Raw genomic sequence first — 226,683 nt, 5'->3', positions numbered from 1 at the left:
CGGCGCACGACGCGGTTGACCGCGGTGGACTTCGGCGCGGGTCCGCTGAAGTCCAGGGTGATATCGGTGATCAGCCGGCCGTAGGACGCCGCCTGCGTGACGGTGCGGCCGTCGACGGTGCAGTTGTAGGCCTGGTGGGAATGCGCCGTGACGATGGAGGTGACCGCCGGGTCGATCCGCTTCGTGAGGTCGGGGACGGGCGCCGAAACGTGCTGGCACGAGTTCGGGTCGGCCTCGCCGGAGCCCTTCTGGGCGCCGCCGTCGTGCATCGTCGCCACGATGGCCTGGGCGCCCGCGGCCTTGATCTCGGGGACGTACTTGTTGATCGCCTCGGCCTCGTCGCCGAAGGTGTAGCCGCGCACGCCCTCCGGAGCGACGATGGTCGCCGTTTCCGGGGTGACGGTGCCGACCACGGCGATCTTCCGGCCGCCGGCCTCGAACATCTTCCACGGCACGGTGCCGGGCGGCAGCTGCCCCTGCTCGTTGGTCACGTTCGCCGCCAGATACTGGTACGCGGCACCGGTGAACGGTTCTCCGGGCTCGCAGCCCTGGGGCGCGCACCCGCCCTTCTGCAGCCGCTCCAGTTCGATGGTTCCGTGGTCGAACTCGTGGTTGCCGACCGAGGAGGCCTGCAGCCCGACGGAGTTGAGGAACTCGACCGTGGGCTCGTCGCGGAAGAGGGCAGAGACGAGCGGGCTCGCGCTCACCAGGTCGCCCGCGGCCACGGTGAGGTTGTTCGGGTACTGCTTCTTGAGCCGCTGCAGCGCGGTGGCGAAATACGCCGCGCCGCCCGCGTCCTTCCCGGCGATCCTCCCCGTCGATCCGGTGGGCGGCTGCAGGTTGCCGTGGAAGTCGTTGAACGCCAGCAGGTGCACCTGGTCCGGGTTCGAGGGCGGAAGGTCGTCGACGCCGGGCACGGTGAACGACGGGGCGGCCGACGGCGACCCGCCCGCGGACGACGAGGGGGCCGCCTCGTCGGAGCTCGTGCCGCAGCTCGCGAGGAGCGCGGCGGTCGTGGTCAGGGCCAGGGCGGTGCGCAGCGGGCGGGTTCGCATGTCCGCAGCCAAGCACAGCGAGGGGTCTTTCGGGTGACGTATGAATTAACAGGTTGGACGGCGCGCCGCATAGGGTGTGCGGCATGAGCCAGCCGTCTGCGGTGCTGTTCGACATGGACGGAACCCTCCTCGATTCCGAGAAGCTCTGGGACGTCGCCGTCGCCGAGTTCACACGTTCGCTGGGGATGGAGATCACCCCGGAGCAGCGCGCGACGACCCTCGGGAACGCGACCGCGCACGCGCTGCGGAAGTTGTTCGACTTCGCGGGTGTGCCCGAGGCCGACCGCGACTACGCCGGTGCGGAGGCGTGGGTCTCGAACCGCGTGATCGAGCTGTTCGACGGGGGCATCCCGTGGCAGCCCGGGGCCCGGGAGACGCTGGACCTGCTGGGCTCAGCCGGCGTGCCGCTGGTCCTGGTGACCAACACGGTCCGCGGGGTCACCGAGCACGCGCTGGGAACGCTCGGGCGGGACCGGTTCGTGGCCACGGTGTGCGGCGACGAGGTGGCGCACCCGAAGCCGGCGCCCGACCCCTACCTTCGCGGCGCCGAGCTCGCCGGCGTTCCGGCCTCCGCGTGCGTCGCCGTCGAGGACTCGCCCACCGGCGCGCGTTCGGCTCTGGCGGCCGGGTGCACCGTACTCACCGTCGGACCGGATCCGGTCGCGGACGGCGCGATCCACCGCGGCACCCTCGTGGGCGCGACGCTCGCCGACTTCTCCGGGGACCTCAGCCGACGCTGAACGCGTTCTCGCCCTGCCGGCACGAACCCTCCGGTTCGGTGCCCCGGTCCGTGCAGTGCCAACCGCCGGTCTCGACGCTCACTCCCCGGCCCTCCGCGTTCGCCGCCGCGGCGGCGTAGACCCGTCCCGCCCGCAGGGCATCCGCGCAGTTCACCCGGCCCGCCCGGACCACCACGTCCGCCTTGCCCTTGGGCACCGGGACGCTCCCGCACACCGTCCCGCCGCCCGCCGCCGGAACCGGCGTCGAAGCGTCGTTCGCGATCGGCGCGAAGCTCAGCGGGCTGGCCGTGGGTTCCTTCTCGGCGGGCGAGCAGCCCGTGAGTGCCAGCAGGAGCAGGACGCCGAGCGCCGGTGGACGCAGGTTCATGTGAGCGACGCTAACGGCCTGGCCGCGCGGGCGCTCGCCCACGGCCCCCGATCGTGGCGGGAATCACGGGACCACCCGTGCGCTCCTACTTCTCGGCCCCGTCGACGGGGGCGCTGGCCATGGTGGCCATCCGCACCCGTTCGGTGTCGGCGGGCGTCCAGCCCTCGGGCGGCAGCACCGCGGCGAACGCGTCCACGGCCGCGGTGCCGTAGTTGTGGCCGTGGCCGTCGGGGACGCCCGCGGCGTTCGCAAGGTCGGCGGCCACCTGCCAGAAGGTGACGAACGGGTACCAGGCCATGGCGGAGCTACGATCGCGCCCGGCCGGCTCTCGAAGCCAATCGGGTTGTCGCAGCATGAGTTCCGGTGACCACCAGACGACGGGATCCGACGGGTGCTGCACGTACACGATGTGCGGCGGCAGCCATTCGGGGCCGCCGCTGTCCGCGAGCGGCCGGCGCCCGTCGGTGAACCGGACGATGAGCCCGTCCGAATAGGTGGGCAGCACCTCGGGAGTGCCCAGGTCGCGCCGCTGCGAGACCGCCGAGTGGATGGGGTTGGCCGCCGGCGGCCCCAGCCAGACGACACCGTCGACCTTCTCCCGGATGTCGGGCAGCCCCGCGAACGCGCCCTCGCCGGCGCGGGTGCCGAGGCTCTCGCCCATGACCAGGACCTTCGGCCGGCGCTCGGGCGGACGGGTGTCGACGTCGGTGAGCACGGCGTCGATCAGCCGCTTCCCGGACTCGAGGGACGCCTCCCCATCGGTGACGAAGGAGATCCAGCTGGGCAGGTACGAGTACTGGGTGGCGACGATCGCGACGTCCCCGTCGTACATGAGCTCCAGGGCGCGGGCCGCCGTCGGGTTCACCCAGCCCGAGCCGGTGGTCGGCACGACCACCACGTACTTGCGGTCCAGGGCGCCGGTCCGGGCGAGCTCCCGGTGCAGCAGCTCGATCCGCTTCTCCGGGGTCGGCGCGTTCTCCAGGCCCACGTACACCCGGACCGGCTCGGTGACGGGCCGGGTGGTGAACCGCGCGAGGTCCTTCGCGCGGAGGCCGCCGGCGGCGAACTTGCGGCCCTCGTTCCCGAGCCCGGACCATTCGGCGGCGGAGCCGGGGGAGCCGGAACGCTCGGCGAGGACGGGCTGCGGGAACCCCGGCGACTGCTCGTCGTTCGTGGTGGACGCCAGGCTGTTCGCGCCGGCCGTGAACGCGCGGAAGCCGACGTCGTTGACGGCGATCACCACGAGGATCACCACCACTGCGAAGCCCAGCACCTTCGCCGCGGGCTGCGGGATCCTCAGATAGGTGTTGGCGCGGCGCGCCAGGTACAGCGCCAGGTCGCGCAGCACCCGGAACAGCGAGATCAGCAGGGCGGCCACGACGAACGCGGCGATCGGGGTCAGCGGGTACCAGAGGTTGGTGCCCGGCGGCAGCGACATCAGGGCGCGCACGTCGTCCTGCCAGCGCTTGGCGGACACCATCATCCACATCCCACCCACCAGGACGCCCACCACGATGAGGCCGCGCCACAGTGGGACGAACCGGGCCCGCCGCGGATCGTCGCGGATCGGGTGCGAACGCACCAGCAGGTCCACGATCACCCACTTGAGGAACACGCCGATGCCGTACCCGATGACGGCGTTGATGCCCGCCACGATGCCCTGGAAGAACCAGGACCGCGGCACCAGCGACACGGTGAAACTGCTCATCAGGAACAGGCCGCCCACGAACAGCCCGGCGAAGTCGAGGTGCAGCAGGCCCCACGCCCACGCGAGCAGCGGGTGCCGGTCGGCGAACTCGTCGAAGTTCTCCCGCAGCCTGCGGTCGGAGTCCTTGGCGGCCCGCACGAACCGGAGGCGGGCGCGGATCAGGGCGCGGGTGTACTGGTACTGCGCGGCGCCCTTGGCCGGGGGACCGGAGTCGGTTTCGGCGGGCGGGGTCGACGGTGCCGCCTCGTCCGTGATCCCGCGCTCCACACCCTCCACTCTAAGTCCAGGCGGGTACCGGGGAGGTCCCGGCCATCCACGGCCCGGGGCCGCGTGGGAGACTGGGACACCGTGAAGACCATGGAGACGCTGTTCGCGGAGTTGGCCGAGAAGGCCCAGACGCGGCCCGCCGGGAGCGGGACCGTCGAAGCGCTGGACCGCGGCATCCATTTCCTGGGGAAGAAGGTGCTCGAGGAGGCCGGCGAGGTGTGGATCGCCGCCGAGCATCAGAGCGACGAGGACCTCGCCGAAGAGGCCTCGCAGCTCCTGTACTGGCTGCAGGTGTTGCTGATCAAGCGCGGTCTGACGCTCGATGACGTCTACTCCTACCTGTAACCCGATCTACCTCGAAGGGACCTCTCGCATGCTGCGGGTCGCCGTACCGAACAAGGGCGCGCTGTCGGAGGCCGCCGCCGCCATCCTGAGCGAGGCCGGCTACCGCCGCCGCTCGGACTCCAAGGACCTCACGGTCCTCGACAACGCCAACGAGGTCGAGTTCTTCTTCCTCCGTCCCAAGGACATCGCGCTGTACGTCGGCTCCGGCGAGCTCGACATGGGCATCACCGGCCGCGACCTCGCGCTCGATTCGGGCGCCGAGTTCACCGAGCGCCTCGCCCTGGGCTTCGGCCGCTCCACCTTCCGCTACGCGGGCCCCGCGGGCACGGAGTGGTCGGTGGACGACCTGAGCGGCAAGCGGGTCGCCACGTCGTACCCGAACCTGGTGCGCCGGGATCTGTTCGAGCGCGGCATCGAGGCCGAGGTCATCCGCCTCGACGGCGCCGTCGAGATCTCGATCCAGCTGGGCGTGGCCGACCTCATCGCCGACGTGGTGGAGTCGGGCCGGTCGCTGCGGCAGAACAACCTGGTGCCGTTCGGCGACCCGGTGTGCGCGTCCGAGGGCGTGCTCATCGAGCGTTCCGGCGGTGCACCGGACCGCGCCAAGGACCAGCTCACCGCCCGGCTCAAGGGCGTCGTGTTCGGCCGGCAGTACGTGATGCTCGACTACGACTGCCCGCGCAGCCTGCTGGACGGGGCCATCGCCGTGACCCCGGGCCTGGAATCGCCCACCGTCGCTCCGATGGCCGACGAGAACTGGGTCGCGGTCCGCGCCATGGTGCTCCGCAAGGAGGCGAACGGTGTCATGGACGACCTGGCCGAGCTCGGCGCCAAGGCGATCCTCATGACCGACATCCGCAGCTGCCGGTTCTGAGCCGACCTCAGCGCTCGGCGACGAGCAGCGTCTGCGCGCCCACCGCGAACGCGCCGTCGCCGTCGTAGATGCGGGACTCGGTGGTGCCGATGCCCTCGCCGCCCACCAGCTGATCGCCGATCAGGCCGATCCACCCGCCCGTGGGCCGCGGCGCGCGGTGGAAATGCACCGTCATGTCCATGTTCATCCAGGTCACGGCGGTGGGATCGAGGTAGGCCGAGATCCCGTTCGCCGCGTCGATCACCGAGAACACCTGCACCAGCGGCGACGGCTCCTCGCCCGCCACCAGCGGCATCCTCGCCCGGATCCAGCACTGCCGCGGCCCGTCGCCGCCCTCGGGCCGGTCCACGAAGCGCCAATCGCACGCCGCCAGGAAGCCCTGGTCCTTGAGGTGGCTGAAGAAGCCCGGCATCGCACCCTGTTCCTCGCCGGCGGGCGGCAGGACGGGGGAGAGGTCGCGGGCGATCGCGGATGTGTCCGACGACGCCAGCACCCAGGCCTGCGCCCGCGCGACGACGCGGTACTCGCCCGGGGCGGTCTCGCAGGCCATCTCCGCGGACACCTGCGAGATGGTGCGGCCGGGCCGCGACACCCACGCCCGGACACGGCTGCGGGTGATCGGCACGACGCCGAGCAGGTCGACGGTCACGCGCGAGACGCGGGCACCGCCGGGAACGTGGGCCTCGATGGCGCGCACCATGATCGCGGCCGGCGGGGCGCCGTGCTGCATGGTGTCCGCCCACACGCTCGCGGTCGACGGGGTGGGGTCGAACACCTCGTAGTGGTGCCCGCCCGCCTCGACGGTCCCGGCGGGATGGAAGAACGCCTCATCTGCCATGTATCAGTCCTACCGACCGCCCGGATTCCCCGGATCGCCGGGGTGCCTGGAAACATGTACGGACATGGCGAACAGTGGGCCCTTCGTGGTGGGCGACCGAGTGCAGCTGACGGACGCGAAGGGCCGGAAGTTCACCGTCCACCTGGAGGCGGGGAAGGAGTTCCACACCCACAAGGGCGGCATCCGGCACGACGACCTCATCGGCGCGCCCGAGGGCAGCGTGGTGAAGGCCGTCAACGGCACCCCCTACCTGGCCCTGCGGCCGCTGCTCACCGACTACGTGCTGTCCATGCCGCGCGGCGCCCAGGTGATCTATCCGAAGGACGCCGCGCAGATCGTGGCCGAGGGCGACATCTTCCCGGGCTCGCGCGTGCTGGAGGCGGGCGCCGGCTCCGGCGCGCTGACCTGCTCGCTGCTCCGGGCGACGGGCCCCGGTGGCAGCGTCACGTCGTGGGAGGTCCGCGAGGACCACGCCGAGTACGCGGCGAAGAACGTCGAGGAGTTCTTCGGCGGCCGCCCCGACAACTGGGACCTGCGGATCGGCGACCTCAAGGACTACGACGGGGAGCCCGTCGACAGGGTGGTCCTCGACATGCTCGCGCCGTGGGAGGTGCTCGACGCGGTGGGCAGGGCGATCGTCCCGGGCGGCGTGCTCACGGTGTACGTGGCCACCGTCACACAGCTGTCCCGTGTGGTGGAGGCGATACGCGAGCAGGCCCTGTGGACCGAGCCCCGCTCGTGGGAGGCGCTGGTCCGCGGCTGGCACGTCGTCGGCCTCGCCGTGCGCCCCGAGCACCGCATGCAGGGACACACCGCGTTCCTGGTGTCCTGCCGCAGGCTGGCCGACGGCACGGTCGCGCCGCGCCCGCAGAGGCGGCCCAGCAAGGGGTAGCGTTGAAAGAAGCCGCTCGAAGGGAGCACTCGTGACCGAACCGGATTCGAACCGTACGGAATCCACGCCGCCGTCGGCCTCCGCGGCCGCGATGCGCGAGCGCATCGACGCGCTCACCACCCGCAACGCGAAGCTGCTCGAGACCCTGCGCGACGCCCGCAACCAGCTGCTCACCCTCCGCGAGGAGGTGGACCGCCTGGGACAGCCCCCGTCGGGCTACGGCGTGCTCCTGGCCACGTACGAGGACGACACCGTGGACGTCTTCACCTCCGGCCGGAAGATGCGGCTCACCTGCTCCCCGAACCTGGACGTCGCGGCGTTCGAAACCGGGCAGACGCTGCGGCTGAACGAGGCGCTCACCGTTGTGGAGGCGGGCGAGTACGAGACCGTCGGCGAGATCTGCTCGCTGCGAGAGATCCTCGACGACGGTGCGCGCGCCCTGGTCGTGGGCCACGCCGACGAGGAGCGGGTGGTGCGCCTGGCCGCCCCGCTCGCCGAACAGGCCAAGGACCAGGTCGGCGAGGACGAGTTCGGCGTCCCCAAGCGCAAGCTGCGCGTGGGTGACTCGCTGCTCGTGGACACCAAGGCCGGCTACGCCTACGAGCGCATCCCCAAGGCCGAGGTCGAGGACCTGGTGCTGGAGGAGGTGCCGGACGTCGACTACTCCGACATCGGCGGCCTGGGCCGGCAGATCGAGCTCATCCGCGACGCGGTGGAACTGCCGTTCCTGCACAAGGACCTGTTCAAGGACTACTCGCTGCGGCCGCCGAAGGGCGTGCTGCTGTACGGCCCTCCCGGTAACGGCAAGACGCTCATCGCGAAGGCGGTCGCGAACTCGCTGGCCAAGAAGATCGCCGAGGTCCGCGGCGACGACTCGCGGGAGGCGAAGTCGTACTTCCTCAACATCAAGGGCCCGGAGCTGCTCAACAAGTTCGTCGGTGAGACGGAGCGGCACATCCGGCTGATCTTCCAGCGGGCGCGCGAGAAGGCCTCCGAGGGCACCCCCGTGATCGTGTTCTTCGACGAGATGGACTCGATCTTCCGCACCCGCGGCTCGGGCGTCAGCTCGGACGTGGAGACCACCGTGGTGCCGCAGCTGCTGTCCGAGATCGACGGTGTCGAGGGCCTCGAGAACGTCATCGTGATCGGCGCCTCCAACCGCGAGGACATGATCGACCCGGCCATCCTCCGGCCCGGCCGCCTGGACGTGAAGATCAAGATCGAGCGTCCCGATGCCGAGGGTGCGATCGACATCTTCTCCAAGTACCTCACGTCCGAGCTGCCGCTCAACGCCGAGGACCTGGCCGAGTTCGGCGACGACCGTGAGGCCTGCGTCAAGGCGATGATCGAGCGCGTCGTCGAGCGCATGTACGCCGAGACCGACGACAACCGGTTCCTGGAGGTGACCTACGCCAACGGCGACAAGGAGGTCATGTACTTCAAGGACTTCAACTCGGGCGCGATGATCCAGAACGTCGTGGACCGGTCCAAGAAGCACGCCATCAAGGCGTTCCTCGAGACCGGGCAGCCGGGCCTGCGGATCTCGCACCTGCTGGAGTCGATCGTCGAGGAGTTCGCCGAGAACGAGGACCTCCCGAACACCACCAACCCGGACGACTGGGCGCGGATCTCGGGCAAGAAGGGCGAGCGGATCGTGTACATCCGCACCCTCGTGACCGGCAAGAACTCCAGCGCATCGCGGGCGATCGACACGGAGAACAACACCGGACAGTACTTGTAGCGCGCCGCGAACGGCGTTACAAGCACCGCATAAGCCCTGGGCAAGGGGTGTCTCCTTATAGTTGTGCGTGATGAACACGCAAACCGGGACCCTCACCGTGACGGTGGACGGGCAGACGCTGACGTTCGCGCCGGGTAAGACGGTCACGTTCGGCCGCACGCTCGAGTCGGACGTCACCATCAACCACCCGCTCGTGTCGCGGACCCACGCGGTCGCGTCCGCGGGGCCGACGGGCTGGATCCTCACGGACCGCAGCACGAACGGCGTGTTCGCCGGCGGGGTCCGGCGCCCGACGGTGGCGGTCGCCGGCACGCAGGCGCTGATGTTCGGCGACCCGCGGACCGGGGCCCCGGTGTCCCTGGCGTCGAGCGGGCCGACGCGGTTCCCGCAGCCGCCCGCTTCCCGCCCCGCGCCGCCGGCCGCCGCGCCGACCCGGCCGCAGCCGAATCCTCCTGCGCCGCAGCCCTCGGCCGGGCGCGCACCGTCGAACCCCGGCGCGCCGCGGCCCCTACCACCCCGGCAGCAGGCCCCGTCGGCGCCGATCCCGGCGCAGCCGCCCCGCCCGGTGCCCGGTCCGACCGGCGACGTCGCCCCGCACCTGCGGGCCATGGCCGGCAACACCGGCCTGTACCAGGTGCAGAAGATGCCGTCGCCGGCCTCGACGGGCGGGCAGGTCACCATCGGCCGCACCCCGGACAACGACCTCGCGATCGGCGACATGCTGGTGTCTCGGCGGCACGCCCGCCTGCTGACCGGGCCGCAGGGCCTCGTCATCGAGGACCTGCATTCCGCCAACGGCACCCAGGTCAACGGCCGCCGCATCGGCGGCCCCACGGCCCTGCGCGACGGCGACGTCGTGACCGTCGGCAACTCCGACCTCGTGGTCGAGAACGGGCGCCTGGAGCGCCCCAAGGTGCAGCAGTTCGCCGGCGCGGGCCTCGCGGTGCAGGGCATCACGCTCACCGTGGACGGCAACAAGACGCTCCTCAACGGCGTCGACTTCCGCGCCGCCCCGGGCACTCTCACGGCCGTCATCGGCCCCTCGGGCGCCGGCAAGTCGACGGTGTCCCGGGTCGTCTCCGGCGCCGTGACCCCGACCGCGGGACGCGTGGAGTTCGAGGGCCGCGACGTGCACCGCGACTTCGACGCGCTCCGCTCCCGCATCGGCATGGTCCCGCAGGACGACGTGCTGCACCGGCAGCTCACGCTGGAGCAGGCACTCGGTTTCGCCGCCGAGCTCCGGTTACCGCCGGACATGTCGAAGGCCGACCGGGACCAGGTGATCGACGGGGTGCTGGCCGAGCTGCAGCTCACCGAGCACAAGAAGACCCGCGTCGACAGGCTCTCGGGCGGTCAGCGCAAGCGGGCGTCGGTGGCGATGGAGCTGCTCACGGGCCCGTCGCTGCTGATCCTCGACGAGCCCACGTCGGGCCTGGATCCCGCGCTCGACCGGCAGGTGATGCAGACGCTGCGGCGCCTGGCCGACGCGGGCCGCGTCGTGATCGTGGTGACGCACTCGCTGACCCACATCGACATGTGCGATCAGGTGCTGTTGCTGGCGCCCGGTGGGAAGACCGCGTACTGCGGCGCCCCGAAGGGGGTCAAGGCGGCCATGGGTACGAGCGACTGGGCCGAGATCTTCGATTTCGCCGCCAAGCAGCCCGACGTGGCGTGGCAGCGGTACCGCTCGGCGCATCCGGCGGCGCCGCCGCCGGCACCGTCGGGCCCGCCGCCCGCGCCGACCAAGTCGCCGAAGACCTCCACCCGCAAGCAGCTGTCCGTGGTGGCGCGGCGGCAGCTGCGACTGATCCTGGCGGACCGCGGGTACCTGATCTTCCTGCTGCTCATGCCGATCGCGCTCGGCGCGATCACCCTGCTGGTGCCGGCGGAGCGCGGCCTCGCGGGCCTGGCGCCGGGTGAGTCCAGCGGCGGCCCGGCGATGATCCTGGTGCTGCTGGTGGTGGGCGCGTGCTTCATGGGTGCCGCCCTCACCTCGCGTGATCTGGTCGGGGAGCGGGCGATCTACCACCGGGAGCGGGCCGTGGGGCTGCGCCCCGCGGCGTACCTGTCGGCGAAGACGCTGGTGTACTTCGTGGCCGCGACGATCCAGTCGGCGATCATGATGGCGATCGTGCTGGTGGGCGTGACGCGCCCGGAGACGCAGGGCGCGGTGCTGAAGAACGCGTCGCTGGAGCTGGTGGTCGACGTGGCGTTCCTGGCGTGCGTGTCGACGCTGGTGGGGCTCATGATCTCGGCGATCGCGCGGTCCAGCGAGCAGGTGATGCCGATGCTCGTCGTGGTGATCATGGTGCAGCTCGTGATGAGCGGCGGGCTGTTCGACCTGCACGGCCGCGCCGGCCTGGAGCAGGTGTCGTGGCTGTTCCCGTCGCGGTGGGGCTTCGCCGCGAGCGCGTCGACGATCGACCTGCAGAAGATCACGTCGTTCACCGATCCCGCGACGGGGAAGCTGGTGCCGGCCTCGGCGGACCCGTTGTGGGACGCGACGCCGGCGCAGTGGGCCGTGTCGATCGGCGTTCTGGCGTTGTTGGGCCTGCTGCTCTGGGGCGGCACGCTGCTGCGCATCTCCCGGAAATCGGGCTGATCACGGGCGGTGCCGGGAGCGGCGCGAGAGGGCCGGATCTGCACGGTTAGGCTGGCCGCATGGAGCGCATCATCGGTACCGAGGTGGAATACGGGATCTCCGCGCCGAAGGACCCCGGAGCCAATCCGATTCTCACCTCGACGCAGGCGGTGCTCGCGTACGCTGCGGCCGCGGCGGTGCCGCGCGCCAAGCGCACCCGCTGGGACTACGACCTGGAGTCGCCCCTGCGCGACGCCCGCGGTTTCGACTTGGGCCGCGGCGGCCCGGCGCCGATCATCGACGCCGATGAGATCGGCGCCGCGAACATGATCCTCACCAACGGCGCGCGGCTGTACGTCGACCACGCGCATCCGGAGTACTCGGCGCCCGAGGTGACCGACCCCCTCGACGCGGTGATCTGGGACAAGGCGGGGGAGCGGGTCATGGACGCCGCGGCCCGCTACGCCTCGACGGTGCCGGGTGCGGCGGCGCTGCAGTTGTACAAGAACAACATCGACGGCAAGGGCGCCTCGTACGGCACGCACGAGAACTACCTGATGCGCCGCGACACCCCGTTCGCGTCGATCGTCTCCGGGCTGACCCCATTCTTCGCGACCCGGCAGGTGTACACCGGTAGCGGCCGCGTCGGCCTCGGTGCGCTGGGTGACGAGCCGGGCTTCCAGCTGTCCCAGCGGGCCGATTACATCGAGGTCGAGGTGGGCCTGGAGACCACGCTCAAGCGCGGGATCATCAACACCCGGGACGAGCCGCACGCCGACCCGGACAAGTACCGCCGGCTGCACGTGATCATCGGCGACGCGAACCTCGCCGAGACCTCCACCTACCTCAAGGTGGGGGCGTCGTCACTGGTCCTGGACCTGATCGAGGCGGGCGTGGACCTCTCCGACCTGCAGCTGTCCGCGCCCGTGACGGCGGTGCACCAGGTGTCGCGCGACCTGTCCCTGACGGGGCTGCTCGAGTTGGCGGACGGCAGGAGGATGACGGCGCTCGACATCCAGCGGGCGTACGCGGACCGGGTGGGCGCGTACCTGGAGGGCTCCGACGACGCGCGCGCCCACGACGTGCACGCCACCTGGGTGCGGGTGCTGGATGTGCTCGCCGACGATCCCATGCGGTTGGCGGACACTCTGGACTGGCCGGCCAAACTGCGCCTGTTGGAGGGCATCCGCCAGCGCGAGGGCCTCGGTTGGGGCGCGTCGAAGCTGGCCCTGGTCGACCTCCAGTATTCGGACGTCCGCCTCGACAAGGGGCTGTACAACCGGCTCGTGGCGCGCGGCTCGATGAAGCGGCTGGTGACCGAGCAGCAGGTGATGGACGCGGTGAGCACGCCGCCGGAGTCCACGCGCGCCTACTTCCGCGGCGAGTGCATGCGCCGGTTCGGCACCGAGATCGCCGCCGCCAGTTGGGACTCCGTGATCTTCGACGTGGGCGCGGATTCGCTGGTGCGGATCCCCACCCTGGAGCCACTGCGCGGCACGAAGGAGCACGTCGGGGCCCTGCTGGACAGCGCCGCCGACGCGCGGGAGCTCGTCGATTCGCTGAAGGGCTGAAACATGGACATCGCAGGAGAGCTGAACAAGCTGTACGCCAAGGCGTTCCCCGAGGTGCTCAAGGCGCACGGGGAACTGTACGTGCGGTCGGGCGGGCGCATCGGGCACAAGCTGCTGTTCGGCGTCCCGAGCCTCATCGTGCGCACCGTGGGCGCGAAGAGCGGCGAACCGCGGACGACGGTGCTCACGTACGCCCGGGACGGCGAGGACTACCTCGTGGTGGCGTCCAAGGGCGGCGCTCCCCGCAACCCGGCGTGGTTCCACAACATGGTCAAGGCTGGCACGGTCGACCTGCAGGTGGGCACGCAGAGGTTTCCCGCCACCGTCGAGGCGCTCCGGCCCGGTGACGCGGACTACGCCCGGCTGTGGGCGCTGGCGGACCGCAACAACGGCGGCCGCTACGCCGCCTACCAGGCGAAGACGTCCCGCGCGATCCCCGTCGTGCGGCTCCGCCCCGTGCGGTGAACGCTAGGCGCCCATGCCGAGGTTGCGCGCGTAGTCGACCCGGCGGAACACGTCCTGCACCGCCGCATAGGAGTACGTCGGCACCGAGGGTGGTGTACGACCGCCCGTCGGGCCCGAGCACGGTGACCTGTGCGAATCCCTGCGTCTGATCCTCCTTCACGAGGAGCAGCAGGAGGCCGAGCAGGCACGTGAAGACCGCGATGACGACGGCCGTGATGATCGCCCACGTGGGCGTCGTCCTCGTCGTGACGCTGTGATCGGTCACCGTCCACCGGGTCCCCACGATCGGGAAGGTGCCCACCGGGGTGATCACCTCGGTCCGGGTGCAGTGGATGTCCCCGATGCTGACGAGCACGGGTTCGGGGAGTCCGGGCGGCGTGTAAGGATCCACAGCCGCAGTGTAGGCCGGTAGGGTGAAATCATCGGGCCGTGCAGCTCGAGTGGTCGCTAAGGAGGCAGCGAGATGGCGCAGGAACAGGTCAAACGTGGTGGCGGCGGAGACGAGGACGACGCTGCGGGTGCACCGTCGGGTGCCGGCCAGGAGCGCATCGAGAAGCTGACCGACGAGACGGACGATCTGCTCGACGAGATCGACGACGTGCTGGAGGAGAACGCCGAGGACTTCGTGCGCGCGTACGTGCAGAAGGGCGGCCAGTGACGCCGCTCGGAGGCGCGCGTTCGTCGTTCGTCGAGCACCTGGCCGCGGTGGCCCCGGAGGCGCTGCCGGGAGCTCTGACCGGGGGCGACGGTGCGCGTGACCTCCCGCACGGCACGACCATCGTCGCCGTCGCCTTCGAGGGCGGCGTCCTGCTCGCGGGCGACCGCCGGGCCACGATGGGCAACCTGATCGCGCAGCGCGACATCACCAAGACGTTCGTGACCGATGACCTGACGGCCGTCGGCATCGCCGGGACGGCGGGGATCGCGAAGCAGATCGTCAAGCTGTTCACGGTGGAGCTGGAGCACTACGAGAAGATCGAGAGCATGCCGCTCACGTTCGAGGGCAAGGCGAACCGGCTCGGCGGGATGGTGCGCAGCAACTTCGGGGCGGCCCTGCAGGGCCTCGCGGCGGTGCCGCTGCTCGTCGGATTCGACGAGATCGAGGCGCGCGGGCGCATCGTCTCGTACGACGTGACGGGCGATTGGCACGACGAGACCGGCTTCCACTCCATCGGTTCCGGCTCGGCGTGGGCCAAATCGTCCATCAAGAAGCGCTTCCGGCCGGATCTGGATGTCGACGGTGCGCTGGACGTGGCCGCCGAGGCCCTCTTCGACGCGGCGGACGACGACACCGCGACGGGCGGCCCCGACGTGCTGCGCAAGCTGTATCCCACGGCGATCGCCATCACGGCCGACGGTGCCGTGGAGATCGGCGAGGAGGACGTGGCGGCCGCCACGGACAGGGTCATCGCGCACCGCACCGCGGGGGAGGAGCTGCCGTGACGTTCCCGTACTACGCCTCCGCCGAGCAGATCATGCGCGATCGCTCGGAGCTGGCGCGCAAGGGCATCGCCCGGGGCCGCAGCGTCGTGGTGCTGAAGTTCGCCGACGGTGTGCTGTTCGTCGCCGATAATCCGAGCTCGCTCAACAAGATCAGCGAGATCTACGACCGTATCGGCTTCGCCGCGGTCGGCAAGTACAACGAGTTCGAGTCGCTGCGCCGCGCCGGGATCCAGTTCGCCGACACCCGCGGCTACCAGTACTCGCGGCGCGACGTCACGGCGTGGTCCCTCACCAACGCGTACGCGTCCACCTTGGGCACGGTGTTCACGGAGCAGGCCAAGCCGTACGAGGTGGAGTTGACGGTGGCCGAGGTCGGCGCGCCGGGCGGGTCCGAATCGCGGCTGTACCGCGTGGGTTACGACGGGTCCGTGGGCGACGAGAAGCAGTTCGTGGTGATGGGCGGCCAGACCGAGTCGATCACGCCGGTGCTCACCGAAGGCTACGAGGACGACCTGGACCTGGCCGCGGCGCTGAAGCTCGCGGTCACCGCGCTCGGGGCGCCCGCCCCGTCGAACGGGTCGTCCAGCTCCGGCGAGCAGAAGGACTTCACCGCACCGGAACTCGAGGTCGCCGTACTCGACCGCAATCGGCCGCGTCGCGCGTTCAAGCGGCTCACCGACGAGCGGGTCACCGAGCTCTTGGGGTAGGTGCTCGGCGGTAGCGCTGGCACCACCTCGGATCCGGGTTCCCGCGCCCGTGACCGCGGGCCGTTCAACCGGTGTGCTGGAGGCATGACCGACACCTCCGCGCACCGGCGCGGCATCCTCTGGTTCTTGGCACTCACGTTCCTGCCCACCTGGGGGCTGTGGCTCGGCGCGTACACGGTGGGACACCCGCTCGACGATCCGGTGATACAGCTGCTGACCGGGGCGTTCGCGCCCGCGGCCGCGGCCGTCGTGGTGCGGATGTGGGTCACCCGACATGGGTTCCGCGATGCGGGCCTGCGCCCGCGGGTGCGGCAGCGGTGGCGGTGGTACCTGGCGGCGCTCGCGATCCCTCCGCTCCTCCTGGCGATCGCATTGCCCCTGGGCATCGCGACGGGCGTCGCGGTGGTGCCGGACGACGGTGTCCTGCCGCACCTGCAGGCCATCGCCGTGGGCCCGCTGGTGATGCTCGTGCTCGCGCCGCTGTACTTCGGCGAGGAGTTCGGCTGGACCTCGTACTTGCGGGGCGCCTTGGCGGACCTGCCGCTCCTCCGCGGCCGCCCCACGGCGGCGTCCGCCGCGACGGGCGCGATCTGGGGCGTCTGGCACTGGCCGCTGGCCTCGGTGGGGTACTTCGGTTTCCAGCCGCCGCTGCACGATGTGCTGCTGCTCATCCCGCTGTGGGTGGTGATGTCGATGCTGCTCGAGATCGTGTGGAGCACACTGTGGTACGGATCGGGCAGCATCTGGCCCACCTCGGTGGCGCACGCGGGTTTCAACCTCGCGTTCTCCGCGACGCTGGGGGAGTTCCTCCCCGCGGAGGCGCTGCTCGCCGGCTTCGTCCTGCCGAGTGCGGCGCTCGTGCCGCTCGCGGCGATCGCGTACCTGGTCGACCACCGGCGGCGCACCGATTCGTCCGAATCCTCCGTTCCCGCGGCGATGTTCGATACCGTCGGGAAGGCACGTTCGGCGAGGTAGCAACGGAGGAGAACGGTGACGGCGGACGCGATCGATCGCCCGCGCGAGCAGTGGGGAACGCGAGCGGGGTTCCTGTTCGCCGCCATCGGCTCCGCGGTCGGCCTCGGCAACATCTGGCGGTTCCCCAAGGAGGCGTACGACAACGGCGGCGGGGCGTTCATGGTCCCGTATCTCATCGCGTTGCTGTCCGCGGGGATCCCGCTGCTGATCTTCGAATACGCAGTGGGGCACCGGCATCGGGCCTCGGCGCCGCGGTCCATGCGTCGACTGGGCAAGCCTGCCACGTTCGTGGGCTGGTGGCAGGTGGGCATCTGCTTCTTCATCGCCACGTACTACGCGGTGATCCTCGCCTGGTCGGTGCGATACATCGGCTTCTCCACGTCGAAGGCCTGGGGCTCGGACCCGGCGACGTTCTTCCAGAAGGACTTCCTGCACACGGCCGATGCGCCGTCGCTGCTCGGCGCGTTCGTGCCGGGCGTGCTGTGGCCGCTCGTCGCCGTGTGGGTCGTGACCCTCGCGGTGCTCGCGCTCGGGGTGAAGCGGGGCATCGAGAAGGCGAACAAGGTGTTCATTCCCCTTCTGGTGCTGCTGTTCTCGATCCTCGTCGTGCGCGCGCTGTTCCTGCCCGGCGCCGGCGACGGGCTGAACGCGCTGTTCTCGCCCGACTGGTCCGCGATCACCGACGGGAAGGTGTGGCAGGCCGCCTACGGCCAGATCTTCTTCTCGCTGTCGGTGGGTTTCGGCATCATGGTCACCTACTCGTCGTACCTCAAGCGCAAGGCCGACCTCACCGGTTCCGCACTGGTGGCGGGGTTCGCCAACAGCGCCTTCGAGATCCTTGCCGGGATCGGGGTGTTCGCCACGCTCGGCTTCATGGCGATGCAGGCGCACGTCCCGATCGGCGAGGTCGTGGAGGGCGGCACCGGCCTCGCGTTCATCGCCTTCCCGCAGGTGATCTCCGAGCTCAGCGGAGGATCGGCGTTGTTCGGCGTGCTGTTCTTCGGGTCCCTGCTCATCGCCGGCCTGACGTCGCTGATCAGCATCGTCGAGGTCATCGTGGCGGCGATCCAGGACCGCACCGGGCTCGGCCGGATCCCCTCGGTGTTCGCGGTGGGCGGCGCCACCGCTGCGGTGTCGATCGCGTTCTACCCCACCGAGAACGGGCTGTACATCCTGGACACCGTGGATCATTTCATCAACTCGTACGGCATCGTGTTGGCCGCGCTGGTCGCGATCCTCGTGGCGGCGGTGGTGCTGCGCCGCCTGCCCGTTCTGCAGCGGCACGTGGACGCGATCTCGAGTTTCCGAGTCGGGAAGGCCTGGCAGGTGCTGCTCGGCGTCGTCGCCCCGGTCATGCTGATCTGGATGAGCATCGACAGCCTCATCACCGAATTCTCCGAGAACTACAGCGGGTACAGCACGGACTTCCTTCTGGCCGCAGGCTGGGGGGTCGCCGGACTGGCGCTGTTGTTCGGCATCGGCATGTCGCTGCTGCCGGACCGCGCGGCCGACGATTTCACACCCGACGACATCGCTCCCGACAAGGAGGTGAGCGCATGAGCGGCGGAGCCATCGCGATGATGGCGGTCTCCATCGTCGTGGTCTGGGGCGGGCTGGTGGCGGCGGTCGTCAACTTCCGCCGGCACCCCGAACTGGACGGCGACGACTGATCGTCAACTGATCACGTCGATCACGGCCTCGGCCTCGGTGCGCTCGGTCACCAGGCGCCACACGGTCTCGGCCAGGTCGTCGGGCTGCAGCGTGATGGCGGCGAGATCCTCCGGTTGCGTCGAGGCGGCCATCGCCGCGGCGATATCTCCTCCGGCGATCATCCCGCCCACGGTGAGCGTGCCCGCGTACACGCCCTCGTCGGCCAGCGCGGCGTGCAGGTTCAGGGCGTACGCCCGGTAGGCGGAGGCGACCAGGGTGAGCCCGCCGAGGTGGGGCATCGGGATCACGCTGCTCAACCCGCCGACCAGCAGCAGCGCGCCGTCGCGCGCACGCAGTTCGGGCAGCACCGCGGTGGCGAACTCGACGACGGGCGCGACGGTGCCGAGCGCCTCGGTGGCGCCGGCCGGGGTGAGCTCGGTGATCGGCGTGAGCGCGACGGGGGCGCCGGCGCCGTAGTAGGCCACGTCGATCCGCCCGAATCGTTCGCGGACCGCGGCGACGGCGTCCGCGACGGATCCGGGCCGGGCGGCGTCCACCTGGAAGGCGGCGGCCTCGATGCCGAGCGCGCGGAGCTCGTCGAGGTAGCCGGGATGGCGGTCGGCGGAGCGGGAGGCGATCGCGACGCGGTAGCCGCGGCGGCCGAAGGCGCGGGCGACGGACATTCCGAGCCCGGGGCCGGCTCCGAGGACGACGAGGACGGGGTGCGCATTACTTGAGGTCATACTCAACTTAGTACCAGAAGTTGAGGAGGTCCTCAATATCGCTATGCTGGTCGGCATGTCTCCCCGAGCGGACGCCGTGCGCAACAGGCAGAAGTTGGTGGACGCCGCCCGGGCGTCGTTCGACGAGCACGGCGTCGACGTGCCGCTGGAGCGGATCGCCAAGCGGGCCGGCGTGAGCATCGGCACGCTCTACAACCACTTCGCGGACCGCGGCGAGCTCGTGGACGCGGTGCTGCCGGACCGGCTCGCGCAGCTCGACGCCCTCGCAGCCGCCGCGGACGCCGAACCCGACGCCTGGACCGCGTTCGCCGGGTTCCTGGACGCCCTGATCGCCGCGCAGGCGCGCGACCGCACGGTCAACGAGGCCGTGGCCAGGGGAGCGGTCGGCGAGGTGGACCTCGTCGCGGAGTGCGGGCGCGCGGGCGGCGCGGTCCTGGCCGTTCTCGACCGCGCCCACACCGCCGGAGTAGTACGGCGGGACTTCGGTTTCGACGATCTCGCGACGCTCATGGTCGCGGTGGCGAACGTCATCGCACTACACCCCGGGGACGACACCGTCTGGCGTCGTCACCTCGGCTTCGTCCTCGCGGGGATCAGAACCGGGCCCGCCCGCGACACCTGACCGCGGCGCGCTGGGCGGAGAGGTAGTGTTCGACACGTGCAGCGGCGAATCATGGGGATCGAGACCGAGTTCGGTGTGACGTGTACGTTCCACGGGCACCGTCGCCTCAGCCCGGACGAGATCGCCCGGTACCTGTTCCGGCGCGTCGTCTCCTGGGGGCGCAGCTCCAACGTCTTCCTGCAGAACGGCTCGCGCCTGTACCTCGACGTGGGCAGCCACCCCGAGTACGCCACCGCCGAATGCGATTCGGTGCTGCAGCTCGTCACGCACGACAAGGCGGGCGAGCGCGTGCTCGAGGACCTGCTGCTCGACGCGGAGCAGCGGTTGCAGGACGAGGGCATCGGCGGCGACATCTACCTCTTCAAGAACAACACCGATTCGGCGGGCAACTCCTACGGCTGCCACGAGAACTACCTGGTGGGCCGCGTCGGCGAGTTCTCCCGCATCGCCGACGTGCTGCTGCCCTTCCTGGTGACCCGCCAGCTGATCTGCGGTGCGGGCAAAGTGCTGCTCACCCCGAAGACGGCCACGTACTGCCTGAGCCAGCGCGCCGAGCACATCTGGGAGGGCGTCTCCAGCGCCACCACCCGCAGCCGCCCGATCATCAACACCCGCGACGAGCCGCACGCGGACGCCGAGAAGTACCGCCGGCTGCACGTGATCGTCGGCGACTCCAACATGTCCGAGACCACCACCATGCTCAAGGTGGGCACCGCGACGCTGGTGCTGGAGATGATCGAGGCGGGCGTCCAGTTCCGCGACTTCTCCCTGGACAACCCGATCCGCGCCATCCGCGAGGTCAGCCACGACACCACGGGCCGGCACGAGGTGCGGCTGGCCGGCGGCAGGCACGCGGGCGCCCTGGACATCCAGCGCGAGTACTACGCCAAGGCCGTCGAATACCTCGCCACCCGTGAGCCCGACGAGCAGCTCACCAGGGTCGTGGACCTCTGGGGCCGCACCCTGGACGCCGTCGAGTCCCAGGACTTCTCGCACGTCGACACCGAGATCGACTGGGTGATCAAGCGCAAGTTGTTCCAGCGCTACCTGGACAAGTACTCGATGGACCTCTCCGATCCCAAGATCGCGCAGCTCGACCTCGCCTACCACGACATCAAGCGCGGGCGCGGCGTCTTCGACGTCCTGCAGCGGCGCGGGATGGCGGCGCGGATCACCACCGACGAGGCCGTCGACGCCGCGGTGAACACGCCGCCGCAGACGACCCGCGCGAAGCTCCGCGGTGATTTCATCACCGCCGCGCAGGCCGCGAACCGGGACTTCACGGTCGACTGGGTGCACCTCAAGCTCAACGACCAGGCGCAGCGCACCGTGCTCTGCAAGGACCCGTTCCGCAACGTCGACGAACGGGTCGAGCGACTCATCGCGTCGATGTGAGCATCGGCGCCCGATAGAACGTAAGATCGACACGTGGCGACTTCGCGTATCGAGCGTTTGACGAACCTCGTGATCTGCCTGCTGTCCACGCGGTTCCCGGTGGACCGGGACTACATCCGCGCCAATGTGGCGGGGTACGACCGCGACTCGGATGACGACGCCTTCGAGCGGATGTTCGAGCGGGACAAGGCGGACCTGCGGGATCTCGGCGTGCCCATCGAGGTGGCGCCCATCTCGCGGATCAACTCCACCCAGGGCTACCGGATCGCGTTCGACGAGTACGCGCTGGGCGACATCGACCTCGACCCGGAGGAGGCCACCGCCGTCGCCGTGGCGGCCGCGGTGTGGCAGTCGCCCGAGTTGTCCTCAGCAGCCCAGTCCGCGGTGCAGAAGCTCCGCGCGGGCGGCCTCGACGTGGAGGGCCCGGGCGCGGGCGCGAGTACCGCGATCGCGGCCGACCGGGGCGCGGAGGGCGCCCTGCTCGCGATGCTCGAGGGCATCGACCGCCGCAAGCAGGTCACCTTCGCGCACCGCGGCAACCCCACCCAGCCGTTCGTCGACCGCACGCTGCACCCGTGGGGCGTGGTCACGTTCCGCGGCAACGCGTACGCCGTGGGGCACGACGTGGACCGCGGTGCCGTGCGCACCTTCAAGCTGTCCCGGGTCCGCGGGGGCGCGGTCCTGGACCGGTCGGCCACCGTCCGGCCGCCCGACGGGTTCGACCTGCACGCCCACGTCGTGGCCACGGTCGCCGAACGGGATCCCGTGGGCGTCGCCCGGCTCTGGGTCGCGCGGGGGCGGGGAGACGGGCTGCGGCGGCTCGCGTCCACCACGTCCGACGGTGACTTCCGCGGCCGGCCCGGAACCGAGCTCACCGTCGAGGTGCGATCCGTCGACGCGCTGGCCCGAGAGGTCACCGGGCTCGGGCCCGACGCGGTGGTGTTCGAGCCGCCGCAGCTCCGGGACGCCGTGGTGGACCGACTGACAGCACTGGCGGGGGAGCGATGAGTACGCAGTCCAAGCAGCCGAGCAGGCAGATGCAGCGCCTCGCACGCTGGCTCAACGTGATTCCCTACTTCCGCACCCACCCGGATGCCGACCTCGACCGCGCCGCGGCCGACCTGGGCGTCACCGTCGCGCAGCTCCGCAAGGACCTCACCGGCCTCACGATGTGCGGGCTGCCGGGGATGTTCCCGGGCGATCTCATCGAGATCGACTACGACGAATCGGGCGTGGACATCGGGTTCAGCGCGCGGATCGACCGGCCGCTCAAACTGACCGGCCCGGAGGCCGCATCCCTCCTGCTCGCGCTCCGGGCGCTCGCGGATTCGCCGGGCGTGGCGGACCCCGCCGCGGTCCTCCGGGCGATCGCCAAGCTCGAGGCGGCCGTCGCGGGCACGGGGCGGGACACCATCGCCTCGATCGACGGTGCGCTCTCCGACGGGCCCGGCACGGAGATCGCGGGCGTCGTGCGGTCCGCACTCCGCGACGAGCGCGCCCTGCACCTGCGCTACTACTCGGCGACCCGCGACTCGCTCAGCGAGCGGGACGTGGACCCCATCGCCCTGGACACCTTCGACGGGCACACCTACCTACAGGCGTGGTGCCGGCGCAGCGAGGGGCTGCGCATGTTCCGGCTGGACCGGATCGACGATGCGCGCGTGCTCGACGAGCCCGCCCGGGTGCCTCAGGACGTCCGGCCCGCGTCGGGACTGTTCGACGGTGCCGCCGCGGACGACCTGACCACCGCCGTCCTCGAGGTGGGGCCCGGCGCGGCGTGGGCGCTGGAGTACCACCCGTTCACCGTTGTCGGGGAGGGCGCGCACGGCGCCGTCACCGCGACCATGCAGTACGCCACCGAGGCCTGGATGGTGCGCTTCGTGCTGAGCTTCGGTGGGGAACTCGCCGTACGGGAGCCGCGGGCTCTCGCCGACGCCGTCGCCCAGCGTGCCGCGGACGGGCTCGCGAACTATTCATGAACACGTCACTTGCACCTGCCGGTCGAGGCGGTGTGGGGCGCGCCGGGTCCGGTAGGCTCAGTACAGAAATCTAGAACGAAGTGAGGCCATCATGGGTATCACCCACAATCCCTGGGCGTGGGTCATCGTTGCGGTCGTCCTGCTCATCCTCTTCGGAGGCAAGAAGCTGCCCGACGCCGCTCGTGGCATTGGCCGTTCCATGCGCATCTTCAAGAGCGAGATGGACGAGATGAAGACCGAGGGGTCGCAGAAGGATTCGGCCAAGGCGCAGCAGGCCGAGGTGACCGAGAAGCCGATCGACGTGCAGACGGCCGAGCCCTCCGAGGCCGACCGCAAGTCGGCGTAGCCCTCCGCCTTTTTTGGTGAAGATCCCGTTCGATCCACGTCAGCGGCGTGCCGTCGTCAATCCCGACGGCACGATGTCGATCGTGGATCACCTGTACGAACTGCGGGCGCGGCTGATGTGGTCGCTGCTCGCCATCGTCGCGACGTCGATCGTCGGTTTCTACTGGTACAGCCATGGCCCGTTCGGCCTGCCGTCGACCGGTCATCTCCTCACCGGCCCGTACTGCGATCTCCCGGCGACGTCGCGCGCTGAGATCACGCGCGGCGGCGAGTGCCGATTGCTGGCCACGGGTGTGTTCGATCAGTTCAACCTCCGGCTCAAAGTCGCGGTCGCCACCGGCATCGTTCTGGCGTGCCCGGTGTGGCTCTACCAGATCTGGGCGTTCATCGTCCCAGCGCTGCACCGCAAGGAGAAGCGCTACACGATCACGTTCGTCGCCCTCGGCGGCACGCTGTTCGTCAGCGGCGCGGTCCTCGGCTACCTGATGATCACCAGCGCCTTCAGCTTCTTCCTCACCGTGGGCAACGAGACCCAAGTGACGGCACTGCAGGGCCCGCAGTACTTCGGCTTCGTGCTCACGGTCATGGCGATCTTCGGCGTCAGCTTCGAGCTGCCCCTGTTCATCGTCGCGCTGAACCTGGTGGGAGTACTTCCGTACACCAAGCTCAAGAAGTGGCGCCGCGGCATGTTGCTGTCGATGTTCATCTTCTCCGCGGTGATCACCCCGTCGGGCGACCCGTTCACGATGCTGGCGCTCGGCGGAGCACTCGCCGTGCTGCTCGAGATCTCCATCCAGTTCGCGCGCTTCCACGACCGGATGAAGTACAAGAACTGCCCGAGCGACGCCTGGGAGGGCGAGCTCGACGACGAGGCGGCATCACCCGCTCCGGCGTCCCCGCAGCCGATCGGCGCATCGGCCGGCCCTACGGGCAGCGCGCTGACGGCCTCCGACCCCATCGAGCGCCCCGAAAAGCTCATGAACACGTCGATCCCGCGTTCGGGGCTCGATGACATCCTCTGAGCTCGATCAGTTCGCGTCCCGGCTGAGCTTCTCGCTGGATCCCTTCCAGGTGCAGGGCTGTCAGGCCCTCGAGGAGGGACGCGGCGTGCTCGTCTGCGCGCCCACCGGCGCCGGGAAGACCGTGGTCGGCGAGTTCGCAGTGCACCTGGCCCTCGCTGCCGGTACCAAGTGCTTCTACACCACGCCGATCAAGGCGCTGTCGAATCAGAAGCACGCCGAGCTGGTCGCCCGGTACGGCGCCGACAAGGTGGGGCTGCTCACCGGCGACACCTCGATCAACTCCTCGGCGCCCGTGGTCGTGATGACCACCGAGGTACTGCGGAACATGCTGTACGCCGATTCGGCGGCGCTCGACTCCCTCAGCCACGTGGTCATGGACGAGGTGCACTATCTCGCGGATCGGTTCCGTGGCGCGGTCTGGGAGGAGGTGATCCTGCACCTCCCTCAGGACGTGCGCCTGGTCAGCCTGTCGGCGACGGTGTCCAACGCGGAGGAGTTCGGCGCCTGGATCGCGGAGGTCCGCGGCCACACCACCGTCATCGTCGACGAGCAGCGCCCGGTACCGCTGTGGCAGCACATGCTCGTGGGCCGCAAGCTTTTCGACCTCTTCGACACGAAGGCGCTCCGCGCGGCGCAGGAGTCCGGCGGCCAGAAGGCACTCGTCCTCGACGGCGAACTGGTGCGGTACGTCAAGCAACGGGAGTCCCTCGACCGCAGCCGCGACCCGGGCGTGGTCAGCCGCACCGGGCGCCGGGCCGGTCGCGGCCGCCCGCCGCAGACCCGCCGCCCGATCCCGCGCCCCGAGGTGATCGCCCTCCTCGACGCCGAGGGGCTGCTCCCGGCGATCACGTTCGTCTTCTCCCGGGCCGGCTGCGAGCAGGCGCTCACCCAGTGCCTGCGCTCGCCGGTCGTCCTCACCACGCAGGAACAGGCCGAGGAGATCGGCCTCGTCATCGACAAGCACGTGGCCGAGTTCTCCCCGGCCGACCTCGAACTGCTGGGCTACGAGGAGTGGCGCGCGGCGCTGACGCGCGGCTTCGCGGCGCACCACGCCGGCATGCTGCCCGCGTTCCGGCACGCCGTCGAGGAACTCTTCGTCAAGGGCCTGGTGCGCGCGGTTTTCGCCACCGAGACCCTCGCACTGGGCATCAACATGCCCGCGCGGACGGTCGTGTTGGAGCGCCTGGTGAAGTACAACGGCGAATCCCACGTCGAGCTCACTCCGGGCGAGTACACGCAGCTCACCGGTCGCGCCGGGCGCCGCGGCATCGACGTCGAGGGCCACGCCGTGGTGCTGTGGCAGACCGGAGTGCGGCCGCAGGAGGTGGCCGGCCTCGCCGGCGCCCGCACCTTCCCGCTGGTCAGCTCCTTCACCCCCGGCTACAACATGTCGATCAACCTGCTCGACCGGCTGGGCCGCAAAGGTGCCGAGCGGCTGCTGGAGGCGAGCTTCGCGCAGTTCCAGGCCGACCGGTCCGTGGTGGGGCTCGCGAAGCGGGTTCAGCGCAACGAGAAGGAACTCGAGCAGCTCCGGCAGCAGATCACCGACGCCGCGGGCGGCACCGACTACCTCGAATACGTGCGGCTGCGCGAGGACGTCCGGGCGCGCGAGCGTTCGCTGCGGCGCCAGCACCTCGCGGACAAGCGGGACGGCGCGGGCTCCGCACTCGCCGAGCTGCGCCGCGGCGATGTGATCGCGGTGACGGGTGGCCGCCGGCGGGGCCTGGCCCTCGTGGTCGAACCGTCGGGAGACCGCCGGGACCCGAAACCCCTGGTCATCAACGAGAGCGGGTGGGCCGGACGGGTCGGCGCCTCGGACTTCGTGGGCGATGTCTCCGTGCTCGGCACGCTGCGCGTCGCGAAGAACGCGGACTACCGTTCCGGCCGCGGGAAGCGCGACCTCGCGTCCACGCTCCGCAACAGCGGGATCACCGCGCCGCGACAGCAGGCGAAGGCCCGGCGCCCCGCGGCCGACGACGGCCGGCTCGCGGACCTGCGCGGACGGATGCGGGCGCATCCCGCCCACACGGGGCGCCGCGCCCCGGAGCTGGACCGGTTGTCCGAGCGGTACGCGCGGCTGGAGCGGGAGACCACGGCCGCGGCGGCGACGGTCCGCGCCACCACCTCGTCGCTGGTCGTCACGTTCGAGCGGATCGTCGACCTGCTGACCGACCGCGGCTACCTGACCGGCGACGGGGACGGCGAGCTCGCGCTCACCGAGGCCGGGCACCGGCTGGCGCGGGTCTACAGCGAGTCCGACCTGCTCGTCTGCGAGTGCGTCGAGGAAGGCGTGTTCGACGGCCTGGGGCCCGCGGACCTCGCGGCGGTGGTCTCGGCGATGGTCTTCGAATCCCGCGGCGACCGCGGCGGTGCGATCCTCACCGGCGAGAAGGTCCCCGGCGCGGTGCGGTCCGCGGTGCGCGACATAGCGGACCGGTGGACGGACATCGTCGCGGCGGAGGCCGAGCACCGGCTGGAGCCGAGCCGCGAACCGGACGTGGGTTTCGTGGCGCCGCTGCACCAGTGGGCGAGTGGCGGCACCTTGGCGGCGACCCTGATCGCGGCGGGCGAGCGCGGGCAGCCCCTGCCCGCGGGCGACTTCGTGCGGTGGTGCCGCCAGGTCATCGACCTGCTGGATCAGATCAAGCAGACGTCCTTCGAGACCCGGCCGGGACTCGCCGCGGTGGCGACGGCCGCGATCGCCTCGATTCGTCGCGGCGTCGTCGCTGAGTCCGGTTCATGATCAGGTATCTTGAGCGCACAGGCGTACGTCGGGGCCGTTCCGGGCTGCCGGCCGGGGAGGAGTGAACGGATGAGCAACCCGCAGGATCCCAACCAGCAATGGGCACAGCAGGGCTGGCAGCAGCCCGGCCAGCCGCAGCAGCCGGGTCAGCCGCAAGTTCCACAGCCCGGCCAGCCCCAGGTCCCGCAGCCGGGCCAGCCGGGGACCTCCGACCCGACGCAGATCTCGCCGCAGTACGGCCAGCCGCAGCAGCCCTACCAGGTGCCCGGCGCCCCCGCGGGCGACCAGACCCAGATCGCGCCCCAGTTCGGGGGCGGCCAGTGGCCGGGGCAGCCCGGCCAGCCGATGCCGGGTCAGCCGGGGCAGCCGGGTCAGCCCGGACCGGGCCAGTACGGCGTCCCTCAGCAGCCGCAGTTCGGCGCGCAGGAACAGTTCGGCCAGCAGTTCGGGGGACAGCCCGGCCAGCCGTTCCAGCCGCAGTACGCCGGAATGCCCGGCCCGCCGAAGAAGTCGAAGACCGGCCTCATCGTGGGCATCGCCGCGGCGGTCGTGATCGCGATCGTCCTCGTCGTCATCCTCGTCGGGTGGTTCACCGGCGCGTTCTTCAGCAAGAAGTTCGACAACGCCGCGGTCAACGACGGCGTGACCAAGGTGCTCAAGGAGAACTACAACGAGACGGACACCAAGGACGTCTCCTGCAACACCGACGGCGTGAAGGTCAAGGAGGGCACCACGTTCACCTGCAGCGCCTCCATCGGCGGTAAGGACAAGAAGGTCGAGGTCAAGGTCCTCGACGGTGACGGCAAGTACCAGGTCGGCGCCCCGTCCTGATGCCCTCCCGCCGGCTCAGCCCCGCAGGGCGGTGAGCAGGCGCTCCACCTGCGCCCCGATCCGCAGCTCCTCGGCCAGTTCGGCCAGGCGCTGCGGATCGCGTGCTCGCGTGGGCAGAACGTCAGGACCGGACAACGCCACCTCGGCGTCGCGGCGCACCCACACCACGTCCCAGGCCGCGTCGAGGTAGCCCGCCGACGCGGCGATCGACGTGGCCGCACGCGCCGGCAGCGGCGACGGGGAGAGGTCGGCGGCCTCGCGGATCGCGGCCAGGGAACCGTACTGCAGCAACAGTTTCGACGCCGTCTTCTCGCCGATTCCGGGCACCCCGGGCAGGCCGTCGGACGGGTCGCCGCGCAGCAGGGCCAGTTCCGCGTAGGCCCGGCCGGGCCGGTCCTCCGGGAGCCCGTACCTCTCGGCGACCTCCGCGGGCCCGAACATCTCGGCCTTGGCGATGCCGCGCCCGATGTACAGGCACCGCGCTCCGGGCGGGGTGTCGTCGGCGACCTGGAGCAGGTCACGATCGCCGGACACCACGATGACCGGGTCCTTCTCCTCGCGCGCCGCGAGAGTGCCGAGCACGTCGTCGGCCTCGAGCCCGACCGCGCCGCCGGTGGCGATGCCGACGGCCTCCAGCACCTCGAGGATCATGTCGACCTGGGGGGACAGCGTGTCGGGCACCTCCTCCTCGCCGTCGGCGCCCTCCTCGGCGACGCGATGCGTCTTGTACGTGGGCAGCAACTCCACCCGGAACTGGGGGCGCCAGTCCAGGTCCAGGCACGCGACGAGCCGGCCGGGGCGGTGCGTGGTGATGAGCTGCGAGGTCATGTCGAGGAAGCCGCGGAGCGCGTTGATCGAGCGGCCGTCGTTCGACTTCACCTTGTCCGGGATCGCGTAGAAGGCACGGAACCAGAGCCCGGCGGAATCGAGCAGCATCAGCGGTGCGTTCCCCGCGGCGTCGTTCGTCACGGAAGTCATGGTGACACAATCACCCCATGAGTGAATTCCCCGCCAGCGTGTACGCGAACCGTCTCACCCGGGCCCAGGAGCTCAGCACCGCAGCGGGGACCCCGCTGGTGATCACCCCGGGGCCGGATCTGGCCTACCTCACGGGGGTCGTCAGTGAGTCCTTCGAGCGGCTGACCGCCCTGGTGATCACCGGCACCGGATTCGGGCTGGTGGTACCGAAACTCGAGCTGGCGATCCTCAAGGATTCGGCGGTGCCGGGACTCGGCGAAGCGGGCCTCGAACTCGAGATCACCTCGTGGGTGGACGGCGAGGATCCCTACGCGCTGGTCCTGGGGCGCCTCGCGGGAGCGACATCGGTCGCGGTGGCCGACGCCGTCCCGGCGCTGCACCTGGTTCCGCTGCTGGACCGCGGCCTGTCGGTGGAACTCGCCACCGCGGTACTGCGCCGGCTGCGGATGGTGAAGGACGCCGCCGAGATCGCGGAACTGCGGGCCGCGGGCGCCGCCATCGACAGGGTGCACGCCCGGGTCCCCGAGATCCTCCGGGTGGGGCGCACCGAGCGCGAGGTCGCGGACGACATCGCCGCCGCGATCGTCGAGGAGGGGCACACGGTGCCCGAGTTCATCATCGTCGGCTCCGGCCCGCACGGAGCCGACCCGCACCACGAGGTGTCCGACCGGGTGATCGAGCAGGGCGACGTGGTGGTGGTCGACATCGGCGGCCCGCTCCCGTCGGGCTACAACTCCGATTCCACCCGCACGTACGCGATGGGGGAGCCGTCCGCGGAGATCGCCGAGCGGTACGCGGTGCTGGAGCGGGCGCAGCGGGCTTCGGTCGACGCGGTGCGCCCCGGAGTCACCGCGGAGGCGATCGACGCCGCGGGGCGCGACGTGCTGGTCGCCGCCGGCCTCGGGGAGTACTTCCTGCACCGCACCGGTCACGGCATCGGATTGTCGGTGCACGAGGAGCCGTACATCGTGGCGGGCAACGCCGTTCCGGTCGAATCGGGTATGGCGTTCTCGATCGAACCCGGGATCTACTTCAGCGGCGCGTGGGGCGCGAGGATCGAGGACATCGTCATCGTGACCGACGACGGCTGCGAGCCGGTGAACACCCGTCCGCACGGCCTGACGGTTCTGTAGGCGCAGGGCGGGTCTCGATGGGGGACGCCGCCTATCCGCGCATGGTGCTCGACCCCAGCACCCGCTCGATCGCGATCTCGATGACGACCCGCTTCGGGTTCTCGCGCGGCGTCCGGTACCGCACGGCGTACCTGCGCTCCGCGTCGCCGACCGCGTCCCGTTCGGTGAGCACCCGGGCGGGCCCCTCCAGGGTGAGCCACCGCGGACCGTCGACCTGGGTGAGCGCGGCGTACCCGCGCCGCTCGGCGTTGCGGGCCTTCTGGCTGTCGCCCGAGGTGATCACCCTGGCGATGCCGGTGTCCGGGTCGAAGGTGAACGCGATCGCCACGGCGTGCGGCGTCCCATCGGCGCGCAGCGTGCTGAGCGTCGCGAGGTGGCGTTCGGCGAGGAATTCGAGGGCCGGGGGCGTCAAGGTGGGCACGGTCCCACCGTAGTCTGGAGCGGTGAGTGCGGAAGTGATGCCCGACGGTGCCGTGCTGCTGCTCGGTGGCCGCAGCGAGGTCGGCATGGAGGTCGCTACGCGGATCGCGCCCGGCCGGGACGTGATCCTCGCGGCCCGCCGCTCCGAGGACTTGGACGAGCAGATCGCCGCCCTGCGCGCGGCGGGCGCGAGTGGCGTGTATCCGGTGGAGTTCGACGCGGACCGCACCGAGCGGCACGTCGGCTTCCTCGACGAGGTGGCGGACCGGCACGGGCGGATCGGCATCGCGGTGGTGGCCTTCGGCATCCTCGGCGATCAGTCGCGGGCCGAGGCGGATCCGACGCACGCCGTGCAGATCGCGCAAACCGACTACGTGGCGCAGGTGTCGATCCTGCTGGCGCTGGCGAACCTGCTGCGCGAACAGGATGCGCGCGGCGGTTCGCGCGGCGCGGTGATCGCGTTCTCGTCGGTGGCGGGCATCCGCGTGCGGAAGGCCAACTTCGTGTACGGCAGTACCAAGGCGGGCCTCGACGGCTTCGTCCAGGGCTTCACGGACTCCCTGCACGGCAGCGGGATCCGGGTACTGCTGGTGCGGCCGGGATTCATCATCGGCGCGCTGACCCGGGACCTGATGGCCTCGGGTGTGAAGCCGGCGCCCTTCTCGTCCACCGCACCGCAGGTCGCGGACGCCACGGTGCGCGCGCTGCGGCGGGGGAGGCGGGTGGTGTGGGTACCGCCGATCCTGCGCCCCCTGTACGCGGGGCTCCGCGCGGTGCCGCAGGCCGTGTGGCGGCGGATGCCGCGATGACGGTCACGGTGGTCGGGATCGGCGCGGACGGGTGGGCCGGGCTCACCGACGTTGCGCGGCGGTCACTCTCGGGGGCGCGCGTGATCCACGGCGCGCCGCGGCAGCTGGAATACCTTCCCTCGGACGTCGCCGCCGACGTCCTGCCCTGGCCGTCGCCGCTGCTCGACGGGCTGGACGCAGTGGCCGACGGCGACCACGTGCTCGCCAGCGGGGATCCGATGTTCTACGGTATCGGCGCCACCCTGGCGCGGCGGCGCCCCGACCTCGAACTCGCCGTGCTGCCCCATCTCTCGTCGTTGTCGCTGGCGTGCGCGCGACTCGCCTGGCCCGCGGAGGAGGTGGTCGTGGTGTCCGCGGTGGCCCGCGATCCCGCGCCCGTGGTCCGAGCGGTGCGTGACGGCAGGCGCGTGATCGTCCTCAGCGAATCCGCCGCCACCCCCGCGGCGCTCGACGACCTCCTCGCCGGTGCGGGCCTGTCGGCCACTCTCACCGTGCTGGAACAACTGGGCGGGCCGCGCGAGAAGGTGCGCCGCCACCGGCGGTCCCTGAAGGTCGACGACCTCAACGTGGTCGCGGTCGAACCCGCGCAGCCGCAGCCGCCGTTCACCTTCGAGCACGACGGCCAGATCACCAAGGACGACGTCCGGGCGGTGACGGTGGCGGCGCTCGCCCCGTCACGCGGCTGGATCTGGGACTTCGGTGCCGGTTCGGGCTCGGTCGGGATCTCCTGGGCACTCGCCGGCGGTGGCTCGGTGGTCGGCGTCGAACGGCGGGAGGACCGCGCCGAGCGGGTGCGGCGCAACGCCTCCCGGGCGGGCGTGCCGTTCGAGGTGGTGGTCGCGGACACCGCGGAGCTCAACACCGACCTGCCCGAACCGGACGCGATCTTCATCGGGGGCGGACTCAGTGAGACGCTGGCGACGGCCTGCGTGGGCGTGCTCAAGCCGGGCGGGCGTCTCGTGGCGAACGCGGTGACCGTCGAGAGTCAGTCACTGGCGACGGTGCTGCGCAACCGGTTCGGCGGGGCCCTACGCACTTACACGGTGGCCGATCTCCGCCCTCTCGGCGGCGGCACCGCGTGGGAGCCGCGTCGCCCGGTGGTGCAGTGGGTGTTCGTCAAGGAGGGCGAGTGACCGTCTACTTCATCGGCGCCGGCCCCGGCGCCCCGGATCTGCTGACGCTCCGCGGCGCGGACCTCCTCGCCCGCTGCGCGGTATGCCTGTACGCAGGGTCTCTGGTGCCGCCCGAGGTGCTCGACCGCTGCCCGCAGGGCGCGCGGCTGGTGGACACCGCCCGGATGCCGCTGCCCGACATCGTCGACGAGATGGTCGCGGCGCACACGGCGGGCCACGACGTGGCCCGCCTGCATTCCGGCGACATGTCGCTCTACTCCGCCTTCACCGAGCAGGCCCGCCGGCTCGACGAGGCGGGCGTTCCCTACGAGGTGGTCCCGGGCGTGCCCGCCTTCGCCGCGGCGTCCGCCTCCCTGCAGCGGGAACTGACCGTGCCCGGAGTCGGGCAGTCGCTGCTGATCACCCGCGTGTCCACGCTCTCGACGGACATGCCCGCCGGCGAGGATCTCCCGTCGCTCGCCGCGACCGGCGTGACGCTCGCGCTGCACCTCGCGGCGCACCGCGCGAAGGAGCTCACCGCCGACCTGCTCCCGCACTACGGTGCCGACTGCCCGGTCGCGGTGGTCGCCTACGCGAGCCGCGCCGACGAGGTGATCGTGCGGTGCCGGTTGGCGGAACTTCCGGAGCGGCTCGCCGGTGCGGGAATCACGAAGACCGCCGTGATCTTCGTCGGACGGGCCCTGGAGCCACGCGGATTCGAGGAGAGCTACCTCTACTCCGCCCGGCGCCTGCGCGCGCCGGGGGCGAGCCATTGATCCGCGTGCTCATCCTCGGCGGCACCGCCGAGGCGCGCGAGCTGGCGGCGCTCCTGGACGCCGACCACCGGTTCGCGGTGCTCAGCTCGCTCGCGGGCCGGGTGGCCAACCCCCGACTCCCGGTGGGGGAGACGCGGATCGGCGGATTCGGCGGCGTCGAGGGCCTCGCGGACTTCCTCCACGGCGTCGACGTGCTGGTGGACGCCACGCACCCGTTCGCCGCGACGATCTCACGGAACGCGGCGGCGGCCGCCGAGCGGGCGGGCGTTCCGCTGGTGGCCGTCGTGCGTCCGGGATGGGTGGCTTCGAGCGAGGATTCGTGGACGAGGGTTCCGTCCGTCGCCGCAGCCGCGGCGGCCCTGGCCGAGCGGTCGCCGGGGCGCGCGCTCCTCACCACCGGGCGTCAGGACGTGGCCGAGTTCGCGGGGCTGGACGACTGGTGGTTCCTCATCCGGGTCGTCGACGCCCCGTCGGGTCCGCTGCCGGCGAGGCGCGAGATCGTGCGCGACCGCGGGCCGTACACCGTCGATTCCGAACTCGATCTGATGCGCCGGCACGCGGTGGACGTTCTCGTCACCAAGGACAGCGGCAGTGAGTTGGTGGCGGCGAAGCTCGAGGCGGCGCGCGTGGCCGGCGTCGCCGTGCTGATGGTGGACCGTCCCCGGCGGCCCGCCGGAGTGGAGTCCGTCGCAACGGCGCGGGAGGCGTACGACGCCCTGGCGGCCTTGCATTGACAAGAATCCCTTGTGGAAAGGGCGGGATTTCGATCCCCACGGAGCAGCGGACCGCTCTACGCTGAAGCGATGCGCACCATCATCATCGTGTCCCTCGGCGTGATCCTCGCTCTGGTCTTCCTGGCGATCGGTCGGTCGCAGAAGGCCGTCGGCGTGAAGCGGGCGGCGATCGCCTTCTGCGTGCTGTGGCTGCTCGCCATGATCGCCAACATGGCCGTCGGTGTCTCCCACGGCTACTCGTTCGGCGAGGAGTTCCCGATCCTGCTGCTCAACGTCATCCCGGGTGCGGCCGTCGCGCTCGGCGGCGCCTACCTGCTGGACCGCGGGAACTCATGACCGCCGCCGTCCTCGCACTGCACTGGCAGGTCAACGTCATCGATCCGGGCGGGTTCTTCGGGCCGATGCTCGCCGCGCCCGTCGCCGCGTCGGGGGTGGTGGAACGTGCGACACGGTTCCACGCGGAGGCGCCCGTCCCCGTCGTGTTCACGCGGTTCACCGTGCCCGAGGGCGAGGGCGACCTGGTGCGGAACACCGCGTTCATGACGGCCGTCGCCGACGCCCAGGTGTCCTTCCGCCCGGACGCGGACGGGGCGCGGATCATCGCGCCGATGCGAGAACAGCCCACCGTGGTCCTCGACAACCAGCGACTGTCCGGCCTCGCGGGCCCGGCCGCGGACTGGATCGCGGCGAACGGCGTCACCACGGTGTACATCACCGGCGTCGCCACCAACCTCACCGTCGAACAGACGGCCCGGCACGCGACGGATCTCGGCCTCACTGCGCACGTGGTGAGCGACTGCGTCGCCGCGGCGGACGAGACGGTCCACGCGGCCTCGCTGCGCAATCTCGACCTCGCGACCGCCGGCTGCCTCGCCGCCGCCGACGCCCTCGCCAGCCTCCGGCTCTGACGCCCGGCCCCCAGGGGGAGGCGAGATCCCCAGGGCCGGTGCCGTCTCCCTCTGACCCGGCCGGTGGGGAGGGTACGTCCCGCTAGGGCGTGTCGCCGGCGTGCAGCGACGCGCGGAAGCGGCGCGCGAGCAGGACGGCGGTCGCGGCGAAGCCGGCGCAGAGCCCCGTCCACACGCCCCATCCACCCCAGCCGAACGCGTACGCGCACAACGCCATCACCGGGACGCCGATCGCCCAGTACCCGATCAGTGTGCAGCGCAGGCCGGATTTCGTGTCGCCGAGCCCGCGGAGCAGCCCGACGAGGATGTTCTGCGTGCCCTTGCTGTACTGCTGGGCGACGGCGAACAGGAGGAGCGTGCCCGCGGTGGCGACCACGGCACCGTCCTGCTGATCGCGGAGGAACGGCCACAGCACGACCTGGGGCGCGACGACGTACGCCAGACTCACCACCGCCATGAACGCCCACGACAGCGTGAGCGCGCGCCGGGCGATGTCCCCGGCGAGGTTCTCGTCGCCGCGGCCCACCGCGCGGCTCACCAGGATCGACGATCCCTGCGAGAGGCCGATGTTGCACTGGTACACGATGTACGCCAACTGATTCGCGACGTTGGAGGCGGCCAGCATCGCAGGCCCGAAGGTCCCCATCATGAGGGTCGCGATCGAGGTGATCGCGGCCTCGGAGCCGTACGTGAAGCAGATCGGCGTCCCGTGCCGCACGATGTGGCGGACCACGGCCGGGTCGGCGCGCCAGGGAGCGAGGGAGACCATCGACCGCAGCACGGGGTCCCGGCGGACTGTCGTGGCGAACGCGGCCAGGGTGAACAGCTGCACCATCGTGGTCGACAGGCCGACGCCGGCGATGCCCAGCCGGGGCAGTCCCGCCCAGCCGTAGATGAAGGCTCCGTTGCAGAGGGCGTTCACCGCGATCGACACGAGCGTGACCGCGAGGAGCGACCCCGGCCGCCGCAGCCCGACGGCGAACTGTCGCAGGACGTTGAGCCACACCATGGGGAAGAGGCCGCCCGCGAGGGCGAAGATCATCGCCTGCGCCGACGTCACGATCTCGGGGCGCTGCCCCAGCAGCGGGAGGGCGAAGCCGATGCCGCACAGGACCGTTGCGCCGGCCGCCGCCGTCGCGGTGGCCACGAGGAGCGCCGATCGCAGCAGCGAGCGGATCTCGTCGCGCGCGGCATCGTCCACCTCGTCCGTGCCGGTCCGCGCCTCGCCGGCGCCCGCCGCCGCGGCGACGAGGTTCCCGACGCCGGTCACCATGCCGACGCACATCGTGCGGACCTGGTTGTAGAGCAGGATGGCGAGACCGCCCGCGGCGACGGCGGTCACGCCGAGCAGCCCCAGCATGGCGAGGTCGACGCTGGTCAGCGCCACCTGCGCCAGTTGGATTCCCGCGATCGGCGCGGCGAGGGCGGTCACCTCGCGATATCCGCCGACGGGTGGTGTGGCGGCCCTCGTCACGCACCCACCTCCACGAGGCGCGCGGACCCGTCGCGGGCCGCTGCCCGGACGGACTCGTCATAGGCGGCGAACCAGCGGTGGACCCGACGGTGCGCGAGCTCGTCGAACACGCCGCGCTCGCGGAGCCAGTCGTCGTCGTACACGGAGTCGAGGTACTTCTCGCCGGCGTCGTTGCAGAGGACCACCACGGTGCTCTCCGCCGGGAAGGTGAACAACCGCCGCAGCGCCACGTGGATCGCACCGCCGGTCGTGCCGCCCACGAGCACGCCGGTGCGGCGCGCCACGACCCGGGCCCCGGCGAAGGCGTCGGCGTCGGACACCCGGTGCGCTGCGTCGATCACGGAGCGGTCGATGTTGCTTCCCACCGGGAAACCGGCGGGACTCCCGGCGCCGGTCTGGTGGTAGAGGCCCGGTGGGCCGCCGAAGATGATCGACCCCTCCGGCTCGACAGCGACGGCGCGGGTCGCGTGCCCCGCCGAGCGCATCGCGCGGATGGTGCCGCAGAGCGATCCCCCCGTGCCGACGGCGGCGATCAGGGCGTCCACGGTGCCCAATTGCCGCGCGAGCTCGAACGCGAGCCCGGTGTAGCCGTTGGCATTGCCCGCGTTGTTGTGCTGATCGGGGTGGAAGGCGCCGGTCTCCTCGGCGATCCGGGCGGCCACCGCGCGCCGCTGTACCGAGGCCACGCCGCCGCCCGGCGGCGTCTCGACGAACACGAGCTCGGCACCGAGGGCGGTGAGCATCCGCAGCTTCTCGCGGGCCGCGTGCCGGTCCACCACCGCGGTGAACCGGTACCCGCGCTCGAGAGCGACGAGGGCGAGCCCGCATCCGGTGTTGCCCGAGGTGGGCTCGACGATGCGGCCACCGGGCAGCAGCCTGCCCTCCCGCTCCGCCTCGTCGATCATCTGCCGGGCCATCCGCACCTTGCAGGAACCCGTGGGGTTGAGATGATCGAGCTTGAGCAGCAGGCGCGTTCCCGTTCCGGTACGCGCGAGTTCGAGCAGGGGCGTGTCGCCGATGAGCTCGGAGGCGCGCTGCACGATGGACATCAGATCTCCTGGGTCGGATGATCGGTGTCGAGGCGCCAGCGGCCGCCGCCCTCGATCACCACTTTCGGGGGCAGTGGCAGCTGATGGAATCCACTCTCGTTCTTGTCCATCTGGTAGCCGGCGGTGTTGGGGTAGATCAGGAGGTCGCCCCTGCGCGGCACCCCCGGGACGGGGACGGCGCGCCACGTCAACACGTCGTACTCCATGCAGCTGGACCCCGCGATCGCAGTCCGCACCCCGGCGGATTCGGCTTCCGGCGGCGAACCGGGCGCGCGGACGAGGACGGGGTCGGGCAGGTACTCGCTGCCCTTCCACTGCTCGGACAGGCTCATCGACAGGCCCGCGACGGTGGTCAGCAGATGGTCGCCGTCGCTGGGCTTGCAGCCCAGGACGGGGAAGGCGGAGAACCCGGCGCCGTCGACCAGTGCCCGACCCGGTTCCAGCAGGAGCGAGACGCCGGCCTCGCGCAGGCGATGCGCGAGAGTCGCTCCGCCGCAGTCGTGTTCCAGGATCGCCGCGACCATCGCCGCACCGGTCGGCGCCTGGTGGTACGGGTAGGTCTTCGCCGGATTGCGGCCGGCGTGGAACCATCCGTCGTGCCGGTCCTGCTCGAACCGCTCCCACGCGTCGCGGGAGACGTACGAGCAGGCGATCCCGCCGCCGATGCTGATCCGGTCCGCCCGGTGTCCGAGCGCCCGGGCGTCCGCGCACGCGTCGATCAGGGCGGCGGCGAGCTCCGCGCGGGGCGCGGGCGCGTACCCGTCGAGGTGGAAGGAGAACCCCAGGAGTTCGACGGGGAGCTCGCGGCAGCGTCGCATCGCGGCGGCGAGATCGTCCGGCGCGAAACCGAACCGGGACGACGGGGCCGACGGTGGCCGCACCCGCAGCAGAATCCGCGCGGTCTCGCCGTGCGTCCGCGCCACGGCGCCGAGGCGCTCGAGTTCATCGGCCGCGTCGATCGCCAGGAGGCATCCGTGCCGCAGCGACAACCACATCAGGCCGTCGGGTTTGGCGGCGCCGGTCACGCCGATGTCCTCGCCCCGGATCCCGTTGCCGAGTGCCTGGACCAGTTCGGGAACACTCGCCACGTCGACTCCGGCGGACGGCCGGGCGCACTCCGGCAACCATGCCGCGGCCTTGTTGGCCTTCTTGCCGTAGTAGACGGTTCCCCGCACGTCGGCGTCCGCCAGCGCGGAGATCATCCCGGTGAGGTTGTCCGCGAACGTGGCGGGGTGGATCACGTGGAAGGGGCCTCCGCCCACGGCGCGCGCGATGTCCCACAGCGCGGGGGCCGCGCGGAGCTCGGCCGCCCAGGGGCGCTCGATCGCGGGCAACGGCGGAGAGTGGGCCGGGGCGGATCGGGTCAGGACCACAGGGCCACCTCGGTTCCGCGGCCCGCCGCGATCGCCCTGGTCGCGAGCGCGTGTGCCACCGGGATGTCCGTGATCACCATGCCGCTGCTGAACGCGAAGACCCGGTCGTCGTCCGACCGGCGTCCGGGCGCGCGCCCGGCGAGGATCTCGGGCAGCTCGGCGTCCAGCCGGTACTCGCCGTCGGCCCCCGCCATCCGCCGCCCCGTGACCTCCACCTGCGCAGCGCTCGTCGCCACGGTGTAGTCGGCTTCGGCGAGGGTTCCCTCCTGAACGCCCTTGCTCGCCACGGAGATCAGCAGGCCGCCCGGGGGCAGCCAGCCGAGCCGGATCTTCGGGTGCGCGGCGCGGCCCGACGCGGCGACCACGACGTCGGCGTCGCGCGCGGCGGCCTCGACGTCGTCGACGAGTTCGACCTCCTGGTCGGGGAAGTGCGCGGCCACCGCGGCGACGCTGTCGCGGATGCCGTCCGGATGAGTACCGAACAAACGGATTCGCTTGAGCGACCCCACGGCGCTGAGCAGGTAGGGGAGAGTCCTGACGCCCTGTACGCCGGTGCCCACCATGAGCGCCGTGTCTGCACCGGGCCGCGCGCAGCTCCGCGCGATGAGCGCCGTGCTGGCGGGAGTCCTCGTGGCGCCCACCCGTTGACCGTCCAGCAGCGCGAAGGGCGCGCCGGTGGCGTCGTCGTACAGGCTGATGGTGGTGTAGTACTTGTCCGCCGACGTGCCGCCCTGCCGGTAACTGGTCTTGAACGCCGCCTGCTCGAGCGAGCCGTCGTAGCCGAGCATCGAGTACGCGACCGAATCACGCTGCCGGTCCGGGAGATCCATCATCAGCTTGGCCGGATTCCGCGAAGCGCCGGCGGAGTACGCGAGGTAGCCGTCCTCCACCAGCCCGATCGCCTCGGCCGGATCGAGTTCGAGGTCCCGGAGATCACTGCGGGTGAGTATGTGCATACGTCGATCTCGGTTCGTCATATTAGGGAAACCTAGCCTTAAGCAGTCAGGTGTGGCAACATCAGGACGCCGGTGACTTTCGACACCAAACAGGCAGCAGCACAACGCTTTAGGGAACGTTTACGGAACCTTGACACGCGGACGCCGCCCGACCATCCTGCCGACTGTTGATAATGATTGTCAATACACTATGTTGTTAGCATCGGCGCGTTCGAAAGGTTCATAGGCTAGCCTTTCCAACTTTCCTGGCCTCGAACCGAGAGGAATCACAACGTGAAGAGTGCGATCCCCGTGGGGAATCGATCGCGGACCGCCATCGCCGCGACGCTGCTGGCGTTCGTCGTCGCCGTCACCGGATGCGGTGCCGGATCCCAGGATTCGGACCATCCGAAGCCGGAGGAGAGGAAGATCACCGATGTGCTGGGACGCACGGTGACGGTGCGGGCGCCGGCGGAGAGGATCCTGCTCGGCGGCCAGCGGCTGCTGTACACGACGGCCCTCCTCAACCGGGACGACCCCACTCGCAACGTGGTCGGCTGGCCGGACGATCTCGAGCAGAACGATCCGGACACCTGGGACCTGTACCGGAAGAAGTTTCCGCAGGCGGAACGCATTACGAAAACCGGTGAGGTGTGGGACGGTTCGCTCTCGGCGGAGCAGGCCCTCTCGGTGCGGCCCGATGTCTTCGTCGTGAGCGCGGCCAGCTTCAAGGCGGCGCAGAGCGCGGGGATCGTGGACCGGCTCGAACGCGCCGGCATCCCCACCGTGGTGATCGACTACTTCGTGGAACCGGTCAAGCACACCACCGCGAGCGTGCGGATCCTCGGCGAGCTGCTGGGCCGGCAGGCCGAGGCGGAGAAGTTCGCCGGCTACTACGACGCGAAGATCGGCGAGGTGCGCGAACGGCTCGCCCGGGCGAACGCTCCCCGGACTCCGACGTTCGTCTGGCGCGCGCCGGGGTACTACGACTGCTGCTCGACGTTCGCGCGGTCCAACCTCGCGGCACTGGTGACCGAGGCCGGCGGAGCCAACCTGGGCGATCAGATGATCTCGACCCCGCAGGGCACCGTCTCGCCGGAGGCGGTGATCCGGAGCAACCCGGACGTCGTGCTCGCGACCGGCGCGGACTGGGCGCCCGGGAAGTCGCCCGTCAAGCCCGGTGGGTACATCTCCCTGGGTTACCGCGAGACCGCGACCGCGGCCTCCGACCAGCTGCGGGTGGTGCTCGCCCAACAGCCCGGGTTCGGGGAACTGCGCGCCGTGCGCGACCGCCGGGCGTTCGGGATCTGGCACCACTTCTACGACTCGCCCTACAACTACCTCGGCGTGCAATGGATCGGGAAGGCCCTGCATCCGAACCTGTTCGGCGACGTCGACCCCGCGTCGGGGCTCCAGGAGCTGCACGAGAAGTTCCTGCCGATCCCGTCGAGCGGGACGTTCTGGACGGGACTCGGGTGACCGCCACGGCCGCTCCGGCGCCGCACCGCGATCGGGCCGGCGCGGGGGAGCGCGCGTACCGTCGCCTCGCCCGGCGACGGTGCGCGGTGGTCGCCCTCCTCGCCGTCCTCGCGGCGGCCGCGTTCTGCGCCGACATCGTGGTCGGCGGAGCCCAGATGCCGCTGGCCGACCTGGCGCACACGCTCGTCGCGCCGTTCGACGCGCGCGCCGTGGACCGCGAGGTGGTGTGGCAGATCCGGCTCCCCATGTCCGTGACGGCGGTGCTGGTCGGGGCGGCCCTGTCCGTCGCGGGTGTCGAGATGCAGACCATCCTCGGCAACCCGCTCGCGGAGCCCTACACGCTGGGAATCTCGGCTGCGGCCGGCTTCGGCGCCGCCCTGGTCGCGGTGCTGGGGGTGAGTGTCCTCCCGTTCGGCGCGAACCTCGGGATGGCGGCGAGCGCATGGGTTTTCGCGATCGGAGCCTGCGCTGCCATCCTCGTGTTCAGTCGCGTCCGCGGCGCCGGCGCGGAGAGCATGATCCTGCTGGGCATCGCGATCGTGTTCCTGTTCAACGCGTTGCTCGCGCTGATGCAGTACATCGCCTCGGAGGTTCAGCTGCAGCAGGTGATCTTCTGGACCCTCGGCAGCCTGGGCCGCGCGACGTGGCCCCAGCTGGGGCTGCTCGCCGGCCTGGTGGCGGTGGTCGTACCGCTCTTCTACCGCTCGGCCTGGACGCTCACCGCGTTCCGGCTCGGCGACGACCGCGCCGCGGCCCTCGGTGTGAACGTGGACCGCGTGCGGACCGCGTCGCTGATCGGGGTGTCGGTCCTCGCGGCCACGGCCGTCTCCATCGCCGGCACCATCGGCTTCATCGGCCTCGTGGGGCCGCACATCGCGCGGGCCCTGGTAGGGGAGGATCAGCGATTCCTGTTGCCTGCCTCGCTGTTCTCCGGCGCCGCGCTCCTGGCCGGCGCCTCGGTGATCAGCAAGCTGCTGGTTCCGGGCGTGATCGTCCCCGTCGGGGTGATCACGTCCCTGGTGGGCGTACCCGTGTTCCTGCTCGTGATCATGACCCGGCGACAGAGGAGCTGGACATGACCGCGGCGGTGTCGGTGACCGGCGTCGCGGTCCGCTACGGATCGACGGAGGTGCTGCGCGGTGTCACGCTGCCCCCGCTCCCGGCGGGCGAGGTGACGGCACTGGTGGGCCCGAACGGCGCCGGGAAGTCGACGCTGCTGCGGAGCATCGCCGGATTGCAGCGGCACACGGGCACGGTGACCGGTGAACAGCCGCTGTACCTCCCGCAGGATCCGCCGCCGCCGAGCACCCTCACGGTGTTCGAGGCGGTCCTGCTCGCGCTGCGCCGGCGTTCGTCGCTCCGCGTGCCCCGGGCGGACGGCAGGCGGGTGGCCCGGGTCCTCGACGATCTGGCGATCGCCGATCTCTCCACGCGGTCGATGGCCCGGCTCTCGGGCGGTCAGCGCCAGCTCGTGAGCTTCGCGCAGGCAGTGGTTCGGCGACCCGGTGCGCTGCTGCTCGACGAGCCGACCAGCAGCTTGGACCTGCACAACCAGCTCACCCTGCTCGGGGCCATCCGGCGCTACGCCCACGAGCGCCCGGCGACCGTCGTGGTGTGCCTGCACGATCTGGGGCACGCGGCGCGGTTCGCGGACCGCGTCGTCGTGCTGCGGGACGGCGCGGTCCACTCCACCGGCACACCGCAGGAGGTGATCACCGAGGCCATGCTCCGCGAGGTCTACCGGGTGGTCGGTTCGGTGATCCACACCGACGACGGGACGCCATCGATCGCGGTCAGCGGTCCGCTCGGCGACCACGCGCCGCACCTGTAGCCCGGTCAGGCCCCTTCGCTGATCCGGATCTCCCGGACGGCGCCGTCGCCGAGGGCGGCGAGGGCCTCCTGGTAGGCGGGCGAATCGTGCGCGGCCACGGCGGCCTCGAGGCTGTCGAACTCGATGAGCGTCGTCCGCTCCTCGAGCCCCGCCTCGTACGTGACTGACGGGAGCCCGCGGGCCAGGAAGCGCCCGCCGGCCGCGGTGATCGCCGGCCCGCCGAGCGCGGCGTACGCCGCGACCTTCTCGGGGTCGCGGATCTCGGTGTAGAACGCCATCCAATAGGCCTTGGCCATCGTGTGTCTCCTCGGGGTGGGGGTGGGGTCAGTAGCGGCGGGGGGTGTGCACGATGCGTCCGCCGCCGCGCTCGGTCACCTCGGTGCGTGAGGAGCCGACGATGAGTAGGCAGCGCATGTCCACGGAGGCGGGGTCGAGATCACCGAGGGTGGTGACGGTGACCGACTCCTCGGGCGAGCCCACGGCGCGCCCCACGATCACCACGGTGTCCGGCTTCCGCGATTCGAGGAGCACCTCGCGCATCCGCACCACCTGCGCGCGCCTCGTCTTCGACGCCGGGTTGTACACGGCGAGAGCCAGATCGGCTTCGCCGACGGCCCGCAGTCGCGCCTCGATCACGTCCCACGGCTTGAGGTAGTCCGACAGCGAGAGCATCGCGTAGTCGTGTCCCAGCGGCGCGCCCACGCGGCTCGCCACGGCGTTCGCCGCCGTCATGCCGGGCAGCACCCGCACGCGCACGCCGTCGAACGCCGGCTCGGCGGCGACCTCCGCGACCGCGGACGCCATGGCGAAGACACCGGGGTCGCCCGAGCTGACCACCGCGACGCGCGCACCGTCCGCGGCCAGTGCCAGGGCGTGCCGTGCACGCCCGGCCTCGACGCGGTTGTCCGAGGCGTGGATCCGCTGCCCGGGGCGGGGATGCACGCGATCGGTGTACGTCAGGTACCCGACGATGTCCGTGGCCTCCGCGAGCTCATGGCGCACCTCGGGCGTGGTCCAGGCGGAGTCGCCCGGCCCGAGGCCCACGACCACCACCTCGCCGTGCGGGGCGGGGGAGGGCGCGTTGAGCCGGCCCGGCACGAGCACCGTCGCGAAGTACGGGACGTCCCCGGCGGAGACGTCGTCCAGGGGGAGTACGCGCTCGTCCGCGCGGCTGGCGCGTTCGACGTAGGTGGCCGCGTCCGACCTGTCCGCGTCGTGCAGGGCGGCGGACACGGCGGGGAAGGTCCTGCCCAGCTTCATGATCGCCGCGGCGTCGGTGTCGGCGAGCCGCCGCCGGAGCTCGGGCTCGGGCAGCGTGCCGGGCAGCACGGTGAGGATCTCGTCCGCCTCGACGAGGGGCACTCCGGTGGCGGCCGCGGCGGCGCTGACGGAGGTGACGCCGGGCACGATGACGCACTCGAACCGGCCGGCGAGCCGCTTGTGCATGTGCATGTACGAGCTGTAGAACATCGGGTCGCCCTCGGCGAGCAGCGCGACGGTGCGGCCGGCGGCCAGGTGTTCGGCAAGTTGCTCGGCGGCCTCGGCGTAGAAGTCGTCGAGCGCACCGCGGTAGCCGCCCGGGTGGTCGGTGGACTCCGTGGTGATCGGGTACATCAGGCGCACCTCGGTCCGGCCTTCGTGCAGGTACGGAGCCGCCGACGCCCGCGCGTTGGAGCGGCCGTGCCGCGCACTGTGATACGCGATCACATCGGCCTCGCCGATGATCCGCGCCGCCTTGACGGTGACCAGCTCCGGATCGCCCGGGCCCACGCCCACGCCGTACAGCACCCCCGTCACAGTTCCTCCTCCCGCGCCAGCGCGTTGAGCGCCGCCGCCGTGATAGCGCTGCCGCCCCGGCGGCCGAGCACGCTGATGTAGTCGATCGCCAGCCCCGGCGCGTCCGCGATCAGGGCCTCCTTGGACTCGGCGGCACCGATGAACCCGACCGGGATCCCCAGCACCACCGCCGGCCTGGGCGCCCCGTCTGCCAGTAGATTCAACAGGTGGAAGAGCGCCGTCGGCGCATTCCCGATGGCCACCACGGCCCCGTCGAGCCGGTCGCCCCACAGCTCGACCGCCGCGGCGCTCCGGGTGGTACCCGACTGTGCGGCGAGCGCGGGCACCCGCTGATCGCGGAGCAGGCACAGCACCTCGTTGTCCGCGGGGAGCCGGGCGCGGGTCACGCCGTGCGCCACCATGTTCGCGTCGGTGAGGACGGGTGCGCCGGCGCGCAGCGCCGCGCGCCCTGCCGCGACGGCGCCCTCGGAGATCCGGATGTCCCGAGCCAGGTCCGTCTGCCCGGCGGCGTGGATCATGCGCACCGCCACCGTCTCCGCGTCGCCCGCGAGACCGGACAGGTCCGATTCGGCGCGAATGGTGGCGAACGACCGCCGATAGATCTCGGCGCCGTCGGTGAGGTACTCGTGCACGCCGGGAGTCTATTCGTCGCCATCGGCGGAGGTGATCACCAGCCGGTGTTCACCGCGGGGTGCGCCGCATCCGCGCTCGCAGGCGACCACGTGGACGCGGTCCCCGTCATCGATCCCGTGGACCAGCTCCGCGGCGTGGGCCAGCGAGTCGCCCTCGGCGCGGGCGCAGCCGTGGTCGCCCACGCACGCGCTCACGCGCAGCCACGGGGAGTCCGCGTCGAACACGAGTCCCATCGGGGCCAGGACCCGGACCACCGTCTCGGCGGCGCCCTCGTCCAGGCCGTGGAGCAGCAGCGTGCGCCACGGCGTGACGGTCACGGGGCGTCCCACGGCCGCGACGAAGCGCGCGGTGCGGCCGTCGATCCGGCCCAGGCGCACACCGGCGCCCAGGGTCACCGTGCCGTCGGGCTCGTCGAACCAGCCGACGGGCGGGTCCGGCACGTCGGGCACGTCGCGGGGGCCCACCACGGTCCCGCCGAGCGCGGCGGCGACCCGGGGCGCACCGTCGGGCAGGTCCCGCAGGCGCCACTCGTCGCCCCGCAGGTCGAGGAACGCCTGCGCCGCATCGAGAACGCTCTCGACGGTGCCCGGCAGGTCTGTCGGGAACCCGTCGAGATACAGGACGCCCGAACGGGATTCGACGTCGGCGGCCACGGAGGGCTCGTCGATCGCGAACAGGAACCGGCCGGGGAGCTCGGCGAGCGCGGGCCGCGCGATCAGCGCCGCGTCGAGCGCGGTGGGCCCGGGCGCCTGCGGGCGGCCCAGGATGTTGCGCACCCGTTCGTGGCTGTCCGAGGGCAGCAGGCCGGCGTCGCGCAGCGCGTCCCGCGCGGCGTCCGGGTCGGCGACGCCGCGCACCTGGATGTTGCCCCGGGAGGTGAGCTCGAGATCGCCGTCGCCCGCCAGGCCGGCGAGTGTCTCCACCTGGGCGGGCGTCACCGCACCGCCGGGGATCCGGACCCGCACCAGCGCACCGTCGCCCGCGGGGTGCGGGCGCAGCACGCCGGGGCAGGCGTCGGGACGCTGAGCGATCAGTCCTCCTCGGTCGCGACCGGGGGCAGGGTGATCACGTGGCCGGCGTACGCGAGGCCCGATCCGAAGGCCATGAGCAGCGCCGTCTGGCCCGGCTGGGCCTTGCCCGTGCGGATGAGCTCCTCGACCGCCAGCGGGATGGACGCGGCGGAGGTGTTGCCCGTGGTCACGATGTCCTCGGCGACCACGCAGTCGTCGCGCAGCTCCAGCGCCTTGATCAGCACCTGGGTGATGCGGAGGTTCGCCTGGTGCGGCACGAACACGTCGATGTCCTTGGACGTCAGCCCGGCCACCTTGAGCGCCTCCTGGCAGGCGGGCAGCAGCGCCGTCGCGGCCCAGCGGAACACCTTGCGGCCCTCCATCCGCAGGTACGGACGCTCGGGGATCTCCGGGGTGCCCTCCGAGGCGTGCACCTCGTCGAAGTAGGTGCCGAAGTCCTTGTCCTGGTAGATGGCGGTGGTGAAGTCGCCGTCGGCGCCCCACGAGACCTGGGAGATCCCCACCTCGTCGGACGGGCCGAGCACCGCCGCACCGGCGCCGTCGGCGAAGATGAACGCGCAGGTCCGGTCATTCTCGGAGATCAGGTCGGAGAGGCGCTCGACCCCCACGACCACGACGTACTTCGCGGTACCGGCGCGGATGAGATCGGTGCCGATCGCCGCGGCGGTGGTGAATCCGGAGCACCCCGCGGTGATGTCGAACGCCGGGATGCCCACGCGGCCCAGCTCACGGGAGATCTGGGGGGCCATCGACGGGCCCAGCTCGAGGCGGGTGTTGCTGGCGAAGATCACGCAGTCGACGATCTCGGGGTCGATCTTCGCCGCCTTGATCGCCCGCTCCGCGGCCTTGGTCGACATCATGAGGATGGTCTCGTCGTCCTCCGCGAACCGGCGCGACTCGATGCCCGAACGGGTCTTGATCCACTCGTCACTGGAGTCGATCTTGTCGACGATCTCGGAGTTCGGCACCACGCGCCGCGGTCGATACGCGCCGATCCCAAGATAGGCGGCATGGGGCCGCTCAGCGGGGGCGGCGGGCGCGATCGGGGCGGGGGCGGTCATGCGTGGGTAACTCCGTTCGAAGGGGGAAGATCCGATGAACCATTCGGTTCATGGACTCCGTATTGGTAACATGAACCGAGCGGTTCAAACAAGCGCGACGCTGCGATAGCAATGTATTCGTCAACGAGCACCGGCCGTTCACCGGAACCTGAGGGAGGATTCGTCTCGATGCCCACCGCACCGAAGCCGCGGCCGCGTCCTCGGGCCCGCCTGGTCAACACCGCGCTGACACTCGTGGGGCAGCACGGCTTCGCCGATGCGGGCCTCGCCGAGCTCACCGCACAGTCGCAGGCCTCGAAGAATTCGCTGTACCAGTACTTCCCCGGCGGCAAGGCCGAACTGGTCGAGGCCTCCACCTCGCTCGCGGGCCGCCGCCTCCTTCGGTACATCGACGCCGCCACCAGCAAGGGCGAACCGCACGAGTGGATCGGGCGGTTCATCGAACTGTGGAAGCGCGTCCTGGTCCGGTCCGACTTCCGGGTCGGCTGCCCGCTCCTCGCGGCCGCGCTCGCCGACGGTGCCCCGCGCGTCCAGGAGGCCGCGACCGCCGCCTACCGCGAATGCGAGCGCCGGTTCACCGCCGCACTCGTCGAGTACGGGGTCGACGAGCACGGCGCCCGCGTGTTCGCCTCGGTGTTCATGAGCTCGATCGAGGGAGCCGTCGCCCGGGCCCGCGCCGCCCGCGACATCTCGCCGCTCACGGACGTCTACCACAGCATGATGGCTCTGCTGGACCTCACGATGGCGCACGCGGAGGTCGAGGCCGCCGAATGACGCACCGCGACTACCCCGTCTGGCTGGAGGACTCCTACGCGGTCGATTCGGAGGGCGTGCGCTCCTACGCGCGAGCCACGCGCTCGCCGCACGTCCCGTACGCGATGAGCCGGGTCGTGCCCGCGGACAGCCCGGTGCCGTCGCTGATCGTCGCGCAACCGGTGTTCAGGACCGCCGTCTCCATGATGTCCGAGGAGATCGAGGACTTCACCGTGAGCCGGCTGCTCCACGTCGCGCAGACGGTCCGCCAGGTGGCACCTCTGCGGATCGGCGACGTGTGCTCGATCGGCGCGCGGATCACCGACCGGCTGACCAAGGCCGGGATCGACCTGTTCGAGGTGGACTGCGTGGTCACCGTGGGCGACGACGTGCGGATCGAGACGTCGAGCACCGTGGCCTACGCGGCGGACGCCGAGATCCCCGTCGAGGTGGCCGCGGAGGGCGTGGTCATGCACGGTTCCGTGCTGTAGCTACTGTCGACGGCATGATCCTGCTGCTCTCCACGTCCGACACCGACCTGCTGAGCGCGAAGGCCAGTGGCGCCGACTACCGGTTGGCCAACCCCGCCCGGCTGAGCGTCGAACTGGACCTTCCGGGGCTTCTCGACGGTGCGGACATCGTGGTAGTGCGCATCCTCGGCGGGCGCCGGTACTGGGAGAGCGGACTCGACGCACTGGCCGCCAGCGGGAAACCGGTCGTCGTGGTGTCGGGGGAGCAGGCCCCCGATGCCGACCTCATGGAGGCGTCGACGGTGGCCGCCGGCGTCGCCACCGAGGCGCACCGCTACCTCGCGGAGGGCGGCCCCGAGAACCTGGCACAGCTGTACGACTTCCTCTCGGACACCGTGCTGCTCACCGGGAACGGTTTCGAACCTCCCGTGGCGGCACCCCAGTGGGGCGTCATCGACCGGCCGGCCTCCACGGGCCCGCGGGTGGGCGTCCTGTACTACCGCGCCCAGCACCTGGCCGGGAACACCGCCTACATCGACGCACTGGCGGAAGCGATTGAGCAACGGGGCGGGACGGCCGTACCGATCTTCTGCGCCTCGCTCCGCACCGCCGACGACGCGCTGTACGAGGAACTCGCCACGCTCGACACTCTTGTGGTGACCGTGCTCGCCGCGGGCGGCGTCAACGCGGCGGGGGCGGCCGCGGGCGGTGACGACGAGTCCTGGGACGTCGGTCGGCTCGCCGCCCTCGACATCCCGATCCTGCAGGCCCTGGCGCTGACCACGTCGCGGGAGCAGTGGATCGCCGGTGACGACGGGCTCAGCCCGCTCGACGTGGCGACGCAGGTCGCGATCCCCGAATTCGACGGCCGGATCATCACGGTGCCGTTCTCCTTCAAGGAGATCGGCGACGACGGCCTGCCCGCGTACGTCCCCGATCCCGAGCGCGCCGACCGCGTGGCCGGTCTCGCGCTGCGCCACGCCCGCCTTCGCACCGTCCCCAACGCGGAGAAGCGGATCGCGCTCATGCTGTCCGCGTACCCCACCAAGCACGCGCGGATCGGCAACGCCGTCGGGCTCGACACCCCGCGGTCCGCCCTCGAACTGATCCGCCGGCTGCGAGCCGAGGGCTACGACTTCGGGCCGTCGGCCGACATCCCGGGCCTGGACGCCGACGACTCCGACGCCTTCATCCACGCCGTGATCGCGCGCGGCGGGCAGGATCCCGACTGGCTGTCCGACGAGCGGCTCGACGCGGCCGAGGCCACCGTCGACCCCGAGACCTACCGGGCATGGTTCTCGACGCTCCCGGAGAACCTGCGGAACTCCGTGACCGAACACTGGGGCGAGGCACCCGGGTCCCTGTTCACCACGAAGGACGCCGGCATCGCCGTCGCCGCACTGCGATTCGGCAACCTCACCGTCATGGTCCAGCCGCCGCGCGGGTTCGGGGAGAACCCCGTGGCGATCTACCACGACCCCGACCTGCCGCCGAGCCACCACTACCTGGCCAGCTACCGGTGGGTCGCGGACCGGGAGAACGGCTTCGGCGCCGACGCGGTGGTGCACCTGGGCAAGCACGGCAACCTGGAGTGGCTGCCCGGCAAGACGCTGGGCATGTCCGCCGAATGCGGCACCGACGCCGCGCTGGGCGACCTGCCGCTGATCTACCCGTTCCTGGTGAACGACCCCGGCGAGGGGACACAGGCCAAGCGCCGCGCGCACGCCGTGCTCGTGGACCACCTGGTGCCGCCCATGGCCCGCGCGGAGAGCTACGGCGACATCGCTCGCCTCGAACAGCACCTCGACGAGTACGCCAACGTGCAGAGCCTGGACCCCGCCAAGCTGCCGATGATCCGCCAGCAGATCTGGACCCTGCTGCAGGCCGCCAAGCTCGACCACGACCTGGGGCTGCAGGACCAGCCCGACGAGGACGCCTTCGACGACATGCTGCTGCACGTCGACGGGTGGCTGTGCGAGATCAAGGACGTCCAGATCCGCGACGGTCTGCACATCCTCGGCGCGCCGCCGCAGGGCGACGCCGAGACCGATCTGGTGCTGGCGATGCTCCGCGCGAAGCAGATGTGGGCCGGCGCCGTGCACACCCCGGGCCTGCGTGAGGCGCTCGGACTCGACGAGAGCGCCGTCGGCGGTGCCGATTCCCGCGTGCGGACGGACGAGTTCGAATCCCGCGCCCGGGAACTGGTGCTGGCCGCAGCGGCACGCGACTGGGAGCCCGCCGCGGTCGCCGCCCTCTCCGAGGACCCCGCGGTGGCGAAGGTGCTCGACTTCGCCGCCACCGAGATCGTGCCGCGGCTGCGCCGGACGACCGACGAGCTGGCGCACGTCGTGCGGGCGCTGGACGGCGGCTTCGTCCCGGCCGGCCCGTCCGGTTCGCCCCTGCGCGGCCTCGTCAACGTGTTGCCCACGGGACGGAACTTCTACTCCGTGGACCCCAAGGCGGTCCCCTCGCGGCTGGCCTGGGCGACGGGGCAGGACCTCGCGGAATCGCTGCTGGAGCGGTACCTCGGCGAGCACGGCGAGTACCCGGCATCGGTGGGCCTGTCCGTCTGGGGCACCTCCGCGATGCGCACCGCGGGCGACGACATCGCCGAGGTGCTCGCGCTGCTGGGCGTGACGCCGGTGTGGGACGAGCAGTCCCGCCGCGTGTCCGGCCTCGAGGTCATCGGGCTCGAGGAGCTGGGCCGGCCCCGCATCGACGTGACGGTCCGCATCTCGGGGTTCTTCCGCGACGCGTTCCCGCACGTCGTCGCGATGCTCGACGACGCCGTGCGGCTCGTGGCCGAGCTCGACGAGCCGGACGAGAGGAATCACGTCGCGGCGCACACCCGCGCGGCCCTCGCCGAGCACGGCGACGCCCGCCGCGCCACCACCCGGGTGTTCGGGTCCAAGCCGGGCACCTACGGCGCGGGGCTGCTGCAGCTCATCGACTCCAAGAACTGGAGGACCGACGCCGACCTCGCCGAGGTGTACACGGCCTGGGGCGGGTTCGCCTACGGCCGAGGCCTCGACGGTGTGCCCGCCGCCGACGACATGCGCTCCGCGTACCGCCGGATCGCCGTCGCGGCCAAGAACATCGACACCCGCGAGCACGACATCGCCGACTCCGACGACTACTTCCAGTACCACGGCGGCATGGTCGCCACAGTGCGCCACCTCGCCGGCGCCGACCCCGAGGCGTACGTGGGGGATTCGACGCGGCCGGACACCGTGCGCACCCGCACGCTCAGCGAGGAGACGAACCGGGTGTTCCGCGCCCGCGTCGTGAACCCGCGGTGGATGGCGGCCATGCGCAGGCACGGCTACAAGGGCGCCTTCGAGATGGCCGCGACGGTGGACTACCTCTTCGGCTTCGACGCCACCGCGGGCGTGATGGCCGACTGGATGTACGACACGCTCACCGAGAACTACGTCCTCGACCCCGAGAACCGGAAGTTCATGCAGGAGTCCAACCCGTGGGCCCTGCACGGGATCGCCGAGCGGCTCCTCGAGGCCTCGCAGCGGGACCTGTGGAAGGAACCCGACCCGCGGCTCCTCGCCGAGCTGCAGCAGGTCTACCTCGAGACCGAGGGCGACCTCGAGGACCGCTGACGCCCGATCGAACCATCGCGGGGCGCGGGGAACCTTTCACCCGGTTCGTCCGTTGTCCCGGTATGAAGCTGTTCGCGTTCCTGACCTACTTCGTCGTGGAGATCGCGGCGTTCGCCGGACTCGTGGCGTGGCTCGGGTTCGGCTGGGCTCTCCTGACGATCATCGCCGCCACCGCCATCGGCGTGCTCATGCTGCGCCGCACCGCGGCGGGCGTGCTGCAGGACCTGGGCGAGGCGCTCGACGGGCAGCGGTCCGCGGGTCCCGCGCTCATGGACACGGCCATCCTCGCGGGCGCCGTGTTCCTGCTCGCCGTCCCCGGCGTCGTGAGCACGGCCCTCGGCCTGCTGCTGCTGGTCAAGCCGGTGCGCGCGCTGGTCCGACCCGCCGTCGCCTATGTGGGGGCGAAGCGCGTCGCGCGGTTCGTCGAGGAGTCCGGCCTCGTCACCGTCCTCGCCGGTCAGGGCCAGGGCTTCGGCGGCGGCTTCGGGACCGTCGTTGACGGCACCGTCGAGGGCACGGCCGGCGAGCCCGGCGGCTCCGGCCCGCGGCCCGGGTACCGCGAACTGCCGCCCGCATAGCACTGGCAGACTTGGGCGGGTGACCACCGAACTGCTCGTCGGCGGGCGGATCTACACGCCCACGTCCACCACCGCCACCGCCTTCGCCGTCGAGAACGGCGTCGTCTCCTGGATCGGGGAGGATCACGCGGCCCGCGCGCTGCACCCCGACGCGCCGGTGACGAACCTGGCGGGCGCGTTCGTCGCGCCCGCCTTCGTCGACACCCACGTCCACCTCACCGCCACCGGGCTCGCGCTCGCGGGCCCCGATCTCACCGGCTCCCGGGACGCCGTGATCGCCGCCCTCCGGGACGCCGCCGACGGTGTCGTCATCGCTCGCGGGTGGGACGACACGGCGTGGGCCGACACCCTGCTCCGCACCGACCTCGACGAGCACCGCATCGTCTACGCCGCCCGGATCGACGAGCACTCCGCGCAGGCGAGCACCGCGTTGCGCGCCCTGGTCCCCGGCCTGGAGCAGCTCGACGGGTTCGCACCCGACGGTCCGCTCACCGCCGAGGCGCACCACGCCGTGCGCGCCGCCGCGACCGCGGCTCTCGGCGACGACCAGATCGTCGCCGCGCAGACCGCAGCACTCCACGCCGCCGCGGCCGCGGGTATCGCCGCCGTGCACGAGTGCGCGGGCCCCGCGATCTCCGGACAGCGGGACTTCGACCTGCTGCGCGGGATCGAGCACCCCGTGCACGTCCGCCGCTACTGGGGTGAGCCCGCCGCCGACGCGGAGCACGCGCGCGGCATCCTCGCCCGGACCGGGGCCGACGGCCTCGCCGGCGACCTGTTCGTGGACGGCTCCCTGGGCAGCCGCACGGCGCTGCTGCACGCGCCCTACGCCGACGCCGACACCCACGGCGTGGGCTTCCTCGATCAGGAGACCGTCACCGCGCACGTCCTGGCGTGCACCGAGGCGGGGGTCCAGGCCGGGTTCCACGCGATCGGCGACGCCGCCGTGGCGCGCGTGGTCGCCGGCTTCGAGGCCGCCGTCGCCGCGTTCGGCGGACCCCGCGTCGCCTCCCGTAGCCACCGCATCGAGCACGCCGAGATGGTGACCGCGGAACAGGCGGCGCGACTGGGCGATTGGGGCGTGAACGCCTCCATGCAACCGCTGTTCGACGCCTATTGGGGCGGCCCCGACGGGATGTACGCGCGCCGCCTGGGAGCCGACCGCGCCGCGACCCTCAACGACTTCGCCCTGCTCGCCCGGAACGCGGTGCCGCTGTCCATCTCCTCCGATTCCCCGGTCGCACCGCTCGATCCGTGGGCGACGGTGCGCGCCGCCACTGCGCACCACACCCCGGGTAGCGCGATCTCGCCTCGAGCGGCGTTCGCCGCCGCCACCCGGGGCGCGTGGCGCGCCGGGGGAGTGCGCGACGGCGTGGCCGGGACGCTCGTGCCCGGCGCGCCCGCGACTTTCGCGGTGTGGGACGCCGACGAGCTGGTGGTCCGCGCACCGTCGGACGCCGTGCAGCGCTGGTCGACCGACCCGCGGGCCGGCGTCGCCCCGCTCCCGGACCTCTCGGCGGACGCCCGGCTGCCGCGCTGCCTGCGCACGGTGATCGATGGACGGACGGTGTTCGCGGCGTGAGGACGATGCTCGCCCGCGCGGTTGCGAGCCTGCTCGCCGGCGTCGCCCTCTACTTCGCGTTCCCGCCCGCGGGACTGTGGTGGCTCGCCCCGGTCGGCGTGGCCGCGCTCACCGTGGTGCTGACCGCGGGGGAGCGGGTCACGCTGCGCGGCGGGTTCCTCTACGGCCTGCTCGCCGGGCTCGGCGTTTTCGTACCACTGCTCAAGTGGATCGACTCGATGGTCGGCGCCCTGCCCTGGATCGGTCTCGCGATCGCGTGCTCGATCTTCTACGGCGCGTTCGGGATCGCCGCGTCCCGCGTGGCCCGCGTGCCGGGCGGGCCGGTATGGGTCGCCGCGGCGTTCGTCGTCGCCGAATGGGGCCGCTCCTCGTTCCCGTTCGGCGGATTCCCCTGGGGCCGCCTCGCGTTCAGCCAGGCCGACGGTCCGCTGCTGTCCCTCGCCCGGTACGCCGGCGCCCCCGGCCTCTCGTTCGCGGTGGCCCTCGCCGGCGCCGCGCTCGCCGCCGCCCTCCTCGCGGCCCTGCGCCGGGCGGACCGTCGGGCGTACCTCGTGCCGGCGGCGTCGCTGGTGCTCGTCGGCGTCGCCGCGGCGGCCGCCTGGCCGTTCGTGGGCGCACCGTCGGACGGACGCACCGTGACCGTCGCCGCGATCCAGGGCAACGTGCCCGAACAGCGCTGGGACGTGGCCGCGCAGCGCGAGGCCGTGCTGAGCAACCACCTCGCCGAGACGCACCGGCTGGCCGCGGAGGTCCGCGAGGGGAGGCAACCGCAACCCGATGTGGTCGTGTGGCCGGAGAACTCGTCGGACGTGTCCCCGGAGCGCGACCCCGGTGTGGCGGCGCGCCTGCAGGCCGCGTCCGCCGATGTTGGGGCCCCGATCCTGGTGGGCACCGTGCATTACGACGGCACCGGCCGCTACTACAACAGCATGATCCTGATGGACCCGAACGGCGCCGTGGAGCGGCACGACAAGGCCATCCTGCAGCCGTTCGGCGAGACCATGCCTATGCGCGAGTTCTTCCGGATGTTCTCCGACTACGTGGACATGGCGAACGACTTCACCCCCGGCACCGGGACCGGCGTCGTGCACCCGAACGGGGCGGGGCGCCAGGCGGCCCCGATGGGCGTGGCCACCTGCTACGAGGTGGCCTTCGACCGGGCCCTGCAGGCCTCGGTCGACAACGGCGCGCAGGTGCTCACCGTGCCCACCAACAACGCCACCTTCGGCCGCACCGGCATGACCTGGCAGCAGCTGGGCATGTCGCGGGTGCGGGCCGTCGAACTGGACCGCGACGTGGTGGTCTCCGCCACCACCGGGGTGAGCGCCCTGGTCCGGCCCGACGGGACCGTCGCCCGGAACACGTCCATCTGGACCGCGGACCACCTGGTGGAGCGGATCGGCCTGCGGAACACGACCACACCCGCCGCGCGCCTGGGGGACACGGTGAACTTCCTCCTGCTCGCGGCCACCCTGTGCGGCATCGCCATCGCGATGAGGCACGATGGTAGGACTGTCAGCCGATCCGATCAGACCGAGGAATCCTCATGACCGAGCAGCCGTCGTCTCCCTCCGAGAAGACGTTGGTGATCATCCCCACCTACAACGAGCTGGAGAACCTGCCGCTCATCGTGGATCGCCTGCACCGCGCCCAGCCCGGCGTGGACATCCTGGTCGTCGACGACAACAGCCCCGACGGGACGGGCGAGAAGGCCGACGAGATGGCCGCCGCCGACCCGCGCATCCACGTGTTGCACCGGGCCGAGAAGAACGGGCTGGGCGGCGCGTACATCGCCGGCTTCACGTGGGCGCTCGACCGGGATTACCGCGTGGTGGTCGAGATGGACGCCGACGGCTCGCACGCCCCGGAGCAGCTGTACCGGCACCTCGAGGCCATCGACGCCGGCGCCGACCTGGTGATCGGCTCGCGCTACGTGTTCGGCGGCAAGACCGTCAACTGGCCGTTGTCACGGCAGCTGATCTCGCGCGGCGGCAACGTGTACAGCCAGATCATGCTCGGCACGCGCATCCGCGACATCACGGGCGGCTACAAGGCCTTCCGGCGCGAGACGCTGCAGGGCCTGGGCCTGGACCAGGTGGAGTCGCTGGGCTACAGCTTCCAGATCGACCTGACGTGGCGCGCCGTGCAGGCGGGCTTCACCGTGGTCGAGGTGCCGATCACGTTCACCGAGCGGGTCATCGGCGACTCCAAGATGAGCGGCTCGATCTTCAAGGAGGCCGCGACGCTGGTTCCGAAGTGGGGCTACCAGGCGCGCAAGCGCAAGCTGGACCGGCTGCGCGGCAAGTAGTCGCGACGCGCCCCCGAGCGCGCGGAAGGGCCCCGCCGTTCTCTCGGCGGGGCCCTTCCGACTTCTCGCTTACTCGCTCGCTCTACTTGCCGCGACGCGCCTTGAGCAGGTCGAGCCGCTCCTTGAGCAGCTCCTCCAGCTCGGTCTCGGAACGCCGCTCGAGCAGCATGTCCCAGTGGGTGCGCGGCGGCTTGCCCTTCTTCTCCTCGGGCGCGACGCCGTCGATCAGCGTGCCCTCGAGGCCGTTCTTGCACAGCCAGGTGCCGGGGAGCTCGGCGTCGTCCGCGAACGGGACGTCGAACTCCTCACCGTTGTCGGTGCGGTACCTGGCGACACGACGGGGCGCGAGGTCGTGGTCGCGATCCGTCTCATAGCTCACCGCACCCAGGCGGCTGCCTCGTAGAACTCGATCTGCCATGCTTCTCCCAACGATCGCCGTACGCCGAACATTCCCAGTCTACCGATGAGGGAGGACCTCCGTGACCACCGCACGCCGCCGCAGGTCCGCCGCGTGCGCCTGGTGCGGCCGCGAGGTGGTCTCCGAGGGCCCCGGGCGGACCCGCAAGTACTGCCGCCGCTCCTGCCGCCAGCGCGCCTACGAGGCCCGGTCCGCGCTCGCCGGTTCCTCGCTGCCGGAGGATTCCGTGGTGCTCACCGCGGACGAGGCGGAGGCGATCGCGGAGCGTATGTTCGAGGTGCGGTGCGCGGCGGAGGACGTCCGGACCGCGATCGCCGAGGACGCCTCTCTCGATGAGCTGGCGGAACTGGCCGATCGGCTGGTGGAGACCGCCCGCGCGGCGGAACGCCTGCGCTGAGACGGCGCCCGGCGCCGGCTCGACCGCCCGACAGCTCGACGACGAGGAGAGATCTTCAGTGATGCACGCCCGGCTGCGGCTCTGTGCGGTGATCGCCGCGGCGCTGCTCGCGCTCACCGCCTGTGCCTCGGACGAGAAGACTCCGGTGATCACGAACGCGCCCCCGCCGCCCGCCCCTGCGGCGCTGCCCGGCGACTGGTCGGAGTCCTCGCTCGACGTTCCGACCGCCGGCGCGGCCACGTACGCCGCTCCGAACAACCCGAAGCGGCTGCGGGCGGCGCTGATCCTCGGTTCGCCGGACAAGGCGGGGGAGGTGGCCGCCCGCGAGCTCGCCGTGATGCTGGCGCACCAGGGCGTCGCCTCGCTCCGGTTCGACGGTCCGCCGCAGGCCCAGCTCGACTACCAGCAGTCGCTCGACCGCGCGGGCCGCGGTCTCTCCGCCCTCGCCGAGAAGTCCGGGCTCGGCGACGACCGCCTGTTGGCGGTGGGCCACGGCGCGGCCGCACCGCTGGCGATGGCCCTCGGCGCCGGGAAGTCCGGACGCGGGCAGATGCCGATCGCCCTCGTCGAGCCGGTGCTGGCCCGGCTTCCCGCGGGCACCCCGGATCCGCTGCAGACCGCGATCGCGCTGCCACGGCTCAAGCACAACCTGATCAGCTGCTCGGATGCCGATATCGCGGTCGACTGCACCGCGGTCCAGGATCTCGCGGACGTGATGACCGGGACCCACGTCAACTTCGTGCGGCTGCGCGGCGTCAATCACGCGTTGCAGGAGGACGAATCGCGCGACCCCGCGAAGTATGCCGCGACGGACCTGCCGTTCTCCGCGACGCTGAACCGATCGCTGGGCTCGTGGGTGTCGATGCAATGAGGGGCGGGGCGCCACTCGCCGCGGGTGCGGCCGTCGCCTGGTCCAACGCCGTGCTGCCTCGACTGAGCCGGCGGCTGGGGTGGGGACGCGACGCCCGGAACGCGGTCAACGCCGCGTTCTGCCTTGCTGACGCGGCCCTCGCGCGCGCCCGTTTCCCGACCGCCGCGGGCACCGTCGCCGGGGGAGCCCTCGCCGTGGCCGGGCTGGTCCGCACCGTCCCCGCCGAACGGGAACCTGCGTCGAGCCTCGCGAAATGGGTCCTGGTGGACATCCCGCTGGGCACCGCGCTGCCCGAGGAGGCGCTGTTCCGCGGCTCCCTCACCCCGTCGCTGGAGGCGGCCTACGGGCGGCCCAGGGGCACGGTCGCGGGCGCCGCGACGTTCGGCCTGTGGCACGTCGGCGCCGCTCGGGCGGCTCAGGACCCTGTCGTACCGACAATCCTCGTCACAGGTTTCGCGGGCGCCGCGCTCGACGCCCTCACCCGGCGAACGAGCAGGTCATGGCCCGCTTTCCTCGCTCATTGGACGCTTAACGGAGCAGGTGCCATCCTCAGCTCCGGTTCAGTGTTTTCTTCACATCGGCCCATCAACCCGTAGAATCATGCGCAAGGCTTCTTACCGCCCAGGAGGATCAACGATGACTGACCGCCACACCGGCGCCGCCCTGTCCCGCCGCGGGTTCGCCCGTCTCGGCGTGAGCACCGCAGCAGCGCTCGTCGCGGCCACGGCCACGGTGGGGATCGCCGCCGCGGCTCCCACGCCGGTCGCCGAGCCGACCGAGTCGGCCGCACCCCCGGTCGCCACCAAGACGGGCTGGGTCGCCCTCGCGGACGACAACACCAAGCAGATCACCATCTGGCACGACGGCGAGGTCGTGCGGACGATGCCCACGTCGTTCGGCACCAACAAGCACCCCACCCCGAACGGCGTGTACTACACGATGGAGAAGAAGCGGGAGATGTACATGGACTCGTCCACGTACGGCGTCCCGGTCGATTCCCCGGAGGGCTACCGCACGTACGTCGAGTACGCCACGCGCATGTCCTGGAGCGGCATCTTCGTCCACGCCGCCCCGTGGTCGGTCAATCAGCAGGGCGTCTCGAACGTCAGCCACGGCTGCCTCAACGTGAGCACCGAGAACGGCAAGTACATCTACGACAACTTCCCGATCGGCACCCCGATCGTGGTGCGCAACACCGTCGGCGGGGAGTACGTCCAGGGCTCCTGACGAGCACACGGCCAGACGCGGAGAACCCCGCCCGGATCTGATCCGGGCGGGGTTCTTCTCGGTCCGTACCGGCGGTCAGACCCCGGCGGTGCTCGGCGCGTCGACGGTGCCGAACTTCAGCTCCGGAGCGTCCACCCGCGAGCGCCGGTAGTCGAGGGAGTCCAGCACGAAGTTGTGCCGGATCATCCACGGCTGTTCGGTGGCCGCCTTGGGCATCGCATCGGGCGAGCGCTGGACGTAGCCGCTGCTCAGGTCCAGGGCGGGATGCTCGGTGAGCACCTTGCCACCCAGATCGGGGACGACATGGGTGTACTTCCTGGTGACCATGTGGTTCAGCAGTCGCGCGATGGCACGGGCGGAGATGTCCGCCCGGAGCGTCCACGAGTTGTTGGTGTATCCGATGATGAAGCTGAAGTTCGGCACGCCCTCGAGCATGTAGCCGTTGTACGCGAACCTGTCGTTCGGCTTGACCGGGGCACCGTCGACGTTGACGTCCACGCCACCGAAGGCCAGCAGCTGCAGGCCCGTCGCCGTGATGATGATGTCCGCCTCGAGCTCGCGCCCCGAGTTGAGCAGGATGCCGTTCTCGGTGAACCGGTCGATGGTGTCGGTGACGACCTCGGCCTTGCCCTGCTTGATGGTGGTGAACAGGTCGCCGTTCGGTACGACGCAGAGGCGCTGGTCCCAGGGCTCGTACTTGGGCTTGAAGTGGACGTCCACGTCGTAGCCCTCGGGCAGCATGCTCTTGTTGATGTTGCGCAGGAACTTCCGCGAGGCCTTCGGGAAGGTGCGCGCCAGGACGTACTGTCCGACGTTGATCACGGCGTTCACGTTGCGGGTGATGTTGTGCGCGACCGGCGCGGGCAGCACCTTGGCACCGAACATCGTGAGCGGGTCCGCGTTCGGCACCGGCAGCACGTAGGTGGGGGACCGCTGCAGCATGGTGATGTGGTCGACATCGTCGGCCATCGCGGGGATCAGCGTGATCGCGGTCGCGCCGGAGCCGATGACGACGACCTTCTTGTCCTGGTAGTCGAGATCCTCGGGCCAGTGCTGCGGGTGCACGACCTGCCCCCGGAAGTCCTCGACGCCGGGGAACGGCGGCTCGTAGCCCGCTTCGTAGTCGTAGTAGCCGGTGCAGGCGACCAGGAACCGGGCCTGGTAGACGACCTGCTCGCCCTGGTGGTCGGCCGTGATCGTCCACAGGTCGGCGGCCGAGTCGAAGTCCACGGTGCCGACCTTGGTGTTGAACCGGATGCGCTGATCGATGCCGAACTTGGCGGCGGCCTCCTCGATGTAGGCCTTGATCTCCGAGCCGTTGGCGAGCCGGTTGGTGCCCTTCCAGGGAAGGAAGGGGTAGCTCAGGCTGAAGATGTCCGAATCGGAGCGGATGCCCGGGTACTTGAACAGGTCCCACGTGCCGCCCATCTCCGCGCGCTGCTCCAGGATGGTGTAGCTGAGATGGGGCACCTCGTTGCTGACGCGGTACGCGGTGTCGATGCCGGCCAGGCCGGCGCCCACGATGAGCACGTCCTGGTAGATCGCCTCGGGGTTGGCCACGAAGCCTCCTCGTTTTCGTTTCGCGGTCCGGTCGGAGCTGCCTACTGAGACCGATTCAATAACGTTGTCGGCAATGGTACCTCCGAGCCTCCGCGGGGTCCAGATCCGTCACCCCACCTGCAGGGTCCCGTCCACGAGCTTCACGGCGACGGTCTTCAGCGGCGAGGTCGCGGGGCCGTTCGTCACCGCGCCCGTGGCCCCGTCGAACGTGCTGCCGTGCGCGGGGCACTCCAGCTTGAGTCCGTCGTTGGCGGACACGGTGGTGCCGCGGTGGGTGCACGCGGCGTCGAACGCCACGTACTTCCCCTCGACCGGTTGGGCCACCACGTAGGGCGTCGCCCCGGCGATGACGACCGCGCTGCCCACGGGCACCTGGGAGGCGGCCACCGACGCGGCGCCGGCCTGGCCGCCGCCGGACGTTCCGGGGTTCTCGGGCGACGATGCGCCGTCGGTGCTCGTCGAGGCCCCGTCGTCCGAGGACGACGAACCGCAGGCCGCGGCCAGAGGGAGGAGGGCGATACCGGGCAGGGCGGCGAGCACGGCACGTCGGGTAGGGCACAGGATTGGCTGAGTGGTCTGCGTCACAGTGCCCACTCTGCCAGCATTGTTGCGTGCTCACAGAGATCGCGGGAATTCCCGCTCATCCGCTGCTCGTCCACGGGGCGGTCGTCCTCCTCCCGCTGGCCGCGCTGGTGCTCGTGGCGGCGGCCTGGTGGCCGGCTGCGCGCGTCCGGCTGGGGGTGGCGACACCCGCCCTCGCACTGGTCGCCGTCGTGGCGTGCTACCTCGCGAGGGAATCAGGCGAGCAGCTCGAGAAGCGGCCGTCCATGGCGGGCATGAAGGAACAGATCGAGGCGCACTCGACGCAGGGCGACGCGACGTTCTACTGGTCGCTGGGCCTGCTGCTGCTCGCGGTGCTGGTGTGGGCGGGTTCGAGCGGCGCCGTCGCGAGCCGGGTTCCCGCCGCCTCGGCGCTCTCCTCGCGGGCGGGCGGGATCGTGCTCGGCGTGCTCGCGACGCTCGCGGCCGCGGCGTGCCTGTGGGGCGTGATCGCGGCGGGCCACTCCGGCGCCGAGATGGTGTGGTCGGGGATCTGACGCCCGCGGCCGCCTACTGCGCGGCGTTCTCGCGCGCGTGCGCCTTGGTGAGTTCGACGTAACCCGAGCCGTTCGCGGTGATGCCCGCCCGCTCGGCGTCGCTGAGCTCGCGCCGCACCTTGGCGGGGACGCCGGCGACCATCGAGCCGGGCGGGATCTCCATGCCCTGCGGCACGAGGGCGTTGGCGGCGATGAGGCTCCCGGCGCCGATCACGGCGCCGTTCAGCACGGTGGCGCCCATACCGACCAGCACGTCGTCGCCCACGGTGCAGCCGTGCAGGACGGCGTTGTGCCCGATGGAGACTCGCGCGCCGACGGTGAGCGGCACACCGGGATCCGCGTGCAGCACCACGCCGTCCTGGACGTTGCTGTCCTCCCCGACGGTGATCGTGGCCATGTCGCCGCGGATCACGGCGCTGTAGAAGACGCCGACGCCGGGCGCGAGCTCGACGTCGCCGATCACGGTGGCGCTGTCGGCGACCCAGGCGGTGTCGGCGATGCGGGGCGACGTCTGTCCGAAGCGTGAGATCACGTGGGGCTCCTCGATCCTCAGGTCAGGCGATTCCTGCCGTGCCGAGGAGCTTACCGACCATGTAGGTGACGGACATGGCGATCACGCCGCCCATCACGACCCGGGTGGTGGCCCGGCGCACGTCGGCGTCGCCGAGCCGGGCGGAGACGTAACCCGTGAGGGCGAGGCCCGCCAGCACGGCCAGGACGATCGCCAGGATCCGCTGCGTCGCGAGGAGCGAGGCGAGGATCGGGATCAGGGCGCCGACGCTGAACGCCACCGCGGACGAGAGCGCGGCGGCCCAGGGGTTGGTGAGGTTCGCCTGGTCGATGCCGAGCTCGGCGTCGAGGTGCGCCTGCAGCGGATCGGCGGCGGTGAGCTCCTCCGCCACCTTCCGCGCGGTCTCCGGCGTGAGTCCCTTGGACCGGTAGAGGGATTCGAGTTCCTCGAGCTCCTCGGAGGGCATCTCCCGCAGCTCGGCGCGTTCCTTGGCGATGAGGGCCTTCTCGGTGTCGCGCTGGGTGCTCACCGAGACGTACTCGCCGAGCGCCATCGAGACGGCGCCGGCGGTGAGGCCGGCGATCCCCGCGGTCAGGATCGTCGACGGTTCGCCGGTGGCCGCGGCTACGCCGATCACGATGCCCGCCGTGGAGATCAGGCCGTCGTTCGCGCCGAGGACGCCCGCGCGCAGCCAGTTGAGCCGGTCACCGACCGCGGCGTGATGCGGCTCGAAATCGTGCGTCCCGGCGCCTTCGCCGATGTCCTCTGCCATGCGCACGAGTCTAGGTAGGTTCGAGCCATGACGGCAGCACAGATCGGTCTCCCACGTCGGCTCGCGATCGGTGGAGGCGCCCTCGCCGACACCGGGCGCCTCCTACGCGATCTCGGGTATTCGCGCCCCGTGGTGGTGACGGACGCCTTCCTCACCGCGCAGGGCACGGCGGGTCGCCTGGTCGACTCGCTCACCGACGCGGGGTGCGAGGTGGCGGTGTTCGACGGGACCGTGCCGGACCCGACCACGGATTCGCTCACACCCGGCATCGCGGTGGTCGCGGAACACCGGGCGGACTGCGTGATCGGGCTCGGCGGCGGCAGCCCGCTGGACACCGCGAAAGCGCTCGCCGTGCTCGCCGCGGGCGGCGGCACGATGCGCGACTACAAGGCGCCCACGGTCACCGTCGGGCCCGCGTTGCCGGTGGTGGCCATCCCGACGACGGCCGGCAGCGGCAGCGAGGCGACGCAGTTCAGCATCATCACCGACAGCGCCTCGGACGAGAAGATGCTGTGTCCGGGGCCGGCCTTCCTGCCGGTCGCCGCGGTGGTGGACTACGAGCTCACGCTGTCGATGCCGGCGCGCCTGACCGCGGACACCGGCGTGGACGCCCTGACGCACGCCATCGAGGCCTACGTCAGCCGCAGGGCGAACCCGTTCTCGGACGGCTTCGCACTGACCGCGATCTCCACGATCTCCGCGAACATCCGCAGGGTGTACGCCGACGGGGAGGACCGGCCCGCGCGGGAGGCGATGATGCTGGCGGCCACGCAGGCCGGCGTCGCGTTCTCCAACAGCTCGGTCGCCCTGGTGCACGGGATGAGCCGGCCGATCGGCGCGCACTTCCATGTGGCGCACGGCCTCTCGAACGCGATGCTGCTCCCCGCGGTGATGCGTTTCTCCGTGGGCGCGGCGCCGGCCCGGTACGCCGACTGCGCCCGCGCCTACGGCCTCGAGGGCGGGTCGGACGAGGAGCTCGCCGCGGCGCTGGTGACGGCGATCGAGGAGCTCTGCGCCGATCTGGCGGTCCCGACGCCCCGCGCCTACGGCATCGACCGGGCCCGGTGGGACGGCCTGGCGGAGCTCATGGCGGAGCAGGCGCTGGCGTCGGGCTCGCCGGGCAACAATCCGCGCGTCCCCGACGCCGGCGAGATCGTGACCCTCTACGACGAGGTCTTCGGCTGAGCGGCCGCCTCCGCTTCCTGTCCGCTCCGCTCGTCGGCGGTCCCTGCCGCCGTGGCAGGGGCGTCGGCAGCCGGGGCGTCGGCGGCCGGGGTGGCCGGTTCCGCCTCCACACCGGCGGTCGCATCGGGTTCGACGGTGACGGCGGGTTCCGTCACGCTCTCGGCGACGGCGTCATCGGCCGGCGTCGGGTCGGCGTGTCGGAGTCCGGGATCCGCGGTCGCCGGCGGGGCCGCGGATGTGGGGCCGGGCGCCTCGACGGTGGCCGGCGCGGCCGCGCTCGCGAGGAGCGTGTCGCGGGGATCCCGCCGGGCATGCCGGCCACGTGCCTGCCGCCGGAGTCCGCGGCGGTGGATTCCGCGGAAGTGATCGCATTCGGGCCGGTCGCGACGCGACCGCCTGCGGCATCGTCGGACCCCGCGGGTGCGGTCGCGGCGGGCGCCGGGACCAGTGCGGAGAGGGGGGTCCGGGCGCCCGGTTCGGGAACGGGCACGACGGCGTTGAGCAGGCGGTCGAAGTCCCGCGGCACCGGGAGGCCCGCCGAGCGGAACAAGCGCGTCCACGGATTCTCGCCGGTGTCCACGACGACCCAGGTGGAGTCGCCCTCGACCCACGTTCGGGTGGTCGATCCGTCGGCGTAGGTGGCCTCGACGACCGTACGACCGTCGCGCACCACGGTGGCGGTGCGCACCGGTGTCTCGGGTCGCGATCCGGGCGTGAACGGCTCGCCGTCGACGGGGGAGAAGCGCCCGATGTACGCGGCGCTGTAGTCGTTCCCGTGGATCATCTGCCCGGGCAGCGCGTAGAACACCGTGGCGACGGGATTGCCCGCGCCGCAGATCATGTCGCCCTTGATGCAGATCCCCACGACGGTCGCGCCCGCGATCCCGTCGTTGGTGACCAGACCGGTGCGCGCGCCGGGCAGGACCGGCGGGAGGAAGTTCCAGACGCCCGTCCGCACGAAGCTCGGCCCGCCCTGTTCGATGACGGTCAGCCTCGCGGTTCCGTCCGCGGGCGCGGGGCGGATCCCGCCGTACCGCACCAGTGCGACGGCCGCCACGTCGGTCCCCTGCGACAGCGCGTAGACGACCACCTCGCCGTCGCCGGCGGCCTGTGCCGCGAGGAGCGCGGCGACGGTCGCGTCGGCCCCCTGGTCGATCGTCATGTCGTACGTGGTTCTCCGGTCTCCGCTGAGCGCGAAGCCGGGGAAGCCGATGCCCATCTGCGCAGGGTGGTGCACGATGATCGGCGGAGGTCCCGTGTAGTCGCCGCCGATCCGCCGCCACTGGTCGGCGCCGGTCGGATCGTTCGCCCCGGGGACCACCACGATGGTCTTCGCCAGGGCCTGCACCAGGAATCCGGTGGCGGCGGGAGCGGTGAGGGCAAGGGTGCCGGCGAGGCCGGCCCCGGTCGCGGCCGCTGCCCAGCGATGGGTCGTGGCACGCCTGTGTCTAGACGTCATGGCCACGAGTATGGCCAACGCCGGTTGCGCCGGTAGCGGATTCGCTGAACCGCACTGAGCGGTGGGCGCCGGTGCCGCGCACCCGTGCCCACCGCTCCGACGGGACCGCTATCCCAGGAGCTTCTGCATCCGTGCGATCTCGGCCTGCTGGCCGGACTTGATGTCCTGGGCGATCTTCTTGCTCTCGGGGTTCACGCCGTCCTTCAGCTCGGCGTCGGCCATCTGGATCGCGCCCTCGTGGTGCTCGATCATCATGGTGAGCCACTCGCGGTCGAACTCGGTGCCGCGCAGGGACTTCAATCGATCCATCTGCTCCTGCGTCATCATGCCCGCCATGGCGTGGCCGCCGTGACCGGTTGCGCTCGGGGCGGGCTTGCCCCACTGCGAGAGCAGGCGGGTGAAGGCGTCCATCTCGGGCTGCTGCGCGCCCTTGATCTCGGTGGCCAGCGCGACTACGTCGGGGCTCGCGCCCTTGCCGTCGACCAGGTTCGCCATGTCCACGGCCTGCGCGTGATGGGGGTACATCATCGTGGCGAAGTCCACATCGGCGTCGTTGAAGTCCCGGGCGGCGGCCGCGGACGACGGTGCGCCCGAGGTCGCGCCGTGCCCGGCGTGCTCGCCCGCGGCGCTGGCGGCGGCGCTGGTCGGCGCCGCGGAATCCGTCGACGAGCAGGCGGACAGCACGGCTGCGCCGGCCGCGAAGGCGGTGAGGGCGGTGGCGATGCGAATGCGGTTGGTGTTCATGTTTTTCCTCGTTCTCGAGTCTGTCTGCGGTTCGGGTGGGGGAGCGCGCCGCGGGAGGTCCCGCGCGCGGCCGCCCATCAGATCCGGAGCAGGCAGAGTTCGGCGAGGTCGGGGTTGGTCCAGGGCGGTGGCCCGCGGGCGGCGGTCGCCACGTCGCGGGGGGAGGGCGACGGGGCGCGGTGGTCGGCGGGGAGGACCGCCACGAGCGACGGCGCGCCGATCGAGCGGGGATGGACGACCGGCCCGGCGCAGTCGTGCGCCTCGTGGTCGTGCACCGCGTCCAGGGTCTGCTTGGCCTTCTCCGCCTGTGGTGCTGCGGAGTCCGGGTGGGCGTGCTGCGGCGCGGCCGCGGCCGGAGCGGCGGGGTGCGCGGCACCGTGCTGCATCCGGCCCATCGGCATGAAGCCGGTGTGCATCAGGGTGACGGCGAACGCGAGCACGGCGACGATCGCCGCCGCCGTCCCGCCTCGCCGTATCGCCCGCACGACCGGATCATACCCCAGAGGGGTATGTTTCAGCGTCGGCGCAGCCGGACCTCCGCGAGGAGTTCGCGGGCGGCGGAACGCGCGGCCTGCGCCTCACCCGCGATCACGGCCTCGACGACGGCCACGTGGGCGCCCTCGTACGAGGTGGCCGCGCCCACGGGGAACTCCTCGAGGTGCTCCTGCAGGACGGGCACGAGCGAATCGTAGAACTCCAGGTAGATCGTGTTGTGGCTCGCCGCGACGATGCCGCGGTGCAGCGCGAGGTCCACGGTGACCGCCTCGTGCTCGTAGCCGGGCGTGACCCGCTCGGGGGACCACTGCTCGTTGCGCAGGGCCAGCAGGCGCCGGAGCTCGGCGATGTCCTCCTCGTCGCGGCGCTCCGCGGCGAGTCCGGCGGCCGTGACCTCGAGCGCCTCGCGGAGTTCGAGGAGGTCGGTGTCGCGCGCCGCGGAGAAGTAATCGCCCAGCGTCGACGTGGCGCAGGCGGAGAGCACGTAGGTGCCGGAGCCCTGCCTGCGCTCGAGCATCCCGGCGTGCACGAGGGCCTGAACGGCCTCGCGCACGGTGTTGCGGGCGGTACCGGTGAGCTCGCGCAACTCGGTCTCGGTGGGGATCCGGCCGCCGACGGGCCATCGTCCGCTGACGATCTCGCCGCGGAGCTGTTCTGTGACCTGCGCTATCAAGGTCTGTCGCCGTACCGGTTGCATCACACTCATCCTATCCGGGCGTTAACGCCTTGCCGACATAGATCCATTCATCCTATGATTTCCCTCGACCGTGAGGAGGACGAATGACTACGACTGCTACCGAGCCGCCGGAGACCGTCGAGAGGACCACCCGCATGCGCTCCGTCATGCAGGGCAGGCTTCTGGTGCTGCTCGCGATCGTCCTGTTCGCCCTCACGCTGCGGATCGCCGTCACGTCGCTGACGCCGCTGCTCACGCAGATCAGCGAGGACGTGGGCTTCGGCGCCACCGTGATCGGCGTGTTCGGCATGCTGCCGACCCTGATGTTCGCGGCGGCGGGGATCGTGACCCCGGCCCTCACCAGCCGCATCGGCCTCGAACGGACCACTCTCGTCGCGGTGGCAGCCACCGCGGCCGGCATGGCGATCCGGGCCGTGATGGGCGGCACCGTCGGTCTGCTCGCCTTCTCCTGCCTGGCACTGCTCGGGATGGGTGTGGGCAACGTCGTGCTGCCGCCCCTGGTCAAACGCTACTTCTCGGAGCAGGTCGCGGTACTCAGCACCGCCTACCTGACCTGCGTGCAGCTCGGCACCATGGTGCCGGCGCTGACCGCGGTCCCGGTGGCCGACGCGTACGGCTGGCGGGTCTCGCTCGGCGTGTGGGCGATCATTCCGGTCGCCGCGTTCCTGCCCTGGCTGGGCATCGTGCTCGCCCGTCGCGGGCACGACGTGAAGGACGTGACCGCCGAGAGCACCGTCGAACCGTCCGGACGGGTGTGGCGCTCGCCGCTCGCCTGGGGCGCCGCCGCGATGTTCGGCATGACCTCGCTGTGCACGTACTCGATGTTCACCTGGGTGCCGACCATCCTGTCGGACGCCGGCGGGAGCGCGGCCCTCGGCGGCAACATGGTGGCACTGTTCTCCGGCGTGGGCTTCCTCGCGACGCTGGTGATCCCCAGCCTGTGCACGCGGATGGTCAACCCGTTCCCGCTGGTCATCGTGTTCCTGACCTGTTTCGTCGCGGGTTTCCTGGGCCTGCTCTTCGCGCCGATGACCCACACCTGGCTGTGGGTGGTCCTCACGGGACTCGGCCCCACGACGTTCCCGATGGCTCTGACGCTGGTGAACCTGCGCACCCGGACCGGGGCCGGTTCCGCCTCGCTGTCGGGCTTCATGCAGGGCGTCGGCTACCTCGCCGCGTGCGCCGGGCCGCTCGGGTTCGGGCTGCTGCACGAGGCGACGGGCGGGTGGGCCGCGCCGTTCGGGATGCTCTTCGCCTGCCTCGTGCTCCTGGGCTTCGGCGCCTTCCAGGCGTGCCGCCCGCGGATGCTCGAGGACACCTGGAACTGATCCGGCGGGGTTAGAACCGGCTGCTCCAGTAGTCCCAGAACTGGGTGGCGATCAGCGCGATCACCACGATGTACCAGAGCAGGACGAGGCCGGCGAGCAGCTGGTTCACCTGTTGCGTGGCGCGCTCACCGAGCGCGCCCGAGACGGCGGTCGCCAGCACGATGGGCATGATCGACCAGACGAGCATGCACCACAGGCACAGAGCGTGGATGTCGAAGAGGCTGGCGTGGATGAGGAACACGATGAGCGCCAGGCCCGCCAGCGACCCGATCGCCAGGCCGGTCCAGTACCAGCGGGGGAGCGGGACTCCGCCCGAGACGAGGACGCCGGTCACGATCACCACGGAGAACGCGGCGATGCCGAGGAGCGGGTTCGGGAAGCCGAACACGGCGCCCTGCTTCGACTCCATGATCGAGCCGCACGACAGGACCCCGTCGATGCTGCATCCGGGCCGGAACAGCGGATCCTGGAGCAGCTTGATCCGGTCGATCGTCAGCATCGCCGACGCCAGCAGCCCCAGGGCCCCGGTGATGATCAGCACGTAGCCGGACAGGCGGCCGCGGTTCACAGAGGTGGTCACGCGGGTCATGGTAGGGGAACCGCCTGGGAGTCCGCTGTCAGTGCGCGCTCACGCGCCGACGTAATCGGCGAGGTGTTCACCGGTCACCGTGGACCGCGCGGCAACGAGGTCCGACGGTGCGCCCTGGAAGACGATGCCGCCACCGTCGTGTCCGGCGCCCGGGCCGATGTCGATGATCCAGTCGCCGTGCGCCATGACGGCCTGGTGGTGCTCGATCACGATGACGGACTTGCCGGAGTCGACGAGGCGGTCGAGCAGGCCGAGCAGTTGTTCGACGTCCGCCAGGTGCAGACCCGTGGTCGGCTCGTCCAGCACGAGGATTCCGCCCTTGTCGCCCATGTGGGTCGCGAGCTTGAGCCGCTGGCGCTCTCCTCCGGACAGCGTGGTCAGGGGCTGGCCGATCTTGACGTAGCCGAGGCCCACGTCGTCGAGGTGGCCGAGGACCCTGTGGGCGGCCTGGATCTTCGCCTCCCCGTCGGCGAAGAACTCGCGGGCCTGCGCCACGGACATGGCCAGCACCTCGCTGATGTCCTTGCCGCCCAGGCGGTATTCGAGGACCGAGGCCTGGAACCGCCTGCCCTCGCACTCCTCGCAGGTGGTGGAGACCCCGGCCATGATTCCGAGGTCGGTGTAGATCACCCCGGCGCCGTTGCACGCGGGGCAGGCGCCCTCGGAGTTGGCGCTGAACAGGGCCGGTTTGACGCCGTTCACCTTCGCGAACACCTTGCGGATGTGGTCGAGCAGCCCCGTGTACGTGGCGGGATTGCTCCGCCGGCTGCCCTTGATCGGGGTCTGGTCGACGGTGACGACTCCCTCGCGCGGGCTCACGGAGCCGTGGATGAGGGAGCTCTTCCCGGAGCCGGCCACGCCCGTGATCACGGTGAGCACGCCGAGCGGCACGTCGACGTCCACGTCCCGCAGGTTGTGCTCGTTCGCGCCCCGCACCTCGAGGAATCCCGACGGTGCGCGCACTGCGTCCTTGAGGCGGGCCCGGTCGTCGAGATGGGTCCCGGTGAGGGTGTCGGCGCTGCGCAGCGCCTCGACGGTGCCCTCGAACACGACCTCACCGCCGGCGGTACCGGCACGGGGACCGAGGTCCACCACGTGGTCGGCGATCGCGATGGCCTCGGGCTTGTGCTCCACGACGAGGACGGTGTTGCCCTTGTCGCGCAGGCGCAGCAGCAGATCGTTCATCCGCGCGATGTCGTGCGGGTGCAGCCCGATCGTGGGCTCGTCGAACACGTAGGTGATGTCGGTCAGCGAGCTGTTCAGGTGACGGATCATCTTGGTGCGCTGCGCCTCGCCGCCCGACAGCGAGCCGGCGGGGCGGTCCAGGGAGAGGTAGCCCAGGCCGATCTCGACGAAGGAGTCGAGCGTCTGCTGCAGTCCCTCCAGCAGCGGCGCCACCGACGGATCGTCCACGGTGCGCACCCACGCGGCGAGCTCGTTGATCTGCATCGAGCAGCAGTCGGCGATGGAGGTGCCGCCGATCGTGGACGAGCGGGCGAGCCCGGACAGGCGGGTGCCGTCGCACTCGGGGCACACGGCGAAGGTGATGGCCCGCTCCACGAAGGCGCGGATGTGCGGCTGCATGGCCTCGACGTCCTTGGACAGGAACGACTTCTGGATCTTGGGGATGATGCCCTCGTATGTGAGGTTGATCCCCTCGACCTTGATCTTCGTGGGTTCCTTGTAGAGCAGGTCGTTGAGCTCGCGCTTGGTGTACTTCGCGATCGGCTTGGCCGTGTCGAAGAACCCGCTGCCGCGGTAGATGCGCCCCTGCCACCCGTCCATGCTGTAACCGGGGATGGTGAACGGGTTGTCGTCCAGCGATTTCGAGTCGTCGTAGAGCGCGGTCAGGTCCACGTCGGAGACGCTGCCGCGCCCCTCGCAGCGCGGGCACATGCCGCCGACGAGGTTGAAGGTGCGCTTCTCCTTGACCTGGCGGCCGCCCTTCTCGACGGTGACGGCCCCCGCGCCGCTGATGCTGGCCACGTTGAAGGAGTAGGCCTGCGGGGAGCCGATGTGCGGTGTGGCCAGGCGGCTGAACAGGATTCGCAGCATGGCGTTGGCGTCGGTCGCGGTGCCGACGGTCGACCGCGGGTCGGAGCCCATGCGCTCCTGGCCGACGATGATGGCCGTGGTGAGCCCGTCGAGCACGTCGACGTCCGGCCTGGCCAGGGTGGGCATGAAACCCTGGACGAACGCGCTGTAGGTCTCGTTGATCAGCCGCTGCGACTCCGCCGCGATCGTGCCGAAGACCAGGGAGCTCTTTCCCGAACCCGAGACCCCCGTGAAGACCGTGAGTCGCCGCTTGGGCAGCTCGATGCTGATGTCCTTGAGGTTGTTCTCCCGCGCACCGTGGACGCGGATCTTCTCGTGACTGTCAGCGACGTGGGGGACGGGCTGCGGCATGGACGCTCCTCCGGCGGGGATGGACGACAACCGATTCAGGTTACCCGCAGCGGCGTCGCACGGCACGTCGATCGCACGCGTTCGTGCGCGCGCGGGAACCACGCGAATGCGACCGGAGAGCCCCGGGGCGATGACGATCGGATGAATGTACACCCTGTGTCGATGTCATGAAACATGTTTTCGCACATCCTTTTCCGAGATTCCATCGCTACCTTGGACGGCGTGAACGAGAAGAAGAGATTCCTTGTCCCGCGGTCCGCCGCCGCACTAGCCGGCCGTACGATCGGCGCCGGGGCGTTCGCCGCCCTTGCCTTCGGCACCCTCGCCGCCGCGACCGCCGCGGCGGCCCCGTCCGACCACGTGGTCAGCCCCGCCGTGGTGAACCCCGGTGGCGCACCGAACGGCGCGAACGGGTGGGGTGTGCCACCCACCGGCGGCCTGTGGCCCGGCAACCTCAACGGCGGGGGAGGCTCCGACACCGGCCCGGGGGCGGCCACCCCGATCGATCCCGCCGACCACCCCCGCAGTGTGCCGGGCGCCGACAGTCCCCGGTCGAGCTCGCTGCAATAGCCGCGCACCCTGCCGCCACCACGCCTCCGACCGGGCGTGGGGCGGCTCACGCTGCGAAGCCCACGGGTTCCGATACCGTGAAGCGAGTGACCACGACAGTCGATGCCGCCCAGCTCGCCACGCGCATAGACAAGGCGATCGATGAGAACTCCCTCTCGGAGGTCGCATCGCTGTTGTCGCCCTTGAGTCCGCAGAAGGTCGCGGACGTGCTGGAACGCCTCGGGCGCAAGGATCGCGCGGTCGCGTTCCGGTTGCTGTCGAAGGACAACGCTCTCGCTGTCTTCGAATCGCTCGACGCGTCCCTGCAGGGCGAGCTCATCCACGACCTGCAGGACGAGCAGGTGACGGGGCTCTTCGCAGAGCTCGACCCCGACGACAGGGTGACGTTGCTCGATGAGCTGCCAGCGTCGGTGGCCGCGCGGCTCCTGCACGACCTGCCGGAGGACGAGCGCGCCGCCACGGCGACCCTGCTCGGGTATCCGCAGGGCTCGGTCGGCCGTGAGATGACGCCCGAGTTCGTCTCGGTCCACCCCGAGGAGAGCGCGGAGCAGGCGCTGGCGGAGGTACGGGCGCACATCGACGAGGTGGAGACCATCTACGGGATCCCCGTCGTCGGGCCGGGCAGAGTGCTGGAGGGAATCGTCGGGCTACGAGGCCTCATGCGTAGCGCTCCGGACGTCCCTGTGCGCGACATCATGAACATCGCGGAAGCCGCCAATGCGCGGCAGTCGGCGGAGTCCGCAGCGCGACGGTGCGCCGAGCACCGCCTGCTGGTGATGCCGATCGTCGACGGCGAGCGCCGGCTCGTGGGGATCCTCACGGTGGACGACGCGTTGCGGATCCTCGAGGAGGCGGAGAGCGAGGATGCGGCCCGCCAGGGCGGTGTGGAGCCGCTGAATCGGCCGTACCTGTCGACGCCGGTCATGACGCTGGTCCGTTCGCGCGTCGTGTGGCTGCTCGTACTCGCGATCGGGGCGACGCTGACCGTCAAGGTGCTCTCGGTGTTCGAGGACAGCCTCCAGGAAATGGTGGTGCTGTCGCTGTTCGTCCCTCTGATCATCGGTACCGGCGGCAACACCGGCAATCAGGCGGCGACGACGGTGACTCGCGCGCTGGCGCTCGGAGACATCACGACGCGCGACGCATTGCGGGTCCTGGGTCGTGAGGTCCGGGTGGGTGCGACGCTCGGATTCGTTCTCGGAAGCCTCGGCATGCTCATTGCCGGCGTGCTGTTCGGGATGGACGTGGGCCTGGTGATCGGCGCGACGCTGCTCGGCGTGTGCACGATGTCGGCGGCCGTCGGCGGCCTGATGCCGATCGTGGCGAAGTCGATCGGGGTCGATCCCGCCGTGTTCTCGAACCCCTTCATCAGCACCTTCGTCGACGCCACCGGCCTGATCCTGTACTTCCTGATCGCGAGGGCGATCCTGGGGATCTGACGGGCCGGCGGCGCGACGGAGGGGCATGGTCACTCGTTGTACTGCGACAGCTTCACTTCGTTCCACTTGTACTGCCCGACGGAGGGCTGCAGGGTGGCGCGGCCGAACGTCTCCAGGTCCTCGAATCCACTCCAGTTCTCGTCGCCGCTGGTGAGGCCGAAGGAGAAGACGTCGGTCCCCACCAGGTGCTGCGCACCGACGGCGAAACCCTCGAAGTTGGTGACCAGCATCGGCATCCGATGCATGTCCACCAGGAGGTCGTTATCCTCGGGGTTGAACGAGATCAGCTTCTCGCCGGCGGCGGAGAGACGCCATTTCATCTGGGACACGTAGGAATCGTCCTCGGTGATCTCCAACAGTTTGGCGAGGCGCTGGGAGCACTCCGCGCGGTAGGTCTCGATGAGCGCGACGGTCTGGCGGACCCGCCCCTCACGCTCGTTCTTCTGGGCACGCAGCTCATCATCGCGCTGCCGAACAATCTCTTGTGCTCGGCGTAGAACCGAGAGTTCTTCCTGACTCATGGTGTTAAGAATAGCAACAGCGGTGCATCTATGGTTTATTGTGTCCGAACTTAATTCATCGGCATTTCGCCACGAGTCCGGGCCGATGCAACGAGGGATATCGTCCCAGGCCGCATCGCCGAGAAGGATTGTCGAGCAACAGGCACGGAGGCCCGGAACGACCACGTCGGGGGCGTCTTCGATCCGTGCCGGCAAATCCAACAACACTATAGCGGATTTCGTATTGCGGTGGACACCATTCGGTATCGTCGCCTGGGACGCGACGATACCGCCGGGCTCGGCGGCCGAATCAACAACGGGCGTCAGGGGGTCCCTATCGAGACGATGCTTCGCCATCACACTCCAACACCGACATCCAGATCACTGATGAGAATCAGCAGCCTACACCGATCATCAGCAAAAGTGTTGAGTTGCAAATGCGTGGCAAGGTCAGAGGCACCACCGAGCTGATCGTCCGCCCGGATCCACTCACTCCAATACGTCACGTGTCGTTATAATCGGCGCCTGCCTGGTATCGGGAAGAGAAGCGGCACGGGCGATTCCGACCGCCGAGGACCCCGGCGACACCCATGACGGTCCCGACGATGCGCGGACGGCCGGACGTGGACAGCGGAGCATGCGGGGAACGGGCGCGGCGCGGACCGTCGAGCGCGGAACGCTGTCGAAGTCGGTACGTGCCGATTCGCCGACGACTGGAGAGCCTCCGGCCGCAACCCGCACAGAAGCCACCCATTGCGGAGCGCCACAGGATCGACACACCACCTGATCGCCCCTGGTGGACGCGATGCCGATAATCTACATTATGACATTACGACTCAGCGCGCCCTCGCCCGACGGCGAACTCATCTGCGAGGTCGGTGACACGAGCAGCGATGTCATCGCGAACGAGCCGCATCCGCTCAACGCCTTCGACGCCCCGCTCGGAGGGCTCATCGGTGTCCCAGTTGACCATCCGCACGCCGGGAGGCGGTACGACGATCGCCTCACGGCCGAGAGTGACCACCAGGTCCACTCTCGCGAGTAGATCCGGATCGATGGGCTTCGGGACCTCGCCGGTGATGTCGATGCCGAGTTCCGCCAGGCTCTCGGCGGAGAGGCGGTTGATCGCTGCGCCCGGCTCCGTGCCGGCCGAGTGCACCGCGACGGCGTCGCCGGCGGCCTTACGCATCAGCGCGGCAGCCATCTGTGATTTGCCGCCGTTCTTCACGCACACGAACAGCACGCTCGGCCGTCCCGACTCGCGCTCGAGGTTCGATGTGGTCCGGTCGTCGGACATCAGTGCACTCCCCTGCTTGTATCCGAGGCAGTGGTGGCGGAGGCCGGTACGAGGGGGAATCGCCCGCGGAGGGCGAGCGAGACGTAGACGAGCGCAACCAGGACCGGAACCTCGATCAGCGGGCCGACCACACCGGCGAGCGCCTGTCCGGACGTGGCGCCGTAGGTGGCGATCGCGACGGCGATCGCGAGCTCGAAGTTGTTGCCCGCGGCCGTGAACGCGAGCGTCGTGGTGCGCTCGTAGCCCAGGCCCATGACGACACCCAGGAGGTAGCCGCCGCCCCACATGATCGCGAAGTACGCGAGCAGCGGCAACGCGATCCGCGCGATGTCCCACGGGCGGGAAGTGATCTGCTCCCCCTGCAGGGCGAAGAGGACGACGATGGTGAACAGCAGCCCGTACAGCGCCCACGGCCCGATCCGGGGCAGCAACGTCGACTCGTACCAGTCGCGCCCCTTGGCCCGCTCTCCGATTCGCCGGGACAGGTATCCCGCGAGCAGTGGAATGCCGAGGAAGATCAGCACGGATTCGGCGATCTGCCACGGCGAGGCACTGATGGTCGTCTGATCCAGGCCGAGCCGGCCCGGGAGGACCGACAGGTAGAACCAGCCGAGGACGGCGAACATGACCACCTGGAACATCGAGTTCAGGGCGACGAGCACGGCGGCCGCCTCGCGGTCGCCGCAGGCGAGGTCGTTCCAGATGATCACCATCGCGATACACCGGGCCAGACCTACGATGATCAGCCCGGTGCGATACTCCGGCAGATCCGGCAGGAACAGCCAGGCGAGCGCGAACATCAACGCCGGACCCACGATCCAGTTCAGCAACAACGAGCCCAGCAGCAGCTTTCGGTCACCGACGACGGTGTCGAGGCGGTCGTAGCGGACCTTCGCCAGCACGGGGTACATCATGATCAGAAGCCCCGCGGCGATCGGCAATGAGATCCCGTCGACCTGGATCTTCTCAAGTGCGGTGTTCAGGCCGGGAATCGTCCTGCCGAGTAGCAGGCCCACGGCCATCGCCAACCCGATCCACACTGGGAGGAACCGATCGAGCGTCGACAGCTTCCCGCTCGCCTGCTGTTCCGTGGCCGGCGTGGTCACTGCGGGCCGCAGTCGCACGCGGCGGTCGTGGCGAGCTGCTCGCCGCCGAAGGTCTCGGCGTCGGCGAGGATGGTATAGACCTCCCACCGCTCCCCTCCCGGGCCGGTCACCCACACCTTGTCCTGCGTGGCGAAGCAGCAGGTGGTGCCGATCTCCTCCTCGGTGAACATGCCCGCGTCAGTGAGCCGAGCGATCTCGGCGTGCACGGTCTCGCTGGAGGCGACCTCCACGCCGAGGTGGTTGAGCGTTCCGCCGTGGCCCGGGTTCTCGATCAGAACTAGCTTCAGCGCGGGATCGGCCACCGCGAAGTTCGCGTAGCCGGGCTTGACCTTCGCCGGACCGGTACCGAACAGCTTGGTGTAGAAGGCGATCGACGCGTCGAGGTCGTCGACGTTGAGGGCGAGCTGCGCGCGGGACATGATGACGACCTCCGAGGCTGTGCGATGTATGTCGAATCACTTGCAAAGCCTGTTCTACGCCACCTCTTCGACATATGTCAACGGGGTGCGTAGGATCGCCGTCATGCCCAAGACGCTGCCCATGATCGACATGACCGACCCGGTCTGCTGCGCACCCGTCACCGCTACCCCCGCCGACGATGCTGCAGCACTCGACGTGGCACTGCGCCTCAAAGCCCTCGCGGATCCGGTCCGCGTCAAGCTCTTGTCGTTGCTGTTCACCTGCGGCGAGCCGTGCACCACGGGGTCGCTCGCCACAACCGTCGGGCTGGCGGAGTCCACAGTGAGCCACCACCTCGGCCAGCTCCGCACCGCGGGCTTCATCGCCTCCGAGCGCCGGGGAATGAACATGCACCACTCCCCCCGCCGCGAAGCACTCACCGCCCTCTGCAAGGTGCTCGATCCGAACTGCTGCTGACCGACTGCCCGTTCATCCCGGTTGCCCGGTCATCCCGTCCAGCAGTACGCCGACGACGGCGCGGAGATGCCTGCCCCCGTCGGCCACCGGCGCGCCCACCCCTCCGAACAACCGCGGTAGCACGAGCTCGTAACACGCGCCTATCAGAAGACTCGCGGCCGCACCCGTGTCGACCGTCGGCCCCAGTCGACCGAGATCCCGTTCACCGCGCAGGTGAGCGTCGACGTGCTGGTGCAGGTCTCCCCCCTTCTCGGACGCCGGGAACGCGTGGAACCGGGCGATCGCCGCCGGTTGCGCGAACAGCCCGGCGAAGGCCGGGAGGATCTGCTCGTGCAGATCCACGAGATAGCGCAGATAGGCGGCCAGGTTCTCCGCGAGGGTGAGGTCTCCAGCCGCCGGCGGACGCGCCAGTGAGCGTTCCACCGTGTCGATGTGCGCGAGCAGGCCGTGCGCGAGGAGATCGTCCTTGTCGTCGAAGTGGTTGTAGAGCGCACCGGCGGCCACTCCGGCCTCCTCGGCGATCTGCCGCACGGTGAGCCCGGCGGCGCGTTGCTCGGCGATGAGCCGCGCGGTGGCGGAGACCAGGTGATCCCGCATTCCGGAGCTTCCCGAAGCATGAAGCGCGGCAGGTGTTCTCGGCATGATTGAGTCCTCGGAGGTGAATCGTCAGGAACGGATCCGGGTGTTCTGAAACGTCCGGAACAGCCACTCGCCGCCCTGCCGCACAGCCGTCTTGGTCTGAATGGAGAGATCCTCCGGCCGGCATCGCGTCTGCCCCTCTCGGAGTACGCAATTGCCGCTGGTCACGATCACTGCGATGTCGGGTGAGACGAACTCGACGGTCCGCTCGACCGGCGGGGACTGACGGGTTCCCGCCATGAACGTGGCGAAGCCCTCCGACATCGTCTCCTCGATCGCCCCGCGACCGCGATAGTGGCCGCCCATCACGTCGACCAGATCCGCGTCCTCGGTGAAAGTCGCGGCGAACGCGGCGCCGTCGCGCCCCCAAGCCTCGGTTTGGCGTCGTTCGAGTTCGTCCAATTGCGCTCGATCCTCTGCCTGCATCGCGATCGCATCCTCTCGGACCGGCGTTCCGGTCCGGGACTCCCACTGCGTCAGACACCCCGGCGTTGTGAACGCACGTTCATGAATGGTCGTTCATAACGTACGCCGGGCAACGATCGCTCGTCAAGGTGAGCGCCCCCCTTCCGCCCGGGAGGATCACGGCGCAGGGGCGACCCCTTGTGGAATTCGATCCGGCATCCCAACCACTGCGCCACCGTTTCCACGTCGGTCCCCATGAAGCGCGGATCCGGGACCACCGCGTCCACGTCATCGGCGAAGCGGACCCCGCCGTGGACGTGCACCTCCACGTAGTCGTCGAGGTGGTCGAACTCGGCCTCGTCGGCCATCAGGCACAGGCGATCGAGCGCTGACACGTCGCCGACGTCCAGCGGATCCAGAACGGAATCTGGAAAGCAGAACGTCAACCTCTCCACGACATCGGGCCGGAGCCGAACATACGACGATCCGAAACGAACGGCGCCGCCGAACCGGTCCCCGCGACGGTTCCAGGCACCGTAGACCGGGCGCTCCGACGGCAGTGCAGCGTCGTACCTGCCCGAGAACAACCGACTCTCCCACCGCCACTGGTCGCCTCCTCACCGTGGAGCCGACCGCTCATCGCCGATCTCGAATGAGGTCGGCGATCGCCGTCTGCCCCTTCCTCTCCGCGTTCTCGAGAGCGGTGCGGCCGTTCGCGTCGCGGATGTCCGGGTCGGCCCCGGCGTCGAGGAGTGCCCGGACAGTGTCCTGGTACTTCGACGACCCGTCGCCGTACACGACCGCCTCCTGGAGAGCCGTCCAGCGCGGCGTGTTGACGTGGTCGACGTCGACGCCGGCCGCGATCAGGCGCCGGACAGTCTGGACGTGGCCGTGTTCCGAGGCGGGGATCAACGCGGTACCGCCGTACCTGTTCACACTCCGGAGGTCGGCGCCGTGCTGCAGCGTCAGCTCGAGGATCTCGTTCAGTCCCTCGGCGCCCGCATAGAGGTAGGCCGAATCCTGGAGGTCGTCTTTGGCATTGACGTCTGCACCCGCCTCGATCAGCACGCGTGCGGCGTCGATCGCGTTCCGTTTCGCCGCCGCCACCAGCGGCGTCCGTCCTGCTTCGTCGCGGGCCCCGAGGTCGGCGCCCCGCTGCAGAAGGTCTCGGACACCGTCCGCCTCGTTCGCGGCCGCCGCGGCGAGCAGCGCACCGCCGAGCGACGGATCGACTCGTTTCGACGCGACAGGCGATGAGGAACGGGGTGGCGAAATCGGTGTCGTCGCCTGGGCAGTCACGGTCGCGGAAGGCGCCGGCGGTGATTCCGCGGAGCACGCCGCGACTCCCCCGAGCACCCCGATCGTCACGACCACCGCGACCACGGGCCGAGTTACCTGATCCACTGTCCACCTCCGGCTGTAGGGCATCACACTCCACAGTGCCGATCCTCATCGATAGCGTCCAAGACCGATAATGCATTCCGGCAATAGTCATGGACTATGGTTCGGCCATGGAGCTCCGCCACATCCGCTACCTGCTCGCCGTCGCCGAGCACGGCAATTTCACGCGGGCGGCCGAATCCCTGCACATCTCGCAACCCACCCTGTCCCAACAGATCAAGCAGTTGGAGCGGCGACTCGAGGCGACTCTCCTCGATCGCTCCGGTCGGGCGGTCACTCTCACGGACGCGGGCGAGGCGTACGTCTACCACGCGCGCCTCGCACTGCGGGATCTCGAGGCGGGACGCCGGGCGGTGCACGACGTTCACGACCTCTCTCGCGGACACCTGAGAATCGCAATGACACCGACCTTCTCGGCCTATCTGGTGGGCCCGCTGGTTCATCGCTTTCGGGCCGCCCACCCGAACATCACCCTGTCGATACGGGAGGCCGCACAGGCACGGATCGAGAGCGATCTCGCGATGGACCGGCTCGACATCGGGATCGGCTTCGAGGGCGACCACACGGCGGGGATCGAGGCGCTCCCCCTGTTCATCGAGCCGCTCAGTGTGGTCACGGCCACCGGTCATCCGCTCGCCAGCTCCTCTCGACCGGTCCCGCTGCAACGCTTCGCCGCCGAACCGCTGTGCCTACTCAACACGGATTTCGCGACCCGGCTGCAGCTGGACCACTACTTCGCCCAGCAGGGCGTGACACCGTCGATCGCGGTGGAAGCGAGCTCCATCAGCGCGATCGTCGAACTGGTCAGGAACGGCGGCCTGGCCACCGTCCTCCCCGACGCGGTGAGCCGAGCGCACACCGACCTGCGACCGATCGCGACCGAACCGGCGATGCCGACCCGCCGGGTCGTCCTACTCCGGCGCTCCACCGACTACCGATCGCGCGCCGCCCGAGCCTTCACGGAGGTCGTGACCACGATGACCGCGCCCACAATAGGGAGCGCCGATCCTCGCGATTGAGAACGCGTCTTGGACACAATTGAAGCTTCAACGGCACTCTGGGGATCACCAGCGCCGCGGCTCCGCGGCCACAGAGGAAGGTCCCCATGAAGGTCTCGATGTTCACCAAGGCCGTCGTCGCATCCGCGGTGATCGGCATCTCGCTCACCGGCTGCTCGGCCGCTGAAGCGCCGACCGCATCCGCCGAGAGCAGCTCGCCGAGTGCCGCGCAGCGCTCCCCGTCGCAGATCCTGTCGTCACATGCGTGGGAGACCACCGCAGCCGTCGACCAGACCGGGAGGAGCGTCGCCCTGACCGACGCGTCCGCCGCCAATTACGTGGGCTACGCGTACTTCGACGCCGACGGCACCTTCACCATGTACACGCTGCAGGACGAGCCGAAGATGCGCGGCGACTGGACCGTCACCCCCGACGGGCGTTCGCGGCACATCGTCGCCAAGGGGCCGGACGGCTCGGTGATGTTCGAGCGCGACTCCGAGATCACGGAGCTGACCGATTCGACGTTCACCTACCGGACCTATCCTCGGCCCGACACCCGGGCGGTGTACGTCGACATCGTCCACACGCGGACGCAACACGCCGAACCGTCGAAGTAGAGCGTCGGCACGTCACCCCGCGGAGGTCCCGGTTCGCGCACGGAACAGGTCCCGCAGCAGCGCGACCTCAGCACCGTGATGAATCAGCTCCCCGCTGGACGTGCAGCACGATCGCCGCGGTGGACCAATCGGCGAACGTGTCGCCCGGTGGTCCTGCGGGGTCGGCCAGGCCCTCCATCCCGAGTTCTTCGACACCCCGGGTCCACGCGCGGTAGGCCGCATCGAGCCGCGTCAGCGCGACGTCCGGCGTGCCCGGGTACCGGTAGGTCGCGAAATCGACCGCCGGATACCCGAACCGCTGCAGCCCGCTCTCGAGAAGGAAGACCAGGTGCCCCAGTCGCCACGCGATGGTGGTGACCGGCGCGGGCTCCGGCGGAGGAATCGCGAAATCGGCCGCGAACCCGTCCGCAACGGGACGGACGGTCCACATCCCCGGCACCGGCTCCCAGAAGAACTCCTCGTCAGTCAGGCCGTCCAGACGGGGCCGCGCCTGCCGGGCCCAATGCACGTCCAGTTGGGCACGGATCTCGGCGTTCCAGTCGATGCTCACGAAGAGGATCCTGTCGCGGAGAACTCCTCTGCACAACCGGATTCCGTGCGCCTGGAAACTCACTCCCACACCGGCACAACGTGTTTGAGAATGCACACCCCTTGAACTCATGCACGCCTGCGCATACCGTGATGTCATGACGAGCACCGAACACGAGACGCACGAGCACCCCGACCACACGCACGGGCCGGATTGCGGCCACGAAGCGGTGCAGCACGGTGACCATGTGGACTACATCCACGACGGCCACCGCCATGCGCCCCACGGCGACCACTACGACGAGCACTGACCCGCGAAGCGCTGTTCGCCCCGGACCGGGCGCCCCGGCACCGGGACGGCGACCCCCGCGGCACCGGCAACGGCCGGCGCCGCGAGGCGCGGATGACTGCGCCGGCTACTCCAGCTCGGAGCTGAGCGCCTTCGCGTCCTCCTGAATCTTCTTCAGGGTGTCCTTGGCGTCGTCGCCCTCGAGCGAGTCCTTGGCGGCGGCCAGCTGGAGTTCCTGACGGAACTTGTTGAACTCCTTCTTCTTATCGGACGGCACTGCGGACTCGTTGTCCGTCAGCGTCGCGATGTCCTTGTTCAGCTCCTTCTTGAGGTCGCTCGGCGTCTTCGCCTCCTGGATGCTCTTGAGCACCTTCTGAATCTCGTCGAGCGAAGCCTTCGACTCCTTGTCCTCCGAGGGCTTCTGCGAATGCACGCCCGCGACGACGGCGGCACCGTGGGAGGGTGCGGCGGCGGTGGCGACGGCCACGCCGGGCACCGCAGCGATCCCGGCGACGACGATTCCGGCGACGAGCCGGCGGTTCAGGGTGAGCATGGGTTCTCCTTGCCTGTGTCGTGTGGGTATGCGCAGGTCTGCACGCGCCGCCCGACGCTAGGGTCGAGCGGCGCCGACGCCAAACCGACGACACACGCAGAGCGCTGTAAAGCAGGCGAATTCGCTACGGAGTTTCATCGATCGTACGGTGCGGGTTCACGTGACGTTCACGTGCCGAGCAGGCGTCCGCACCGCGCGCGACGCCTCCTCCGCCTCCGAAGCGCCGACGCGATCAGTGCTCGCGCAGAGCCCGCACGAGCTCGTCCTTCGTCATCGTCGAACGGCCCCTGATGCCGATCTCCCGCGCCCGCTTCACGAGGTCGTCCTTGGTCCACTCCTCGTAGGCGCGGTGCGCGCCGCCCTTGCGGCCCACCTCCGACCTCGACGAGGCCGCCGCTGCATTCGCGATGCGCGCGGACTTGGACTTGCTGTTGCCCTCGTCGCGCAGCTTCTCGTACATCTCGTCGTCCTTGACCGACGGGCCGGGATCTCTCTGAGGTGTCATGCTTTTCACGCTCCTCACATCGTCCTGGTACTCCTTTCCGGACGTTACCCCCGCCACTCGCGCCTGGCCACCCCTGTGGGGCGCACCGTCATGCCCGGGGCCACCGCATGTGCTCGGCGTCGATCACGTACGGATGGCGGTGCCGGTACACGCCTCCGCCGACGGCGACGGCACCCACGAGGTGCGCGGGGTCGGCGTCCTCGACGTGGTGGCCGTGTTCCAGTTCGACGGGGTCGCGGCTCGGCCACGCCCGGGCGGCGGCGAGGACCCCGACCAGGCAGACGGCCGCGAGTACCGACCACGCCGTGCCGAATCCCGCCGCGGTCCCGACGAAGCCGGCGATCGGGTAGGTCGCCAGCCAGCAGAGGTGCGAGAGCGAGAACTGCGCGGCGAACACGGCAGCGCGGTCCGCCGGTGCCGAGGACCGCCGCAGCACCCGCCCCACGGGCGTGAGGACCAGGCTCATGCCAGCGCCGATCGCGAACCACACTGCGACCGCCGCCGGCCACACCGCAGCGCCGGGAAGGGTCACCATCGCCACCGCAGCCGCGGACGCAACGACGAGCGACGTTCCGCCCGTGAGCATCACGGTCCGCTCCCGCACTCGATCCAGGATCCTCGGCAGAAGCAGAGCCACGATCATGGTGCCGATACCGGAAGCGGCGAGCAGCCAGGCGACGTCGGCCTGGGTCCCGTCCAGCCGATCACGCACCAGGTTGACGGTGCTGACCATGACGATCGCACCCGCACCCGCGACCGCCAGGTCCAGGCCGAGGACCCCACGCAGCCGCGGCGTGGCCAGGAAGACCTTCGTGCCCGCGAGGGCGCGCTCGAACACCCCCGTCCGCGTACTGGGAAGGACATCGGGGATCGCCGACGTCAGGATGAGTGCCGCAGAGGCGATGAAGCCCAGCACCGTGACCGCGAACAGCCAGTGGTAGCTCATCACCGCCAGGGCGACGGCCGCCAGGACGGGGCTCAGCAGCGATTCCATGGTCGACGCGAGCTGCGAGGCGGAAAGCGCCCTGGTGTACTGCGCCTCATCGGGCACGATGTCGGGGATCACGGCCTGGAAGGTCGGCGTGAAGGCGGCCGAGGCCGATTGCAGGAGCGCGATGAGGACGTACACCTGCCACACCTGGTCCACCCACGGCAGGGCGAGGACGACGGTCGCGCGCAGCACGTCCAGGGCGGTGAGCATCAGCCTTCGCGGCACGCGGTCCGCATACGCCGCGGCGAGCGGCGCGATGGTCACGTAGGTCACCATCTTGATCGTCAGGGCGGTACCCAGGACCGCCGCCGCGCCCGGTCCCGCGAGGTCGTACGCCAGCAGCCCGAGGGCGACGGTGGTCACCCCCGTCCCGAACAGCGCCACGACCTGCGCCGTGAACAGGTGTCGGTAGTCGCGGATCGCGAACAGCGTCCGCGCGGGGTCGGTTCTCGACGTGGCGCGCAGCCGGGACATCCTCTGCTCCTGACGTGCGATCGGATCGGAAGAGGCTATTATGTGCCTGTGTACGCACATGATGTCACATCGGAGTGGGAACGAACACCCCCCGACGATCAGATCGACGCCACCTGCCTGGCATTGAAGATGCTGTCCGTTCCCGCACGCATGAAGATCCTCTGGGCCCTCAGCGGTGCAGGGGAACTCGATGTCACGTCGCTCACGGCGCAGGTCGGTCAGGCCCGCCCCGCGGTGTCACAACACCTCGCGAAGCTCCAGTTGGCGGGGCTGGTCGCGCACCGCCGCGACGGCCGGCGCCTGCTGTACCGCGTACGCGGAGGCCACGTGCGCCGCCTCCTCATCGAGGCGCTCAACGCCGCGGAGCACCAGATCAAGGACCTCCCCGAACACGACTGACGGACTCTTCCCGGATCCGTACTCGAAACCGATTCTTGACATGAAGTATTGTTCAGGTTCTAGCGTCATGGGTGACCGACGAAACGAAGGGAATCCGAGAATCATGGTGACGCAGATCCGATCCGACCTCTGGCAGACCCCGAGCTTCTCCCCGTTCCCCGGGCTCACCACGCACAGCTACCTCTGGGCCCCGGCGAACGGCGAGAACGTCCTGTTCTACTCCCCCGGCGACACCGCCGACTTCGACGCACTCGCCGAGCTCGGCGGCGTCGCCCACCAGTACCTCAGCCATCAGGACGAGGCGGGGCCGATGCTGCGCCGCGTCGCGGAGCGGTTCGGGGCCCGGTTGCACGCCCCCGCTGCGGATCTCGGCGGGATCGAGGAGCACGCAACGCCGGACGTCCTGCTCGCCGAGCGCGGCAGCGACGCGCAGCGGGTCGAGGTGATCCCGACCCCCGGGCACACCCCGGGCAGCACGTCCTTCGTGGTCACGGGCGACGGCGAGGAGCGGTACCTGTTCACCGGGGACACGCTCTTCCGCGGCGCGAGTGGGAACTGGCACGCCGGATTCATCCCCGGCATGAGCGATGCGGACGACCTCCGTGCCGCCCTGGCGGTCCTCGCCGACACTGCGCCGGATCTGGTGGCGTCGAGCGCATTCGCCGGCGAGAGCGGCGTGCACGCAGTCACCCCCGGCGAGTGGCGCATCGCGATCGAGCAGGCGCTCGCCGGCCTGCCCGCGCCCTCCGGCGCCTCCTCGTCGGCTCCCTGACGCAGCACTACTCCTCCCCCGGAACGAGTAGTTCCACTCAGGCCGCGAGGCGCGCAACGGGGCACGCTCGTGGCATGACGACACACACCACCGGCACCAAGCCCACCACCGCGTTCTTCGTCCAGTCCGCGATCGCGTTCGCCGTCGCCTCCACCGCACTCCTCATCGGAGCCTTCTACCTGCCGATGGATCCGTGGCAGCGGGGCTTCCTCGTGATCGGCACGCTGTTCCTCATCACCAGTTCGTTCAACCTGGCCAAGGTGATCCGGGACCAGCAGGAGGCCAACAGTATCCGCGTGCGGGTCGACGAAGCACGGCTCGACAAACTGATGGCCGAGCACGATCCGCTCCGATCGGTCGGCTGAGCGGCCGGCGTAGCGCGAAAGGCGGGACCGGAGACGAACTCCGGTCCCGCCCTGTGGCGTCAGAACGACGGGGTCACTTCCCGGACAGCTTGTCCTTCACCTCGTCGACGCCGTCCTTGATCTTGTCCGCGACCTCGGCGACCTTCTCCTTGGCGGCGGCGAGGCCCTGATCGGCCTGCCCCTCGGCCTTGAGGTCGTCGTTGTTCGCGAAGGCGCCGGTGGCCTCCTTCGCGCGGCCCTTCAGATCCTGTGCCTTGTTCTGCGCGTCGTCCGCGATTCCCATGGTGTTCCTCCATTCTCGGGCGCTCAGTGGCGCCGCTTCCTTCGTCGGGCGGATCTCGCCCTGGTATTCGGGATCCTCGCCGGAGCTCAGATCACGCGAGACGTGGTTTCGGCGTCGCCGGGTTCGGCGAGCACCTGGACGACAACTTCGGGCCCCGCGGCCGCCTGCAGTTCCCTGCGGACGGCAGCGGCGACCCGGGACAACTCGTCGACATCGGCCGCGGGGTCCACGCGGGACTTGATCCGCACGACGACGCGACCTCCCTCGCGACGCACCGCCACGCGAGCCCTGTCGAACGCCGGATGGCGCTCCAGGTCGTCGGCCGCAGCGGCGGCCAGTCTGCCGATGTCGACCGTGCCGCCGGGACGCTGCACCGTCACCGAGGTGGCGGGGCGCAGGTGCCTCAGCAGCAGCCACACCGTGAGCAGCACGAGGATCACGCCCGCTCCGCCGACCGCTAGCGCCCACCAGTCCTGTTGCGGGGCATCGGCGATCGCTCTGGGGCGCAGACGGTGCGCGCCGGTCACCGCGGGGGCGACTCCCTCGCGGTAGCCGACCAGCCACAACCCTCCGCCGATGAACAACAGCCCGATCACTCCGACGATCACGCGGTCGAGCACGCGGGTGGAGCGCTTCATCGCATCTCCTTCCGGGTGCCGGTCCGGGCGCCGGCGGCGAAATCCGGCCGCAGCCACAGGTCGTCGGTCACGTGCACATGGCTCCGCTTGCGGGGTTTGATCGCCAGCACCACGAGGACCAGCCCGAGCACGATGGACGCGATCGCGAGCGGCCACGTCCACCACGCCCAGCCCAGGTCGTCCGCCGCACGCACGGGTCCGTCGAGCCAGCGCGCGCCGGACAGCCATCCCTGGGCGACGAGGGCGTCGTGCAGGGCGACCGCCCCGAGGCCGAGCAGGGCCAGGAGGACGGGGACGGAGAGGAGCACCGCGCCGTCGGTCCTGCGGGGCGCGAGCTTGCGCACCCTGCCACGCGGACCACCGTCCGGGGCCTCGCGGCCCGCGAGAGCGGTGACCTGCGCGGCCGAGCGTTCCGCATCCGCGCGCACGACGTGCACCGTGACCTTCTCGGGCGCCCGGCCGAGGCTGCGCCGCAGCTCTTCGGACACGGAATCGCTGACGGCCCCGATCAGCCTGTCGGTGTCGACGGGCCAGGTCGCGGCCACATCGACGTCGACGCCGCCGTCGTCCTCCAGGTCGCCCGCCCTCACTGCGGGCAGGGACCGCCCGGCGAGCCCGGCGAAGCCGCCGTGCCGGCGCACACCCGGTACGGACAGCGCGGCGTGCTCGATGAGGCGCCGTTCGACCCGGTCGTGGATCACCGTGCGCCCGCGGGTGCCGGTGTCGCTCATCACCGGCTCCGGACGCGCCGGCCGAGGGCGGACAGATCCACCAGACCGTCGTAATGCGCACCGATCGCGGCGCCGGCGCCGCCGAGGATCACGGCCAGCAGGAAGCCGGTGAGGCCGCCCGCGACTATCGCGATGGTCAACAGGAGGCCGAGCACCGCACCGACGACGGTGAAGCGTGCGTTCATGTCCACTCCTTGGATTCGTATGCGCCGGAATCCGGCTCGGGATACGCCACATCGGCGATCACCACGTTCATCGGGACGCCGGCAGCCTCGGTGGCGATGTCGCGGACCCGCTCGGCGGTCCGGGTGAGAGGGCGACCGCCGCGCGCCTCGGCGACGACGTGGACGACGCCACCGTCGTCACCGATCCGGATGCCGCGCACCGACCTGCCCGGCAGGTACGTGGCCGGCGATCCGGCGCCGCCGGCGTACAGCCCGGCGACCCCGTCGATCGCGGTGACCGCGTCGACGACGCGGTCCACCAGCGGGGCGCCGCTGGTCACTGCACCCTCGACTCGCCCGAATCCTCGCCGGCCGCGTCGTCGTCCTCGAAGTGGACGTCGTGGACCGTGACGTTGACCTCGGTGACCTCGAGCCCGGTCATGTCCTCGACCGCGCGGATCACGTTGTTGCGGATGCCCGCCGCGAGATCGTGGATGGCGACGCCGTAGTCGGCGACGATGCTGACGTCGACCGCGGCCTGCCGCTCGCCCACCTCGACGGTGACGCCCTGGGTGAGGTCCGGTGCGCCCGGCAGGGTCTCGCGGATCTTGCCGACGACGCGGGCGGCCTGGCCGCCGAGGTCGTACACGCCGTCCACCTCACGCGCGGCGATGCCGGCGATCTTCGAGACGACGACGTCCGAGATCGTCGTGCTGCCGCGCTCGGCCTTGGCCAGCGCACCCCCCTGGGTGGTGGCGGTGTTCGTCGCGGTGTCGGTAGCGGTGGTGGTCATCTGGTACCCCTCCTGATGAGATCGATGGACCGGATCGTTATCCGGCACAATGGTTGAGTCGGGCGTCCGACGAGAACCGCACGCAGATGTGATCCACTTCACTTTCCAGGAGTCCGATTGGAGCAGGAGCAACTCCTCGCCGCGTTGCCGGACGAGACACTGGCCCGGCGCGCGCAGCGCGGCGACGCCACCGCGTTCGACGAGCTGGTCCGCCGCCACGTCGGCGCCCTGTACCGCTTCGTCGTGCGCACATGCCCGCCCGGCACGGATTGCGAGGACATCGTCCAGGAGTCGCTGCTCGGCGCCTGGCGGGCACTGCCCGAGTTCGCGTTCCGCTCCTCCGTGCGCACCTGGTTCTACTCGATCGCGGCCAAGCGCACCGCCGATGCGCTGCGGCGTCGCCGCCCCACAGCGGACGACACCGCGTTCGAGGAACGGCCGGCCGCCGAACCCGGCCCGGAGAAGCGTGCCGCCGATCGCGACTTCCTGGACGCCTTGGGGCGCGCGCTGGGGCGCCTCCCGTTCCAGGCGCGGGCCACATGGTGGCTCAAGGAGGTCGACGGGATGTCGATCGCCGAGATCGCGGCGGTCCTGCACACCACGGAGGGATCGGTCCGCGGCCACCTCCAGCGCACGCGCGCCCGATTGGCGGAGGAACTCGATGACTACCGGCCATGACCACCTCGGGAGCCGCGCGGCCTGCGAGACGTTGCACAACCACAGAGACTCGGTTCACACTGGGGACGCGATGACCCCCACCACTGACAGCGCCGCACCGGCGTCGCCCACCGCCGACTGGATCGCCGACGCGACCCGCCGGCTCGCCAGTGCGCCTCCCGACGCGGACACCGGCGACGGCTGGGGCGACGAGGTCCTTGGCCGCCTGCGGGACTCGATCGCGGGACTCGTGGCCGGGAGCCCCCGGCGCGGACGGACCTTCGACACCGCCGCCGACGGGGTCACCATGAGCACACTCGCGCTCTCGCGCGCGCTGACCTTCGAGCTGTCGGAACGCGCCGCCGGCGAGTACGCCGCCATCGCCGACGTCGCCGCGGACGTGGACGGTTCGACGCTCACCGCGGTCCGCCTGCACGTGGTGGCGATCGGCGCCGAGGAACGCGCCCGGACGATGACCGAGGGTGGCGATCAGATCCGCGCGGCCGCGGGCGAGGTACTCGCCGAAGTGGTCCCCGACCCGTCCCGCGTGCGGGTCGATCTCAGTTGGGACGACCTGTTCCTGCCCGACGCCGAGTCCTGAACCCCGACATCACCGCTCCGTCGCGAGCTTGACCCCGAAACCGATGAGCGCGACGCCCGTGATCGCGTCGAGCCTCCGCCGGGTCCGCGGCGCCCGCATCCACGACGTCACCGTGCCGGCGGCCGCCACCAGGGCGCCGCAGTACACGGCGGTGAGCGCGATGTAGATGCCGCCGAGCAGCAGGGTCGTCCCCACCACCGGATAGCCCGCGGGGACGAACCCCGGCAGCAAGCTCACGAACAGGACACCGATCTTGGGATTGAGGAGGTCCGTGAGGAACCCCGCTGCGAACCCGCCGGACCGCCAGGACGGAGCACCCTCGACGGGGACCTCGCCCGGGGCGGGAGTCCGGAACAGCGACCGCAGTGAGCGCACCCCCATGTAGACCAGGTAGCAGGCGCCGGCGATCTTGAGCGCCTCGTAGCCGATCTCGCTGGCGCGCAACATCGCCGAGAGCCCCACCACCGCAGCCCCCACCCACAGGACGAGGCCCGCGATGACCCCGGCACTGGTGCGCAGGCCGGCGGTGCGGCCGCCCTGCACCACGCCCCGGACGACCACCAGGGTGTCGGGGCCGGGCAGCACCACCATGAGCGCGGCGGCGGCGGTGAACGAGAGCGCGGCGACGAGCATCAGGCGATGCTAATCGGTACGACCGCGAGGGCACACGTCCGGGCGGTCCGCGCGCATCGATCGCAGTGCATGGATCAGCGATCGGGTGAACATCCGCGCTGAGGGCGCCCACGGCACCGCCACGTCGAAGCCGTGGAATCCGCCGCTCACCTCGACGGACTCGACGGGAACACCACTCGCGCGCAGCGCATCGGCATAGCGGATGCACTCGTCGTGGAAGAGGTCGGCCGTGCCCACGCCGATCCAGGTGGGCGGCAGGCCCGGACCGACCGCATCGAGTACCGGCACGAAACCGGTGGAGCCCGCCAGGTAGGAATCCCAGCCGAACCGATTGGACCGCGCGTCCCACACCCGGAGCCCGTCCGGCTCGGCCGCGGCGTCACGAGTCCCGGGATCGAGCATCGGATACACGAGGACCTGCAGCGCAGGAGCTTCCACGCCGCGGCGCACCAGATCGTGCGACAACTGCGCGGAGAGGCCGCCGCCCGCGCTGACCCCGCCCACGGCGATCGCGTCCGCGTCGACGCCGGGCAGGGAGCGCAGCACCGCCGACGCCGCACGACAGTCCTCGAGCGCCGCGGGGTACGGATTCTCGGGCGCGAGCCGATAGTCGACGGAAGCCACGACGCAGCCCGCGCCACGCGCGAACCGTCGACAGAAGGAGTCGTCGTGCCGCGCGAAGCCGAGCACGTAGCCTCCCCCGTGCATCCACAACAATCCGGGCCGCGTTCCGCGACGTTCGCCGCGCGGCCGGATGATCCGCACCTCGGCGCCGCTCGGGAGCGGGCGGCGCTCGACACCCCTCGCGGGCAGCGAGCGCAGAGGCCCCACGAACGAGCGGAGCGGTCCCACCGTCCGCTCGTCCACGACGTGGCGCGGAAGAATCCCGCCCACCAATGGAATTCCACGATCGCCGAGGGACGTTCGGAACCCGGATCCTCGCGAGGACGTCATCGCGCCAGTATCAGCCGCGTACCGGCGGTGCGAGGACGAATCGCGGCTCTGCGACACAGGTGCGACGACCACCTCCTTGACATGCAAGCTGACACTTGCCTATCGTCGGGACATGGCAGATGTCTTCCGGGCGATCGACGACGAGACCCGTCGAGTCATCCTCGACGAGCTCGTCACCGGCGACGGGAAGACCCTGTTCGAGATCTGCTCCACCCTGGCGACCAAGCACGACGTCACGATGAGCCGGCAGGCGATCTCGCAGCATCTCACGGTGCTCGAGGACGCGGGGCTCATCGCGACCGAACGGCGCGGACGCTCCAAGTTCCACTACCTGACACCCGAGCCGTTGCGCGAGATCACCGACCGCTGGCTCCACCCCCGAGAGGACTGACCATGCGCATCGAACTCACCAGCGTCTTCGTCGACGATCAGCAGAAGGCGCTCACCTTCTACACGGACGTCCTCGGCTTCACCAAGCACCACGACATCCCGCTCGGCGAGGCGTCGTGGCTCACCGTGGTCTCCCCCGAGGCGCCCGGCGGACCGCAGCTGCTGCTGGAGCCGTCGGGACACCCCGCCGTCAAGCCCTACCGGGACGCGCTCGTCGAGGACGGCATCCCCCTCGTCCAGTTCGCGGTCGACGACGCGCAGGCGGAGTACGAGCGCCTCTCCGGTCACGGTGTGACCTTCACCCAGCAGCCCACAGACATCGGCACGGCCGTCATCGCGGTCTTCGACGACACGTGCGGCAACCTCGTGCAGATCGTCCAGGAGAAGGCCGCACCCGAGGCCTGAGCGCGTTACCGGACCCGTCGGGACGACCACCCGTCTCCGCGCGGGCTGTTAGGTTGGCGGAGTGCCGCTCACCTCGCTGCCCCGCGACCTCGCGGGCCGTGCGTCCGGCCTGATCCGGGGCCTGGTCACGCCCGATCCGGTCACGCCACTCGGGGCGCCCGACTGGTCCGGCCTCGACGCCCGGGATTACTCCGGCCCCGTGCCCGGGGCGGGCGAGACGATCGCGAGCGTGCCGCTGGCCGACGGGCTCGGCCTCGCCGAAGCGGCGGAGGCGCACCGCTTCCTGTACGCCACCACCAATCAGCGAGGGCCGGGCGCGGTCAGCACCGCGGCGCTCTTCCTGCCGCACACCCCGCCGCCCGCCGACGGGTGGCCCGTCGTCGCATGGGCGCACGGCACCGTCGGGCTCGGCGACGACGCGACGCCGTCCGCGCAGCCCCAATCCGAGCGGCAGCGGTTCTACCTGGGCCACTGGCTGCGCCACGGGTACGCCGTGGTGGCCAGCGACTACGCCGGACTCGGCACCCCCGGACTGATGAGCTACCTCAACGGCAGAGTCGAGGCGCACAACCTGATCGATTCGGTGCAGGCGGCCCGGCACCTCGGACATCCGCTGTCGCGCAGGTGGGCGCTCGTCGGCCAATCGCAGGGCGCGGGCGCCGCGATGAACGGTGCCCGGTACGCGTCCGAGTTCGGCGCCGGGTACGACCTCGACCTGCGCGGCGTCGTCGCCACGGGCACTCCGGCGAACATCGAGAGGGTGGCGCAGTTCCTGCGGCCCACGTTCCCTCCCTTCGCCCTCCCACCGCTCACGAACACCTACGCCGCGTACATCCTCGCGGGGCTCCGGGACGCCCGCCCGGACCTGCCGGTCGACGCCCTCCTCAGCGACGAGGGCCGGCGGATCGTGGACCTCGCCGAACGCCTCGACCTGTACGACACGCGCGAGGCGGTGCGCGGGGCGCGCATCAGCACGTGGGTGACGGCTCCGGTGCGGAGCATCCCCGGCGTCTACGCCGCGCTGCACGAGCACATGGCCACCCCGGTGGACGGCTACGATCGCCCGATCTTCCTGGCGCACGGTCTCACCGACATCGACGTGCCGGTGGCGTCGGGGATCTCCCTGGCCGCCGCATTGCGCGTGCACCGCCAACCGGTGACGCTCAAGCTGTATCCGACCGACCATTTCGGGACCGTGTACGCGGCCGCCGACGATGCCGCGCGCTTCCTCGCCGGCGTGATGTGAAGGAGACACCGACGATGAAGAGTTTCGAGAACAAGGTCGCCGTCGTGACCGGCGTGGCCTCCGGCATGGGCCGTGAGCTCGCACTGGAACTGGCCCGGCGGGGCGCCCGGCTCTCGCTCTGCGACTACGACCCCGCGGGACTGGAGGACACGGCCGAGGCGGCCCGCGCGCTGGGCGCGCAGGTGCACACCAAGGTGGTCAATGTCGGCGAGCGGGAGCAGCTCCTCGCCTACGCCGACGAGGTCGTCGAGCACTACGGCACGGTCAACCTGCTGTTCAACAACGCCGGCATCGCCCACCACGCCTCGGTCGAGAAGACCTCCTTCAAGGACTACGACCGCCTGATGGACGTGGACTTCTGGGGCGTGGTGAACAGCACCAAGGCCTTCCTGCCGCACCTCATCGCGTCCGGCGACGCCCACATCGCCAACACCAGCTCGATCTTCGGACTCTTCGGGGTCGGCGGCCAGAGCGCCTACAACGCCGCCAAGTTCGCGGTCCGCGGTTTCACCGAGGCGCTGCGCATCGAGATGCTCTCCACCCACCCGCACGTCGGCGTCAGCTGCGTGCACCCGGGCGGGATCAAGACGGCGATCTGCCGCAACGCCACCGTCGGCGACGGACAGGACCAGGCGGCGTTCGCGCGGTTCTTCGACGAACACCTCGCGCGCACAGAGGCCGACGCGGCGGCCCGGACGATCCTCAAGGGCGTCGAGAAGAACCACGGCCGCATCCTCATCGGCCCCGACGCGGTGGTGCTGGACCTCCTGGTCCGGGTGACCGGGTCCGGCTACCAGCGCTTGATGTCCTTCGTCGACGGCCAGTCCTCCCGTTTCATGTAGGACGCTCCCGGACTCAGCGCAGGATCTCGGCGGCCGCGCGGCGCACCTGAACCGCGAACGGGCACCGTCGACAGGAGTCGACGGTGCCCGGGGTGCGGGACGTGGGTCAGGCCTGGAGCGAATCCAGGTCCGCGTTGAAGGTCGCGCTCGGACGCATCACCTTCGCGGTCTTGTCGAAGTCCGGGTAGTAGTAGCCGCCGATGTCGGCCGGCACCCCCTGGACCGCGCTGAACTCGTCGACGATCGACGCCTCGTGCTCCGCGAGCGACTTCGCCAGCGGCGCGAAGGTGGCCGCCAGGTCCGGGTCCTCGGTCTGCTCGGCGAGCGCCTGCGCCCAGTACATCGCGAGGTAGAACTGGCTGCCCCGGTTGTCCAGCTCGCCCGTGCTGCGCGACGGCGCCTTGTTGGTCTCCAGCAGCTTGCCGGTCGCGACGTCGAGCGCCTTGCCGAGGAGTACGGCCTTCGTGTTGTCGTTCTTGAGGCCGATGTCCTCGATGCTCACCGCGAGCGCCAGGAACTCACCGAGCGAATCCCACCGGAGGTGGTTCTCCTCGATGAGCTGCTTCACGTGCTTCGGAGCGGAACCGCCGGCGCCCGTCTCGTACAGCCCGCCGCCCGCCATCAGCGGCACGATCGACAGCATCTTCGCCGACGTACCCAGCTCCAGGATCGGGAAGAGGTCGGTCAGGTAGTCGCGCAGGATGTTTCCGGTCGCGGCGATGGTGTCCAGACCCCGCATCGCACGCTCGAGCGTGTACCGCATGGCGCGCACCTGCGACATGATCTGGATGTCGAGGCCCTCGGTGTCGTGCTCCTTGAGGTGCTCCTTGACGGCGTGGATCAGCTCGTTCTCGTGCGGGCGATACGGATCCAGCCAGAACAGCACGGGCATGCCCGAGTTGCGCGCGCGGGTGACGGCCAGCTTGACCCAGTCCCGGATCGGGGCGTCCTTGACGGTGCACATGCGCCAGATGTCGCCCTCCTCGACCTGCTGCGAGAGCAGCACCTCGCCGGTGGCGTTGTCCACGATGTTCGCGGTACCGCCGGCGGGGACCTCGAAAGTCTTGTCGTGCGAGCCGTACTCCTCGGCCTTCTGCGCCATCAGGCCCACGTTGGGGACCGTGCCCATGGTGCGGGGATCGAACGCGCCGTTGGTCTTACAGAAGTTGATGATCTCCTGGTAGATGCGCGCGAACGTGGACTCCGGCATCACGGCCTTGGTGTCCTTGGTGCGGCCGTCGGCGCCGTACATCTTGCCGCCGGCGCGGATCATGGCCGGCATCGAGGCGTCGACGATCACGTCGGACGGCGAGTGGAAGTTCGAGATACCGCGCGCGGAATCGACCATCGCCAGCTCCGGGCGGTGCTCGTGGCAGGCGTGCAGATCCTTGATGATCTCCTCGTGCTTCGACGCCGGGAGGGTGGCGATCTTGTCGTACAGGTCGCCCAGGCCGTTGTTGACGTTGACGCCCAGCTCCTCGAACAGGTCGTGGTGCTTGGCGAACGCCTCCTTGTAGAACACGCGCACGGCGTGGCCGAACACGATGGGGTGCGACACCTTCATCATGGTGGCCTTCACGTGGAGCGAGAACATGACGCCGGTCTTGTAGGCGTCCTCCATCTGCTCCTCGTAGAACTCCAGGAGCGCCTTCTTGCTCATGAACATCGAGTCCATGACGTCGCCCGGGCCCAGCTTCACGCTCGGCTTGAGCACGTGGGTCGAGCCGTCGTCGGTGACCAGCTCCATGCGGACGTCGCGGTCCTTGTCGAGGGTCATCGACTTCTCACCGTGGTAGAAGTCGCCGTGCTTCATGTGCGCCACGTGGCTGCGCGAGGCCATCGACCACTCACCCATGCTGTGCGGGTGCTTGCGGGCGTACTCCTTCACCGCCTTCGGGGCACGGCGATCCGAGTTACCCTGGCGCAGAACAGGGTTGACAGCGCTGCCGAGGATGGTGGAGTAGCGCGTCGCGATCTCGCGCTCCTCGTCGGTCTTGGGCTCGGACGGCAGGTCCGGGATGTCGTAGCCCTTCTCCTGCAGCTCGGTGATCGCGGCCAGCAGCTGCGGAACCGAGGCGCTGATGTTCGGCAGCTTGATGATGTTCGCATTCGGGTCCAGGGTGAGCTCGCCGAGGCGGGCCAGGTTGTCCTCGACCCGCTGGTCCTCGGGCAGGCGGTCCGAGAAGACGGCCAGGATGCGCGCCGCGACCGAGATGTCACTGGTCTGCACGTCGATGCCGGCGGGGCCGGCGAAGGTCCGGATGATCGGCAGGAACGACGCGGTGGCGAGGAACGGTGCCTCGTCGGTCAGCGTGTAGATGATGGTCTGCGGCTGCGCACTCATAGGTATTTGCTTCTCTCCCGAATGTCGTGGTCGGTCGACTCGTACGAACGCTCTCGTATGTCCATGTAACGGTTCCACCATTATCCTCCCCCACGATCGCGCGCTGCGGCAGGACTCCCGGTAAACCGTGAGCCGGCCCCTCCGGCGCGCCGCGGCACGCGCCTCGCCGACGGCCCGTCGCCGCTACGCTCTCCCCATGAGCATCGGACTCGCCGCCCTCCTCGACGACATCGCGGCACTCGCGCGGTTGGCCGCGGCCTCCGTGGACGACGTCGCCGCGGCCGCCGGACGCGCCAGCGTGAAGGCCGCGGGCGTGGTCGTCGACGACACCGCCGTCACCCCGCGCTACGTCCAGGGGATCGAGCCCGAGCGGGAGTTGAGCATCGTCGCCCGCATCGCCAAGGGGTCGCTGCGCAACAAGCTGCTCTTCATCCTCCCCGCGATCCTGCTGCTCAGCTGGCTCGCGCCGTGGGCGCTCACGCCGATCCTCATGCTCGGTGGCACGTACCTCTGTTACGAGGGCGCGGAGAAGATCTGGGAGAAGGTCTCCGGGCACGAGGAGCACGCAGAGGAGAGCGCCGACGGCCCCGTCGACGAGGACACCGTCGTGGCCGGGGCGATCCGCACCGACTTCATCCTCTCCGCGGAGATCATGGTCATCGCCATGAACGAGGTGGCGAGCGAGGCCCTGTGGTCGCGGGCCCTCATCCTCGTCGTGGTCGCGATCGTCATCACCGCGCTCGTCTACGGCGTGGTCGCGGCCATCGTGAAGATGGACGACGCGGGCCTCGCGCTGGCGCGCCGCGACTCCCCCGCCAGCCGCCGGATCGGCACGGGTCTGGTCAAGGCCATGCCCAAGGTGCTGAGCGCGCTCGCCACGATCGGCATCGTCGCCATGTGCTGGGTCGGCGGGCACATCCTGCTGGTGGGCCTCGACGAGCTCGGATGGCACGCGCCGTACTCCCTGGTGCATCACGCCGAGGAGTGGGCACACGGCCTGATCCCCGCGATCGGCTCGGTGCTCGGTTGGCTGGCGAACACCCTGGGGTCGGCGATCTTCGGCCTACTCGTCGGCGCGGCCGTCCTCGTGATCGTGCACCTCGTGCAGAAGGTCGTGCGGCGCGGCCGCGGCGACGGGCACGCAGCCGCGCCACCGGCCGCGCCGGAGGGTCAGGCCGGAGCCGACGGACCCGGCTCGACCGGCACGTAGACCTTCGTCCGCAGCCGCTCGTCCGGAACGGTCCCCGGCTCGTCGAGGTACACGTTGAAGTGGTGCGTCGACGGGTCGTCCGGCGTGCGGGTGAGCGCCAGGCCGTGCTCCACGATGTACGCCCCGATCAACTCGTGCGCCCGCGGGATCGCCTCGGCGTACGGGCCGACGACGGTGGCCACCACGGCCCGTCGGGCATCGGTCCGCAAGACGCCCAGCGGATCCCGGGCGGACGTCCCGTCGGGAACCTCGACGAACACGGACTCGTCCACATCGGACTCGCGGAACTCGTCGTCGTGCTCGATGGTCCCGCCCATGCCTCCCGGCACGATTCCCTGCTCCTGCAGGGCCGGGAACAGCCGCTCCCACAGCCGCCCCTCCGCGGCGTACTCGGGAATGGTGTCCCGCAGGTGGACGACGGTGCGCGCGGGTACGGTCTCTTCGGTGACGATGTCTGTCATGACGGACTCCTTCTCGGAGAGCAGATGGTCGAGGAGACGGAGCCGGCCCAGCGCCTCGTCCGCGGCGGTGGCGAGCTCCGCGCGCTGCGCCCGCAGCGCCGCGTCGTACGCCGGGGTGCCGTGGACGGCGAGGACGGCTCCGATGGCGGACACGCCGAAACCCACGTCCCGGAGACGACGGATCGCGGCGGCGTCGGCGAGCTGTGCCGCCGCGTACCGCCGGTACCCGGTCGCCGCGTCCACGTCGGCGGGCACCAGGACACCGTGGGTGTCGTAGTGGCGCAGCATGCGGACGCTGATCCGGCTCAGCGAGGAGAACCTGCCGATCGACATGAGGTTCGAGGTGTCGGTCATGCCGCGAACCCTGCCCTCTGACACCGTGTGAGAGTCAAGCGCCGGCGCGGGCGGCGCCCTCGGCGAGGAGGTACTGAGCGCCGCAGTACGTGGCCATGACCGCCCCCTCGAGCCACGGGGGCGGGTCGGCGAGCACGAACTTGCGCAGCCCGAGGATCGAATCGCTGAGCAGGAAGAGGCCCGCGCCGGCGAGCGTGGCGCGGCGGGCGTCGGCGGGGATGTGTCCCCCGAGGAGCGTGGCCGACGCCGCGGTTCCGGTGAGCACACCGGAGTAGGCGGCGAGCACGGGCGCCAGTGCCGGCTCCCGGCGGTACGCGGCGACGAGCGTGCGGGGCGCGCCGAGCGCCCACACAGCGGCGACAGCCGCCGGCCGGGCCGGCGAGGCCCGCGGATCGCGCTGCCGGAGCAGGCCGGTGATGTACGCGCCGTGGCCGGTCGCGAACGCGGCGGCGCCGCCGGCGAAGTGCCGCGGCTCGTCGCCGAGGAGGACCACGTCGCCCGCCCAGCCCGCCGCCTGGCCGAGCAGTGTGGTGGTGCGCAGCGGCGAGGTCCGCGCCCGCGGGTCGGCGGCGAACGACGCGGCGAGCGTCGGCAACAGCAGCGGCTTGGTGAACCGGCGGGCGCGGTGCCGCGACGGATCCGCCGACGCGGAGAGCGCGGTGTCCACCACGGCGATACCCGCGAATGCGAACTTGAGGGCGGTGCTCACTCGGACCATCGCGCCAATCTATCCGTAGGCTCGACCCGTGAGCACCGCCACCGCCGCCGATCCCTGGGACCCGTCCGCCGGCCGCATCCGGGTCGGCCGCGACCTGGACGCGATCACCGACGTCGGAGCCGAGGATCACAGCGCGGTCGACCCGCGTTCGGTGGAACGGGTGTGGCTGGCCGCCCGATCCTGGTACGCCGCGGGAATGCAGCCGGCGATCCAGGTGTGCGTACGGCGCGGCGGCCGCGTCGTCCTCAACCGGGCCATCGGCCACGCCCGGGGCAACGGCCCCGACCTCGACTCCAACGAGGACACGGCGACGACCCCGGTACCGGTCACCGTCGACACCCCGTTCTGCACCTACTCCACCGCCAAGGGCGTGGCCGTCACCGTGCTGCATCGCCTGATCGAGCGCGGGGACCTCGCGCTCGACGCGCGGGTGTACGACTACATGCCGGAGTTCACGCCGGACGGGAAGGACCGGATCACGGTGCGGCACGTGCTGACCCACAGCGCGGGCATCCCCATCAACACCGGCCCGAAGCCGGACCTGCGGCGCTCCGAGGACAGCGAGTACACCCGGGCGATGCTCGCGGGCATCAAGCCCGTCTACTCCCCCGGCCGGCTGCACTTCTACCACGCCCTGACCTGGGGACCGCTCGTGCGCGAGCTGGTGCTGGCCGCCACCGGCCGCACCATCCGAGAGATCGCGGCGCAGGAGATCCTGGACCCGCTCGGCTTCCGCTGGACCAACTTCGGGGTCGCGCCGGAGGACGTGAAGGCCGTGGGGCTGAGTTATGCGACGGGGCGCCCCGCCTCGCCCGCGATCGAGGCGGCGTTCCGCAAGGTGGTCGGCGGCACCATGCAGCAGATCGTCCCGATGTCGAACTCGCCGCGCTTCCTCACCGGCATCGTCCCCTCGTCGAACCTCGTGTCGAACGCCGCCGAACTGTCCCGGTTCGCCGAGATCCTCCGCCGCGGTGGCGAACTCGACGGGGTGCGGGTGCTGCGGCCGGAGACGTTGGCCGCGGCCACGCGGCAGGCACGACGCCTGCGCCCCGATTTCGCGACCGGCGGAGCCCCGCTGCGCTGGGGCACGGGCTACATGCTGGGTTCGGAGCGATTCGGCCCGTTCGGCCGGCACGCGCCCACGGCGTTCGGCCACACCGGCCTCACCGAGATCGCCATGTGGGCCGATCCCGCGCGGGACCTGGCGGCGGCCGTGGTGTCCAGCGGCAAGCCCGGCGGCCACCCCGAGGCGCGCCGCTACCCCGCCCTCCTCGATGCGATCACGCGCGAGTTCGGCCCGCTGCGCTGAGCGCCCGACGCCCGTCCGATAGGCGATTCCTACGGGAACAATAGGGCCTCCGACCTCTCGTTTCGGCGATATCTTGAATAATTCCAGAAAACCTGGATTCTCGCGCCGAGCCGACGTATGGTTGACCGCAAGCGGCCGCTCGGCCCCGCCCGCCCCGGCGGGCCGATGGACCATCAGCCGCTCAGCCGAGAGCCGAACGCACATCCGTACCGAAAGGAACGCCGTGTCCGAGGAACAGACCCCCTTCCCCCAGACCGATACCGGCGGCGGCTGCCCCGTCGCCCACGGTTCGCTCCGCCCACCCGTGGCCGGCGGCGACAACCGCGACTGGTGGCCGGACGAGATCAACCTGAAGGTGCTGGCGCACAACCCCGTCGAGGGCAACCCGCTCGGCGGCGACTTCGACTACGCCGCAGAGGTCGCGACCCTGGACGTGGACGCGCTCCGCGCCGATCTGGTGCAGCTCATGCGCACCTCGCAGGACTGGTGGCCCGCGGACTTCGGGCACTACGGCCCGCTGTTCATCCGCATGTCGTGGCACTCCGCCGGCACCTACCGCACCGAGGACGGCCGCGGTGGCGGCGGAGCGGGCATGCAGCGGTTCGCCCCGCTCAACAGCTGGCCCGACAACGTCAGCCTCGACAAGGCGCGCCGCCTCCTGTGGCCGGTCAAGCAGAAGTACGGGCGCAAGCTCTCCTGGGCCGACCTGCTCGTCTTCGCCGGCAACGTGGCGCTCGAGGACATGGGCTTCACGACGGCCGGTTTCGCGTTCGGCCGCGCCGACGAGTGGGAGCCGCAGGACGTCTACTGGGGCCCCGAGCACACGTGGCTCGGCTCCGACGGCCGGTTCACCGGTAAGCGCGACCTCGAGCAGCCCCTGGGCGCCACCCACATGGGCCTGATCTACGTCAACCCCGAAGGTCCCGAGGGTGTTCCGGACTTCCTCGCCGCCGCGGACGACATCCGCGAGACGTTCGGCCGGATGGCGATGAACGATGTGGAGACCGCGGCGCTCATCGTCGGCGGCCACACGTTCGGCAAGACGCACGGCGCCGGCCCCGTCGAGAACGGCCCCGAGCCGGAGGCCTCCCCCCTCGAGCAGCAGGGCCTCGGCTGGAAGGGCGGCAACGGCACCGGTGTCGGCCCCGACGCCGTCACCAGCGGCCTCGAGGTGATCTGGACGCACACCCCCACCAAGTGGGACAACAGCTTCCTGGAAATCCTGTACGGCAACGAGTGGGAGCTCACCAAGAGCCCCGCGGGCGCCAACCAGTGGAAGCCGAAGGACGGCGGCTGGGGCAACTCGGTGCCGGAGGCCTTCGGCTCGGGCAAGACGCACCCGTCGATGCTCACCACCGACCTCTCGATGCGGTTCGATCCCATCTACGGCGAGATCACCAAGCGCTGGCTCGACCATCCGGAGGAGCTCGCGGACGAGTTCGCCAAGGCCTGGTTCAAGCTGCTCCACCGCGACATGGGCCCCACGTCGCGCTACGTCGGCCCGCTGGTGCCGGCGAAGGAGGAGCTGTGGCAGGACCCGGTCCCGGCCGCCGAGGGCGCGCCGATCACCGACGCCGACGCGGCCTCCATCAAGGAGCGCATCGCCGCGACCGATCTCAGCAATGAGCGCCTGATCAAGACGGCGTGGGCCGCGTTCTCCTCGTTCCGCGGCTCCGACAAGCGCGGCGGCGCCAACGGCGGCCGCCTCCGCCTGCAGCCGCAGGCCGGCTGGGAGGTCAACGAGCCGGACGAGCTGGCACAGGCCGTCTCCGCGCTTGAGGGCGTGGCCGACGCGTTCAACGCCGACTCGGCCACGAAGGTCTCCTTCGCGGACGTGGTGGTGCTGGCGGGCAACCTGGGTATCGAGCGCGCGGCCAAGGCCGCGGGAGTCGATGTGACCGTGCCGTTCACCCCGGGTCGCACGGACGCCACCCAGGAGCAGACCGACGTGGAGTCGTTCGCGGTGCTCGAGCCCAAGTGGGACGCGTTCCGCAACTTCGTCGCCAAGGGTGCCCCGCTTCCGGCGGAGTACCTGCTGGTGGACAAGGCGCAGCAGCTCGGGCTCACGGCCCCGGAGATGACGGTGCTCGTCGGCGGCCTGCGCGTGGTGGGCAACAACGCCGGCGATTCCGCCGAGGGCGTCTTCACCGACCGCCCGGGCGCGCTCACCAACGACTGGTTCGTGAACCTGCTCGACATGTCGACGAAGTGGGAGCCGTCCTCGGACGACAACAGCTCCTACGTGGGCACGGACCGCGCCACCGGTGCCAAGAAGTGGACCGCGAGCCGCGTCGACCTCGTGTTCGGCTCGAACTCGATCCTGCGGTCGCTGGCCGAGGTGTACGCCCAGGACGACGCCAAGGACAAGTTCGTCGCCGACTTCGTGGCCGCGTGGACCAAGGTCTCCAACGCCGACCGGTTCGACGTCAAGCGCTGACCCGCAGCGTTTTCGCGACGCCCCGCACGCCCCCGGCGTGCGGGGCGTCCGCGTATCGGTGCCGGGACGCGCGCGGCGACCGTCGGATGTCCCCACGGCCGGCCTGTATCCCCGTGCATCCCCACGGCGGGCGTGGTTCCCGCGCCCCTGAGCCGTTCCCGCGATCACCATGGTCGTCGCGGGAAGGAATCCGTGTCGCGGGAACGCGGGCGAGGTGTCGCGGGAACCATGCATCATCGCGGGAGCGGCGCGGTGTAGCGGGAGCGGCGAACCCGGCGCGCGGCGGCACCGTCGGGCCCGGACGCCCCGCGGACACGGAGAACCGGGCCTCTATCGGTTATTCATGATTAACCAGAATTGGAAAACCTGCCGGTGAGCGACGTACTCTCATTCGCATGCCGTACTTCGAGAGGCTCAGTGAGAACTCCTTCCGCCCCACCGAGCACGTCTCGGGAGGATGGAACACCGCCGAGCAGCACATCGCGCCACCCATGGGCCTGCTCGCGCACGCGGTGGAACGGGACCGGGACGCACGCCGCAGCGACGGGCTCCGACTCGCGCGGCTGTCCTACGACATCCTCGGAACCCTCCCGATGGAGCCGGTCGAGGTGGACGTCCGGGTCATGCGCCCGGGGCGCACGATCGAACTCGTCGAGGCGTCGCTGAGCCACGGCGGGCGCATCGCCCTCACGCTCCGCGCGTGGCTCCTCGACACGCGCGACACGACGGTCCTCGACGGGACCGCGTTCGACCGCATCCCGCCCGCCGACCAGATGCCCGAGTGGGACCCCAGCACGGTCTGGCCCGGCGGATACATCGCCTCCGCGCAGGCCCGCCGGGTGCAGACCGCGCCCGGCCGGGCGGCCTACTGGGTGCGATCCGACGTCGCCCTTCTCGCCGACGAGTTCGTCGGCCCGGTCGCCAGAGCCGCCCGAATATTTGATATCGCGAACGGAATGACTGTTCGGGCGGACCCGAAGGACGTCGCCTTCCCCAATCTCGACCTGACCGCGCACCTGTTCAGGGAGCCCGAGGGCGACTGGCTCGGGTTCGACACGCGGGTGTCAGCAGGGCCTGTCGGCGCAGGCCTGACCGATTCCGTCATTCACGACACAACGGGCGCGATTGGAAAGGTCAGCCAGATTCAAACGGTGCGTCCCCGCTGAAACATCGCCACGGATGTGATTTCATGCCAAGTGTTCAATTCACCCTGTCGAATGGAGCAGAAATGAACACTCGGATTACTCGGACGATCGGTGCAGTAGCCGCCGCGGCCGCAATTCTCGGCGGCCTGACCGCCTGCGATCAGGCGAAGGACGCCGCGGATTCCGCGACCTCCAAGGCCGGCGACGCAGCCGGACAGGCCACGTCCAAGGCGGGCGACGCCGCGGCCCAGGCCACCTCGAAGGCGGGAGAAGCCGCCGGTGGCGGCGCGAACGCCAGCTCGGGAGCGGCGGCACCGTCCGGTTCCGGTGCACCGGAAGGCGGCGCGGAGGCCAAGGAGCCCGTGCCGTCGACCAAGATCGCGACCGCGGGCGGCCAGGAGGTCACCCTCAACGATCAGGCGATCATCGGCGAGTACGCCAAGTACGGCTACGAGAAGGGCCACCTCGGCGCCCCCCTCGGCCCCGTCTCGGCGCTCCCCGACGGCAAGGGTAAGTACCTCACCCTCAAGGGCGGCACCATCTACTGGAGCCAGGCCAGCGGCGCGCACGTCGTGCACGGCGTCATCGGCGACAAGTGGGGCGACGAGGGCCACGAGGCCGGCAAGCTGGGCTACCCCACCAGCGACGAGACCGCCGAGGACGGCGGCATCGTGCAGAAGTTCCAGAAGGGGACGATCACCTTCAAGGACGGGAAGGCCACGGTCTCCTAGACCCGCCCCCCTAGACCTCCCGCGCGACACCCGTGAACACGGTCCGCGCGGCGAGCACGAAGGCATCACCGCGCCGCCTGATCGACGCCGGGTCATCCGGATCGACCAGGCGGCGCAGTGTTTCGGCATCCACCTCCGCGAGCCGGTCGCCGAGCCTCAGGTACCGGCCCAGCGTCCGCGCGACCGCCGCCCGCGCACCGTCGTCGAGCGGCGCCGGTCGGTCGACCAGGAAGGTCCGCGCCCGCACGTCGGTCAGCCCCGCGGCGCGCAACATTCCCGGCCAGTCCTCCCGCACCCCGTCGGTGCCGCCCTCCTGGGCCCGCATCGCCGCGAACCCCTCCGACAGCAGGGCGTCCAACCTGTCCTGCAGCCCGGGCCGTCCGAATCCGAGGTCCCGCGGCAGGAACCGGGTCGGCAGGCCGCCCTCGGCGACGGCGAGCACGCCGCCCGGCCGCAGCCTCCCCGCGAGCGCCGCCACCGCAGCCGCCTGATCGCCGAGGTGGTGCACGGTCTGCGCGGCGAGGATCAGATCCGCCTCGGGCAGGTCCGCGAGGCCGCCCGGCAGGTCGACACGCAGGGTTTCGACGCCCGCGCCCGCCCCGCGTTCCCGAGCGCGCTCGAGCAGCTCCGGCGCACCGTCGACCGCCACGACCCGCGCCGCGGGGTGGCGCCGGGCGAGCTCCGCGGTGAACACGCCCGGCCCGGCGCCCACGTCGAGGATCACACCGGGGCGCCGGCCCGGCCGGTCGGCGTCGATCGCCTCGAGCGCCCCGGCGACGTACGGCAGGAAGATCTGGGCCTCCGCCTCGAGCTCGTCCGCCATCGCGGACCAGTCGTGGGGCGTGTGCGGGTGGGAATGCGCGTGCTGTGTCATGCGATCCATGGTCGGCGCTCCGGACTACCAGGGGCAACTCCTGTTGCCGAGATGGCAAACCTCAGGATCGGCGGAGACGCACACCGGCGGGCAGCACCGCCCGCGCTCGCGCCAGCGCGGCCTCGTCGGCCCCCGCGAGAACCACGGTGAGCGCCGGACCCGTCCGGATCTCGGCGTCGCCGAGGCCCGCCGCCGCCAGGGCCTCCCGAATCCGCGCGGGCACGACGAAACCGCCCGGCACGGGCACCCGGTCCGGATCCGCGGGGCGCGCGGCGACGGGGTGCGCGGAGAACGGCAGCGCGGGGTCGGGCAGCGCGGCCGCGAGCAGCGCGGCGATCCCCTCGACATGCGCGCGTGCGGTCGCCCCGTCGTAGAGGTCGGGGTGGAACACGCCGTCCACGATCAGCCCGCCCGCGTCGGCGGGAAGAACCGTGACGAGGCAGTCCTCGATCGGGCCCCACGCCGACACCTCGAGGCTCCACGGCGGATCCCCCACGAACGCCAGCACGTTCACGATCGGTCCGTGCGTGCGGCCGGTGCGCCACGCGGCCGGCACCACGGCGCGCAACTGCTCCGGCCGCTCGCCCCGCCGCACCCGCGTCGCGGCCGCGTCCAGCCATCGCGTCAGCGCGGCGCCCGCCTCGGCCGGGCCGCTCCCCGAGACGCGGATCCGGCTGGGGATCACCGCCATCCACTGCACGGGCGTCGACCGCTCGGCAGCGCTCCGGCGCAGCGCCGCAACCACGCCGATCACCGCGTCGTCGGTGCCCAGGTGGCCGGCGACGTACGCCCCGACGGTGGCGGCGGCCTCCGCAGGCCACGACCGCCGGGCCCGCAGCGCGTGCCCGTCGACCCGGGCGGCGTACCGGAGCGGCGCCGCAGTCGGCTCGGCGACACGGTCGGTGAACGCGATCTCGCGCCCCGGATCGGCGATCCCGTCGAGGGCCCGAGCCCAGAACGCGGGATCCGGATCGGGGCCCGACGGTGCGGCCCCGCGCAGGGCCTCGACGTCACCGACGGGGCCGTCGTCGGCGGCGGCACCGGCGTACCGGTCGGCGATCCGGCGGAACACCGTGGTCAGCCCGTACCCGTCGAGGACACCGTGGTGCGCGCGAAGCACCACCACGCCGTCCCCACCGACCGTGGCGACCGCGGCGCGGCACAGGGGCGAACCGTCGTACAGCAGGGGTTCGTCGCGGAAGGCCTCGAGCCACGCGCGGTAGGCGTGCTCGTCGGCGAACGCGCGGACCTCGACGGGGGCGGGCGGCACGCCCACAAGGCGGACCCCGGCGGGACTCGCCGGCTCCTCGACCGCGCCGACGCCGCACGCCTGCACCCGCCCGAGCACGTTCGCGGCCGCCGCTGCGAGAGCGTCCGCATCGACGGGCCCCGGACGCCGCCACGCCGCCACGATGCTGAGCGCCGCCGGAGACGAGGCCGTGAGGCCCGACCGCAGTAGCGCGACCTGGGAAGAGAGGGGCAGCACAACGGATGACGATACGCGCCGACGCGGCCGTCCGCGTCAGCGCTAGTATGCGAATCGGAACCGCTCAGCGGGAATGCAAAGGGGGTGCATGAGCACGATCGTCCGGTCCGCCAGACAGACCCGCCGCACCCACCGGCACATCTGGCCGCTCGCACTCCTCGACTTCGCCATCGTGGCAGCCGTCCTGCTTCTCTCGTACCGGCCCGGCGAGGACACGAGCAGGCACATCGAGACGTGCGTGGCCGCGGCACTCATCACGCTGGCGGCGTTCTTCGTGCTCGGGCTCTACCGGACGAAGATCACGCTGAGCGCGCTGGACACGATCCCGCAGATCATCATCGCGGGCTGGTTGCTCATCCCCCTGTTCCTGCTGCTCCCGTGGGATGACGCGCACCCCGTGATCCGCAACGTCATCGCGTGCCTCGGCATTCTGCTCCTGGTGCGCGCCGTGTACTTCGCCGTGGTCCGGCGGCACCGGGCGCGGCATCCGGACCAGGGCGCACGCACACTGGTGATCGGCGGCGGGAAGGTGGCGGGCGAGCTCGTCTCGTCGATGTTCGAGTACCCGATCTACGGCCTGCGGCCGGTCCTCGTGATGGACGACGACCCCCTCGATCCCACGAGCTTCCCCGTCGAGGTGATCCCCCGTCGCGCCGACCTCGCGGCGCTGATCGAGGAACGCGCGATCGACACCGTGATCGTCGCCTTCTCCCGCGACCGCGATGCGACCCTCGTGGAACCACTGCGGGATTGCGACACCCTCGACTGCGAGATCTACGTCGTGCCCCGGTTGTACGAGTTCGTGCACCAGGACCGGGACATGGACCGGATCCACACCACACCGCTGACGCTGGTGCGACGCCTCGCGCTGCGCAGCAGCCACTGGCGGGTCAAACGCGTCACGTCGCTGACCACCGCATCGCTCGGCCTGATCCTCCTCTCCCCGCTGCTGCTCGGCGTGGCCGCGGCGATCAAGCTGCAGGACCCGCACGCTCCCGTGCTCTTCCGCCAGACCCGCGTCGGACAGGACGGCCGGCTGTTCTCGCTGTACAAGTTCCGCACGATGCGCCCGGTCCCGGACGAGGAGTCCGACAAGGCCTGGTCGTCCGAGAGCTCCCGCGTCACCCGTCTCGGGGTGCACCTGCGCCGCCACTCGATCGACGAGCTGCCGCAGCTGTGGAACGTGGTGCGCGGGGACATGTCGATGGTGGGGCCCCGCCCGGAACGTCCCCACTTCGTGGACCGGTTCGGCGCCGAGATCCCGGCGTACCAGTCACGGCACCGCGTCAAGGCCGGTCTCACCGGATGGGCCGCGATCCACGGCCTGCGCGGCGACACCGACATCAAGGACCGGGCCACGTACGACAACTTCTACATCGAGAACTGGAGCCTGTGGCTCGACGCGAAGATCCTCGTGATGACCGTCACCGCCGTCCTCTTCGGCAAGGGACGCTGACCGCGCACCGGCGCCGTGCCCCGGTCGTGTGGTGAGCGGCTACGAGACCTCGACGGTGACGACCGCGACGGCGTGGCAGTCGGTGTGGGAGAGGGAGACCCGCGGCTCCCGCCAGCCTCGCGCGCGGGCGCGAGCGGCGAGGCCGCCGTGCAACCGCAGCTCGGGGCCGTACGGCGTGGTCACCACCTCGATCTCGCGGGGCGGCGTCGGGACCTCCGGCCCCGGGCGGAGCGCTTTGATCGCGGCCTCCTTCGCCGCCAGCCGGGCCGCGAGACGCCGCGCATCGCCCGCGCACTCACGCCTCTCGGCGCCCGTGAACACGCGCCGGAGGAACCGGTCGCCGAACTCGGCGAGCGAGTACTCCACGTCGCCGATCGCGACCAGGTCGATCCCGATGCCGTTCACCGGTGCGCGACCCCGTCGACCACGGCGCGCATCCGTGAGCGGAACAGGTCCTCGGAGAACCCCTCGGCGTGCGCCCGCAGGGCGCCGCGGTCGAAGTCGCCCGGCCGGAATCCGCGCAGGGCGTCGGCGAGCGCGGTCACGAAGGCATCGTCCGGCGCATCGTCGAGCAGGAGCCCGGACAGTCCGGGCACGACGGTGTCCAGGGCCCCACCGGCGGCCCGCGCGATGACCGGGGTGCCGGTGGCCATCGCCTCGACCGGCACGATGCCGAAGTCCTCCTCGCCGGGCATGAGCGTGGCGATCGCGCCGCGCTGCAACCGGACCATCTCGGGGTCCGTGACGCGGCCGAGGAACGTGGTCTCGGGCCCGGCGAGCGCGCGCAGCGCCGGCTCGTGGCGCCCGCTCCCGGCGATGACCAGCCGCGCGCCGGCGGCCCGCGCGGCGCGGATCGCGAGATCCACGCGGCGGTACGGCACGAGGCGTCCCGCAACGAGGAAGTAGTCGCCGGCGGGTGCGTCGCCCGGCGTGAACCGCCGCACGTCGACGGGCGGCGGGACGACGTGGGCGGCGACGCCCCACCACCGTGCGATCCGCCCCGCCACGGCCGTGGAGTTGGCGACGACCGCGGTGACGTGTGGCACCGCGGCGGTCTCCACGGCGCGGGCCCGCGCGGCCAGCAGCGACAACGCGGCCCTGCCGGTGGCCCCGCCGCGCTCCCCCGCGCGCAGGCCGGGCGACCAGGCCCAGCGGGCGGGCGAGTGCACGTAGGCGACGACGGGCACGCCAGCGGCGGCGAACGTGGGCGCGGCGGACAGGGCCACGGCGTGGTGGCTGATGACCACCACGTCGACGGGGCCGGGCCGCAGTCGTCGCATCGCGGCCGGCGCGAGCGGGATGAGCGGTACGTGGGTTCGCCTGCCGGTGGCCCGGTGGACGGTGTCGAGCGGCGTGGCACGGATCCGGCCGCGCAGCTCGGGAGCGACGGTGCGCGGGTCGGCGAACGCCACGTGGACGGGCGCCTCGGGCCATTCGGCGGCGAGCGCGCGCACCACGTTCTCCGAGCCGCCGGGTTCGGTCCACCGCTCGTGGACGATGGCGAGACGGGGCATCGCGGGTCCGTCGATCACGCGTCGCCGGCCAGCGAGCGGACCGCCCCGACCAGGGAATCCACACTCGCGAAAACAGCCTTCGACATCAGCTCGTCGGGGAACTCGATCGCAAGTCGGTCTTCGATTGCCAGCATCACATTCACTGCGGCGTGAGACGTGAGTCCCAACGCGAAGAGATCCGCGCCGCCGTCGACGTCCGCGATCGGGACCGAAATCCGTCCGTGCCGGGCGAGGATCTCCCGCACCACCTCGTCCACTACGCCTCCTGTGTTGAACTGCATCAGCAATTCACCCGCTGTACCGCGTGTTTGCGTTCGCGAGCGGGTGCACGCCGCCGTTCACCCTAGCCTGGTACCGTATTGCATCGATAACGGTTCCGGCCTGGGAAGACGACACCTCATGACTATGACTGCGGTTCCCCGCTCCGCGGACCTGAACGCGCTCCTCGACGAGCACGCCCGCCTGCGGGCGGAGTTGCTCGACGCGGGCCATCTCATCGACACCGGCGTCGAGGGCGTGTACGGCCACGGCGCGGACTTCTCCGCGGTGTGCCGCGCGGTGGACGCGCTCGTGGGAAGGGTGATCCACGAGGTGCACGGCGGTGCGGCCACGGTGCTCGCGTTCCCGCCCGTCATGCCCCGCGAGATCCTCGACCGCACGGACTACATCGCCTCGTTCCCGCACCTGAGTGCGACCGTCGCCACGTACGAGGGCGGCGACGCCGAACACCGGCTCATGCTCGCCGGCCGCGACGCGGGGCACGACTGGGGCGGGCACCTGCGCTCCAGCGACCTCGCCCTGGTGCCGTCCGCGTGCCACCCCGTCTACCCCACCCTGTCCGGGGCGCTCCCGCGGGACGGCGCGTGGGTGGACGTGTCCGGCCACTGCTTCCGGCACGAGCCGTCGTCGGACCCGATGCGGATGCAGTCGTTCCGGATGCGGGAGATCGTGCGGGTGGGCACGGACCGCGCCGCGATCGCGCACCGCGATTCGTGGGTCGCGCGGGCCGCGGGCATCCTGGGCGACCTGGGTCTTCGGGTGAGTCAGGCGCCCGCCGTCGATCCGTTCTTCGGGCGATCGGGGCGCATGCTGGCCGCGAACCAGTCGGCCGACGGCCTCAAGACCGAGGTCCTGGTGAACGTCTACGGCGAGAGGTTCCCGGGCGTCGCCGTCGCGTCCGGCAACTACCACCGCGATCATTTCGGAATGCAGTTCGACATCACCTCCGCGGACGGGTCCCCCGCGCACAGCGCGTGCCTCGGGTTCGGAATCGAGCGGATCGCGCTGGCGCTGTTCGCCGCCCACGGGATGGACCGCGCGTCCTGGCCGGGTGCGGTGAACGCCCGGCTGTGACCCCGGTGCACGTCCACCTGACGGGGGCGCAGTGGCCCGCGACCGCGCCGGGTGGGCTCCCCCGCTACTTCGCGGACCTGTTCGCGGCGCTGCGCGCCCACCCCGATGTGCGGCCGTCCGCCGCCGCGTTCGGAGCGCCAGACCAAGGCGGAACGTCGTGGGGTGCGGACAGCGGGACCACCGCGGCCCGCGTGCGCGCCTCCCGCCGCCGCGCACCGTCGGGCACCGAGGTCCTCGACCGGCACTTCGCGCTGTTCGGGCCGGCCCCGCGCGGCGCCGCGCTCGTGACGCATTTCCACGGGCCGTGGGCGCTGGAGAGCGACGCGGCCGGGGAGTCCCGGGCCGCCGTGGCCGCCAAGACTCTCGTCGAACGCGCGAGGTACCGCGGCAGCGATCGTTTCGTGGTGCTCTCCGAAGCGTTCGCGGAGGTCCTGGTGGACCGTTACGACGCCGACCGCGGCACGATCGCCGTGATTCCCCCCGGGGTCGACCTCACCCGGTTCCCGGAGGCCGGGGAGCCGGCGACGGATGGTCCCCCGCGGGTGCTGTGCGTGCGCCGGCTCGAGCGCCGGATGGGCGTGGACGTACTGCTGGACGCGTGGCGCGGGGTGCTCGCCGAGCACCCCGAGGCCCGGTTGGACGTGGTCGGCACCGGATCGCAGGCCGTCCCCCTCGCGGAACGGGCCGCGGAACTCGGTGTGGCGGCTACCGTGACGTTCGTGGGAGCGGTCGACGACGCGGAGCTCGCGCGGCGCTACGCCGCGGCGACGGTGACCGCGGTGCCCTCCCGGAGTTGGGAGGGATTCGGGCTGGTGGCGCTGGAGTCGCTGGCGTCGGGCCGGGCCCCCGTCGTCACCGACGCGGGAGGACTGCCCGACGGTGTGCGGGGCCTCGCGCCCGGCCTGGTGGTGCCGGCGGGGGACGCCGAGGCACTGGCCGCGCGCCTGGTGCGGGCGCTCGCCGGGGACCGTCCGTCCGCCGCGGCGTGCCGCGCGCACGCGGAGACCTTCACCTGGGCCGCCGCCGCCGAGCGGCACGCGGCGCTGTACCGGGCCCTCGCCTCATGACCGGGCGTCGGCCCGCCGTCTTCCTCGGCCACACCGCCGCACCGTCCGGCGCGGAGCTCGCGTTCGCGCGCCTCGCGGGCGAGCTTCGCCGGCGGGGCCGCACCACCTCGGCGGTGCTGCTGGAGCCGGGCCCCCTCGTGGACGTGCTCCAGGCGCAGGACGTCCCGGTGACGGTCCTGCCGTCCGTCGCCCGCCGGGTGGGCCGTGGTTCGGGGCCGCTCGCCCTGGTCCGCGGCGCGGTCGGGATGATCCGCGACGGCCTGCGGGTCGCGGCGGTGCTCCGCGCGCACGACGCCGGCGTGGTGGTCGCCCAGTCGACCAAGACGCTGCTCATCGGCGCGGTGGCGGCGCGCCGCGCGGGCGTCCCGCTGGTGTGGCAGGTGCACGACCGGATCAGCGGCGAGTACTTCGGCCCGCTGCGGTTCCCCTTGCGGCTGCTCGGGCGGCTCGCGGCCGACGGCTTCCTGGCCAACTCGCGGGGCACGCTCGGCACCCTCCGGACCCGCGGCACGCCGGCCGCAGTGTGCCCGCCCGGGGTCGACCTCGCGGCCGTACCGCCCGCGGCACCGCAGCGTCCGCCCGCCGAGGCCCGGATCGCGATGGTCGGGCGACTCACCGAGTGGAAGGGCCAGGACCTGGTACTGGAGGCCCTGGCTGCCATGCGGACGACACCCACCGTCCGGTTCGTCGGCGGCGTGTTCTTCGGCGAGGAGCAGTTCGCCGCACGGGTGCGGACGCAGGCCGCGTACCTCGGCGTCGTCGACCGGGTGACGTTCACGGGCCACGTCGAGGATCCCGCCGCGGAGATCGCGGACGCCGACATCGTGGTGCACTACTCGCGGCTCACCGAACCCTTCGGCCAGGTGGTCGCGGAGGCGATGGCGGCGGGCCGCGCCGTGGTCGCGGCCAAGGCGGGCGGGCCCGCGGAGATGATCGTCGACGGGCACGACGGGGTGTTGGTACGGCCCGGTAGGCCGGCCGAGCTGGCGGCCGCGCTGGACGCGCTCATCGCCGATCCGGTGCGGCGTGCGCGGTTGGGCGCGGCGGCCCGGGAGCGGGCCCGCGACCTCGACCTGCGGACCTCGGCGCTGATCGCCGACGCCCTGCTCTCGCGGGTCGAGAGGGACGCGCTCACGGCCCGCGCCGAACGGGCCGCCCCGTGAACGCCGCGCCGCGCCTACGGGGCGGCGCGGGGCTGGTCCGTGACGTCGGCCTGGTGTCGGCGGGCCGATACGGCCAGTACCTGGTCACCCTGGTGACCATCCCCCTGTGCGCGCGGCTCCTCGGCCCGTCCGGGATGGGTCTGCTCGCGATCGCGATGTCGGCGTACTTCCTCGGCGCGCTGTGCACCGATCTCGGGATCACGGCGTTCCTCGCCGCCCGGGTGCGCGAACCCGGGCTGGACCGGCTGCGCGGCGACTACGCGGGCCTGCGGGGCGCCGCGCTCGCCGTGTTCGGCGCGCTGTTCGCGATGGCGCTGCTGCTACCCGTCCCGCACGCCGTCCTGATGGGTGCGCTGGGCCTCCTGGTGGGATCCGTCAGCGCTTGCGGGGACGATTGGGTCCTCCTGGGAGAGCAGCGGTTCGGCGTCGTGGTGCTGCAGCAGACCGCCGGCCGCCTGGTGTACCTGGCGCTGCTCGTAGCTGCGCTGCCGGTGGCCCGGACCCCGGAGGCGGCGATGGCCTGCCTGCTCGCGGGGACGCTGGTGGCCGTCGTCTGGTCCTGGTGCAGGACGGTCCGCGACCACGGGCGGCCGGCCCGCCCCGAGGCGCCCCGGTCGCTGCTGCGGATCGGCGGCCCCGTGTTCGGGGCGCGGATCCTGTCGAGCACCTACGGTCCCGGTGCGGCGACGGTCTTCGCCACGGCCCTCCCGACGAGATCGCTGGGCCTGTTCAGCGCCGGCGACCGGGCGGTACAGGCCGCGGCCTCGCTACTCGACGCGGTCGGCGTGAGCCTGTTGCCGCGGATGGCACGTCGCGCGGGGGACGACCTGCACGCCACCACCATCCGGGTGATCACGGCGGTGGCCGCCGGCGGCGTCGCGCTCGCGCTGGCCGTCACCGTGCTGGCTCCGTGGCTGGTTCCGCTGCTGTTCGGCGACGACTTCGCGGGCGCGGTACCGCTGCTGCAGGTCCAGGCGTGGGCACTGCCCGGCGCGGCCGTGGCCTCGGTCCTCGCGACCGCCGTGTTGCCGGTGCGCGGCGATGCGGCGGGCGTCCTGTTCGCGGGCGCGGTCGGCGCCTGCGTGGCGGCGGCCACCCTGGCGGTCGCGTTCTCGACCCACAGCCCCACGACGGTGGTCGTGGGGATCGTCGCGGCGCACACCGCGGCCGCCGCCTTCTCGGTGCGGCGCGCGCTGCGCGCGGAGGCGGGGCGATGAGGATCCTGTTCGCCGGCGACGACTGGTACGGCAGCAACGCCCGCTCGTTCGCGGACGGCTTCCGCCGCGCCGGTCACGACGTGACCGTCGTCGACACCACCGCCGTCACGCTGCCGCGCCGCGGCACCCCGGCCTGGTGGTACGCCAAGGCGACGGGCCGCAGGTGGCCCGCGGACGTCGCCGCGGCGCACCGTCGGATCGAGGAGGCCGCCGGAACCTCCCGGCCCGACCTGCTGTTCTGCTACACCGCGGTACACCTCGATCAGGAGCGGCTGCTGTCGGTCCCGGCGGCGCGGCGGGTGCACTACAGCGCCGACGACGTGGCCAACCCGGTCAACACGACGCCCGCGTACCTGGCCGCGGAAGCCGGATGGGACGCGATCGTGACCACCAAGGCGCACAACGTGTCCGAGCTCCAGGCGCGCGGCGCGCGCCGGGTTGTCCTCGTGCCCTGCGCCTACGATCCGGCCTGGCACCGGCCGGTCGCGCCGCGCTCCGCCCGACGGTACGCGGCCGGTTTCGTCGGCAACGCCCGCCCGGATCGCGCCGATCTGCTGACCGGCCTGGCCCGGGAGATGGGCGGCCGGTTCTACCTCGCGGGCAACGGATGGCGCCGCCGGCCCGCGTTGCGAGGCTCCGGCGCGACGGTCCGCGGCCCCCAGTACGGGACGGACCTGTCGGCCGCGATCGGGGCGATCGGCGCGAACCTGGTCCTGCTCAACTCCGACAACCGCGACACCCACACGTGCCGCTCGTACGAGGTGCCCGCGGCGGGCGGGCTGTTCGTGGGGCCGCGCACCGCCGACCACGAGGCCCTGCTGGCGGACGGCCGGGAGGCGCTCCTGTTCGACGGACCCGCGGAACTGCGGGAGATCGTGGCGCGGGTGGAGGCGGATCCCGATGCGGCGGCGCGGATCGCGGCCCGCGGGCACGCCGCGATCACCGGCGGCCGCAACACCTACGAGGACCGGGCGAAGGAGATCGTCGATGCCCTCTCGTGAGCTGCGCACGTACCTGGGGCCGGTGGACCGTTCCGTGTACGGCGCCCTCCACCTCCCGCCGACCAGAGTCGTCACGGGCACCGTCCTGCTGGTGCCGCCGCTGGCGGAGGAGCGGACCGATGCGCTGCGGGGTCTCCGCCGCCTCGCCGATGAACTGGCCGGCCGGGGGCTGGCGGTGCTGCGGTTCGACTATTACGGCACAGGCGATTCCGCGGACGAGCCGGGCCGCCCCGACGCGGTCGCGGCCTGGGCGGACAGCACTCGTATCGCCGCGGACTACCTCCGCGGCTTCGGTGCGGGCGAGCCGGCCGTCGTGGCGCTGCGGGCGGGGGCCCTCGTCGCGGCCGAGGCGGGGCTCGCGCCGCCGGCACTCGTGTTGTGGGACGCGGTGTTCCGCGGCCGCACCTTCACCCGACAGCAGGCCGCGCTGGCCGCGCTCGCCCTGGACGCCCCGACGGGCGAGGAGCTCGAGCCGCACACCTGGCTCGGGCTCACGATCGCGCCGGCGGCGGTGCGGGACCTGTCCGCGCTCACCGCGTACTCGCTGACGTCGCCCCGCACGCTGGTCGCGGCGCGGGTGGGCGCGGAGCAGCCGGTCGACGGGGCGATGCGGATCACCGTCGACGGAATGGAGGAGTTCCTCTCCCCCGCAGACCATCTCGTCCGCCTACCCGATCGGGCTATCGACGACATCGCCCAGTGGCTGGCGGACGCGGCGCCCCGGTGCGAGCCGGTCACCGTCATCCCCGAGATCCGCACCGAGGCCCGGTTCGAGACGGCGGAGGGCTCGGTGCTGGAGCGGATCGAATCTCTCGGCGAGGCGGCCGCAATCCGCTCCCTGCCCGCCGCCGGAGACCCACCCGCCCGGTCGATCACGCTGTGCGCCACGGCGAACGACACCCGGCACGGCCCGAACGGGCTGTGGGTCACGGTCGCCCGCGGAGCGGCCGCCTCGGGCGCGCAGGCGGTGCGGTTCGACCGGCGGGGCGCCGGTGAATCGGGTCCGGTCACCCCCGGCGAGGTGATCCCCCTGTTCCCGGACACCGCGGTCGAGGACGCGCTCGCCGCCGCAGCGTCGTGCGGGCCCGCACCGCTGCTCGCGGCCGGGATCTGCTCGGGCTCCTGGTACGCGGCGCACATCGCCCGTGACCGCCCGGCCGATGCGGCGGTCCTGGTCAACAGCGTGCTGTACTCCTGGCGGATCAAGCCCGCTCTCGCCCGGCCCACGGCCCCGGGCGGCACGCCCGCGGATCTGGGCGTGCCCCGGTCGGATCCGGCGTTCGCCCGCACTCCGCGGGGCCGCGGCAAGGACCTCCTGCGCCGTCGGCTCCCGTACCGCTCGTGGGAGCGCCTCGGCGAACGCGGCACCACGCAGGTGCCCGGGGTGCTCCTCGGCCCGGTGGCCGAGGCCGGCGCCCGCGCCACCGTGGTCCTCGCCCCGGAGGACGCGGCGTGGTTCGACGCGCAGCGCGGCCCGGAGGGCGTGGCACTCCTCACGGGGGCGCCGGCGCCGCCCAGGATCGTCCGGCTCGACACCGGTGACCACGCCGGATATCACCCTGATGTGCGCGCGGCGGCCTCCGCGGCAATACTTCATTGGTGCAGACAGCGGTGACCGGCATGCGGCCGGCCCACAAGCTCGTCGTGATCGGGCTGGCGGTCATGATGGTGCTGATCGTCGGCGCCACGGTGTACCGCACCTACGTGGCCCCGGACATCGACGGGCGGCTGCACCGCGCGGACGCCGTCATCGTGCTCGGCGGCAACCCCTATGAGCGTTTCGAGTACGGCATCGAGCTCGCCTCGCAGGGGCTCGCCGGGGAGGTTGTGCTGTCGAACTCGGTCGGCCCCACGGACACCCGCATGCAGAGCCTGTGCAGCGGGGCCGTGAAGGACGTCACCATCACCTGTTTCCTCCCCCAGCCGTGGACGACCCGCGGCGAGGCCCGGGAGATCCGCCGCATGGCGGAGCAGCGCCAGTGGCACGAGATCATCGTCATCACGACCACCGCGCACGTCGAGCGGGCGCGGTTCATCATGGAGCGCTGCTACACCGACGGGATGCAGATGACGGACTTCCCCGAGCATCGCGGCCCGGTGGAGACCGTGTTCGGCTGGGGCTACCAGAGCGCCGGGTGGCTCAAAGCGCTGACGCAGACCGGCTGCTGACCATCAGGCGCCGCCCCGTTCGCGTGTCACCGCGTACGCGAGTGCCCCGGCGGCCAGCACCAGCATCCCCACCGCGACGGACCGGGTGGGCAGCGACAACGCGACCAGCAGGCAGCCCGCGAGCCCGACCGCGGGCACGATCCGCGAGCGCAGCGCACCGTCGAGCGTCCACGCCGACGCGTTCGCGACCGCGTAGTACACGAGCACGGCGAACGAGGAGAAGCCGATGGCGTACCGCAGATCGGCGGACGCGGCGGCCACCGCCACCACCGCGCCCACCGCGATCTCCGCGCGCACCGGCACCTTCCGGCGCTCGTCGACCTCGGCGAGAGCACGCGGGAGGTGTCCGTCGCGGGCCATGGCCAGGGTGGTGCGCGAGACGCCGAGGATGAGGGCGAGGAGCGAACCCACGGCCGCCACGCACGCCGCGACCCGGACCACCGGCGCGAGGCCCGCCCACCCGGACGCGCGCGCGGCGTCGGCGAGCGGCGCCGCGGAGCCCGCCACCCCGCCGGGACCGAGCACAGCGAGCAGGGCGACGCCCACCGCGAGATACACCACGAGCGTGCCGGCCAGGGCGAGGAAGATCGCCCGCGGCAGGGTCCGCTCGGGGTCGGCGACCTCCTCACCGAGCGTCGCGATCCGCGCGTAACCCGCGAACGCGAAGAACAGCAGGCCCGCCGCCTGCAGCACGCCGAAGAAGCCGCCCGAGGCACCGTCGAACAGGCGTCCGGGGTCCGCCGCGCTCGAGGTGAGGGCGGCGACGACGACCACCGCCAGGACGGCCAGAACGAGAGCCACGACGACTCGGGCCACCGTGGCGGAGCGCTGCACGCCGAACACGTTGAGCGCCGTCAGGGCGACGACGGTGCCCACGGCCACGGCGTGCGCGTACTGCGGCCAGGCGTACGCGCCCACCGTGAGGGCCATCGCCGCGCACGAGGCGGTCTTCCCCACCACGAAGCTCCACCCCGCGAGGTGCCCCCAGAACGGGCCGAGCCGCTCCCGCCCGTAGACGTAGGTGCCGCCGGACTGCGGATAGCGGACCGCGAGCCGGGCCGAGCTGCTCGCGTTGCAGTACGCGATGAGCGCGGCCACCGCGAGCCCCACCACCAGCGCAGATCCGGCGGCGGCCGCCGCGGGGGCGAACGCGGCGAAGACGCCCGCACCGACCATCGCGGACAGGCCCACGGCGACCGCGTCGCCGAGGCCGAGGCTGCGCCGCAGTTCGGTCATCGCTGCTCGGCGACGATCGCGAGGCGCTCCAGGGAGGCGGCCAGACGGTCCGACGTCGTGGCCCGGGCCCGCGGGAGCCGCTGCTCGTCCTGCAGGAGCGTCCAGTCGTAGGTGTGGGTGACGCGGGTCGCTCCACCGGGGATCCACTCCAATTGCCACCGCCAGAGGTGCCCGGGCGGTTCCTGCCCCTCGGCGGACGGCCGCCACGCGATCACGCGCCCCTCGTCGAACTCGGTGACGTGGTTCTCGCGGACCTGGCCGTTGGTCAGCCGCATCCGGAACACGTCGCCCACCGTGCGCACCCGCTGGCCCGCGGCGGCCTCGGCCAGGTTGTCGTTCCCGTCCCACTCCGGTTGCCGCGCGGGATCGGCGATCAACTCGAACAGGGTTTCCGCCGAAGCGGCGATATCGCGGGAAGCGCTGACGATACGGATCTCGGCCGGTCTGCTCACATGCTCATCGAACCAGGTATCGGCGCGCCCCGCCGGGGAGGGACGCACCCGGGGAGCGGCGGTCGTCGTCTTGCCCTCAACCGCCGTCCAGGTTCTAGCGTGGGGTCATGAGCACCGTTGCGCCGACCACCACCGTCGACATCGACGCCTACCTGCACCGCCTCGGGCTCGCCCATCGGCCCCCGCCCACCCTGGAGACGCTGCGCGATCTGCAGCTGCGGCACGTCGCGACGTTCCCGTTCGAGACGCTCGCCACGGCCGTGGGCGCGCCCGTCGACCTCTCGCCCGCCGCGCTGTCGACGAAGATCCTCACCGGCCGCCGCGGTGGCTACTGCTACGAGCTCAACGGCCTGTTCCTGTGGCTGCTGCAGGCCCTCGGCTTCGATGCGCGGCCGCTCACCGGGTGGGTCGTGATCGGCGCCGCCCCCGACGACTGGGAGTCGCACGCGCGCACCCATCAACTCACCCTGGTCCACCTCGACGGTGCGCGGCATATCACCGATGTGGGCCTGGGCGGCATGGTGCCCACCGGCCCGCTGCTGCTCGACGGGACCGGCTTGCAGGCCACCCCGCACGAGCACTACAGCGTGACCCCGGTGCCAACCTCCGTCACCACCCGCTACCTGCTGCGCCAGCACCTCGGGGACACGGCGCGCCCGCTCTACGTGTTCGACCTGGCCGAACAGCGGACCGTCGACCTGCACACCGGCAACTGGTACGTCTCGACCCACCCCGATTCCCCGTTCCGGGGCGCCGTCATGGCGGCCCGCGCCGAACCGGGCCGCCGGCACGTGCTCGCAGGGGCGGACTACGCCGTGCACCGGGTGGGCGCGGCCACCGAACGCCGGGCCCTGACCTCGGTCGAGGAGATCGTCCGCGTGCTCGACGACGCGTTCGGGATCGACGTCGGCGACGACGCCGCGGTGCGCGCCGTCCTGGCAGCGCAACTCGCCGATTGAACCCGCCGCCAGGGCGGTTATGGTGGGCGGCATGAAAGCTGTCGTGGTCAACGAAGGACGCCTGACGGTCGAGGAACTCCCCGCCCCCAGCCCCGCCCGCGGACAGGTGCTGCTGAACGTGACGCGTACCGGCATCTGCGGCTCGGACCTGCACGCCCGCCACCACGCCGACCTCGTCGCGGACCTCGCGGCGAAGGCCGGCTACCCGGACTGCATGCGCACCGATCAGCGGGTGGTGATGGGGCACGAGTTCGTGGGCACGGTCGCCGAGTACGGGCCCGGGTGCCGCAAGCGCTGGCCCGTGGGCACTCGCGTCGTTTCCCTCCCCACCGTCAAGGTGGGCAACGAGCCGCAGTTGGTGGGCCTGTCGGAGCGCGCCCCCGGTTCGTACGCGGAGCAGGTCGTCGTCCAGGAGGCGATGACGATGCCGGTGCCGGACAAGCTGTCCGACGAGGAGGCCGCGCTCACCGAACCGATGGCCGTGGCGTGGCACGCCGTGCGCCGCGCGGACGTCGGCCGCGGCCAGACGGCCGTCGTGATCGGTTGCGGCCCCATCGGTCTCGCGGTGATCGCGATGCTCCGCGCGTCGGGCGTGAAAAACATCGTGGCGAGCGACTTCTCCCCCGGCCGGCGGGCGCTGGCCGAGAAGATGGGCGCCCACGTCGTGGTGGACCCGCGGGTGCAGCAGCCCTGGGAGGCCTACAAGCCCGGCCGTAACGAGCTGCGGTCCGTCTCGGACATGCTGACGCTCGGCGTGGAGACCATGAAGAAACTGACCCTCGTGCCCGGCCCGGTGCCGTGGTGGCACGTGTTCCGGCTCGCGGAGCGGCTGCACGAGGTTCCCGAGGGCCCCGTCGTGTTCGAGTGCGTGGGCATTCCCGGGATGATCGATCAGATCATCACCGCCGCGCCGCTGCGCTCCCGCGTCGTCGTGGTGGGCGTGTGCATGGAACCTGACACGATCATGCCCGCGCTGGCCGGTAACAAGGAGATCGACCTGCGCTTCGTGTTCGGCTACGACCCGGGCGAGTTCCACGACACGCTGCACATGATGGCAAGCGGCAAGGTCGACGTGCGGCCGCTGGTGACGGGCACCGTCGGGCTCGACGGGGTGGAGAACGCGTTCGACGCGCTCGGCGACCCCGAGGTGCACGCGAAGATCCTCATCGACCCGTCGAGCGGGGCGACGGCGCCCTGATCGTCGCGAGTTTCAACGTCAACGGCATCCGCGCCGCGCGGCGCCGCGGGTTCGACGCGTGGCTCGCGGGCCGCGGGGCGGACGTCGTGGCGCTGCAGGAACTGCGGTGCCCGCCGGACGCGCTCGGCGGGTTCCCCGGCTACCACGCGTCCGCGGATTGCGGGTCCGTTCCCGGCCGCAACGGCGTGGCCGTACTCACGCGGGAACCGCCTGCGGCGGTGCGGTCCTGGGCAACGGTGCCGCCGCGGGCCCGCGGCCTGCGGGCGTTCGCCCACGAGGGCCGGTACATCGAGGTCGACCTGGCCGGGGCGCGTCTGACGGTGGCGTGCCTGTACCTGCCCAAGGGCGGGCTGCCCGCGCACCTGCAGAAGCCGGGCGGCATGCGCGACCAGCCCGACGGGGGCGCCAAGTACGCCCGCAAGATGGGCTTCCTCGACGCCTTCGCCCGGGAGCTGGACCGCAGCCGGCGGGCCGCCCGCGCCGCCGGGCGCGAGTTCCTGCTGCTCGGCGACCTCAACATCGCGCACCTGCCGCACGACGTGACCAATTGGCGACCCGCGCAGAAGATGGAGGGCTTCCTTCCCGAGGAGCGCGAGTGGCTGGGCGCGCGGCTCGGGCCGCGGACCCTGGTCGACGTGGTACGGCAGCAGCACGGCGACCGGCCCGGCCCGCTGTCGTGGTGGAGCTGGGCGGGCGCCTCGTTCACCAAGGACGTGGGCTGGCGGATCGACCACCACCTCGCCACGCCCGACCTCGCGGGCGTCGCGCGGTCGGTCACCGTCGACAAGGAGGCGTCGCCCGACGAACGGTTGTCCGATCACGCGCCCGTCGTGGTGGAGTACGACTTCTAGCCGGCCGGCACCCGCTCCGGCGGCGCCGATCGTGCGGCTCGGCCCGCCGCGAGGGCCGCGCCCGCGATGGTGACCAGGGCGCCGAGGATCAGCGCCGCGCCCTCGCCGGGCACGAACAGTCCGAGCTGTTCGCCGACGGTGACGGCGGCGACGGGAACCCCGATCTGCGCGGCGGCGAGCACGCCCAGCGGCAGCGGGAGCCCCGCCGCGCGCATCGCGACGTGCGCGGCGATCGCGCCCAGCCCCAGCGCGAGCCCGAGCAGGATGAACTTCGGGTGCTCGACCAGGTCGCGCAGGTTCACGCGGGCGCCCAGCCACACGAAGAACAGCGGCGCCATGAACCCCTCCTCGATGGCGAAGAGCTGCGCGGCCATCCGGCGCGGCTCCCCCACCGCGGCCACGGCGAGGCCCAGCGCGAACCCGGCGAGCATCACCGAGACGTGCATGGTCGTGGCGATGGCGGCCAGCACGAACAGCCCCACCAGGCTGATCCGCAGCTGGATGGCGAACTCCCGCGCCTCCGATATCGCCTCGATCCGGTCCCGCAGGCCGTTGCGCCGGCTCCACCGCATGAACACGAACATCGCGAACGCGGCCACCGCGACCGTCGCGGCCCCGATCGCCGCGCGGCCCGCGGTGGGTGGATCGATGACCAGCGGCAGCGCCACCACGCACACGGTGTCGGCGATCGCGACCTGCGCCGTGAGGGCGAGGATCGGTTTCCCGGTGAGGTGACCGGCGTCGATGATCGGCAGCACCACGGCCGCCGAGGACGAGGCCATCAGGACCGCGTACAGGGTGGCGTGTCCCGTGCCGAAGAGCGCGGAGAGCGCCGCGCCGAGCACCGCGGCGATGACGCCCACCGCGGCCGCGCGCGCCGCCCCCGCGCCGAGGGCGGATCGTACCGCCGGGTCCCGCACGGGCACATGCGTTCCGGCGACGAACATCACGAGGGCGAAGCCGATGTCGGCGAGGAACGCGAAGGTCGGCTCCGTCGCGTCGAGGATCCGGAAACCGGTCGCGCCGAACAGGACGCCCGCGAACATCGGGCCCAGGATCACCGGCAGGTGCCAGGACTCGCGGGCCGAGAGCAGCGGGCCCACCAGCCCCAGCGCCGTGATCAGCGCGAGCGTCGCGAACGTCATCCCGCAGACGCTACTCCGCGCGGGCCGCCCAGTAGCCGCGTAATCGCTGCGGCCGCGACGATTTCGCGGCCAGGTCCGCGCCGTCGTCCACTAGGACGACCACCTCGGTGGGCAGTGTTCCCTCCGCGACGAGCTCGGCGCCCGCCCGCCGGACCGCGCCGAGAAGCGCGTGTCCGTAGCGGCCGTGCGCGGCCGCCCACGCACCCTCGTCGAGCCCGTCCACGGCCGCGTTCAGGCGGTCCTGCCAGCCGTCGAGCGGCGCGCGGAGCGCCCAGCCGTCGTCGCGGCGCGGCCACGCCGGCGGCTCCCACAACCGCCGCGGATCGACGGATTCGACGGTGCCGAGCGCGGGGTACGGCAGGTCGACGGGGCCGGACGGCTCCGCGTGCAGGCCGGTGAGCGCGTAGGCGTAGGGCAGCTCACCGTCGGACTGGTAGACGAGGGCCCGTGCGACGGTCCGGAGTTCCTCGAAGACGGCGTCCTCGAAGCCGAACCAGTCGAAGCCGGTGGGGTCGGGGCCCGTCACCTGCGCACGACGTGCAGGTCGGCGAGGCTGGTCAGGCAGTCGGCGGCCATGGTCAAGTCGGCCTCGGCGAGCATCGACCGCACGACGTGCTCGACGCCCGCGGCGCCGCCCAGGGTGAGGCCGTAGACGTACGGGCGGCCGATCCCCGCGAGCGTGGCCCCGAGCCCCACGGCGCGGAGCACGTCGACGCCGTCGCGGATGCCGCTGTCGAACGTGACGGGCAGGCCCGCGTCGAGGACGCCCTCGAGGTGGCTGATCGCGGGGAGTCCGCCGTTGGCCTGGCGGCCTCCGTGGTTGGAGCAGGCGATCGCGTCGACGCCCTCCGCGGCGGCCTTGCGGGCGTCGTCGGCGTGGCAGATGCCCTTGAGGATGATCGGCAGATCGGTGATCCTGCGGATCCTGGCCACGTCGTCCCAGCCGAAGGTCGGCTTGGAGAACAGGGAGGACCAGACGATGCCGGCGTGCAGCGGCGGCGGCGCGTCGGTGCCGCACAGTTCCAGGAAGCGCGGGTCGGTGAGGTAGTTGGCCAGGCAGCGGCCGCGCAGGAACGGGATGTAGCCGTTGGCGAGGTCGCGGGGGCGCCAGCCCAGGGAGCCGGTGTCCAGGGTGATGGTGAGGGCGTCGAATCCGGCCTTCTCGGCGCGCCGCACCAGGTTGTCGGTGAGCTCGTCGTCCTTGGTCGGGTACAGCTGGAACGCGCCGAACGAGTCGCCGCGCGCGTCGGCCACCTCCTCCAGCGGGGCGTCCGAGAGGGTCGAGTACATCGCGGCCACGCCGAGCGCGCCGGCGGCGCGCGCGACCTCGAGGTCGCCGCCCTCGTGCACCAGGCCGTTGACGCCCACCGGGCACAGTACGACGGGGGCCGTCAGTTCCGTTCCGAGGAACGTGGTGGAGAGGTCGCGCGTGCTGCGGTCGCGGAGCATCCGCGGCACGAAGCCGTAGCGGCGCAGCTCGGTGACGTTGGCGTCCTGGGTGGTCTCGTCACCGGCTCCGCCGCGCACGTAATCGAAGGTCGCGTGGTCGAGGATCTGCCGGGCCCGCGCCTCGAGATCCGCGAAGGTGTACGGGAACCGGCGGTGCTTGGCGAGCAGGCCCTCCGCGTAGATGCCGTCCTGGAAGCCACCGAAATCCACCGCGTCCGCCATGCAGGGAAACTAGCAGGTTCACGGCTCCGCGAGGAAGGCCAGGGCGTCGCGGGTGGCGGAGGGTTCCTGCAGCTGGTAGCCGTGCCGGACGCCCGGGTAGAGGCGCAGCCGGGCGCCGCGGATCCGGTCGGCGAGGATCTCGGCGTTGCGGGGCGGGCACATGCGGTCCTCGGCGCCGTGCAGCACGAGGGTCGGCGCGCTGATCGCGGCGGACGCGTCCCAGCCGTCGTGGTCGGTGCTCGCGGCGAAGTGCGCGCGCTGCGCGGGCAGCGAACGCGGCCGGGCGAGGATCGCCTCGGCGGCCTCCGGGTGGCCGGCGAGCCAGTCCGGGGTGAAGAACAGTTCGAGCAGTGCCTGCCGGTCGGAGCGGACCAGGATGCGCAGCACCTCGTCGGGGCGGGGCAGCCCGTGCCGGTCGCCGACGGTGGTCGCGCCGAGGACCAGCCTGCGGACCCGTTCGGGGTGGTCGGCCGCGAGCCACTGGGCGGCCCGGCCGCCCATGGAGAAGCCGTACACGTCGGCCTGCTCGCCCAGGATCCCGTCGGCGCGGGCCGCGTCGAGCACCGCGAGCGCGTCGACGGCGCAGTCGCGGGTGCTCCACCGGCGGGGGAACACGTCGTCGCTCTCCCCGATGCCGCGGTGGTCGTAGACGACGACGGGGCCGGCGGCTCGCAGGTCGTCGACCACGGGATCCCAGGAGCTCGCCCCGAGCGCCTGGCCGGCGATGAGCAGCAGTCCCGGCCCAGTCGCTCCGGGTGCGGCCGGGTGGGTTATGTAGGACAATCGGGACCCGTCGGGCGTCACGGCGAACGGCATGCACGAGAGCCTAGAAGGTCACATCGGCGCGGCGCGTGTCACGCCCGGCCATTAGGGCTGGCTACACTACTGCCCATGTCTGTTCACATCTTCTACGGTTCGTCGACCGGCACGGCCGAGGGCGCAGCGAACGCCATGTACAACGTGTTCGCCGCTGCCGGGTCCGTCGAGGTCCACGACATGATGGACGGCGAGATCGACGCGCTGGACCCCGCGGACTTCCACGTCTTCTCGACCGCCACCTACGGCGACGGCGAGCTCCCCGCCGGCACCACCGAGTTCTTCGAGGATCTCCTCGAGGCCGCACCCGACCTCACGGGCCTCCGGTTCGCGGTCTTCGGCCTCGGTGATTCGATCTACGTCGACACCTACAACGCCGGCGGGAAGACCGTGGTCAAGCACCTGACCGGCCTCGGCGCCACGCACGTGGGCGACCGCTTCGAGCACGACAACTCGGGCACCGACGATGTGGACGAGAAGGCCGTCGAGTGGGCCAAGGAGATCGTCGGACTCATCTGACCGACCCCGACAGACCGAACGCCGCCGCGAGCAGTTCCGCGGCGGCGTTCTTCGTCGGTGGTGCTATTTCTGCTGCTGCCCCTGCGGGACGGTCAGGGTGGGCGGCGCGGTGTTCACGCCCGCGCAGGCCTCGCACACGGAGGCGGGGATCACGCCACGGCGCTGCAGCCACCCGAAGACGATGCAGCCGAGGCACACGCCGGCCGCGGATTCGAGGAGCGCGGCCACGACGAGCAGGCCGAGCACGATCCGGGCGGCGAGGTGGTCGCCGGCGAGGAAGAGCACCAGCGCGACGCCGGAGAACACCAGCCCGATGGTCTGCGCGAATCGTTTCGGCGGCCCGGGCACCAGCTTGGCGGGGCCGAGTCGCGGCGCGATCACGTGCACGGCGAGGCGCCCGAACGGCGAGTAGCGCGGGCCGCCCGCGACCCGCAGGGCGAAGCCGACGGCGAGGGCGGCGTAGAGCCACCACTGCCCGGCGACGATCGTCACGACGGCGAGCACCACCACCAGCCCCGCGGTCACCCGCGCCGCGTACTCGTTGACCGGGTTCGGGAAGGAGAAGACACCACTCACGAGGGTGACGATAGCGCCGCCCGGGCAACCCCCACCAGGGTTGGGATCGCCGTGATTCGAGGGGAAGGGCCGCTCAGGCGCGCGCGAGGCGCAACAGCAGCGGCACCGCGGCGCGCAACAGTGCCGCCTCCTCGGAGGTGAGCTGTTCGGCGCCGTGCGCCACGAGCCACTCGTCCTGGGCGCGGCCGCGGTCCCGGAGGGCCGCTCGTCCCGCGTCGGTCAGGGCGACGGGCCGCCGCCGGGCGTCGGCCCCGTCCGTGTCACCCTCCGCCCGGACCAGGCCCCGCCGCCGCAGGTCGGCGAGGACGGCCGAGGCGTTGGATCGGCGGATGCCGAGACGGTCGCCGATCGCCGTCGGGAACGCGCCGGCGCCGAGGGCCTCGACGGATTCGAGGACGAACAGCTCGGTGCCGCGCAGGCCCGCGGCGGGCAGCCGGCGGAGTCTCTCCTCCAGCACGCCCACCGCGAGCCGCAGCGCCTCGGCGTCGCCGAGTCTCACGGCGGTGCTACTCGGTCCGGCCCTCGGCGACGACCGGCGCCTGGGCACCGGTGGCTCCGCCGAGCAGGTCGGAGAGATCGATCCCCTGGGACCGCAGGGCCGCGACCACCGAGGCCACGGACTGGCCGGACAGCCCGAGGAGCCCGCCGGTGGCATCGCCCTCACCTCCGCCGATGATGTTGATGCTGTCGATCGCGGCGGTGGCCTCGGACTGGGCCCGGACGGCGGCCTCGACGGTGGCCAGGACCTGCGGTGCCAGCAACAGCCGGACCGCCTCGGCGTTGTACTGGTTGAACGCCTCTGCCTGCGCCTGCTTGCCGGCCGCGTCGGCGCGGAGCTCGGCCTCCAGAGCCGCGGCGGCGGACTTCCGGGCCTCGGCCGCGGATTCGCCGTCGAGGCGGGTGGACTCGGCCCGGGCCTCGGCGGCGAGGATCGCGGACTGCCGGTCGCCCTCGGCGCGGGCGACCGCGGCCTGGCGCTCCGCCTCGGCGGGCGCGATGACATCGGCCTGCAGGGCCGCCTCCGCCTGGGCGCGCCGCTTGCGTTCCACCTCGGTGCGGGCCTCGACGCGGGCGGCCTCCGCCTCCTCGAGCGCGATGCCGACGTTCTTCTCCGCCTTGGCCTTCGCGAGCGGGCCGGCCTGGTCGGCCTCGGCGTTCTGCGCCTCGGTCTGTGCGCGCAGCTGGGCGATGCGGACGTCGCGGCCCTGCTGCGCCTCGGCGATCGCGGTCTCGGCCTCGGTCTGGGCGATCTCACCCGCGCGGCGGGCGTCGGCGGACCGGATCAGCGAATCCCGCTCGGCCTCGGCCTTGCCGATGTCCGCGTCGCGCTTGACCTCGGCGATGCGCTTCTGGCCGAGCGATTCGAGGTACCCGTTGCGGTCCTCGATGCCGGCGATCTTGAGGATGTCGACCTCCATGCCGATGCGGGCGAGGTCTCCCCCGGCCTCGTCGACCACGCCGCGCGCGAGCGCCTCGCGGTTGCTGTTGAGCTGCTCGACGGTCATGGTGGCGGCGATCCCGCGGAGGCTGCCGGAGAGGATCTCGTTGATCTGGTTCTCCAGCTCGGCCATGTTCGCGGTGAGGAAGCGCTGCGCCGCGGTGCGGGTCATCTCGTCGGTGGTGCCGATCCGGACGAGGCCCACGGCCTGCAGTTCGACGGGCACGCCGTCGACGCTGCGGGCGCTGCTGAGTGCGATCCGGATCTCGAAGGGACGCAACGGCATGTAGTCGACGCGCTCGAACCCGGGCACCTTGAAGCGTGCGCCGCCGCGGACGACCTTCATCTCGCCGCGTCCGGTGAAGATGGCCACCTGGTCCGGTGGGGACTTGATGTAGTTGTGGAAGAAGATCCACAGGGCGAGCAGGACGACGATGACCGCGGCACCGGCCGCGAGCAGTACGGGAAGCATGGTTCCCTCCTTCTTCTTTTATCGATGGTCTATCGGCGCAGGCCGAATTCGGCCGACGGGCGGGCGATCCCGGCTCAGGGCAGCGCGAGCGGCTCGACGACGAGCCGGTCACCGTCGACGTCGACGATCAGCACCCGACTGCCGTCGGCGGCGGTGCCGTCGCCCTTCGCGAGAACCGCGGTGGTGGTGGCGCGGACCGACTCCGCGTCGAGGTAGCTGACCTGTCCCCACCCGCCGGCGGGGATGGACATGGTCACCGTGGCGGTGCGGCCGACGGCGGCACGCAGGCCTGCGACGGTGCCGGTCTGCGCCCGCCGCATCGCGCGGAGCACCACCATGAGCAGGGCGTACGCCCCGATACCCGCACCCGCGGCGATGAGCACGACGACGGGCCGCTCGATCGCCGTGCCCGCGTACAGCGGCCAGCCGACGACGCCGAACACACCGACCGCCGCGGCGAGCGCGGGCGCGCTCAGCCAGGGCAGGCCGCCGTCGACGTCTCCCCCGCCGAAATCGGTGTCCCCCAACACGAGTGACGCGATCAGGGCCAGGACCCCCACCACGGCGCATACTGCGAAAACGGTAACCACGGGCGCCTCCTCCACGCTCGGATCTCCTGTTTCCACTATAGCAAACAATGCGTACGAACCCACCGATTTCCGGCGATCTTCGCAGGCTGATGCTTATGCTAATGAAATCATCGCGGCCGACAACCGACGCGCGACCGCGGGCGAGGCCGGTCCGTCGCCGGCCGGACGGGCGTGCCGTCCAGCAGGATTCGTGCCGCGGCGATCCGGCTCAGCCGCGGGGCGAGAGCGTGCCGGAGGGGAGCGACGGCGGGCGCGCCGCCGCGATCTCCTCGTGCGCCACGTCGAGCGGATCCGCGGCGGCGTGCGCGCCGCCGCGGTCACCGGTGGTCCGGGCGGCCTCGGCGCGACTCTCGACGGGCGCCGGAACGGTCTGTTCGGTGGTCCCGACGGTCACCTTCCGCGTGCGCCGCATCGAGAAGGTCACCTCCTCGACCTCCTCGTAGGACTGCTGCACCGTCCGGGTGGAGGGCCCGGGGAGGACCCGGGCGACGATGGGCGGCACCAGCGGGCGCACGAAACCGGCCACGGCGCGGGCGGCGTCGTCGAGCACGGGTGGCACGAAGGGATTGGGCTTGCGCTGCCCCACATCGTGCTCCGGCACCGCGGGCGAGGACTGGGCGACGGGTGCGGGAAGGTTGTCCTGATCGGGCACGGTGTCCTCCTGGTCGGGTACCGCTTCGGGTTCGGTCCGGTGCGCCGCCGCAGCGCCGCGCACGACGGGGATCGGCCCCGTGGGCGTGTCGTCCGCCGCGGGCCGCCGGGGCGCGGCGGCGAGGCTGGCCGCCTCAGCGGCGGCCGCGATGGGCAGGTAGTCGTCGTCGCCGACGGGGTTCGGCGGCGCCTCCCGCACGTACCGCCGCGCGGTCACGTGGACGGGTTCGAATCCGGCGGCTGCGAGGGCGGCGGCGTCCTGGGCCACGGACGGGCCGATCGCGGGCATCGTCCGGGTCGGGGCGTCCTGCGCGAGAGCCAGTTCCACGCGCCGCTCCTGATCGCGGCGTTCGATCGCGAGTTGCGCCGCGGACGCCAGCCGCAGGCTCTCGAGTTCCTGGCGCGCGCGGATGTCGCGGACGGTGTCGCCGCGCCACAGCCGCAGCATCAGCGGGAGGAGCGCGAGCACGACGCAGACCAGATCGATACCGATGCGCAGTGTGAGCGCCGAGAGCGAGGAACCGGTGACGGCGTTCAGCGCGGCCCAGCGGGCCCCGATCCCCTGATCCACGCCGGTGGCGGCGTCGCGGGCCGCCGTCACATCGTCGCGGGCGCGGGCGACGCGGGCGTCGGCCTCCGGCGTGCGTGCCGCGCGGGCGGCGGTGGCGCGGTCGAGATCGGTCTGCGCGGCGGCGAGCCGCTGGTTGGCGGTGCGGGTCTCGGCCCCCTGACCGGGGACGCCGGTGATGGACGTCTGCGGGCACGCGGGCCCCGGGCGGTACTCGCACCGGGCGACGGTGAGCGCCTGGTCCCGCCGAGCGACGGCCTCGGAGACGCGGGCGTCGAGCGCCGACCGTTCCGCGACGGCGGCGTCGAGGTCGCCCTGCGCGGCACGCACGGCGGGCGTGCTGGACGCCGCACGGTCGGCGTCGTCGCGCAGGCGGTCGTCGATCGGACCCGTGAGCGCGAGGACGGCGAGCAGCTCGCCGGCGACCAGGCCGATGAGGGCCGCGACGAGGAAGCGGCTGGGGAGCGCCGCACGACGGCCGGGGCCGGCCACGGCGATGCAGACCGCACCGCCGAGCAGCACGGTCACGACGACGAGCACGACCACCACGGCCATCGACCACTCCCCTCGTCGCTCTCGTTCCTGGGAAGAGAATCCCAGCACACGGACGTGTCCGCCCAATTCCGCGTCCACGCTGTGGCGACCTTCACACGTCGGCCGGATTGTGACCCGGGCGGCTCCCCGCGGGCGTCAGTCGTTCTCCCGCCGGCCGTTCGCCAGCCCGGTCCAGCAGAATTCGAGCAAACGTTGAACGACGACGGCGCGCGGTGTATGCGGGTGGTCGAGCCACCACCGCGTCATCCCCTCCTGCGCCGACCGCAGCATCGTCGCGTAGGCCTCGGCGATACGACGCGCCTCCGCCGAGTCGGCGTGCCCCTCGGGATGCGCGAGGAAGAACCCGGACACCGCTGCGGTCGCGCGGCTACCGGCCGCTCGGTAGGCGGCGACCACCGACGGCTCCGCGGGCGGTTCCCGGAACAGCATCCGGGCCGCGTGCCGATGGTGTTCGACGTACTCGAAGAACCCGTCGACGCCTGCGCGGAAGTAGTCGGCGTCGTCGGAATCGGCCACAGCCAGGCGCGATCCGACATGGGCGAGCAACTCGTCGGTGAGTTCCTCGACGAGGACCACCTGCAGATCCGCTTTGGAGGCGAAATGGTCGTAGATGACGGCCACATTGCATTCGGCTCCCGCGGCGATCTCGGCCATAGACGCTGCGGCATAACCCTTCTCACCGAAGACGGCCGTCGCCGCATCGAGGATGAGCCGACGGCGCTGCTCCGGCCGCAGCCTCGTTCGCGGCTTGCTCGGTTCGTTGGCCATACCGCCGATTCTAGGGCGACACCTATTGACCAAATGACCATTGGGTAATACCGTCGCTACCAAGTCAACATTTGGTAAGGAGTGGTGATGGCCGAAGCAGTGGTCCTCGGTGCAGGTCTGGCGGGGTGCCTCGCTGCCCGCGTCCTAGCGGACCGATTCGATCGGGTGACGATCGTCGAACGTGATGTTCTGGCCGACAGGCCCGAGCACCGGAGAGGCGTCCCGCAGGGCAAGCACGGTCACCTCCTGCTCGCGGGCGGTGTTCGCGCACTGGAAGCGCTGTTGCCGGGAATGGTGTCCGACTTGCGCGACGCCGGAGTCCCGGTGGTGGGCGCGGTTCCCGGCGACGTGCTGTTCAGTGCGCGTGGCCACGTGTTGGCGACCGAGGGGCGGACGCTCGGCCCGCTGGAGACGTACGTACCGAGCCGCTCCTACCTCGATTGGTACGTCCGGTCGAGGGTTGTGGCCCTGCCGCGAGTCCAACTGATGGACGACACCGCGGTCGTCTCGCCACTCGTCACCCGGAGGCACGGACTTCCCGTGGTCGGTGGTGTTCGACTGGCCGACGGTCGAGAGATCGCGGCCGACCTCGTGGTCGACGCCCGAGGTCGCGCAGCCCGCACGGCGGCGTGGATGCGCGAGATGGGTCTCCCCGAGGTCCCGGTATCGACGAGCGATGTCGGGGTCACCTATGTCACGCATGTGGTGCCGTTGCCGGAGGACGCCTTCCCCGAACGCCTCGTCGTCATATCTGCTACCCCGGAACGACATTCGGGTATGGGATTGTTCCGGCACGAGAACGGGCTCGCCGAGTTCACGGTGTTCGGAGTGGCCGGTACGCGGCCCCCGCGCGACTACCGGGACGGTGTCGACTTCGTCTCCGGTTTCGCCCCCGCACGCGTGGTCGCCGCACTGAACGCCACATCCCCGAGCAACGGCGAACCGCACGGGCCGAAGTTCGGCTACCCCCGCTCCGAGTGGAGGCGTTTCGATCGCGTCGAGCAACCACCGGCGGGCCTGGTGGCGATCGGGGATGCGATCTGCAGCCTGAACCCGACGTACGGCCAGGGAATGACGGTCTCCGCACTACAGAGCCTGGCACTGGCGGATTGCCTGGCCGACGGCCTGGAGGATCTGCCGGACCGGTTCTACCCGAGGGCGGCCGTTCCGATCGAACAGTGCTGGGACCTCAACGCCGAGACCGAGGCGCTGATCACGGGCGCGGGCCGTCGCGGTATCGAACGCCGCATCACGGAGGCCTCCGCCAACCGATTCCTGACCGCGGCCGAGACCGACGCGGCACTGGCGGAACGCTTCCTGCGCGTCAATGCGCTGCTCGACCCGCCGTCGGAACTGACCCGTCCACACGCGATCGCGCGCACAGCCACCGAGCCACTGCGCCGCAGGCTCCGCGGCGGTCCCCAGCGGGCGCGCCTCGAACCCCCTCCTCCCATTCCCGGGGTGCACCGGGACACGGTGTTCGCGCGGGGGATCCACTTCCACGTCACCGAGGCCGGTGCAGGAGTTCCGGTGCTCGCCCTGCACGGCTGGCCGCAGCATCATTACGCGTTCCGCGACCTGCTCGCGTCACCTCCTCCGGGCATGCGGATCATCGCGCCCGACCTGCCCGGGTTCGGCTGGTCCGGCCCACCGCCGCACGCGTGGGGCAAGAAGGATGTGGCCGACGATCTGGTCACCCTGCTCGACGCGTTGGGCATCGAGGCCGCCATCGTGCTCGGTCACGATTGGGGTGGATGGATCGGCCAGGTGATGGCCCTCGAGAATCCCGAACGCGTCACCGGGCTCCTCCCGGTCAACATCGCCCACCTCTGGCAAGGCTCCGGCGGTGCGGCCCAGCTGGCCCGAACCGCACCCGCCCTGGCCCGAACGGCGCTGTATCAACCGGTGATCGCCGGCATCGGTGTCCCTCTGCAGCGCCACACTCCTGTGATCTCGGCCGTTTTCGCCCGGGAGCGCCGGATACCCGGTTTCGGGGACGAGACGGCCCGGATCTACGCGCGCAGATTCCGTGATCCCGTCTGCGCCCGTGCGGCCACCCTCGCGTACCGCACGTTCGTCACCCGCGAACTGCCCCAGCGACTCCGCGCCCCGGAGACACGCATCTCGACGACGCCCACCCGCGCCCTGTTCGGCACCGCCGATCCCGCGCTGAGACCGGCTCTGGCGGATCCGCGCACAGCGCTCGCCGAGGACTACCGACTCGAACTCGTCGACGGCTGCGGCCACTTCCTCCCGGAGGAGCGCCCTGAACTCCTGCGCGCCCGGCTCACCGCACTGGTCGCGGAGCGAGGACCGGCGATCGTCCCGCCGTCCGTCGCCGAGGAGGCACCGTGTTCGACATCGTGATTCGCAACGGCCTCTGGTTCGACGGCGACGGCGGTGCGCCCCGCCCCGCCACCATCGGGATCCGCGACGGGGAGGTCGCGGAGATCGCCACGGGCGGAGGCGACCTGGAGACCGCGGGGTGCCCCGACGTCATCGACGCCGCGGGCAAATGGGTCCTGCCCGGTCTGCTCGACATCCACACCCATTACGACGCCGAAGTCCTCCTCAACCCCGGGCTCGGCGAGTCGGTACGGCACGGCGTCACCACGGTGGTGCTCGGCTGCTGCTCCATGTCGAGCGTGTACGCATCCGACGAGGACGTGGCCGACCTGTTCAGCCGCGTCGAGGCCGTCCCCCGGCAGCACGTACTCGAGGCCCTCGACACGGTTCGGACCTGGAGCGGCCCGGAGGAGTACGTCGAAGCCATCGGCGCACTCCCGCTCGGCCCCAACGTCGCCGCCTTCGTCGGGCACTCCGATCTGCGCGCGACCGTCCTCGGGCTCGGGCGCGCCACCGAGCCGGATACCCGCCCGACCCGCAGCGAGGTCCGCACCATGGCCGCTCTGCTCGAACGGGCCGTCCGGGCCGGGATGCTGGGCATGTCGGGGATGGACGCGCCGATCGACAAGTTGGACGGCGACCGATACCGCTCCCGTGCACTGCCGTCGACCTACGCCCGCTGGAGCGAGCGCTTCAGGCTCATCAGTGTTCTACGCCGGCACGGTGGCGTCCTGCAGAGCGCACCGAACATCACGGCTCCCGCCAGTGCCGTGCTGTTCTTCCTCGCGTCCGGAGCCCGCCCGCTCGATCGCCGCCGAGTGCCCACGAGTCTCCTGGTGGCGGCCGACACGAAGTCCGCACCCGCCGCGCACACGTTGCTGCGCGCCGCAGCGGCGTCCGGAAACCGCTTCTTCCGCAGCAACGTCCGCTTTCAGCACCTCCCGGTACCGTTCGTCCTGTACTCGGACGGGATCGATCTGCCGGTGTTCGAGGAGTTCGGCGCCGGTACGGCGGCATTGCACCTGCGCGACCAGCTGGCCCGAAACCGGTTGCTCGCCGATCCGCAGTACCGACTCGGGTTCCGCCGGGAGTTCCTCACGCCGCGCCGCACCCCCGGACTGTGGCACCGCGACTTCCACGACGCCGTCATCGTGGAATGCCCGGACGCAGCGCTCGTCGGCCGCAGCTTCGGGGAGGTCGCCGACGAACGCGGGGTCGAATCGCTCGACTGCTTCCTCGACATCCTCGTCGAACACGGAGAACGCAACGTCCGCTGGACCACCACCGTGGGCAATCACCGCCCCACGGTCCTCGACGAGATGGCGGCGGATCCCAATCTCCACCTCGGCTTCTCCGACGCCGGCGCACACCTCCGCAACATGGCGTTCTACAACTTCGGCCTGCGGTTCCTCCGGCGCATGCGCGACGCCGAAATCGCCGGCCGTCCCGTGCTGCCCCTCGGAGCCGCGGTTCACCGGCTCACCGGCGAGCTCGGCGATTGGTTCGGAATCGATGCGGGTCACCTGCGAATCGGCGATCGCGCGGACTTCGTCGTCATCGATCCGACCGCCCTCGACGACGACCTGGACGGCTACCACGAGCAACGGACAGAATTCTTCGGAGGCCTGTCCCGCATGGTCAACCGTAACGATCGTGCGGTCACGGCCGTCGGGGTCGCCGGACGGACCGTGTTCCGTGACGGCCGGTTCGCCGGCGACTACGGCAGAACACCGTCGGGGCGGTTCCTCCGGCGGACCTGAGCCGGCGGATCCGGCGAGGCTCGCCCGCAGTGCTAATTCTTCAGGCGCGAAACGAGCTCGGCGACGTCGCCGGCGATCCGTTCCGGCTGTTCGCCGTTCACCGCGTGGGACGCGCCGTCGTACACCCGGACGGTGCCGCTGCGGAGGGCCCGGCGGGCCGTGGCGGCCGCGGTCGCCGAGTCGTGCATCACCGACCGCCCGGCGATGATCGCCAGGACCGGCATGGCGAGCGTCCCCAGCTGCTCCTCCGAGATCCGGGCGGGCGAGGGCTTCTTCAGCACGTAGTGCTTCATGCCCGCCTCGATCATGTCGGCGACGGGAACGTCCTGCACGGGAGCCCCGCCCGCGGTGTACGAGTTGAACCCGTCGCGCCAGGACTTGGGGAGCCACGGAACGCTCGCGGGGACCGACCGCAGGACGGTCGCGAAAGGCAGGTCGTCGAAGGTGAACACGGGATCGACGAGCGTCAGGGTCGTGATCCGGTCCGGCCGGTGCACGGCGAGGTTCGCGGCGGTCCATCCCCCGATCGAGAGGCCGACGAGGTTGACCCGCCCCGCCGGGATCCCGGCGATCGCCTGGTCCAGCCAGGCCGCCTCGTCGGCCGCGTTCTCGATGGGTCGCTCCTGCACGCTCATCCCGGGCTCGCCCAGCAGATCGATCGTGTAGACGTCGCCGATGCGGAGCAGCGAGTCCATGTTGTCGGCCCAGACGGGGCTCGCCGAGGCCCGCCCCGGGACCAGGAGCATCGGTGCGGCGTCGCCCGCGCCGTCGAACCGGTACACCCGGACCACCCCGAAATCGGTGCGCACGTCGCGCGTCTCGGCGACCGCGGGCATGTCCCGGAACGCGGCACAATACGCGGAGAGGAAGGCGTCCTGCCCGGTGGCGCTGTCCCAGTGCCCGACCGGGGACGGGGTGCGCCACCAGAACGCGACCGCTGCCACCGCGAGGGCCGTCAGCGCGGCACCGATACGCACTCCTCGCCGCCGGAACCACCGTCGGCGCCCGCCGCCGCGAGCAGCGCCGGCCGGGCCCGTGGCGTCCGGACCGGTGGTGTCGTCCCCTGTGCGCATCGCGCCCCTCTCTACCGATCGGTCAGTGTTTCAACCCTACGGTAGGCTGGCGGGCGTGATCAAGGACGGCACCTCACCGGAACGCGGCGGCCCCACATTCACCCAACGTGGCCGCCGGGCACAGATCGTCGACGTGACGATCGGACTGCTGGCCGACCAGGGCTACGACGGGATCTCCCTGGCGCAGATCGCGCACGGCGCGGGCGTGAGCAAAGCGACGGTGCTGTATCACTTCGAGGACAAGGCCGCGGTCGTGCGCGCCGCGTACGAGCATGTGGTGACGGAACTCGTCGGCGCGGTGGGCGCGGCCGTCGACGCGGTGGGCGCCGCCGACCGTCCGGCAGCGTACGTGCGCAGCATGATCGCCCACCTCGCAGAACACCCGGCGCACACGCGGACCAGCATCGAAGCGCTCACCCATGCGACCGAGGAGCGCGACACCGCCGCCCGGTGGCGACCACTCGCCGAGCTCATCGCGGCGGCCCGCCGGGACCGGGGCGGCGGCCCCGCCGAGGACGCCGCGCACGACGACCGGACCGGGGCGCTCATCGTCGGCGGCGCGATCGACGCCGTCGCCTCCGAGAAGCTCGCGGATCCCGGTTACGACGCCACGGCCGCCGCGGACCGCATCGTCGAGATCCTCGACCGCCACCTCATCTGACCACGCGGGCCTACCCGCCGCTGCGAAGCCCGCTCGCGCGCAGCACCCGGCGCTCCACGCCGGCCCGGAGCGCCTCCTCCGAGCCGAGCAGCCGCACCCGCTGCCGGGCACGGGTGATGGCCGTGTACAGCAGCTCCCGGGTGAGCAGGCGGGAGTCGGCGGGTGGGATGACCACGGATACCGCCTCGTACTGGCTGCCCTGGCTGCGATGGATCGTCATCGCGTAGACGGTGCGGACGGCCACCAGCTGGTTCGGGTAGAGCAGCGCCACATCGCCGCCGCGGGCGAACGCGGCACGCAGGTCCGCCGGGTCCCCGCCGTGCGCGATCACCACGCCCACATCGCCGTTGTAGACCTTCGCGTCGTAGTCGTTGGCGGTCACCAGCAGCGGTTGCCCCGCGTACCAGCCGAACCCCCCGCCGATCCGCACCCCCGCCCACTCCTCGGCCAACTGCGCCCACCGCGTGACGCCGGACGGCCCCTCCGAGTGCGCGCACAGGACCCGGTGCAGCTGTACGGCTTTCGCGGCCTCCGGGGCGTGCCCGTCACGGGCCGCGGCCACCGTGGCGGCGCCGGCCGCCGCCACATCGGCCCGCAGGCCGTCGGTGTCGTCCGGATCGCACCAGTCGATCGCTCCCCCACCGCCGGACCGCGCCAGCTCGATCACCCGGTCGGCGTCGCCGCGGCGCACAGCGTCCGCCAGATCGCCCAGGGCGCCGGTGAACCGCCTACCGCGGCGCAGCCGCACCACGCCGCGCCGCGCGTCGAGCGCCTCGGCGGGATCCACCGCCGCCTCCTCGCCGCCGGCGCGGGCCGACTCCTCGACGAGCAGCTCCTCGACCGCGGCCGACGGTGCCCGGGTCACGCCGCGCGCGACCAGGTCTCCCAGGACAGCACCCGCGTCCACGGACGCCAGCTGGTCGGGATCGCCCACCAGGATCAGTCGCGCATCGGGGCGCAGCGCCTCGAGCAACCTGCACATGATGGTCAGCGACACCATGGAGGTCTCGTCCACCACCACCACGTCGTACGGCAGGTGGTTGCTCGCGTCGTGCCGGAACCGGCTGGCGCTGCCGGGCTTGAACCCGAGCATGCGGTGGATGGTCTGCGCCGGGATCTCCCGCGGCAGACCGAGTTCCGCGCCCTGCGTGCGCACCTCGCCCGCCAGCTGCGCAGCTGCTCGCCCCGTGGGCGCGGCGAGCCCGACGCGGAGTTCGGAACCGTGCTGATCGAACAGCAGCGCCAGGATGCGCGCCACCGTGTACGTCTTGCCGGTGCCGGGCCCACCCGCGAGCACCGTGGTCTGCCCGAGCACCGACACCGCCGCGGCGAGCCGCTGGCGATCCGGCCCGGGCTCGGGGAACCGTCGGCGCAGGCCGTCCCGCAGCACATCCGGGTCGACGCCCGGGGCCGCGCCCGCGCGGGCGTCGAGGATCGCCCGCACCGTCTCCTCCTGCCGGTGGTACCGGTCCAGGTAGAGCAGCTCGTCGTCCACCAGGCGCAGCGGCCGCAGCGGACCGGACGAGGCGCCCACCACGAGGGGACTGCGCCGCAGCGCCGCCCGTACATCGTCCCCGTCGGGCCAGGGCAGGGCGTCGAGGTCCACCTCGTCGTCGCCGTCGACGGCCACGTCCCGCAGCCGGGACAGCGGCAGGCACACGGAGCCGAGCCGCACGGCGCGGGTGGCGAGAGCGGCCGCCAGCAGGACCCCGTCGTCGGCCTCGCCGCCGAGCCTGCCCAGGGTCGTGGCCACGTGTACGTCGGCGGGCGCCAGCACCCCCGCCTCCGCGAATTCCTCCAGGATCGTCATCGTGCGCCTCCCGCCAGGGCGTCCGACACCGCGACCACGAGCGCCGCCGGCGGGTGCCACTCGAAGACCCCGGCACCGGGCGGGGTCTCGGCCCCGATCATCGCCCGCACGAAGTGGTACTGCACCACCCCGAGGTGGGTGTCGGGCGCGTAACCGGGCACCTTCCACGCCAGGAACCGGTGCAGCGCCACGGAGTACAGCAGCGCCTGCAGCACGTAGTGCGAGGAGATCATCTCCGCCGCCATCGCCGCGGGCGTGTAATCCGCCGTGGTCAGATCGCCTCGGGCGAGCCGGTTCGTCTTGTAGTCGACCACCACGTACCGCTCTCCCGCGCCGTCGCGCACCCGGAGGACGGAGTCGATGCTGCCGGTCAGGTATCCGCGGAGAGCCGCGCCGGGCACCTCCCGCAGCCGCGCCGCGTACGGCGCGAGCGGATCGTCCGCGGACAGGTGAGCGTCGAGCAGGTCGGCGATCGCACCGAGCGTCGCCGAATCACGTTCGGCCAGTGGCAGTTCGAAGTCGAGCTCGGCGAGGTGATCGCCCGGCGCGACGTCGGCCAGGGTCACCGACCGCAGCGGTCCGGTGCCCAGGGGCGTGCGCAGCACCGCGCTGAGAGCGGCGGCGACCTCGGCGGGGTCGTCGGCGGTGGTACCGAACTCGGCCGCCTCGCGACACCGGGCCAGCACCTCGGCGTCCAGATCCGCCGCGCCGGTGTCGACGTGTTCGAGGATCTCGTGCACGAGAGTGCCGAACACGGCACCGCCCGACAGCCCGTTCATCAGGCTCGACGGTGCGCCGCCGGCCTCCGCCGGGGACTCCAGCGGCTCCTCGACGGGCTCGTCCGCCAGCGCCGGATCCTCGGGTTCGCTGCCCGTGTCCGGCGCGGGCGGATCCGCAGGGCCGTGCGCGGCGTCCGCGACGAGCGCCGAATAGCTCGTGCGCCGCCACGCCGGATCGATGCGGCGGGACGCCCGACCCAGTTCCAGCGCGGGGTACGGATCGAAGTGCGGGCGCCACTCCGCGGGCTCCGGTACCGGGACAGGGACCGCCTCCAGGGACACCGCGGATTCGACGGGCGCGGCCCATTCCCGCAGCCGAGCGCCGATCTGGTCGTCCCGCGGGATCGGCGCCGCATCGACGGGGATCCGGCCACCGCCGACGTCGGAGAACAGCAGACGGTGCAGCGGCGACGTGCGGGTGGTCGTACCGGGCGCCCACCACAGGACGAGCCGGCTCTGGGCGCGGGTGGCACCCACGTAGAACAGGCGCAGCTCCTCACCGGCGGCCTCCTTGAGCGAGACCGCGAACCTGGACGCGTGGCCGGGGGCGGATTCACCGCCCACGTCGATGAGGCGGTCGCCCTTCTCGTCGTGGAAGGTGAAGGTCTTCTTCCCGCCGAACGCCCCGTCGTCCCAGCCGAACGGGAGGTAGACGATCGGGAACTGCAGCCCCTTGCTGGCATGCACCGTCATCAACTGGACTGCCGCGGTGTCCGTGGCGAGGCGGCGCGCCGGATCCGCTGTGCCGCCGAGGCCGGGATCGGCGATCCGCTCGGCGAGCCACCGCGTCGCGGCGCCGAGGCCGAGCCCCAGCGTCACCGTGGCGTGCTGCACGAGCTCGGCCACGTGCCGGAGATCCGTGAGCACGCGTTCCCCGCCGATCCGGCCGAGGAGCCGCTCGTCGAACCGGGAGCGGGTGGCGAGCGCGTCGAACATCGCCGCGAACCCGGCCCGGGCGAACGTCCCCGCGAGGGCGCGCAGCCGGCCGCTCACCTCCGAGATCAACTCGTCGCCGCGCTCGTCCAGCTCCCGGGCCGAGAACTCGAACAGCGGGGTGAGCGCCGCGAGGCGGGCGCGGTCGCTGCGGCCCGGGTTCTCGAGGGCCTGCAGCACCCGCAGCCAGTCGATCGCGGCCGCGGTCGTGAACACGCTCGCGCCGCCCGCGGCGACGGCCGGGACACCCAGGCCCTGCAGCAGCGACTGCAGCTCGGCGACGTGGGCGTTCTTGCGGACCAGGACCGCGATGTCGCCCGGCCGGATCTCGCGGGCCCCGCCGTCGTCCGTCTCGAGGCGATCCCCCGAGGCCAGCGTGCGCGTGATGTCGGCGGCCGCGTCGCGCAGCACCACGGGCCGCACGTTCCGCACGTAGGGCGTGCCGCTCTGCGTCTTCGGCCCGAGGCCGTTGGAGCCGAGGTGCCGCAGCCGCAGCGGCGCGCCGCCGGTCAGCCGCGACGCCTGCCGATGCGCGGACACCGCGCCGGCGACGATGAGCGGATCCCCCAGGGCGACCTCGCCGTACAGGTGCTGCAGCGCCGTCACGAGCGGGGCGTCCGAGCGGCGGTTCACCGCGAGCGCCTGGTGCCGGTCGGCGGCGGTCGCGGCGCTCAGGTAGCTGTACACCTCCGCCCCGCGGAAGGCGTAGATCGCCTGCTTGGGGTCGCCCACCAGAACCAGGGTGCGGTGGCCGTGGAAGGCCTCCCGGAGGATGTCCCACTGCACCGGGTCGGTGTCCTGGAACTCGTCGACGAGCACCACCGAGTACAGCGCCCGCAGGCGTTCGCGGGCGCGCGGGCCGTGCTCGGGATCGGACAGCGCCTCCCGGAGCAGGCCCTGCAGGTCGTCGTAGTCGCGCAGGCGGCCCATCCGCTTGCGCCGGTCCACCTCCCTCCGCACGACTCGGGCGTAGTCCACCCGCTGCGCGGTGTCGGTACCGGGCTCGGCGTCCGTCGGGGTGATCGTCGCACGCGGATTCGCGACGACGGTGCGCGCGTACAGCAGCGCGTCGGACAGCGGGAACGGCGCGCGGCGGCTGCCGGCGAACATCCCGAGGTACACGTCCTGCGCCACCTCCTGGACCAGATCGTCGACGTCCTCCACGAACCGCACGCCCGGTTCGAGGTCGCCGGCGAGGCCCAGCGCGTCGAGCATGCGCTGACAGAACCCGTGCGTGGTGGTGATGGTCGCGGCATCGAAATCGGAGAGCGCGGTCACCAGCCGCCGGTGCCGCGCCGCCACCTCCTCCGCCGATCCCGAGGCGAGGTGGGCGAACAGCTCGTCGCCGGACGCCGCGGCCGCGGCGGGATCGCGCAGCGCGCGCTCGACCGACAGCAGCCGGGCGCGGGCGCGCTCCCGGAGCTCCTGGGTGGCGGCGCGGGAGAACGTCACGAGGAGCATCGAGCCGAGGTCCGCGACACCCTCCGCGACGTACCGGGCCAGCAGGCCCACGATCGCGTAGGTCTTGCCGGTGCCGGCGCTGGCCTCCAGCACCGTGGTGGTGGGCCCCGCGGGAAGCGGGCCGGTGAGCTCGAACGGAGTGACGCCGAGGACGGGTTCGCGCGAGGTCATCAGATCATCTCCTCGTGCGTGAGCAGGGGCACCCAGAGCCGCGCGGCGAGGGCACCGAACCGCGTTCCGGCGCGGGAGAACCCCGCTTCGTCCCCGACGGGCGGCACCAGCGCGTCGTCGAAGGCGGTGTCGCCCAGGGCATACCGGATCGACCTGTCGCGACCGTCGCCGAAGGCGCTGTCGAACTCGGCCCGCGCGGCGTCGAGCGCGGCCTGCTGGGTATCGCCCGCGGTGCCGCGCTCGATGTACAGCGCGGACGTCGTGGGGAACAGTGGCAGCGGTTCGCGGAGCCCGCGGTCCCGCAGGTCGACGAGCTGCCGCAGCACGACGGCCGGATCCGCGGGGACGCTCAGCCGCGACGTGAGCACACCGCGGAACCGGGCGCGCCCGATCGCCACCGCCGCGGCGCCGTCGCGCCCGCCCGCGGCGAGCGCCAGCAACGAGACCCATGCTGCCACGCGGTGTTTCGGCGCCAGCCGGGAGAACGAGGCGCGCACCACCCCGTCGGGCCGGACCGACGGTACCGATCCGACGAGCCGGCGTCCCTCCCCCAGGTCCACCGAGACGTCCACGGTGGTGGCGGGGCCCTCCATGAGGGGCCGCGCCACCCTGGCCAGTTCGGCGACCGTGGCGCTGATGTCCTCCAGGACGGCCGATCCCAGTGCGAACGGCGGCAGCGTGCCGCGGCGCACCTCGGCGGCGGCGAACCGGTCGGGCGGCGTGCCCGCGAGCGCTGAGGCCAGCATCCGTTCGCCGATGTCCCACTTCTGCAGCCCGTCCGGCGCGATCGTGAGGGCCTCGGCCAGTTCCTCGTCCGCCTCGGGCACCGTGAACCCGAGCCGCTGGCGCAGGAACGCCTTGACCGGATGCTCGCAGAACCGCAGCAGCGCATCGAGATCCACGTCCTCGACCGCACCGGCGAGGAGCGGCGCACCCAGGAAGGGCTCCGGCGGGGACGGGGTGCCTGTGGCGGCGACCGCGCCCGCGTACGCGGCCGGGTCGAACGAGAACGGCGCCCCCGTCCCGAAATGCGCCGGATCGAAGTTCGCCGGGTCGAAGGGCTGCAGTGCGTGCCGGAACTCCAGTCCGGTGGCGTCCGGGTCTGTGAGCAGTGCCCGCGCCGCGTCGCGCAGTTCGGCCACGGGCACCGCGGGGGGCCGGACCGTGCCCTTCACCGGGTCCGCACCGGTGTACAGGACCAGCAGCCGGTCGGTGGCGCTGTCGACGGCGTCGAGGAACAGCTGCCGGTCCTCCGCGCGGGGGTCCCGCTCGCCGACGCACGGCGTCCGGCCGAGCACGTCGTCACCGGAGTACCGGGTGGCGCGGGGGAACACCTCGTCGTCCAGTCCCAGCAGCACCACCACGCGGTGCGGCACCGAACGCATCGGCACCAGCGTGCACACGGTGAGTTCGCCCGTGCGGAAGTTGGCCCGGGTGGGCTTGGCGGAGAGCCGCGAGCCGAGCATCGCCCGAACCTCCGGAAGGGTCAGCTCCCGGTCGTCGCCGCCGCGGAGCGCCGCGGCCAGCTCCCGGCCCGCCTGGGTCACCTGCCACGCGTCGGCGGGTGCCACCGCGGCCACATCGCCGGTGAACCGGTGCAGGGCATCCGCCCACTGCGCCGCGGGACGGCGGCCGCGGCAGTCCTCGGTCGCGCGGGTGAGCACGCCGAGGAATTCGGCGAACCTGCCCACGAGGTCGATGTCCGTGGAGTCCACGTCGTCCAGCGGGAGGCCGAGGCCCAGCCACTCCCCCTCGGACTCGTCGGCCACCACGCCGAGCACGATCCGGTCCAGGGCGGTGGCCAGGGTGTTCTGCGGGAATCCGCCGAGGCCGTACCGGTCCCGGCCCGCCGCGTCGAGCCCCCATCGCGCACCCGACGGTCCCGCCCACTCGCGCAGGCGCTCGATGTCGTTGTCGCTGAACCGGAACCGGCGGCGTACCGGATCGGTGGCCGCGAGATCGAGCACCTCCGCCACCGTCGCGCGGCCGTCCGCCAGTTCGAGCACCGTGACCAGGGCGTCGAGCAGCGGGTTGGTGAACCGCAGGGACCGGTCCGCGAGCCGCACGCGCAGCCGCTGCACCGGGTGCACCTGCTCCCCGCCCTCGCCCTCCCCGCCGACGACGGCCTGCCCGAACGCGGACCGGATCAGTGGGGCGTGGGTCTCGATGTCCGGGCACGTGACCAGCACGTCCCGCGGCTGCAGCGTGGGGTCGTCCTCGAACAACCGCACCAGCCGCTCCCGCAACACCTCGATCATCCGGGCCGGTCCGTGGCAGGCGTGGAACTCGATGGTGCCGTCCGGGACGGCTCCGGGCGTGAGCGGCGCGTCCTGCGCGATCGCGACCTGCAGCCTGCCCAGGAGCGTCTCGGGCCGCGGCGGCACGGCGTGGTGTTCGTCGGCGTCCGCGAGAGGCGCGACGCGGGCCTGCAGCTCACGGGCCTCGCGGCCGAGGCTCGCCAGCAACGGGTTCGGCCCCGCGACCGGGACGGCTCTCGGTACCGGACCGGAGGGGGCGGCACCGTCGGACGCGGCCTGCCGGGACCAGAGCGCCGGGCTGGGGTGCGGCAGCCACAGGTGGACGTCCCGCCCGGCCGCGAGCGCGGAGAGGACGGCGGCCTGATCCGTGGGAAGGCGGGTGGGCCCGTAGATCGAGACCCGGGCGGGCAGGTCCAGGAGCGCGGGCTCGGCGCGCAGCACGGCGCAGGCGTCGCCCAGTCTCTCCGCGGGCCCGGGCGTCCCGGCGAACCTTCGGACCCGCCGGTACAGCTCGGCCTGCCACAGCAGGTCCTCCGGCAGCGCCCCGCCGAGCCCGTCCGTGTCCCGGCCCGCGGCCCAATCCGCGAGCATCTCCGGCCGGTTCGCCGCGTACGAGCGCAGCAGGCCTGCCAGGAGCTCGGCCGTCGGATAGCGCCGTCGCGGCCGGTGGCCCGGCTGGTCGGCCCAGCCGCCGGGACGGGTGACGCCGAGGTGCCGCCCCAACAGCGCGCCGGCCGGCTCGAACGCCAGCTCGTCGATCGCCGCGAGAACCAGCCACACGAGTCGCTCGCCGCGCCACGGATCGTCGTCGAGGGCCACCCCCGAGGCGGCGGACACCGCGTCCGCGACGAGCGAGGCCGGGGTGGGGAACACGATGTTGGCGGCGATGCCCAGCTTCGACGCGAGACGCTGCGTGATCCACCGCTCCACGCCGCGGGCCGGCACGGCGACGACCTCCGCGGCGAAGGGATCCGCGCCGGGCGCGGCGAGGACCTCGGCGAGCGCGTCCACGAGCACGTCGCCGCGCTCGGAGCGGTGCACGGTCAGCATGGACCGTGTCTAACACGTCGGTCCGACGGGCACCGACGGCGGCACCGTCCCGTCACTGCGCGGCGCGCAGGGCCTCGGGCAGCTCGTCCAGCGAGCGGATCGACGGCGGTTCGCCGCCCGCCCCCGTCCCGGTGCGGTCGAGCCACAGCGCGCGCATCCCCGCCGCGCGCGCCGCCGCCACGTCGTTCGGGTAGTTGTCCCCCACCGCGACGCACAGCTCCGGCGCGGCGCCGATCAGCCCGCACGCGTGCTCGAAGACCCGCGGATCGGGTTTGCCCACGCCCAGGGTGTCCGTGGTCACGACGTGCGGGAAGCGCTCCGACACCCCGAGCACCTGCAGCTTCATCCGGGTGGCCGGGTTCGAGGAGTTGGTCAGCAGGACCACGGCGATGCCCCAGCGCTCCGCGGCCTCCACCGCCGGCATGGCGTCCGGGTGGAACCGCTGGGCCGACGCGAACGCCGGGTCGTACGCGCTGCAGAACCGGCGGTACCGCCGCGGTTCCCACACCAGGCCCACGTCGGCGGCGGACGCCGCGATCCGCAGTTTCCGCATCTCGTGGAACCGCAGCCGGCCCTCCGTGTACCGGGTGAAGTAGCCGTGCGGGTCGGAGTGGAACAGGACGGCGAAGCGCTCACGGGTGGCCGTGGTGGACTGCGGCCACACCTCCAGCGCCGCGGTCTGGGCGGCCGCCCGGATCGCGGACTCGGTGTCGATGAGCGTGTCGTCGACGTCCAGGATCAGGCCGTCACAGGGCCGCGGACCGTCGAAACCCGTGCGCCGGCGCCATTGCCGGACGGTGTCCGTGCCCCAGGCCATGCCCTGTTTGAGGGCGGACCCGACCAGGTCCGTGATGTCCACTCCCACCCCCTCGCCGCCGGCCGGGCGCTTACGCCGCGAACTTCTTCTCGAACTGCGCCAGAGACTGCTCGATGTCGCCCTTGAGGGCCCGCGCCACGGTCGAACCGATCGGACCGAAGAACGGCGCGCCGCCGAGGTCGGCCCGGAGCGACATGCGCGTCCCCGCACCCGACGGTGCCACGGTCACGGTGAGCTTGTACTTGGTTCCCGCCGCGCCCTTCCCGTCCAGGACCAGCTTCTTCGGCGGGTCGTAGGTGGCGATGGTCCAGTCGACCCGGTTCCGCAGGCCCTTGACCTTGACCACGGAACTCACCGTGACGCCCGCCTTCAGCTCCTCGGGCAGCGGGCCGCGGTAGGCCTCGTGGACCGTCACCCACTCCGGCAGCAGGTCCAGGTCAGCGGCCTTCGCCCAGGCCTCTTCGGGGCTCAGAGACACCTCGACGGTGCTCTCGACCTTCGCCACGATCAACTCCATTCACGCGCGGATGATTGCTCCGAACATAGCGTGTTGTCCACGGGTCCGGTGCGGCGCGGACGGCGTAGCGTGACGGGAGTGACGGATTTCGAGCGCTGGGAGCGGGCGCCGTTCACCTATTCCGAGGTCGGCGCCACCCGCCCCGGGCACCGCATGCCCGGCGACGCGCACGTCGTGCGGGCGGAGCGGGTCGTGGGCCGCGGGCCCGAGGACTTCGCGGCCGTCCGCGCGTTCATCCTCGGATTCGGCATGCAGCGGGGCGCGGGGATGCGCGTGCGGGCGAGCACACCGTCGGCGCGGGAGGGGACGGTCCTCGTCGCGTCCGCGCCGTTCCTCGGCCCGCTCCGGATCCCCTGCCGGGTGGTGTACGTCCTCGACGGGCCCCGTCGGGCCGGGTTCGCGTACGGCACCCTCCCCGGACACCCCGAGAGCGGAGAGGAGCTGTTCTCCGTCGAACTGCGGCCCGACGGTGCGGTGGTCGCCGTCGTCGCGGCCTTCTCCCGCCCCGGGCGCTGGTACACCCGGGTGGGCGCACCCGCCGGGAGACTGCTGCAGGCGGCGGTGACCAGGCGCTACCTCGCGGCCGCCGCGAACGCGGCGACCGCGCCCGGCTAGACCCGGGCGTCCTCGCGACGACGGCGGAACGGCACCGGATCACCGGCCAGGCCGTCGAGCACTGCGCGCAGGTCCGCCGGGATCGGCGACGGGCGGCCGTCACCGTCGACCACCACCATCGAGCTCTCCGCGAGCGCGGCCACCGCACCGTCGTGCCCCAGCACCTCGTAGCCGATGTCGAGACCGGAACCACCGATCCTGGTGACCCGCATGAGGATCCGCACCGGTTCCGCCGAATAGAACAGCGGCGTCACGTAATCGATCTCCTGGTGCGCCACGAACATCGATACGCGGGTCGCGCCCGGCCGGTCGGCGTGCTCGGCCATGAAGCGGATCCGCGCCTCCTCCAGCAGACGCATCGTCGCCACGTTGTTGATGTGCTGCAACGCGTCCATGTCCGACCAGCGCAGCGGGACCTTCACCTCGTGATCAACCATGCAGATATTGTCGACCACGCCCCTTCGAACCGCCTGCACCGGGAGCTGCGATGCGCACCACACGCCTGCTGACCACCGTCGTGCTCGGTGCGTCGCTCGCCGCCTGCGGCACGTCCACCGAGCAGCCGGCGGCGTCGTCCTCGGGCGCCCCGTCGGGCACGGTCACGGTGTACGCGGCGGCCAGCCTGCAGGCGACGTTCGAGAAGCTCGGCGCCGCGTTCTCCGCCGAGCACCCCGGGGCCACCGTGAAGTTCTCGTTCGGCGGGTCCTCCGGCCTGCTCACGCAACTCACCCAGGGCGCGCCGGCGGACGTGTTCGCCACCGCCGACACGCCGACCATGGACCGCGCCCGGGGCGCCTCGCTGGTGGGCGAGGCGCAGCCGTTCGCCACCAACACGCTGACCATCGCCACGGCCGCCGGGAACCCCGAGCGGATCACCGGACTCGCCGATCTCGCGAAGCCGGGCCGCACCATGGTCGTGTGCGCGGCACCGGTTCCGTGCGGCGCGGCCACCGCGAAGGTCACCGCCGCCGCGGGCGTCACCCTGCGCCCGGCGAGCGAGGAGGACTCCGTCTCCGGGGTGCTCGCCAAGGTGCGGCACGGGCAGGCCGACGCGGGCCTCGTCTACCGGACCGACGTCGAGGGCGCGAACGGGGCCGTCGCGTCGGTCGACTTCCCCGAGGCCGCGAGGGCGGTCAACGTCTATCCGATCGCGCCGCTCGCCGCTGCGAGGAACCCCGCCGGAGCGCGCGCGTTCGTCGACTTCGTCCGCGGTCCGCAGGGCCGGGCCGCACTCGCGGACGCCGGCTTCGGGGCGCCGTGACGCCGATCCCGCGCTGGACCCTGCTGCCCGCCGCCGCCGGCGCGGCGTTCGTGCTGATCCCGCTGGTGGCGATCATCGCGAACGTCGACTGGCCACGGTTCGGCGAGCTGATCACGTCCCCCGGCGCGACGGACGCGCTCGTGCTGTCGCTGCAGACCTCGGTCGCCGCCACCCTCCTGTGCCTCGTACTCGGGGTGCCCCTCGGGGTGGTGCTCGCCCGCGGCACGTCGCGGGCCGTGGGGCTCCTCCGGCCGCTGGTGCTGCTGCCCCTCGTGCTGCCGCCCGTCGTGGGAGGCATCGCCCTGCTGTACGCGTTCGGGAGGCGCGGTCTCATCGGCCGGTTCGGCGGCATCGGCGAGCACATCGCCTTCACCACCACCGCGGTGGTGCTGGCGCAGGCCTTCGTGGCGCTCCCCTTCCTCGTGCTCGCCGTCGAGGGCGCACTGCGCTCGCTGGGCACCGACCACGAACGGACAGCGGCGACGCTGGGCGCGTCGCCCGGAACCGTGCTGCGGCGGGTCACCCTGCCGCTCGTGCTGCCCTCGATCGCATCGGGGGTGGTGCTGACCTTCGCGCGGGCGCTCGGCGAATTCGGTGCCACACTCACCTTCGCCGGTTCGCTGGCCGGGACGACGCGCACGCTGCCCCTGGAGATCTACCTGCGCAACGAGACGGATCCGCAGGCCGCCGTGGCGCTCTCGCTGGTGCTGCTCGCGGTGGCCGCAGTCATCGTCTCCGGGGTGTACGGGGTGCGGTCGTGGCGCCGGTGACCCCGGGCCTCGCGGTGCGCGCCACCGTTGCGGGGCGGGGCGTGGACGTGGACCTCGCCGTGGTCGCGGGCTCCACTGTCGCGCTGCTGGGCCCCAACGGCGCGGGCAAGTCGACGGTGGCCGATGCCGTCGCCGGACTCGTGCGCCCGGACGCGGGACGGATCGCGGTGGCAGGGGAAACGGTGTTCGCTGCCGGGGCGGCGGAGTCCGCGTGGGTGCCCGCGCACCGTCGCCGCGTGGCGCTGCTGGGCCAGTCGACGAGGCTGTTCCCGCACCTCGGGGTACGCGCGAACGTCGCCTTCGCGCCGCGCAGCGCCGGGGCGGACCGTCGGGCGGCGGGGGCCGCGGCCGACCGCTGGCTGGACGCGGTGGGCGCCGCCGACCTGGCGGACAGGCGCCCGGACGCGCTGAGCGGAGGCCAGGCGCAGCGGGTCGCGCTCGCGCGGGCCCTGGCGGCGGAACCGCAGGTGCTCGTCCTCGACGAACCGCTGTCGGCGCTCGACGTCTCTGCGCGGGCCGAGGTGCGGGGGCTGCTGCGGGAGTTACTCGCGGGTCGCACGTGCCTGCTCATCACGCACGACCCGGCCGATGTGGTGGCGCTCGCCGACGAGGCCGCGGTACTCGAATCGGGTCGGATCACCGATCACCGGGCCGCGGCCGACGTACTCCTCTCCCCCACAACGCCGTTCGCCGCCCGGCTGGCGGGCATGAACCTGCTGCCGGACGGCGACGGTGGGATGTGGGTGTTCGGGCCCGACGAGGTGGAACTCGCGGTGGCGGGCTCGGCCCCGGACGGGCCGGACGACGGTGCCGGGTTGGCCGGCACCGTCGTCGAGGTGACCGTGGCGGGCGGACGGTGCCGGGTGACCAGCACCGTCGTCGTGCCCGAGGGCGGCGGGCCCTCCTCGGTGGTGGCCGAACTGCCCGCCGCGCGGCACCGGGACCTGTGCCCCGGCGACGCCGTGCTGCTGCGCCCGGACCGGGCGCGGGCCCGGCGGGTTGCTACTGCTCGTCCGGCTCCTGCTCCGGATCCGCCGCGCTAGCGGTCGGCGGCGTGCGGTCGACGCCGGCCAGCAGCAGGTAGACCTGCTTGATCGCGTCGCCGAGGATCGTGTCGACCGCGGCGATCTGCTCGCCGGTGCCGGTGCGGCCCACCCTGCGGGTGACCTCGTGCAGCTCGCGAAGGGTGTCGCGGAGGTGCCCGCGTTCCGCGGATCCCCCGTCGAATCCGGCGAACGGGTCGGTGTCCGTGAGGGATTCGGCGATGTACTCGCGTCCCGCGTCGGTGAGCGTGGCGACTTTGCGGCCGTTCTCCCGCTCGATGGTGATCAGCCCCTCGTCCTCGAGCTGGCTGAGCGTGGGGTAGATCGCGCCCGGGCTGGGCTTCCACGCCCCGGCCGTGCGCTCCTCGATCGACGAGACGATCTGGTAGCCGTGCATGGGCTGCGCCTCGAGCAGCTTGAGCACCGCGATCCGGACGTCGCCGCGCTGGACCCCGCGGCGCCCGCGGCCACGGCCGCGCCGGCCGTGATGGCCGAAGTCATCGCCCGGGAAACCGGGGCGACCCGGCCCGCCGGGGCCGCCGGGGCCACCCGGTCCGAAGCCCGGACCGAATCCGGGCCCGCCGGGGCCGCCGGGGCCGAAACCGCGGCCCCGTCCGCGACCGCGGCCGCCGTCACCGTCGAACCCGGGAGGGAAACCGCCCTGCCGGAAGCAGGCGTCGAAGCTCTCATCGTGAATGTGCCGTCGCATGGTGGCACTCCTTTCGGTAGGGGGCGACATGTTCCGTCACCCGATGCGTTCACGATATATCGCGATAGTTCTTCTGGCAACCCCTTCAGCCCGCCCCCGGGTTCCCCCTAGCACTCCCCCTAGCGTCGCGGTCATAGGGAGAACCCGCACCTCTGGGGAGACGCTCTCCCGCTAGGGAATTCGCGCGCCGCGGACACGACGAAGCCCCCGCCCGGAGGTTCCGGACGGGGGCTTCGACGGTGTCTGTTGCGGGTCAGGCCTTCGACGCGGCGACGCGGTCGAGGACCTTCGCGGCGAACTCCTTCGCGCCGTCGCCGAGGCGCTCCAGGTGCAGATCCGGCTGGACCACCTGGACCTCCAGGATCACCGGATCGCCGCCGGACGCGCGGACCAGGTCCACGCGCACGTAGAGCGGCGGATTCGACGGATCGATCGGCTTGAGGGCGGCATCGGCCAGTTCCCGCTCGGCGGCGGTCGGCTCCGCGTCGACGAGGACCTCGGTGGGGCGGCCCTCGGCCGGATCGGCGTTGATCTCCGCGGCGAGGTCGCGACCGAAGGCGTGGCTGAACTCGCCGCCGATGTACACCAGCGAGACGCCGCCGGCCTCGACCGAGTACGGCGAGACCATCACCGTGTTGCCCGCGGCCTTGATCTCCTCGAGCTTGGCGCGACTCGCCTCGTCGTCGCCCGGCCCGAAACGGAACGCCTCCGCCAGGCCGCCGCTGATCGACGGCCGCACCACGTGGTCGGTACCCAGGTAGTCGTGATCGAGCGTCGCGTCGTGGACGGTGATGAACTGCGTCGGCACGATCGGCAGGCCCTCGGACTCGTAGTCGCGGAGGTACCGCTTGTCGGCGTACCAGCGGACCAGAGGCTCCGGGTTGAGCACCAGCGACTGCGCGGCCACGCGCCACGCCCACCCGAGGAAATCGTCGTAGCGCTGCGCGTAATCCCATGCGCCGACGACCACGACGGCGTCGTACTGCTCCCAGTCGACGGCCCCGTCGGTCCACACGGCGGCCTCGGCCTCGTGGCCCGCGGAACGCAACGCGGACAGGATCTCCTGGCCGCGGTCGTCGAGTTCCGGCTGGGCCGCGGAGGTGGCAAGTGCGATTCGGTACGTCACGCCGGACAGTATGGCAGCCATTGCGACGCCATCGTCGCGACACCCGCCGGAAGTCCGCCGGCAACCGCCGGACACCAGATATCGTCAACCGTCGTGAGGGGCGAGTTGGACGTGCACATCGAGACCGCACGCCTGCACCTGTCCCCCGCCTCGGACGGCCGGTTCCACATCATCGACCGGCACAGCCGCCGCACGCTGGGAAGGATCGCCCTGCGCGCCTCGCGGCACAGCCGGGCCCGGGGGCTGGAGTTGAGCTATGCGGTGGCCGCCGCGCACCGTCGACGGGGGTTCTGCGCCGAGGCGGCCGCGGCGCTCGTCTCGCACGCCTTCACCGCCGGCCTCACCGGCCGCGTCTACGCCTCGACGGCCTGGTCCAACGTCGCGTCCCGCAGGGTGCTCGCCGGGCTCGGCATGCAGCAGCTCGACATCGCGATGCTCGACTGGGAATCCCTGCAGGGCGAGGTGGACGCGATGGACGCGGAGGACCTCACGCCGTACGCGCGGGTGGAGTACGAGATCCATCGCGAGGACTGGCTGGCGCTGCGGACGCCGTCGACCGCCGCTCGCCCCGCTTGACGGCGATCACCCCGGCCACGATGGCGACGGCGCCCACGATCTGCACCGGCGTCAGCGCCTCGCCCAGCATCACCCACGCGACCACCGCCGCCGCGACCACCTCGGAGAAGCCGAGGAACGAGGCCAGGGTGGGACCCACCAGGTTGATCGCGAGGATCCCGGCGACGTACGCGAGCCCCGTCGCGACCGCGCCGATCACCACCGCCGGTACCCACCAGGGCACGGTGCCGAGCGAGCCCAGCACGACGGGGGCGGTCGACGTCCGCACCGGCGTCAGGCCGGCGAGCGACGTGGCGGTCAGCGTGAGCGCGCCCACCAGCAGGCCACCCGCAGCCAGCGCCAGCTGGTCGACGGTGCCCGACGGGGCGTCGTCGTCCTCCGGGCGGGTGCCGTCCTCCGCCAGCAGGAAGTACGCCGCCAGCCCGACCAGCGAGACGAAGGCCCAGACGAGACCGGTGATGCTCACTTCGGCCCCGCCGGATGCCGCGGTGACCACTGCGAACAGCCCGGCGACGGCGACGACGGCGCCCACGGTGGTGCCGACCGACGGCCGCTTCCCGAACCGTGCCCACAGGTACACCAGCACCAGAAGGGGCGCGGAGAACTCGATGAGCAGCGCGACGGTGACCGACATGTGCGCGATGGCGTTGAAGTACGCGAGCTGCACGGCGACGACCGCGAGCAGGCCGTACGCGACCACGGTGAAGGGCGCGCGACGCAGGGTGGCGAGGCGGCCGCGCGCCACGATCAGCATCGGGATCAGCGTGACCAGCGCGGCGATCCACAGGCGCACCAGCACCACGCCCGCGGGGCTCCAGCCTGCGGCGAGGAGCGGTTTCCCGAAGGGGCCCGACATGGCGAACGCGAACCCTGAAATCAGCGCGATGACGATACCGCGACCCATGCTTCACCTCCGGAAAGCGCCGTGGAGTAAGGAGTAAAATGAGCGACGGAAGTGACGGTACATCCGCCGTCTGTAAGGAGTCAAATGCAATTCGCACATGACACGGAGCCGTCGCTGCTCATGGCGGCCGACCTCGCCAACTCCGATTACGACGGCGACGAGCGGATCGGCACCCTCGCCGCGCTGAAGGACTACCTCAAGGCCCACGAGTTCACGGGCTGGAGCAGCGCCGAGGCCGCCGACCTCGAACCGGTCCACGGGCTCCGCGCCGACCTGGCGCGGGTGTGGGCGGCGCCGAACCCCGCGGCCGTCGCGGGCATCGTCAACGAGATGCTCGAGGCCTCGCCCCAGCAGCCGCGGCTCACCCGGCACGGCAAATGGGATTGGCACCTGCACTTCACGCCCGACGACGCCCCGATCCCCGTGCGCATGCGCGCCGAGTTCGCGATGGCCCTCGTCGACCTGGTCCGCAGCGACAACGTCGACCGGCTCAAAGTGTGTGCCGCGGACGACTGCGAGCGGGTCCTCGTCGACCTCTCGCGCAACCGCTCGCGACGGTTCTGCGCCGAGGGGAACTGCGGCAATCGCACCCATGTCGCCGCGTATCGGGAGCGCCGCGCGACCGGTTCGGCGGATGCGCCGCGCCCGTCGCGGACGAGGCGACTACCGTAGAGGCAGCAACGGCCGGTGACCCCGGCTTCCCTCAGCGAGCGCAGGAGCGACGAGAGTAATGAGCGACGGATCGCACCGCCACAAGGTGGTCGTCATCGGTTCGGGCTTCGGTGGCCTGTTCGGCACGCAGGCCCTCAAGAAGGCCGATGTCGACGTCACCCTGATCGCCAAGACGACCCACCACCTGTTCCAGCCGCTGCTCTACCAGGTGGCCACGGGCATCCTGTCCGAGGGTGAGATCGCGCCCGCGTCGCGCATGATCCTCCGCAAGCAGCCCAACGCGGAGGTCCTGCTGGGCGAGGTCACCGACATCGACCTGGAGAACCGCACCGTCACCAGCCACCTGCTGGAGCGCACCACGGTCACCCCGTACGACAGCCTGATCGTCGCCGCGGGCGCCGACCAGTCGTACTTCGGCAACGACCGGTTCGCCGAGTTCGCCCCCGGCATGAAGACCATCGACGACGCGCTGGAACTGCGTGGACGCATCCTCGGCGCGTTCGAGCAGGCCGAGCTCTCGGACGATCACGAGGAGCGCGAGCGCCTGCTCACCTTCGTGGTGATCGGCGCCGGCCCGACGGGCGTCGAGCTCGCCGGCCAGATCGCCGAGATGTCCGACAACACGCTCAAGGGCGCGTTCCGCAACATCGACGCCACCGAGGCGAAGGTCATCCTGCTCGACGCCGCGCCCGCCGTGCTGCCCCCCATGGGCGAGAAGCTGGGCAACATGGCCGCCGAGCGGCTCCGCAAGATGGGCGTGGAGATCCAGCTCAACGCGATGGTCGTCGACGTGGACGCCGACGGCCTCGTGGTCAAGGAGAAGGACGGCACCGAGCGCCGCATCGAGGCCCAGTGCAAGGTGTGGTCGGCGGGTGTCGCCGCCAGCCCGCTCGGCAAGATCATCGCGGACCAGTCCGGCGCCGAGGTGGACCGCGCCGGCCGCGTCAAGGTGCTCCCCGACCTCACGGTTCCGGGCAATCCGAACGTCTTCGTCGTCGGCGACATGATGGCCGTCGAGGGCGTCCCCGGCATGGCGCAGGGCGCCATCCAGGGCTCGACCTACGCGGCCAAGGCGATCAAGAACGGCCTCAAGGGGCAGAGCCCCGCGAACCGCGAGCCGTTCAAGTACTTCGACAAGGGCTCGATGGCCACGATCTCGCGCGCGAGCGCGGTGGCCAAGGTGGGCAAGCTCGAGTTCGGCGGCTTCCTGGCCTGGCTGGGCTGGCTGGCGCTGCACCTCTGGTACATCGTCGGTTACCAGAACCGCCTGGTCACGCTCATGTCGTGGGCGGTCACCTTCCTCACCAACAAGCGCGGGCAGATGACCATCACCGAGCAGCAGGTGTACGCCCGTACCGCCCTGGACCAGATCCAGGGCGGCGGCGCCTACTCGATCCCGCCGGTGCACACCAGCTCCCCCAAGGCCAAGGCGAAGCCGGCCGTCGAGGCGAAGAAGCCCGCGGACGGCCCCGAGGTGAAGGCGCCGGGAGCCGAGGAGCAGAAGCAGTCCGAGAAGGCCGAGAAGGCGGGCTGACCGGACCTCACGACACGAAGGGCGCGACGGAGACCGTTCTCCGTCGCGCCCTTCGCGTTCCGCCGATGCTCACCGGCGCCGAGCCCGCAGGAACGTCAGGCGTCGATGTTCTGCAGGCGCACCTGGCCGCGCGCCACCTGCTTGCCGTCCGGGCCGGCGATCTCCACCAGCCACAGCTGCTGCCGGCGACCGCGGTGGATCGGGGTACTGGCGATCGACAGGTGGCCGCTGGAGAGCGCGCGCAGGAAGTCGGTGTTGTTGTTGACGCCCACCACGTTGCCGGCGCCGCCCAGCCACACCACGCCGGACACGCTCGCGACCGACTCCACGATGGAGCAGTACACGCCGCCGTGGGTGATGCCGAACGGCTGGTGCAGCTCCGGCCGCAGGGTGAGGCTCGCCCGGACGCCGTCCGGGGTGATCTCGTCGTACTGCAGGCCCAGGTACTCGTCGAAACCGGCTGCGCCGCTCGCCATGAGGGAATCGATGACCTGCTGCTGTCCGGGGGTGGCTTCCGTCATGGGGTCACCTTATGCGCCGTTCGACGGTCCCCGCCCCGCCGCCCCGTCGTACCTCCCCAGCGGGGAGACGCACCCCCGGCGACGCGGCCCCGTCGGCCGGGCGCGGGGGCGGAAATCCGGGGACGCCTGGGGGTTGACCCCGATGCGCGGCGATGCGCCGGGCGGCACAGTGGAGTCATGACCGAGAAATCGCCTTTCGACCCCGCCTACCCCTCCGCGTTCCCGGACGCGACGACCCCTGTCCCGCCGTTCCAGCCCGCACCGAAGCGGTTCTCCCGCGATCTGCAGAACAACTGGCTCGGCGGCGTGTGCTCCGGCATCGCGCGGTACCTCGGATGGGACGTGACGCTCGTGCGCGTGCTGTTCGTGGTGTCCTGCGTGCTGCCCGGCCCGCAGTTCCTGATCTACCTGCTGCTGTGGCTCGTCATGCCGAAGGACTGACCGGCAACGCAGTGCGCGGACAACGGATGGAGGCGCGGAGAAGGCCCACAGAAAGTGATCGGCGGGCCCCGCGCTCAGCCTTCGCGGGACCCGCCGTGGCACAGACCGGGCGTATCAACTGCAGCCCTCAGTTCGCGAACCGGTCTGATGTGGATCACTTCGTCGCTCTCGGCGACGGTGATTACTCTAGGACAGCCTCCCCTAACTAAGCAAGCCCTAATTTCTGTGACGTGGATTACGACAGGCCGTCGTAGCGACTGACGCCATGGCGAGTAGGATCACAGGAATGGCAGCACTGGGAGATCTGGAGCGCGCGGTCATGGACCACCTGTGGGGGTCCACCGAACCGCAGACCGTGCGGCAGGTGCACGAGGCGCTGTCCGCGGATCGCGAGCTCGCCTACACCACGGTGATGACGGTGCTGCAGCGCCTCGCGAAGAAGCAACTCGTCAGCCAGATCCGCACGGATCGGGCCCACCGGTACACCGCGACGTTCGGTCGCGAGGAACTCGTCGCGGACCTCATGTTCGACGCGTTGGCGCAGGCCGAGAGCTCGCGCGAAGCCGCGCTCGTCCACTTCGTGGAGCGCGTCGGCGCGGACGAGGCCGAGGCCCTGCGTCGCGCGCTCGCCAAACTCGAGGGCGAACAGGCCTGATTTCGCGTACGGGCCCGCCCAGCCACTAGGCTCGGATCCATGGCGGCAGTCATCTTCGGCGTGCTGGCCCTGCTCCTGGCGGGGCCGGTGCCCACGTGGCTGTCCCGGGCCTCCTGGCCCGTCCGCGCCCCCCGCGCCGCCCTCGTCCTGTGGCAGGCCGTGGCCCTCGCCGCCGTGCTCTCGGCCTTCAGCGCGGGGCTCGTGATCGCCAGCCGGCTGCTGGTTCCCGGTGCGGACGGCCGCCCCACCACCAACCCGATCGACGAGATCCGCCAGCTGGGCGTGATCCCCTGGACGATCGCGGTCATCGCATTCGTGTTCACGCTGGTCATCGGCGCCCGCCTGATCACCTCGACGGTCCGCCTCGCGGTCCGCACGCGCCGTCGCCGGGCACGGCACCGCAACGTCGTCGACATCCTGTCCCAGGCGGTCGACGGTGACTCGCACCTCTCGGCCGCCGACCTGCGCGTCCTCGCGGTCGACGAACCGCTCGCCTACTGCCTGCCCGGGCTGCGACACCGCGTCGTGCTCAGCGTGGGCACCCTCGATCAGCTCTCACACGAGGAACTCACGGCGGTGCTGGCACACGAGCGGGCACACCTGCGTTCCCGGCACGATCTGGTCCTCGAGGCCTTCACCGCGGTGCACCACGCGTTCCCGCGGCTGGTCCGCTCCTCGGCCGCGCTCGACTCGGTCGAACTGCTCGTGGAACTGCTCGCGGACGACGAGGCGGTCGCCAAAGCCGGCCCCCTGCCGCTGGCGAACGCGCTGGTCACCTGCGCCAAGAGCCCCGCGCCCCGGGGCGCCCTCGCGGTCGGATCCACGGGCACCGTCGTGCGGGTGGAGCGCCTGTCCGAGCCGTCCGCAGGGCCGCTGTTCAACGGCGCCGTCTACCTCACCGCGGGCCTGATCCTGGTGGTCCCCACCGTCGCGGTCGCGGTGCCCTGGCTCACCGAGCTCTCGCGCCTCTTCGCCCACTGACGGCGCCGGGTACCCTGAGCGCACATTCGTCAGGGGGAAGTGGGGACAGCATGACCGATCCGCAGTATCCGCAGCCGTACCGGCCCACGTACGGCCAGGCCGCCGGTCCGCAGGGTTACCAGGGGTACGGGCAACCACAGCCCTATCAGCACGGTTCCGCCCAGCCGGCGTACGGGCAGCAGCCGTACGACGCCCAGCCCGCCCAGCACTACGCCCAGGCTCACCAGCCGGGCTACGCGCAGCCGGGTTACGGGCAGCCGTACGCGGCCGCGGGGTACGGGATGGACCCCGCCACCGGGCTGCCGCTGTCGGACAAGTCCAAGATCGCCGCAGGCCTGCTGCAGTTGTTCCTGGGCGGGTTCGGCATCGGCCGTTTCTACCTGGGCTACACCGGGATCGGCGCGGCGCAGCTGTGCCTGTGGCTGCTCGGCTTGGTGACCAGCATCTTCCTCATCGGCTTCGTTCTGCTGTTCGCCGTGGGGGTGTGGGCGCTGATCGACGCGGTGATGATCCTCACGGGCGGCGTCAAGGACGCCCAGGGCCGGGTGCTCCGCTCCTGAGGGGAGGGGCGGCGGCACTGGTGCCGTAGTATGTCGCCACGTGCAGTTCCTCCCGATAGCCGCCCGCAGTACGACCTGACGTACGACGACGTCTTCCTCGTACCCAACCGCTCCGACGTCACGTCCCGCTTCGACGTGGACCTCTCCAGCGTCGACGGCACGGGCACCACCATCCCGATCGTCGTGGCCAACATGACCGCGGTCGCCGGCAAGCGCATGGCGGAGACGGTCGCCCGGCGCGGCGGCATCGTGGTCCTCCCCCAGGACCTCCCGATCGAGGCGGCGACCGAGACCATCGCTTACGTCAAGAGCCGCGACCTGGTCGCGGACTCCCCCGTCACCCTCGGCCCGGGCGACTCCGTGAGCGACGCGGTCGCACTGCTGCCCAAGCGGGCGCACGGCGCCGTCGTCGTCATCGACGACGAGGGTCGTCCGCTCGGCCTCGTGACCTCGGCCGCCTGCGAGGGCGTGGACCGGTTCGCGCGCCTCAACGACGTCATGACCACCGGGTTCGTCACCGCCCCCGCCGGCACCGAACCGCGCGCCGTCTTCGGGCTGCTCGACGACGCGCACGACGACCTGGCCGTACTCGTCGAGCCCGACGGCCGGCTGCACGGCGTCCTCACCCGCACCGGCACCGTCCGCGCGGGCATCTACACCCCCGCGGTCGACGGTGACGGCCGGCTGCGGATCGCCGCGGCCGTCGGCATCAACGGCGACGTGGCCGGCAAGGCCAAGGCGCTCGCCGAGGCCGGCGCCGACGTGCTCGTCGTGGACACGGCCCACGGTCACCAGGGCAAGATGTTCGAGGCCCTCGAGGCCGTCGCCGCGCTCGACCTGGGCCTGCCGCTGGCCGCGGGCAACGTGGTCGCCGCCGACGGCGCCCGCGACCTGGTCAACGCCGGCGCGACCATCGTCAAGGTCGGTGTCGGCCCCGGCGCGATGTGCACCACCCGGATGATGACGGGCGTCGGCCGGCCGCAGTTCAGCGCGGTGCTCGACTGCGCGGCCGCGGCCCGCGAGCTGGGCGCGCACGTGTGGGCCGACGGCGGCGTGCGACACCCTCGCGACGTGGCGCTGGCCCTGGCCGCCGGCGCCTCCAACGTCATGGTCGGGTCCTGGTTCGCCGGCACCTACGAGTCCCCCGGCGACATGAAGTACGCGACGGACGGCACCGCGTACAAGGAGAGCTTCGGCATGGCCTCCAAGCGCGCGGTGGCCGCCCGCACCCAGGGCGAGAGCGCCTTCGACCGGGCACGCAAGTCGCTGTTCGAGGAGGGCATCTCCAGCTCGCGGATCCGGGTGGCACCCGACGCCCCGAGCGTCGAGGACCTGCTGGACCGGATCACCTCCGGTGTGCGCAGCTCGTGCACCTACGCGGGCGCCCGCACGCTGCCGGAGCTGCACGAGCGGGCCACCGTGGGCGTGCAGAGCGCCGCCGGCTTCGCCGAGGGCCGCCCGCTGCCCGGCGGCTGGTGACCGGGCCGGGCTACCGGGCGATTCCCCCGGAACCGGGCGTCCATCGGTAAGGTGGTGGCCACGCCGCGACCGTCGCGGCGCGATCACACGTTTTGGGAAAGGGACATGAAGGTCCGAAGACCCGGCAAGCGCCGCCGACGAGCCGCCACGAGCACGACGCCGGGGAGGTTCGTTGACTAGCGCGTTGCTCACCGCCGCCGCCGTCATCGGTTTCCTGGCCCTGACCTTCGGTACCGCGCTGTTCGTCGCGGCCGAGTTCTCCCTCACCGCCCTGGAGCGGTCCACGATCGACGCGGACGTCCGCGAGCGTGCGGACCGCCGGTCGAAGCAGGTGCAGAACGCGCACCGCACACTGTCGTTCCAGTTGTCGGGTGCCCAACTCGGCATCACGATCACCACCCTGGTCACCGGTTATCTCGCCGAGCCCGTGCTGTCGCAGTTCCTGCGTCCCGCGCTCGAATGGACCGGGATGCCGCGGGTGTGGTCGTCCGCGCTGACGCTGATCCTGGCGCTGGTGATCGCCACCTCGCTGTCGATGGTGCTGGGCGAGCTCGCGCCGAAGAACCTGGCCATCGCCCGGCCGCTGCAGACCGCCCGGTGGACCGCGGGCGCGCAGGCCGCGTTCTCGAGCGCCTTCCGGTGGGCGATCACGTTCCTCAACTCGAGCGCGAACAAGCTGGTGCGCCGGCTCGGCATCGAGCCCGCCGAGGAGCTCAGCTCCGCCCGCTCCGCGCAGGAACTCAGTGCGCTGGTGCGCAATTCGGCCGCGCACGGGGCGATCGACGAGATGACCGCCGAGCTGGTGGGCCGCTCCCTCGACTTCGGCGAGCTCACCGCGGAGGACCTCATGACCCCGCGCCAACGGGTGCAGTCGCTGGAGGTCGAGGACACCGTCGCCGACCTGATGGAGCTGTGCATCGAGACCGGCCACTCCCGCTTCCCCGTCGTCCGCGGCGACCTCGACGACACCGCGGGTTTCGTGCACGTGAAGCAGGCACTGACCGTGCCCGCCGAGCGCCGCGCCGGCGTCTCCGTGCGATCCATCGCCACGCCGCCGCCGGTGGTCCCGGCGACTCTCGACGGCGACGCGCTCATGGAACAGCTGCGCGCCAACGGTCTGCAGATGGCCCTCGTGGTCGACGAGTACGGCGGCTCGGCCGGGATCGTCACCGTCGAGGACCTCATCGAGGAGATCGTCGGCGACGTCCGGGACGAGCACGACGAGAACGAGCCCGTCGACGTGGAACGCACCGACGACGGCTTCCTGTGCGCGGGCCTGCTGCGGATCGACGAGCTGGAACGCGACACCGACTACCGTGCCCCCGAGGGCGACTACGACACGCTGGGCGGCCTGATCATGTTCCTCCTGGGCCGGGTCCCCGTCGTGGGCGATACCACGACGCTGCCGAACCACCCGTCCGTCGAGGACGACGAGGGCGCCGAACCGCCCACGTGGACCGCGCGGGTGGCACGGATGGACGGCCGCCGCGTCGACCTGGTGGAGCTGAGCCATGAATGACTTCCTGGGCGTCGGCCTCACCGTGCTGCTGCTGGCGGCGAACGCCTTCTTCGTCGGTGCCGAGTTCGCGCTCATCGCGGCCCGCCGCGACCGCCTCGAGGCGCTCCTGGAGCAGGGCCGCGGCGGCGCCAGGGGCGTGATCAAGGCGTCGGAGAACCTGTCGCTCATGCTGGCCGGCTGCCAGCTGGGCATCACGATCTGCTCGATCCTGTTGGGTAAGGTCGGCGAGCCCGCCATCGCGCACATCCTGGAGAAGCCGCTCGAGTGGGCGCACGTCCCCGAGGCGCTGCTGCACCCCATCTCGTTCACGGTCTCCCTGGGCCTGGTCGTAGTGCTGCACATCCTGCTGGGCGAGATGGTCCCGAAGAACATCGCGCTGGCCGGCCCCGAGGCCTCGGCGATGCTCCTGACGCCGCCGCTGGTGGCGTTCGTGCGGCTGATGAAACCCGTGATCGGCCTGTACAACTGGTTGGCGATCCTGGTGCTCAAAGCACTGAGGGTGGAGCCCCGCGACGAGTTGGAGGGCACCGTCTCCGCCGGCGAGCTGTCCGAGCTCATCGCCGAATCCCATGACGAGGGACTCATCGACGCCGAGGAGCGGATCCGCCTCACCCGCGCCCTGCAGACGTCGCGGCGCACCGTCGCCGACGTGGCGATCCCGCTCGCCCGGATCCGCGGCCTGCAGGCCGTCGCCGGCTCCGACGGGCTCTTCGGCCCCACCCTCGGCGACATCGAGACCGCCGTCGCCGAGACCGGCTTCTCCCGCTACCCGGTGCGCTCGCGCAGCGGCGCGTTCACCGGCTACCTGCACGTCAAGGACGTGCTGCCGGACATCATGGACGCCGCGGTGGGCCCGGACACGGTGATCGGGGCCGGACGCATCCGGCCGCTCCCCGTGGTCGACGGTGCGCTCTCGCTGGACCAGGCCACGTCGCACCTGCGGCGCCTGGGCGGCCACCTGGCCGCCGTCGCCGACGATCACGGCCGCACCATCGGCATCGTGGCGCTGGAGGACGTGGTCGAGGAGTTCGTGGGCACGGTGCGCGACGGGACGCACCGGGTGTGAGCTCGGTCGTCCTCACCGACGCGCAGTGGCGGCCGTTGGCGGCCGCCCACCGCGCACGGCTGGAGCCCTTCGTCGGCGCGCACCGGCGGCGGGCGGCGCGGGGCGAGAAGCACCCCGTGTGGGACTTCCTGTTCACGTACTACGGGCACAGGCCCGCGCACCTGCTGCGCTGGCACCCGGGCCTCGGCGTCGAGCTCGACGGTCCGCGGGCGGCCGCCGAGTTCGGCGGCGCCCGCGGCTACCTCGTCGACGGGACGCGGGTGCGCCTCGACCCCGCGCCACTCGCCAAGCGGGCGGGCACCGCGGCGTACGTGGCGCGCCTGCTCGAGGCCACCGCGGGCCGCGCGCCCGTGCTCGGCTGCTTCGGCCTGCACGAGTGGGCGATGGTCTATCGCGAGGCGGACCAGGCCCGGCACCCGGTGCAGCTTCGGCTGGGGCCCGCGGGCACCGACGCGGTGGTCGAGGCGGGCGGCCTGCGCTGCACCCACTTCGACGCGTACCGCTTCTTCACCCCCGAGGCCGCGCCCCGCAACGCGGTGCCGCTCACCCGCGAGGGGCAGACCGCGTCGGAGCAGCCGGGCTGCCTGCACGCGGGCATGGACCTGTACAAGTGGGCGTTCAAGCTGACGCCCGGCGCACCGTCGGACCTCGTGGCCGACGCCTTCGACCTGGCCCGCGACGCCCGCGAGCTGGACATGCGGGCGAGCCCGTACGACCTGGCCCGCCACGGCTTCGAGCCCGTACCCATCGAGACGCCCGCGGGCCGCGCGGAGTACGTGCGGAGGCAGGCGGAGCTCGCCGAGCGGGCCGCGCCGATCCGGGAGCGGCTCGCCCGAATCGCCCGATCCTGGCCCGCCGACGGGTCGCCGCAGCGGCACCCATAGACTCCCTGCAGCGATGGTCCGCGCGCCCCCGGGCGCCGGCGCAAGAGGGAACCCGGTGCGAATCCGGGGCTGCCCCGCAACGGTGAGCTCGCCCCCGCGAGCCAGCCCGATACCTGCCCTCGCGGCCGCCCGGACCGGGTGGCCACTCACCGACCCGAGGGGAGTCGCGGAGTGCGAGTGGTCTCGTCGCGCCGTGTGGCCGTGCTGATCGCGGCCCTGCTGGTGCTCCTCGTGGGCGCGATGTGGGCGGGGATCCTGTTCGGCACCGTCCGGATCCCCTGGCGCGAGGGCTCGGGCCACCTCTGGGCGTTCCTCACCGGCGGCACCATCCCCGCGGAGCAGGCCGTGCAGTACCGGATCGTGGCCGACTCGCGGATCCCGCGAGTGCTCAGCGCCGCGATCGTGGGCGCGGGCCTCAGCGGCATCGGCGTCGCGGTGCAGGCCATGGTCCGCAACGCCCTCGCCGACCCGTACGTGCTGGGCATCTCCTCGGGCGCCTCCGTCGGCGCGACGACGGTGGCGCTGTTCGGTGTGTTCGGCACGCTCGGCCTGTACGCACTGCCGACGGCGGCGTTCCTCGGCGCGCTCGGCGCCACCGCCCTGGTCTATCTCATCGCCTTCCGCGGCGGGGGCCTGGCGCCGACGCGTCTGGTGCTCACGGGAACCGCGCTCGCGTACGGCTTCTCGGCCGTGACCACGGTGCTGGTGTTCCTCGCGCCGCGCGGCGACGCGGCCCGCACCGTCATGTTCTGGTTGTTCGGGAGCCTCTCCCCCTCGACGTGGCGCACCACCGCGCTGCTCGCGGTCACGGTCGCCGTCGGCCTGCTGGTGCTGCGGCTCGCGGCGCGCCGCCTCAACGCGCTGGCGCTGGGCGACGAGGTGGCGATCTCCCTCGGGATCTCCGCCACCGGCTTCCGCACGGCGCTGTTCGTGCTCACCGCCGCGATGACGGGCATCATCGTCTCCGTCTGCGGCGCCATCGGTTTCGTCGGACTCGTGGTGCCGCACGTGGCGCGGCTCCTCGTGGGCGCCGACCACCGCCGCGTACTCGTCGTGGCGCCCGCGCTCGGCGCGCTGTTCCTGGTGCTCGCGGACATCGCGGCGCGCACCGTCGCGCCGCCGCAGGAGCTGCCGCTGGGCGCGATCACCGCCGCCGTCGGCGTGCCGTTGTTCATCGCGCTGATGCGCCGGCGGACGGTCGGGGGCGGATGATGCGGGTCGAGTACACCGCCGTCGACGTGGAGATCGGCGGCGCGCGGATCGTCGCGGACGTGAGCCTGACCGCCGGCGCCGGCGAGTTCATCGGCGTCGTGGGCCCCAACGGCAGCGGCAAGTCGACGCTGCTGCGCTGCGCCTACCGGGTGCTGCGGCCGTCGGCGGGCACGGTCTCGGTCGACGGGACGGACGTGACCGCGGTGGGGCTCGCGGAGAACGCCCGCCAGGTGGCGGCGGTGATGCAGCACTCCCCGTTCGACATCGGCTTCACGGCCCGGGAGATCGTGGACACCGGCCGGCTGCCGCACCGGCGACGCGGGCTCTCGCTCGCCGACCACCGGCGCGCGATCGACCGGGCGATGGCCGCGGCGGACGCGACCGAGCTCGCGCGCAGATCCTTCGGCACCCTCTCCGGCGGGGAGGCGCAGCGGGTTCTCATCGCCCGAGCGTTCGCGCAGGAACCGCGGGTGCTCGTTCTCGACGAACCCACCAACCACCTCGACGTGCGGCACCAGTTCGCCGTGCTCTCGGCGGCCCGCGACCTGGGCGTCACCGTGATCGCCGTACTCCACGACCTGAATCTGGCCGCCCAGTACTGCGACCGGCTGTACGTGCTCTCGGAGGGACGGCTCGCCTGCTCCGGCACGCCCGAGGAGATCCTCACGCCGGAGACCATCGGCCGCTACTTCGGCGTCGGCGCCCACGTCGTGCCGCATCCCCGCCTGCGGGTTCCGCAGGTCATCTTCGACGAGAGGACCCCATGACCCCGCGCATCCCCGTGCCCGCCCGGACGGCGACCACGATCCTCGCCGCAGGCACCCTGCTCGCCGGGTGCGGCGCGACGGTGGAGGACGCGGCCCCGTCGAACGGCTCCGGCCCCGCCACGACGGTGACCAACTGCGGGGCGCCGCTCACCGTGCCGCACACGCCCGCCCGCGCCGTGGTCAACGACACCGGGATCGCGGAGATCATGTTCGCCCTGGGCCTCACGGACCGGATCGCCGGGTACACGACGTACGACGGCAAGCACGTGGACTACCGGACCTCGCCCTGGAAGGCCGATTTCGACCGCGCGCCCAACCTGGGCACCGGGTTCACCCGGGAGACCATCCAGTCTGCGCGGCCCGATTTCGTGTTCGCGGGCTGGAGCTACGGCTTCCAGGAGACCTCGGGCGTCACCCCGGACTGGGTGCGCGAGATCGGCGCCGTGCCGTACCAGCTCACCGAGGCGTGCCGGCAGCCCGGCACCACGGCCCGGGGCATCATGCCGCCGCTCGACGCGCTGTTCGCGGACCTGACCAACCTGGGCACGATCTTCGGGGTGCCGGACCGGGCGGCGAAGCTGGTGGCCGACTACCGCGCGCGGATCGACGCGGTGCGCGCGCAGGCCCCGCGGGAAGGGAGGGCGCGGGTGTTCCTGTTCGACAGCGCCTCCCCGGATCCCTTCACCTCGGGTCGCACCGGTACGCCGCAGGCGATCATCGAGTCGGCGGGCGGCACGAACGTCTTCGGTGACCTGGACAACTCGTGGACCACGGCGTCGTGGGAGGCCGCGGCGCAGCGCGATCCCGAGGTGATCGTCATCGTCGACTACGGCGTCGGCCCCGAGAACACCCCGGACGCGAAGATCGCGCAGCTGAAGTCCCAGCCGCTCATGGCGAACACCACCGCGGTGCGGGAGGGCAACTACGTCGTGCTGCCGTACGCGGCGCTGGTCGAGGGGCCGCGCACGCCCGGCAGCGTGGAGACGCTCGGGGCGTACCTGCGCTCGAAGGGCCGCTGACCGGGCGTCCACCCCGAGCGGCCCCACCGGGCGACCACACCGGGCGTCGGCAGCACCCGGACACGCGAACGCCGGGCCCGACTCCCCCCGAAGTCGTCGGCCCGGCGTGACGCGGGGACCCGCCGCGCGCGCTACATCGCCGGCTTCTCGACGCTGACCTGCTTGCCGAAGTCCGACAGCTTCAGGTCGATGTTGCCCTGCTGCATGGTGACCCGCATCTGCGCGACGTTGGGCCGCGGCTGCGGGTCCGCGCCGGACTCGTCGACGATCCACAGCGTGAGCGGCAGCGTGGACACGTTGCCGCGCTTGGCGACCTCGGTGATCTGCGGCAGGATCGGGTCGAGCAGCTGCGGCGACACCGTGCCGGTGACCTTGACGGTCTTCAGCCCGTTCACCGTCTCGCGGGACTCGACCTTGGGGTTCTGGATGGATTCGACGACCTTCGCCAGGCCCTTGTCCATGTCGAGGATGACCGACGGGTCGTAGACGCCCTTCTCTCCCGTCTTGCCCATGTCCTGGAACTTGGGGCCGCCGAGGTTGGCGTACAGGTGCCCGTCGATCACGACGAACTTGGTCTGCACGTAGTTCTCCTGGACGCGCACGTTGGCGTCGCCCTTGGCGGCCACCGTCTTGCTGTCCTTGTCCGAGGTGATGTCTCCGTCGACGCTGGCCACGGGCAGGCCCTGGATGGCCTTGTCCACGGTGAGCACCAGGTGCTCGGAGTACGTCTCGCGGGTGGCCTTCGCGGCCTCCTGCACGATGTCGGCCTTGGGCAGGCCGTTGGCGTCGAGCGGCTTCGACGACGGTGCGCCGCCGCCCTGCGTCGCCGTGGCCGCCGACGTGCCGCCGGCCGTGGACGACGCGTCGTCGGTCTTCTTGTCCGCACAGCCGGTGAGCGCCAGGGCGCCGGCGGCGACCAGCGCGACGGCCGCGCGTGTTGCCTTGAGGTTCATGGGTCCCCCTGAATCGTTTCGAGCGATTGCCCGTATCTGGAAAGAAAGACGGAAGCCCCGCCTTCTCCAGACAGAAGTATGCATGAATTCCTCGCGGAGTCGACGGAATCCGCGGCCGGTTCTCGCCGGATTCCGGGCAGAAGGGCGTATCCGCAAGCGGGCGTTCAGCGATCGATTAGCGTACTCGCAGATGGTGTACGCGACCGGGAAACCGATCGCTCTACAGGAGGTCGTGAAGAAGTGTCCATCAATCCCACCCCGCCGCCGGCCGCCGAGCGCGGCGCGGGCGACCCCGGGCCGCGCGACCTGGCCCGCGGCGATCGCAAAGACCCTGCGCACGCGCCGGATCGGTTCGATCCGCAGCGGCCGGGCGAAGATCATCTCGAACGCGGGCCGGGTCCCGGCGGCGGGCCGCAACTCTCCGACGTGTGGGTCTACAAGGGCCGCGCGTACGACCTCTCGGAATGGATCAACAAGCACCCGGGTGGGGAATTCTTCATCGGCCGGTCCAAGAATCGGGACATCACGTCGATCATCGGATCGTACCACAAGGATCCCGCGAAGATCGAGAAGATGCTGGAACGGTTCTCCCTGGACCGGGACGCCCGGGTGGAGGACGTGCACCCGAAGAACAACGCGCCCGCCTTTCTTTTCAAGGACGGTTTCGACAGCTGGCGAGACACCCCGCGATACCGTTTCGACGATCCGAAAGACCTGTTGCACCAGGTCAAACGTCGTCTCAAGGATCCCGCGCTGGCCGCTCGGATCGCCCGCATGGACCGGGTCTTCGACGTGGTCGCCATCGGCCTCGCCGTGGCCTACGTGGCCGTCATCGCCACCCGGTTGGCCCTGCCCGCGTGGCTGCCGCTGTGGCTGTTCGTGGTCGCGATGGTGGTGCTCCGGAGCTCGCTGGCCGGGTTCGGCCACTACGCCATCCACCGCGCCCAGAAGGGCAGGACGAAGGTGCTCGTGAACGCCTTCGACATCAACTACGTGGCCCTCTCGTTCGTCACCGCCGACGGCCACGCGCTGCTGCACCACCCGCACACGCAGAGCGAGGTGGACATCAAGAAGAACGTGTTCACCATGATGGTGGACATCCCCCGCTGGTACCGCGTCCCCGTGCACACGCTGCACAAATTCGGCCACACCATGACGGGGATGACGCTGCGGCTCTTCGAGATCGTCAAGCTCACCCGGCAGGTGGGCGTCGCGGACATGTACGGCTCGCTACGCGGCGCGCTGCCCCACTTCATCGGCGCGTTCGCGATGCGCGGCCTGTTGGTGGCGGAGTTCGTGCTGTTCCTCGCGATGGGCGACATCTGGGCGTGGGTCGCCCAGTTCGTCGCCGTGCTGTGGATGAGCACCTTCCTGGTGGTAGCGAGCCACGACTTCGAGACCGACGTCGAGGAGCTGCCCGCCCCGGACACCGAGGACTGGGCGGTCAATCAGCTGCATCAGGCCTACGACCTGCGGATCTCCGGGAACCGGTACGTGGACTGCTTCCTCTCCGCGGGCCTGTCCAGCCACCGCGTGCACCACGTGCTCCCCTACCAGCGCAGCGGGTTCGCCAACATCGCCACCGAGGGCGTCGTGGCCGAGGAGGCCGCGAAGTTCGGCGTCGAGTGGCTGCCCGCACGGAACTTCTTCACCGACCGGCTCCCGGCCCAGGTGCGCACCTACCTGTTCTCCAAGTCCCGCAGCGCGGAGGCGAACGGCGACGGCTTCTGGCGCGAGCACTTCTCGCCCGCGGCGCTGCGCACCTCCGGTTCCTACATCGTCAAGGGCTTCACCGGCATCGGCACCGTCTGACCGAGCCCGTCGACGCCCACCACCGTTCTTCCCCGAGGAGTCACCCATGAACATCCAGGACCGCAGCACCGTCGCGCCCGACAGTCCGGCGCTCGGGTTCCCGCCGGCGCCGCCCACGTCCGTCGCGGTGATCGAGTCACTGGCCACCGGTTCCCCGTCGGGCGTGCACGCGCAGGCCGAGTCCGCCGACCGGGTCGCGTCCCGGTTCGACGATCCGGCGCAGGCCGAGCGGATCCGCCGCGTGTACACCAAGACCCGGGTGGCGCGGCGGCACCTGGCGATCGACCCGCTCGACGAGGACTTCGCCGCGTTCAGCGCCCGCCCGGACACGATCCGCGAGCGGATGGACCTGTTCGCCGAGCACGCGTCGCCGCTCGCCGTGGACACGGCCCGCCGGGCCCTGGGCGCCGTGGACCCGGCCGACGTGGGGCAGCTGGTGTTCGTCACCAGCACCGGGTTCCTGGCGCCCGGCGTGGACGTCGCGATCGTCCGGGCGCTGGGCCTGCCCGCGACCACGAGCCGCGTGATCGTCAACTTCATGGGCTGCGCCGCCGCGATGAACGCGCTGCGGGTCGCGAGCGATTTCGTCCGCGCGCACCCGGACCGCAAATCGCTCATGGTCTGCCTGGAACTGAGCTCCGTCAACGCCGTCTTCTCCGGCGACCCGAACGACGTGGTCATCTCCAGCCTGTTCGCCGACGGCTGCGGCGCCGCCGTCATCGGCGCGAGCGAGGTGGGGCACCCGCTGCCGGGCGGGAGCATCGTCGTCCGGGACACGTTCGCGCACCTGCTGGACGGCGCCGAGGACGGGATCGTGTTGGGCGTCAACGCGAACGGGATCACGTGCGAGCTCGCCGAATCCCTGCCGCGGTACATCGTGGACGGCGTGCGGCCGGTGATCGACGGCGTGCTGGCCCGCAACGGCCTCGGGCACGCGGACGTCGCGCACTGGGCGATCCACCCCGGAGGGCCGAAGATCATCGAGTCCGCGTCGGCGGCGCTGGGCCTCCCGGCCGCGGCGTCGGCCACCAGTTGGCAGGTGCTCGCCGAGCACGGGAACATGCTCAGCGTCTCGCTGCTGTTCGTCCTCGAGCGGATGCTGTCCGGGCTGCCCGACGGTGCGCCGTCCACCGGCATGGCGTTCTCCTTCGCCCCCGGCGTGACGGTGGAGGGTTTCCTGTTCGACATCGTCCGGGACGGCGCGCCCCGCCCCGGCGCGTTGGGAGGGCGGCCGGCGTGAAGCTCATTCGGTTCCTCATCTCCATCTCGCCCGCGGCGATCGCCGCGGCCGTCGTGGCCGGGCTGATCGCGGGCGGGGCGAACGCCTACCTGCTGACGCTGATCAACGGCCTCGTCGCACCGGGGCCGATGCCCACGGTCACCGTGACGCAGTTCGTGGTCACAGCGGTCGTCGTGGTGGTGGCCGGAGTGTCCTCGCAGCTGGTGCTGCTGCACCTGGCGCAGGCCGCCGTGTACCGGCTGCGGGTGCGGCTGTCCAAGCGGGTACTCGCGGCGCCGCTGGAACACGTGGAGCGGCTCGGCGATCACCGGCTGCTCGCGACGCTCACCGAGGACGTGCGCTCGCTGTCGATGGCCGTCTCCGGCATCCCCGGGCTGTGCATCGACCTGGCCACCATCCTCGGCGCGCTGACCTACCTGGCGACGGTGTCGGGCGTCCTGTTCGCGGTGTCGGTGGCCGGCACGCTGATCGGCATCGCCTGCGTGGAGACGGTGCTGCGGAAGGTCCGCGAGCACTACCGCCGTGCCCGGGAACTGGACGACGCGCTGATCGGGTCCTTCCAGGAGGTCACCCACGGGATCAAGGAGCTCAAGCTGCACCGCGGCCGGCGCGCCGACTTCCTGGACCGCAGGCTCGTGGGCGCGGCCTCGGACCTGCGGGAGCGGCACGTGGCCGCCGGTACCCGGTTCGCCGGCGGGCAGGCCCTCGGCCAGGTGCTGCAGCTGGGCACGATGGTGCTCATCCTGTTCGCGCTCGCCCGGGCGCTGGAACTGCCGCGGGAGACGATGATCGGCTACGTGCTGGTCACAACGTTCCTGTCGATGCCGATGCAGAGCCTCATGCACCGGATTCCGGACCTGCTCCGCGGCGACGTGGCGCTGGCGAAGATCCGGTCACTCGACCTGTCGTTGGAGACGCCGCGGGACGAATCGGCGCTGCCGTACGACGACCGGCCGCTCGCGGCGGACGCCGTCGTCGAGCTGCGGGGCGTGGGCTACGAGTACCTTCCCGAACCGCCGCCGATGGGTCCGGGGCACCGGCCTCCCGGACCGGGCGGGCCGGGCGGACCGGGCGGACCGGGCGGACCGGCCCCGGGTGGGCACGGCGCACCGTCGCATCCGATGGGCCCGCCGCCCGGAGCACCGGGCGCCCCGCACGGCTTCCGGCTGGGGCCGATCGACCTGACGCTGCGACCCGGCGAGGTCACCTTCGTGGTGGGCGGAAACGGCAGCGGCAAATCGACACTGGCGAAGCTGCTGGCCGGCCTGTACCCGCCCCGGATGGGGACGATCGCGCTCGGCGGTACCCCCGTCGGGCCGGAGACCACCGAGTGGTTCCGCCAACACACGGCGGCCGTGTTCTCCGATTTCCACCTGTTCGACGACTACCTGGGCCTCGGCGCCGACGGGCTCGACGAGCGGGTGCGGACGCTGCTGCACGAACTGGAACTGGCGCACGCGGTGACGGTGCGGGACGGGCGGCTGTCGACGCTCGCGCTGTCCACCGGGCAGCGCAAACGCCTGGCTCTGTTGACCGCGCTCCTGGAGGACCGGCCGATCTACCTGTTCGACGAGTGGGCGGCCGATCAGGACCCGCGATTCCGCGAGGTCTTCTACGATCGAATCATCCCCGACCTGCGTGCACGCGGGAAGACGGTGGTGGTGGTCACCCACGACGACCGGTACTTCGATCGGGCGGATCAGCTCGTGAAACTGGACTACGGCAGGGTGGTCACGCCATCGTCGACGGGGATATTACGCGGAGTAACATGATGGGCGTACTGCTTACGCCTGCCAACCAGAGGGGTTTGACTCAACCATGGCCGATACCGCCCGCACGTCCGTCGCCGGCCTCGATGTCGCGACGGTCCTCTACGACTTCATCAACAACGAGGCCCTTCCGGGCACGGGCGTGGACCAGGCCGCCTTCTGGAACGGCGCGGCCGAGCTGATCGCCGACCTCGGCCCCAAGAACAAGGCGCTCCTCGCCCGCCGTGACGAGCTGCAGGCGAAGATCGACGAGTACCACGCCGCGCAGCCCGGCGAGGTGGACTTCCCGGCCTACAAGCAGTTCCTCTCCGACATCGGCTACCTGGTGCCGGTGCCCGAGGACCGCGAGATCACCACCGCCGACGTGGACACCGAGATCACCTCGACCGCGGGCCCGCAGCTGGTGGTGCCGATCCTCAACGCCCGCTTCGCCCTCAACGCCGCGAACGCCCGCTGGGGCTCGCTGTACGACGCCCTGTACGGCACCGACGCCATCTCCGAGGCCGACGGTGCCGAGAAGGGCAGCAGCTACAACAAGGTCCGCGGCGACAAGGTGATCGCGTACGCCAAGAACTTCCTCGACGAGGCCGTGCCGCTGGAGTCGGGCTCCTGGGCGGACGTCACCGGCCTCGCCGTCGCCGGCGGCGCGCTCGTGGTCACCGAGGGTGAGAAGACCTGCGCGCTGGCGGATCCCACCGTGTTCGCGGGCTACACCGGTGACGCCGCCGCCCCGTCGGGCGTGCTGCTGCGCCACAACGGCCTGCACCTGGAGGTCCAGGTCGACCCCGCGTCGCCGATCGGCAAGACCGACCCCGCCGGCATCAAGGACGTGCTCGTGGAGTCCGCGGTCACCACGATCATGGACTTCGAGGACTCGGTCGCGGCCGTCGACGCCGACGACAAGGTGCTCGGCTACCGGAACTGGCTGGGCCTGAACAAGGGCGACCTCGCGGAGGAGGTCAGCAAGGGCGGTAAGACCTTCACCCGGCGCCTGAACCCCGACCGCGTGTACACCGCGCCGGACGGCTCCGGGCTCACCCTGCACGGCCGCTCGCTGCTGTTCGTGCGGAACGTGGGCCACCTGATGACCACCGACGCGATCCTGCTGGACGGCCAGGAGATCGGCGAGGGGATCCTCGACGGCATCGTCACCTCGCTCATCGCGATCCACGGGCTCTCGGGCGAGTTGAAGAACTCGCGCACCGGCTCGATCTACATCGTCAAGCCCAAGATGCACGGCCCCGAGGAGGTGGCGTTCGCCGCCGAGATCTTCGAGCGCGTCGAGCAGGTGCTGGGGCTGCCCGCCCGCACCCTCAAGGTGGGCATCATGGACGAGGAGCGCCGCACGTCGGTGAACCTCAAGGCGGCCATCGCCGCGGCGAACGACCGCGTGGTGTTCATCAACACCGGCTTCCTCGACCGCACCGGCGACGAGATCCACACCTCGATGGTGGCGGGCCCGATCGTCCGCAAGGGCGAGCTCAAGGCACAGACCTGGTACCCCGCGTACGAGGACTCCAACGTCGACATCGGCCTGCACGCGGGCCTGCAGCACAAGGCACAGGTCGGCAAGGGCATGTGGGCCATGCCGGACCTGATGGCCGCGATGCTCGAGCAGAAGATCGCGCAGCCCAAGGCCGGCGCCACGACCGCGTGGGTGCCTTCGCCCACCGCCGCCACCCTGCACGCGCTGCACTACCACCTGGTCGACGTGTTCGAGACCCAGAACGCCATCGCCAAGCGCGATCCCGCGTCGGTCGACGACATCCTCACCATCCCGCTCGCGAAGTCCACCGCGTGGACCGACGAGGAGAAGCGCGAGGAGCTGGACAACAACAGCCAGTCGATCCTCGGGTACGTGGTCCGGTGGATCGACGCCGGCGTCGGCTGCTCGAAGGTGCCGGACATCCACGACGTGGCGCTCATGGAGGACCGCGCCACCCTGCGGATCAGCTCGCAGCTGCTCGCCAACTGGCTGCGGCACGGCATCGTGACCGAGGACGAGGTCGTGGAGTCGCTCAAGCGGATGGCGCCCGTCGTCGACCAGCAGAACGCGGGCGACCCGTCGTACCGGCCGCTGGCGCCGGACTTCGACACCAACATCGCGTTCCAGGCCGCGAAGGATCTGATCCTGCTGGGCGGCGTGCAGCCGAACGGCTACACCGAGCCGATCCTGCACGCGCGCCGCCGCGAGTTCAAGGCCGCGAACAGCTGACCGCCGCACCCACGGGGGACGACGCCGTGTCCGGCGCCGGGCCGGTCGTGATCGACGCCGATCGCGACCGGCCCGGGGCGTTCACGGTGCTGATGGACGGCACGCCGCAGAGCTACGTGGACCTCGACGATCCGACGAACCTGGTGTTCGAGTACGTCCGCCGGATCGGCCACGTCGTGGACCTGGTGCGCCCCGAGGGCGAGCCGATCACGGCGGTGCACCTGGGCGGCGGGGGCCTGACGCTGCCGCGGTACGTCGCGGCCACCCGGCCCGGGTCCCGGCAGCAGGTGATCGAGGCCGACAGGTCCCTCATCGAGGCGGTGCGGGCGCGGTTGCCGCTGCCCAAGCGGGAGCAGATCAAGGTGCGCTGCGCCGATGCGGCCGCGGCCGCCACGGTGCTGCCGCCCGGCGTACAGGGCAACGTCGACCTCCTGGTGCTCGACGTGTTCGCCGGGGCCCGCACCCCGGCGGCGCTCACCACCGCGGAGTTCTTCGGCTCGCTCGTGCCGCTGCTCGCGCCCTCCGCGACCGTCGCGCTCAACATCGCCGACGGTGCGCCGCTGGCCTTCGCCCGGTCGGTGACCGCGACGGTGGCGTCGGTGTTCGGGGACACCGCGATCGCGGCGGAACCCGCGGTGCTCAAGGGCCGCCGTTTCGGCAACCTGGTGCTGATCGCGGGCGCCGTACCCGACGGGCTGGCCCGGCGGCTCGCCGGCGATCCGTTCCCGGGGACGCTGGTGGACGGGGCCGGCGTCACCCGCTTCGCGGCCGGCGCGAAGCCCTTCACCAGCATGAACGCACAGGAGTCCCCCGCGCCGCCGCGGGGCGTCTTCGGGTAGGTTGCTCTCGATGGGTTCACATCGTTCTGGAACGGGTTCCCGCGGCGTCGCGCGGTGGCTGATCGCCGCGGTCATCGCGGTGATCCTGGTGATCGTGGTGATCGTGGCCATGGTCTGGCTGTCCGGCCGCTCCGCGCAGCAGGGCAAGGACGCCGCCGCCCAGTGCGTGCGCGGCGACCTCCAGGTCCGGGTCGCCGCCGCGCCCGCGATGGTGGGGCCGCTGCAGCGGATCGCCGACTCGTTCAACTCCTCCGGCACGGTGTCCTCGGACTACTGCGCGAAGATCACCGTCGCGGGCGTCGACTCCCCCGTCGCGCTGGAGGCGCTGTCCGGCACGTGGGACCGGAAGCTGGGCGACGTCCCGTCGCTCTGGGTGCCCGAGAGCAGCGTGTGGACGGCGCGGCTGGCCGCGCGCAAGCCCGCCGAGGTGTCGGGGCAGCCGTCGTCGATCGCCTCGTCGCCGGTGCTGCTCGCCGTGCGCGGCTCGGCCCAGAAGAGCTTCGACGGTGCGCGGTGGCTCGACCTGCCGGCGAAGCAGTCCGACCTCAAGGTGGCGCTGCCCACCGGGGCCGACGGCGACGGCACCTACCTCGCCGCGCAGTCGATCGCCGCGGCCGTCGCCCGCACCGCCGGGGCCCCGCTCAGCGAGGACGCCGCGAAGGGCCCGCTGGTCACGGGCACCCTGGCGCGGTGGAAGTCCGGCGCGCCCAAGTCCTCCGGGACCCTGGCCGCGCTCGACTCACTGACGGTGCCGGGCGAGACGAACGCCGTGCCGGTCACCGAACAACAGCTGTACTCCTACGCCCGCGGCCGCGACGGCGCCTCCCCGGTCGGCGTGTACCCGGGCGGCCCGACGGCGTCCGCCACCTACCCGGGTCTGGTGCTCGAGCGCGACGACCTCGACGAGGCGCACCATCGTGCGGCCGCCGACTTCGTGGCGTTCGCGACCAAGGGCGAGAACGCGAAGCCGCTGGCGGACGCCGGTTTCCGGGTGCCCGGCCAGCCCACTCCCGCGAAGACCCCGGCCGTCGAGTTCGGCACCGTCGAACCCCTGGCCCCGGCTGCCAACCCCGCCACGATCGCGCTCGCGGACACACTGAACCGTTAGGCCCGTCGCCGCCGCGGCGGTCCCGGCCCTCCTCCCCTCCGCCACGTTCACTCCCCCCGGCGGCGAACGTGGGACCGAACGCAGCGGAGGGGAGAACCCGGCAACCACTCGTCGCCATCCACCGCCCCAAGGCCGTAGCTGATTCAGCAAACAGCAGATGGGCAATCGGATCACGCACGAAGCCCGTGCGCCGTGGACAGAATCCGAGGGCGCCGATTCGCGGCGCCCCCGGATTCGAGTCGAGTGAAATCTACTCCGCGAACGCCTCGATCGGCGGGCAGGAGCAGACGAGGTTGCGGTCGCCGAAGACACCGTCGATCCGGCGGACCGACGGCCACACCTTGGCCCGGGCGCCACCCGACGGGAGCCCCTGCGGGTACACGGCGGTCTCGCGCGAGTACGGGTGGGACCATTCCGCGACGAGGCACTCGGCGGTGTGCGGGGCGCCGCGCAGCGGGTTGTCGTCCGCCGCCCACTCCCCCGACTCGACGCGCGCGATCTCCGCGCGGATCGCGACCATGGCGTCGCAGAACTCGTCGATCTCGCCGAGCGACTCGCTCTCGGTGGGCTCCACCATCAGCGTCCCCGCCACCGGGAAGCTCATGGTGGGCGCGTGGAAACCGTAGTCGGCCAGTCGCTTCGCTACATCGTCGATGGAGACGCCGGTCTCCTTGGTGATGCCCCGCACGTCGAGGATGCACTCGTGCGCCACCCGGCCGTTCTCGCCCGTGTAGAGCACCGGGAAGGAGTCGTTCAGCCGTGCCGCGATGTAGTTCGCCGAGGCGATCGCGGTGAGCGTCGCGCGACGCAGGCCGTCGGCTCCCATCATCCGGATGTACGCCCAGGTGATCGGGAGGATCGAGGCGCTGCCGTAGGGCGCGGCCGAAATGGTCGGCCCCGACCCCAGCGAGGGCTCCAGCGGGTGCCCCGGCAGGAACGGCGCCAGGTGGCTGCGCACGCCGATCGGGCCCACGCCGGGGCCGCCGCCGCCGTGCGGGATGCAGAACGTCTTGTGCAGGTTCAGGTGCGAGACGTCGCCGCCGAACTTGCCGGGCCGCGCGAGCCCGACGAGCGCGTTCATGTTCGCGCCGTCGACGTACACCTGGCCGCCGGCCTCGTGCACCGCGCCGCAGATCTCGCGCACCTCGTGCTCGTACACGCCGTGCGTGGACGGGTAGGTGATCATGATCGCCGCGAGCTCGTCGGCGTGCTTGGCGATCTTCTCCTTGAGGTCGGCGGTGTCCACGTCGCCGGAATCGCGCGACGCCACCACGACCACCTTGAGCCCGGCCATCACCGCGGACGCGGCGTTCGTGCCGTGCGCGGACGAGGGGATCAGGCAGACGGTGCGGTGCTCGTCGCCCCGGGACACGTGGTAGTTGCGGATGGCGAGCAGGCCCGCGTACTCCCCCTGCGACCCGGCGTTCGGCTGCAGAGAGACGTTGTCGTATCCGGTGATCGCGACCAGCCACTCCTCCAGCTGGTGGATCAACGCGCGGATGCCCTCGGTGTCACCCGCGGGGGCGAACGGGTGCAGCCGCGAGAACTCGGGCCAGGTGATCGACTCCATCTCGGCCGTCGCGTTGAGTTTCATGGTGCACGAGCCCAGCGGGATCATCGACCGGTCCAGCGCGATGTCCTTGTCCGACAGCTTGCGCAGGTAGCGCAGCATCTCGGTCTCGCTCCGGTGGTGATGGAAAGCGGGGTGCGTCAGGAACTCCGACGTCCGGTTCTCGATCTCCGACGGTGCGCCGTCGCCCCGCGTGCCGGGCGCCTCGGCGCCGAAGGCCTGCGCGACCGCGGCCACGTCGGCCTCGGTGGTGGTCTCGTCGAAGGCGACGGACACGTGGTCGTCGTCGACGCGCCACAGGTTGTAGCCGGCTGCCTTGGCGGCGGCGAGCACGTCGTCGGCGCGGCCGGGCACCTTCACGAGCACGGTGTCGAAGAACGTCGAGTGCACGACGGCGTCGCCCAGCGCCTCGGCGAGCGCGGCGGCGCGGGCGTGCACCCGGCGCGCGATCGCGGTGAGCCCCTCGGGCCCGTGGTACGACGCGTACATCGCGGCGAGCACAGCCAGGAGCACCTGCGCGGTGCAGATGTTCGACGTGGCCTTCTCGCGGCGGATGTGCTGCTCGCGGGTCTGCAGCGCGAGGCGGTAGGCGAGGTTGCCGTCCTCGTCCTTGGAGACGCCCACGAGGCGTCCCGGGATCTGGCGGGCGTGCTTGGCGTGCACCGCGAGGTAGCCGGCGTGCGGCCCGCCGAAACCGAGCGGGACGCCGAACCGCTGCGTGGTGCCGAAGCAGGCGTCGGCGCCCTGCTCGCCGGGAGGCGTCAGGAGGGTCATGGCGAGGAGGTCGGCGCCGACGGCGACGAGGGCGCCGCGCTCGTGCGCCGCGTCGATCACGGGCTGCACGTCGGGGATGCGCCCGGAGGCGCCGGGGGTCTGCAGGATGACGCCGAAGAACTCGCCCTCGGGCAGGCCGGCCGCCACGTCCACGACCTCGACCTCGATGCCCAGCGGCTGCGCGCGGGTCTCGATGACCGCGAGGGTCTGCGGGAACACGTCCCGGTCGACCACGAGCCGCGGGCTCTTGGACTTGCCGGCGCGGCGCAGCAGCGTCATGGCCTCGGCGGCGGCGGTGGCCTCGTCGAGCATGGAGCTGTTGGCGATCTCCATCCCGGTGAGGTCGGAGACCATGGTCTGGAAGTTGAGGAGGGCCTCGAGCCGGCCCTGGCTGATCTCGGGCTGGTAGGGCGTGTACGCGGTGTACCAGGCGGGGTTCTCGACGATGTTGCGCAACAGCACCGGCGGGGTCAGCGTGTCGTAGTAGCCGAGGCCGATCAGCGACCGGTCGACGGTGTTCCGGTCGGCCAGGGCCCGCAGCTCGGCGAGGGCCTCGTGTTCGCCGATGGGCGCGGGAAGCGAGCCGAGGCCGTTGTCGCCGGCGGGGTCGAGGATGGCCGACGGGACGGCGGCGCGGGCCAGGTCGTCGAGGCTGTCGACGCCGATGACGCGCAGGATCTGCTCGAGCTCACCGGTATCGGGGCCGACGTGGCGCGAGGCGAAAGAATCAGTCACAGGTGACCTCCGGGCCGTGGGTAGCCGGGCGCGCTGCGTCCGGCGCTGCCCTCCCCCTCAGTCGCCGGCGGCTCCAGAGACGCCCAACCCACGCGGTCCTGGTGCCTGAGAGATTGACGGAGAGGTGTTGCTCCTTCGGCGCCTGCGGGCCTCGATCGACTTCTCCAAGACCCGCTGGGCTCTCCCACGCGGTGTTGCGGCGCACGTGGATTCTAACGCATTTCAGCAGAACGCCCGTACGGTGACGTCCTGGCGTCAGGCGGGCAGGCGCGCGAGCACCACATCGGCGGCGCGATCCAGCCCGCCCAGCGCCGCGAGTTCCTCCGCCAGTTCGCGGGCACGGCCGGTGAGGGCGAGCGCCGCGTCGCAGGCCTCCCCCAGCGTCCGCGCCGTCAGATCGCCGGGCACGGGCACGGCGATCCCCGCCGCCGCGAGCAGATCGGCGTTCTGGAACTGGTCCACGGCCTGCGGCGCGGTGATCACAGGCGTGCCGGTGAGCAGCGCCTCCGTGCTGCCTCCCATGCCCGCGTGGGTGAGGAAGACATCGGTCTCGGCGAGCAGCTCGAACTGGCGCACCCAGGGGTACACCTCGACGTTCGCCGCCCGACGCCCGTCGGAGCCGACCACGGCGTCGCGGTCCGTGCGGCCGCCCACCTGCAGGATCACCCGCCAGTCGGGGCGCTCGGCCGCGAGATCGCAGGCCGCGCGGTAGGTGTCGGGCTGGTCGGTGAACGCGGAGCCGAACGAGACGAGCAGGGTGGTCGGGCGACGGTCACCGTCGCCCGACGGTGCCGCACCCACCGGTACGCGCCGGGCCGGCCCGGTGAAGGTGTAGGTCTCGCGGTTCACCCGCTCGATGTTGGGCTGCATAGAGGGCGCGATGAGGACCAGCGACCGCTCCGGGTGTCCGAGGAAGGCGAGCGAGTCCTCCTCGATGCCGTGGCCGGCGAGGAGGGCGTCCTGCTGCCGGAGCATCGCGACGCCGCGCGGGTCGGTGCGGAGCATGGTGTGGAAGTCGGCCATGTCGTCGTCGTAGCCCTCCCAGGCGACGTACGTCGGCGAGATCTGCAGCGTGGGGATGCCCCAGGTGCGCGCGAGGACGAGGCTCATCGCGCCGGCGATGTCGTAGAGGATGAGATCGGGGCGGTCGTCCTCGTACAGGTCGAACCACTGCGGGAGTTGCGCGTCGTACTCGTCGGCGAAGATCTGCAGCTGGTCGATGACGTCTCCGGCGAACGCCTCCTGCTGCTCCCGCCCGGCGGCCTCGCCGAGGGCGGGCAACGACGAGCGGTACGGCTTGAGCTCGGCGCCGGTCGCCTCGATCGCGGTGCGCATGAGCGGGTCGTTGGCGTAGGTGACGCGGTGACCGCGGCGCACCAACTCTTCGATGAGGTCGAGGGACGGGAAGACGTGTCCCGGCGCGGGAATGGAGAACATCGCGATGTGGGCCATATCGCCCACGGTATTTGCCCGGCGGAGCACCGGGCAACGGGTTTAGCCGGTGGCGCGCGCCCGGTTGCGGCGGCGCGAGGCCAGCTCGTCCTCGGGCGCGGCGTCGGCGGCGGCACCGTCGGCCCGCTCGCCCGGGAAATCGGCGATGGTGCCGGTCAGTTCGCGCATGGCGCCCGAGACCGCGATGCCGAACACGCCCTGGCCGTGCTGGAGAAGGTCGACGACCTCTTCGGCGCTGGTGCACTCGTACACCGTGGTGCCGTCCGAGAACAGGGTGATCTTCGCGAGGTCCTCGACACCGCGCTGGCGGAGGTGGTCGACGGCGACGCGGATGTTCTGCAGCGAGATGCCGGTGTCCAGCAGGCGCTTGACGATCTTGAGGACGAGGACGTCCTTGAACGAGTAGAGGCGCTGCGTGCCGGAGCCGCCCGCGCCGCGGATCGACGGCACGACGAGCGAGGTGCGCGCCCAGTAGTCGAGCTGGCGGTAGGTGATGCCGGCGATCTGGCAGGCGCTGGGTCCCCGGTAGCCGAGCAGCTCGTCCGGGATGGCGTCGCCGGGGAACAGCCCCGGAGCGATGTCGTCGAGCACGCCCTGGGTTCCCATGGACACGTCGGCGCGCGGGCCGCCGTTCTCGCCGTCGCCCTGCCCGGTGCCAACCTGATCGGTCACTGCCGTCTCCCTCGTAGGTCCCGTGCGCACCCATCAGAGTACGCCTGCCGCGAAGAGGCCGTCGGTGTAATTCCCTCGGTGCCATTCGCGGTGTCCGGCGTGAACGCTAGGGGGCCACGGCGCCCGAATCAACGCGACACACCCACAACCTCAAGTTGAACTTTAGGTCGAGGCCGAATCGTGACCTTCGAGCGCGAGGACCGGTCAGGATTCGCCGGGGGCCTTGAAGTCGTCCGCGGAGATGGAATCGAGGAATTCCTTGAACGCCTCGACCTCTTCCTCGGCCGGGGCCTCCTCCTCGGAATCCTTTGTCTCCGAGTCCTTCTCCTCCTCCGGCATGAGCAGGCCGGCCTCGGCGAGCACGTCTTCCTCGGCGTAGATCGGCACCGACAGGCGCACGGCCATGGCCACCGAGTCCGACGGGCGGGCCGAAACCGTCTCGTCACCGTCGAGCACGAGATCCGCGTAGAACGTGCCCTCCTGCAGCCCGGTGATCCGCACCTCGGTGAGCGACCGGCCGAGGGTTTCGAGCAGGTCCGCGATGAGGTCGTGCGTGAGCGGGCGGCTCGGTTCGACGCCCTGAAGTTTGATGGCGATGGCCGTCGCCTCGCCCTGGCCGATCCAGATGGGCAGATACCGGGGGCCGGAGACCTCGCGCAGGAGCAGCACGGGATCGTTCTGGGGCGGATCCATCCGGATGCCCGCAACGGTCATCTCGATCATGGTTCCAGCTTACCGGCGGGCCGCCCGGAGGCGGGCGCGGCTCAGCGAACGGCGTCCTTCACAGCGGCTTTGACCAACTGCGTGTGGAAGGTGACCGAGAGGGCCGCGAGCTCGCGGATCAACTCGGCCGCGCGCTCGGCGGCGCCGGCGTCGCCGCCGCGGGCGACCGGGTTGGCGATCTGGGCGATGAGCCCCGCCTCGCGGTCCGCGGAGGTCTTGAAGGCGCGCAGGTGCCGGGCCTCGAGCCCGTACTCGGCGAGCGCCTTGGCCGCCTGAACGAGCGCCACCGCGTCCTCGTCGAAGAAGCCCGCCTTGTGCGACGTGAGGAGCGCCGAGCGCTCCAGCTCGCGCAGGAAGACCTCGTCCGCACCGGACTGGGCCAACAGGTCGGCTCGGCTGATGCGGGTCTGGCGCCGTGCCGAGAAGTCCGTCGCGGGCGCGGTCTTCGAGGACACCGCGGCCAGCGCACGGGGCGCCCGCGGCGCGGGCCCCTCGACGGACTCGCCGCGGTCGTGGGCGTCCAGCTGCTCCTTGATGATCTTGAGCGGCAGGTAGTAGTCCCGCTGCGCGGTGAGCACGTACCGCAGCCGCTCGCAATCCTTGGTGGAGAAGCGTCGGTAGCCCGACGGGGACCGATCGGGCGTGACCAGTCCCTCCGACTCGAGGAATCGGATCTTGGAGATGGTCACGTCCGGGAACTCAGCACGCAGCTGTTCCAGCACCGCCCCGATCGACATCGCGCTCGGGGCGGCACTCTCCTGACGTGGCGCCGTCACGTAGGTCAGCTCGCGGACGGAACGTAGAACACCAGGCGGAACTTGCCGATCTGCACCTCGTCGCCCTGCGCCAGCGGCGACGCGTCGACCGGCTCGCGGTTGACGTAGGTGCCGTTGAGGCTGCCCACGTCGACGACCGTGAAACCGCCGTCGGCGGCGCGGAACTCGGCGTGCCGGCGCGAGACCGTCACGTCGTCGAGGAAGATGTCGCTATCGGGGTGGCGACCCGCGGAGGTGGTCTCCTGGTCGAGCAGGAAGCGGGAACCCGCGTTGGGGCCGCGCTTGACCACGAGGAGAGCGGCGCCCGCGGGCAGGTTCTCCAGCCCGGTGACGGGCGCATCGCTCTCGGGACCGCCGGTGGCGTCCATCTCGCGGATGATGTCGGCGCGGAACACCGAAGTGGTCTCAACGGGAGCCTCTTCGGGGCCCTTGTCGTTCTCGCTCACATCGCTCCTTCGTCAGTGATTACTGCTGAGGTATTCATGGTGCGGTACCTGATGGACGTTGGTTCCACGGTACCGCGCCGGGCCCGCTCCGGGCGGCCGGATGCGTGGCCCTCTAAAGCCGTTCTAAGGAAAGGGCGCCCGCTGCGGACTCAGGCCTCGGCCGTGAGGGCCTTGTAGCCGTCCGCGTCGAGCAGCTCGCCCAGCGCCGATTCGAGGTCCTCCGGGGAGGCGGCCTCGATCTCGACGATCCAGCCCTCGCCGTACGGGTCCGAGTTGACCAGGTCCGGGCCGGCGTCCAGCTCGCCGTTGATCGCGACGACGGTGCCCGACAGCGGCGCGAAGATGTCCGAGACGCTCTTCGTGGACTCCACCTCGGCGAACGAATCCCCCGCGGTGACCTCGGAGTCGTCCTCCGGCAGCTGCACGAACACCACGTCGCCGAGCTGGTCCTGCGCGTAATCGGTGATCCCGATCCGCACAACGGTGTCGCTCTTCTTCAACAGCCACTCGTGATCGGGGGTGTACAGCAGTTCACCGGGGAAGCTGGCACTCAACGTGAGAATCCTTTCGCGAGGGCTGCGCGGGTGCGCGGCACGTTCAACTTAGTGGGCGGCACGGGTATTGAGCAAACATGCCCCCGCGTTGTCCGACCCTATCCGGAAGGGCGCCGGACCTTCGGCAGATCGCGTACCACCAGCACCGTCTGCCACCAGTACAGCACCAGTGTCCACCAGTACATGCCGAGCCCCCAGATGAGGAAAGCCCAGCCCAGCGGGTGCATCACGGCACCGAGAGCGTTGTCGAGCGTGCCGGCGAGCAGCATCGGCAGTGCGTACATCAGTGCCATCGTCGCCGCTTTTCCGAGGTACAGGGTCGGCAGCGCCGTGATCCCGCGGCTGCGCAGCAGCGGGACCGTGCACGCGAGCACCGCCTCGCGACCGAGCAGGAGCCCGATCACCCACCACGGAACGATTTCACGCACGCCGAGCGCGATCGGCACGATGATCATGTAGAGCCGGTCGGCGGCGGGGTCGAGCAACTCCCCCAGCCGGGTCTGCTGGTCGAGGACGCGGGCCAGTTTGCCGTCGAGCCAGTCGGTGAAGCCGGACACCATGAGCACCACCAGCGCCCACGCGTCGTTGCGCTCGACGAGCAGCAGCCACAGGAACAGCGGGATGCCGAGGAGCCGCAGCACGCTCAGCGCGTTGGGGACGTTGAGGGCCCCGTCCGTCAGCGATCGGCTCTGCGCGCTCACGTCACTCAGATCAGCCCGAACATGTTCGCCATGCCCTTGGTGGCGAACGGGTTGTCGTGGACCATGTACGTCCAGGTCAGCGTGTTCCGCCCGAGATCGGCGCCGTCGAGGTCGATGCCGTTCTCGGTGATCTCGGCCTCCTGCAGCGTCTCCCGCGTGCGGCGCACGGCCTCCTCGGGGAGCTTGCGGAACTCCTCGACCACCAGCCGGTGGAACTCGTCGAGCGGCGACTGCCGCCCCAGCGCGCGCAGGTGGATGGTGGTCTGCACCTCGGAGACAAAGGCCAGGTGCTCCGCCCACACCCGGTCCAGGTGGTAGAGGAAGGCCTCGCGTGCGGCCTGTTCCAGCACCTCGTCGGAGATGCCCGCCGCACGCCGCTCCTCCAAGCGCTCGGACTCCAGGTCGCCGAACTCGACCAGAGGCTTGTCCGTGGTGAGCAGCGCGTGCCGCCGGCCCATGATCAGGTCGCGCTGCTGGTTCACGAGCTGGTTGTAGCGCCACGTGTTGGCGTGCGTCTCGAGCATCGCGCCCTCGGCGACGCGCTGCGCAGAGTCCAGCATGTCCGCGGCCTTGGTGCCGGAGAACTCGCCCGTGTCCACGTCGGCACCGCGGGGCGGCGTCTTGAGCGGCAGGTGCCGCTCGACGATCGGGTCCTCGACCGAGGCGAAGATCACCGACGTGCCCGGATCGCCCTGGCGGCCCGCGCGGCCCTTGAGCTGCTGGTCGAGGCGTTCGGTGTCGTGCAGGCCGGTGCCGACCACGGCGAGGCCGCCGAGCTCGGCAACCTCGTCGTGCTCGGGGCTGTCGTCGCCGGCGGCGCTGCCGCCCAGCTTGATGTCCGTGCCGCGGCCCGCCATCTGGGTCGAGACGGTGACGGCGCCCTTGGTGCCGGCCTCGGCGATGATGCGGGCCTCGTCGGCGTCGTTCTTGGCGTTGAGCACCGTGGCGACGACACCCGAGATCTTGAGCATGTGCGCGAGCTCCTCGGACTCCGCCACGTCGTGCGTGCCGATGAGCACGGGCTGCCCCGTCTCGTGCACCTCGCGGACGTACTCGACGATGCCCGCCACCTTGTTGCCCTTGTTGTCGTAGACGCGCATGGGCTGGTCCACGCGGATGTTGGGCGTGTTCGGCGGGATCTGCGAGACGCCGAGGTCGTAGAACTGGCGCAGCTGCTCGCCGGCGGCGATGGCAGTGCCGGTCATGCCGCACACGAGGGCGTACCGCTGCAGCAGCGCCTGCACGGTGATGGTGTCGATCACCTCGCCCGAATCCGTCTGCGCCAGGCCCTCCTTCGCCTCGACGGCCGCCTGCAGCCCGTCGGGCCAGCGCTGCAGTTCGGCGACGCGGCCGCGGGAGGAGTTGATCAGCTTCACGGTGCCGTCGCGCACGATGTAGTGGATGTCGCGCTCGACGAGGGAGTACGCGTGCAGCGCGATGTTCACCTGCGGCAGCGTGGTCCCGATGTGGGCGTCGGAGTAGAGATCGATGCCGCCGAGCTCCTCCTCGACCAGCTTGGCGCCGTCGTCGGTGAGGAACGCCGACTTGCCGTCGGCGTCGATCTCGTAGTGCTTGCCCTGCCGGAGGCGGGCCACGACCTCCATGATCGCGGCCTGCGGCACGTCGCCGCGGACGGAGCCGGCGAGCACCAGCGGGATCAGCGCCTCGTCGACGAGCACGGAGTCCGCCTCGTCGACGATCGCGACGTCCGGCTTCGGGGAGATCAGATCCTCGGCGCGGGTGGCCAGCTGATCGCGCAGAACGTCGAAGCCGATCTCGTTGACCGAGCCGTACACCACGTCGCGCGCGTAGGCGTCTCGCCGCTCCTCGCGGGTGGAGGCCTCAGTGACGTATCCGACGGTGACGTCGAGCAGGTCGAAGAAGGGCTTCATCCACTCGGCGTCACGACGGGCGAGGTAGTCGTTCGGGGAGATCACGTGGACGCTGCGCCCGGAGAGCGCCATGCCGGCGGCGGCGACGGCACCGGCGAGGGTCTTGCCCTCGCCGGTCGCCATCTCGACCACGTCGCCCTCGAGCAGGCGGTCCGCGCCCTGCAGCTGGACGTCGAAGGGCCGCAGGCCGAGCGCGCGCCCCGCTGCCTCGCGGGCGATCGCGATGAACTTGGCCCGGTCCTCGGACTTGGGCTTGTAGACGTCCAGCGCCAGCGCGGCATCGGGGAACTCCGCATCGGAGAGCCCCTGCGCCCACTCGTCGAATGCGGCGGACTGCTCGATCTGCGCGACGGAACGCGACTGGTTCCGCGTGCTCTGCGCACCGAGCACCTTCCACATCTTGTTGCTGAACCTGCCCACGTGACCTCCCGCTCGACGAATGCGCTATCGAGCGTACCGGGGCGTCAGAGTGCGCCGAAGTAGGCCGTGGACCACGCCACCGCGCCGATGGACGTGCGGTACATGTCGCGGTTGACGTTGGCGATGTCGTCGCGGGGGCTGTGGTAGTTCGGGTCGTAGGTGTCGCCCGCCTTTCCGCCCCACTGCTGCACCTGCTCCGGCGTCTTCGTCCCGTCCGCGCCGGTGTCCATGCCGCCCGCGGCGATGCCGACCTCCTTGAACGGGCCGTAGTCGGAGCGGCCGTCGAAGGCCGACGCCTCGACGGGGATCTTCCGGTCCGCGAAGTAGTTCCGGAAGACCTGCTCGATGACGCCCGAGCCGTCGGGGCCGGCGCCGCCCTCGAGCTTCGACGAGCCGTCACCGTCGAAGGTGAAGAACCCGCCGTTCGGCGAGCCCAGCATGTCGAAGTTCAGGTAGCGCTTGATCTTCGCGGAGTCCTCACCGGAGAGCGACGAGACGTAGTGGGTGGAGCCGACCAGGCCCTCCTCCTCGGCGCCCCAGAGCGCGAACCGCACCTTGTTCTTGACGTCGGCGTCCGCGCCGAGCTTGGTCGCGGTCTCGAGCACCGCCGCCGATCCGGTCCCGTTGTCGTTGATGCCCGGCCCCTCGGCGACGCCGTCGAGGTGCGCGCCGACCATCTGCACGTTCCCGTCGTCGCCCTTCTTGGTCTCCGCGAGCAGGTTCCAGGTCTTGGCCTTCTCGGTCTTGGCGTCCACGGTGAGGGTGACGTCCTGGCCGTCGGGGATCGGGGCGTCCTGCGCCACGCCCACGACGGGGATCGACGCGCCGTCGTCGAGGCCGAGGGTGCCGCCCTTCCAGTCGCCCGGCTGGTTGTTGACGACGATGAGTGCCGCGGCGCCCTTGGCGGCGGCGGCCTTGTACTTCTCGCCGAACGTGCACGAGCCGCGTTTGACCACGGCGATGGACCCGGGCGTGACCTTGTCGAACTCCTGCGGAGCGCAGCCGACCGCGTTCGTCACCACGGTCTTGGCGGTGAGCGGGCCCGGGGTGGCGCCGGAGTACTGGAGCGCGGTCGCGGCGACCGGCGCACCGGCGGACTGCAGTTCGACCTTGGACGACGACCAGCTGGCCTGGGTGAACTCCTGACGCTTCACCTCGTAGCCGGCGTCGGTGAGCGTCTTCTCCGCGTATTCGAGGCTCTGCTGGTAGCCGGGCGACCCGAGGCCGCGGTTGCCGCCGTTGCGGTTGGCGATGTCCTGCAGCGTCTCCAGGTGCTTGATCGCCCCGTCGAGCGTGACGGCGTCGGCGAGCGCCTTGGCCTTCGTCGTCGCCTCCGGGTTGTCGGCGGCGCCGGCGGGTGCAGGGCGCGCGGTGCTCGAGAGCGCGGTCGGCGCCGTACTCGACGCGGCGCCGGACGACGACGGGGACGCCGTGTCGCCGGACGTACCGCACCCCGCTGCGGCCAGGCCCACGACGGTGAGCGCGGAGAAGACCCGGACGGTGGTAGATGTCTTTCGCCTCTGCAACATGCCCTCCATTAGATACACAGAAGACGATGTTTGCGGGGCGAACACGCACAACGATTCCGGGCGGGTTCGGCGACCGGCGGCCGCGAGACGCCGTCGTCACGCCGAATTCCACTGCGGGGCACAGTGTTCGACGCTCTGGATACCGACCTCGGGGCGTCACCGGGTCGCGGCGAGGTGCTCCAGGAGCAGGCCCGCCACGGTCTCGGGCGCCTGTTCGACGGCCCAGTGCGTGACGTCCTCGAGCATCTCGAACCGGTACCGGCCGGTGCAGTGCCGTTCGGTCCCGAACGCGGCGACGGACCCCAGGGCCACGTCGTCGGTGGGCCACAGGTAGAGGACAGGGGTCTCGACGGTGCCGGCGGCCGCGGGCGGGCGGCCGGAGCGGTACCAGTTCAGGGCCGCGGTCAGGGCGCCCGGCTCCTGGAACCGCTGGACGTACTCGTCGACCACGTCGCGGGGCACTGCGCCGCCGTACAGCCCGCGCAGCGCGCGGGCGCCGTCCTTGAGCATGGCGTTCTCGGTGGCCGGGGTCTGCCGCCACTCGGTGAGGTACCGCGACATCGCCTGCTGCTCCTCGTCGGTGCGCAGCGCCTCACCGAGGGCGGCGGGGTGCGGTGTCGCGACCACCGTCAGGGAGCGCAACCGTTCGGGGTGCTCGACGGCGGTCCACCAGGCGACGGTGCCGCCCCAGTCGTGACCGGCGAGGTCGAAGGTGTTCCATCCCAACGCGTCCGCGATCGCGAGCACGTCGCCCACCAGGTCGCCGATCGCGTAGTCCGCGGGCCGCTCCGGACGCACCCCCGGCGAGTACCCGCGCTGATCGGGTGCGACGGCCCGGAATCCCCTCTCCCCCAGTACCGCGACCTGATACCGCCAGGCGATCGCGGCCTCGGGGAATCCGTGCAGCAACAGCACCGGGCGGCCGTCCTCGGGTCCGGCGGCGATCGCGTCGAAAGAGCCGGCGGGGGTGTCGATGCTGAGGTACTCGGTCATGAATCCGAGGCTATTGCACGCATCTGTCAGTGCCGCGTGCCACAGTGACGCCATGACTGATCTGACCGGCCTGAATCCCGCCGACCGCCACCGCGCGGCGGCCGCCACGTTCGCGGAGGTCGCCGGCGCGATCACCGACTGGGACGCCCAGACCCCCGTGCCCGAGTGGAAGGCGCGGGACGTGGTGGCGCACCTCGTCGAATGGCTGCCCGGGTTCCTGCAGTCCAACGGCGTGCGGCTCGACGGTGCTCCGGCCGACGCCGCGGCCCCGGCGGAGGCGTTCGCGCAGCTCACGGCCGCGGTGCAGGCGCTTCTGGACGCGCCGGACGCGCATCGGGTGATCGCCACGTCGATGTTCGGGGACAAGCCGCTGGACGAGATGGTCGACCAGTTCTACACGGCGGACGTGTTCATGCACACGTGGGATCTGGCCCGGTCCGGCGGGATCGACCCGGCGCTGGATCCGGCGTTCGCGAGCGAGCTGGTCAGCGGCCTGGAGGCGATGGGGCCGATGCTGCAGGAATCGGGCCAGTTCGGCACGCCGGTGCCGGTACCGGAGGATGCGGACCCGGTCACGTCACTCGTCGGCTTCATCGGGCGTGACCCCGGCTTCCGGCCGTGACCGTCAGGGCGTGATCCGCAGGCCCGTGAGAATCGTCTCCGAATCCCGCTTGTAGGTGGCGTTGTTCGGGTCGGTGGTCTGCACCGTCAGCGTGACACCCCAGAGCTTCGAGCCGGACGGGACGGCCACGGCCACCACGGTGGCGCGGTGCTGGCCGGCCTTCACGGCGGGCATGGAGTAGCTGACGGACGTCGTGCGGAAGCCGCACAGCGTGCCCGGCACCGGCGCGGTCATGCCCTCGACCCGCACGGTGGTCTTGAGCCCCTCGATCTGCGCGTCGAGCAGCTGCTGCGGCGTCGCGCCGGTGGCGTCCTCCAGGGTCACCACGGCGTTGGGCGCGAACTGATCTGCTGCGAGTGCCTTGTTGACGATCGCCGCACGAATCAGATCGTTGTCCTGCGAGGTCTGGCGGTCCCAACCGGCGGGCTGCGGCAGGCCGATCCTGGGTTCGCCGGCCTTCTTGGCCGGTAGATCGAGGATCCGTCCCGCCACGGCCGCGCACGCTCCGTTCGTGGGGGCGGACGACGCCGGCGCCGAGGACGACCCCGTGGGGGTCGCCGCGGCGACGGGCTCCCCCGTCGTGCTCTGCGCGCATCCCGCGAAGGGCAGTGCGAGCGCGACGGGAACGGCGGCGAGTGCACGGAACTTCATCATCGTCGCACATTAACACCAGGGTTCACGATGCTCAATATCGTCGGAGACGGAAAATTCGGTCGCGCGGGAACCGCCGGCTTTGCCAGCATCGGGGACATGCTCACCCCGCCGACGAACCCGACGTCCGACGAGGTCCTCGCCGCGGTGCGGCGACACTGGGAACCCGGCGCCGACGCGGCCACCCACCTGCCGGTCGGCTTCGGCGCCCACCACTGGCGGATCGATCGCGACGGCACGCCGTGGGGGTTCGCGACCGTCGACTCGGACACCGCCCTGCGCCCCCTGGGCGAGACCGCCTCGGCGTATGCGGCCGCCGCCCGGCTGCACGAGTCGGGAGTGCCGGGCGTCGTGTCGCCACTCCCCACGTCCGACGGTGCGCGGCTGGTCCCGATGGGCGGCGGCGGCCTCAGCGTGACGCCGTGGCTCGACGGGCGGACCCCGACGGCCGCGGAGGCGCTCGCCGGGGCGCGGCGCACCGTCGAACTGCTCGAGGCCCTGCACGCCGCCGAACCGCCTGCGGAGCTCCCCGGCTGGGTGCCGCGCGCCCCCGCCGGTCTCGCGGAACTGGTCGAGGAGGCCACCCGGGTCCCGTGGACGTCCGGGCCGTACGGCGAGCCTGCGCGGAAGGCGCTGCGGGCACGGCTCAGTGAGATCGCAACCTGGGCGGAGCGGCATCGGGAGCTCGCCGAGCGGGCCGCGGAATCGGGGCACTGGGTGCCCACCCACGGGGAGCCGCACCACGCGAATCAGTTGATCGTCGCGAGCGGGCAGGTGTTCGTGGACTGGGAGTCCCTGCGCTGCGCCCCGCCCGAACGGGACCTGCTCGACATCCCTTCCCACCTGCGCGAACAGCGTGGAGCACGGCCGTGGGCGGTGGAACTGTTCAGGCTCGAATGGCGGCTGTCGGAGATCGCCGAGTACGTCGACTGGTTCGGCCTCCCGCACTCCGGTGGCGCCGACGACGATGCGGCTTTCGCGGGGTTGTGTGAAGAACTCATGAAGGGCCCCGACTGATTCTGCAATAGCAAGCGCCCCAGTGCGAGCGGGTCTACCGTACTGGCAGTGGGACCGACCCACGGAGGTACGTGAGGAAGAGGCGGAACCGTATGTCTGAAGACGCGAACACCAGTGCCGATGACGCGAAGGCGAACTTCCAGGCGCAGGCCCAGGCGGCTGAGGCCAAGCTCGAGGCGGAGTTCGGCAAGGCCAAGGACGCGGTGTCGGAGGCGGCCGAGAAGCTCAAGGGCAACATCCAGGACGGCGTGAACTCGGTGAAGGACAAGCTCTCGGGTTCGGGGAGCTGACCTCCGGAATCGTCCCCATCGGGTCTTCGTGCCCGGAACACGTACGGCCGGACCCGCTTTCTCGGGTCCGGCCGTCTCGGTTCTCCGGCGAGGTCAGGCCGGCGTGCAGATCACGACGGGAATGTCGCGCTCGGTGCGCTGCTGGTAGCCGTCGTAACCCTTGTAGGCCTGGAGGATCTGCGGCCACAGCTGCGTCTTCTCCTCGGCCGTGGCGGTCCGCGCCGTGTAGGGCGCGGTCGCGCCGTCCACGGTGATCTCCACCGCGGGGTTCGCGACCAGGTTCTTGTACCAGTCGGGATTGTCGGAGTGGCCGCCCTTCGACGCGACCACCACGACGCGGTCCGCGGAGTAGAGGGGCGCGGTGAGCATCGTCGAGCGTCGCTGACCGGATTTGCGGCCGGTGGTGTGCAGTTCGAGGGTCTGCATGCCCAGGACCCGCTGCGGGAATCGACCGCCGGAGACGGCGAGCAGGAGACGATGGCCGTTCTCGAGCGCCCACGCGCCCGCGGAGGTCACCTTGTCGTTGAGTGTCATGGGCCCATCATGCCCGGCGGTGCGCCCGCCCGCCGGTCGCTCCCTCGGCGATGTGCGGATGCAACGCGATGGAGTGGTCGTAGTACTCGTCGGTCATCGGTAGGTAGGGAATCGGTTCGTCAGACCCGACGGTGCGCAGTCGTTGCGCCAGGCGGTCGGCGAGCTCGCGTGCCCGCGCGTCGTCGATGCCGTGCACGTGGGTGATGAGGTGCGGGGCGAGCGCCGCCATCCCCGTGTACCAGAAGGTGCCGTGCAGGAGCGGCCAGAAGATGTCCTCGACGTCGCCGCTGATCCCGCGGGGCGAGATCGAATCGGGGCGGTCGCCGGCGGTGACCACGGCCAACGCACGGCGTCCGGCCAGTCCCCCGTCGCCGTACTTGAGGAAGCGTCCCGTGCCGGGATCCGGGACGTCGTAGGCGAATCCGCGCTCGAAGACGCGGTCGATCCACCCCTTGAGCATGGCCGGCATCGAGTACCACCAGAGCGGGAACTGCAGCACCAGTAGGTCGGCGGCGCACAGCCGCGCCTGCTGCGCCCGCACATCCGACCCGCCCTCGTCGACGAGGATCGGGTCGAAGCCCTCCGCGTACAGGTCGTTCACGTCGACGGTCCACCCGTCCGACCGGAGTGCGGCGACCCCCTCGTCCCTCAGCATCGCGTTGAGCGACGATCCGTGCGGATGCGCGAACACCCACAGCGCTCGCCCGGGCCTCTCGACGTCCTTCACACTCACCCTCCGCACAACCCGCCGTGCACCGCGAAGATTCCGGCGCTCGGGCCGCGCACCGTCGACACCGACAGGCACGGATGGGTCGACACGACGGGCCCAGCAGGCGATTTCTCCGCGCCGGATCGGGTGGGGTAGTCTCGTACAGCACCGCGCGAGCGGCGCAAGCGGGCTGTGGCGCAGCTTGGTAGCGCACCTGACTGGGGGTCAGGTGGTCGCAGGTTCAAATCCTGTCAGCCCGACACTCGAAAACCACCTGGTACCAGGTGGTTTTCGGCGTTTCAGGGGTTCTTCGGCGTGCGTTCGGGAGCGAGCTTGAACGGGTCCGAGTTGAGGAGGCCGTTCCGGGCGTGCAGCCGCACCGTCTCCCCGTCGCCGACGGCGACGAGCCTCGGGGCGCGCCCCAGCAATCGCGTCGACGTGCCGCGGTAACGCGCGCCTGCGGCGACTCTGCGCGCGCCCGACTCGACTTCGACCCGGCAGGGCGCGCCCCAGACGGCGGGGTGCTCCACCCCGTCGATCTCGACCGCCGGGCGGGCGAGCGACTCGAGGAACCACCCGTTGATCCAGTGCGCCCGCACAGTCACTTCCACCACGCCGCTCACGAGTCGAGTAAACACCCGTGAGCACCGTGTTCGCGCGGTTTGCAAGCACACCTCTCGCGTAATAAGACGCGCGGCGCAGTGCGATCCCGCGCTACAGTTGCGCGCATGAAGCGTGCACTGGTGGTGATCGCGGTGGCAGTGGGTTGTGTGCTCGCCGCGAACCCCGCGGAGGCGGATCCCGCCGTGGACGCCGACCGGTACCGGGCCGAGGGCGGCGACTACGCGTTCCAGTACCGCTACGACGCCGCCGACCGGCAGTGCCGCATCTCCGACAACCCGACCACGGTGCGCTGCGACGTGTCCCCGCCGGCGGGGACTCGCATCACGGTGAACAAGCGCGGCGTCCGCCCGAACGCGATCGAGGTCACCGAGCGCGGCTGGCGCTACATCGAGCGCCGCGGCGGGCGCGTCCACGGCCGCCCGCTGCCCGAGGGGGCCCGGATCTCCGTGAACGGCGCCTCCTGCACCGCGATCCGCGACGGTGGCATCGAATGCTCGGTCGACCGCGCCGGGTTCACGCAGGCCGGCGGCCGGTTCGCGACACGCGGCCCCGCGGCGCGTTAGCCGAGCCCGTCCCAGACCCCTGCCAACTGATCGGCGAGCCCCCTCCCCTGCTCGTAGCCGCCGCGGGCCGCGCCGGGACGCACGGAGGGGTCCATCGCGTTCACGCCGAACACGTCGCCCGCCGCCGCGGCCGGCACCACGGTCTCCACGCGACTTCCGCCGGCACGGAGCTCCCCGATCTGCGCGGCCAGGTCCATCCCCCACGACGACGGGGTGCGCGTGCGGCCGCCGAACGGTGCCAACACCACGACCCGGCCGTACCCGCGCGCGAGATCGGCGTTCTCGTTCCGCCGGTACCCGCCGCTGAGATAGTGCCGCTCGCCGATCCGGTACGGCGGCAAGGGGCCGAATCCGTGGCTCGTACTGGCCGCGACCGCGTCCACCAGGTCGACACCGCTGTGGCGGGAGAAGGCCACCGGCGCACCGCTTTCCGCGTCGACTGCGGCGATGAGGACACGCTGCGCGGGCCACTCGTGACGAGGCAGCCGGGACGCGGCCACCTCGCGCCAGCGGGCACGGTGCACGCCGCCGGAGGTGCCCGGGTCGAGCGCCGCGGCACCGATCCTGCGCCGCATGTCCACGGGGTCGGCCGAATCGGCGATGAGCCGGTTCGACCAGTCCAGGTAGTCGCGGGTCGCTGTCGTCGGCGACGGGCGGTCGCCGGTGGGTGTCGGGTGCCGTTCGGCGAGGATCGCCGCGCACATGTCGCCCGACGGTACGCCGCTGGTGATCTGGGCGGCCACGGTCGAACCGGCGGAGGTGCCGACGAACAGGCCGGCGCGGGTGAGGTCGATCCCGGCGTCCGCGAGACCCGCCACCAGGCCGATCTGCCAGGCGTTGCCGGCCGATCCCGCGCCGGCGAGCACCACGGCGAGCTCGTGGGAGTGGTCCCCGTCGTCGTGCACGGGGGTGGAGAAGGGAGAGATGTTCATGGAGACGGCCTTTCGAGGATTGCGCTGCGCGGCGCTCCCCGATGCGACTACCTCGGCCGCAGGATCGTGGCCTGCTCGGGAGCACCCGGTACGGATACTGCGTTCACGGTGCTCACCTCCTGCTGGTCGATCACGATCGGTGGCAACGCTAGCACCGCGCCGCACCCGGCCGCGAGCGGATTTCCGCTACGCGATCAGCCTGCTCCTGAGCGTGTCGACGGTCGCCGCGTCGAGGCCCAGTCCGTTCCGGACGTAGCCCTCGAATCCCCCGTAGCGGGTGTCGGCCTCGTCGAACGCGGCCTGCAGGGCCTCGGGGAAGACCCCGGCCAGTACGCGCGCGGCCTCCCCGATCTCGGGGCCGCGCTCCTTCGCCGCGCCGGCCGCGATCCTGGCGATGGTCCCGGCCGAGTACTCGTTGGTGAGGAGGTAGTCGGCGAGGACGTCCTCGGCGGAGACCCCGACCAGGCGCTGGACCACGGCCGCGGCCCAGCCGGTGCGGTCCTTGCCCGCGCTGCAGTGGAACACGTGCGGCCCGTCGCCGGCGGCGATCACCCGCACCAGGCCACCGAACTGCGCCCGGGCGTTCTCCTCGGTCACGAACATCCGATAGACGTCGATGAGCAGGTCGCGCGCTCCGGCGGCGTCCTTGAGCGCCTTGGGATCGAGCGCGCCGAGCTCCAGTTCGTCGCCGATCACGTTGAACCGCCGATACAGCGCGCCGTCGGGGATCACGTCGGGCTTCGGGGTGACCTCCGCGGTCATCCGCAGGTCGTAGATCCCCGCGAGCCCCAGGGCCGTGAGTCTGTCCGCGTCGATCGACTCGGCGTCGAGCGCGTTGGAGCGGAACAGCACCCCCTGCCGCATCCGTCCACCGTCCGCCGGATATCCGTCCCGGCCCGCCACATCGCGGAAGTTGTCCACGAGGGGCAGCTTAATCGGGGCGTCAGGACGCGGCGCGGGTCCGCTGCTCGAGGCGTGCGTGATGGGTGCCGAGCGCCAGCGCGACGATCGCGTCGAGCGGTACGTCGGCGGGCACCTCGACGCGGGCGGCCAGCCGCGCACCGTCGGCCCCGCGCACCAGCAGCTGCCGCATCCGGGCGCCCGCCAGGCGCGCCCCGGGCCAGGCCACGTCGCGCAGGGTGCAGTGCGCCGGGATCGGCCCGTCCACGTCGCACAGCACCACGGGACCCGAGCGCACCAGCCGGGCGACCCGGGTGACGACCACGGGACGGCCCGACGGTGCGCGACCGACGAGCGTCCCGGCCGGGATGCCCGCTATCAGGACCTCGTCCCCATCCATGACCGTGCCCTCCGGCCAGATCGCGGTGTCGAAGGAGCGGGCGACGCCCGCGCGGGCGAGTGAGGGAAGTATCTCCGTCAGAGTCACGCCTACCGGTCTACGCCGCCGTCCGGTCGCGGGGGAAGGCCGTGGCCGTCAAGGTCCCGCTAAGACTTCTAGACCCCGTCCTCGGCGCACGGCAGCGTGCCACGCTTGACCGCGGCATGTGCTGCGGCGAAATCCTTCTCGTTCTGATCGGCGTAGGCGACCGCGAACGCCGAGACCGCCTCGTCGAACCCCGATCCCTTGCCCATGTACGAGGCGGCGACGTCCGCGAGCGGTGACTGCGAGTGCGCCCGCGCGAGTACCGCGGCACAGGCGACGCCGTACCGCTGGAACTGGTCCAGCGTGAGCATCTCGGTGGCCACCGAGCCCTTCATGTCCCGGAACTGACGCCAGTAGAAATCCTTGCCGTGCGACGTGGGCACGTAGCCGAGGAAGGGGTCCGACTGGGCCTGCATGGTCTGCTGCCCGGCGACGACGCGCCAGGCCTGGACGCCGGTCGACGGAGAGCGGGGCGGCAGGAGCGACGGGCCGAGGTTCCCGTGCGTGGCGAGCACCGACTCCGACGCCTCCTTGACCTGGAGGAACAGGGTCTCGGTGCCGCCGTCGCCGTCGTCACGGCCGAGCAGCACGATGAAGCAGCGGGTGCCCACGCTACCGACGCCGACGACGCGCAGCGCCCAATCGAGAACGGTGAACTGGGACATCAGCGCTGCTGCGTCGGCCCGGAGCGAGGCGATGTACAACTCGAAGGCGCCCTCGAAGTCGCGGATCAGCTCGGGCCTCGCGGGGATCAGGGTGGGCGGGTCGGGCACGATGGTCAGCTCACCGTCGGCGCTGGTGGCGGTGATCTTCTCCACCACGCGGGCCGAGGTGCGCTTGCGGGCCTGCTTGGCGGTCTTCTCGATGAGCGCCTGCAGTGGCTGGTCGTCGGACGCGGCGGCGGTGAGGGCATCGATGTCGACGGACAGGTAGTAGCGCTCGATGGCGCTCCGGTCCATGAGGTCGCGGAGGGTCTGCCGGTAGCCGGCGACCGCGGCGGCGGCCGCGTCCTGCCCCTGCTCATCGGTGTAGCCGTTGTCCCGCGCGGCGATCACCACGGACGTGGCCATCCGCTTGACGTCCCACTCCCACGGCGCGAATCCGGCCTCGTCGAAGTCGTTGACGTCGAACAGCTGCCGGCGCTCCGGAGAGGCGAAGAACCCGAAGTTCGCGATGTGGGCGTCGCCGCAACTCATGACGTGCGCACCGATGTTCGGGCTCGCGGTGGCCAGATCGTGCGCCATGAACGCCGCGCCGCCGCGGTAGAACGAGAAGGGCGAGTGCAGCATCCGGGACATGCGCACGGGGACGAGTTCCTGGATCCGCGAGGCGTTCTGCTCCCGGATGATCTCCACGACGTCGCGGCCGTCGGCCGAGAACTCCGCATGCGAGGACCGAGGAACCTTTTTGCGGAGGTCTTTTCCACTCCGTGTGCTTGCAGTCATGAAGGGATGCTAAACCCGGCTGGGACTTCCGGCCCGGTTTGAGGGAGACCGGTGCAGAACTGCGATTTAGGCAACCCTAATCAGGGATCTGTACGATTGTTCTGTAACCGAATTTCAGGAGTGATCCATCGTGACCGAGACCCCCGCACCCGCCCGTCGCCCCCGCCCGGAGTACGACGTCACCGTCGTCGAAACCCGGCGCGTGGGAACGCATCTGGTGCGCGTGACCGCCGAGGGAGAGTCGCTCGCCGGGTTCGGCGATCCCTCGCTGCCGGCACTGCCGAGTACCGACAGCTATGTGAAACTGCGCTTCGGCGACGCCACCCGGACCTATACCGTGCGGGAATTCGACCGCGCGTCACAGCGCATCGCGATCGATTTCGTGGTGCACGGCGACGAAGGCCTGGCGGGGCCGTGGGCACAGCGCGCACAGCCCGGCGACCGCATCACCCTGATGGGCCCCGGCGGGGCGTACTCCCCCGACGCCGAGGCACGCTGGCACTTGTTCGCGGGCGACCTCTCCGCCGTGCCCGCGATCGCCGCGGCGCTGGAGTCGCTGCCCGCGGACGCGCGCGGCGTCGCGCTCCTCGAGGTGGAGAGCGAGGGCGACCGGCTCGACCTCACGGCACCGTCGGGCGTGGACGTGCGGTGGCTCGTGAACCCCGACACCGCCGACGCCGGGTTCCTCGCCCGTTCCGTCGAGGCGGCGGGCTGGCCCGAGGACCGGGCGGGCGCCCACGTCTTCGCGCACGGCGAGCGCGAATCGATCAAGGCCATCAGGAAGGTGCTCAAGGCGCTGGAGGTGCCCCGCGATCGCATCTCCATCTCGGGGTACTGGGCCCGTGGCCGGGCCGAGGACGCGTTCCAGGCCGAGAAGCGTCAACCGATCGGTCAGATCGACTGAGCTAATCTTTTGCAGTGCCGAGCCCGCTGCCACCGCCCCCGTCGTCGTCCCGTCGTCGGATCGTGGCAGCGGTGGCGCTGCTGGCGGCGGCGACCTACCTCGGCTTCGCGCTGAGCATCTGGCACGACTTCCTCGATCTGGGCGTCTACCGCGTCGGGGCGCGGCAATGGCTCGACGGCGGCCGCCTCTACGGCGCCATGCCGCCGGTCGGCGACATCCACCTGCCGTTCACCTATCCCCCGCTGGCGGCGATCGTGTTCGCGCCGCTCGCGATGATACCGAAGTGGGCCGCCGACGCCACCATGTTCTCCCTGACGCTGGCCGCCGTCGGGCTCACGCTGTGGCTGGTGCTGGCGCGGCTTCGCCCCGCGACGGACCGCGGAACCCGGTTAACCCTGGTCGTGGCGGGCGTCGCGGCGGCGCAGTTCCTGGAGCCGGTGCGGGAGACGCTCGACTTCGGCCAGGTCAACGCGCTGCTAATGGCTGCCGTCGCCGTCGACACCCTGGTGCGCCACCCCCGCTGGCCCCGGGGCCTGCTGATCGGGATCGCGGTCTCGATCAAGCTGACGCCGGCGGGGTTCCTGTTGTTCTTCCTGCTGCGCCGGGATTGGCGCGGCCTCGCCACCGCGGCCGCCTCGACCGCCGGTTCCGTGGCCGTCGCGTGGGTCGTGATGCCCGAGGACTCGTACCAGTACTGGTTCCGCACGCTCGCGGAGACCGGGCGGATCGGGACGCCGAGCTACGCGGGCAACCAGTCGCTCAAGGGCCTCGCGTATCGCCTGGGGCTCGGTGAGAGCGCCGGCACGGCCGTCTGGATCGTGCTGTCGCTCGTGGCCGTCGCCCTGGCCGCGATGTGGATGCGACGGCTGCTGGCCGACGATCGCGTCTGCGCGGCGGTGGTGGTGAACGCGGCGGCCGTGCTCCTGGTGTCCCCGGTCTCGTGGACCCACCACTGGGTGTGGGCGGCACCGGCCATCGCGATCGGCGCGGTCGCGGTGGCGGACGGGCGCCGCGGCCGCGGATTCGTGGCCGCGCTGGCGTTCGGCGCGGCGCTGTTCTACCTCGGTCCGCAGTGGTGGCCACCGCACGAGGAGGACCGGGAACTGGCCTGGTCGTGGTGGCAGCAGATCCTGGGCAACGGCTACGTCCTCTTCACGTTCGCGACCCTCGTGACGGGCGCATTCTCCGCGTATCGTGTTCGCGGTCACAATGATTCGCCGCCGGTGACAGTGGACACAAAAGCGGCTCTCACTGCATAGATTTCAGACACCTGCGGATAATTTGTCTATTCGTGGACCTCGCCCCCGTTCCCGGTTTCAACCCGACGCCGGCTCAGCTGCGCCGTCGAGGTGTCGCCTTGGTGGTCGTGGTCGCGCTGATCGCCGTGGCGGTGTGGGGCTACAACACCTACCGCCCGCGTGACGAGTTCTCCCTCACGCTCCGCACGCCGTCCGTCGCCGCGGGCGTGACCGAGGGTTCGGCGGTGCGCATCCAGGGCATCAAGGTGGGCACGGTGACCGGACTGAGCCGCCTCGCGCACGGGGTGCAGGGCGTGCGCCTCACCCTCGACGGCCCGCAGGGGCGTTCGCTCACGAACAACGTGCAGGCCGATTTCGCGGCCGGGAACCTGTTCGGCGTCTCCGAGGTCATCCTCACCCCGCACGACGGGGGCGGCTCGCTGGTCGACGGTGCCGAGCTCAGCCCCTCGAAGCCCATCGCGGACAGCACGGTGGCGAACATGATCGCCACCATCGGCGACGTCAACGACGACGCGCTGCGTCCGCACATGAGCCGGATCCTGATGAACGTGGACGCGTCGTCGAAGGCGATGCTGCCGCTGCTGACCACGCTCGGTAGCGTGACGCAGGCCGTGAAGGACACGCAGCGCGTCTCCACCGCGAAGACGTTCCCCATCATCGCCCGGACGCTCGACGCGGCCGATTCCTCCGTCGCGCAGATGATCCCGGCGGTCGGCAGCGCGGCCTACTTCCCGCCGCTGCACAACGGGGATTCGAAGAAGACGATCGAGATGCAGCACGGCATCAACGACGAGAGCACCGGCCTGCTCGCGGGCCTGCAGGCGATCCTCACCCCCGAGGCGCTCGCGAGCCTGAAGACCCTGACCCCGGTGGGCGTGAGCCTGCTGAAGCCGATCCTCGGGGCGTTCCCGGACGGCAGCGCCCGCGGCGTGGGCGTGCAGTTGTCGCAGCTGCTCGACAACGTGCGGCGCGCCATGCCGAACACCCCGAACGGCCCGGTGCTCAACCTTCGCCTGTCCGTCGATTACCCCGCCATCGGCGCGGCCCTCCCGCAGGGTGCCGATGTGCCGCCGAACCGCGCCGCCGCCGCGAAGCCCGGCACGGCCACCGAGGCCCGCCCCGCCGCCCCATCACCGTCGACTCCCTGATCGCCGCTCGCGCGATCGACGTCACCAGTCCCAGCGGTACAGCGGCCCGGAATTCAGGCGAGCGCGCGATCGCGCGGCGGGCGGACGCGCAGCAGCAGGACGAGGCCGAGCCCGAGCACCACGATGATCCCGCCGATCCCGGCGCGGTCGGTGCCGAAGGCCAGGATGAAGGTGCCGAACATGAGCGGCCCCAGGAACGATGCGGCGCGCCCGGTGGTCTGGTACAGGCCGAACATCTGTCCCTCGCGGCCGGGCACCGACATCCGCGCCAGCATGCTGCGCGCCGACGCCTGGGCGGGCCCCACGAACACCGTGAGCATCAACCCGAAGACCCAGAACATCGCCTCGCCGCGGACGAACAACAGGATCGTCCCCGCGATCAGCATGCCCACCAGGCAGGTCACGATCACGGGTCTGGGGCCGAAGCGGTCGTCGAACCGGCCGGCCACCACGGCGCCGAGCGCGGCCACGACGTTCGCCGCCACACCGAAGATCAGCACCGTGGACTCGCTCATCCCGTACACCGAGTGTGCGAGCACCGCCCCGAACGTGAACGTCGCGGCCAGGCCGTCCCGGAACACCGCCGAGGACACCAGGAACCACACCACGTTCCGGTCCTCCTGCCACAGCTCCCGGACCGTCGCGAACAGGTCCCGGTACGCGCCGGCGACGCCGCGACGCGGCGCCGCCGTCGGATCCGGGGGCAGCTCGGGCACGAGGAACAGGACGGGCAGCGCGGCGAGCCCGAACCACACGGCCGCGAGCAGCGCCACGAGCCGGATGTTCAGCCCGCCCTCGGTGGGCACGTCGAGGAACCCGCGGGTGGGCCCGTCGCCGGCGATGAACCCGTAATTGCACAACAGCAGCAGGAAGATGCCGCCGAAGTAGCCGCAGGCCCAGCCGATCCCGCTGACCCGGCCGATCGTGGCGGGCGTCGAGACCTGCCGCAGCATCGCGTAGTACGGCACGTTCGCCAATTCGAAGGCGACGGTCCCCAGGGCCAGGAGAAGCAGCCCCAGCCACAGGTACTGAGATTCGTCCCGCACGAAGAAGCAGCCCGCCGTGCACGCGGCCACCACCGCGCTCCACACGGCGAGCGAGAACCTGCGGCGCCCCGCGGCGTCGGAGCGCCCGCCCAAGACGGGCGCCAGCACCGCCACCAGCACGCCGGACGCGGCCATCGCCCAGGACAGCCAGCTGGTCGCGGTCGGCGGCCCCTCGATGTCCTCCCCCACCGCGCCGGTGAGGTACACGGTGAAGACGAAGGTCGTCATCACCGCCTGGAAGGCGGCACTCCCCCAGTCCCACGTACACCACGCCACCACCTGGCGGCGGGGCACCGTCGAACCGACCAGCCCCTCGGCCGGAGCGCTCACCGCACTACTTCCGCGCGCGCTTCTCGCGGACCCGCACGTTCACCCGGACCGGCGAACCGTCGAATCCGAACTCCTCACGCAGGCGGCGCTCCAGGAACCGGCGGTACCCGGCCTCCAGGAACCCCGTGGTGAACAGCACGAACGTCGGCGGCCGGGTGGCCGCCTGGGTCGCGAACAACACCCGCGGCAGCTTGCCGCCGCGCAGGGGCGGCGGGGTCGCGGCCATGACGTCGCGCAGCCAGTTGTTGAGCCGGCCGGTGGGAACGCGCTTGTCCCACGACTCCAGCGACGTCTCGATCGCGGGCACCAGCTTCTGCAGGGCGCGGCCGGTCTGCGCGGAGATGTTCACCCGCAGCGCCCACGGGATCTGCACCAGCTCCCGGTCGATCTCCTTCTCCAGCAGGTACCGGCGGTCCTCGTCCACGAGGTCCCACTTGTTGTAGGCGATCACCAGCGCGCGGCCCGATTCGATCACCATGGACAGCACCCGCAGGTCCTGCTCGGTGATCGGCTGCGACGCGTCGATCAGCACGATCGCCACCTCGGCGGCCTCGATCGCTCCCTTGGTGCGCAGCGACGCGTAGAACTCGTGACCGCTGGCCTGGTTCACCTTCTTGCGCAGGCCGGCGGTGTCGATGAACTTCCACGTCCTGCCGCCGAGCTCCACGAGCGAGTCCACCGGATCGACGGTGGTGCCCGCCACGTTGTCCACCACCGAGCGGTCCTCGCCGGTGAGCTTGTTGAGCAGCGAGCTCTTGCCCACGTTCGGCTTGCCGATCAGCGCGATGCGGCGCGGCCCGGTGCCGCCGGTGCCCTCGCGCGGCGTCTCGGGCAGCTTCTCCAGGATCACGTCGAGCAGGTCGCCCGTACCGCGGCCGTGCGCGGCGGAGACGGTGTGCGGCTCTCCCAGGCCCATCGACCACAGCACCGCGGCCTCCGCCTCGGTGCGCTCGTCGTCGACCTTGTTGGCCACGAGGATGACGGGGGCCTTCGAGCGGCGCAGCACACGGGCGACGGCCTCGTCGGTCGCGGTGGCTCCCACGGTGGCGTCCACCACCACGACGATCGCGTCCGCGGTGCGCATCGCGACCTCGGCCTGCGCGGCGACGGCTTGCTGCATGCCCTTGGCGTCGGGCTCCCAGCCACCGGTGTCCTGCACCAGGAACCGGCGCCCGGACCAATTGGCCTCGTAGCTGATCCGGTCGCGGGTGACGCCGGGGACGTCCTCGACCACGGCCTCCCGCCGGCCGAGGATGCGATTCACCAGGGTCGACTTGCCCACGTTGGGCCGCCCGACGATGGCGACCGTCGGCAGCCGCATGGCCTCCTGCGCGGCCTCGGCCTCGAGGTCCGCGAAATCGCCCTCGTAGTCGGCGAAATCACCCTCGTCCTCCCAGACGCCGTCCTCGGTGCCCGCGCCGGCGAACTCGAAATCGTTGTCGCTCATGGCGTCACCTCTCCGCTCCGGGAGACCTGCAGCGCACGGTCGGCCACCTCGGCCACCGCGGCGACGGTCTCCTCCAACGTCATCTCCGACGAGTCCAGCTCGATCGCGTCCTCGGCGGGTCGCAGCGGCGACACCTTCCGCGTCGAGTCGAGCCCGTCGCGGCGCTGGACGGACGCCAGCACCTCGTCGTACTCGCTGGGCAGGCCCAGCTCGGTGTTCTGCGCGTGCCGGCGCTGGGCCCGGGCCTCGGCCGACGCCGTCAGGTACACCTTCACCGGCGCGTCCGGGAACACGACGGTCCCGATGTCGCGGCCCTCCACCACGATCGGCGATGCGTCGTCCTCGGCGATCGCGCGCTGGTAGTCGACGAGCTGCTCGCGCAGCTCCGGCACCGCGGACACGGCCGACACCGCCGCGGTCACGTCGTCCTCGCGGATGCGTCGGGTCACGGAGACCCCGTCCAGCTCCACCTGTTCGCCGAGGGGGTCGCAGCCCATCGCGAGCGGCAGCCCGTCGGTGCTATCGGCGATCGCGGCGGGATCCGTGAGATCCACGTCGTGGTCGAGCACCCACACCGTCGCGGCCCGGTACATCGCACCGGTGTCCAGGTAGCGGGCGCCGAGGTTCTCGGCGAGCCGCCGGGCCACCGTCGACTTGCCCGTCCCCGACGGTCCGTCCATGGCAACGATCAACGTCACAACCCCACCGCCTTGTACAGGGAGTGCACCTCGTCGCGGCCCAGCACCCGCAGCGTCCCGGGCCGCTGATCGCCCAGCGCCACGCTCCCGACGTGGGTGCGCACCAGTCGCTGCACCGGGAATCCGACCTCGGCCAGGAGCCGGCGCACGATGTGCTTGCGGCCCTCGTGCAGCACGACCCGCAGCGTCGACTTCCCGTCGCCGGCCTCGAGCACGGAGAACCGGTCCACCTTCACGGGGCCGTCCTCCAGTTCGACGCCCTGCCGGAGCGTGTTGCCCAGGCGCCGCGGCACCTCGCCGAGCACGGAAGCGATGTACGTCTTGGGCACCTCGTACGACGGGTGCATGAGCCGGTGCGCGAGGTCACCGTCGTTGGTGACCAGCAGCAGCCCCTCGGTGTCGGCGTCGAGCCGGCCGACGTGGAACAGCCGCTGCCCGGCCGCCACCCGCTCGGCCACGATGTCTCCGACGCACGGGCGTCCCATGTCGTCGCTCATCGTCGACTGCCAGCCCCGCGGCTTGTTCAGCGCGAGATGCACCAGGCTCTCGTTCACCACCACGCGGACGCCGTCCACCCGGACCACCGCCACCGACGGGTCCACGCGCATGCCCTGTTCGGTGACGATCATCCCGTCGACCTCCACGCGGCCGTCGGCGATCATCTCCTCGGCGACGCGGCGCGACGCCACGCCGGCCTGCGCGAGCACCTTCTGCAGCCGGATCTTCTCCCCCTCACCACCCGGGTTCGACGGTGCGCGGTCATCCGGGTCGACGATCGGGACGTTCTGGGTGCGTGCGGGTTTCGCGTTCGACAGCCGGGGCGTGTGCCCCTGCTTCGGCCCCTGACGCGGGGCCTGCCGGCGTTGCGGCTTGTCGTTCCTGCGGTTCCTGTCCGGTGTGCCATCACGGCGAGCGGGTCTGTTCATGATGCATCCATCATCGCAGGAAGCAGCCGAAATCGGTATTCGTCAGCGGGGTGCGCTGCGCGTGGCGCCCAACGGTCGGTTCCGGCGGCCCATGAACAACACCGACGCGGCGACCGAGGTGACCACGAGCGTGCTCACCAGGCCCGCCTTCGGCGGGAAGAACAGCGGATCGCCGCCCTCGTTCCCGCCGGTGAGCTCATCGAGGCCGCCCGTCATGATCGACGGGAAGACCCACACCAGGATCGCCAGCACCGCGGCGAGCCCCTGCAAGCCGCTCGCGATCGCCCGGCCGCGGACGGCGAACGCCGGACGCACCGTGGCCAGGATCACCAGGATCAGGGCTGCGATCGCGAGCCCCGCGGTGGCGTAGCCCCACGGGATCACCGCGTCGGCGACCATGCCCGACTCGGCGAAGCCCCCGGCCGCCACCTGGTCGGCATCGAGTCCGGTTCCGGTCAGGACGAGCCGGCCGGTACCCGTGAAGCTCCACGGGAGACCGACCTGCCCGACCTCGAATCCGAGCCACGGCGCGGTGGCCGACCAGACCGCCACGGCCGCAGCGGCACCGGTGAGGACGAGCGGCCACCAGCGGCGGACCGTCGGGGCGATCCCGCCCAGCGGGAACGCCTCCCGGAGTACGGCTGACATGTCGGGCATGGACTCGACCCTAACGCCCGCGCCACTTGTACCCGGAAACCGCAGCATCCACGCAGGACCCGAGTGCGGTATCCGTCGACAAGTGGGCGCCCGGGATCCGATCGGGCAGCTGGTGCGTCCAATGGGTATGCAGCGGAGAACGCGGGAACTACTGAACGAGCACTCGGAGTACTGTGCGCGGCGCCTGTTCACGCCGGTGATCCACGGCGTTCGCCAGCCGGGCGAAGCCGAAGTATGTCTGCGCGATCGGCTCGATGCGCTCGAAATGGTGTACCCCCGTTGCGTATTCACCGGCTGGTCCGCGGCTGGTCTGCATGGCATCCAGTACGCGGAGGGCCACCCGCCGGAGATCTGGCTGCCATCGCAGCGTCGCCGACAGGGGGTGATCATCCGCACCGGCCGGCTCCCCGCCGACGACATCGAGGACGTTCTCGGCCGTCGCGCCACCTCAGCCGTTCGCACAGCGTTCGACCTCGGCCGGCACGAGTACCGTGATCAGGCGATCGCCGCCATCGAGCAGTGTGTCCGCCCGAGCGAGTTCGGCATCGCGGCGACCACGGTGGCGGAGATCGAGGCGTACATCCGTGACCGTCCGGGAGCGCACAACGCCAGGGCGGTGCGGCGCGCGCTCGGGGAGGGGGTGCCCGGCGCGCAGTCACCGTGGGAGACGTTCACCCGGCTCGCCGTGCACCGATCGGGGCTCGTGATGTTCGAACCGCAGTGCCCGATCCCGGGAACCGCGCTGTACCGAGCGGCGGCGGTCAGGCGTCCGGATCGAAGCCGATCGTGTCGGCGCTCTTGCGGCTCAGTCGGGCGAAGCGGGGCTCGGAATCCAGGTCCGAGCTCAGGTCCTCGATGACGTCCACCTCGGGCAGCAGCGGGGCGAGCGGGGGCAGTTCGTCGAGCGAGGTGAGGCCGAGGCGTTCCAGGAACAGCTCCGTGGTCGCGTACGTCGTGGCGCCGGCGTCGGAGCCCGCCTCGGTGATCAGCCCGCGGGCCGCGAGGGTGCGCATCACGCCGTCCACGTTGACGCCGCGGACCGCGCCCACCTGGGACCGGCTCACCGGCTGCCGGTACGCGATCACGGCGAGCGTCTCGAGCGCGGCCCTGGTGAGCTTGGACCGCACCCCGTCGAGCAGGAGGCGCTCGACGTACGGCGCGTACTCCGCCCGGCTGTACAGGCGCCACCCCTCGGCGCTCTCCCGCAGTTCCATCCCGGAGCGGCGGTCGGTCAGCTCGGCGGCCCATGCCCGCAGGTCGGCGGTGACGCGTTCCTCGGGCTCCTCCAGTGCTGCGCCGAGCGCCTCGGCGGTCGCGGGCGAGTCGACCACGAGCAGCAGGGATTCGAGCGCGGACCGCAGCTCGTCGGCCTCCATGCCCTCGACGAGGTGGAACCCGTCGTCCGGCTCCCCGCCGGGGGAATCCGCGTCGGGCGAGTCCGCGTGGGGTTCCGCCGCGGGCTCGACGGCGTCACGGCCGTCCTCGGGTGTCTCGTCGCTCACTCGTCCTCCTCCGACGGAACGTCGTCGTACTCGTCCACGCCGCCGCCGATCGCGTCGTCGTCGCCCTTCTCCCCCGACCATCGCACCTTGAGGTCGCCGAGGGCCTCGGGCTGGTCGAACAGGACCGCGCGCTCGCGGTACAACTCGAGCAGCGCCAGGAATCGGGCGATCACGGCGATCCCCGTCTCGCAATCGGAGACGATCTCGGCGAAGCCGGACCAGTGGTCGGGGTTGCGCCGCAGCCGCTCCGCGATCACCTTGGCCTGCTCGGGCACTGACACCTTCGGCACGTGCAGGTGCGAAAGCCCCACGGTGGGCTTGTGTTTCGGGGTGAACGCCGAGGCGGCGACGAGGGCGAACTGCTCGGGCGTGACGCCGATCCGCACGGGCGGCACGAGACCCTCGAACCGCGCCTCCAGGCCCACCGACCGCGGGTAGCGACGGTTCGCCTTCGCTTCCAGTTGCGCCATGAGCTCGGCCACCTGCTTGTAGGCGCGGTACTGCAGGAGCCGCGCGAACAGCAGGTCGCGCGCCTCCAGGAGCGCGAGATCGTCCGCGTCCTCCACCTCGCCGGCGGGCAGCAGGCGGGCGGCCTTGAGATCCAGCAGGGTGGCGGCCACCACGAGGAACTCGGTGGTGGCGTCGAGGTCGGCGGCGGCACCGAGGTGCCGGGTGTACGCGATGAACTCGTCGGTCACCTCGTGCAGCGCCACCTCGGTGACGTCCATCCGCCGGGCGCCGATCAGCTGCAGCAGCAGGTCGAAGGGGCCCTCGAAGTTCGCGAGCTTCACCGTGAAGCCGGACGGGGCCTCGGGCTCGGCACTGCCGGTGTCGGCGTCGCCCGTCAGGGCGTCGGGCGGGGTTCCTGCGGCGGCGGGGGCCACCGGCTCGACGGGCTCGACCGCCTCGATCGGATCGGCGTCGGTGGGTGTCGTCATTTCTCCTGCGCGATGACCTCACGCGCGAGGGCGCGGTACGAATCGGCGCCCGCCGATTTGGGCGCCCACGAGATGATCGGCTCCCCGGCGACGGACGTCTCCGGGAACCGCACGGTGCGGGAGATCACCGAGTGGTAGACGGCGTCGCCGAACACCTCCACGACCCGCGCCATCACGTCCCGCGAGTGCAGGGTGCGGGCGTCGAACATCGTGACCACGATGCCGGCGAGGTCCAGGCGCGGGTTCAGGCGGTCCTTCACCTTGTCCACGGTGTCCGTGAGCAGCGCCAGCCCTCGCAGCGAGAAGTACTCGCACTCCATGGGGATCAGCACCTGGTCCGCACAGGCGAGCGCGTTCACCGTGAGCAGGCCGAGGCTGGGCTGGCAGTCGATCAGGATGTAGTCGTACCGGTCCAGCACCGGATACAGGGCGCGGCCCAGGGTCTGCTCGCGGCCCACCTCGTTCACCAGCTGGATCTCGGCGGCGGAGAGGTCGATGTTCGATGGCAGCAGGTCCAGCCCGTCGACGCGGGTGCGCAGCAGCACGTCGTCGGCGGAGATCCGCGACTCCATGAGCAGGTTGTGCACGGTCCGTTCGAGTTCGTGGTGCGCCACGCCCAGGCCCGCGGACAGGGCGCCCTGCGGGTCCAGGTCGACGAGCAGCACGCGGCGGCCGTAGGAGGCCAGTGATGCGCCCAGGTTGATCGTCGTCGTGGTCTTGCCCACGCCGCCCTTCTGGTTGCACACCGCGATCACCCGCGCCGGCCCGTGGCTCGTCTTCGGCGTGGGTTCGGGGAACTCGACGCGGGGACGTCCCGTGCGGTCGAGGTCCTCGTCCGCCGCCCCGGACGGGGGCGCGTGGTGGTGCTGCAGCTCTCCCAGGTCCAGGCCCGGGTTCTCCGCGTCCGGCGCTGCCGCCACTAGCCCACCTCCTCGTGTCTCGGTTTCACCTTAATGCCCTCGGGTGCGCCTGCGCGTACACCTCCCGCAGTGCCTGCACCGTCACCAGTGTGTACACCTGTGTCGTGGTGACCGACGCGTGCCCGAGCAACTCCTGCACGACGCGGACGTCGGCGCCGCCCTCCAGCAGGTGCGTGGCGAACGAGTGCCGCAGGGTGTGCGGGGACACGTGCGTCGTCGTGGTGTCGATGCCCGCCCGCTCGGCCGCCGATGCGAGCACCTGCCAGGCCGACTGCCGCGACAGCCGCCCGCCTCGAACGTTGAGGAACAGAGCGGGATTCGCGCGTTTCACCAACGCCGGCCGGCCCCGCACGAGGTACGCGTCCACGGCCGCGAGCGCGGGCCTGCCGATGGGCACCACCCGCTGCTTGCCGCCCTTGCCGAGCAGCACCACCGACCGGGAGTCAGCGTCGATGTCGTCCACGTCGAGCGCCGTCACCTCGGAGATGCGGGCGCCGCAGGAGTACAGCAGTTCCAGCAGGGCACGATCGCGCAACCGGCTCGGCGTGTCGGACTCCGCGGGCCGCCCGTCGGTGCCGCCGCCGGCGGCCTCGAGGAGGGCGATCACCTGATCCACCGGTAGCGCCTTGGGGAGCCGCTTGGCGGCGGCGGGCGGGCGGACCTCCCGCGCGACGTCGGCGTCGGTGTACCCCTCGGCGGCGGCGAAACGGTGCAGCCCGCGGACCGCGATGAGCGACCGCGCCGCCGAGCTGGCCGCGAGCGGCGGATGGTCCCCGGAGCCCTCACGGAGCGCGACGAGGAACCCGCTCACCTGCTGGGCGGTCACCGACCGCAGGTCGTCGATCGCGAGCCCGCGCAGGTATTCCCGGTACCGCGACAGGTCGCGACGGTAGCTGCTCAGCGTGTTGGGCGCGGCGCCGCGCTCGACGGCGAGGTGGTCGACGTAGGCGCGCAACTGATCGTCGAGCGGAGCATCCCCGCCCGACACCCGCGATGGAACACGCGCACCGGCCGTCACCGTCGTTACTGCCCGTCCTCCACCGGCCTGCCCTTGCGGGCGGCGAGCGCCGTGGGGCGCCCGGGCCACGGCGCGTCGGAGCTGCGCAGCGGCGTGTCGTCGTCGGTGACCATGGTGGCAGCGAGGATGGCGCTGACCGACGTGGAGTTGACGATCTCCCCGGACAGCACCATGCGCACCGCATCGGGCATGGGGATCCACTCGACGGTCATGTCGAGCTCCTCGTCCTCCTGCTCGGCCATCTCGCAGTAGCGCAGGTCGGTGGCGAGGTACACGCGCACCATCTCGTCGGTGAACCCGGGAGACGGCGCCAGGTCCACCAGGACGTGCCACTCGCGGGCGCCGAGCGCGGTCTCCTCGGCCAGTTCGCGCTTCGCGGCGGCGACGGGCTCCTCCTCGCCGGTGTGGTCCAGCAGGCCGGCGGGGATCTCCAGGAGTCGGCGGCCCATCGGGTGCCGGTACTGGTTGACCATCGCGATCGCGCCGTCGTCGTTCATCGCGACCACGGCGACGGCGCCGTCGTGTTCGACGACGTCGCGGATCGCGGTGCCGCCGCCGGGCATGGTGACCTCGTCGCGGCGGACCGCGAAGATCGGCCCCTCGTAGACGGTTTCGCCGCCGACGGTCTCGAAGTCGTGGAGAGTCCGGTCAGGCATCGACGGTGTCCTCGCCCGACGGTTCCTCGTCGACCAGGCCAGTGCCGTGCACGTCGACGGGGAGCTCCTCACCGGCGCGGTACTTCAGGGCCGCGCCGACGAACGCCGCGAACAACGGGTGCGGCCGGGTGGGCCGCGACTTGAGCTCGGGGTGCGCCTGCGTGCCGACCATGAACGGGTGCACGTCCTTCGGGTACTCGACGAACTCCACGAGGTGCCCGTCGGGCGAGGTCCCGGAGAACTTCAGGCCGGACTCGGCGATCGTGTCGCGGTAGGCGTTGTTGACCTCGAAGCGGTGCCGGTGCCGCTCGGAGACCTCGGTGGCGCCGTACGCGTTCGCGACGATGGAACCGCGCTCCAGCGCCGCCGGGTACGCGCCGAGCCGCATGGTCCCGCCGAGGTCGGCCTCACCCGCGACGGCCTGTTCCTGGTCGGCCATCGTCGAGATCACCGGGTACTGCGTGTCGTCGTCGAACTCGGTGGAGCTGGCGCCCTCGAGGCCGGCCGAGCGCGCGGCCTCGATCACGATGCACTGCAGTCCGAGGCAGAGACCGAACAGCGGCAGGCCCCGCTTGCGGGCGTACCGGATGGCGCCGACCTTGCCCTCGATCCCGCGAATGCCGAAACCGCCGGGGATGAGCACGCCGTCGATGTCGCGCAGCGCCGCCGCGGCGCCCGCGTCGGTCTCGCAGTCGTCGGACGGAACCCAGCTGATCTGCACCTTGGCCCAATTGGCGAAGCCGCCGGCGCGCAGCGCCTCGGTCACCGAGAGGTAGGCGTCGGGAAGGTCGATGTACTTGCCCACCAACGCGATCCGCACCGTCTCGCGGGGCTCGTGGACGCGCCGCAGCAGGTCGCCCCACACCGTCCAGTCCACGTCGCGGAAGGGCAGGCCCAGCTTGCGCACCACGTAGGCGTCGAGCTGGTTGCCGTGCAGCACCTTCGGCACGTCGTAGATCGACGCGGCGTCGGGGCAGGAGATCACGCCCTCGACCTCCACGTCGCACATGAGCGCGATCTTGTTGCGCTGCCCCTCGGGCACCTCGCGGTCGCACCGCAGGACCAGCGCGTCCGGCGTGATGCCGATGCTGCGGAGCGCGGCGACGGAGTGCTGGGTGGGCTTGGTCTTCAGCTCGCCCGAGGCGGCGAGGTACGGCACCAGCGACACGTGCAGGAAGAAGACGTTGTCGCGGCCCACGTCGTGGCGCACTTGGCGCGCGGCCTCGAGGAAGGGCTGCGATTCGATGTCGCCGACGGTGCCGCCGATCTCGGTGATCACCACATCGGGCGCGATGCCCTCGGAATCGGGTGCCTGCATCGCGAGGATGCGGGACTTGATCTCGTCGGTGATGTGCGGGATCACCTGGACGGTGTCGCCCAGGTACTCGCCGCGGCGTTCCTTGGCGATCACGGTCGAGTACACCTGGCCGGTGGTGACGTTCGCGATCCCCGAGAGATCGCGGTCCAGGAACCGCTCGTAGTGACCCACGTCGAGGTCGGTCTCGGCGCCGTCTTCGGTGACGAACACCTCACCGTGCTGGAACGGGTTCATGGTGCCCGGGTCGACGTTCAGATACGGGTCCAGCTTCTGCATCGTCACGCGCAGGCCGCGCGCGGTGAGGAGCTGCCCCAGGCTCGAGGCGGTGAGCCCTTTACCCAGCGAGGACGCGACGCCCCCGGAGACGAAAATGTGTTTCGTGGCCACACGTGCGGTGGCGCGAGGAGAAGGCAACGAGACTCCCGTATTCGAGCGGACAAACCTGCTTCATCTACGGGACTTCAGCCTATCACCTGCCGTTAGCGGACGCCCGATCCATAGGCGCGGACGTCGCCGCGCGTCGCCTGCACGAGAGCCAGCGCGGTCGAGACCTGCCCGACGGTGGTGTCGACGTCGTCGACGGTGGCGAGCTTCGCGCCGAGTTCCCTGTCCTGGCGGACCACGACGATCGGCCCCGCACCCTGCGCCGATCCGCTCCGGCCGGCGAGCACCGAGCCGTCGCCGTGCCTGGACAGGCCCGCGGCGAGACGCCCGATCCCCTGCCCCTGCCCGGCCTGCTCGGCGGACACCGTGCCGCCCGTCACGACGATCGCGGCGCGCGCGCCGGGCACCGTCGGGCCGTCGTAGCCGAGGAAGCCGGCCTGTTTGAGCGCGGCGAGCGCGTCGGTGCGACCCGTCGACGGGGGGTCGACGCGGCCCTCGGACAGGAGGACGGAGCCGAGGAGGTCGCCGGCGCGGGCACGGGGGTCCACGAGCGAGGCGTCGACGGTGGTGCCGACGGGCGCCGCGTTGTCGACGACGCCGCGGAGCCGCTCGGACTGCGCGTCGTCGTACAGGGCGGCGGTGAGCGTCAGATCGCCGGCGACGGTGCCGCCGGCCTGCGTCACGCGCCGCGAGATGCGCTCGACGTCCCCCTTGTCGGCGCCGGGGGCGACGACGAGCAGGACGGGGATTCCCGCAAGGCCGCGGCCCAGCGTGGCGGGCGCTGCGGCGTCAGCGAATCCGTCTGCGGCACGGGCTCGTTCGGTCAGTTCACCGTTCCGCTTCTCGAGGTCCTCGACCTGCCCGCGCAGGTCCTTGAGGTCGCCGTCGGTGGTGAACCGGGCGAGGACGCCACCACCGAGCGCGAGCCCGACGGCGAGCGCCAGCAGGATCGCCGCCCAGAACAGGGCGGGCCGGCGGGCGCCCGGCGTGCGGAGGCGACGGGACGGCCGGGGCACCTAGAGTGCCCGGAACTGGCCCTGGACCCAGAGCGCGAAGCGGTTCCACTGGTCGACGACCCACTCCAGCAGGTCGTGCCCCTGGTTGGAGACCAGCACGGCGGCGACCACCGCGACCAGTGCGGCGAGGATGAACAGGGCCACCGCCCCGCCGTGTCCGCGGCTGCGGTACAGCGTGGCGACGGCCTTGCCGTCGACCAGCTTGTTGCCCACCTTGAGACGGGTGAGGAACGTCGAAGGGTTCGAGTCGCGGCGGCCGGCGTCGAAGAACTCCTCCAGCGAGGCCGGGTGGCCGACCGACACGATGAGCGAGGCGCCGTGGTGGTCGGCGATGATCAGCGCGAGGTCCGCGGCCGAACCGGTGGCGGGGAAGGTCATGGCGCCGATCCCCAGGTCCTGGATGCGCTCGAGGCCGGGCGCGTGGCCGTCGGGCGCGGCGGGCAGCACGACCTGCGCGCCGGAGCGCAGCGTGTTGGTGGTGATCATCTCCGGGTCGCCGACGATGAGATCGGGGCGGTAGCCGGCCTTGACGAGCGCGTCGGCGCCGCGGTTCACGCCGATGAGCACCGGCGCGTACTCCTTGATGAAGGGCTTGAGCCGCTTGAGGTCCTCGGTGTGCTCGGGCCCGTCGGACACCACCAGAACGTGGCGGTTGTTGAGGTTCACCTCGACGTCGGGGATCCCGACCCCGTCGATGAGCAGCGGGGACTCGACCCGGATGAACTCGATGGTGTTGCCCGCGAAGGCCTCCAGGTGATCGACCAGGCCCGAGCGGGCGGCGAGCATCCGGGAGGTGACGGCGCTGTCGGTCAGCTCCTCCCCCTCGGCCAGCTCGCGCTCGCCGGCGTAGACGACGCCCTCGTGGACGCGCACCTTGGCGCCGTCCTTGATGCGGGCGAAGATCTCCTTGCCCGCGTCGTCGATGAGCTCGATCCCGGCGGCCGCCAGCACCTCGGGGCCGAGGTTGGGGTAGCGGCCCGAGATGAACGGCGACGCGTTCACGACCGCGACGACCCCCGCCTCGACCATGAGGTCGGCGGTGGTGCGGTCGAGATCGAGCTCGTCGCACACCACCACGTCGCCGGCGCCGATGCGCCGCAGCAGGCGGGTGGTGTCCTTGTCGACGCGGGCGGTGCCGACGACACCGGGGAGGTTCGCCGTGTTCCGAGCCAGCAGACCAGTGAGCTTCATGGCTGCCATACTGCCCCGCCAGTCACACGAATCACGGGAGGCGCGCCGACAACACGAGAAACTTTGAACAACTTCCGCCGCACCCGTTCGACTCAGTCCGCGCCGACGACGATCGCCCCCAGGCCCCCAGGCCCGCGCCGCGCCGCTCCGCGCCGCTCCGCGGGATGCCCGTCTCCCAGCCGGGAGAAGGCGTCCCCTGCCTGAATCGCCCTCCCCCATGCAGCTGTTGAGGGGACGCCGAAAAACCATGGGGACGCCTTCTCCTGGCGGGGAGACGAGGGGCGGCGGCGCCTTGACCTCAAGCGCGCTTCATACGCTGGCATGGACTCATGACGGCACAGGACGAACTCGACGAGGCGTACCAGCGGCTGCAGCGCACCGGCCCCGAATTCCAGGGCTTCCTCAGCAATCACGGCCCGATGGTGGTCGAGGCCCTGGTCCGGCGCGGCCGCGAGGGAGAGGTGTCACGATGGCTCGACGGGTACGTTCCCAAGCTCGACGGTGCGCCACACGTCGCACGGCCGGCACGGTGGCCGGACGACCTCGGAGACCCGGCGGCGCTGGGCGCCTGGATCGCGACGTTCACGGTCGCGTTGCAGGCGGGGCCGTGGAAGGACGTGCTCGCCGAGTGGTGGCCCCGCCTCCTCCCCGGCGTGGCGGCGGGCGCGACCCACGGCGCGATCCGCGTGGGGCACGCGGTCGACGCTCTGCTGACGTGGGGTGAGACGCCGGAGCGGAGCGGGGAACTCGCGCAGGCGCTCGGCTACTGGGCGGCCCGGTGGCGACCGGTCCCGCGGACGGCCACGCCCGCGGGCGATCTGTCCGCCCCCGACGCGCTCGCCGCGGTCCCACGCGTGCCGCACCCCGACGGTGGGATCGGTGAACGTCTCCGGCAGCTCGACGATCTCGGCGGCTGGCCCTCGGCACAGCGCGCCCTCGCGCCCGGCGACGCCGAGGAGCAGTTGCGCGGAGTCGTCACCGCCGCCGTCCTTCGCTACGCGACCCACGCGCACGGAAGCCCGGTGATGCTGGTGCACGCGGCCACGGCGCCGAACGCGCTTCGCCGGGCCCTGCGGGCGCTACCGGAACGGTTGCACGCAGCGACGGCCGCGGCCGGCTGGTCCGCGGCGGCGGCGATCTTCGCCGCGTACGGCCCCGACGAGGCCCGCGGCCTCCACGCGGGGGACGGCGCCGGCACGGCGGACGACATCATCGACCGGGCGACGCACCACGGAGACGAGCACGTGATCAAGCTGACCGACACCGCCCTCGACGTGCTCACATGGACCGGCGACGTGCGCGCCGCACAGGCCGCATCGGTCGCGTCCCGTGCGATCCCTCGCGGGTGAGTTCTGAAACCGGCGCTCAACGCGGTCAGGATGGATATGCCTCGCCCTGCCGCGATCAAGGCCCGGTTTCCGACGTCAGGTACCCGCGTGGGCGCCGGTCTGGGTGACCTTGTCGGAGTCGGCGGCCTCCAGGAGTTCCTCGGCGTGCGCACGGCCGGTGTCGGAATCGCCCAGGCCCGCGAGCATGCGGGCGAGTTCGGCGATCCGCTCCTCGCGGGACAGCGCCGTGAGCGTCGACGTCACCGAGCCCTTGCCGGTCTGCTTCCCGACGGTGAGGTGGGTGTCGGCGAACGCGGCGACCTGCGGCAGGTGCGTCACCACGATCACCTGGTGCCGCTGCGCGAGCGCGGCGAGCCGGCGACCGATCTCGACGGCCGCCTTGCCGCCGACGCCGGCGTCCACCTCGTCGAACACCATCGTGAGGCCCTGCTCGGTGGCTGCCAGGACCACCTCGAGCGCGAGCATGACGCGCGAGAGTTCGCCCCCCGACGCGGATTTGCCGATCGGAAGAGGATTCGCACCGTCGTGCGCGACGAGCCGGAACTCGACGGCGTCGGTCCCGTGCGCACCGGCGCGGCGCGGCGCACCGTCGACGGTGACGGGGTTGGGCTCGCCGTCCCCGGCTGCCTCGGGCGAGACGTCGACGGTGATCGACGCGCCGCCCATGGCCAGCTTGCGCAGCTCCCCCGTGACCTTCTTGCCGAGCGCGCCCGCGGCCTTGGCGCGCGCCGCGGTGAGGGCGGACGCCGCGGCGGCGAGCGACTCCTCCAACTCGGCGACGCGGGACTGCAACGCTGCCAGCCCCTCCGCGGAGGTGTCGATGCCGGCCAGGCGTTCACGCGCCTCGTCGGCCCAGGCGATCACGCCGTCGATGTCGGGCGCGTACTTGCGGGTGAGCGTCTTCAGCTCGGACTGCCGCAGCAGCAGCGATTCCAGTTCCGACGGGTCGCTCGGCAGGTCGGAGAGGTACGACCCGAGCTCCGTGGCGATGTCGCCCGCCACGGTTGCGGCCTCGTCGACCCGTTCGGAGAGCGAGCGCAGCGCCGCGTCGTCCGATCCGGACAGTGCGGCGCGGACGGTGCCGAGAAGATCGAGCACGGCCCCCGCACCGTCGGGCGCCTCCCCGCCGTAGCCTGCGCCGGTGAGTGCGGCGTAGGAGGTGTCGGCGGCCTCCCGCAGCGAGTCGAGGTCGGAGAGCCGCTTGATCCTCTCGATGGTCTCGGTGTCCTCCCCGGCCAGCGGGGAGACGCCGTCGATCTCGGCGAGCGACGCGGTGAGGTGGTCCTGTTCCAGCGCGAGTTCGCGTGAGCGCGTGGTGCGGTCGGCGAGTTCTGCGCGGGCGGCGAGCCACTCCTCGCGCACAGCCTGGTACTTCCGCAGCGCCTTCTGCGCGGGTGCCCCCGCGAACGCGTCGAGGAGGTCCCGCTGCCGCTCGGGCTTGAGCAGCCGGAGCTGATCGTTCTGGCCGTGCACGGTGAGCAGCGGGCCCGCGAATTCGGACAGCGTGCCGACGGGCACGCTGCGCCCGCCGAGGTAGGCCCGGGAGCGTCCGTCGGCGGCGACGCTGCGAACCGCGATGACGGCGTCGTCGTCCAGTTCGCCGCCGGCACCGTCGACCACGTCCCGCACCTGGCCGGCCGAGCTCGCTCCGTCGAGCGAGAACCGGCCCTCGACCACGGCCTTGTCGGCACCGGCACGGATCCTGCCGGGGTCGGCGCGCGCACCCGCGAGCAGGTGCAGGCTGGTGACCACCATGGTCTTGCCCGCACCGGTCTCTCCGGTGAGCACCGTGAGCCCCGGTGCGAACTCCGCCGCGGCGCGTTCGATGACGCCCAGCGACGAGATGCGGATCTCTTCGAGCACCTGCTATCCCCCGATTCCCGTGCCGTCCCGGGGCTCGCCGCCGTCCTGGCGGCCGCGCCATCCGGTGATGGGTAGTTGGAACTTGTGCACCAGCCGGTCCGTGAACGGCGCGGCGCCGAGCTTGATGAACCGCACCGGGTCCGCGCCGCGGCGGATCTCGATGCGTCCGCGCTCGGGCACCTCCAGGGTGCGCCGCCCGTCGCAGAAGGCGATCGCCTCGTGCCGTCGGCTCTCCACCTCGATCGCGATGGTGGAGCGGGGGCTCGTGACCATCGGCCGGGAGAACAGCGCGTGCGCGTTGCTCGGCACGATGAGCAGCGCCTCCAGATCGGGCCACATGACGGGGCCGCCCGCGGAGAACGCGTAGGCGGTCGACCCGGTGGGGGTCGCCACCAGCAGGCCGTCGCATGCGAAGCGCGAGACCGGGCGGTCGTCGACCTCGGTGACGAGCTCGAGAAGGCCCTGGCGAGAACGGTTCTCGACGGACACCTCGTTGAGGGCCCACCCCTCGGCCACCAGATCGTCGCCGTCGTGGATCGCGACGTCGAGGGTCATCCGCGGGTGCACGGTGTAGCGCCGGTGCACGAGGTCCCCGATGGTCTCGGGCACGGTGTCCACCTCGGACTCGGCGAGGAAACCGACGTGCCCGAGGTTGATCCCGATGATCGGGACGTCCGCGCGACGGGCGAGCTCGGCGCCGCGCAGGAAACCGCCGTCGCCGCCCAGCACCACGACCACCTCACAGCCGACGGCGGCGTCGTCGGGCGCCTCCTGGACGTCGCTCTCCAGCTTCATGTTCACGCCGGCGGCGTCGAGGAGCTCCCGGATCTGGGCGACCGTGGCGCCCACGTCGCTGCGGAGCGTGTGCACCACCACGAGGAACGTGCGTTCGGTCAGTGACATCACTGCGGTCCTTCCGACACGGCGGCTGCGATCAGGTCGTCGACGTCGTCGGGGAGCGTCACCGGACCCTCCTCGCGGCGCAGCCGGAGGAAGTACTCGACGTTGCCCGACGGCCCGGGCAGCGGACTCGCCCGGACGCCGAGCATCCGGAGCCCGGATTCCGTTGCGGCCCTGGCCACCCCGAGCACGGCGCTCGCCCGGAGCTCGGGCTCGCGAACGACGCCGCCCGAGCCGACGTTGCCCTTCCCGACCTCGAACTGTGGTTTGACCATCGGCACCACGTCGCCGCCGACGGCGGTGCACCGCGCGATCGCGGGCAGCACGAGGGCGAGGGAGATGAAAGAGAGGTCGCCGACCACGAGGTCGACGGGCCCGTCGAGCATCGCGGGCTCGAGGGTGCGGACGTTGGTGCGGTCCATGACGGTGACCCGTGGATCGTCGCGCAGGCGCCACACGAGCTCGCCGTAGCCCACGTCCACCGCGTACACGCGCTCGGCGCCGCGGTGCAGCAGCACATCGGTGAAGCCGCCCGTGGAGGCGCCGGCGTCGAGGCACCGTCGTCCCCGGACAGCCACCTCGGGGAACGCGTCGAGCGCTCCGATCAGCTTGTGCGCACCGCGGGAGGCCCACTCCACCTCGCCGGCCACGGCGGTCACGTGCACGGGGTCGGCGGGATCGATCTGGTTGGCGGCCTTGCGGGCGGTCTGCTTGTTCACGGTGACCCGCCCGGCCTCGATGAGCTCGCGCGCGTGTTCCCGCGATCGCGCCATGCCCCGGCGCACCAGCTCGGCGTCGAGCCGCACCCTGCGGGCCACGTCAGGCCCGTTCCACGCTGTCCAGCGCGTCGACCAGCAGCTGATGGGCTTCTTCGAAGAGGGCGGACTGCCGGCCGAGCTGCGCGAGCTCGCCGACGCCCGCGACGGATCCACCCAGGTCGTCGACCGGCGCCGCGTCGAGTTCGTCGACGCGGTGCATGAGGTCCTCGACGGCGGTGCGCACATCTTCGGGATTCATCGAGTCCACGGTATCGGACCCGTTCCCGCGGAACGCTCGCGGACGGTGTGCTTCAGCGTGGCGCGGCGTTCCTGCGGCACTCCCCGGGCGGCGGCGATCGCGACGTAGGTCGCGCCGGCCGGGTCGGCTCCGGGTTCGCCGGTCACGACGAGCTCGTCACCGTCGACGGTGGCGGTCCATCCGTCGCGCGGCCCGGGGACCAGGGCCTCGCGGGGCCCGTGCAGCCCGGCGAGGGTGTCGGCGATGTAGGTGGGCTGGTGCCGGTCCGGCGCGACGACCACATCGGCCGCGTCGTTGACCCCGGTTAGCACCAGGTAGGTGTCGAAGCCGGCGGCATTGCCGCCCTCGATGTCGGTGTCGAGCCGGTCTCCGACCACCAGGGGCGTCGACGCGCCCGTGTCCGATGCGGCGTCGAGGAGGATCGGGGCTCCGGGTTTGCCCGCCACCTCCGGGGTACGCCCGGTCGCGTTCGCCACCGCGGCGACCATGGAACCGTTGCCGACGAGCAGGCCGCGATCGGTGGGGAGGGTGGCGTCGGTGTTGGTGGCCACCCAGGTGGCGCCGGCGCGGATCGCGAGCGCCGCCTCGGACAGCAGCGCCCACCCCGTCTGCGGGCTGTGCCCCTGGACGACGGCCCGGGCCTCCTCGGCGGTGTCGACCGGCACGAGCCCGCGCGCGACGACCTCGTCACGGAGCGCGTCCGCGCCCACGACGAGCACGGAGGTGCCGGCCGGTACGAGGGAGGCGAGCAGACCGGCTCCGGCCTGCGCGCTCGTCACCACGGAGTCGTCGGGCGCGGCGAAGCCGAGGTCCCGCAGGTGCTGCGCGACGTCCGACGGTGCGCGGCTGGCGTTGTTGGTCACGTAGGTGACGGGAAGGCCCTCGAGCGCTTCCGCGGCACCCGGAATGGCCACGGCTCCGGCGTAGACGGTGCCGTCGAGGTCCACCAGGAGGCGGTCGTACGCGCCGACGAGCGCCGTCACTCGTCCGCCGACAGCTCGGCGACGCGGTCCTCGGCGTCGGTGTCCTCGTCCTCGTCCGCAGCGGCGGCGTTGAGGAACCAGGTCAGCGCGTCGTCGCGGCGTCCGGCGCCCAGAAGGCACTCGGCGTAGGTGTAGAAGAGCCGCGCGGCGTACAGGCCGCGGCGCGCGGGGTCGAGGTCCTCGGCCTGCAGCGTGACCACGGCCTTGTCGAAATCACCCAGGTCCATGCGCGCACCGGCTTCGACGATCCGCAGTTCCGTGCGGTCGTCGCCGGTGAGGGTCGCCGCCTCGTCGCCGCGGGCGGTCTCGATGGCCTTCTCGGGGCGGCCGAGGCCGCGCTCGCTGTCGGCGATCATCGGCAACAGGTTCACGGCGCCGCCCATGCGCTTGGCGGCGCGGAGCTCACTGAGGGCCTCGGCCCATTCGCCGTTGACGTACGCGGCGATCCCGCAGGCCTCGCGGACGGCGGCTATACGGCCGGCGCGCTCACGCGCTGCCCGGGCATGCGCCAGAGCGGCCGCCGGGTCGCTGTCCAGCAAACGCCCGGTCATGACGAGGTGGGACGCGACGAGTTCCGCGTTCGCCTTGTCGAGGCTCAGCAGGTCGCGACGAACGGCACCGTCGAGTTCCTTGGGGTCCACATCGCGCGGGATGTTCGGCTCACCGGCCTTGGTCCGCGGCCGGTCGGACCGGTCGTCGCGCCGCGGCCCGGTGCCCGGGCGCCCGCCCGGTCCGCCGGGACGGGAACCGTTGCGCGAGGGCCCGCCGGCGCGGGCGCCGCCGCGCCGGTCGCCCGACGGTCCGCCACCCCTCCGGTCCCCGGAGAACCCGCCGCGACGATCGCCCGACGGTCCCCCTCCGCGACGATCGCCCGACGGTGCACCACCCCGGCGGTCATTGGACGGTCCGCCACCCCGGCGCTCGCCCGAGAATCCGCCACGACGGTCGCCGCCGCGGTCGTCACGGCGCGCGCCCGACAGGTTCTGGCCTCCGGTGCGCTCGCCCGAACGCCGGCCTTCCGAGTTCCGGTTGTCGCGCGGAGATCCGCCACGTGACGAATCTGCGCCGCGGGTACGGTCACCGGGGTCGCGCTGACCGGAATCGCGATCTGCTGGGTTGACGAACCCCGCCCGCTGCCGGCGCTCCGCGCCTCCGCGACCCGAATCCTCTGCCACCGTGCACCCGCTTCCCGCCGCCACCCGGCGACTCGTCCCCATCACTGTACTTCCATACGGCGAAGGCCCCTGGGAGTGGAACACTATTGTGTTCGACACGATCCCAGAGGCCTTCGACC

General features: G+C 71.5%; 229 protein-coding genes, 1 tRNA gene, 2 pseudogenes and 2 riboswitches (1 of these 234 only partly in view). Of the genes and pseudogenes, 114 read left to right on the top strand and 118 right to left on the bottom strand.

Going from position 1 to position 226,683, the window contains the following annotated elements:
* Nucleotides 1-1,055, bottom strand: partial view of a bifunctional UDP-sugar hydrolase/5'-nucleotidase gene (locus tag BN39_RS13480; protein ID WP_019202943.1) — the 5' portion only. It extends 658 nt beyond the left edge of the window; 1,055 of the gene's 1,713 nt are visible here — the first part of the coding sequence; its start codon is at nt 1,053-1,055; its stop codon lies off the left edge, out of view.
* An 83-nt stretch (nt 1,056-1,138) separates the two neighbouring features.
* Here BN39_RS13480 and BN39_RS13475 point away from each other — a divergent pair, with 83 nt between their 5' ends.
* The gene (locus BN39_RS13475) at nt 1,139-1,795 is read left to right on the top strand and encodes an HAD family phosphatase (protein WP_040767974.1); all 657 of its coding nucleotides are present in this window, start codon (nt 1,139-1,141) and stop codon (nt 1,793-1,795) included.
* Here the strand turns inward: BN39_RS13475 and BN39_RS13470 are convergent.
* Both BN39_RS13470 and BN39_RS13465 read right to left on the bottom strand, forming a co-directional pair.
* Nucleotides 1,782-2,162: a hypothetical protein gene (locus BN39_RS13470; RefSeq protein WP_019202941.1), complete on the bottom strand. Its 381-nt coding sequence runs from the start codon at nt 2,160-2,162 to the stop codon at nt 1,782-1,784. The genes BN39_RS13475 and BN39_RS13470 overlap by 14 nt on opposite strands.
* 85 nt (nt 2,163-2,247) lie before the next feature.
* Complete coding sequence (locus BN39_RS13465; RefSeq protein WP_019202940.1) at nt 2,248-4,137, bottom strand: alpha/beta-hydrolase family protein; 1,890 nt, start codon at nt 4,135-4,137, stop codon at nt 2,248-2,250.
* Between the two features lie 81 nt (nt 4,138-4,218).
* Here BN39_RS13465 and BN39_RS13460 point away from each other — a divergent pair, with 81 nt between their 5' ends.
* Together BN39_RS13460 and hisG are read left to right on the top strand one after the other, a co-directional pair.
* The gene (locus tag BN39_RS13460; protein ID WP_192814869.1) at nt 4,219-4,482 is read left to right on the top strand and encodes a phosphoribosyl-ATP diphosphatase; all 264 of its coding nucleotides are present in this window, start codon (nt 4,219-4,221) and stop codon (nt 4,480-4,482) included.
* 28 nt (nt 4,483-4,510) lie between these two features.
* Complete coding sequence (gene hisG, locus BN39_RS13455; protein WP_019202938.1) at nt 4,511-5,356, top strand: ATP phosphoribosyltransferase; 846 nt, start codon at nt 4,511-4,513, stop codon at nt 5,354-5,356.
* 7 nt (nt 5,357-5,363) lie between these two features.
* Here hisG and BN39_RS13450 read toward each other — a convergent pair whose 3' ends face one another.
* Nucleotides 5,364-6,194, bottom strand: a complete 831-nt coding sequence (locus tag BN39_RS13450; RefSeq protein WP_019202937.1) for a thioesterase family protein — start codon at nt 6,192-6,194, stop codon at nt 5,364-5,366.
* A gap of 64 nt (nt 6,195-6,258) precedes the next feature.
* Between BN39_RS13450 and BN39_RS13445 the strand changes: the two genes are divergently transcribed.
* The 11 genes from BN39_RS13445 (at nt 6,259) to BN39_RS22790 (ending at nt 18,239) form a co-directional block, all read left to right on the top strand.
* Nucleotides 6,259-7,086 carry a tRNA (adenine-N1)-methyltransferase gene (locus tag BN39_RS13445; RefSeq protein WP_019202936.1) on the top strand — a complete coding sequence of 276 codons (828 nt, stop codon included), beginning with the start codon at nt 6,259-6,261 and terminating at the stop codon, nt 7,084-7,086.
* Nucleotides 7,087-7,177: 91 nt separating this feature from the next.
* Nucleotides 7,178-8,827, top strand: a complete 1,650-nt coding sequence (gene arc / locus BN39_RS13440; protein WP_371190636.1) for a proteasome ATPase — start codon at nt 7,178-7,180, stop codon at nt 8,825-8,827.
* A 70-nt stretch (nt 8,828-8,897) separates the two neighbouring features.
* The gene (locus BN39_RS13435) at nt 8,898-11,429 is read left to right on the top strand and encodes an ATP-binding cassette domain-containing protein (protein ID WP_019202934.1); all 2,532 of its coding nucleotides are present in this window, start codon (nt 8,898-8,900) and stop codon (nt 11,427-11,429) included.
* Nucleotides 11,430-11,488: 59 nt separating this feature from the next.
* Nucleotides 11,489-12,979: a depupylase/deamidase Dop gene (gene dop / locus BN39_RS13430; RefSeq protein ID WP_019202933.1), complete on the top strand. Its 1,491-nt coding sequence runs from the start codon at nt 11,489-11,491 to the stop codon at nt 12,977-12,979.
* A 3-nt stretch (nt 12,980-12,982) separates the two neighbouring features.
* Entirely contained in the window at nt 12,983-13,444 is a 462-nt protein-coding gene (locus BN39_RS13425) for a nitroreductase family deazaflavin-dependent oxidoreductase (RefSeq protein WP_019202932.1), read from the top strand.
* Nucleotides 13,445-13,907: 463 nt separating this feature from the next.
* Entirely contained in the window at nt 13,908-14,102 is a 195-nt protein-coding gene (locus BN39_RS13420; RefSeq protein WP_019202930.1) for a ubiquitin-like protein Pup, read from the top strand.
* Entirely contained in the window at nt 14,099-14,887 is a 789-nt protein-coding gene (gene prcB / locus BN39_RS13415; RefSeq protein ID WP_019202929.1) for a proteasome subunit beta, read from the top strand. The genes BN39_RS13420 and prcB overlap by 4 nt, the downstream gene beginning before the upstream one ends.
* A complete protein-coding gene (prcA, locus tag BN39_RS13410) occupies nt 14,884-15,594 on the top strand; it encodes a proteasome subunit alpha (protein ID WP_019202928.1) in 711 nt (236 codons plus the stop codon). Before prcB ends, prcA begins: the two co-directional genes overlap by 4 nt.
* 84 nt (nt 15,595-15,678) lie before the next feature.
* Nucleotides 15,679-16,569 carry a CPBP family intramembrane glutamic endopeptidase gene (locus tag BN39_RS13405; RefSeq protein WP_019202927.1) on the top strand — a complete coding sequence of 297 codons (891 nt, stop codon included), beginning with the start codon at nt 15,679-15,681 and terminating at the stop codon, nt 16,567-16,569.
* A gap of 15 nt (nt 16,570-16,584) precedes the next feature.
* A complete protein-coding gene (locus BN39_RS13400) occupies nt 16,585-18,129 on the top strand; it encodes a sodium-dependent transporter (RefSeq protein WP_019202926.1) in 1,545 nt (514 codons plus the stop codon).
* Nucleotides 18,126-18,239, top strand: coding sequence for a methionine/alanine import family NSS transporter small subunit (locus BN39_RS22790; protein WP_019202925.1), 114 nt, complete (start codon nt 18,126-18,128; stop codon nt 18,237-18,239). The genes BN39_RS13400 and BN39_RS22790 overlap by 4 nt, the downstream gene beginning before the upstream one ends.
* Before the next feature lie 3 nt (nt 18,240-18,242).
* On the opposite strand, the gene BN39_RS13395 is transcribed toward BN39_RS22790, so the two are convergent.
* Complete coding sequence (locus BN39_RS13395; protein ID WP_040767963.1) at nt 18,243-18,962, bottom strand: SDR family oxidoreductase; 720 nt, start codon at nt 18,960-18,962, stop codon at nt 18,243-18,245.
* A gap of 55 nt (nt 18,963-19,017) precedes the next feature.
* Between BN39_RS13395 and BN39_RS13390 the strand changes: the two genes are divergently transcribed.
* The 8 genes from BN39_RS13390 (at nt 19,018) to BN39_RS13355 (ending at nt 27,899) form a co-directional block, all read left to right on the top strand.
* On the top strand, nt 19,018-19,584 hold the full coding sequence (locus BN39_RS13390) for a TetR/AcrR family transcriptional regulator (RefSeq protein WP_202803301.1): 567 nt from the start codon (nt 19,018-19,020) through the stop codon (nt 19,582-19,584).
* 36 nt (nt 19,585-19,620) lie between these two features.
* Nucleotides 19,621-20,979: a Pup--protein ligase gene (gene pafA, locus BN39_RS13385; RefSeq protein WP_086010307.1), complete on the top strand. Its 1,359-nt coding sequence runs from the start codon at nt 19,621-19,623 to the stop codon at nt 20,977-20,979.
* 33 nt (nt 20,980-21,012) lie between these two features.
* On the top strand, nt 21,013-21,987 hold the full coding sequence (locus BN39_RS13380; protein WP_040767960.1) for a YafY family protein: 975 nt from the start codon (nt 21,013-21,015) through the stop codon (nt 21,985-21,987).
* Nucleotides 21,984-22,958, top strand: a complete 975-nt coding sequence (locus BN39_RS13375) for a YafY family protein (protein WP_237741695.1) — start codon at nt 21,984-21,986, stop codon at nt 22,956-22,958. The genes BN39_RS13380 and BN39_RS13375 overlap by 4 nt, the downstream gene beginning before the upstream one ends.
* 91 nt (nt 22,959-23,049) lie before the next feature.
* Nucleotides 23,050-23,304: a Sec-independent protein translocase subunit TatA gene (gene tatA / locus BN39_RS13370; RefSeq protein WP_019202919.1), complete on the top strand. Its 255-nt coding sequence runs from the start codon at nt 23,050-23,052 to the stop codon at nt 23,302-23,304.
* A 16-nt stretch (nt 23,305-23,320) separates the two neighbouring features.
* A complete protein-coding gene (tatC, locus tag BN39_RS13365; protein WP_019202918.1) occupies nt 23,321-24,325 on the top strand; it encodes a twin-arginine translocase subunit TatC in 1,005 nt (334 codons plus the stop codon).
* Nucleotides 24,312-27,068, top strand: a complete 2,757-nt coding sequence (locus BN39_RS13360) for an RNA helicase (protein ID WP_019202917.1) — start codon at nt 24,312-24,314, stop codon at nt 27,066-27,068. Before tatC ends, BN39_RS13360 begins: the two co-directional genes overlap by 14 nt.
* 69 nt (nt 27,069-27,137) lie before the next feature.
* Nucleotides 27,138-27,899, top strand: a complete 762-nt coding sequence (locus tag BN39_RS13355; protein WP_019202916.1) for a DUF4333 domain-containing protein — start codon at nt 27,138-27,140, stop codon at nt 27,897-27,899.
* 15 nt (nt 27,900-27,914) lie between these two features.
* Here the strand turns inward: BN39_RS13355 and BN39_RS13350 are convergent, their stop codons facing one another.
* Entirely contained in the window at nt 27,915-28,877 is a 963-nt protein-coding gene (locus BN39_RS13350; RefSeq protein WP_019202915.1) for a 5'-3' exonuclease, read from the bottom strand.
* 17 nt (nt 28,878-28,894) lie between these two features.
* Here BN39_RS13350 and BN39_RS13345 point away from each other — a divergent pair, with 17 nt between their 5' ends.
* A complete protein-coding gene (locus BN39_RS13345; RefSeq protein WP_019202914.1) occupies nt 28,895-30,010 on the top strand; it encodes a Xaa-Pro peptidase family protein in 1,116 nt (371 codons plus the stop codon).
* A 31-nt stretch (nt 30,011-30,041) separates the two neighbouring features.
* On the opposite strand, the gene BN39_RS13340 is transcribed toward BN39_RS13345, so the two are convergent.
* On the bottom strand, nt 30,042-30,431 hold the full coding sequence (locus BN39_RS13340) for a PPOX class F420-dependent oxidoreductase (protein WP_019202913.1): 390 nt from the start codon (nt 30,429-30,431) through the stop codon (nt 30,042-30,044).
* A gap of 37 nt (nt 30,432-30,468) precedes the next feature.
* Here BN39_RS13340 and BN39_RS13335 point away from each other — a divergent pair, with 37 nt between their 5' ends.
* The 6 genes from BN39_RS13335 (at nt 30,469) to BN39_RS13310 (ending at nt 34,769) form a co-directional block, all read left to right on the top strand.
* The gene (locus BN39_RS13335) at nt 30,469-31,239 is read left to right on the top strand and encodes an SDR family NAD(P)-dependent oxidoreductase (RefSeq protein ID WP_019202912.1); all 771 of its coding nucleotides are present in this window, start codon (nt 30,469-30,471) and stop codon (nt 31,237-31,239) included.
* Nucleotides 31,236-32,372, top strand: coding sequence for a precorrin-6y C5,15-methyltransferase (decarboxylating) subunit CbiE (gene cbiE, locus BN39_RS13330; protein WP_040768300.1), 1,137 nt, complete (start codon nt 31,236-31,238; stop codon nt 32,370-32,372). Before BN39_RS13335 ends, cbiE begins: the two co-directional genes overlap by 4 nt.
* Nucleotides 32,369-33,127, top strand: coding sequence for a precorrin-4 C(11)-methyltransferase (gene cobM / locus BN39_RS23900; RefSeq protein ID WP_019202910.1), 759 nt, complete (start codon nt 32,369-32,371; stop codon nt 33,125-33,127). Before cbiE ends, cobM begins: the two co-directional genes overlap by 4 nt.
* Nucleotides 33,124-33,861 (top strand): cobalt-precorrin-6A reductase, encoded by a 738-nt coding sequence (locus tag BN39_RS23895; protein ID WP_040767954.1) that lies wholly within the window; start codon nt 33,124-33,126, stop codon nt 33,859-33,861. Before cobM ends, BN39_RS23895 begins: the two co-directional genes overlap by 4 nt.
* Before the next feature lie 69 nt (nt 33,862-33,930).
* Nucleotides 33,931-34,197: a hypothetical protein gene (locus BN39_RS13315; RefSeq protein WP_019202908.1), complete on the top strand. Its 267-nt coding sequence runs from the start codon at nt 33,931-33,933 to the stop codon at nt 34,195-34,197.
* Nucleotides 34,194-34,769 carry a cysteine hydrolase family protein gene (locus BN39_RS13310; protein WP_019202907.1) on the top strand — a complete coding sequence of 192 codons (576 nt, stop codon included), beginning with the start codon at nt 34,194-34,196 and terminating at the stop codon, nt 34,767-34,769. The genes BN39_RS13315 and BN39_RS13310 overlap by 4 nt, the downstream gene beginning before the upstream one ends.
* Before the next feature lie 82 nt (nt 34,770-34,851).
* Here the strand turns inward: BN39_RS13310 and BN39_RS13305 are convergent, their stop codons facing one another.
* From BN39_RS13305 to BN39_RS13290, 4 genes are read right to left on the bottom strand one after another with little or no spacing between them, the layout of a single operon-like run.
* Nucleotides 34,852-36,243, bottom strand: coding sequence for an MATE family efflux transporter (locus BN39_RS13305; protein WP_040767952.1), 1,392 nt, complete (start codon nt 36,241-36,243; stop codon nt 34,852-34,854).
* The gene (locus tag BN39_RS13300; protein ID WP_019202905.1) at nt 36,240-37,292 is read right to left on the bottom strand and encodes a PLP-dependent cysteine synthase family protein; all 1,053 of its coding nucleotides are present in this window, start codon (nt 37,290-37,292) and stop codon (nt 36,240-36,242) included. The genes BN39_RS13305 and BN39_RS13300 overlap by 4 nt, the downstream gene beginning before the upstream one ends.
* Entirely contained in the window at nt 37,292-38,626 is a 1,335-nt protein-coding gene (locus tag BN39_RS13295; RefSeq protein WP_237741694.1) for an alanine racemase, read from the bottom strand. The genes BN39_RS13300 and BN39_RS13295 overlap by 1 nt, the downstream gene beginning before the upstream one ends.
* Nucleotides 38,627-38,655: 29 nt before the next feature.
* Nucleotides 38,656-39,621, bottom strand: a complete 966-nt coding sequence (locus BN39_RS13290) for an ornithine cyclodeaminase (RefSeq protein ID WP_019202903.1) — start codon at nt 39,619-39,621, stop codon at nt 38,656-38,658.
* Nucleotides 39,622-39,894: 273 nt separating this feature from the next.
* Between BN39_RS13290 and BN39_RS13285 the strand changes: the two genes are divergently transcribed.
* The 3 genes from BN39_RS13285 to BN39_RS13275 are packed head-to-tail and all read left to right on the top strand — an operon-like array spanning nt 39,895 to nt 42,910.
* Entirely contained in the window at nt 39,895-41,079 is a 1,185-nt protein-coding gene (locus tag BN39_RS13285) for an ABC transporter substrate-binding protein (protein WP_019202902.1), read from the top strand.
* Nucleotides 41,076-42,158 (top strand): iron ABC transporter permease, encoded by a 1,083-nt coding sequence (locus BN39_RS13280; RefSeq protein ID WP_019202901.1) that lies wholly within the window; start codon nt 41,076-41,078, stop codon nt 42,156-42,158. The genes BN39_RS13285 and BN39_RS13280 overlap by 4 nt, the downstream gene beginning before the upstream one ends.
* The gene (locus BN39_RS13275; protein ID WP_019202900.1) at nt 42,155-42,910 is read left to right on the top strand and encodes an ABC transporter ATP-binding protein; all 756 of its coding nucleotides are present in this window, start codon (nt 42,155-42,157) and stop codon (nt 42,908-42,910) included. Before BN39_RS13280 ends, BN39_RS13275 begins: the two co-directional genes overlap by 4 nt.
* Nucleotides 42,911-42,915: 5 nt before the next feature.
* Here BN39_RS13275 and BN39_RS13270 read toward each other — a convergent pair whose 3' ends face one another.
* The 5 genes from BN39_RS13270 to fabH are packed head-to-tail and all read right to left on the bottom strand — an operon-like array spanning nt 42,916 to nt 47,432.
* Nucleotides 42,916-43,206, bottom strand: a complete 291-nt coding sequence (locus tag BN39_RS13270) for a DUF1330 domain-containing protein (RefSeq protein WP_019202899.1) — start codon at nt 43,204-43,206, stop codon at nt 42,916-42,918.
* Between the two features lie 28 nt (nt 43,207-43,234).
* Nucleotides 43,235-44,707, bottom strand: coding sequence for a precorrin-2 C(20)-methyltransferase (locus BN39_RS13265; RefSeq protein WP_019202898.1), 1,473 nt, complete (start codon nt 44,705-44,707; stop codon nt 43,235-43,237).
* Nucleotides 44,704-45,339, bottom strand: coding sequence for a precorrin-8X methylmutase (locus BN39_RS13260; RefSeq protein WP_019202897.1), 636 nt, complete (start codon nt 45,337-45,339; stop codon nt 44,704-44,706). Before BN39_RS13260 ends, BN39_RS13265 begins: the two co-directional genes overlap by 4 nt.
* A 9-nt stretch (nt 45,340-45,348) precedes the next feature.
* On the bottom strand, nt 45,349-46,341 hold the full coding sequence (locus BN39_RS13255) for a hypothetical protein (RefSeq protein ID WP_019202896.1): 993 nt from the start codon (nt 46,339-46,341) through the stop codon (nt 45,349-45,351).
* A 29-nt stretch (nt 46,342-46,370) separates the two neighbouring features.
* A complete protein-coding gene (gene fabH / locus BN39_RS13250; protein WP_040767946.1) occupies nt 46,371-47,432 on the bottom strand; it encodes a beta-ketoacyl-ACP synthase III in 1,062 nt (353 codons plus the stop codon).
* 168 nt (nt 47,433-47,600) lie between these two features.
* On the opposite strand from fabH, the gene BN39_RS23520 reads away from it, so the two are divergent.
* The 7 genes from BN39_RS23520 (at nt 47,601) to BN39_RS13215 (ending at nt 56,734) form a co-directional block, all read left to right on the top strand.
* Nucleotides 47,601-48,206: a TetR/AcrR family transcriptional regulator gene (locus tag BN39_RS23520; RefSeq protein ID WP_019202894.1), complete on the top strand. Its 606-nt coding sequence runs from the start codon at nt 47,601-47,603 to the stop codon at nt 48,204-48,206.
* A complete protein-coding gene (locus BN39_RS13240) occupies nt 48,203-48,676 on the top strand; it encodes a MaoC family dehydratase N-terminal domain-containing protein (RefSeq protein WP_019202893.1) in 474 nt (157 codons plus the stop codon). Before BN39_RS23520 ends, BN39_RS13240 begins: the two co-directional genes overlap by 4 nt.
* A gap of 14 nt (nt 48,677-48,690) precedes the next feature.
* Nucleotides 48,691-52,266 (top strand): cobaltochelatase subunit CobN, encoded by a 3,576-nt coding sequence (gene cobN, locus BN39_RS13235; RefSeq protein WP_019202892.1) that lies wholly within the window; start codon nt 48,691-48,693, stop codon nt 52,264-52,266.
* A 62-nt stretch (nt 52,267-52,328) separates the two neighbouring features.
* Nucleotides 52,329-52,844 carry an FxsA family protein gene (locus BN39_RS13230; RefSeq protein ID WP_019202891.1) on the top strand — a complete coding sequence of 172 codons (516 nt, stop codon included), beginning with the start codon at nt 52,329-52,331 and terminating at the stop codon, nt 52,842-52,844.
* A 19-nt stretch (nt 52,845-52,863) separates the two neighbouring features.
* A complete protein-coding gene (locus tag BN39_RS13225) occupies nt 52,864-54,426 on the top strand; it encodes an amidohydrolase (RefSeq protein ID WP_019202890.1) in 1,563 nt (520 codons plus the stop codon).
* Nucleotides 54,427-54,431: 5 nt separating this feature from the next.
* Nucleotides 54,432-55,976, top strand: a complete 1,545-nt coding sequence (lnt, locus tag BN39_RS13220; protein ID WP_019202889.1) for an apolipoprotein N-acyltransferase — start codon at nt 54,432-54,434, stop codon at nt 55,974-55,976.
* Nucleotides 55,973-56,734, top strand: coding sequence for a polyprenol monophosphomannose synthase (locus BN39_RS13215; RefSeq protein WP_019202888.1), 762 nt, complete (start codon nt 55,973-55,975; stop codon nt 56,732-56,734). Before lnt ends, BN39_RS13215 begins: the two co-directional genes overlap by 4 nt.
* Before the next feature lie 82 nt (nt 56,735-56,816).
* Here BN39_RS13215 and BN39_RS13210 read toward each other — a convergent pair whose 3' ends face one another.
* Complete coding sequence (locus BN39_RS13210) at nt 56,817-57,152, bottom strand: RNA polymerase-binding protein RbpA (RefSeq protein ID WP_040767943.1); 336 nt, start codon at nt 57,150-57,152, stop codon at nt 56,817-56,819.
* Nucleotides 57,153-57,213: 61 nt separating this feature from the next.
* Between BN39_RS13210 and BN39_RS13205 the strand changes: the two genes are divergently transcribed.
* The 4 genes from BN39_RS13205 to BN39_RS13190 all read left to right on the top strand — a co-directional run bounded on the left by BN39_RS13205 (nt 57,214) and on the right by BN39_RS13190 (nt 59,647).
* Complete coding sequence (locus BN39_RS13205) at nt 57,214-57,549, top strand: hypothetical protein (protein WP_019202886.1); 336 nt, start codon at nt 57,214-57,216, stop codon at nt 57,547-57,549.
* A gap of 61 nt (nt 57,550-57,610) precedes the next feature.
* Nucleotides 57,611-58,420 (top strand): hypothetical protein, encoded by an 810-nt coding sequence (locus BN39_RS13200; RefSeq protein ID WP_148281490.1) that lies wholly within the window; start codon nt 57,611-57,613, stop codon nt 58,418-58,420.
* A complete protein-coding gene (locus BN39_RS22290; protein ID WP_019202884.1) occupies nt 58,417-59,016 on the top strand; it encodes a CPBP family intramembrane glutamic endopeptidase in 600 nt (199 codons plus the stop codon). The genes BN39_RS13200 and BN39_RS22290 overlap by 4 nt, the downstream gene beginning before the upstream one ends.
* 40 nt (nt 59,017-59,056) lie before the next feature.
* A complete protein-coding gene (locus BN39_RS13190; RefSeq protein ID WP_019202883.1) occupies nt 59,057-59,647 on the top strand; it encodes a L,D-transpeptidase in 591 nt (196 codons plus the stop codon).
* A gap of 75 nt (nt 59,648-59,722) precedes the next feature.
* Here BN39_RS13190 and BN39_RS13185 read toward each other — a convergent pair whose 3' ends face one another.
* Together BN39_RS13185 and BN39_RS13180 are read right to left on the bottom strand one after the other, a co-directional pair.
* On the bottom strand, nt 59,723-61,207 hold the full coding sequence (locus BN39_RS13185; RefSeq protein ID WP_019202882.1) for an NAD(P)/FAD-dependent oxidoreductase: 1,485 nt from the start codon (nt 61,205-61,207) through the stop codon (nt 59,723-59,725).
* Between the two features lie 108 nt (nt 61,208-61,315).
* Entirely contained in the window at nt 61,316-61,747 is a 432-nt protein-coding gene (locus BN39_RS13180) for a Rieske (2Fe-2S) protein (RefSeq protein WP_019202881.1), read from the bottom strand.
* 71 nt (nt 61,748-61,818) lie between these two features.
* Here BN39_RS13180 and BN39_RS13175 point away from each other — a divergent pair, with 71 nt between their 5' ends.
* Complete coding sequence (locus tag BN39_RS13175) at nt 61,819-62,304, top strand: DUF2231 domain-containing protein (protein ID WP_019202880.1); 486 nt, start codon at nt 61,819-61,821, stop codon at nt 62,302-62,304.
* Between the two features lie 13 nt (nt 62,305-62,317).
* On the opposite strand, the gene BN39_RS13170 is transcribed toward BN39_RS13175, so the two are convergent.
* Nucleotides 62,318-62,836: a gamma carbonic anhydrase family protein gene (locus BN39_RS13170; protein WP_019202879.1), complete on the bottom strand. Its 519-nt coding sequence runs from the start codon at nt 62,834-62,836 to the stop codon at nt 62,318-62,320.
* Between the two features lie 22 nt (nt 62,837-62,858).
* Complete coding sequence (locus BN39_RS13165; protein WP_019202878.1) at nt 62,859-63,587, bottom strand: VIT family protein; 729 nt, start codon at nt 63,585-63,587, stop codon at nt 62,859-62,861.
* 27 nt (nt 63,588-63,614) lie between these two features.
* On the opposite strand from BN39_RS13165, the gene BN39_RS13160 reads away from it, so the two are divergent.
* Nucleotides 63,615-64,772 (top strand): iron-containing alcohol dehydrogenase, encoded by a 1,158-nt coding sequence (locus BN39_RS13160; protein WP_019202877.1) that lies wholly within the window; start codon nt 63,615-63,617, stop codon nt 64,770-64,772.
* On the opposite strand, the gene BN39_RS23515 is transcribed toward BN39_RS13160, so the two are convergent.
* From BN39_RS23515 to BN39_RS13140, 5 genes are all read right to left on the bottom strand, one after another.
* Entirely contained in the window at nt 64,751-64,927 is a 177-nt protein-coding gene (locus BN39_RS23515; protein ID WP_019202876.1) for a hypothetical protein, read from the bottom strand. The genes BN39_RS13160 and BN39_RS23515 overlap by 22 nt on opposite strands.
* The gene (locus BN39_RS13155; protein WP_148281489.1) at nt 64,924-66,231 is read right to left on the bottom strand and encodes a PE-PPE domain-containing protein; all 1,308 of its coding nucleotides are present in this window, start codon (nt 66,229-66,231) and stop codon (nt 64,924-64,926) included. Before BN39_RS13155 ends, BN39_RS23515 begins: the two co-directional genes overlap by 4 nt.
* Nucleotides 66,232-66,339: 108 nt before the next feature.
* Nucleotides 66,340-66,975, bottom strand: a complete 636-nt coding sequence (locus BN39_RS13150) for a DUF305 domain-containing protein (RefSeq protein ID WP_019202874.1) — start codon at nt 66,973-66,975, stop codon at nt 66,340-66,342.
* Nucleotides 66,976-67,052: 77 nt separating this feature from the next.
* Nucleotides 67,053-67,460, bottom strand: a complete 408-nt coding sequence (locus BN39_RS13145) for a hypothetical protein (RefSeq protein ID WP_019202873.1) — start codon at nt 67,458-67,460, stop codon at nt 67,053-67,055.
* A gap of 29 nt (nt 67,461-67,489) precedes the next feature.
* Complete coding sequence (locus tag BN39_RS13140; protein ID WP_040767941.1) at nt 67,490-68,167, bottom strand: FadR/GntR family transcriptional regulator; 678 nt, start codon at nt 68,165-68,167, stop codon at nt 67,490-67,492.
* A gap of 83 nt (nt 68,168-68,250) precedes the next feature.
* On the opposite strand from BN39_RS13140, the gene BN39_RS13135 reads away from it, so the two are divergent.
* Complete coding sequence (locus BN39_RS13135) at nt 68,251-69,495, top strand: MFS transporter (protein ID WP_040767938.1); 1,245 nt, start codon at nt 68,251-68,253, stop codon at nt 69,493-69,495.
* A 10-nt stretch (nt 69,496-69,505) separates the two neighbouring features.
* On the opposite strand, the gene BN39_RS13130 is transcribed toward BN39_RS13135, so the two are convergent.
* Entirely contained in the window at nt 69,506-70,075 is a 570-nt protein-coding gene (locus BN39_RS13130) for a vitamin K epoxide reductase family protein (RefSeq protein ID WP_159103250.1), read from the bottom strand.
* 48 nt (nt 70,076-70,123) lie between these two features.
* The gene (locus BN39_RS13125) at nt 70,124-72,490 is read right to left on the bottom strand and encodes an excinuclease ABC subunit UvrA (protein WP_040768286.1); all 2,367 of its coding nucleotides are present in this window, start codon (nt 72,488-72,490) and stop codon (nt 70,124-70,126) included.
* 222 nt (nt 72,491-72,712) lie between these two features.
* Here BN39_RS13125 and BN39_RS13120 point away from each other — a divergent pair, with 222 nt between their 5' ends.
* Nucleotides 72,713-73,060 (top strand): hypothetical protein, encoded by a 348-nt coding sequence (locus tag BN39_RS13120; protein ID WP_148281488.1) that lies wholly within the window; start codon nt 72,713-72,715, stop codon nt 73,058-73,060.
* Between the two features lie 86 nt (nt 73,061-73,146).
* Nucleotides 73,147-74,499 carry a magnesium transporter gene (gene mgtE / locus BN39_RS13115; RefSeq protein WP_019202867.1) on the top strand — a complete coding sequence of 451 codons (1,353 nt, stop codon included), beginning with the start codon at nt 73,147-73,149 and terminating at the stop codon, nt 74,497-74,499.
* A gap of 29 nt (nt 74,500-74,528) precedes the next feature.
* Here the strand turns inward: mgtE and BN39_RS13110 are convergent, their stop codons facing one another.
* The 4 genes from BN39_RS13110 to BN39_RS13095 all read right to left on the bottom strand — a co-directional run bounded on the left by BN39_RS13110 (nt 74,529) and on the right by BN39_RS13095 (nt 77,821).
* Entirely contained in the window at nt 74,529-75,020 is a 492-nt protein-coding gene (locus BN39_RS13110; protein WP_148281487.1) for a hypothetical protein, read from the bottom strand.
* An 808-nt stretch (nt 75,021-75,828) separates the two neighbouring features.
* Complete coding sequence (locus BN39_RS13105; protein WP_019202865.1) at nt 75,829-76,296, bottom strand: low molecular weight phosphatase family protein; 468 nt, start codon at nt 76,294-76,296, stop codon at nt 75,829-75,831.
* Nucleotides 76,296-77,402 (bottom strand): ACR3 family arsenite efflux transporter, encoded by a 1,107-nt coding sequence (gene arsB, locus BN39_RS13100; protein WP_019202864.1) that lies wholly within the window; start codon nt 77,400-77,402, stop codon nt 76,296-76,298. Before arsB ends, BN39_RS13105 begins: the two co-directional genes overlap by 1 nt.
* Complete coding sequence (locus tag BN39_RS13095) at nt 77,399-77,821, bottom strand: ArsI/CadI family heavy metal resistance metalloenzyme (RefSeq protein WP_019202863.1); 423 nt, start codon at nt 77,819-77,821, stop codon at nt 77,399-77,401. The genes arsB and BN39_RS13095 overlap by 4 nt, the downstream gene beginning before the upstream one ends.
* A gap of 103 nt (nt 77,822-77,924) precedes the next feature.
* On the opposite strand from BN39_RS13095, the gene BN39_RS13090 reads away from it, so the two are divergent.
* Nucleotides 77,925-78,278 (top strand): Rv2640c family ArsR-like transcriptional regulator, encoded by a 354-nt coding sequence (locus BN39_RS13090; protein ID WP_019202862.1) that lies wholly within the window; start codon nt 77,925-77,927, stop codon nt 78,276-78,278.
* Nucleotides 78,279-78,290: 12 nt separating this feature from the next.
* Here the strand turns inward: BN39_RS13090 and BN39_RS13085 are convergent, their stop codons facing one another.
* The 4 genes and pseudogenes from BN39_RS13085 to BN39_RS13070 all read right to left on the bottom strand — a co-directional run bounded on the left by BN39_RS13085 (nt 78,291) and on the right by BN39_RS13070 (nt 80,621).
* Nucleotides 78,291-78,875: a TetR/AcrR family transcriptional regulator gene (locus BN39_RS13085; protein ID WP_019202861.1), complete on the bottom strand. Its 585-nt coding sequence runs from the start codon at nt 78,873-78,875 to the stop codon at nt 78,291-78,293.
* Between the two features lie 69 nt (nt 78,876-78,944).
* Nucleotides 78,945-79,343 (bottom strand): SgcJ/EcaC family oxidoreductase, encoded by a 399-nt coding sequence (locus BN39_RS13080; protein WP_019202860.1) that lies wholly within the window; start codon nt 79,341-79,343, stop codon nt 78,945-78,947.
* 50 nt (nt 79,344-79,393) lie between these two features.
* Nucleotides 79,394-79,927 (bottom strand): annotated as a pseudogene (locus BN39_RS22285) (DUF3626 domain-containing protein); the annotation flags it as partial.
* Nucleotides 79,928-79,958: 31 nt separating this feature from the next.
* Nucleotides 79,959-80,621, bottom strand: a complete 663-nt coding sequence (locus BN39_RS13070) for an ankyrin repeat domain-containing protein (RefSeq protein ID WP_237741693.1) — start codon at nt 80,619-80,621, stop codon at nt 79,959-79,961.
* A gap of 212 nt (nt 80,622-80,833) precedes the next feature.
* On the opposite strand from BN39_RS13070, the gene cynR reads away from it, so the two are divergent.
* Both cynR and BN39_RS13060 read left to right on the top strand, forming a co-directional pair.
* On the top strand, nt 80,834-81,742 hold the full coding sequence (gene cynR / locus BN39_RS13065; RefSeq protein ID WP_019202857.1) for a transcriptional regulator CynR: 909 nt from the start codon (nt 80,834-80,836) through the stop codon (nt 81,740-81,742).
* 86 nt (nt 81,743-81,828) lie between these two features.
* Nucleotides 81,829-82,338 (top strand): DUF4822 domain-containing protein, encoded by a 510-nt coding sequence (locus tag BN39_RS13060; RefSeq protein ID WP_019202856.1) that lies wholly within the window; start codon nt 81,829-81,831, stop codon nt 82,336-82,338.
* A 12-nt stretch (nt 82,339-82,350) separates the two neighbouring features.
* Here the strand turns inward: BN39_RS13060 and BN39_RS13055 are convergent.
* Nucleotides 82,351-82,882 (bottom strand): annotated as a pseudogene (locus BN39_RS13055) (DinB family protein).
* Nucleotides 82,883-83,024: 142 nt separating this feature from the next.
* Between BN39_RS13055 and BN39_RS13050 the strand changes: the two are divergent.
* Nucleotides 83,025-83,177 carry a hypothetical protein gene (locus BN39_RS13050; RefSeq protein WP_040768282.1) on the top strand — a complete coding sequence of 51 codons (153 nt, stop codon included), beginning with the start codon at nt 83,025-83,027 and terminating at the stop codon, nt 83,175-83,177.
* Nucleotides 83,178-83,282: 105 nt separating this feature from the next.
* Here the strand turns inward: BN39_RS13050 and BN39_RS23510 are convergent, their stop codons facing one another.
* From BN39_RS23510 to BN39_RS13035, 3 genes are all read right to left on the bottom strand, one after another.
* Nucleotides 83,283-83,708 carry a hypothetical protein gene (locus tag BN39_RS23510; RefSeq protein ID WP_019202854.1) on the bottom strand — a complete coding sequence of 142 codons (426 nt, stop codon included), beginning with the start codon at nt 83,706-83,708 and terminating at the stop codon, nt 83,283-83,285.
* Nucleotides 83,709-83,940: 232 nt separating this feature from the next.
* Nucleotides 83,941-84,213 (bottom strand): hypothetical protein, encoded by a 273-nt coding sequence (locus BN39_RS13040; RefSeq protein ID WP_019202853.1) that lies wholly within the window; start codon nt 84,211-84,213, stop codon nt 83,941-83,943.
* Nucleotides 84,214-84,301: 88 nt separating this feature from the next.
* On the bottom strand, nt 84,302-85,678 hold the full coding sequence (locus BN39_RS13035) for an MFS transporter (RefSeq protein WP_019202852.1): 1,377 nt from the start codon (nt 85,676-85,678) through the stop codon (nt 84,302-84,304).
* A gap of 48 nt (nt 85,679-85,726) precedes the next feature.
* On the opposite strand from BN39_RS13035, the gene BN39_RS13030 reads away from it, so the two are divergent.
* The 3 genes from BN39_RS13030 to BN39_RS13020 all read left to right on the top strand — a co-directional run bounded on the left by BN39_RS13030 (nt 85,727) and on the right by BN39_RS13020 (nt 87,214).
* Nucleotides 85,727-86,077, top strand: coding sequence for a metalloregulator ArsR/SmtB family transcription factor (locus tag BN39_RS13030; protein WP_040767930.1), 351 nt, complete (start codon nt 85,727-85,729; stop codon nt 86,075-86,077).
* A 106-nt stretch (nt 86,078-86,183) separates the two neighbouring features.
* Nucleotides 86,184-86,849: an MBL fold metallo-hydrolase gene (locus BN39_RS13025; protein WP_040768280.1), complete on the top strand. Its 666-nt coding sequence runs from the start codon at nt 86,184-86,186 to the stop codon at nt 86,847-86,849.
* A 74-nt stretch (nt 86,850-86,923) separates the two neighbouring features.
* Nucleotides 86,924-87,214: a YiaA/YiaB family inner membrane protein gene (locus BN39_RS13020; protein ID WP_019202849.1), complete on the top strand. Its 291-nt coding sequence runs from the start codon at nt 86,924-86,926 to the stop codon at nt 87,212-87,214.
* Between the two features lie 73 nt (nt 87,215-87,287).
* Here the strand turns inward: BN39_RS13020 and BN39_RS13015 are convergent, their stop codons facing one another.
* From BN39_RS13015 to BN39_RS12990, 6 genes are all read right to left on the bottom strand, one after another.
* Complete coding sequence (locus BN39_RS13015) at nt 87,288-87,497, bottom strand: CsbD family protein (RefSeq protein WP_019202848.1); 210 nt, start codon at nt 87,495-87,497, stop codon at nt 87,288-87,290.
* 86 nt (nt 87,498-87,583) lie between these two features.
* On the bottom strand, nt 87,584-88,135 hold the full coding sequence (locus BN39_RS13010) for a hypothetical protein (protein WP_019202847.1): 552 nt from the start codon (nt 88,133-88,135) through the stop codon (nt 87,584-87,586).
* Nucleotides 88,132-88,866, bottom strand: coding sequence for an Asp23/Gls24 family envelope stress response protein (locus tag BN39_RS13005; RefSeq protein ID WP_148281486.1), 735 nt, complete (start codon nt 88,864-88,866; stop codon nt 88,132-88,134). Before BN39_RS13005 ends, BN39_RS13010 begins: the two co-directional genes overlap by 4 nt.
* Entirely contained in the window at nt 88,866-89,051 is a 186-nt protein-coding gene (locus BN39_RS13000) for a hypothetical protein (protein WP_019202845.1), read from the bottom strand. The genes BN39_RS13005 and BN39_RS13000 overlap by 1 nt, the downstream gene beginning before the upstream one ends.
* On the bottom strand, nt 89,048-89,371 hold the full coding sequence (locus tag BN39_RS12995; protein ID WP_019202844.1) for a hypothetical protein: 324 nt from the start codon (nt 89,369-89,371) through the stop codon (nt 89,048-89,050). Before BN39_RS12995 ends, BN39_RS13000 begins: the two co-directional genes overlap by 4 nt.
* Nucleotides 89,368-89,823, bottom strand: coding sequence for an Asp23/Gls24 family envelope stress response protein (locus BN39_RS12990; protein WP_019202843.1), 456 nt, complete (start codon nt 89,821-89,823; stop codon nt 89,368-89,370). Before BN39_RS12990 ends, BN39_RS12995 begins: the two co-directional genes overlap by 4 nt.
* A 117-nt stretch (nt 89,824-89,940) precedes the next feature.
* On the opposite strand from BN39_RS12990, the gene BN39_RS12985 reads away from it, so the two are divergent.
* Together BN39_RS12985 and BN39_RS12980 are read left to right on the top strand one after the other, a co-directional pair.
* Nucleotides 89,941-90,501, top strand: a complete 561-nt coding sequence (locus BN39_RS12985) for an RNA polymerase sigma factor (protein ID WP_019202842.1) — start codon at nt 89,941-89,943, stop codon at nt 90,499-90,501.
* A 70-nt stretch (nt 90,502-90,571) separates the two neighbouring features.
* Nucleotides 90,572-91,081, top strand: coding sequence for a hypothetical protein (locus tag BN39_RS12980; RefSeq protein ID WP_019202841.1), 510 nt, complete (start codon nt 90,572-90,574; stop codon nt 91,079-91,081).
* Between the two features lie 9 nt (nt 91,082-91,090).
* On the opposite strand, the gene BN39_RS12975 is transcribed toward BN39_RS12980, so the two are convergent.
* Together BN39_RS12975 and BN39_RS12970 are read right to left on the bottom strand one after the other, a co-directional pair.
* Nucleotides 91,091-91,714: a LysE family translocator gene (locus BN39_RS12975; RefSeq protein WP_019202840.1), complete on the bottom strand. Its 624-nt coding sequence runs from the start codon at nt 91,712-91,714 to the stop codon at nt 91,091-91,093.
* A gap of 9 nt (nt 91,715-91,723) precedes the next feature.
* Nucleotides 91,724-92,608 carry an alpha/beta hydrolase gene (locus BN39_RS12970; protein ID WP_237741692.1) on the bottom strand — a complete coding sequence of 295 codons (885 nt, stop codon included), beginning with the start codon at nt 92,606-92,608 and terminating at the stop codon, nt 91,724-91,726.
* 172 nt (nt 92,609-92,780) lie between these two features.
* Here BN39_RS12970 and BN39_RS12965 point away from each other — a divergent pair, with 172 nt between their 5' ends.
* From BN39_RS12965 to BN39_RS12950, 4 genes are all read left to right on the top strand, one after another.
* Nucleotides 92,781-93,059 carry a helix-turn-helix transcriptional regulator gene (locus BN39_RS12965; RefSeq protein WP_019202838.1) on the top strand — a complete coding sequence of 93 codons (279 nt, stop codon included), beginning with the start codon at nt 92,781-92,783 and terminating at the stop codon, nt 93,057-93,059.
* Nucleotides 93,060-93,061: 2 nt separating this feature from the next.
* The gene (locus BN39_RS12960) at nt 93,062-93,463 is read left to right on the top strand and encodes a VOC family protein (RefSeq protein WP_019202837.1); all 402 of its coding nucleotides are present in this window, start codon (nt 93,062-93,064) and stop codon (nt 93,461-93,463) included.
* Between the two features lie 61 nt (nt 93,464-93,524).
* On the top strand, nt 93,525-94,709 hold the full coding sequence (locus BN39_RS12955) for a lipase family protein (protein WP_019202836.1): 1,185 nt from the start codon (nt 93,525-93,527) through the stop codon (nt 94,707-94,709).
* Between the two features lie 14 nt (nt 94,710-94,723).
* Nucleotides 94,724-95,551 (top strand): SDR family oxidoreductase, encoded by an 828-nt coding sequence (locus BN39_RS12950; RefSeq protein ID WP_040768273.1) that lies wholly within the window; start codon nt 94,724-94,726, stop codon nt 95,549-95,551.
* 106 nt (nt 95,552-95,657) lie between these two features.
* Here the strand turns inward: BN39_RS12950 and BN39_RS12945 are convergent, their stop codons facing one another.
* Nucleotides 95,658-97,895 carry an NADP-dependent isocitrate dehydrogenase gene (locus BN39_RS12945; RefSeq protein ID WP_019202834.1) on the bottom strand — a complete coding sequence of 746 codons (2,238 nt, stop codon included), beginning with the start codon at nt 97,893-97,895 and terminating at the stop codon, nt 95,658-95,660.
* A 196-nt stretch (nt 97,896-98,091) separates the two neighbouring features.
* On the opposite strand from BN39_RS12945, the gene BN39_RS12940 reads away from it, so the two are divergent.
* Entirely contained in the window at nt 98,092-99,105 is a 1,014-nt protein-coding gene (locus tag BN39_RS12940) for a DUF808 domain-containing protein (protein ID WP_019202833.1), read from the top strand.
* Here BN39_RS12940 and BN39_RS12935 read toward each other — a convergent pair.
* Entirely contained in the window at nt 99,066-99,920 is an 855-nt protein-coding gene (locus BN39_RS12935; protein WP_019202832.1) for a GyrI-like domain-containing protein, read from the bottom strand. The genes BN39_RS12940 and BN39_RS12935 overlap by 40 nt on opposite strands.
* A 34-nt stretch (nt 99,921-99,954) precedes the next feature.
* A complete protein-coding gene (locus tag BN39_RS12930; protein WP_019202831.1) occupies nt 99,955-100,638 on the bottom strand; it encodes a lysoplasmalogenase in 684 nt (227 codons plus the stop codon).
* Between the two features lie 28 nt (nt 100,639-100,666).
* Here BN39_RS12930 and BN39_RS12925 point away from each other — a divergent pair, with 28 nt between their 5' ends.
* From BN39_RS12925 to BN39_RS22280, 4 genes are all read left to right on the top strand, one after another.
* Complete coding sequence (locus tag BN39_RS12925) at nt 100,667-101,947, top strand: serine hydrolase (RefSeq protein ID WP_019202830.1); 1,281 nt, start codon at nt 100,667-100,669, stop codon at nt 101,945-101,947.
* Between the two features lie 223 nt (nt 101,948-102,170).
* Complete coding sequence (gene katG / locus BN39_RS12920; RefSeq protein ID WP_019202829.1) at nt 102,171-104,384, top strand: catalase/peroxidase HPI; 2,214 nt, start codon at nt 102,171-102,173, stop codon at nt 104,382-104,384.
* A gap of 395 nt (nt 104,385-104,779) precedes the next feature.
* The gene (locus BN39_RS12915) at nt 104,780-105,550 is read left to right on the top strand and encodes a thioesterase family protein (protein WP_019202828.1); all 771 of its coding nucleotides are present in this window, start codon (nt 104,780-104,782) and stop codon (nt 105,548-105,550) included.
* Nucleotides 105,551-105,612: 62 nt separating this feature from the next.
* Nucleotides 105,613-106,260: an LGFP repeat-containing protein gene (locus tag BN39_RS22280; protein WP_019202827.1), complete on the top strand. Its 648-nt coding sequence runs from the start codon at nt 105,613-105,615 to the stop codon at nt 106,258-106,260.
* 10 nt (nt 106,261-106,270) lie between these two features.
* On the opposite strand, the gene BN39_RS12905 is transcribed toward BN39_RS22280, so the two are convergent.
* Nucleotides 106,271-107,134 carry a trans-aconitate 2-methyltransferase gene (locus tag BN39_RS12905; protein WP_019202826.1) on the bottom strand — a complete coding sequence of 288 codons (864 nt, stop codon included), beginning with the start codon at nt 107,132-107,134 and terminating at the stop codon, nt 106,271-106,273.
* Between the two features lie 61 nt (nt 107,135-107,195).
* Nucleotides 107,196-108,620: a hypothetical protein gene (locus BN39_RS12900; protein WP_019202825.1), complete on the bottom strand. Its 1,425-nt coding sequence runs from the start codon at nt 108,618-108,620 to the stop codon at nt 107,196-107,198.
* 88 nt (nt 108,621-108,708) lie between these two features.
* On the opposite strand from BN39_RS12900, the gene BN39_RS12895 reads away from it, so the two are divergent.
* Nucleotides 108,709-110,076 (top strand): sugar transferase, encoded by a 1,368-nt coding sequence (locus BN39_RS12895; RefSeq protein WP_019202824.1) that lies wholly within the window; start codon nt 108,709-108,711, stop codon nt 110,074-110,076.
* A 39-nt stretch (nt 110,077-110,115) separates the two neighbouring features.
* Here the strand turns inward: BN39_RS12895 and BN39_RS12890 are convergent, their stop codons facing one another.
* From BN39_RS12890 to BN39_RS12880, 3 genes are read right to left on the bottom strand one after another with little or no spacing between them, the layout of a single operon-like run.
* Entirely contained in the window at nt 110,116-110,481 is a 366-nt protein-coding gene (locus BN39_RS12890) for a holo-ACP synthase (protein WP_019202823.1), read from the bottom strand.
* Nucleotides 110,478-111,590, bottom strand: coding sequence for a glycosyltransferase (locus tag BN39_RS12885; protein ID WP_040768266.1), 1,113 nt, complete (start codon nt 111,588-111,590; stop codon nt 110,478-110,480). The genes BN39_RS12890 and BN39_RS12885 overlap by 4 nt, the downstream gene beginning before the upstream one ends.
* A 14-nt stretch (nt 111,591-111,604) precedes the next feature.
* Nucleotides 111,605-111,871 (bottom strand): acyl carrier protein, encoded by a 267-nt coding sequence (locus BN39_RS12880; RefSeq protein ID WP_040767926.1) that lies wholly within the window; start codon nt 111,869-111,871, stop codon nt 111,605-111,607.
* 118 nt (nt 111,872-111,989) lie between these two features.
* Here BN39_RS12880 and BN39_RS12875 point away from each other — a divergent pair, with 118 nt between their 5' ends.
* Genes BN39_RS12875 through BN39_RS12845 form a run of 7 tightly spaced genes read left to right on the top strand, consistent with a single transcriptional unit; the run spans nt 111,990 to nt 119,560 of the window.
* Nucleotides 111,990-112,943, top strand: a complete 954-nt coding sequence (locus BN39_RS12875; protein WP_081586090.1) for an amino acid--[acyl-carrier-protein] ligase — start codon at nt 111,990-111,992, stop codon at nt 112,941-112,943.
* On the top strand, nt 112,940-114,010 hold the full coding sequence (locus tag BN39_RS12870; protein WP_019202819.1) for a glycosyltransferase family 4 protein: 1,071 nt from the start codon (nt 112,940-112,942) through the stop codon (nt 114,008-114,010). Before BN39_RS12875 ends, BN39_RS12870 begins: the two co-directional genes overlap by 4 nt.
* On the top strand, nt 114,007-115,173 hold the full coding sequence (locus BN39_RS12865) for a glycosyltransferase (RefSeq protein ID WP_019202818.1): 1,167 nt from the start codon (nt 114,007-114,009) through the stop codon (nt 115,171-115,173). The genes BN39_RS12870 and BN39_RS12865 overlap by 4 nt, the downstream gene beginning before the upstream one ends.
* A complete protein-coding gene (locus BN39_RS12860) occupies nt 115,170-116,390 on the top strand; it encodes an oligosaccharide flippase family protein (protein WP_019202817.1) in 1,221 nt (406 codons plus the stop codon). Before BN39_RS12865 ends, BN39_RS12860 begins: the two co-directional genes overlap by 4 nt.
* Nucleotides 116,387-117,391 carry a glycosyltransferase gene (locus tag BN39_RS12855; protein WP_019202816.1) on the top strand — a complete coding sequence of 335 codons (1,005 nt, stop codon included), beginning with the start codon at nt 116,387-116,389 and terminating at the stop codon, nt 117,389-117,391. The genes BN39_RS12860 and BN39_RS12855 overlap by 4 nt, the downstream gene beginning before the upstream one ends.
* Nucleotides 117,378-119,006: a hypothetical protein gene (locus BN39_RS12850; protein WP_019202815.1), complete on the top strand. Its 1,629-nt coding sequence runs from the start codon at nt 117,378-117,380 to the stop codon at nt 119,004-119,006. Before BN39_RS12855 ends, BN39_RS12850 begins: the two co-directional genes overlap by 14 nt.
* Nucleotides 118,991-119,560, top strand: a complete 570-nt coding sequence (locus tag BN39_RS12845) for a YdcF family protein (protein WP_237741691.1) — start codon at nt 118,991-118,993, stop codon at nt 119,558-119,560. Before BN39_RS12850 ends, BN39_RS12845 begins: the two co-directional genes overlap by 16 nt.
* 3 nt (nt 119,561-119,563) lie before the next feature.
* Here the strand turns inward: BN39_RS12845 and BN39_RS12840 are convergent, their stop codons facing one another.
* Both BN39_RS12840 and BN39_RS12835 read right to left on the bottom strand, forming a co-directional pair.
* On the bottom strand, nt 119,564-120,796 hold the full coding sequence (locus BN39_RS12840; RefSeq protein ID WP_019202813.1) for an APC family permease: 1,233 nt from the start codon (nt 120,794-120,796) through the stop codon (nt 119,564-119,566).
* The gene (locus tag BN39_RS12835; protein WP_019202812.1) at nt 120,793-121,248 is read right to left on the bottom strand and encodes an SRPBCC family protein; all 456 of its coding nucleotides are present in this window, start codon (nt 121,246-121,248) and stop codon (nt 120,793-120,795) included. Before BN39_RS12835 ends, BN39_RS12840 begins: the two co-directional genes overlap by 4 nt.
* A gap of 107 nt (nt 121,249-121,355) precedes the next feature.
* Here BN39_RS12835 and BN39_RS12830 point away from each other — a divergent pair, with 107 nt between their 5' ends.
* From BN39_RS12830 to BN39_RS12820, 3 genes are read left to right on the top strand one after another with little or no spacing between them, the layout of a single operon-like run.
* Entirely contained in the window at nt 121,356-122,207 is an 852-nt protein-coding gene (locus BN39_RS12830; protein WP_019202811.1) for an arylamine N-acetyltransferase, read from the top strand.
* 31 nt (nt 122,208-122,238) lie between these two features.
* Nucleotides 122,239-123,405: a zinc-binding dehydrogenase gene (locus tag BN39_RS12825; RefSeq protein WP_040768259.1), complete on the top strand. Its 1,167-nt coding sequence runs from the start codon at nt 122,239-122,241 to the stop codon at nt 123,403-123,405.
* The gene (locus tag BN39_RS12820; RefSeq protein WP_040767924.1) at nt 123,402-124,256 is read left to right on the top strand and encodes an exodeoxyribonuclease III; all 855 of its coding nucleotides are present in this window, start codon (nt 123,402-123,404) and stop codon (nt 124,254-124,256) included. The genes BN39_RS12825 and BN39_RS12820 overlap by 4 nt, the downstream gene beginning before the upstream one ends.
* On the opposite strand, the gene BN39_RS12815 is transcribed toward BN39_RS12820, so the two are convergent.
* Genes BN39_RS12815 through BN39_RS12800 form a run of 4 tightly spaced genes read right to left on the bottom strand, consistent with a single transcriptional unit; the run spans nt 124,253 to nt 127,888 of the window.
* On the bottom strand, nt 124,253-125,401 hold the full coding sequence (locus BN39_RS12815) for a cation:proton antiporter (protein ID WP_019202808.1): 1,149 nt from the start codon (nt 125,399-125,401) through the stop codon (nt 124,253-124,255). The two genes, BN39_RS12820 and BN39_RS12815, sit on opposite strands and share 4 nt — an antisense overlap.
* Nucleotides 125,402-125,411: 10 nt before the next feature.
* Nucleotides 125,412-125,927: a hypothetical protein gene (locus BN39_RS12810; protein ID WP_019202807.1), complete on the bottom strand. Its 516-nt coding sequence runs from the start codon at nt 125,925-125,927 to the stop codon at nt 125,412-125,414.
* A complete protein-coding gene (locus BN39_RS12805) occupies nt 125,924-127,060 on the bottom strand; it encodes an alpha-hydroxy-acid oxidizing protein (protein ID WP_040768257.1) in 1,137 nt (378 codons plus the stop codon). Before BN39_RS12805 ends, BN39_RS12810 begins: the two co-directional genes overlap by 4 nt.
* 30 nt (nt 127,061-127,090) lie before the next feature.
* Nucleotides 127,091-127,888, bottom strand: coding sequence for an alpha/beta fold hydrolase (locus BN39_RS12800; RefSeq protein ID WP_019202805.1), 798 nt, complete (start codon nt 127,886-127,888; stop codon nt 127,091-127,093).
* A 75-nt stretch (nt 127,889-127,963) separates the two neighbouring features.
* On the opposite strand from BN39_RS12800, the gene BN39_RS12795 reads away from it, so the two are divergent.
* Nucleotides 127,964-128,407: a flavodoxin domain-containing protein gene (locus BN39_RS12795; RefSeq protein WP_040767923.1), complete on the top strand. Its 444-nt coding sequence runs from the start codon at nt 127,964-127,966 to the stop codon at nt 128,405-128,407.
* A 63-nt stretch (nt 128,408-128,470) separates the two neighbouring features.
* On the opposite strand, the gene BN39_RS12790 is transcribed toward BN39_RS12795, so the two are convergent.
* The 6 genes from BN39_RS12790 to BN39_RS12765 all read right to left on the bottom strand — a co-directional run bounded on the left by BN39_RS12790 (nt 128,471) and on the right by BN39_RS12765 (nt 134,025).
* Nucleotides 128,471-128,983, bottom strand: a complete 513-nt coding sequence (locus BN39_RS12790; protein WP_019202803.1) for a DUF4395 domain-containing protein — start codon at nt 128,981-128,983, stop codon at nt 128,471-128,473.
* Between the two features lie 73 nt (nt 128,984-129,056).
* A complete protein-coding gene (locus tag BN39_RS12785) occupies nt 129,057-129,482 on the bottom strand; it encodes a MarR family transcriptional regulator (RefSeq protein ID WP_019202802.1) in 426 nt (141 codons plus the stop codon).
* 7 nt (nt 129,483-129,489) lie between these two features.
* Complete coding sequence (locus BN39_RS12780; RefSeq protein ID WP_019202801.1) at nt 129,490-130,893, bottom strand: flotillin family protein; 1,404 nt, start codon at nt 130,891-130,893, stop codon at nt 129,490-129,492.
* Nucleotides 130,894-130,967: 74 nt separating this feature from the next.
* Nucleotides 130,968-131,483 carry an NfeD family protein gene (locus tag BN39_RS12775; RefSeq protein ID WP_159103249.1) on the bottom strand — a complete coding sequence of 172 codons (516 nt, stop codon included), beginning with the start codon at nt 131,481-131,483 and terminating at the stop codon, nt 130,968-130,970.
* A 208-nt stretch (nt 131,484-131,691) separates the two neighbouring features.
* Nucleotides 131,692-133,257, bottom strand: a complete 1,566-nt coding sequence (locus tag BN39_RS12770; RefSeq protein WP_051159018.1) for a DUF4407 domain-containing protein — start codon at nt 133,255-133,257, stop codon at nt 131,692-131,694.
* 135 nt (nt 133,258-133,392) lie between these two features.
* Nucleotides 133,393-134,025: a TetR/AcrR family transcriptional regulator gene (locus BN39_RS12765; protein ID WP_019202799.1), complete on the bottom strand. Its 633-nt coding sequence runs from the start codon at nt 134,023-134,025 to the stop codon at nt 133,393-133,395.
* Between the two features lie 87 nt (nt 134,026-134,112).
* Here BN39_RS12765 and BN39_RS24080 point away from each other — a divergent pair, with 87 nt between their 5' ends.
* Both BN39_RS24080 and BN39_RS12750 read left to right on the top strand, forming a co-directional pair.
* Entirely contained in the window at nt 134,113-136,392 is a 2,280-nt protein-coding gene (locus BN39_RS24080) for an alpha/beta fold hydrolase (RefSeq protein ID WP_371190634.1), read from the top strand.
* Complete coding sequence (locus BN39_RS12750) at nt 136,377-138,131, top strand: amidohydrolase family protein (protein WP_019202796.1); 1,755 nt, start codon at nt 136,377-136,379, stop codon at nt 138,129-138,131. The genes BN39_RS24080 and BN39_RS12750 overlap by 16 nt, the downstream gene beginning before the upstream one ends.
* Nucleotides 138,132-138,163: 32 nt before the next feature.
* Here the strand turns inward: BN39_RS12750 and BN39_RS12745 are convergent, their stop codons facing one another.
* Nucleotides 138,164-139,204: an alpha/beta fold hydrolase gene (locus BN39_RS12745; RefSeq protein ID WP_081586088.1), complete on the bottom strand. Its 1,041-nt coding sequence runs from the start codon at nt 139,202-139,204 to the stop codon at nt 138,164-138,166.
* 55 nt (nt 139,205-139,259) lie between these two features.
* Here BN39_RS12745 and BN39_RS12740 point away from each other — a divergent pair, with 55 nt between their 5' ends.
* Nucleotides 139,260-139,865 (top strand): TetR/AcrR family transcriptional regulator, encoded by a 606-nt coding sequence (locus BN39_RS12740; protein WP_019202794.1) that lies wholly within the window; start codon nt 139,260-139,262, stop codon nt 139,863-139,865.
* Between the two features lie 10 nt (nt 139,866-139,875).
* On the opposite strand, the gene recD is transcribed toward BN39_RS12740, so the two are convergent.
* From recD to BN39_RS12715, 5 genes are read right to left on the bottom strand one after another with little or no spacing between them, the layout of a single operon-like run.
* Entirely contained in the window at nt 139,876-141,675 is a 1,800-nt protein-coding gene (gene recD / locus BN39_RS12735) for an exodeoxyribonuclease V subunit alpha (protein WP_019202793.1), read from the bottom strand.
* Nucleotides 141,672-145,019: a UvrD-helicase domain-containing protein gene (locus tag BN39_RS12730; protein ID WP_019202792.1), complete on the bottom strand. Its 3,348-nt coding sequence runs from the start codon at nt 145,017-145,019 to the stop codon at nt 141,672-141,674. Before BN39_RS12730 ends, recD begins: the two co-directional genes overlap by 4 nt.
* Nucleotides 145,019-148,327, bottom strand: a complete 3,309-nt coding sequence (gene recC / locus BN39_RS12725) for an exodeoxyribonuclease V subunit gamma (protein WP_019202791.1) — start codon at nt 148,325-148,327, stop codon at nt 145,019-145,021. Before recC ends, BN39_RS12730 begins: the two co-directional genes overlap by 1 nt.
* A gap of 52 nt (nt 148,328-148,379) precedes the next feature.
* The gene (locus tag BN39_RS12720; protein ID WP_019202790.1) at nt 148,380-149,186 is read right to left on the bottom strand and encodes an HAD family hydrolase; all 807 of its coding nucleotides are present in this window, start codon (nt 149,184-149,186) and stop codon (nt 148,380-148,382) included.
* 28 nt (nt 149,187-149,214) lie between these two features.
* Nucleotides 149,215-149,661, bottom strand: a complete 447-nt coding sequence (locus BN39_RS12715; protein ID WP_019202789.1) for an SRPBCC family protein — start codon at nt 149,659-149,661, stop codon at nt 149,215-149,217.
* A 78-nt stretch (nt 149,662-149,739) separates the two neighbouring features.
* Between BN39_RS12715 and BN39_RS12710 the strand changes: the two genes are divergently transcribed.
* Complete coding sequence (locus tag BN39_RS12710) at nt 149,740-150,276, top strand: DUF1990 family protein (protein ID WP_019202788.1); 537 nt, start codon at nt 149,740-149,742, stop codon at nt 150,274-150,276.
* Here the strand turns inward: BN39_RS12710 and BN39_RS12705 are convergent.
* Nucleotides 150,273-150,713, bottom strand: coding sequence for a thioesterase family protein (locus BN39_RS12705; protein WP_040768244.1), 441 nt, complete (start codon nt 150,711-150,713; stop codon nt 150,273-150,275). The two genes, BN39_RS12710 and BN39_RS12705, sit on opposite strands and share 4 nt — an antisense overlap.
* A 50-nt stretch (nt 150,714-150,763) precedes the next feature.
* Between BN39_RS12705 and modA the strand changes: the two genes are divergently transcribed.
* From modA to BN39_RS12690, 3 genes are read left to right on the top strand one after another with little or no spacing between them, the layout of a single operon-like run.
* Nucleotides 150,764-151,537 (top strand): molybdate ABC transporter substrate-binding protein, encoded by a 774-nt coding sequence (gene modA / locus BN39_RS12700; protein WP_019202786.1) that lies wholly within the window; start codon nt 150,764-150,766, stop codon nt 151,535-151,537.
* Nucleotides 151,534-152,307, top strand: coding sequence for an ABC transporter permease (locus BN39_RS12695; RefSeq protein ID WP_019202785.1), 774 nt, complete (start codon nt 151,534-151,536; stop codon nt 152,305-152,307). Before modA ends, BN39_RS12695 begins: the two co-directional genes overlap by 4 nt.
* Nucleotides 152,295-153,350, top strand: a complete 1,056-nt coding sequence (locus BN39_RS12690) for a sulfate/molybdate ABC transporter ATP-binding protein (RefSeq protein WP_019202784.1) — start codon at nt 152,295-152,297, stop codon at nt 153,348-153,350. The genes BN39_RS12695 and BN39_RS12690 overlap by 13 nt, the downstream gene beginning before the upstream one ends.
* Here BN39_RS12690 and BN39_RS12685 read toward each other — a convergent pair.
* Together BN39_RS12685 and BN39_RS23505 are read right to left on the bottom strand one after the other, a co-directional pair.
* On the bottom strand, nt 153,310-154,059 hold the full coding sequence (locus tag BN39_RS12685) for a PadR family transcriptional regulator (protein ID WP_019202783.1): 750 nt from the start codon (nt 154,057-154,059) through the stop codon (nt 153,310-153,312). The two genes, BN39_RS12690 and BN39_RS12685, sit on opposite strands and share 41 nt — an antisense overlap.
* Nucleotides 154,060-154,312: 253 nt before the next feature.
* Nucleotides 154,313-155,185 (bottom strand): hypothetical protein, encoded by an 873-nt coding sequence (locus tag BN39_RS23505; protein WP_159103248.1) that lies wholly within the window; start codon nt 155,183-155,185, stop codon nt 154,313-154,315.
* Nucleotides 155,186-155,278: 93 nt separating this feature from the next.
* Between BN39_RS23505 and BN39_RS23500 the strand changes: the two genes are divergently transcribed.
* On the top strand, nt 155,279-155,761 hold the full coding sequence (locus BN39_RS23500; RefSeq protein WP_019202781.1) for a GNAT family N-acetyltransferase: 483 nt from the start codon (nt 155,279-155,281) through the stop codon (nt 155,759-155,761).
* Here BN39_RS23500 and BN39_RS12670 read toward each other — a convergent pair.
* Nucleotides 155,673-156,665 carry a DMT family transporter gene (locus BN39_RS12670; protein ID WP_019202780.1) on the bottom strand — a complete coding sequence of 331 codons (993 nt, stop codon included), beginning with the start codon at nt 156,663-156,665 and terminating at the stop codon, nt 155,673-155,675. The two genes, BN39_RS23500 and BN39_RS12670, sit on opposite strands and share 89 nt — an antisense overlap.
* A gap of 84 nt (nt 156,666-156,749) precedes the next feature.
* Here BN39_RS12670 and BN39_RS12665 point away from each other — a divergent pair, with 84 nt between their 5' ends.
* Together BN39_RS12665 and BN39_RS12660 are read left to right on the top strand one after the other, a co-directional pair.
* The gene (locus BN39_RS12665) at nt 156,750-157,337 is read left to right on the top strand and encodes a CGNR zinc finger domain-containing protein (RefSeq protein WP_019202779.1); all 588 of its coding nucleotides are present in this window, start codon (nt 156,750-156,752) and stop codon (nt 157,335-157,337) included.
* Between the two features lie 58 nt (nt 157,338-157,395).
* The gene (locus tag BN39_RS12660; RefSeq protein ID WP_019202778.1) at nt 157,396-158,871 is read left to right on the top strand and encodes an NAD(P)/FAD-dependent oxidoreductase; all 1,476 of its coding nucleotides are present in this window, start codon (nt 157,396-157,398) and stop codon (nt 158,869-158,871) included.
* A gap of 95 nt (nt 158,872-158,966) precedes the next feature.
* On the opposite strand, the gene BN39_RS12655 is transcribed toward BN39_RS12660, so the two are convergent.
* Nucleotides 158,967-159,347: a PaaI family thioesterase gene (locus BN39_RS12655; RefSeq protein ID WP_040768234.1), complete on the bottom strand. Its 381-nt coding sequence runs from the start codon at nt 159,345-159,347 to the stop codon at nt 158,967-158,969.
* Between the two features lie 222 nt (nt 159,348-159,569).
* Between BN39_RS12655 and BN39_RS23970 the strand changes: the two genes are divergently transcribed.
* From BN39_RS23970 to BN39_RS12600, 11 genes are all read left to right on the top strand, one after another.
* A complete protein-coding gene (locus BN39_RS23970) occupies nt 159,570-159,833 on the top strand; it encodes a PspC domain-containing protein (protein WP_019202776.1) in 264 nt (87 codons plus the stop codon).
* A 286-nt stretch (nt 159,834-160,119) separates the two neighbouring features.
* Nucleotides 160,120-160,488, top strand: a complete 369-nt coding sequence (locus BN39_RS12645; protein WP_019202775.1) for a BlaI/MecI/CopY family transcriptional regulator — start codon at nt 160,120-160,122, stop codon at nt 160,486-160,488.
* Between the two features lie 39 nt (nt 160,489-160,527).
* Nucleotides 160,528-161,469, top strand: coding sequence for a M56 family metallopeptidase (locus tag BN39_RS12640; RefSeq protein WP_019202774.1), 942 nt, complete (start codon nt 160,528-160,530; stop codon nt 161,467-161,469).
* A 50-nt stretch (nt 161,470-161,519) separates the two neighbouring features.
* Complete coding sequence (locus tag BN39_RS12635) at nt 161,520-162,029, top strand: TM2 domain-containing protein (protein ID WP_019202773.1); 510 nt, start codon at nt 161,520-161,522, stop codon at nt 162,027-162,029.
* Nucleotides 162,030-162,059: 30 nt separating this feature from the next.
* Complete coding sequence (locus BN39_RS12630) at nt 162,060-163,508, top strand: GuaB1 family IMP dehydrogenase-related protein (protein ID WP_019202772.1); 1,449 nt, start codon at nt 162,060-162,062, stop codon at nt 163,506-163,508.
* 172 nt (nt 163,509-163,680) lie between these two features.
* Nucleotides 163,681-165,027 (top strand): hemolysin family protein, encoded by a 1,347-nt coding sequence (locus BN39_RS12625; RefSeq protein ID WP_040767921.1) that lies wholly within the window; start codon nt 163,681-163,683, stop codon nt 165,025-165,027.
* Complete coding sequence (locus BN39_RS12620; RefSeq protein ID WP_019202770.1) at nt 165,020-166,093, top strand: hemolysin family protein; 1,074 nt, start codon at nt 165,020-165,022, stop codon at nt 166,091-166,093. The genes BN39_RS12625 and BN39_RS12620 overlap by 8 nt, the downstream gene beginning before the upstream one ends.
* Nucleotides 166,090-166,977, top strand: a complete 888-nt coding sequence (locus BN39_RS12615; RefSeq protein ID WP_019202769.1) for a hypothetical protein — start codon at nt 166,090-166,092, stop codon at nt 166,975-166,977. The genes BN39_RS12620 and BN39_RS12615 overlap by 4 nt, the downstream gene beginning before the upstream one ends.
* Before the next feature lie 42 nt (nt 166,978-167,019).
* A riboswitch (cobalamin riboswitch) is annotated at nt 167,020-167,092 on the top strand.
* A 125-nt stretch (nt 167,093-167,217) separates the two neighbouring features.
* Nucleotides 167,218-168,189 carry an iron ABC transporter permease gene (locus BN39_RS12610; RefSeq protein ID WP_081586157.1) on the top strand — a complete coding sequence of 324 codons (972 nt, stop codon included), beginning with the start codon at nt 167,218-167,220 and terminating at the stop codon, nt 168,187-168,189.
* Nucleotides 168,189-168,956, top strand: coding sequence for an ABC transporter ATP-binding protein (locus BN39_RS12605; RefSeq protein ID WP_019202767.1), 768 nt, complete (start codon nt 168,189-168,191; stop codon nt 168,954-168,956). Before BN39_RS12610 ends, BN39_RS12605 begins: the two co-directional genes overlap by 1 nt.
* Nucleotides 168,953-169,975: an ABC transporter substrate-binding protein gene (locus BN39_RS12600; protein WP_019202766.1), complete on the top strand. Its 1,023-nt coding sequence runs from the start codon at nt 168,953-168,955 to the stop codon at nt 169,973-169,975. Before BN39_RS12605 ends, BN39_RS12600 begins: the two co-directional genes overlap by 4 nt.
* Nucleotides 169,976-170,106: 131 nt before the next feature.
* Here BN39_RS12600 and BN39_RS12595 read toward each other — a convergent pair whose 3' ends face one another.
* Nucleotides 170,107-170,928 carry an LppX_LprAFG lipoprotein gene (locus tag BN39_RS12595; protein WP_019202765.1) on the bottom strand — a complete coding sequence of 274 codons (822 nt, stop codon included), beginning with the start codon at nt 170,926-170,928 and terminating at the stop codon, nt 170,107-170,109.
* 426 nt (nt 170,929-171,354) lie between these two features.
* Here BN39_RS12595 and BN39_RS12590 point away from each other — a divergent pair, with 426 nt between their 5' ends.
* The 6 genes from BN39_RS12590 to BN39_RS12565 are packed head-to-tail and all read left to right on the top strand — an operon-like array spanning nt 171,355 to nt 179,911.
* Nucleotides 171,355-172,740, top strand: coding sequence for a fatty acid desaturase (locus BN39_RS12590; protein WP_040768230.1), 1,386 nt, complete (start codon nt 171,355-171,357; stop codon nt 172,738-172,740).
* 46 nt (nt 172,741-172,786) lie between these two features.
* The gene (locus tag BN39_RS12585) at nt 172,787-173,980 is read left to right on the top strand and encodes a type III polyketide synthase (RefSeq protein WP_019202763.1); all 1,194 of its coding nucleotides are present in this window, start codon (nt 172,787-172,789) and stop codon (nt 173,978-173,980) included.
* Nucleotides 173,977-175,752, top strand: coding sequence for an ATP-binding cassette domain-containing protein (locus BN39_RS12580; protein WP_019202762.1), 1,776 nt, complete (start codon nt 173,977-173,979; stop codon nt 175,750-175,752). Before BN39_RS12585 ends, BN39_RS12580 begins: the two co-directional genes overlap by 4 nt.
* A 46-nt stretch (nt 175,753-175,798) precedes the next feature.
* Nucleotides 175,799-177,964 (top strand): malate synthase G, encoded by a 2,166-nt coding sequence (locus BN39_RS12575; RefSeq protein WP_019202761.1) that lies wholly within the window; start codon nt 175,799-175,801, stop codon nt 177,962-177,964.
* 47 nt (nt 177,965-178,011) lie between these two features.
* Nucleotides 178,012-178,803: a spermidine synthase gene (locus BN39_RS12570; protein ID WP_237741690.1), complete on the top strand. Its 792-nt coding sequence runs from the start codon at nt 178,012-178,014 to the stop codon at nt 178,801-178,803.
* A gap of 10 nt (nt 178,804-178,813) precedes the next feature.
* Nucleotides 178,814-179,911, top strand: coding sequence for a substrate-binding domain-containing protein (locus tag BN39_RS12565; RefSeq protein WP_019202759.1), 1,098 nt, complete (start codon nt 178,814-178,816; stop codon nt 179,909-179,911).
* Between the two features lie 250 nt (nt 179,912-180,161).
* Here BN39_RS12565 and gcvP read toward each other — a convergent pair whose 3' ends face one another.
* From gcvP to BN39_RS12510, 11 genes are all read right to left on the bottom strand, one after another.
* Complete coding sequence (gene gcvP, locus BN39_RS12560; RefSeq protein WP_019202758.1) at nt 180,162-182,990, bottom strand: aminomethyl-transferring glycine dehydrogenase; 2,829 nt, start codon at nt 182,988-182,990, stop codon at nt 180,162-180,164.
* Nucleotides 182,991-183,073: 83 nt separating this feature from the next.
* A riboswitch (glycine riboswitch) is annotated at nt 183,074-183,187 on the bottom strand.
* Between the two features lie 58 nt (nt 183,188-183,245).
* On the bottom strand, nt 183,246-184,442 hold the full coding sequence (locus BN39_RS12555; RefSeq protein WP_019202757.1) for a glycosyltransferase: 1,197 nt from the start codon (nt 184,440-184,442) through the stop codon (nt 183,246-183,248).
* A gap of 42 nt (nt 184,443-184,484) precedes the next feature.
* Nucleotides 184,485-185,048, bottom strand: coding sequence for a MerR family transcriptional regulator (locus tag BN39_RS12550; RefSeq protein ID WP_086010314.1), 564 nt, complete (start codon nt 185,046-185,048; stop codon nt 184,485-184,487).
* A gap of 270 nt (nt 185,049-185,318) precedes the next feature.
* Nucleotides 185,319-185,837 carry a bifunctional nuclease family protein gene (locus tag BN39_RS12545; protein WP_019202755.1) on the bottom strand — a complete coding sequence of 173 codons (519 nt, stop codon included), beginning with the start codon at nt 185,835-185,837 and terminating at the stop codon, nt 185,319-185,321.
* A gap of 41 nt (nt 185,838-185,878) precedes the next feature.
* Nucleotides 185,879-186,574: a MerR family transcriptional regulator gene (locus BN39_RS12540; protein ID WP_019202754.1), complete on the bottom strand. Its 696-nt coding sequence runs from the start codon at nt 186,572-186,574 to the stop codon at nt 185,879-185,881.
* A 44-nt stretch (nt 186,575-186,618) separates the two neighbouring features.
* Nucleotides 186,619-187,059 (bottom strand): FHA domain-containing protein, encoded by a 441-nt coding sequence (locus BN39_RS12535; protein WP_019202753.1) that lies wholly within the window; start codon nt 187,057-187,059, stop codon nt 186,619-186,621.
* A gap of 149 nt (nt 187,060-187,208) precedes the next feature.
* Entirely contained in the window at nt 187,209-187,613 is a 405-nt protein-coding gene (gene gcvH / locus BN39_RS12530) for a glycine cleavage system protein GcvH (RefSeq protein ID WP_019202752.1), read from the bottom strand.
* Nucleotides 187,614-187,711: 98 nt separating this feature from the next.
* On the bottom strand, nt 187,712-188,323 hold the full coding sequence (locus BN39_RS12525) for a CDP-alcohol phosphatidyltransferase family protein (RefSeq protein ID WP_040768226.1): 612 nt from the start codon (nt 188,321-188,323) through the stop codon (nt 187,712-187,714).
* Nucleotides 188,320-190,626, bottom strand: a complete 2,307-nt coding sequence (secA2, locus tag BN39_RS12520; protein ID WP_019202750.1) for an accessory Sec system translocase SecA2 — start codon at nt 190,624-190,626, stop codon at nt 188,320-188,322. The genes BN39_RS12525 and secA2 overlap by 4 nt, the downstream gene beginning before the upstream one ends.
* A gap of 44 nt (nt 190,627-190,670) precedes the next feature.
* Nucleotides 190,671-192,155: a M28 family peptidase gene (locus tag BN39_RS12515; RefSeq protein ID WP_081586155.1), complete on the bottom strand. Its 1,485-nt coding sequence runs from the start codon at nt 192,153-192,155 to the stop codon at nt 190,671-190,673.
* Between the two features lie 156 nt (nt 192,156-192,311).
* A complete protein-coding gene (locus BN39_RS12510) occupies nt 192,312-193,148 on the bottom strand; it encodes an alpha/beta fold hydrolase (RefSeq protein ID WP_019202748.1) in 837 nt (278 codons plus the stop codon).
* 52 nt (nt 193,149-193,200) lie between these two features.
* On the opposite strand from BN39_RS12510, the gene BN39_RS12505 reads away from it, so the two are divergent.
* On the top strand, nt 193,201-193,770 hold the full coding sequence (locus tag BN39_RS12505) for a maleylpyruvate isomerase family mycothiol-dependent enzyme (RefSeq protein WP_019202747.1): 570 nt from the start codon (nt 193,201-193,203) through the stop codon (nt 193,768-193,770).
* A gap of 3 nt (nt 193,771-193,773) precedes the next feature.
* On the opposite strand, the gene BN39_RS12500 is transcribed toward BN39_RS12505, so the two are convergent.
* Nucleotides 193,774-194,424 carry an LpqN/LpqT family lipoprotein gene (locus tag BN39_RS12500; protein WP_081586085.1) on the bottom strand — a complete coding sequence of 217 codons (651 nt, stop codon included), beginning with the start codon at nt 194,422-194,424 and terminating at the stop codon, nt 193,774-193,776.
* A gap of 96 nt (nt 194,425-194,520) precedes the next feature.
* On the opposite strand from BN39_RS12500, the gene BN39_RS12495 reads away from it, so the two are divergent.
* Together BN39_RS12495 and BN39_RS12490 are read left to right on the top strand one after the other, a co-directional pair.
* Complete coding sequence (locus BN39_RS12495) at nt 194,521-195,438, top strand: phosphotransferase (RefSeq protein WP_019202745.1); 918 nt, start codon at nt 194,521-194,523, stop codon at nt 195,436-195,438.
* Between the two features lie 92 nt (nt 195,439-195,530).
* Nucleotides 195,531-195,728 carry a hypothetical protein gene (locus BN39_RS12490; RefSeq protein ID WP_019202744.1) on the top strand — a complete coding sequence of 66 codons (198 nt, stop codon included), beginning with the start codon at nt 195,531-195,533 and terminating at the stop codon, nt 195,726-195,728.
* Between the two features lie 93 nt (nt 195,729-195,821).
* Here BN39_RS12490 and BN39_RS12485 read toward each other — a convergent pair whose 3' ends face one another.
* Together BN39_RS12485 and BN39_RS12480 are read right to left on the bottom strand one after the other, a co-directional pair.
* Entirely contained in the window at nt 195,822-196,262 is a 441-nt protein-coding gene (locus BN39_RS12485; RefSeq protein ID WP_019202743.1) for a nitroreductase/quinone reductase family protein, read from the bottom strand.
* Nucleotides 196,263-196,269: 7 nt separating this feature from the next.
* Nucleotides 196,270-196,989 (bottom strand): NAD(P)H-dependent oxidoreductase, encoded by a 720-nt coding sequence (locus tag BN39_RS12480; protein WP_019202742.1) that lies wholly within the window; start codon nt 196,987-196,989, stop codon nt 196,270-196,272.
* Between the two features lie 168 nt (nt 196,990-197,157).
* On the opposite strand from BN39_RS12480, the gene BN39_RS12475 reads away from it, so the two are divergent.
* Nucleotides 197,158-197,231 (top strand) — tRNA-Pro (locus tag BN39_RS12475).
* A gap of 39 nt (nt 197,232-197,270) precedes the next feature.
* On the opposite strand, the gene BN39_RS12470 is transcribed toward BN39_RS12475, so the two are convergent.
* Nucleotides 197,271-197,594: a hypothetical protein gene (locus BN39_RS12470; protein WP_051159016.1), complete on the bottom strand. Its 324-nt coding sequence runs from the start codon at nt 197,592-197,594 to the stop codon at nt 197,271-197,273.
* A gap of 105 nt (nt 197,595-197,699) precedes the next feature.
* On the opposite strand from BN39_RS12470, the gene BN39_RS12465 reads away from it, so the two are divergent.
* The gene (locus tag BN39_RS12465) at nt 197,700-198,158 is read left to right on the top strand and encodes a hypothetical protein (protein ID WP_019202740.1); all 459 of its coding nucleotides are present in this window, start codon (nt 197,700-197,702) and stop codon (nt 198,156-198,158) included.
* Here the strand turns inward: BN39_RS12465 and BN39_RS12460 are convergent.
* From BN39_RS12460 to BN39_RS12445, 4 genes are all read right to left on the bottom strand, one after another.
* Entirely contained in the window at nt 198,155-199,090 is a 936-nt protein-coding gene (locus tag BN39_RS12460) for a patatin-like phospholipase family protein (protein WP_019202739.1), read from the bottom strand. The two genes, BN39_RS12465 and BN39_RS12460, sit on opposite strands and share 4 nt — an antisense overlap.
* A gap of 186 nt (nt 199,091-199,276) precedes the next feature.
* The gene (locus BN39_RS12455; RefSeq protein ID WP_019202738.1) at nt 199,277-200,011 is read right to left on the bottom strand and encodes a tyrosine-protein phosphatase; all 735 of its coding nucleotides are present in this window, start codon (nt 200,009-200,011) and stop codon (nt 199,277-199,279) included.
* A gap of 22 nt (nt 200,012-200,033) precedes the next feature.
* Nucleotides 200,034-200,477, bottom strand: coding sequence for a hypothetical protein (locus tag BN39_RS23245; protein WP_019202737.1), 444 nt, complete (start codon nt 200,475-200,477; stop codon nt 200,034-200,036).
* Between the two features lie 68 nt (nt 200,478-200,545).
* Nucleotides 200,546-201,919 carry a DUF2252 domain-containing protein gene (locus tag BN39_RS12445; RefSeq protein ID WP_040767899.1) on the bottom strand — a complete coding sequence of 458 codons (1,374 nt, stop codon included), beginning with the start codon at nt 201,917-201,919 and terminating at the stop codon, nt 200,546-200,548.
* A gap of 130 nt (nt 201,920-202,049) precedes the next feature.
* Here BN39_RS12445 and BN39_RS12440 point away from each other — a divergent pair, with 130 nt between their 5' ends.
* The 3 genes from BN39_RS12440 to BN39_RS12430 are packed head-to-tail and all read left to right on the top strand — an operon-like array spanning nt 202,050 to nt 205,230.
* The gene (locus BN39_RS12440; protein ID WP_019202735.1) at nt 202,050-202,823 is read left to right on the top strand and encodes a siderophore-interacting protein; all 774 of its coding nucleotides are present in this window, start codon (nt 202,050-202,052) and stop codon (nt 202,821-202,823) included.
* A 14-nt stretch (nt 202,824-202,837) separates the two neighbouring features.
* Complete coding sequence (locus BN39_RS12435) at nt 202,838-204,082, top strand: glycosyltransferase 87 family protein (protein WP_237741689.1); 1,245 nt, start codon at nt 202,838-202,840, stop codon at nt 204,080-204,082.
* A gap of 32 nt (nt 204,083-204,114) precedes the next feature.
* Nucleotides 204,115-205,230 carry an MlaD family protein gene (locus BN39_RS12430; protein WP_081586083.1) on the top strand — a complete coding sequence of 372 codons (1,116 nt, stop codon included), beginning with the start codon at nt 204,115-204,117 and terminating at the stop codon, nt 205,228-205,230.
* A gap of 53 nt (nt 205,231-205,283) precedes the next feature.
* On the opposite strand, the gene BN39_RS12425 is transcribed toward BN39_RS12430, so the two are convergent.
* The 13 genes from BN39_RS12425 to steA all read right to left on the bottom strand — a co-directional run bounded on the left by BN39_RS12425 (nt 205,284) and on the right by steA (nt 219,277).
* Nucleotides 205,284-206,606, bottom strand: coding sequence for an MFS transporter (locus tag BN39_RS12425; protein ID WP_019202732.1), 1,323 nt, complete (start codon nt 206,604-206,606; stop codon nt 205,284-205,286).
* Nucleotides 206,607-206,610: 4 nt separating this feature from the next.
* The gene (gene der / locus BN39_RS12420; protein ID WP_019202731.1) at nt 206,611-208,053 is read right to left on the bottom strand and encodes a ribosome biogenesis GTPase Der; all 1,443 of its coding nucleotides are present in this window, start codon (nt 208,051-208,053) and stop codon (nt 206,611-206,613) included.
* Complete coding sequence (gene cmk / locus BN39_RS12415; protein ID WP_192814874.1) at nt 208,050-208,742, bottom strand: (d)CMP kinase; 693 nt, start codon at nt 208,740-208,742, stop codon at nt 208,050-208,052. Before cmk ends, der begins: the two co-directional genes overlap by 4 nt.
* Before the next feature lie 5 nt (nt 208,743-208,747).
* A complete protein-coding gene (locus tag BN39_RS12410; RefSeq protein WP_019202729.1) occupies nt 208,748-209,677 on the bottom strand; it encodes a pseudouridine synthase in 930 nt (309 codons plus the stop codon).
* A 42-nt stretch (nt 209,678-209,719) separates the two neighbouring features.
* Nucleotides 209,720-210,334, bottom strand: coding sequence for a hypothetical protein (locus BN39_RS12405; protein ID WP_019202728.1), 615 nt, complete (start codon nt 210,332-210,334; stop codon nt 209,720-209,722).
* Nucleotides 210,335-211,095: 761 nt separating this feature from the next.
* Complete coding sequence (scpB, locus tag BN39_RS12400) at nt 211,096-211,836, bottom strand: SMC-Scp complex subunit ScpB (protein ID WP_019202727.1); 741 nt, start codon at nt 211,834-211,836, stop codon at nt 211,096-211,098.
* Nucleotides 211,833-212,774, bottom strand: coding sequence for a ScpA family protein (locus tag BN39_RS12395; RefSeq protein ID WP_019202726.1), 942 nt, complete (start codon nt 212,772-212,774; stop codon nt 211,833-211,835). Before BN39_RS12395 ends, scpB begins: the two co-directional genes overlap by 4 nt.
* Nucleotides 212,771-213,661 (bottom strand): ParA family protein, encoded by an 891-nt coding sequence (locus BN39_RS12390; protein ID WP_086010313.1) that lies wholly within the window; start codon nt 213,659-213,661, stop codon nt 212,771-212,773. Before BN39_RS12390 ends, BN39_RS12395 begins: the two co-directional genes overlap by 4 nt.
* 58 nt (nt 213,662-213,719) lie before the next feature.
* Nucleotides 213,720-214,682 (bottom strand): site-specific tyrosine recombinase XerD, encoded by a 963-nt coding sequence (xerD, locus tag BN39_RS12385; RefSeq protein WP_019202724.1) that lies wholly within the window; start codon nt 214,680-214,682, stop codon nt 213,720-213,722.
* A 35-nt stretch (nt 214,683-214,717) separates the two neighbouring features.
* The gene (locus BN39_RS12380; RefSeq protein ID WP_019202723.1) at nt 214,718-215,368 is read right to left on the bottom strand and encodes an NUDIX hydrolase; all 651 of its coding nucleotides are present in this window, start codon (nt 215,366-215,368) and stop codon (nt 214,718-214,720) included.
* Nucleotides 215,361-217,100, bottom strand: a complete 1,740-nt coding sequence (locus BN39_RS12375) for a CTP synthase (protein WP_040767896.1) — start codon at nt 217,098-217,100, stop codon at nt 215,361-215,363. The genes BN39_RS12380 and BN39_RS12375 overlap by 8 nt, the downstream gene beginning before the upstream one ends.
* Before the next feature lie 65 nt (nt 217,101-217,165).
* On the bottom strand, nt 217,166-218,086 hold the full coding sequence (locus BN39_RS12370; protein WP_019202721.1) for a copper transporter: 921 nt from the start codon (nt 218,084-218,086) through the stop codon (nt 217,166-217,168).
* Nucleotides 218,087-219,277 (bottom strand): putative cytokinetic ring protein SteA, encoded by a 1,191-nt coding sequence (gene steA / locus BN39_RS12365; protein WP_019202720.1) that lies wholly within the window; start codon nt 219,275-219,277, stop codon nt 218,087-218,089.
* Between the two features lie 329 nt (nt 219,278-219,606).
* On the opposite strand from steA, the gene BN39_RS12360 reads away from it, so the two are divergent.
* The gene (locus tag BN39_RS12360; RefSeq protein ID WP_019202719.1) at nt 219,607-220,626 is read left to right on the top strand and encodes a questin oxidase family protein; all 1,020 of its coding nucleotides are present in this window, start codon (nt 219,607-219,609) and stop codon (nt 220,624-220,626) included.
* A 75-nt stretch (nt 220,627-220,701) separates the two neighbouring features.
* Here the strand turns inward: BN39_RS12360 and recN are convergent, their stop codons facing one another.
* Genes recN through BN39_RS23695 form a run of 6 tightly spaced genes read right to left on the bottom strand, consistent with a single transcriptional unit; the run spans nt 220,702 to nt 226,030 of the window.
* The gene (gene recN, locus BN39_RS12355; RefSeq protein WP_019202718.1) at nt 220,702-222,489 is read right to left on the bottom strand and encodes a DNA repair protein RecN; all 1,788 of its coding nucleotides are present in this window, start codon (nt 222,487-222,489) and stop codon (nt 220,702-220,704) included.
* Between the two features lie 3 nt (nt 222,490-222,492).
* The gene (locus BN39_RS12350) at nt 222,493-223,392 is read right to left on the bottom strand and encodes an NAD kinase (protein WP_019202717.1); all 900 of its coding nucleotides are present in this window, start codon (nt 223,390-223,392) and stop codon (nt 222,493-222,495) included.
* Nucleotides 223,392-224,207, bottom strand: a complete 816-nt coding sequence (locus BN39_RS12345) for a TlyA family RNA methyltransferase (protein WP_040767892.1) — start codon at nt 224,205-224,207, stop codon at nt 223,392-223,394. Before BN39_RS12345 ends, BN39_RS12350 begins: the two co-directional genes overlap by 1 nt.
* A gap of 1 nt (nt 224,208) precedes the next feature.
* The gene (locus BN39_RS12340; RefSeq protein WP_148281483.1) at nt 224,209-224,406 is read right to left on the bottom strand and encodes a hypothetical protein; all 198 of its coding nucleotides are present in this window, start codon (nt 224,404-224,406) and stop codon (nt 224,209-224,211) included.
* The gene (locus BN39_RS12335) at nt 224,403-225,389 is read right to left on the bottom strand and encodes an HAD-IIA family hydrolase (protein WP_019202714.1); all 987 of its coding nucleotides are present in this window, start codon (nt 225,387-225,389) and stop codon (nt 224,403-224,405) included. The genes BN39_RS12340 and BN39_RS12335 overlap by 4 nt, the downstream gene beginning before the upstream one ends.
* Entirely contained in the window at nt 225,386-226,030 is a 645-nt protein-coding gene (locus tag BN39_RS23695) for a hypothetical protein (RefSeq protein WP_019202713.1), read from the bottom strand. The genes BN39_RS12335 and BN39_RS23695 overlap by 4 nt, the downstream gene beginning before the upstream one ends.
* Nucleotides 226,031-226,683 lie beyond the last annotated feature (653 nt).

This window comes from Tsukamurella sp. 1534 (assembly GCF_000312385.1).
Lineage (GTDB): Bacteria > Actinomycetota > Actinomycetes > Mycobacteriales > Mycobacteriaceae > Tsukamurella.
Note: the sequence above shows the minus strand (reverse complement) of the source record. Positions and strands in the feature narration are given on the sequence as shown.

Coding starts and splice junctions, on each gene's coding strand:
- BN39_RS13475 (WP_040767974.1), top strand. CDS start 1,139: ATGAGCCAGCCGTCTGCGGTGCTGTTCGACATGGACGGAACCCTCCTC.
- BN39_RS13470 (WP_019202941.1), bottom strand. CDS start 2,162: ATGAACCTGCGTCCACCGGCGCTCGGCGTCCTGCTCCTGCTGGCACTC.
- hisG (WP_019202938.1), top strand. CDS start 4,511: ATGCTGCGGGTCGCCGTACCGAACAAGGGCGCGCTGTCGGAGGCCGCC.
- BN39_RS13450 (WP_019202937.1), bottom strand. CDS start 6,194: ATGGCAGATGAGGCGTTCTTCCATCCCGCCGGGACCGTCGAGGCGGGC.
- BN39_RS13445 (WP_019202936.1), top strand. CDS start 6,259: ATGGCGAACAGTGGGCCCTTCGTGGTGGGCGACCGAGTGCAGCTGACG.
- arc (WP_371190636.1), top strand. CDS start 7,178: ATGCGCGAGCGCATCGACGCGCTCACCACCCGCAACGCGAAGCTGCTC.
- BN39_RS13435 (WP_019202934.1), top strand. CDS start 8,898: ATGAACACGCAAACCGGGACCCTCACCGTGACGGTGGACGGGCAGACG.
- dop (WP_019202933.1), top strand. CDS start 11,489: ATGGAGCGCATCATCGGTACCGAGGTGGAATACGGGATCTCCGCGCCG.
- BN39_RS13425 (WP_019202932.1), top strand. CDS start 12,983: ATGGACATCGCAGGAGAGCTGAACAAGCTGTACGCCAAGGCGTTCCCC.
- BN39_RS13420 (WP_019202930.1), top strand. CDS start 13,908: ATGGCGCAGGAACAGGTCAAACGTGGTGGCGGCGGAGACGAGGACGAC.
- BN39_RS13405 (WP_019202927.1), top strand. CDS start 15,679: ATGACCGACACCTCCGCGCACCGGCGCGGCATCCTCTGGTTCTTGGCA.
- BN39_RS22790 (WP_019202925.1), top strand. CDS start 18,126: ATGAGCGGCGGAGCCATCGCGATGATGGCGGTCTCCATCGTCGTGGTC.
- BN39_RS13395 (WP_040767963.1), bottom strand. CDS start 18,962: ATGACCTCAAGTAATGCGCACCCCGTCCTCGTCGTCCTCGGAGCCGGC.
- BN39_RS13390 (WP_202803301.1), top strand. CDS start 19,018: ATGTCTCCCCGAGCGGACGCCGTGCGCAACAGGCAGAAGTTGGTGGAC.
- BN39_RS13375 (WP_237741695.1), top strand. CDS start 21,984: ATGAGTACGCAGTCCAAGCAGCCGAGCAGGCAGATGCAGCGCCTCGCA.
- tatA (WP_019202919.1), top strand. CDS start 23,050: ATGGGTATCACCCACAATCCCTGGGCGTGGGTCATCGTTGCGGTCGTC.
- BN39_RS13360 (WP_019202917.1), top strand. CDS start 24,312: ATGACATCCTCTGAGCTCGATCAGTTCGCGTCCCGGCTGAGCTTCTCG.
- BN39_RS13355 (WP_019202916.1), top strand. CDS start 27,138: ATGAGCAACCCGCAGGATCCCAACCAGCAATGGGCACAGCAGGGCTGG.
- BN39_RS13350 (WP_019202915.1), bottom strand. CDS start 28,877: ATGACTTCCGTGACGAACGACGCCGCGGGGAACGCACCGCTGATGCTG.
- BN39_RS13345 (WP_019202914.1), top strand. CDS start 28,895: ATGAGTGAATTCCCCGCCAGCGTGTACGCGAACCGTCTCACCCGGGCC.
- BN39_RS13335 (WP_019202912.1), top strand. CDS start 30,469: ATGCCCGACGGTGCCGTGCTGCTGCTCGGTGGCCGCAGCGAGGTCGGC.
- cbiE (WP_040768300.1), top strand. CDS start 31,236: ATGACGGTCACGGTGGTCGGGATCGGCGCGGACGGGTGGGCCGGGCTC.
- BN39_RS13315 (WP_019202908.1), top strand. CDS start 33,931: ATGCGCACCATCATCATCGTGTCCCTCGGCGTGATCCTCGCTCTGGTC.
- BN39_RS13310 (WP_019202907.1), top strand. CDS start 34,194: ATGACCGCCGCCGTCCTCGCACTGCACTGGCAGGTCAACGTCATCGAT.
- BN39_RS13300 (WP_019202905.1), bottom strand. CDS start 37,292: ATGTCCATCGTGCAGCGCGCCTCCGAGCTCATCGGCGACACGCCCCTG.
- BN39_RS13290 (WP_019202903.1), bottom strand. CDS start 39,621: ATGCACATACTCACCCGCAGTGATCTCCGGGACCTCGAACTCGATCCG.
- BN39_RS13275 (WP_019202900.1), top strand. CDS start 42,155: ATGACCGCGGCGGTGTCGGTGACCGGCGTCGCGGTCCGCTACGGATCG.
- BN39_RS13270 (WP_019202899.1), bottom strand. CDS start 43,206: ATGGCCAAGGCCTATTGGATGGCGTTCTACACCGAGATCCGCGACCCC.
- fabH (WP_040767946.1), bottom strand. CDS start 47,432: ATGACCGCCCCCGCCCCGATCGCGCCCGCCGCCCCCGCTGAGCGGCCC.
- BN39_RS23520 (WP_019202894.1), top strand. CDS start 47,601: ATGCCCACCGCACCGAAGCCGCGGCCGCGTCCTCGGGCCCGCCTGGTC.
- BN39_RS13240 (WP_019202893.1), top strand. CDS start 48,203: ATGACGCACCGCGACTACCCCGTCTGGCTGGAGGACTCCTACGCGGTC.
- cobN (WP_019202892.1), top strand. CDS start 48,691: ATGATCCTGCTGCTCTCCACGTCCGACACCGACCTGCTGAGCGCGAAG.
- BN39_RS13230 (WP_019202891.1), top strand. CDS start 52,329: ATGAAGCTGTTCGCGTTCCTGACCTACTTCGTCGTGGAGATCGCGGCG.
- lnt (WP_019202889.1), top strand. CDS start 54,432: ATGCTCGCCCGCGCGGTTGCGAGCCTGCTCGCCGGCGTCGCCCTCTAC.
- BN39_RS13215 (WP_019202888.1), top strand. CDS start 55,973: ATGACCGAGCAGCCGTCGTCTCCCTCCGAGAAGACGTTGGTGATCATC.
- BN39_RS13210 (WP_040767943.1), bottom strand. CDS start 57,152: ATGGCAGATCGAGTTCTACGAGGCAGCCGCCTGGGTGCGGTGAGCTAT.
- BN39_RS13200 (WP_148281490.1), top strand. CDS start 57,611: ATGCACGCCCGGCTGCGGCTCTGTGCGGTGATCGCCGCGGCGCTGCTC.
- BN39_RS22290 (WP_019202884.1), top strand. CDS start 58,417: ATGAGGGGCGGGGCGCCACTCGCCGCGGGTGCGGCCGTCGCCTGGTCC.
- BN39_RS13190 (WP_019202883.1), top strand. CDS start 59,057: ATGACTGACCGCCACACCGGCGCCGCCCTGTCCCGCCGCGGGTTCGCC.
- BN39_RS13165 (WP_019202878.1), bottom strand. CDS start 63,587: ATGGCAGAGGACATCGGCGAAGGCGCCGGGACGCACGATTTCGAGCCG.
- BN39_RS13160 (WP_019202877.1), top strand. CDS start 63,615: ATGACGGCAGCACAGATCGGTCTCCCACGTCGGCTCGCGATCGGTGGA.
- BN39_RS13155 (WP_148281489.1), bottom strand. CDS start 66,231: ATGACGTCTAGACACAGGCGTGCCACGACCCATCGCTGGGCAGCGGCC.
- BN39_RS13150 (WP_019202874.1), bottom strand. CDS start 66,975: ATGAACACCAACCGCATTCGCATCGCCACCGCCCTCACCGCCTTCGCG.
- BN39_RS13140 (WP_040767941.1), bottom strand. CDS start 68,167: ATGCAACCGGTACGGCGACAGACCTTGATAGCGCAGGTCACAGAACAG.
- BN39_RS13135 (WP_040767938.1), top strand. CDS start 68,251: ATGACTACGACTGCTACCGAGCCGCCGGAGACCGTCGAGAGGACCACC.
- BN39_RS13125 (WP_040768286.1), bottom strand. CDS start 72,490: ATGCCGCAGCCCGTCCCCCACGTCGCTGACAGTCACGAGAAGATCCGC.
- BN39_RS13110 (WP_148281487.1), bottom strand. CDS start 75,020: ATGAGTCAGGAAGAACTCTCGGTTCTACGCCGAGCACAAGAGATTGTT.
- BN39_RS13105 (WP_019202865.1), bottom strand. CDS start 76,296: ATGTCCGACGACCGGACCACATCGAACCTCGAGCGCGAGTCGGGACGG.
- BN39_RS13095 (WP_019202863.1), bottom strand. CDS start 77,821: ATGTCCCGCGCGCAGCTCGCCCTCAACGTCGACGACCTCGACGCGTCG.
- BN39_RS13090 (WP_019202862.1), top strand. CDS start 77,925: ATGCCCAAGACGCTGCCCATGATCGACATGACCGACCCGGTCTGCTGC.
- BN39_RS13085 (WP_019202861.1), bottom strand. CDS start 78,875: ATGCGGGATCACCTGGTCTCCGCCACCGCGCGGCTCATCGCCGAGCAA.
- BN39_RS13080 (WP_019202860.1), bottom strand. CDS start 79,343: ATGCAGGCAGAGGATCGAGCGCAATTGGACGAACTCGAACGACGCCAA.
- cynR (WP_019202857.1), top strand. CDS start 80,834: ATGGAGCTCCGCCACATCCGCTACCTGCTCGCCGTCGCCGAGCACGGC.
- BN39_RS13060 (WP_019202856.1), top strand. CDS start 81,829: ATGAAGGTCTCGATGTTCACCAAGGCCGTCGTCGCATCCGCGGTGATC.
- BN39_RS13050 (WP_040768282.1), top strand. CDS start 83,025: ATGACGAGCACCGAACACGAGACGCACGAGCACCCCGACCACACGCAC.
- BN39_RS23510 (WP_019202854.1), bottom strand. CDS start 83,708: ATGCTCACCCTGAACCGCCGGCTCGTCGCCGGAATCGTCGTCGCCGGG.
- BN39_RS13040 (WP_019202853.1), bottom strand. CDS start 84,213: ATGACACCTCAGAGAGATCCCGGCCCGTCGGTCAAGGACGACGAGATG.
- BN39_RS13035 (WP_019202852.1), bottom strand. CDS start 85,678: ATGTCCCGGCTGCGCGCCACGTCGAGAACCGACCCCGCGCGGACGCTG.
- BN39_RS13020 (WP_019202849.1), top strand. CDS start 86,924: ATGACGACACACACCACCGGCACCAAGCCCACCACCGCGTTCTTCGTC.
- BN39_RS13015 (WP_019202848.1), bottom strand. CDS start 87,497: ATGGGAATCGCGGACGACGCGCAGAACAAGGCACAGGATCTGAAGGGC.
- BN39_RS13010 (WP_019202847.1), bottom strand. CDS start 88,135: ATGAAGCGCTCCACCCGCGTGCTCGACCGCGTGATCGTCGGAGTGATC.
- BN39_RS13005 (WP_148281486.1), bottom strand. CDS start 88,866: ATGAGCGACACCGGCACCCGCGGGCGCACGGTGATCCACGACCGGGTC.
- BN39_RS13000 (WP_019202845.1), bottom strand. CDS start 89,051: ATGAACGCACGCTTCACCGTCGTCGGTGCGGTGCTCGGCCTCCTGTTG.
- BN39_RS12990 (WP_019202843.1), bottom strand. CDS start 89,823: ATGACCACCACCGCTACCGACACCGCGACGAACACCGCCACCACCCAG.
- BN39_RS12980 (WP_019202841.1), top strand. CDS start 90,572: ATGACCCCCACCACTGACAGCGCCGCACCGGCGTCGCCCACCGCCGAC.
- BN39_RS12975 (WP_019202840.1), bottom strand. CDS start 91,714: ATGCTCGTCGCCGCGCTCTCGTTCACCGCCGCCGCCGCGCTCATGGTG.
- BN39_RS12965 (WP_019202838.1), top strand. CDS start 92,781: ATGGCAGATGTCTTCCGGGCGATCGACGACGAGACCCGTCGAGTCATC.
- BN39_RS12960 (WP_019202837.1), top strand. CDS start 93,062: ATGCGCATCGAACTCACCAGCGTCTTCGTCGACGATCAGCAGAAGGCG.
- BN39_RS12950 (WP_040768273.1), top strand. CDS start 94,724: ATGAAGAGTTTCGAGAACAAGGTCGCCGTCGTGACCGGCGTGGCCTCC.
- BN39_RS12945 (WP_019202834.1), bottom strand. CDS start 97,895: ATGAGTGCGCAGCCGCAGACCATCATCTACACGCTGACCGACGAGGCA.
- BN39_RS12940 (WP_019202833.1), top strand. CDS start 98,092: ATGAGCATCGGACTCGCCGCCCTCCTCGACGACATCGCGGCACTCGCG.
- BN39_RS12935 (WP_019202832.1), bottom strand. CDS start 99,920: ATGACCGACACCTCGAACCTCATGTCGATCGGCAGGTTCTCCTCGCTG.
- BN39_RS12930 (WP_019202831.1), bottom strand. CDS start 100,638: ATGGTCCGAGTGAGCACCGCCCTCAAGTTCGCATTCGCGGGTATCGCC.
- BN39_RS12915 (WP_019202828.1), top strand. CDS start 104,780: ATGCCGTACTTCGAGAGGCTCAGTGAGAACTCCTTCCGCCCCACCGAG.
- BN39_RS22280 (WP_019202827.1), top strand. CDS start 105,613: ATGAACACTCGGATTACTCGGACGATCGGTGCAGTAGCCGCCGCGGCC.
- BN39_RS12905 (WP_019202826.1), bottom strand. CDS start 107,134: ATGACACAGCACGCGCATTCCCACCCGCACACGCCCCACGACTGGTCC.
- BN39_RS12895 (WP_019202824.1), top strand. CDS start 108,709: ATGAGCACGATCGTCCGGTCCGCCAGACAGACCCGCCGCACCCACCGG.
- BN39_RS12885 (WP_040768266.1), bottom strand. CDS start 111,590: ATGCCCCGTCTCGCCATCGTCCACGAGCGGTGGACCGAACCCGGCGGC.
- BN39_RS12880 (WP_040767926.1), bottom strand. CDS start 111,871: ATGCAGTTCAACACAGGAGGCGTAGTGGACGAGGTGGTGCGGGAGATC.
- BN39_RS12875 (WP_081586090.1), top strand. CDS start 111,990: ATGACTATGACTGCGGTTCCCCGCTCCGCGGACCTGAACGCGCTCCTC.
- BN39_RS12865 (WP_019202818.1), top strand. CDS start 114,007: ATGACCGGGCGTCGGCCCGCCGTCTTCCTCGGCCACACCGCCGCACCG.
- BN39_RS12855 (WP_019202816.1), top strand. CDS start 116,387: ATGAGGATCCTGTTCGCCGGCGACGACTGGTACGGCAGCAACGCCCGC.
- BN39_RS12850 (WP_019202815.1), top strand. CDS start 117,378: ATGCCCTCTCGTGAGCTGCGCACGTACCTGGGGCCGGTGGACCGTTCC.
- BN39_RS12840 (WP_019202813.1), bottom strand. CDS start 120,796: ATGACCGAACTGCGGCGCAGCCTCGGCCTCGGCGACGCGGTCGCCGTG.
- BN39_RS12830 (WP_019202811.1), top strand. CDS start 121,356: ATGAGCACCGTTGCGCCGACCACCACCGTCGACATCGACGCCTACCTG.
- BN39_RS12825 (WP_040768259.1), top strand. CDS start 122,239: ATGAAAGCTGTCGTGGTCAACGAAGGACGCCTGACGGTCGAGGAACTC.
- BN39_RS12815 (WP_019202808.1), bottom strand. CDS start 125,401: ATGACGTTCGCGACGCTCGCGCTGATCACGGCGCTGGGGCTGGTGGGC.
- BN39_RS12800 (WP_019202805.1), bottom strand. CDS start 127,888: ATGCCGTTCGCCGTGACGCCCGACGGGTCCCGATTGTCCTACATAACC.
- BN39_RS12795 (WP_040767923.1), top strand. CDS start 127,964: ATGTCTGTTCACATCTTCTACGGTTCGTCGACCGGCACGGCCGAGGGC.
- BN39_RS12780 (WP_019202801.1), bottom strand. CDS start 130,893: ATGCTTCCCGTACTGCTCGCGGCCGGTGCCGCGGTCATCGTCGTCCTG.
- BN39_RS12770 (WP_051159018.1), bottom strand. CDS start 133,257: ATGGCCGTGGTGGTCGTGCTCGTCGTCGTGACCGTGCTGCTCGGCGGT.
- BN39_RS12765 (WP_019202799.1), bottom strand. CDS start 134,025: ATGGCCAACGAACCGAGCAAGCCGCGAACGAGGCTGCGGCCGGAGCAG.
- BN39_RS24080 (WP_371190634.1), top strand. CDS start 134,113: ATGGCCGAAGCAGTGGTCCTCGGTGCAGGTCTGGCGGGGTGCCTCGCT.
- BN39_RS12745 (WP_081586088.1), bottom strand. CDS start 139,204: ATGCGCACAGGGGACGACACCACCGGTCCGGACGCCACGGGCCCGGCC.
- recD (WP_019202793.1), bottom strand. CDS start 141,675: ATGACGATCCTGGAGGAATTCGCGGAGGCGGGGGTGCTGGCGCCCGCC.
- BN39_RS12730 (WP_019202792.1), bottom strand. CDS start 145,019: ATGACCTCGCGCGAACCCGTCCTCGGCGTCACTCCGTTCGAGCTCACC.
- recC (WP_019202791.1), bottom strand. CDS start 148,327: ATGCTGACCGTGCACCGCTCCGAGCGCGGCGACGTGCTCGTGGACGCG.
- BN39_RS12715 (WP_019202789.1), bottom strand. CDS start 149,661: ATGGAGTTGATCGTGGCGAAGGTCGAGAGCACCGTCGAGGTGTCTCTG.
- BN39_RS12705 (WP_040768244.1), bottom strand. CDS start 150,713: ATGGTTGATCACGAGGTGAAGGTCCCGCTGCGCTGGTCGGACATGGAC.
- modA (WP_019202786.1), top strand. CDS start 150,764: ATGCGCACCACACGCCTGCTGACCACCGTCGTGCTCGGTGCGTCGCTC.
- BN39_RS12685 (WP_019202783.1), bottom strand. CDS start 154,059: ATGCGACGGCACATTCACGATGAGAGCTTCGACGCCTGCTTCCGGCAG.
- BN39_RS12670 (WP_019202780.1), bottom strand. CDS start 156,665: ATGGGTCGCGGTATCGTCATCGCGCTGATTTCAGGGTTCGCGTTCGCC.
- BN39_RS12665 (WP_019202779.1), top strand. CDS start 156,750: ATGCAATTCGCACATGACACGGAGCCGTCGCTGCTCATGGCGGCCGAC.
- BN39_RS12660 (WP_019202778.1), top strand. CDS start 157,396: ATGAGCGACGGATCGCACCGCCACAAGGTGGTCGTCATCGGTTCGGGC.
- BN39_RS12655 (WP_040768234.1), bottom strand. CDS start 159,347: ATGGCGAGCGGCGCAGCCGGTTTCGACGAGTACCTGGGCCTGCAGTAC.
- BN39_RS23970 (WP_019202776.1), top strand. CDS start 159,570: ATGACCGAGAAATCGCCTTTCGACCCCGCCTACCCCTCCGCGTTCCCG.
- BN39_RS12645 (WP_019202775.1), top strand. CDS start 160,120: ATGGCAGCACTGGGAGATCTGGAGCGCGCGGTCATGGACCACCTGTGG.
- BN39_RS12640 (WP_019202774.1), top strand. CDS start 160,528: ATGGCGGCAGTCATCTTCGGCGTGCTGGCCCTGCTCCTGGCGGGGCCG.
- BN39_RS12635 (WP_019202773.1), top strand. CDS start 161,520: ATGACCGATCCGCAGTATCCGCAGCCGTACCGGCCCACGTACGGCCAG.
- BN39_RS12630 (WP_019202772.1), top strand. CDS start 162,060: ATGTCGCCACGTGCAGTTCCTCCCGATAGCCGCCCGCAGTACGACCTG.
- BN39_RS12620 (WP_019202770.1), top strand. CDS start 165,020: ATGAATGACTTCCTGGGCGTCGGCCTCACCGTGCTGCTGCTGGCGGCG.
- BN39_RS12610 (WP_081586157.1), top strand. CDS start 167,218: ATGTGGGCGGGGATCCTGTTCGGCACCGTCCGGATCCCCTGGCGCGAG.
- BN39_RS12605 (WP_019202767.1), top strand. CDS start 168,189: ATGCGGGTCGAGTACACCGCCGTCGACGTGGAGATCGGCGGCGCGCGG.
- BN39_RS12600 (WP_019202766.1), top strand. CDS start 168,953: ATGACCCCGCGCATCCCCGTGCCCGCCCGGACGGCGACCACGATCCTC.
- BN39_RS12595 (WP_019202765.1), bottom strand. CDS start 170,928: ATGAACCTCAAGGCAACACGCGCGGCCGTCGCGCTGGTCGCCGCCGGC.
- BN39_RS12585 (WP_019202763.1), top strand. CDS start 172,787: ATGAACATCCAGGACCGCAGCACCGTCGCGCCCGACAGTCCGGCGCTC.
- BN39_RS12575 (WP_019202761.1), top strand. CDS start 175,799: ATGGCCGATACCGCCCGCACGTCCGTCGCCGGCCTCGATGTCGCGACG.
- BN39_RS12565 (WP_019202759.1), top strand. CDS start 178,814: ATGGGTTCACATCGTTCTGGAACGGGTTCCCGCGGCGTCGCGCGGTGG.
- BN39_RS12555 (WP_019202757.1), bottom strand. CDS start 184,442: ATGGCCCACATCGCGATGTTCTCCATTCCCGCGCCGGGACACGTCTTC.
- BN39_RS12550 (WP_086010314.1), bottom strand. CDS start 185,048: ATGGGAACCCAGGGCGTGCTCGACGACATCGCTCCGGGGCTGTTCCCC.
- BN39_RS12545 (WP_019202755.1), bottom strand. CDS start 185,837: ATGATCGAGATGACCGTTGCGGGCATCCGGATGGATCCGCCCCAGAAC.
- BN39_RS12540 (WP_019202754.1), bottom strand. CDS start 186,574: ATGTCGATCGGGGCGGTGCTGGAACAGCTGCGTGCTGAGTTCCCGGAC.
- BN39_RS12515 (WP_081586155.1), bottom strand. CDS start 192,155: ATGTTGCAGAGGCGAAAGACATCTACCACCGTCCGGGTCTTCTCCGCG.
- BN39_RS12510 (WP_019202748.1), bottom strand. CDS start 193,148: ATGACCGAGTACCTCAGCATCGACACCCCCGCCGGCTCTTTCGACGCG.
- BN39_RS12505 (WP_019202747.1), top strand. CDS start 193,201: ATGACTGATCTGACCGGCCTGAATCCCGCCGACCGCCACCGCGCGGCG.
- BN39_RS12500 (WP_081586085.1), bottom strand. CDS start 194,424: ATGATGAAGTTCCGTGCACTCGCCGCCGTTCCCGTCGCGCTCGCACTG.
- BN39_RS12495 (WP_019202745.1), top strand. CDS start 194,521: ATGCTCACCCCGCCGACGAACCCGACGTCCGACGAGGTCCTCGCCGCG.
- BN39_RS12490 (WP_019202744.1), top strand. CDS start 195,531: ATGTCTGAAGACGCGAACACCAGTGCCGATGACGCGAAGGCGAACTTC.
- BN39_RS12485 (WP_019202743.1), bottom strand. CDS start 196,262: ATGACACTCAACGACAAGGTGACCTCCGCGGGCGCGTGGGCGCTCGAG.
- BN39_RS12465 (WP_019202740.1), top strand. CDS start 197,700: ATGAAGCGTGCACTGGTGGTGATCGCGGTGGCAGTGGGTTGTGTGCTC.
- BN39_RS12460 (WP_019202739.1), bottom strand. CDS start 199,090: ATGAACATCTCTCCCTTCTCCACCCCCGTGCACGACGACGGGGACCAC.
- BN39_RS12445 (WP_040767899.1), bottom strand. CDS start 201,919: ATGACTGCAAGCACACGGAGTGGAAAAGACCTCCGCAAAAAGGTTCCT.
- der (WP_019202731.1), bottom strand. CDS start 208,053: ATGAGCGACAACGATTTCGAGTTCGCCGGCGCGGGCACCGAGGACGGC.
- BN39_RS12410 (WP_019202729.1), bottom strand. CDS start 209,677: ATGAACAGACCCGCTCGCCGTGATGGCACACCGGACAGGAACCGCAGG.
- BN39_RS12405 (WP_019202728.1), bottom strand. CDS start 210,334: ATGCCCGACATGTCAGCCGTACTCCGGGAGGCGTTCCCGCTGGGCGGG.
- BN39_RS12395 (WP_019202726.1), bottom strand. CDS start 212,774: ATGACGACACCCACCGACGCCGATCCGATCGAGGCGGTCGAGCCCGTC.
- BN39_RS12380 (WP_019202723.1), bottom strand. CDS start 215,368: ATGCCTGACCGGACTCTCCACGACTTCGAGACCGTCGGCGGCGAAACC.
- steA (WP_019202720.1), bottom strand. CDS start 219,277: ATGAAGCTCACTGGTCTGCTGGCTCGGAACACGGCGAACCTCCCCGGT.
- BN39_RS12360 (WP_019202719.1), top strand. CDS start 219,607: ATGACGGCACAGGACGAACTCGACGAGGCGTACCAGCGGCTGCAGCGC.
- BN39_RS12350 (WP_019202717.1), bottom strand. CDS start 223,392: ATGTCACTGACCGAACGCACGTTCCTCGTGGTGGTGCACACGCTCCGC.
- BN39_RS12340 (WP_148281483.1), bottom strand. CDS start 224,406: ATGAATCCCGAAGATGTGCGCACCGCCGTCGAGGACCTCATGCACCGC.